Source organism: Pseudomonas sp. BIGb0164 (genome assembly GCF_024810135.1).
Classification (GTDB): Bacteria; Pseudomonadota; Gammaproteobacteria; order Pseudomonadales; family Pseudomonadaceae; genus Aquipseudomonas.
The window spans coordinates 115,344-346,029 of sequence record NZ_JANUEA010000004.1; the positions used below are offsets into that span (position 1 = coordinate 115,344).

At 62.0% G+C, this 230,686-nt stretch carries 186 protein-coding genes, 2 tRNA genes, 2 pseudogenes and 1 riboswitch (2 of these 191 only partly in view); of the genes and pseudogenes, 85 read left to right on the forward strand and 105 right to left on the reverse strand.

Going from position 1 to position 230,686, the window contains the following annotated elements; all coding sequences use genetic code 11:
• The 6 genes from M2394_RS11965 to ureC form a co-directional block, all read left to right on the forward strand.
• A protein-coding gene (locus tag M2394_RS11965; RefSeq protein ID WP_259172629.1) for an urease accessory protein UreD crosses the window boundary here: on the forward strand, window positions 1-590 show its 3' portion. The gene continues 250 nt to the left of window position 1, outside the view; the window shows 590 of its 840 coding nt (coding positions 251-840); its start codon lies off the left edge, out of view; it ends in the stop codon at window positions 588-590.
• A 175-nt stretch (window positions 591-765) separates the two neighbouring features.
• Window positions 766-1,068: an urease subunit gamma gene (ureA, locus tag M2394_RS11970; RefSeq protein ID WP_003171437.1), complete on the forward strand. Its 303-nt coding sequence runs from the start codon at window positions 766-768 to the stop codon at window positions 1,066-1,068.
• A gap of 9 nt (window positions 1,069-1,077) precedes the next feature.
• Window positions 1,078-1,590, forward strand: a complete 513-nt coding sequence (locus M2394_RS11975; RefSeq protein WP_259172630.1) for a GNAT family N-acetyltransferase — start codon at window positions 1,078-1,080, stop codon at window positions 1,588-1,590.
• Between the two features lie 5 nt (window positions 1,591-1,595).
• Window positions 1,596-2,129 (forward strand): GNAT family N-acetyltransferase, encoded by a 534-nt coding sequence (locus tag M2394_RS11980; protein WP_178918417.1) that lies wholly within the window; start codon window positions 1,596-1,598, stop codon window positions 2,127-2,129.
• On the forward strand, window positions 2,126-2,431 hold the full coding sequence (locus M2394_RS11985) for an urease subunit beta (protein WP_178918416.1): 306 nt from the start codon (window positions 2,126-2,128) through the stop codon (window positions 2,429-2,431). The genes M2394_RS11980 and M2394_RS11985 overlap by 4 nt, the downstream gene beginning before the upstream one ends.
• 112 nt (window positions 2,432-2,543) lie before the next feature.
• Window positions 2,544-4,244: an urease subunit alpha gene (ureC, locus tag M2394_RS11990; protein ID WP_178918415.1), complete on the forward strand. Its 1,701-nt coding sequence runs from the start codon at window positions 2,544-2,546 to the stop codon at window positions 4,242-4,244.
• On the opposite strand, the gene M2394_RS11995 is transcribed toward ureC, so the two are convergent.
• Together M2394_RS11995 and M2394_RS12000 are read right to left on the reverse strand one after the other, a co-directional pair.
• Window positions 4,241-9,982 (reverse strand): NEL-type E3 ubiquitin ligase domain-containing protein, encoded by a 5,742-nt coding sequence (locus tag M2394_RS11995; RefSeq protein WP_259172632.1) that lies wholly within the window; start codon window positions 9,980-9,982, stop codon window positions 4,241-4,243. The genes ureC and M2394_RS11995 overlap by 4 nt on opposite strands.
• A 164-nt stretch (window positions 9,983-10,146) precedes the next feature.
• Entirely contained in the window at window positions 10,147-11,082 is a 936-nt protein-coding gene (locus M2394_RS12000) for a DnaJ C-terminal domain-containing protein (protein WP_178918414.1), read from the reverse strand.
• Between the two features lie 238 nt (window positions 11,083-11,320).
• Between M2394_RS12000 and M2394_RS12005 the strand changes: the two genes are divergently transcribed.
• On the forward strand, window positions 11,321-12,589 hold the full coding sequence (locus M2394_RS12005; protein ID WP_178918413.1) for an Hsp70 family protein: 1,269 nt from the start codon (window positions 11,321-11,323) through the stop codon (window positions 12,587-12,589).
• A gap of 141 nt (window positions 12,590-12,730) precedes the next feature.
• Here the strand turns inward: M2394_RS12005 and M2394_RS12010 are convergent, their stop codons facing one another.
• From M2394_RS12010 to M2394_RS12020, 3 genes are all read right to left on the reverse strand, one after another.
• Entirely contained in the window at window positions 12,731-13,744 is a 1,014-nt protein-coding gene (locus tag M2394_RS12010) for an AI-2E family transporter (protein WP_178918412.1), read from the reverse strand.
• A 194-nt stretch (window positions 13,745-13,938) separates the two neighbouring features.
• Window positions 13,939-14,244, reverse strand: a complete 306-nt coding sequence (locus tag M2394_RS12015) for a PsiF family protein (protein WP_178918411.1) — start codon at window positions 14,242-14,244, stop codon at window positions 13,939-13,941.
• 72 nt (window positions 14,245-14,316) lie between these two features.
• Entirely contained in the window at window positions 14,317-15,105 is a 789-nt protein-coding gene (locus M2394_RS12020; protein WP_178918410.1) for a helix-turn-helix transcriptional regulator, read from the reverse strand.
• Between the two features lie 97 nt (window positions 15,106-15,202).
• Here M2394_RS12020 and M2394_RS12025 point away from each other — a divergent pair, with 97 nt between their 5' ends.
• A complete protein-coding gene (locus tag M2394_RS12025; RefSeq protein ID WP_178918409.1) occupies window positions 15,203-16,078 on the forward strand; it encodes a DMT family transporter in 876 nt (291 codons plus the stop codon).
• Window positions 16,079-16,110: 32 nt separating this feature from the next.
• Here the strand turns inward: M2394_RS12025 and M2394_RS12030 are convergent, their stop codons facing one another.
• Window positions 16,111-17,001, reverse strand: a complete 891-nt coding sequence (locus M2394_RS12030) for a triacylglycerol lipase (protein ID WP_178918408.1) — start codon at window positions 16,999-17,001, stop codon at window positions 16,111-16,113.
• Window positions 17,002-17,094: 93 nt separating this feature from the next.
• Window positions 17,095-17,736 carry an FMN-dependent NADH-azoreductase gene (locus tag M2394_RS12035; RefSeq protein WP_259172635.1) on the reverse strand — a complete coding sequence of 214 codons (642 nt, stop codon included), beginning with the start codon at window positions 17,734-17,736 and terminating at the stop codon, window positions 17,095-17,097.
• Between the two features lie 136 nt (window positions 17,737-17,872).
• Between M2394_RS12035 and M2394_RS12040 the strand changes: the two genes are divergently transcribed.
• Together M2394_RS12040 and M2394_RS12045 are read left to right on the forward strand one after the other, a co-directional pair.
• On the forward strand, window positions 17,873-18,772 hold the full coding sequence (locus tag M2394_RS12040) for a LysR substrate-binding domain-containing protein (protein ID WP_178918406.1): 900 nt from the start codon (window positions 17,873-17,875) through the stop codon (window positions 18,770-18,772).
• 98 nt (window positions 18,773-18,870) lie between these two features.
• Window positions 18,871-19,401 carry a bacterioferritin gene (locus M2394_RS12045; RefSeq protein WP_178918405.1) on the forward strand — a complete coding sequence of 177 codons (531 nt, stop codon included), beginning with the start codon at window positions 18,871-18,873 and terminating at the stop codon, window positions 19,399-19,401.
• Window positions 19,402-19,535: 134 nt separating this feature from the next.
• On the opposite strand, the gene M2394_RS12050 is transcribed toward M2394_RS12045, so the two are convergent.
• Entirely contained in the window at window positions 19,536-21,605 is a 2,070-nt protein-coding gene (locus M2394_RS12050) for an AsmA family protein (protein ID WP_259172636.1), read from the reverse strand.
• 345 nt (window positions 21,606-21,950) lie between these two features.
• Between M2394_RS12050 and M2394_RS12055 the strand changes: the two genes are divergently transcribed.
• Window positions 21,951-22,319, forward strand: a complete 369-nt coding sequence (locus M2394_RS12055) for a hypothetical protein (RefSeq protein ID WP_178918403.1) — start codon at window positions 21,951-21,953, stop codon at window positions 22,317-22,319.
• A 150-nt stretch (window positions 22,320-22,469) separates the two neighbouring features.
• Entirely contained in the window at window positions 22,470-23,102 is a 633-nt protein-coding gene (locus M2394_RS12060) for a TetR family transcriptional regulator (RefSeq protein WP_178918402.1), read from the forward strand.
• A 5-nt stretch (window positions 23,103-23,107) separates the two neighbouring features.
• Here the strand turns inward: M2394_RS12060 and M2394_RS12065 are convergent, their stop codons facing one another.
• Window positions 23,108-23,614 carry a C40 family peptidase gene (locus M2394_RS12065; RefSeq protein WP_259172638.1) on the reverse strand — a complete coding sequence of 169 codons (507 nt, stop codon included), beginning with the start codon at window positions 23,612-23,614 and terminating at the stop codon, window positions 23,108-23,110.
• A gap of 339 nt (window positions 23,615-23,953) precedes the next feature.
• Between M2394_RS12065 and ureE the strand changes: the two genes are divergently transcribed.
• The 5 genes from ureE to M2394_RS12090 all read left to right on the forward strand — a co-directional run bounded on the left by ureE (window position 23,954) and on the right by M2394_RS12090 (window position 27,641).
• Window positions 23,954-24,454, forward strand: a complete 501-nt coding sequence (gene ureE, locus M2394_RS12070; RefSeq protein ID WP_259172639.1) for an urease accessory protein UreE — start codon at window positions 23,954-23,956, stop codon at window positions 24,452-24,454.
• Entirely contained in the window at window positions 24,451-25,125 is a 675-nt protein-coding gene (locus M2394_RS12075; RefSeq protein ID WP_178918399.1) for an urease accessory protein UreF, read from the forward strand. Before ureE ends, M2394_RS12075 begins: the two co-directional genes overlap by 4 nt.
• A 24-nt stretch (window positions 25,126-25,149) precedes the next feature.
• Window positions 25,150-25,764: an urease accessory protein UreG gene (gene ureG, locus M2394_RS12080; RefSeq protein ID WP_016972570.1), complete on the forward strand. Its 615-nt coding sequence runs from the start codon at window positions 25,150-25,152 to the stop codon at window positions 25,762-25,764.
• A 23-nt stretch (window positions 25,765-25,787) separates the two neighbouring features.
• Complete coding sequence (locus M2394_RS12085; RefSeq protein ID WP_178918398.1) at window positions 25,788-26,360, forward strand: HupE/UreJ family protein; 573 nt, start codon at window positions 25,788-25,790, stop codon at window positions 26,358-26,360.
• A gap of 171 nt (window positions 26,361-26,531) precedes the next feature.
• The gene (locus M2394_RS12090; protein WP_259172643.1) at window positions 26,532-27,641 is read left to right on the forward strand and encodes an AGE family epimerase/isomerase; all 1,110 of its coding nucleotides are present in this window, start codon (window positions 26,532-26,534) and stop codon (window positions 27,639-27,641) included.
• 119 nt (window positions 27,642-27,760) lie between these two features.
• Here M2394_RS12090 and M2394_RS12095 read toward each other — a convergent pair whose 3' ends face one another.
• From M2394_RS12095 to M2394_RS12135, 9 genes are all read right to left on the reverse strand, one after another.
• The gene (locus tag M2394_RS12095; protein ID WP_259172644.1) at window positions 27,761-28,666 is read right to left on the reverse strand and encodes a cation diffusion facilitator family transporter; all 906 of its coding nucleotides are present in this window, start codon (window positions 28,664-28,666) and stop codon (window positions 27,761-27,763) included.
• Window positions 28,667-28,847: 181 nt separating this feature from the next.
• Window positions 28,848-29,615 carry an SDR family oxidoreductase gene (locus tag M2394_RS12100; RefSeq protein WP_177109927.1) on the reverse strand — a complete coding sequence of 256 codons (768 nt, stop codon included), beginning with the start codon at window positions 29,613-29,615 and terminating at the stop codon, window positions 28,848-28,850.
• A gap of 785 nt (window positions 29,616-30,400) precedes the next feature.
• Window positions 30,401-31,117: an ABC transporter ATP-binding protein gene (locus M2394_RS12105; protein WP_178918701.1), complete on the reverse strand. Its 717-nt coding sequence runs from the start codon at window positions 31,115-31,117 to the stop codon at window positions 30,401-30,403.
• Window positions 31,114-31,989 carry an ABC transporter ATP-binding protein gene (locus M2394_RS12110; protein WP_178918700.1) on the reverse strand — a complete coding sequence of 292 codons (876 nt, stop codon included), beginning with the start codon at window positions 31,987-31,989 and terminating at the stop codon, window positions 31,114-31,116. The genes M2394_RS12105 and M2394_RS12110 overlap by 4 nt, the downstream gene beginning before the upstream one ends.
• A complete protein-coding gene (gene livM / locus M2394_RS12115) occupies window positions 31,986-33,263 on the reverse strand; it encodes a high-affinity branched-chain amino acid ABC transporter permease LivM (RefSeq protein ID WP_178918699.1) in 1,278 nt (425 codons plus the stop codon). Before livM ends, M2394_RS12110 begins: the two co-directional genes overlap by 4 nt.
• A 2-nt stretch (window positions 33,264-33,265) precedes the next feature.
• Complete coding sequence (locus tag M2394_RS12120) at window positions 33,266-34,180, reverse strand: ABC transporter permease subunit (protein ID WP_058423439.1); 915 nt, start codon at window positions 34,178-34,180, stop codon at window positions 33,266-33,268.
• 217 nt (window positions 34,181-34,397) lie between these two features.
• A complete protein-coding gene (locus M2394_RS12125) occupies window positions 34,398-35,534 on the reverse strand; it encodes a branched-chain amino acid ABC transporter substrate-binding protein (protein ID WP_178918698.1) in 1,137 nt (378 codons plus the stop codon).
• A 374-nt stretch (window positions 35,535-35,908) separates the two neighbouring features.
• Window positions 35,909-37,192: an FAD-binding oxidoreductase gene (locus M2394_RS12130; RefSeq protein ID WP_178918697.1), complete on the reverse strand. Its 1,284-nt coding sequence runs from the start codon at window positions 37,190-37,192 to the stop codon at window positions 35,909-35,911.
• A gap of 157 nt (window positions 37,193-37,349) precedes the next feature.
• Window positions 37,350-38,840, reverse strand: a complete 1,491-nt coding sequence (locus M2394_RS12135) for an aldehyde dehydrogenase family protein (protein ID WP_178918696.1) — start codon at window positions 38,838-38,840, stop codon at window positions 37,350-37,352.
• A gap of 153 nt (window positions 38,841-38,993) precedes the next feature.
• On the opposite strand from M2394_RS12135, the gene M2394_RS12140 reads away from it, so the two are divergent.
• From M2394_RS12140 to nadE, 3 genes are all read left to right on the forward strand, one after another.
• Window positions 38,994-39,884 (forward strand): LysR family transcriptional regulator, encoded by an 891-nt coding sequence (locus tag M2394_RS12140; protein ID WP_185705121.1) that lies wholly within the window; start codon window positions 38,994-38,996, stop codon window positions 39,882-39,884.
• A gap of 206 nt (window positions 39,885-40,090) precedes the next feature.
• Entirely contained in the window at window positions 40,091-41,305 is a 1,215-nt protein-coding gene (pncB, locus tag M2394_RS12145; RefSeq protein ID WP_176997113.1) for a nicotinate phosphoribosyltransferase, read from the forward strand.
• A 3-nt stretch (window positions 41,306-41,308) separates the two neighbouring features.
• Entirely contained in the window at window positions 41,309-42,136 is an 828-nt protein-coding gene (gene nadE / locus M2394_RS12150) for an ammonia-dependent NAD(+) synthetase (RefSeq protein ID WP_259172647.1), read from the forward strand.
• Between the two features lie 136 nt (window positions 42,137-42,272).
• On the opposite strand, the gene azu is transcribed toward nadE, so the two are convergent.
• Window positions 42,273-42,719: an azurin gene (azu, locus tag M2394_RS12155; protein ID WP_259172648.1), complete on the reverse strand. Its 447-nt coding sequence runs from the start codon at window positions 42,717-42,719 to the stop codon at window positions 42,273-42,275.
• Between the two features lie 332 nt (window positions 42,720-43,051).
• Here azu and M2394_RS12160 point away from each other — a divergent pair, with 332 nt between their 5' ends.
• Window positions 43,052-43,234 (forward strand): hypothetical protein, encoded by a 183-nt coding sequence (locus tag M2394_RS12160; RefSeq protein WP_178918692.1) that lies wholly within the window; start codon window positions 43,052-43,054, stop codon window positions 43,232-43,234.
• Between the two features lie 146 nt (window positions 43,235-43,380).
• Here the strand turns inward: M2394_RS12160 and M2394_RS12165 are convergent, their stop codons facing one another.
• From M2394_RS12165 to rnr, 13 genes are all read right to left on the reverse strand, one after another.
• A complete protein-coding gene (locus tag M2394_RS12165; RefSeq protein WP_178918691.1) occupies window positions 43,381-44,271 on the reverse strand; it encodes a transglutaminase family protein in 891 nt (296 codons plus the stop codon).
• The gene (locus M2394_RS12170; RefSeq protein WP_178918690.1) at window positions 44,271-46,757 is read right to left on the reverse strand and encodes a circularly permuted type 2 ATP-grasp protein; all 2,487 of its coding nucleotides are present in this window, start codon (window positions 46,755-46,757) and stop codon (window positions 44,271-44,273) included. Before M2394_RS12170 ends, M2394_RS12165 begins: the two co-directional genes overlap by 1 nt.
• 136 nt (window positions 46,758-46,893) lie before the next feature.
• Window positions 46,894-50,175: a DUF2126 domain-containing protein gene (locus M2394_RS12175; RefSeq protein ID WP_259172649.1), complete on the reverse strand. Its 3,282-nt coding sequence runs from the start codon at window positions 50,173-50,175 to the stop codon at window positions 46,894-46,896.
• 188 nt (window positions 50,176-50,363) lie between these two features.
• Window positions 50,364-50,813: a hypothetical protein gene (locus M2394_RS12180; RefSeq protein WP_259172650.1), complete on the reverse strand. Its 450-nt coding sequence runs from the start codon at window positions 50,811-50,813 to the stop codon at window positions 50,364-50,366.
• Entirely contained in the window at window positions 50,810-51,730 is a 921-nt protein-coding gene (locus M2394_RS12185) for an NAD synthetase (protein ID WP_259172652.1), read from the reverse strand. The genes M2394_RS12180 and M2394_RS12185 overlap by 4 nt, the downstream gene beginning before the upstream one ends.
• Before the next feature lie 212 nt (window positions 51,731-51,942).
• Window positions 51,943-54,246, reverse strand: coding sequence for a YgiQ family radical SAM protein (locus M2394_RS12190; protein ID WP_178918686.1), 2,304 nt, complete (start codon window positions 54,244-54,246; stop codon window positions 51,943-51,945).
• 191 nt (window positions 54,247-54,437) lie between these two features.
• Window positions 54,438-55,835, reverse strand: coding sequence for a replicative DNA helicase (gene dnaB / locus M2394_RS12195; RefSeq protein ID WP_016972593.1), 1,398 nt, complete (start codon window positions 55,833-55,835; stop codon window positions 54,438-54,440).
• A gap of 110 nt (window positions 55,836-55,945) precedes the next feature.
• The gene (gene rplI / locus M2394_RS12200) at window positions 55,946-56,392 is read right to left on the reverse strand and encodes a 50S ribosomal protein L9 (RefSeq protein WP_003171376.1); all 447 of its coding nucleotides are present in this window, start codon (window positions 56,390-56,392) and stop codon (window positions 55,946-55,948) included.
• A gap of 18 nt (window positions 56,393-56,410) precedes the next feature.
• On the reverse strand, window positions 56,411-57,304 hold the full coding sequence (locus M2394_RS12205; RefSeq protein WP_178918685.1) for a hypothetical protein: 894 nt from the start codon (window positions 57,302-57,304) through the stop codon (window positions 56,411-56,413).
• Between the two features lie 36 nt (window positions 57,305-57,340).
• Entirely contained in the window at window positions 57,341-57,571 is a 231-nt protein-coding gene (gene rpsR, locus M2394_RS12210; protein ID WP_002551829.1) for a 30S ribosomal protein S18, read from the reverse strand.
• Window positions 57,572-57,599: 28 nt separating this feature from the next.
• Window positions 57,600-58,022 carry a 30S ribosomal protein S6 gene (gene rpsF, locus M2394_RS12215; RefSeq protein WP_008035342.1) on the reverse strand — a complete coding sequence of 141 codons (423 nt, stop codon included), beginning with the start codon at window positions 58,020-58,022 and terminating at the stop codon, window positions 57,600-57,602.
• A gap of 325 nt (window positions 58,023-58,347) precedes the next feature.
• Window positions 58,348-59,103 (reverse strand): 23S rRNA (guanosine(2251)-2'-O)-methyltransferase RlmB, encoded by a 756-nt coding sequence (gene rlmB / locus M2394_RS12220; protein WP_178918684.1) that lies wholly within the window; start codon window positions 59,101-59,103, stop codon window positions 58,348-58,350.
• The gene (rnr, locus tag M2394_RS12225; protein ID WP_178918683.1) at window positions 59,100-61,736 is read right to left on the reverse strand and encodes a ribonuclease R; all 2,637 of its coding nucleotides are present in this window, start codon (window positions 61,734-61,736) and stop codon (window positions 59,100-59,102) included. Before rnr ends, rlmB begins: the two co-directional genes overlap by 4 nt.
• A 224-nt stretch (window positions 61,737-61,960) precedes the next feature.
• Here rnr and M2394_RS12230 point away from each other — a divergent pair.
• The 4 genes from M2394_RS12230 (at window position 61,961) to M2394_RS12245 (ending at window position 65,045) form a co-directional block, all read left to right on the forward strand.
• Window positions 61,961-62,047: transfer RNA gene (locus M2394_RS12230), tRNA-Leu, on the forward strand.
• A 175-nt stretch (window positions 62,048-62,222) separates the two neighbouring features.
• A tRNA-Leu gene (locus M2394_RS12235) sits at window positions 62,223-62,309 on the forward strand.
• 145 nt (window positions 62,310-62,454) lie between these two features.
• The gene (locus M2394_RS12240; protein ID WP_259172655.1) at window positions 62,455-63,480 is read left to right on the forward strand and encodes an iron ABC transporter substrate-binding protein; all 1,026 of its coding nucleotides are present in this window, start codon (window positions 62,455-62,457) and stop codon (window positions 63,478-63,480) included.
• On the forward strand, window positions 63,480-65,045 hold the full coding sequence (locus M2394_RS12245) for an iron ABC transporter permease (protein ID WP_259172656.1): 1,566 nt from the start codon (window positions 63,480-63,482) through the stop codon (window positions 65,043-65,045). Before M2394_RS12240 ends, M2394_RS12245 begins: the two co-directional genes overlap by 1 nt.
• A gap of 93 nt (window positions 65,046-65,138) precedes the next feature.
• Here the strand turns inward: M2394_RS12245 and M2394_RS12250 are convergent, their stop codons facing one another.
• The 12 genes from M2394_RS12250 to M2394_RS12305 form a co-directional block, all read right to left on the reverse strand.
• Entirely contained in the window at window positions 65,139-67,073 is a 1,935-nt protein-coding gene (locus M2394_RS12250) for a methyl-accepting chemotaxis protein (RefSeq protein ID WP_178918680.1), read from the reverse strand.
• 139 nt (window positions 67,074-67,212) lie between these two features.
• Window positions 67,213-68,502: an adenylosuccinate synthase gene (locus M2394_RS12255; RefSeq protein WP_176997131.1), complete on the reverse strand. Its 1,290-nt coding sequence runs from the start codon at window positions 68,500-68,502 to the stop codon at window positions 67,213-67,215.
• Window positions 68,503-68,556: 54 nt separating this feature from the next.
• Window positions 68,557-69,744 carry an ATP phosphoribosyltransferase regulatory subunit gene (locus M2394_RS12260; RefSeq protein WP_176997132.1) on the reverse strand — a complete coding sequence of 396 codons (1,188 nt, stop codon included), beginning with the start codon at window positions 69,742-69,744 and terminating at the stop codon, window positions 68,557-68,559.
• 305 nt (window positions 69,745-70,049) lie between these two features.
• The gene (gene hflC / locus M2394_RS12265) at window positions 70,050-70,916 is read right to left on the reverse strand and encodes a protease modulator HflC (RefSeq protein ID WP_016976907.1); all 867 of its coding nucleotides are present in this window, start codon (window positions 70,914-70,916) and stop codon (window positions 70,050-70,052) included.
• Entirely contained in the window at window positions 70,916-72,091 is a 1,176-nt protein-coding gene (gene hflK / locus M2394_RS12270) for an FtsH protease activity modulator HflK (protein WP_176997133.1), read from the reverse strand. Before hflK ends, hflC begins: the two co-directional genes overlap by 1 nt.
• A 96-nt stretch (window positions 72,092-72,187) precedes the next feature.
• Complete coding sequence (gene hflX, locus M2394_RS12275; protein WP_259172661.1) at window positions 72,188-73,489, reverse strand: ribosome rescue GTPase HflX; 1,302 nt, start codon at window positions 73,487-73,489, stop codon at window positions 72,188-72,190.
• 12 nt (window positions 73,490-73,501) lie between these two features.
• Window positions 73,502-73,762, reverse strand: coding sequence for an RNA chaperone Hfq (hfq, locus tag M2394_RS12280; RefSeq protein ID WP_176997135.1), 261 nt, complete (start codon window positions 73,760-73,762; stop codon window positions 73,502-73,504).
• A 94-nt stretch (window positions 73,763-73,856) separates the two neighbouring features.
• Window positions 73,857-74,828 (reverse strand): tRNA (adenosine(37)-N6)-dimethylallyltransferase MiaA, encoded by a 972-nt coding sequence (miaA, locus tag M2394_RS12285; protein ID WP_178918677.1) that lies wholly within the window; start codon window positions 74,826-74,828, stop codon window positions 73,857-73,859.
• On the reverse strand, window positions 74,828-76,744 hold the full coding sequence (mutL, locus tag M2394_RS12290) for a DNA mismatch repair endonuclease MutL (RefSeq protein ID WP_405046563.1): 1,917 nt from the start codon (window positions 76,742-76,744) through the stop codon (window positions 74,828-74,830). The genes miaA and mutL overlap by 1 nt, the downstream gene beginning before the upstream one ends.
• Window positions 76,744-78,165, reverse strand: a complete 1,422-nt coding sequence (locus tag M2394_RS12295) for an N-acetylmuramoyl-L-alanine amidase (RefSeq protein WP_259172663.1) — start codon at window positions 78,163-78,165, stop codon at window positions 76,744-76,746. Before M2394_RS12295 ends, mutL begins: the two co-directional genes overlap by 1 nt.
• 15 nt (window positions 78,166-78,180) lie before the next feature.
• A complete protein-coding gene (tsaE, locus tag M2394_RS12300) occupies window positions 78,181-78,651 on the reverse strand; it encodes a tRNA (adenosine(37)-N6)-threonylcarbamoyltransferase complex ATPase subunit type 1 TsaE (RefSeq protein WP_178918675.1) in 471 nt (156 codons plus the stop codon).
• Window positions 78,639-79,499 carry an NAD(P)H-hydrate dehydratase gene (locus M2394_RS12305; protein ID WP_259172664.1) on the reverse strand — a complete coding sequence of 287 codons (861 nt, stop codon included), beginning with the start codon at window positions 79,497-79,499 and terminating at the stop codon, window positions 78,639-78,641. Before M2394_RS12305 ends, tsaE begins: the two co-directional genes overlap by 13 nt.
• A 63-nt stretch (window positions 79,500-79,562) precedes the next feature.
• Between M2394_RS12305 and queG the strand changes: the two genes are divergently transcribed.
• Entirely contained in the window at window positions 79,563-80,627 is a 1,065-nt protein-coding gene (gene queG / locus M2394_RS12310) for a tRNA epoxyqueuosine(34) reductase QueG (RefSeq protein ID WP_176997140.1), read from the forward strand.
• Here queG and M2394_RS12315 read toward each other — a convergent pair.
• Window positions 80,624-81,241, reverse strand: a complete 618-nt coding sequence (locus tag M2394_RS12315; protein WP_176997469.1) for a trimeric intracellular cation channel family protein — start codon at window positions 81,239-81,241, stop codon at window positions 80,624-80,626. The genes queG and M2394_RS12315 overlap by 4 nt on opposite strands.
• Before the next feature lie 174 nt (window positions 81,242-81,415).
• Window positions 81,416-81,958: an oligoribonuclease gene (gene orn, locus M2394_RS12320; RefSeq protein ID WP_010213620.1), complete on the reverse strand. Its 543-nt coding sequence runs from the start codon at window positions 81,956-81,958 to the stop codon at window positions 81,416-81,418.
• A gap of 108 nt (window positions 81,959-82,066) precedes the next feature.
• Between orn and rsgA the strand changes: the two genes are divergently transcribed.
• Window positions 82,067-83,098, forward strand: a complete 1,032-nt coding sequence (rsgA, locus tag M2394_RS12325) for a small ribosomal subunit biogenesis GTPase RsgA (protein ID WP_178918673.1) — start codon at window positions 82,067-82,069, stop codon at window positions 83,096-83,098.
• A 62-nt stretch (window positions 83,099-83,160) separates the two neighbouring features.
• On the opposite strand, the gene motB is transcribed toward rsgA, so the two are convergent.
• Window positions 83,161-84,177, reverse strand: coding sequence for a flagellar motor protein MotB (motB, locus tag M2394_RS12330; RefSeq protein WP_176997142.1), 1,017 nt, complete (start codon window positions 84,175-84,177; stop codon window positions 83,161-83,163).
• A gap of 3 nt (window positions 84,178-84,180) precedes the next feature.
• On the reverse strand, window positions 84,181-85,032 hold the full coding sequence (gene motA / locus M2394_RS12335) for a flagellar motor stator protein MotA (RefSeq protein WP_176997143.1): 852 nt from the start codon (window positions 85,030-85,032) through the stop codon (window positions 84,181-84,183).
• A gap of 166 nt (window positions 85,033-85,198) precedes the next feature.
• On the opposite strand from motA, the gene M2394_RS12340 reads away from it, so the two are divergent.
• From M2394_RS12340 to asd, 3 genes are read left to right on the forward strand one after another with little or no spacing between them, the layout of a single operon-like run.
• The gene (locus M2394_RS12340) at window positions 85,199-86,734 is read left to right on the forward strand and encodes an HDOD domain-containing protein (RefSeq protein ID WP_176997144.1); all 1,536 of its coding nucleotides are present in this window, start codon (window positions 85,199-85,201) and stop codon (window positions 86,732-86,734) included.
• A 57-nt stretch (window positions 86,735-86,791) separates the two neighbouring features.
• Window positions 86,792-87,607 carry a rhodanese-like domain-containing protein gene (locus tag M2394_RS12345; protein ID WP_259172667.1) on the forward strand — a complete coding sequence of 272 codons (816 nt, stop codon included), beginning with the start codon at window positions 86,792-86,794 and terminating at the stop codon, window positions 87,605-87,607.
• Between the two features lie 15 nt (window positions 87,608-87,622).
• Window positions 87,623-88,483 carry an archaetidylserine decarboxylase gene (gene asd / locus M2394_RS12350; RefSeq protein WP_178918670.1) on the forward strand — a complete coding sequence of 287 codons (861 nt, stop codon included), beginning with the start codon at window positions 87,623-87,625 and terminating at the stop codon, window positions 88,481-88,483.
• Between the two features lie 139 nt (window positions 88,484-88,622).
• On the opposite strand, the gene serB is transcribed toward asd, so the two are convergent.
• Window positions 88,623-89,837, reverse strand: coding sequence for a phosphoserine phosphatase SerB (serB, locus tag M2394_RS12355; RefSeq protein WP_178918669.1), 1,215 nt, complete (start codon window positions 89,835-89,837; stop codon window positions 88,623-88,625).
• Window positions 89,838-89,970: 133 nt separating this feature from the next.
• Between serB and M2394_RS12360 the strand changes: the two genes are divergently transcribed.
• Entirely contained in the window at window positions 89,971-91,500 is a 1,530-nt protein-coding gene (locus M2394_RS12360; RefSeq protein WP_259172670.1) for an AhpA/YtjB family protein, read from the forward strand.
• A 192-nt stretch (window positions 91,501-91,692) separates the two neighbouring features.
• Here M2394_RS12360 and M2394_RS12365 read toward each other — a convergent pair whose 3' ends face one another.
• From M2394_RS12365 to M2394_RS12400, 8 genes are all read right to left on the reverse strand, one after another.
• The gene (locus tag M2394_RS12365) at window positions 91,693-92,400 is read right to left on the reverse strand and encodes a membrane integrity-associated transporter subunit PqiC (RefSeq protein ID WP_176997148.1); all 708 of its coding nucleotides are present in this window, start codon (window positions 92,398-92,400) and stop codon (window positions 91,693-91,695) included.
• Between the two features lie 176 nt (window positions 92,401-92,576).
• Complete coding sequence (parC, locus tag M2394_RS12370) at window positions 92,577-94,841, reverse strand: DNA topoisomerase IV subunit A (RefSeq protein ID WP_176997149.1); 2,265 nt, start codon at window positions 94,839-94,841, stop codon at window positions 92,577-92,579.
• A 70-nt stretch (window positions 94,842-94,911) separates the two neighbouring features.
• Entirely contained in the window at window positions 94,912-95,907 is a 996-nt protein-coding gene (locus M2394_RS12375; RefSeq protein WP_259172673.1) for an esterase-like activity of phytase family protein, read from the reverse strand.
• Window positions 95,907-97,814, reverse strand: coding sequence for a DNA topoisomerase IV subunit B (gene parE / locus M2394_RS12380; protein WP_178918666.1), 1,908 nt, complete (start codon window positions 97,812-97,814; stop codon window positions 95,907-95,909). Before parE ends, M2394_RS12375 begins: the two co-directional genes overlap by 1 nt.
• 45 nt (window positions 97,815-97,859) lie before the next feature.
• Window positions 97,860-98,468 (reverse strand): YqiA/YcfP family alpha/beta fold hydrolase, encoded by a 609-nt coding sequence (locus tag M2394_RS12385; RefSeq protein ID WP_178918665.1) that lies wholly within the window; start codon window positions 98,466-98,468, stop codon window positions 97,860-97,862.
• Window positions 98,469-98,672: 204 nt separating this feature from the next.
• Window positions 98,673-99,488 carry a 3',5'-cyclic-AMP phosphodiesterase gene (cpdA, locus tag M2394_RS12390; RefSeq protein WP_259172674.1) on the reverse strand — a complete coding sequence of 272 codons (816 nt, stop codon included), beginning with the start codon at window positions 99,486-99,488 and terminating at the stop codon, window positions 98,673-98,675.
• A gap of 97 nt (window positions 99,489-99,585) precedes the next feature.
• Window positions 99,586-100,035: a DUF1249 domain-containing protein gene (locus tag M2394_RS12395; protein ID WP_176997154.1), complete on the reverse strand. Its 450-nt coding sequence runs from the start codon at window positions 100,033-100,035 to the stop codon at window positions 99,586-99,588.
• Window positions 100,026-100,643, reverse strand: coding sequence for an NUDIX domain-containing protein (locus M2394_RS12400; RefSeq protein WP_259172675.1), 618 nt, complete (start codon window positions 100,641-100,643; stop codon window positions 100,026-100,028). Before M2394_RS12400 ends, M2394_RS12395 begins: the two co-directional genes overlap by 10 nt.
• Window positions 100,644-101,098: 455 nt before the next feature.
• Here M2394_RS12400 and M2394_RS12405 point away from each other — a divergent pair, with 455 nt between their 5' ends.
• The gene (locus tag M2394_RS12405) at window positions 101,099-101,845 is read left to right on the forward strand and encodes an RsiV family protein (RefSeq protein ID WP_259172676.1); all 747 of its coding nucleotides are present in this window, start codon (window positions 101,099-101,101) and stop codon (window positions 101,843-101,845) included.
• Here M2394_RS12405 and cytX read toward each other — a convergent pair.
• Together cytX and thiC are read right to left on the reverse strand one after the other, a co-directional pair.
• On the reverse strand, window positions 101,814-103,103 hold the full coding sequence (cytX, locus tag M2394_RS12410) for a putative hydroxymethylpyrimidine transporter CytX (protein ID WP_259172677.1): 1,290 nt from the start codon (window positions 103,101-103,103) through the stop codon (window positions 101,814-101,816). The genes M2394_RS12405 and cytX overlap by 32 nt on opposite strands.
• 144 nt (window positions 103,104-103,247) lie before the next feature.
• Complete coding sequence (gene thiC, locus M2394_RS12415) at window positions 103,248-105,137, reverse strand: phosphomethylpyrimidine synthase ThiC (RefSeq protein WP_259172678.1); 1,890 nt, start codon at window positions 105,135-105,137, stop codon at window positions 103,248-103,250.
• A 148-nt stretch (window positions 105,138-105,285) separates the two neighbouring features.
• A riboswitch (TPP riboswitch) is annotated at window positions 105,286-105,391 on the reverse strand.
• 196 nt (window positions 105,392-105,587) lie between these two features.
• On the opposite strand from thiC, the gene M2394_RS12420 reads away from it, so the two are divergent.
• Window positions 105,588-107,027: a TolC family outer membrane protein gene (locus M2394_RS12420; protein ID WP_176997159.1), complete on the forward strand. Its 1,440-nt coding sequence runs from the start codon at window positions 105,588-105,590 to the stop codon at window positions 107,025-107,027.
• A 107-nt stretch (window positions 107,028-107,134) separates the two neighbouring features.
• Here M2394_RS12420 and waaA read toward each other — a convergent pair whose 3' ends face one another.
• Entirely contained in the window at window positions 107,135-108,412 is a 1,278-nt protein-coding gene (gene waaA, locus M2394_RS12425; RefSeq protein WP_259172679.1) for a lipid IV(A) 3-deoxy-D-manno-octulosonic acid transferase, read from the reverse strand.
• A 23-nt stretch (window positions 108,413-108,435) separates the two neighbouring features.
• Complete coding sequence (locus M2394_RS12430; RefSeq protein WP_178918658.1) at window positions 108,436-109,326, reverse strand: LysR family transcriptional regulator; 891 nt, start codon at window positions 109,324-109,326, stop codon at window positions 108,436-108,438.
• Window positions 109,327-109,426: 100 nt separating this feature from the next.
• Here M2394_RS12430 and M2394_RS12435 point away from each other — a divergent pair, with 100 nt between their 5' ends.
• The 4 genes from M2394_RS12435 to M2394_RS12450 all read left to right on the forward strand — a co-directional run bounded on the left by M2394_RS12435 (window position 109,427) and on the right by M2394_RS12450 (window position 112,818).
• Entirely contained in the window at window positions 109,427-109,762 is a 336-nt protein-coding gene (locus tag M2394_RS12435) for a multidrug efflux SMR transporter (RefSeq protein ID WP_178918657.1), read from the forward strand.
• A 70-nt stretch (window positions 109,763-109,832) separates the two neighbouring features.
• Window positions 109,833-111,008: an FAD-binding oxidoreductase gene (locus M2394_RS12440; RefSeq protein WP_259172680.1), complete on the forward strand. Its 1,176-nt coding sequence runs from the start codon at window positions 109,833-109,835 to the stop codon at window positions 111,006-111,008.
• On the forward strand, window positions 111,005-111,817 hold the full coding sequence (locus M2394_RS12445) for an aldo/keto reductase (RefSeq protein WP_178918655.1): 813 nt from the start codon (window positions 111,005-111,007) through the stop codon (window positions 111,815-111,817). The genes M2394_RS12440 and M2394_RS12445 overlap by 4 nt, the downstream gene beginning before the upstream one ends.
• A 41-nt stretch (window positions 111,818-111,858) precedes the next feature.
• Window positions 111,859-112,818: a metal ABC transporter ATPase gene (locus M2394_RS12450; RefSeq protein WP_259172681.1), complete on the forward strand. Its 960-nt coding sequence runs from the start codon at window positions 111,859-111,861 to the stop codon at window positions 112,816-112,818.
• A gap of 138 nt (window positions 112,819-112,956) precedes the next feature.
• Here M2394_RS12450 and M2394_RS12455 read toward each other — a convergent pair whose 3' ends face one another.
• From M2394_RS12455 to msbA, 3 genes are all read right to left on the reverse strand, one after another.
• Complete coding sequence (locus M2394_RS12455) at window positions 112,957-113,892, reverse strand: NAD-dependent epimerase/dehydratase family protein (RefSeq protein WP_259172682.1); 936 nt, start codon at window positions 113,890-113,892, stop codon at window positions 112,957-112,959.
• Window positions 113,885-115,309 carry a bifunctional D-glycero-beta-D-manno-heptose-7-phosphate kinase/D-glycero-beta-D-manno-heptose 1-phosphate adenylyltransferase HldE gene (gene hldE / locus M2394_RS12460; RefSeq protein ID WP_259172683.1) on the reverse strand — a complete coding sequence of 475 codons (1,425 nt, stop codon included), beginning with the start codon at window positions 115,307-115,309 and terminating at the stop codon, window positions 113,885-113,887. The genes M2394_RS12455 and hldE overlap by 8 nt, the downstream gene beginning before the upstream one ends.
• A 202-nt stretch (window positions 115,310-115,511) precedes the next feature.
• A complete protein-coding gene (gene msbA / locus M2394_RS12465; protein ID WP_178918651.1) occupies window positions 115,512-117,317 on the reverse strand; it encodes a lipid A export permease/ATP-binding protein MsbA in 1,806 nt (601 codons plus the stop codon).
• A gap of 158 nt (window positions 117,318-117,475) precedes the next feature.
• Between msbA and M2394_RS12470 the strand changes: the two genes are divergently transcribed.
• A complete protein-coding gene (locus M2394_RS12470; protein WP_259172684.1) occupies window positions 117,476-119,332 on the forward strand; it encodes a bifunctional O-antigen ligase/aminoglycoside phosphotransferase family protein in 1,857 nt (618 codons plus the stop codon).
• A 56-nt stretch (window positions 119,333-119,388) separates the two neighbouring features.
• Here the strand turns inward: M2394_RS12470 and M2394_RS12475 are convergent, their stop codons facing one another.
• The 7 genes from M2394_RS12475 to M2394_RS12505 form a co-directional block, all read right to left on the reverse strand.
• Window positions 119,389-120,270 (reverse strand): glycosyltransferase, encoded by an 882-nt coding sequence (locus M2394_RS12475; protein ID WP_259172685.1) that lies wholly within the window; start codon window positions 120,268-120,270, stop codon window positions 119,389-119,391.
• The gene (locus M2394_RS12480) at window positions 120,267-121,415 is read right to left on the reverse strand and encodes a glycosyltransferase family 4 protein (RefSeq protein WP_259172686.1); all 1,149 of its coding nucleotides are present in this window, start codon (window positions 121,413-121,415) and stop codon (window positions 120,267-120,269) included. Before M2394_RS12480 ends, M2394_RS12475 begins: the two co-directional genes overlap by 4 nt.
• 55 nt (window positions 121,416-121,470) lie before the next feature.
• On the reverse strand, window positions 121,471-122,871 hold the full coding sequence (locus tag M2394_RS12485) for a PIG-L deacetylase family protein (RefSeq protein ID WP_259172687.1): 1,401 nt from the start codon (window positions 122,869-122,871) through the stop codon (window positions 121,471-121,473).
• Window positions 122,868-123,764 (reverse strand): antimicrobial resistance protein Mig-14, encoded by an 897-nt coding sequence (locus tag M2394_RS12490; protein WP_259172688.1) that lies wholly within the window; start codon window positions 123,762-123,764, stop codon window positions 122,868-122,870. Before M2394_RS12490 ends, M2394_RS12485 begins: the two co-directional genes overlap by 4 nt.
• Window positions 123,765-125,522 carry a carbamoyltransferase gene (locus tag M2394_RS12495; RefSeq protein ID WP_178918645.1) on the reverse strand — a complete coding sequence of 586 codons (1,758 nt, stop codon included), beginning with the start codon at window positions 125,520-125,522 and terminating at the stop codon, window positions 123,765-123,767.
• Window positions 125,523-125,675: 153 nt separating this feature from the next.
• Window positions 125,676-126,032: a YceK/YidQ family lipoprotein gene (locus tag M2394_RS12500; protein WP_178918644.1), complete on the reverse strand. Its 357-nt coding sequence runs from the start codon at window positions 126,030-126,032 to the stop codon at window positions 125,676-125,678.
• A gap of 65 nt (window positions 126,033-126,097) precedes the next feature.
• Window positions 126,098-126,433 carry a YceK/YidQ family lipoprotein gene (locus M2394_RS12505; RefSeq protein WP_178918643.1) on the reverse strand — a complete coding sequence of 112 codons (336 nt, stop codon included), beginning with the start codon at window positions 126,431-126,433 and terminating at the stop codon, window positions 126,098-126,100.
• A 172-nt stretch (window positions 126,434-126,605) separates the two neighbouring features.
• Between M2394_RS12505 and M2394_RS12510 the strand changes: the two genes are divergently transcribed.
• Window positions 126,606-128,690 carry a TonB-dependent receptor gene (locus tag M2394_RS12510; protein ID WP_259172689.1) on the forward strand — a complete coding sequence of 695 codons (2,085 nt, stop codon included), beginning with the start codon at window positions 126,606-126,608 and terminating at the stop codon, window positions 128,688-128,690.
• A 120-nt stretch (window positions 128,691-128,810) separates the two neighbouring features.
• On the opposite strand, the gene M2394_RS12515 is transcribed toward M2394_RS12510, so the two are convergent.
• The 12 genes from M2394_RS12515 to glnE all read right to left on the reverse strand — a co-directional run bounded on the left by M2394_RS12515 (window position 128,811) and on the right by glnE (window position 143,585).
• A complete protein-coding gene (locus M2394_RS12515; RefSeq protein ID WP_259172690.1) occupies window positions 128,811-129,737 on the reverse strand; it encodes an ABC transporter permease in 927 nt (308 codons plus the stop codon).
• Window positions 129,734-130,720 (reverse strand): ABC transporter permease, encoded by a 987-nt coding sequence (locus tag M2394_RS12520; protein ID WP_259172691.1) that lies wholly within the window; start codon window positions 130,718-130,720, stop codon window positions 129,734-129,736. Before M2394_RS12520 ends, M2394_RS12515 begins: the two co-directional genes overlap by 4 nt.
• The gene (locus M2394_RS12525; RefSeq protein ID WP_259172692.1) at window positions 130,713-132,236 is read right to left on the reverse strand and encodes a sugar ABC transporter ATP-binding protein; all 1,524 of its coding nucleotides are present in this window, start codon (window positions 132,234-132,236) and stop codon (window positions 130,713-130,715) included. Before M2394_RS12525 ends, M2394_RS12520 begins: the two co-directional genes overlap by 8 nt.
• Window positions 132,236-133,216, reverse strand: coding sequence for a sugar ABC transporter substrate-binding protein (locus M2394_RS12530; RefSeq protein ID WP_259172693.1), 981 nt, complete (start codon window positions 133,214-133,216; stop codon window positions 132,236-132,238). Before M2394_RS12530 ends, M2394_RS12525 begins: the two co-directional genes overlap by 1 nt.
• Before the next feature lie 316 nt (window positions 133,217-133,532).
• Window positions 133,533-134,975 carry a lipopolysaccharide kinase InaA family protein gene (locus tag M2394_RS12535; RefSeq protein ID WP_259172694.1) on the reverse strand — a complete coding sequence of 481 codons (1,443 nt, stop codon included), beginning with the start codon at window positions 134,973-134,975 and terminating at the stop codon, window positions 133,533-133,535.
• Window positions 134,975-135,727: a lipopolysaccharide kinase InaA family protein gene (locus M2394_RS12540; RefSeq protein ID WP_178918635.1), complete on the reverse strand. Its 753-nt coding sequence runs from the start codon at window positions 135,725-135,727 to the stop codon at window positions 134,975-134,977. The genes M2394_RS12535 and M2394_RS12540 overlap by 1 nt, the downstream gene beginning before the upstream one ends.
• Complete coding sequence (locus M2394_RS12545) at window positions 135,724-136,458, reverse strand: lipopolysaccharide kinase InaA family protein (protein WP_259172695.1); 735 nt, start codon at window positions 136,456-136,458, stop codon at window positions 135,724-135,726. Before M2394_RS12545 ends, M2394_RS12540 begins: the two co-directional genes overlap by 4 nt.
• Window positions 136,458-137,264 carry a lipopolysaccharide core heptose(I) kinase RfaP gene (gene rfaP / locus M2394_RS12550; RefSeq protein WP_178918633.1) on the reverse strand — a complete coding sequence of 269 codons (807 nt, stop codon included), beginning with the start codon at window positions 137,262-137,264 and terminating at the stop codon, window positions 136,458-136,460. Before rfaP ends, M2394_RS12545 begins: the two co-directional genes overlap by 1 nt.
• Complete coding sequence (locus M2394_RS12555) at window positions 137,261-138,385, reverse strand: glycosyltransferase family 4 protein (RefSeq protein WP_178918632.1); 1,125 nt, start codon at window positions 138,383-138,385, stop codon at window positions 137,261-137,263. Before M2394_RS12555 ends, rfaP begins: the two co-directional genes overlap by 4 nt.
• Window positions 138,385-139,446 (reverse strand): lipopolysaccharide heptosyltransferase I, encoded by a 1,062-nt coding sequence (waaC, locus tag M2394_RS12560; RefSeq protein ID WP_259172696.1) that lies wholly within the window; start codon window positions 139,444-139,446, stop codon window positions 138,385-138,387. Before waaC ends, M2394_RS12555 begins: the two co-directional genes overlap by 1 nt.
• A gap of 1 nt (window position 139,447) precedes the next feature.
• Window positions 139,448-140,482: a lipopolysaccharide heptosyltransferase II gene (gene waaF, locus M2394_RS12565; RefSeq protein ID WP_178918630.1), complete on the reverse strand. Its 1,035-nt coding sequence runs from the start codon at window positions 140,480-140,482 to the stop codon at window positions 139,448-139,450.
• Window positions 140,483-140,645: 163 nt separating this feature from the next.
• Window positions 140,646-143,585, reverse strand: a complete 2,940-nt coding sequence (glnE, locus tag M2394_RS12570; RefSeq protein ID WP_259172697.1) for a bifunctional [glutamate--ammonia ligase]-adenylyl-L-tyrosine phosphorylase/[glutamate--ammonia-ligase] adenylyltransferase — start codon at window positions 143,583-143,585, stop codon at window positions 140,646-140,648.
• A gap of 382 nt (window positions 143,586-143,967) precedes the next feature.
• On the opposite strand from glnE, the gene aceE reads away from it, so the two are divergent.
• From aceE to msrA, 4 genes are all read left to right on the forward strand, one after another.
• The gene (aceE, locus tag M2394_RS12575) at window positions 143,968-146,613 is read left to right on the forward strand and encodes a pyruvate dehydrogenase (acetyl-transferring), homodimeric type (RefSeq protein ID WP_176997185.1); all 2,646 of its coding nucleotides are present in this window, start codon (window positions 143,968-143,970) and stop codon (window positions 146,611-146,613) included.
• An 11-nt stretch (window positions 146,614-146,624) separates the two neighbouring features.
• The gene (aceF, locus tag M2394_RS12580; RefSeq protein WP_178918628.1) at window positions 146,625-148,268 is read left to right on the forward strand and encodes a dihydrolipoyllysine-residue acetyltransferase; all 1,644 of its coding nucleotides are present in this window, start codon (window positions 146,625-146,627) and stop codon (window positions 148,266-148,268) included.
• A 305-nt stretch (window positions 148,269-148,573) separates the two neighbouring features.
• A complete protein-coding gene (locus tag M2394_RS12585) occupies window positions 148,574-151,267 on the forward strand; it encodes a bifunctional diguanylate cyclase/phosphodiesterase (RefSeq protein ID WP_178918627.1) in 2,694 nt (897 codons plus the stop codon).
• A 73-nt stretch (window positions 151,268-151,340) separates the two neighbouring features.
• Complete coding sequence (msrA, locus tag M2394_RS12590) at window positions 151,341-151,988, forward strand: peptide-methionine (S)-S-oxide reductase MsrA (protein WP_178918626.1); 648 nt, start codon at window positions 151,341-151,343, stop codon at window positions 151,986-151,988.
• Between the two features lie 97 nt (window positions 151,989-152,085).
• Here the strand turns inward: msrA and M2394_RS12595 are convergent, their stop codons facing one another.
• Window positions 152,086-152,922, reverse strand: coding sequence for a 23S rRNA (adenine(2030)-N(6))-methyltransferase RlmJ (locus M2394_RS12595; protein WP_060755160.1), 837 nt, complete (start codon window positions 152,920-152,922; stop codon window positions 152,086-152,088).
• Between the two features lie 249 nt (window positions 152,923-153,171).
• Between M2394_RS12595 and M2394_RS12600 the strand changes: the two genes are divergently transcribed.
• The gene (locus M2394_RS12600) at window positions 153,172-154,449 is read left to right on the forward strand and encodes an O-acetylhomoserine aminocarboxypropyltransferase/cysteine synthase family protein (RefSeq protein WP_259172698.1); all 1,278 of its coding nucleotides are present in this window, start codon (window positions 153,172-153,174) and stop codon (window positions 154,447-154,449) included.
• Here the strand turns inward: M2394_RS12600 and M2394_RS12605 are convergent.
• Window positions 154,435-155,151, reverse strand: coding sequence for a DUF4123 domain-containing protein (locus M2394_RS12605; RefSeq protein WP_259172699.1), 717 nt, complete (start codon window positions 155,149-155,151; stop codon window positions 154,435-154,437). The genes M2394_RS12600 and M2394_RS12605 overlap by 15 nt on opposite strands.
• A 38-nt stretch (window positions 155,152-155,189) precedes the next feature.
• The gene (locus M2394_RS12610; protein ID WP_259172700.1) at window positions 155,190-157,190 is read right to left on the reverse strand and encodes a type VI secretion system tip protein VgrG; all 2,001 of its coding nucleotides are present in this window, start codon (window positions 157,188-157,190) and stop codon (window positions 155,190-155,192) included.
• Between the two features lie 187 nt (window positions 157,191-157,377).
• Here M2394_RS12610 and M2394_RS12615 point away from each other — a divergent pair, with 187 nt between their 5' ends.
• Window positions 157,378-157,866, forward strand: a complete 489-nt coding sequence (locus M2394_RS12615; protein WP_178918622.1) for a DUF2165 family protein — start codon at window positions 157,378-157,380, stop codon at window positions 157,864-157,866.
• A gap of 78 nt (window positions 157,867-157,944) precedes the next feature.
• Here M2394_RS12615 and putP read toward each other — a convergent pair whose 3' ends face one another.
• On the reverse strand, window positions 157,945-159,429 hold the full coding sequence (gene putP, locus M2394_RS12620) for a sodium/proline symporter PutP (protein WP_178918621.1): 1,485 nt from the start codon (window positions 159,427-159,429) through the stop codon (window positions 157,945-157,947).
• A 460-nt stretch (window positions 159,430-159,889) separates the two neighbouring features.
• Here putP and putA point away from each other — a divergent pair, with 460 nt between their 5' ends.
• Window positions 159,890-163,843: a trifunctional transcriptional regulator/proline dehydrogenase/L-glutamate gamma-semialdehyde dehydrogenase gene (gene putA / locus M2394_RS12625; protein WP_259172701.1), complete on the forward strand. Its 3,954-nt coding sequence runs from the start codon at window positions 159,890-159,892 to the stop codon at window positions 163,841-163,843.
• Window positions 163,844-164,070: 227 nt separating this feature from the next.
• A complete protein-coding gene (locus M2394_RS12630) occupies window positions 164,071-165,873 on the forward strand; it encodes an acyl-CoA dehydrogenase (protein WP_259172702.1) in 1,803 nt (600 codons plus the stop codon).
• On the opposite strand, the gene M2394_RS12635 is transcribed toward M2394_RS12630, so the two are convergent.
• Both M2394_RS12635 and M2394_RS12640 read right to left on the reverse strand, forming a co-directional pair.
• Window positions 165,870-166,163 carry a cell division protein ZapA gene (locus M2394_RS12635; protein WP_176997197.1) on the reverse strand — a complete coding sequence of 98 codons (294 nt, stop codon included), beginning with the start codon at window positions 166,161-166,163 and terminating at the stop codon, window positions 165,870-165,872. The two genes, M2394_RS12630 and M2394_RS12635, sit on opposite strands and share 4 nt — an antisense overlap.
• A complete protein-coding gene (locus M2394_RS12640; RefSeq protein ID WP_176997198.1) occupies window positions 166,160-166,390 on the reverse strand; it encodes a hypothetical protein in 231 nt (76 codons plus the stop codon). The genes M2394_RS12635 and M2394_RS12640 overlap by 4 nt, the downstream gene beginning before the upstream one ends.
• Before the next feature lie 293 nt (window positions 166,391-166,683).
• Between M2394_RS12640 and M2394_RS30475 the strand changes: the two are divergent.
• The 6 genes and pseudogenes from M2394_RS30475 to trxC form a co-directional block, all read left to right on the forward strand.
• A pseudogene (locus tag M2394_RS30475) lies at window positions 166,684-167,439 on the forward strand (MCP four helix bundle domain-containing protein); the annotation flags it as partial.
• The gene (locus tag M2394_RS30480; protein ID WP_370879629.1) at window positions 167,431-168,294 is read left to right on the forward strand and encodes a methyl-accepting chemotaxis protein; all 864 of its coding nucleotides are present in this window, start codon (window positions 167,431-167,433) and stop codon (window positions 168,292-168,294) included. The pseudogene M2394_RS30475 and the gene M2394_RS30480, both read left to right, overlap by 9 nt.
• A 233-nt stretch (window positions 168,295-168,527) precedes the next feature.
• Entirely contained in the window at window positions 168,528-170,270 is a 1,743-nt protein-coding gene (locus M2394_RS12650; protein WP_259172704.1) for a potassium/proton antiporter, read from the forward strand.
• Window positions 170,271-170,322: 52 nt separating this feature from the next.
• Window positions 170,323-173,661, forward strand: a complete 3,339-nt coding sequence (gene mscK, locus M2394_RS12655) for a mechanosensitive channel MscK (protein ID WP_259172705.1) — start codon at window positions 170,323-170,325, stop codon at window positions 173,659-173,661.
• Window positions 173,662-173,709: 48 nt separating this feature from the next.
• Window positions 173,710-175,173, forward strand: coding sequence for a protein adenylyltransferase SelO (selO, locus tag M2394_RS12660; protein WP_259172706.1), 1,464 nt, complete (start codon window positions 173,710-173,712; stop codon window positions 175,171-175,173).
• Between the two features lie 199 nt (window positions 175,174-175,372).
• Window positions 175,373-175,807, forward strand: coding sequence for a thioredoxin TrxC (gene trxC, locus M2394_RS12665; protein ID WP_034105847.1), 435 nt, complete (start codon window positions 175,373-175,375; stop codon window positions 175,805-175,807).
• A gap of 99 nt (window positions 175,808-175,906) precedes the next feature.
• Here trxC and M2394_RS12670 read toward each other — a convergent pair whose 3' ends face one another.
• Window positions 175,907-176,677: a ParA family protein gene (locus M2394_RS12670; protein ID WP_028615448.1), complete on the reverse strand. Its 771-nt coding sequence runs from the start codon at window positions 176,675-176,677 to the stop codon at window positions 175,907-175,909.
• 348 nt (window positions 176,678-177,025) lie between these two features.
• On the opposite strand from M2394_RS12670, the gene M2394_RS12675 reads away from it, so the two are divergent.
• The 20 genes from M2394_RS12675 to M2394_RS12770 are packed head-to-tail and all read left to right on the forward strand — an operon-like array spanning window position 177,026 to window position 194,376.
• Window positions 177,026-177,745, forward strand: a complete 720-nt coding sequence (locus M2394_RS12675; RefSeq protein ID WP_178918616.1) for a beta-ketoacyl synthase chain length factor — start codon at window positions 177,026-177,028, stop codon at window positions 177,743-177,745.
• Window positions 177,721-178,533, forward strand: coding sequence for a 1-acyl-sn-glycerol-3-phosphate acyltransferase (locus tag M2394_RS12680; protein ID WP_259172710.1), 813 nt, complete (start codon window positions 177,721-177,723; stop codon window positions 178,531-178,533). Before M2394_RS12675 ends, M2394_RS12680 begins: the two co-directional genes overlap by 25 nt.
• Complete coding sequence (locus M2394_RS12685; protein ID WP_176997206.1) at window positions 178,511-178,780, forward strand: phosphopantetheine-binding protein; 270 nt, start codon at window positions 178,511-178,513, stop codon at window positions 178,778-178,780. Before M2394_RS12680 ends, M2394_RS12685 begins: the two co-directional genes overlap by 23 nt.
• 9 nt (window positions 178,781-178,789) lie before the next feature.
• The gene (locus M2394_RS12690; RefSeq protein WP_003187949.1) at window positions 178,790-179,044 is read left to right on the forward strand and encodes an acyl carrier protein; all 255 of its coding nucleotides are present in this window, start codon (window positions 178,790-178,792) and stop codon (window positions 179,042-179,044) included.
• Window positions 179,041-179,586 (forward strand): hypothetical protein, encoded by a 546-nt coding sequence (locus M2394_RS12695; protein WP_178918614.1) that lies wholly within the window; start codon window positions 179,041-179,043, stop codon window positions 179,584-179,586. The genes M2394_RS12690 and M2394_RS12695 overlap by 4 nt, the downstream gene beginning before the upstream one ends.
• Window positions 179,583-181,253, forward strand: coding sequence for an acyl-CoA synthetase family protein (locus tag M2394_RS12700; protein ID WP_259172712.1), 1,671 nt, complete (start codon window positions 179,583-179,585; stop codon window positions 181,251-181,253). Before M2394_RS12695 ends, M2394_RS12700 begins: the two co-directional genes overlap by 4 nt.
• A gap of 19 nt (window positions 181,254-181,272) precedes the next feature.
• Entirely contained in the window at window positions 181,273-182,007 is a 735-nt protein-coding gene (locus tag M2394_RS12705; protein WP_259172904.1) for a glycosyltransferase family 2 protein, read from the forward strand.
• Window positions 182,004-182,939, forward strand: a complete 936-nt coding sequence (locus tag M2394_RS12710) for a glycosyl transferase (RefSeq protein ID WP_259172713.1) — start codon at window positions 182,004-182,006, stop codon at window positions 182,937-182,939. Before M2394_RS12705 ends, M2394_RS12710 begins: the two co-directional genes overlap by 4 nt.
• On the forward strand, window positions 182,923-184,464 hold the full coding sequence (gene hutH / locus M2394_RS12715) for a histidine ammonia-lyase (protein ID WP_259172714.1): 1,542 nt from the start codon (window positions 182,923-182,925) through the stop codon (window positions 184,462-184,464). The genes M2394_RS12710 and hutH overlap by 17 nt, the downstream gene beginning before the upstream one ends.
• Window positions 184,457-184,885 carry a thioesterase family protein gene (locus M2394_RS12720; RefSeq protein WP_178918610.1) on the forward strand — a complete coding sequence of 143 codons (429 nt, stop codon included), beginning with the start codon at window positions 184,457-184,459 and terminating at the stop codon, window positions 184,883-184,885. Before hutH ends, M2394_RS12720 begins: the two co-directional genes overlap by 8 nt.
• The gene (locus M2394_RS12725) at window positions 184,879-185,589 is read left to right on the forward strand and encodes an outer membrane lipoprotein carrier protein LolA (RefSeq protein ID WP_259172715.1); all 711 of its coding nucleotides are present in this window, start codon (window positions 184,879-184,881) and stop codon (window positions 185,587-185,589) included. Before M2394_RS12720 ends, M2394_RS12725 begins: the two co-directional genes overlap by 7 nt.
• A complete protein-coding gene (locus M2394_RS12730; RefSeq protein WP_259172716.1) occupies window positions 185,579-187,891 on the forward strand; it encodes an MMPL family transporter in 2,313 nt (770 codons plus the stop codon). The genes M2394_RS12725 and M2394_RS12730 overlap by 11 nt, the downstream gene beginning before the upstream one ends.
• Window positions 187,892-187,924: 33 nt before the next feature.
• Window positions 187,925-189,172 (forward strand): NAD(P)/FAD-dependent oxidoreductase, encoded by a 1,248-nt coding sequence (locus M2394_RS12735; RefSeq protein WP_259172717.1) that lies wholly within the window; start codon window positions 187,925-187,927, stop codon window positions 189,170-189,172.
• Window positions 189,169-189,903 (forward strand): class I SAM-dependent methyltransferase, encoded by a 735-nt coding sequence (locus M2394_RS12740; RefSeq protein WP_178918606.1) that lies wholly within the window; start codon window positions 189,169-189,171, stop codon window positions 189,901-189,903. Before M2394_RS12735 ends, M2394_RS12740 begins: the two co-directional genes overlap by 4 nt.
• Window positions 189,900-190,382 carry a hypothetical protein gene (locus M2394_RS12745; RefSeq protein ID WP_259172718.1) on the forward strand — a complete coding sequence of 161 codons (483 nt, stop codon included), beginning with the start codon at window positions 189,900-189,902 and terminating at the stop codon, window positions 190,380-190,382. The genes M2394_RS12740 and M2394_RS12745 overlap by 4 nt, the downstream gene beginning before the upstream one ends.
• Window positions 190,379-191,545, forward strand: coding sequence for a beta-ketoacyl-[acyl-carrier-protein] synthase family protein (locus M2394_RS12750; protein ID WP_259172719.1), 1,167 nt, complete (start codon window positions 190,379-190,381; stop codon window positions 191,543-191,545). The genes M2394_RS12745 and M2394_RS12750 overlap by 4 nt, the downstream gene beginning before the upstream one ends.
• Window positions 191,542-192,003: a hotdog family protein gene (locus M2394_RS12755; RefSeq protein WP_178918603.1), complete on the forward strand. Its 462-nt coding sequence runs from the start codon at window positions 191,542-191,544 to the stop codon at window positions 192,001-192,003. The genes M2394_RS12750 and M2394_RS12755 overlap by 4 nt, the downstream gene beginning before the upstream one ends.
• Window positions 192,000-192,728, forward strand: a complete 729-nt coding sequence (gene fabG, locus M2394_RS12760; protein ID WP_259172721.1) for a 3-oxoacyl-ACP reductase FabG — start codon at window positions 192,000-192,002, stop codon at window positions 192,726-192,728. The genes M2394_RS12755 and fabG overlap by 4 nt, the downstream gene beginning before the upstream one ends.
• Window positions 192,728-193,954, forward strand: coding sequence for a beta-ketoacyl-ACP synthase (locus M2394_RS12765; RefSeq protein ID WP_176997219.1), 1,227 nt, complete (start codon window positions 192,728-192,730; stop codon window positions 193,952-193,954). The genes fabG and M2394_RS12765 overlap by 1 nt, the downstream gene beginning before the upstream one ends.
• Before the next feature lie 26 nt (window positions 193,955-193,980).
• Window positions 193,981-194,376 (forward strand): hypothetical protein, encoded by a 396-nt coding sequence (locus M2394_RS12770; protein ID WP_178918601.1) that lies wholly within the window; start codon window positions 193,981-193,983, stop codon window positions 194,374-194,376.
• Window positions 194,377-194,507: 131 nt separating this feature from the next.
• On the opposite strand, the gene M2394_RS12775 is transcribed toward M2394_RS12770, so the two are convergent.
• Window positions 194,508-195,401, reverse strand: coding sequence for a LysR family transcriptional regulator (locus M2394_RS12775; RefSeq protein ID WP_178918600.1), 894 nt, complete (start codon window positions 195,399-195,401; stop codon window positions 194,508-194,510).
• 124 nt (window positions 195,402-195,525) lie between these two features.
• Here M2394_RS12775 and M2394_RS12780 point away from each other — a divergent pair, with 124 nt between their 5' ends.
• Entirely contained in the window at window positions 195,526-196,800 is a 1,275-nt protein-coding gene (locus M2394_RS12780) for an MFS transporter (protein ID WP_178918599.1), read from the forward strand.
• 153 nt (window positions 196,801-196,953) lie between these two features.
• On the opposite strand, the gene hemE is transcribed toward M2394_RS12780, so the two are convergent.
• From hemE to M2394_RS12830, 10 genes and pseudogenes are all read right to left on the reverse strand, one after another.
• Complete coding sequence (hemE, locus tag M2394_RS12785; protein WP_176997225.1) at window positions 196,954-198,021, reverse strand: uroporphyrinogen decarboxylase; 1,068 nt, start codon at window positions 198,019-198,021, stop codon at window positions 196,954-196,956.
• 254 nt (window positions 198,022-198,275) lie between these two features.
• Entirely contained in the window at window positions 198,276-199,694 is a 1,419-nt protein-coding gene (locus tag M2394_RS12790) for an FAD-dependent oxidoreductase (RefSeq protein ID WP_259172722.1), read from the reverse strand.
• A gap of 32 nt (window positions 199,695-199,726) precedes the next feature.
• Window positions 199,727-204,172 (reverse strand): glutamate synthase large subunit, encoded by a 4,446-nt coding sequence (gene gltB, locus M2394_RS12795; protein WP_178918598.1) that lies wholly within the window; start codon window positions 204,170-204,172, stop codon window positions 199,727-199,729.
• 351 nt (window positions 204,173-204,523) lie between these two features.
• A complete protein-coding gene (locus tag M2394_RS12800; RefSeq protein ID WP_178918597.1) occupies window positions 204,524-206,083 on the reverse strand; it encodes an SPOR domain-containing protein in 1,560 nt (519 codons plus the stop codon).
• Between the two features lie 10 nt (window positions 206,084-206,093).
• Window positions 206,094-207,194: a 3-dehydroquinate synthase gene (gene aroB, locus M2394_RS12805; RefSeq protein ID WP_178918596.1), complete on the reverse strand. Its 1,101-nt coding sequence runs from the start codon at window positions 207,192-207,194 to the stop codon at window positions 206,094-206,096.
• Window positions 207,195-207,318: 124 nt separating this feature from the next.
• Window positions 207,319-207,837, reverse strand: coding sequence for a shikimate kinase AroK (aroK, locus tag M2394_RS12810; protein ID WP_017138567.1), 519 nt, complete (start codon window positions 207,835-207,837; stop codon window positions 207,319-207,321).
• Between the two features lie 4 nt (window positions 207,838-207,841).
• Window positions 207,842-209,095, reverse strand: a pseudogene (locus tag M2394_RS12815) (type IV pilus secretin PilQ); the annotation flags it as partial.
• Between the two features lie 141 nt (window positions 209,096-209,236).
• Window positions 209,237-210,208 carry a pilus assembly protein PilP gene (locus M2394_RS12820; protein WP_259172724.1) on the reverse strand — a complete coding sequence of 324 codons (972 nt, stop codon included), beginning with the start codon at window positions 210,206-210,208 and terminating at the stop codon, window positions 209,237-209,239.
• The gene (locus M2394_RS12825) at window positions 210,205-210,756 is read right to left on the reverse strand and encodes a PilN domain-containing protein (protein ID WP_259172725.1); all 552 of its coding nucleotides are present in this window, start codon (window positions 210,754-210,756) and stop codon (window positions 210,205-210,207) included. Before M2394_RS12825 ends, M2394_RS12820 begins: the two co-directional genes overlap by 4 nt.
• Complete coding sequence (locus M2394_RS12830; RefSeq protein WP_259172906.1) at window positions 210,756-211,409, reverse strand: pilus assembly protein PilM; 654 nt, start codon at window positions 211,407-211,409, stop codon at window positions 210,756-210,758. The genes M2394_RS12825 and M2394_RS12830 overlap by 1 nt, the downstream gene beginning before the upstream one ends.
• A gap of 222 nt (window positions 211,410-211,631) precedes the next feature.
• Between M2394_RS12830 and M2394_RS12835 the strand changes: the two genes are divergently transcribed.
• On the forward strand, window positions 211,632-214,094 hold the full coding sequence (locus tag M2394_RS12835) for a penicillin-binding protein 1A (RefSeq protein ID WP_405046572.1): 2,463 nt from the start codon (window positions 211,632-211,634) through the stop codon (window positions 214,092-214,094).
• Between the two features lie 132 nt (window positions 214,095-214,226).
• On the opposite strand, the gene M2394_RS12840 is transcribed toward M2394_RS12835, so the two are convergent.
• The 3 genes from M2394_RS12840 to rpmE all read right to left on the reverse strand — a co-directional run bounded on the left by M2394_RS12840 (window position 214,227) and on the right by rpmE (window position 216,725).
• A complete protein-coding gene (locus M2394_RS12840; protein WP_178918592.1) occupies window positions 214,227-215,495 on the reverse strand; it encodes a malic enzyme-like NAD(P)-binding protein in 1,269 nt (422 codons plus the stop codon).
• A gap of 178 nt (window positions 215,496-215,673) precedes the next feature.
• On the reverse strand, window positions 215,674-216,471 hold the full coding sequence (locus M2394_RS12845) for a thermonuclease family protein (protein WP_259172728.1): 798 nt from the start codon (window positions 216,469-216,471) through the stop codon (window positions 215,674-215,676).
• A gap of 35 nt (window positions 216,472-216,506) precedes the next feature.
• The gene (rpmE, locus tag M2394_RS12850; RefSeq protein WP_010213765.1) at window positions 216,507-216,725 is read right to left on the reverse strand and encodes a 50S ribosomal protein L31; all 219 of its coding nucleotides are present in this window, start codon (window positions 216,723-216,725) and stop codon (window positions 216,507-216,509) included.
• 374 nt (window positions 216,726-217,099) lie between these two features.
• Between rpmE and M2394_RS12855 the strand changes: the two genes are divergently transcribed.
• The 10 genes from M2394_RS12855 (at window position 217,100) to M2394_RS12900 (ending at window position 230,025) form a co-directional block, all read left to right on the forward strand.
• The gene (locus tag M2394_RS12855; protein ID WP_178918590.1) at window positions 217,100-219,319 is read left to right on the forward strand and encodes a primosomal protein N'; all 2,220 of its coding nucleotides are present in this window, start codon (window positions 217,100-217,102) and stop codon (window positions 219,317-219,319) included.
• Between the two features lie 203 nt (window positions 219,320-219,522).
• Window positions 219,523-221,259 (forward strand): arginine--tRNA ligase, encoded by a 1,737-nt coding sequence (gene argS / locus M2394_RS12860; RefSeq protein WP_178918589.1) that lies wholly within the window; start codon window positions 219,523-219,525, stop codon window positions 221,257-221,259.
• 1 nt (window position 221,260) lies between these two features.
• Window positions 221,261-221,962, forward strand: coding sequence for an SPOR domain-containing protein (locus M2394_RS12865; RefSeq protein WP_178918588.1), 702 nt, complete (start codon window positions 221,261-221,263; stop codon window positions 221,960-221,962).
• Between the two features lie 259 nt (window positions 221,963-222,221).
• The gene (hslV, locus tag M2394_RS12870; RefSeq protein ID WP_016972722.1) at window positions 222,222-222,752 is read left to right on the forward strand and encodes an ATP-dependent protease subunit HslV; all 531 of its coding nucleotides are present in this window, start codon (window positions 222,222-222,224) and stop codon (window positions 222,750-222,752) included.
• Window positions 222,753-222,789: 37 nt separating this feature from the next.
• Window positions 222,790-224,127 carry an ATP-dependent protease ATPase subunit HslU gene (gene hslU / locus M2394_RS12875; protein WP_176997236.1) on the forward strand — a complete coding sequence of 446 codons (1,338 nt, stop codon included), beginning with the start codon at window positions 222,790-222,792 and terminating at the stop codon, window positions 224,125-224,127.
• A gap of 160 nt (window positions 224,128-224,287) precedes the next feature.
• Window positions 224,288-224,665, forward strand: coding sequence for a gamma-butyrobetaine hydroxylase-like domain-containing protein (locus M2394_RS12880; protein ID WP_064054062.1), 378 nt, complete (start codon window positions 224,288-224,290; stop codon window positions 224,663-224,665).
• Between the two features lie 248 nt (window positions 224,666-224,913).
• Window positions 224,914-226,593 carry a class II poly(R)-hydroxyalkanoic acid synthase gene (gene phaC / locus M2394_RS12885; protein ID WP_178918587.1) on the forward strand — a complete coding sequence of 560 codons (1,680 nt, stop codon included), beginning with the start codon at window positions 224,914-224,916 and terminating at the stop codon, window positions 226,591-226,593.
• Between the two features lie 166 nt (window positions 226,594-226,759).
• A complete protein-coding gene (gene phaZ, locus M2394_RS12890) occupies window positions 226,760-227,605 on the forward strand; it encodes a poly(3-hydroxyalkanoate) depolymerase (protein ID WP_025858688.1) in 846 nt (281 codons plus the stop codon).
• Between the two features lie 89 nt (window positions 227,606-227,694).
• On the forward strand, window positions 227,695-229,377 hold the full coding sequence (gene phaC, locus M2394_RS12895; RefSeq protein WP_259172730.1) for a class II poly(R)-hydroxyalkanoic acid synthase: 1,683 nt from the start codon (window positions 227,695-227,697) through the stop codon (window positions 229,375-229,377).
• Window positions 229,378-229,404: 27 nt separating this feature from the next.
• Window positions 229,405-230,025, forward strand: coding sequence for a TetR/AcrR family transcriptional regulator (locus M2394_RS12900; RefSeq protein ID WP_178918585.1), 621 nt, complete (start codon window positions 229,405-229,407; stop codon window positions 230,023-230,025).
• Between the two features lie 212 nt (window positions 230,026-230,237).
• On the opposite strand, the gene M2394_RS12905 is transcribed toward M2394_RS12900, so the two are convergent.
• Window positions 230,238-230,686 carry the end of a phasin family protein gene (locus tag M2394_RS12905; RefSeq protein ID WP_259172734.1) on the reverse strand. 553 nt of this gene lie beyond the right edge of the window, so 449 of the gene's 1,002 nt are visible here — the last part of the coding sequence; its start codon lies beyond the right edge, outside the window; the stop codon is at window positions 230,238-230,240.

Below are 230,686 nucleotides of genomic sequence, written 5' to 3' on the forward strand. Positions count from 1 at the left end.
AGTTGACCAGCCCTGGCGCGGCCAAATGGTACCGCGCCAACAGCCCGGCCTATCAGCAACTGGACCTCACCGTGGAAGCCGGTGCCACCCTGGAGTGGCTGCCCCAGGAAACCATCGTGTTCAGCGCCGCCCAGGCCGAACTCACGACGCGCATTGAGCTGCAAGGCGACGCCCGGCTGTTTTACTGGGACGTGGTCGCCCTCGGCCGCCCTGCCAGTGGCGAGCGTTTCGACCTCGGCCACTTTCAGTCGCACCTGGATATCCGCCGCGACGGCCAGTTGCTCTGGCATGAGCGCCAGCGCATTGTAGGCGCCGACGGTCTGCTCGACTCGCCCATCGGCCTGGATGGCCAACCGGTGTTCGCGACGTTGTTGCTGACCGCTGATATCGAGCCTGAATTACTTGAGCAATGCCGCGCCCTGCCCCATGGGGTGCGCGGTGACTTGACGCAATTGCCGGGTTTGCTGGTTGCCCGTTGCCTGGCCAGTGAAGCGCTGCATGCACGGGCCTGGTTGATTGATTTATGGCGCCTGTTGCGTCCGGCCGTCCTCGGCCGAGAAGCGATTTCACCGAGAATCTGGAGCACATGAAGATCAAAATGTGGAACCTGCTTCCTGTGGGAGCTGGCTTGCCTGCGATGCAGACGGCTCGGTGTTTCTGGTTGACCGAGGTGATGCCATCGCAGGCAAGCCAGCTCCCACACAAGCCCACGCCCACATTGGATCTCCAGTGTTTTTATGAATGTTGTTTGAAGGACCTTGAACCATGGACCTGACCCCACGGGAAAAAGACAAACTGCTGATCTTCACCGCCGGCCTCGTCGCCGAACGCCGCCTGGCGCGGGGTGTGAAGCTCAACTACCCGGAAACCATCGCCTACATTTCCGCCGCCTTGATGGAAGGCGCCCGCGACGGCCGTACCGTGGCCGACCTGATGCACTACGGCACCACTCTGCTGAGCCGCGAGCAAGTGATGGAAGGCATCCCGGAAATGATCCCGGACATCCAGGTGGAAGCCACCTTCCCCGACGGCACCAAGCTGGTCACCGTCCACCAACCGATCGCCTGAGGTGCGAGCATGATTCGTGATGCAACCGAGCAGGACCTGGCGCAGATCCGCGACATCTACAACGACGCGGTGCTCAACACCACGGCGATATGGAACGAACAACCGGTGGACCTCGCCAACCGCCAGGCGTGGTTTAACGCGCGCCAGGCCCAGGCCTACCCGATCCTGGTCGCCATCGATAACGATGAAGTGACTGGCTACGCGTCGTTTGGCGACTGGCGCCCATTTGAGGGTTTTCGCTACAGCGTCGAACACTCGGTGTACGTGCGCAACGACCAGCGCGGCAAGGGCCTCGGCCCGCGCCTGATGGAAGCCCTGATCGAACGCGCCCGCGCCTGTGGCAAACACGTGATGGTCGCCGCCATCGAAAGCGGCAACCAGGCCTCGATCCGCCTGCACGAACGCCAGGGCTTTATCACCACCGGGCAAATGCCCCAAGTGGGCATCAAGTTCGGCCGCTGGCTGGACCTGACCTTCATGCAACTGACCTTGAACCCGGGCGCACAACCGCCCAAGGAGTGACGTCGATGAGCGCCGCACAACTGCGTCGAGTCAATGCTGAAAGTTTTGCCCACTACCGCCTGGGCTTGATCGAACTGTTGCTGGACGCGGTAAAGCATGGCGCCTCGGTGGGTTTCATGGCCGACATCGATGAGGCCCAGGCCCGCGATTACTTCACCGGCGTGCACACCCAACTGCAAGACGCCAGCCTGCTGCTGTGGGTGGTGGTGCGCGATGAACAAGTGATCGCTAGCGTGCAATTGGCGCTCTGCCAGAAAGCCAACGGATTGAACCGCGCCGAAGTGCAAAAGCTGATGGTACACAGCCAGGCACGTCGCCACGGCCTGGGCCAGCAATTGATGAACACACTGGAACTCGCCGCGCGCCAGCACCAGCGCGGCTTGCTGTACCTGGACACCGAAGCCGGCTCGCCGGCCGAAGCCTTCTACCAGTCGCTGCGCTACACCAAGATCGGTGAGCTGCCCGACTACTGCCAAAGCCCGGACGGGCGTGCACACCCAACCGCCATCTACTTCAAGACCTTGGGGCAACCTTCATGATTCCTGGTGAATACCTGATCCAGCCCGGTGAGATCGAACTCAATGCGGGCCGCCGCACCCTCACTCTGAGCGTGGCCAACAGCGGCGACCGACCGATCCAGGTGGGTTCGCATTATCATTTTTTCGAGACCAATGACGCGCTGACGTTTGACCGTGCGGCCAGCCGGGGCATGCGCCTGAATATTCCGGCGGGGACGGCGGTGCGGTTTGAGCCGGGGCAGAGTCGGGAGGTGGAGTTGGTCGATTTGAGCGGGGGCCGGCGAGTATTTGGGTTTGCCGGCCGAGTCATGGGCGACCTGTAGGGCCCCATCGCAGGCAAGCCAGCGCCCACATGGGAACGCATTCCAAATGTGGGAGCTGGCTTGCCTGCGATAACGATTTCATATTCAACACAACTTTTCAGGGCACTCTCACATGAAAATCACCCGCCAAGCCTACGCCGACATGTACGGCCCCACCGTCGGTGACAAGGTCCGCCTGGCCGACACCGAGCTGTTCGTCGAAGTCGAACAGGACTTCACGATCTACGGCGAAGAAGTGAAATTCGGCGGCGGCAAAGTCATCCGCGACGGCCAGGGCCAGAGCCAGTTGCTCGCCCATGAGGTAGTCGACACCCTGATCACCAACGCGCTGATTATCGATCATTGGGGCATCGTCAAAGCCGACGTCGGCCTCAAGAACGGCCGCATCCACGCCATCGGCAAGGCCGGCAACCCGGATGTGCAACCCGGCGTGACCATGGCCATCGGCGCCAGCACCGAAGTGATTGCCGGCGAAGGCATGATCCTCACCGCCGGCGGCATCGACACCCACGTGCACTTCATCTGCCCGCAGCAAATCGAAGAAGCGCTGACCAGCGGCGTGACCACCATGATCGGCGGCGGCACCGGCCCGGCCACGGGCACCAACGCCACCACTTGCACCTCCGGGCCGTGGCACTTGGCACGCATGCTCCAGGCCAGCGACTCGTTCCCGATGAACATCGGTTTCACCGGCAAGGGCAATGCCAGTTTGCCGGAGCCGTTGATCGAGCAGGTCAAGGCCGGGGCCATCGGCCTGAAGCTGCACGAAGACTGGGGCACCACGCCCGCCAGCATCGACAACTGCCTGAGTGTCGCCGACGCATACGACGTGCAAGTGGCGATCCACAGTGACACCCTCAACGAGTCCGGTTTCGTCGAAACAACGCTGGCCGCCCTCAAGGGCCGCACCATCCACACCTACCACACCGAAGGTGCCGGTGGCGGCCATGCGCCGGACATCATCAAGGCCTGCGGCTTCCCCAACGTGCTGCCCAGTTCCACCAACCCAACCCGCCCGTTCACCCGTAACACCATCGACGAACACCTGGACATGCTGATGGTCTGCCACCACCTGGACCCGAGCATTGCCGAAGACGTGGCCTTCGCTGAAAGCCGCATCCGCCGCGAAACCATTGCCGCCGAAGACATCCTGCATGACCTCGGCGCGTTCTCCATGATCAGCTCCGACAGCCAGGCCATGGGTCGCGTTGGCGAGGTGATCACGCGCACCTGGCAAACCGCCGACAAGATGAAAAAGCAGCGCGGCCCGCTGCCTGGCGACGGCTCCGGCAACGACAACTTCCGCGCCAAGCGCTACATCGCCAAGTACACCATCAACCCGGCGATCACCCACGGCGTGAGCCACATCGTGGGCTCCATTGAAGTGGGCAAATGGGCCGACCTGGTGCTGTGGCGCCCGGCGTTTTTTGGCATCAAGCCGACCCTGATTCTCAAAGGCGGTGCGATTGCTTCAAGCCTGATGGGTGACATCAACGGCTCGATCCCGACGCCGCAACCGGTACACTACCGCCCGATGTTCGCCAGCTTCGGCAGCTCGCTGCACGCCACCAGCCTGACCTTTATCAGCCAGGCCGCCCAGGACGCCGGAGTGCCCGAAGCCCTGGGCTTGAAGAAGCAGATCGCCGTGGTCAAGGGCTGCCGCGAGGTGCAAAAAACCGACTTGATCCACAACGACTACCTGCCGGACATCGAGGTCGATCCACAGACTTATCAGGTCAAGGCCGACGGTGTGTTGCTGTGGTGCGAGCCGGCGGATGTGCTGCCGATGGCCCAGCGGTATTTCCTGTTCTAGCGTACTTCATTGCCTGCCCGGTTCTCAGGCGGACCGGGCAACGGGTGCTCCTGGAGTTCGGTGCGGGTCAGGGTTTCAATCAAGCCAGCCTCGGCAATCCCCAGTTGGCTCTGCAGTGCCTGGGCCTGGGTATCATAGGCGTCCCGGGACAGTTGCCCGGCCTCCACCTGCTCCAATAACGCCGCCAGTTGCTCGTGATACGGCTTGCTTTGCGCCTCGAACTGCGGGCGGTACTTGTGGGCCACGTAGTCTTTCCAAAAGTCCCTGGACAATAAGCTCTGGAACTCTTCAGGCGAGTTATTCAACCCCAGGATGCGCGCGCGCGTGGCATCCAGCACCGGCTGACTGACCTTGCCCATGGCAATGAACCGCGCCTGATCCGGCTGGCCCGGCAAATCAAGCTGCTGCTCTCCCTTCAACCCGTAGCGATAGGCGAGGCGCACCTCCACTTCTTCAAGTTGCTGGATCCTCGACTGCTTCTGCACCCGTGTCAGATCAGGGTCATGGTTGATGGCCGCCGTGCGCTGGGCAATGTCTTCCAAGGCGGTCTTTTCCACTTCATCCAGACGGAACAGGCCACGGGCCAACTGCAACAGGGCAGGCCCCTGCGTCGCCTCGGTCGCCCCGGCCTTGGCACGGTAGACCATCTGCATGATTTCCAGGTTGCTGAACGACAGCGCGGCGCGGTCACAACACGCAGCGCGCCCCGCCCAAGTGAACATCTCCTCGCGCAAGGCTTCGGACTCGGTGTTGGGTTCGGTGATGCTGTCGATCACCTCCCACACCCGCCGTTGCAGGTCAGCAGGGTCGGCAGATGCGTTCATGTCGGCCAGCATCTGGAAAAAACCCGGGCTGCATGGATCGTCGTGCAGGAGGCTCCACTGCCGGGCCCGAGCGGCCACCTGGTCGGGGTTCAGGCCTCGGGTCCAGCGCTCGAACGGCACGCCCAATGGCCTGGCCACCACTGGAGAACGCAGGCCCAGGGCGGTAGCGACGAGCCTCGGCGGCCGACCTGTCTGAACAAGCTCCTCCTCCAGCAACCGAGCGTTATAGACACGCACCTGTTGCAACGTGGCTTCGGTGAAGGGGTTGTTGTTGACGTTGGTGATCGTGGACAAGCGTGCAGCGTGAGGCAGTTGCTCCTCTAAGGGGTCGATGAGGTCAACCGGCAGCGTGGTCAATTGGTTATTGGCCAGGTTGATATCGTCCAGCAAGGCCTGGCTGCCCAGCCCCACAGGCCAGTGGGGAAGGTCGGTGCCACTGAGGTGGACCGAGCGGATGTCGGGGATGCGGCTGAAGTCCGGGGCCATGCCCAGGGGGTTGTTATCCATCCACAGTGCCCTGAGGGTCGTGCGCTCAGACAGGATCCGCGTGGTTTCAGGGGTCAGGCGAATTGAGTTGTTGTCCAGGAACAACCGCGTCAGGCCATGCATTTCACCCACCGCTGGCGGCAGTTCACGTAACGCATTGTTCGACATATCCAACCAGCGCAAACCACGAAAGCCGCCGAGAAATCCTTCCGGGGAGGCGCTCAACTGCATGCGTGTGAGCCGCAATGAACCGACATGGCTGAAGTCCGCATCCAGGTCCGGCAGGCTGGACAACGTCAGGTCACTGAGGTCCATTTCCAAACCGATGGGTGTGCTGTCGGCGGCAAACTTCATCGGGGTTTCCTGGCGCCAGCATGCCAGGATGCGGGTACGGGCCATGACGCGGTCGTCACGTTGGGCAAGGTTATCCATTACCTGGTTCATGCGAACGTAGCGCTGACGCGCACCACCACCGGAAAACACCCAACTGTCCAGTTGCGCCTTGAGGTCGCTGTATTCCTGGAACTGGCGAGACAACTGCACCTCGGCGTCTGCCCCCAGGTTCCAGATGTGCTGCCGGCATCGGCCAATATCGTAATTAGGGTTCATCTGCCGCACTTGGGCGATTGAGGGAGATTCCACCGAGAAACTGTCCCCGCGACCGTTGAGCAACAGCTCGGGATGGCTCTGGGACAAGCGTCGCCAATAATCGTCCAGCGCCTGTTCCGCCTGGGCGGATAAATGATTGCCCCTGATCGACGTGACCTGGTTGATCTTGATCATTTGCTCAGCGTACTCGGCCGGCGGCTCCAGGTGCTCGGGCGGGATCGTACGCAGGTGGTTGTCCTCCAGGTTGAGTTCGCGCAGGCCACTCTGATCCCGCAACCCGGTGGGCCAGTGCTCCAGTTCGGTGTTCCTGAGGAACACGTACCTCAAGTGCGGCATGTTGCTCAAATCCGGGGCCAGACCGAGGGGGTTCTGCGACAGGTCCAGCCACTCCATCCGATTGAGGCGCCCCAGTTGCTCCACAGCCTGAGGCGTCAAGCGAATCCGATTCTTGCGCAACTGCAACTGAGTCAGTTGATTCATCTGCTCCAGGCCTTCGGGCAGTTCGCTGAGGGCTGCTTCGCGGATACTCAGGCGCTTGAGCTGCCTGAAGTTATTCAGGAAGGTCTGGGCGTCGCGGTTCCACGGCGTGTTGGCCAACTCCAGCGCTTCGACATGGCTGAAATCCGCCGTGAGCGCAGGCAGGTTGAGCGGATGGCCAGGGACGATGCTGAGGGTGCTGGTCTGGCGACGCCAGCAACGCTTGATCGCATCAGCGAACGTCTTGACGTAACCTCCCTGGCGATCAAAGGCAGTGAAGCTGACCGGCGGAGCGTTGTCACGCACCCAGTGCTTGAGGTCACGCTCCAGGGTGGCGTATTCGTCCTCCAGGCGCGACAACCCGCTGCGCACCTCGGCCCCCAGTGAGTGCAGCAAGGCCTGGGTCTGGTCCGCGGTATAGTCCGGGAACAGCCGGCGCACGCGTTCGGCCGGTGAGCGCAGGGCGTTGGCGGCCGCGTCCATCAGCTGCCGTACACCACGTCCGCCGCCGAGCAAGCGCATCGAAGGGTCGTAGGCCGGCTTGCGCAGCGGCTGTTCGAGCAACGCCGTGCGCAGGTTCGCGCGCGAATCGGTACCCAGGGCTTGCAGGCGCGGGGTGTCGGCGGTGGCCAGCGACTCGACGAACAGCCCTTCCCAGGCGCGGGTCAGGCGCAACTCCTGGACCTGCCATTGGGCCTGCTCCTGCACGTTGGGCGGCAACTCGCCAGCGCTGCGAAAACGCTGCAACGCGTCGTCATTGAGGGTTTTGAGCAGGTGCTCGGCCATCGCGTTCGGCAGGCTGGGGAACTGCCCCTGGAGTCGCATGACATCGGGGTTGGCGCTGAAATTGCGCGCCTTATAGTGCTCCTCCACCAGCGCGCTTTCAAAGGATTGGGCCTGCGCACCAAGGTAGTGGCGCAGTTGGCGTGCGCGCTCGGGCAATGACTCACTCGCCTGGCCGGGAAACTCGCTTAACGCCGGATCATCCGCTTGAAAGTAACCCAGGACCTCTTGCAACAACTCCCCACGCGCTTGCGCCCCCTCGGCAAGCACTATCGCCTGACGAGGCTGGCCGGGCAGTACCGGATCACTCCAGAGCTGAGTGCCATCGCGTTCGAGCACCACGTACGATCCGCCCGGCAGCATGCCCCGGCGGCGCAACAGATCCATTTGCAGCATCGGGTCGGCCTTGGCGTACACCAAGGCACTCTCCGACCTCAGTTGCGCAATAAAGTCCGCCACCTCGTCCGCGGCCTTGAAACGCTGCAACGTGTCAGCCAGCGCCAGGGGCACCGGCTCCTGATCCAGATGCCCGGCGCGCAAGGCATCGGCTTCGATGCCGCTGGCCTCACAGGCCTGGCGCAGGCGCTCGGCGCTCAGGCCTTGCGCCGGCTGCCCCAGGCGGCGCTGGGTCGTCGGGGCATCCCAGGTCAACGGGTGTTCAAGCTCATGCTGCCAGGCACCCTCATGGTTATGCGCCAGGCGCGGCGCGTAGGCCTGCGGACGGGTCGGGTGCTGGATGCGATATTCAGCGGCTTGCGCGTCGTAGGCCACGGCAAAGTGGTCGCCCTCCAGCGGCAACACGCGTTGCCCTTGATGGGCATACAGGCCCAGTACGTCCGGCTTGGCATCCGGCGCCAACTGCACCGGCAGTTTGTAGGGGGCAAGATCGGCCTTCCACAGTTTCTGCTGGCCGTCGGGCAGTCTCACAGGCTCAAGTTTCTCGATCACCGCCGGAGTGTTTAACGCTTTGCGCACCACCCGGCCCCCTGCCGCCATCACACCGATAAACACCAGGTTTTCGGCCACGTCGGTCAAGTGTCCCAACGCCGCCTCGCGGTCGCCCTCATGCCACTCCACCACGCCTTCGAAGGCGTCGTACAACAGCTGCGCAGCCATCACCGCCATCATCACCTCCCCGAGCCCCGGCACAAACATCGACACCAGGTTCAGCGCCAGCAGCCCGGCACTCTCCAGGGCGGCGATCTTCCTGGCGCGCACCGCCGCGTCCACATCCGCAGTGGGCACCGCATGGCCCCGCGCATCGGCGATCAGCTTGTCGCGCAGCGTGTCGAAGTTATCCCCCCAGAGCTCGACGTTGGCTTGCCACAGCTCACGCTTGGCGATGACCTGGATGTAAAAGTTAGGATCCTTGATCGGTTCACGTGCAGTTGGCGCAGGGGGCAGTTGTTTTGGGCCGATGAGCAGCGAGAGGATTGGCGAGACGAACGGCAATAGGTGTTGCCCGGTGCGCGCGGTGCCGTAGGGGTCACGGGGCTGATCGGACGCGTCCTCGGTGAGGCGCCGCAGGTAGGTCGGCTGGTCGGCGTAGGCGATAGTGTTCTTGAGAAATCCTTGATAGGCCGTCAGCCCCGCGCCCACCTTGGCGTCCTCCATCAATTGGCGGGTCAGCTCCGCCTGCAGGTCTTGAAGGCTGGCGTATTTTTTCAGCGGGTGCAGCGGGTCGTGGGGGATGTACACCAGCACCTCGTCGGCGTGCTGGTGTTTGTCCACGGCAACGAACGCGGTACAGCCCGACAGACGAAGGCCCATCAGGCTCAGGTCGTTGAACCAGACCGGTTTGCCGTGACTGCGGATCTCCTGGTCACCCGTGATCACCGCACCGATCACCGCATAGTCGTCCGGCCCGATGTCCTGCTTGAGCAATGCGGTGTAGGCGGCCGCTTGAAGGGCGTCTTTCTGGGCCTGGATCACCAGGCCGCGCAGGCCGCTGGCGTTGTGGAAAAACGCCGTCAGCCGCGCCTGGTACTGCGCACCGATGTCCAGGCGCCGGCACAGGTCCAGGAAGCTTTCGATGCTGATCCCCACGGCCGCACTGGCGTCATGTTCAGCCGGCCCGCTTTTGAACCGTGACGCAGAGGCAAAGGCACCGGGGGCGCATTCGCTCTCTTCGAAATTGTGCAACGCCGCTTGCAGCAGGCTCAGGGTCAACACCGAAAAACTACCGACGCGGAGACCAAACGCGCCCAGTTCCACAGGCTTGCGCAAGTCCACGTAGGTGTTGTCCAGGTCAGGCTCGATCGCGAACTGCGCCTTGAGTGCCGCGGCCAGTAACGGCTTGGCAAACGCCTCGGCACTGGGCAGGTCGGCCATGGCCTGGTCAAGGGCATTTTGCGAGTGCGCGCAGGCACTGGTGTAGTGCTGCAACTGACGACGTTCGCTGCCGTCGAGGCCGTCGAGCCAATCGACTTCATGGGTGGGCGCGCCCTTGAAGGCGTCGCGGGTGGCGGCCGACGCCTGGGTCAACCAGGTGGGCACTTTTTGCTTGATCACCTCGTAGGCCGCGGTTTGCGGCTCGAGGCTGGGTGTATCGATGGGCATGGGTGACTGCTCACTGCTTCAAAGGAAGCATCAGCAGACCATGCCCGGCAGCCTTCGCTGCGGTAGGTAGTTAGCTCGTCAGGCGGGTGCCGACAGGACGTTTGGCCGCGGTGTCGCTCCGATCAAGGCAGCCGCGCTGGATAGCCAGCGCGGGGCCGTTATTTTCAGAAGTGTTCCCGCGGATTGAACGCGGCTTTTTTCGCCAGTTCCTGCCACAACGCGATGGTCTCGTCGTCGGCCTGCTTGGGCATCACGGCCTTGAGCTGGATGTACAGGAACCCACGCTCGCCGGCCTTGTTCAGCAAGCCATGGCCCTTGGCACGCATGCGCTGGCCGTTCTGGCTACCCGCCGGCACCTTGAGGTTGATCTTGCCGGTCAGGGTCGGTACAGCCACTTCCGCGCCCAGCGCCAGTTCCCAAGGAGCCAGTGGCAGGTTGATGACCAGGTTTTCACCTTCGACTTCAAACTTCGAATGCGGGGCAAACTTGATAATCAGGTACAGGTCGCCATTGGCGCCGCCACCGATTCCCGGGGCACCCTGTGCCTTGAGGCGGATGCGCTCACCGTCGGCCACGCCGGCGGGGATCTTCACGTTCAGGCTCTTGGTGGTGTTGGTCACGTGACGGCCCGAGGCGTCGTACTGCGGCACCTGGAAGCTGATCTGCTTGGACTCTGCCGACAGCGTCTCCTCCAGGGTCACGGTCAGTTGCATCTCCACGTCCTGGCCCTTGCGCCCGGCAGGACGGCGCTGGCCACCACCGAAGGCATCGCCACGGGAGCCGAAGATCGAACTGAAGAAGTCCGAGAAGTCCTCACCGCCGCCGCCGCCAAAACCGCCACGGCTCTGCCAGCCCGGTGGCCCCTGGAACGGCTGGCCATGCTGGCCGTATTTGCGCAGCTCATCGTACTCGGCGCGCTTGTCGGCGCTCTTGAGCGCTTCGTAGGCTTCGGACGCGTCCTTGAACTTGGCTTCGGCGTCTTTTTCCTTGCTCACGTCCGGGTGGTATTTGCGCGCGAGCTTGCGGTACGCGGCCTTGATTTCCTTGTCGTCAGCCGTCGGCTCGACACCCAGAATCTTGTAGTAGTCTTTGAAATCCATCGGCGGTTCACCATCCTTAATCGAGATCGCACAGCCCGGGGCACAACGTGCGCTGCATTGCACCTGTTGAGTGATGTGGCCTGGGGGTGCGTCAAAGTGTTATCGGCGCTTGCCGTATGTACCCGATGTGGGGGCAAATCGCGCAGTTTCAAGCGCGATTTAACGGATGGTCGGCCTACGCATCCGTCCTCGACTGGCATACACTGCGCGGCCGTTTTTCAACCGGAACCTGATTGTCATGGAAAACCCATCCCCAGCCCGTGCCTGCGGTATCGACTTTGGCACGTCCAACTCCACCGTCGGCTGGATCCGCCCCGGCATGGAAACACTCCTGGCGCTGGAGGACGACAAGATCACCTTGCCGTCGGTGGTGTTCTTCAACTTCGAAGAGCGCCGCCCGGTGTACGGTCGCCTGGCACTGCACGAGTACCTGGAAAACTACGAAGGCCGCTTGATGCGCTCGCTCAAGAGCCTGTTGGGTTCCAAGCTGATCAAGCACGACACCAGCGTGTTGGGCACGGCGATGCCGTTCACCGACTTGCTGGCGCTGTTCATCGGCCAGCTCAAGAGCCGTGCTGAAGCCAACGCTGGCCGTGAGTTCGAAGAAGTGGTGCTGGGCCGTCCGGTGTTTTTCGTCGATGACGACCCGCTGGCTGACCAAGAGGCCGAGAACACCCTGGTGGACGTGGCGCGCAAGATCGGTTTCAAGGACATTTCATTCCAATATGAGCCGATTGCGGCCGCCTTCGACTACGAGTCCACCATCGAGAAAGAAGAGCTGGTACTGATCGTCGATATCGGCGGCGGTACTTCGGACTTCTCCCTGGTACGCCTGTCGCCGGACCGTCGCCACAACGACAACCGCCACGATGACATCCTCGCCACCGGCGGCGTGCACATTGGCGGGACCGACTTCGACAAGCAGCTCTCGCTCAACGGCATGATGCCGTTGTTCGGCTACGGCAGCCGCATGAAGAGTGGCGCCTACATGCCCACCAGCCACCACATGAACCTGGCCACCTGGCACACCATCAACTCGGTGTACTCGCAGAAATCCCAGCTGGCCCTGGGCAGCATGCGCTACGACATCGAAGACACCGGCGGCATCGACCGCCTGTTCAAGTTGATCGAACAGCGCGCCGGGCACTGGTTGGCGATGGAAGTGGAAGAGACCAAGATCCAGCTGACCCATGAAGATAGCCGCCATGTGCCGCTCGACCGTATCGAAGCGGGCTTGAGCGTGGACTTGAGCCGGGCGCTGTTCGAATCGTCGATTGACGGCCTGCTGGAGCGCGTGCGTGGCAGCGTGACGCAACTGCTCAACGACGCTTCGGTGAGCGTGGCGCAGGTGGACACAGTGTTCTTTACCGGCGGTTCCAGCGGGATCCCGGCGCTGCGCCACAGCATTTCGGCAATGCTGCCGAATGCACGGCATGTGGAAGGCAATATCTTTGGCAGTATCGGCAGTGGCCTGGCGATTGAGGCCAGCAAGCGGTACGGCTACTGAGTTTTAACTGAAAGACCGTGGCGCGTCCTTCGCGAGCAAGCCCGCTCCCACACTGACTGTGTTTACACATTTAGACTTGTGAACACAGTCAGTGTGGGAGCGGGCTTGCTCGCGAAGAGGACAGCCCAGTCACTACAAGGCTTAAACCATCCCACCGAGCTTCAGCTCGCTCTTGAGGTACGCATAATAAATCGGCCCCGCCACCACCCCCGGCAGGCCGAATGCTGCCTCGAAAACCAGCATCGCCAATAACAACTCCCACGACTTGGCACTGATCTGCCCGCCCACAATGCGCGCGTTGAGGAAGTACTCGATCTTGTGGATCACGATCAGATAGCCCAACGCCGCCACCGCCACCCAGATCGACAGCGACAGCGCCACGATAGTGATCAGTGTGTTGGACATCAGGTTGCCGATCACCGGCAACAGGCCGAGCAAGAAGGTCAGCACGATCAGGGTCTTGGTCAGCGGCAGGTGAATCCCGCACAACGGCAGCACCACGGCCAGAAAGACGGCGGTGAAAGCGGTGTTCAGCGCAGCAATCTTGATCTGGGCGAAGACAATGTTGCGAAAGGCCTGGACCAGCAGGTGCAAGCGATCGAACAGTGCGGCAGCCAGGGGTTTGCGCTTGGTCAGGTCGGGTACGCGCTGCAGGGCGATGATCGCGCCGAGCACCATGCCGATCAGCAGGGTGACGAACATGTGGGCAGCATCCTTACCCACAAGCTGCAATTCGCTCAGGTGCTTGCTCAGCCAGTCGCCGATGGCCACGCGGAACTCGGCGGCGCTGGCCGGCAGGTAGGCGTCAACGAAGGGCGGCAGTTGGCCCCGTGCGCGGTCGACCACGCCCATGAATTTGTCGAGGGAAGCCCCGGGGTTTTCCGCCTCGTGGAGCAGGAAGCTGATGGCACCGGCAAAGATCAGAGTCAGCACGCTGACGATCAAGGTGCCGAGCAAGGCCACCGCCAGCCAACGCGCACGCCGGCCTTCAATCAGCCGTTGCAGTTGGGGGGTGAGCATATTGACCAGTTCAAAAACCAGCAGGCCGGCCAGCAGGCTGGGCAGCAACTTGAGCGGCAGTACCAGCAGCAGTCCGCCGAAAATGATGATGTAGCTGGCCAGCAATATCACGTGACGCTGAGAAAACGTTGGCATACAGCCTCAAAACGAACGGCTTTAAAGGATTGGCAGTCTGCCAGCCTTGAAGGAATCAAGCGAGAACTCTGAATATTGCGAACACCGACAGTGTGGGAGCGGGCTTGCTCGCGAATGCGATGGACCAGACATTGACGTGCTGAATGACACACCGCATTCGCGAGCAAGCCCGCTCCCACAGGAGACTTGTGCTGTCAGCTACCTTTGAGACACGTGCTCATGAATGTCTTGCGTGCATCGCCAGTCAGCGCCTTGGTTTTCGCCGACGCATTGCAGTCTTTCATCTTCTGCTGTTGCGGCGTCAGGGTCTTGGCGTCGTTGGCGGCTGGGGCCGCCTTCAGGCAGGTGCTCATGAAGGCTTTGCGCTCATCGCCTTTCAAGGCCTTGGTGGTGGCGTCGGCGTTGCAGGTGGTCATCTTATTTTGCTGGGCGGTCGCGGCAAAACCTTGGGAACACAGCAGCAGGCCCATCATCAACAGCGGAATACGCAGCATCTTCATGGAGTTTTCTCCCTGTTACCGCACCGAAGGGGCGCGGCCTACCCAGCAGTGTAGTCAAAGCCTGTTACATCTTCAGCGGGCGCGGATATTCGACCGACGGTACTGCTCTGGGGTGCAGCCAGCGTGGCGTTGGAACATCGCGATAAACGCCGACGCGGTGCTGTAGCCCAGGTCAAACGCCACATGTTGCACGCTGCGTTCGCTGCCCAGGGCGTCAATCGCCGCCAGGTAACGCAGGCGCTGGCGCCACTCGCCAAAACTCATGCCCACCTCCCGCACGAATTGCCGGGCCAGGGTGCGCTCGCTCACGTGCACTTGCTCGGCCCATTGCGCCAGGGGGCGGTTGTCCCCCGGGTCGGCCTGCATGCCCTCCAGCACACCCAGCACGCCAGGGTGGCGGGCGTAGGGCAGGAAACAATCGTGGACCGGCGCCTGCTTGAGCTGGTCTACCAGCACCTGGGCCAGGCGAACATCAGCCTCGGTCTGCGGGATGTTGACGTCGCGACGTGCAAAATCACTGAGGATGGCCTTGAGAATCTCGCTGACCGCCAAGGTGCACGGCACCTGTGGCAGGTGCTCGCACAGCTCCGGCGCCAGGCCCACGGAGCGGTAGACAATCGCCTGGGCGTTATAGGAACTGTGTTCGGTATCCGGTGGGATCCACACCGCGTACTGCGGCGGCGACATAAACCGGCTGCCGGCCACCTCCATGCGCATAACGCCGCTGGCTGAATAGTCCAGCGACCCCCAGAAATGCCGGTGCGGGGTGCACTCGGTGTCGGGGGCAAACTCGGAATAGCGGAAGTAGACCGGGCTCGGCAAGCTGGGGAAATCCGCGAGGCGGACGGTGTGTCTGGGCATGTTGTCTGGATGCAGAGGTCAGTTGGCTGGATCGCAGTATAGGCTGCGATCCAGACAAGGGATAATCCTGCCTCACCAACCTATCTGGTTTCTTTCGATGCAATACGCGTATCCCCTGCTGGCCATCTTTATCTGGGCCGGCAACACCGTGGTCAACAAGCTCGCCGTGGGCTCGATTTTCCCCGCCGAGATCGGCTTTTACCGCTGGCTGCTGGCGGCGCTGCTGTTCACGCCGTTCATGCTCAAGCCGGTGATTGCAAACTGGGCGCAGATCCGGCCGAACCTGGGCAAGATTTTCATCCTCGGCGTGCTGGGCATGGCGGTGTACCAAAGCCTGGCCTACTACGCGGCGACGGTCACCACGGCGACCAACATGGGCATCATCCTGTCGCTGATGCCCTTGATGGCGCTGACGGCGGCGATCATCAGCCTCGGCCAGCGCCTCACCTTTGGCGCGCTGACCGGTGCGGTGCTGTCCTTCGCCGGCGTGGTGGTAGTGGTCTCGGCCGGTAGCCTGGGTGCGCTGCTGCAACACGGGGTCAACCTGGGGGACGCCATGATGCTGGTCGCCACCCTCGCCTATGCGGTCTACAGCACCTTGCTGAAAAAGTGGCACCTGCGCCTGCCGCCCCTGGTGCTGCTGTACTTGCAGATACTGGTGGCCGTGGTGGTGCTGTTTCCGCTGTTCCTGTTCTCGACAAAAGCAGGCCTGGGTTGGGCGAACATCCCGCTGGTGCTGTACGCCTGTCTGCTGGCCTCGATGCTGGCGCCGTTGGCGTGGATGCACTCGGTGAAGACGCTCGGGCCGAGCCGCACCACATTGTTTTTCAACCTGCTGCCGCTGATCACCGCGCTGATTGCGGCAGTGGTGTTGAAGGAAGAGTTGGCGATGTATCACCTGGTCGGCGGTTTGCTGACGTTGGGTGGGGTGATTTTGTCGGAGCGGTGGACGACGCCGGTGCGTGCTGACTGAACGCGCTCCCACAATTAGGTCGAGTCCACCCGCTACACCCCGGCAGCCTTGAGCCTTTGGGCATGCTCGACAAACAACCGAATCGGCTCAGCGCCCTTGCCCACCAAGCCCATCGATTGGTTGACGATGTCGAAGTGATCCAGCGCATAGTCATCGCCGATCACCAACCCCAGGTGTGAGCTGTAGCGCCCCACCATGCCGTCACACTGGCCCTTCTCCCGCACGAAGCTGCGGGCAAACAAGCGGCAGCTGCGGTTCGTGCCGTCGAGCAGGTTGCGCCCGCGATCGGTCTTGCCCGGCTGCAAGGTGCCGGACCACGAGTAGTAGCGCACGCCATTGACCTCTTCAGCGCCCTGCCCGCCCCAGGTCTGCGGCAAACCTTGTGGGAACTGGCGGTTGAACAGGGCCACGCCCACGCTGGTCAGGGACAGGTGGGAGGCGTGCAAGTCGGCCTTGAAACGTGGCCCCCGATAACCGGTTTCCAACAGGCTCATCACCCCGGCCACCAGGTGAAACAGCGCACTCATGAGGCGCCCTTTCACGCTGTCGGCGGGGTAATGGGTGTGGATATGGTCTGCCAGTTCCGACCCATGGTTGGGCCCGGCCACCGAGGTGACCGACGCCACCCATTCGGGGCGCTTGGCCGCCGCGTAACGCGCGGTGAGCGAGCCCTGGCTGTGACCGATCAGGTTGACCTTGTCGGCACCGGTTTCGCGGCGGATCCGTTCGATCTGCACCAACAATTGCTCGCCGCGCACCTCATTGGAGTCCAGCGGCGCCACCTGCACCGGGAAGACCTGTGCGCCACCTTTGCGCAGCGCAGGGACGATGCCGTACCAGTAGGGAAACCACCCCAGGCGCACAAACCCCAGCATGCCGGGCACCAGCACCAGGGGATAACGCGTGGCAAGGGAGTGCGGCATGGCGCAGAGGTCCTGATAGGGAAGGCGATGAACCCATCCTAGACCAGCGTTTCATAAATCGACATGACCACCCGGTGACAGACTCATGACACCTTAAAAGCGCCCGGCAACATCATGCAGTTGGCGTTCGGCCTCGGCGCATGCGCGCTGGAACACGCTTTTGTCCGACTCTTCACCTTCGGCGGCGATCACGCTGACGTCATCAATCCCGATGTAGCCCAGCACCGTACGCAGGTGCGGGTCGGCATGGTTCATCCACTCGAACTCGCCACCCGGGCCGAAGCCGCTGCCGCCACGGCAGGTGATGATCAGCGCCTTCTTGCCTTTGAGCAGCGCGTGATATTGCGCGTTGCCGTGGCTGTCCTGGGTGATGTCGAAGGTCAGGCCCATGCGCACGATCTGATCGATCCAGGCCTTGAGGCCGCTGGGCACGCCGAAGTTGTACAGGGGCATCGCGATCACCAGCAGATCATGCTCGATCAACTCGCCCACCAGTTCGTCACTCAATTGCAGGTCCGCCTTCATCACCTTTGGCAACGCCTGCGGTTCGGGGTGGAAATTGGCGGCCACGAAGGCTTCGGTCACATGGGGGATAAACGCCCGGCCGACTTCGCGACGGGTCACCTGTGCATCCGGGTTGGCCGCCTGCCAGGCCTCCAAGAACGACTCGGCCAGGCGCCGCGAATGGGAGCGCTCACCACGGGGACTGGCGTGAATCACTAGCATTTTTTTCATCTGTACTACCTTCACGAGTTAGACTCAGGCGACCTGATTGGCCGCCACGCTTGCTCGCAAATCTAGTGATGGCAGCACGCGCCGACAAATGAGCAATAGTTAATCTGGATGAATTCATCTCATCCATGGAGCCCGCATGTTTGCCTCACTGCCCCTCACCGCCCTGCGCACCTTTGAATCGGCAGCGCGACTATTGAGCTTCAAGGCGGCCGCCCTGGAACTGTCGGTGACGCCCACGGCGGTGTCCCACCAGATACGCAGCCTGGAAACCTGGCTGGGCGTGCCGTTGTTCGAGCGCCTGCCGCGCCAGGTGCGCCTCACCGAAGGCGGTGAGCGGCTGTTTCGCAGCGTGCACGGCGCCTTGCTGGACGTCGCCCATAGCCTCGACACGTTGCGCCCGCAACGCAGTGCCGGACAGCTCACCGTCTCCACCACCCCGGCGTTTGCCGCGTTGTGGCTGGTGCCCCGGCTGGGGCGTTTTTATGCCGCCCACCCCGACATCAGCCTGCGCCTGGACACCCAATGCGACGTGGTCGACCTGCAACAGGACGCCAGCGTCGACCTGGTGATTCGCTACAGCCTCGGCGACTACCCGCACCTGTACGGCGAGTGCCTGTTCGATGAGCGCTTTGCGGTGTACGGCTCCCCCGAACACGTCGCACGGGCGAGCAGCCAGGTGCCGACGCTGATCAGCGTGCGTTGGCATAACTCCGAGCTGTACGCCCTGGGCTGGCAGGCCTGGTGCGAGAAGGCCGGCGAAACGTGGCTGGCCCACACGAGCTTGCTGCGCGAATACGACGAGGAGCACTACGCCTTGCAGGCGGCGATTGCCGGCCAGGGGTTGGTACTGGCAAGCAACATCCTGGTGTCGGAAAGCGTTGCCACCGGCTTGCTGGTGCCCTACAAGCCGCAGATCCATGTGGACGGCGCCGGTTACAGCGCCCTGTGTGTACCGGGACGTGAGCGTCATCCGCCGGTGCGTGCGTTTTTCCAGTGGGTGCAACAGGAGGCAAAGCTGTCCGGCCATGCCCTTTGAAATCCGATAAAACTTTTTGCTTCAGCCAACACTCACAACTTGGAGCGATCACGCCAGCAGAGCGTGGCGTAAAACCGGATTAGCACCAGGAGATTGAGATGACTGAAGCACACTTGACCGATGTGGCCACCCTGCGCAGCCGCGCCCGCCAGCACGTCGAAAACGGCGCCGTCACTGAAGGCTATGACGCCGACCGCGAAGAAATCATCCGCTTGCTCAACGAGTCGCTGGCCACCGAGCTGGTCTGCGTGTTGCGCTACAAGCGCCACTACTTCATGGCCAACGGACTCAAGGCCAGCGTGGCCGCCAGCGAGTTCCTGGAACACGCCACCCAGGAAGCCGAGCACGCCGACAAACTGGCCGAACGCATCGTGCAACTGGGCGGCGAGCCGGAGTTCAACCCTGACCTGCTGTCGAAGCACTCCCACGCGCAGTACGTTGCGGGCAAGAACCTCAAGGAAATGGTCTACGAAGACCTGGTGGCTGAGCGCATCGCGGTGGACAGCTACCGTGAAATCATTCAGTACATCGGCGACAAAGACCCGACCACCCGCCGCCTGTTCGAAGAAATCCTGGCCCAGGAAGAAGAGCACGCTGACGACATGGCGGACATCCTGCAAGACCTGTAAACCGCAACACCTCTGAACCCACTGTGGGAGCGGGCTTGCCCGCGATAGCTATGCAACAGTCAACACATCTGTTGTCTGTTACGGCGCTATCGCAGGCAAGCCAGCTCCCACATTTTTGGTTTCGGTTTCGTCAGTTAGCCCTTCACCGTCTTAGGCGCCTTGCCTTCTTTCATCTGCTGCAACAGCGGTGCGCACTGGTTAGGCACATCACCACTCGGCGCGACCAGCGCCAGCAGCCCGGCCGCAGGCCCGACGATCACACCCAGCGCCACCATCCCCGCACCACGCAGCATCAGCGGTACGGCTTTCACACCAGCATTGGGCTTGATGAACGGCCCGTTGACGTACAGCGGCGAACGCAACGAGAACATGCGAAAGCCCTTGGACTCCGGCGTGATGGTCAGGTCCAGTTGTTCGGTGGCCATGTTCGCGGTGCCGTCGACGTAGATGATCGCGTTCTCGGTATCGAACACGAACAGGCGAGTGGTCGCCAGGCCGGTCTTGATGCCGAAGTCCGCCGCCGCGCAGTTGATCTTCACTTCCTTGTCACCAAACAGGCGACCGACCACGTAGTTGCCCACGTTGAGCCCGGCAATTTCCATCAGGCCACGGCTGATGGCGCCGTCATTGACCAGCATCTTGAGGTTACCGTCGGAGCTGCCCAGCAACGCCGCCACGGAGTTGCCACGTCCGGCGATGTCCGCGTCGCCATTGAGTTCACCAAAGCTGGTTTTCATCGGCTCAAACGTCGGGAACAGTTGCTTGAGCTTGAAGTTGCGCGCAGTGAGTTTGGCGCGACCTTCCATGGGCGTGGTACGGCCGTTCAAGCGAATCTGCGCATCCAGCTTGCCACCGGCCACGCCAAAGCGCAGGGGCTCAAGGCTCAGCTCGCCATCGTTGAGCACCAGATGCGTATAGAGGTCAGTGAAAGGCAACTCGGCACTCTGCACGATGCGCTTGCCGGTGAATTCCACATCGGCATCCATGTCGCGCCAGCGCTCGGTACGGAACTCTTCCACCGGCAGCACTTTGGTCGCGGGCTGTTTGCTTTCGCCACCACGGGTCTTTTGCTTGGCGTTGGAATCGGCGCCGATCAGCGGAGCCAGGTCGGTCATCAGCAGTTGGTTGGACACCAGCGCGCCCGTGAGCTTGGGCCGTGGCTGACTGGCGACGTAGCCCAGGTTGCCATGGATATCGCTGTTGCCGATCTTGCCGTTGAAGTTTTCGTAGGTGAATGAGGCGCCGCTGGCTTCATGCAGCTTGGCGATCAAGTGGCCGTCGGTGGAATACGCCGGCGAATCCGGCAAGGTGACGCCCGTGAGCGGGTAAAGGTTGCCCAGGCTGCTGCCGGAGAGTTTCAGGCGCAGGTCGAGGGCGCCGAGGTTGAGGGGGTCGGTCAACGTACCGGCCACGGCGATGCTGGTGTCGGCGATTTTCACCTGGGCCTGCAAGGGGAACGGTTTGGCCGCGTCCTGCAAGGCGAGCAGGCCGCCGATCTTGCCAGTGCCGTCGAGTTTCTGGCCGTGGTACTGGCCTTTGACCTTGAGGCCGAACGCATAGTCCTGGGGGCTTGATCCTTTTTCCTGGGCCTTCTTGGCATCGGCAGCGCCGACGATTTCACCAAAGGGAATCGGTTTGCCCAGCAGATCGATGGTGACGTCCAATTGCGTCTTGAGGGTCTGGTCGTCGAGGGTTACATGGCCTTTATCGAAGCCGATGGCACCGATGTCCACCACCCAGCTTGACGGTTCGGCATTCGGGTCCTTGGGGTCGAACGTGAAGGTCCAGTTGGCGCGGCCATCGGCCAGGCGCTGCAGGTCGGCGCTCGGTTCAGTGAGGTCGATGCGCGGAATTACCACGCGCTGCGCCAACAACGCCAGCGGCGAGATGCGCAATTCCACGCGCTTGAGGGTGACCATCTGCGGTTTCTTCGACCAGTCGGGGTTGCCCAGGGTCAGGTCTTCGGCAATCACATGCGGCCACGGCACCCAGGCACGCCAGCCGCCTTGATCCGGCTCACGCGCCCACACCACCGCCAGGTTGCCATTGATGGCAAACGGTCGATGCAGCTCTTCGGAGACTTTGGCATTGAGCGGCGGCTTGATGCGGTTCCAATCGAAAAACACCAGGACCAACACCACCACGGCGATTAACAGAGCGAAGCTGGCGCAGCTCCAGACAACGATTTTACGCGTGCGCGTCATTGCACATGACTCCTGAATACGACTAGCTGAACTACAGCTCATAAGGCTACGACTGGCAAACGGCGCGGGGGTTTAACCGGATCATCGTTTTAGTCGCAAAAAGCCAGTTTTCTGATCGAACGGACAGTTTCCAGCATCGACGACGCACCATTGTTACCCAGGGCCGTGTCGAAAATACCCACCACGGTGCAAAACCGCGGGCTTGAGAGGCGCGTTCTAGAGCCTCTGCCGGGAACAATCAATTCTGTTGATTATTACCATTGTGTTTATGAACTTTTATATCGACTTATCGAGAGTAGCATTAGCCCTGTACCCACTTTATCGCCCTCCCAAGGAGCAACCATCATGAAACGCCAAGTACTCGCTACCGTCCTGCTGTCTGTCCTGGCTTCCAGTGCCTTTGCCCTGCCAGCCGCCGAACAGGCCACCCCACAGAACAAAGCGCAAGCCGTTCAGTCCAGCCAGACCCTGGCTCGCAGCGGTTCGCAAGAAGAAGAGAACCGCGACTACGCCAAAGGCGTTGCTGAAAACGGTTCGGAACAAGCCAACAAACGCGCCTACACCGAAGGTGTTGCTGAAGGTGGCCGTGATCGCCTGGAACAGAAAGGCCTGGTTGAAGGCGGTGCTGAACAAGCCAACAAACGCGCTTACACCGACGGTGTTGCCGAAGGTGGTGCAGACCGCCTGCAAGAACTGCATCAAGCTCAGAGCTAAGCCCGTGGTGGCCCAGAAAAAAGCCCGATCTGCCGATCGGGCTTTTGCTTTTATATAGATCGCGCCTCGCACCACCCCCGCCAAGTTCGACGCCAGCAAAGCGGTTTTGCTAGAGTGCGTCGCTGTACTTGCCGACAAAGCCCGCTCGCCATGCTGCCCCGCGCCGAACAGAAGCAACAGACCCGCCTCGCCTTGATGGACGCAGCCCGCCATCTGATGGAGTGTGGCCGTGGGTTTGGCAGCCTGAGCCTGCGCGAAGTGGCGAAGACTGCGGGCATCGTGCCCACCGGGTTCTACCGCCACTTTGACGACATGGACCAGCTCGGGCTGGTGCTGGTCAGTGAAGTCGGCCAGACCTTCCGCGCGACGATTCGCCTGGTACGTCACAACGAATTCGTGATGGGCGGGATCATCGATGCGTCCGTGCGGATCTTCCTCGATGTAGTGTCGGCCAACCGCTCCCAGTTCCTGTTCCTCGCCCGCGAACAGTACGGTGGCAGCCTTGCCGTGCGCCAAGCCATTGGTGCGTTGCGCGAAGACATCACCCGCGACCTGGCGGCCGACCTCACGCTGATGCCCAAGCTCCAGCACCTGGATGCCGAAGGCTTGCATGTGATGGCCGACCTGATCGTCAAGAGCGTGTTCGCCACCCTGCCCGATATCATCGACCCACCGGCCCAGGCGCTACCGGCCCACCTCACGCCCCAGGCAAAAATCACCCAGCAATTGCGCTTCATCTTCATTGGCCTCAAGCACTGGCAAGGCCTGGGCAGCACCGAGTAAGCCGGTCATCCCGACGTGTGAAAGCGTTTGGCGGTGGTGTAGTGCTTGTTCCAGTAACTATTGCTCAACGAATCGATACGCACGTTCTTGCCCGTACGTGGCGAATGAATGAACTTGCCCTGCCCGATGTAAAGGCCGACATGGCTGACCTGACCGCGCCCGTTACCCTTGAAAAACACCGCGTCCCCGGGCTTGAGCGCCCCACGCTTGATGGTCTGTGCCGTTGAACGGTGCATGGCCGCCGTCGTGCGTGGGATCTGGATATTGGCTTGCGTCTTGAACAAATAGACCAGCAAGCTGCTGCAATCGAAACCCTGCTCCGCCGAGGTCCCGCCCCATTTATACGGCGTACCCAACAACTCGTGGGCACGATCGATGACGTCGTCAATGGAGGTGGGTTTTATGCCCTGCAGTGAAGCGCCGAACGCGGTGCGGGGTTGAACATTGGCCGAGGCCGAAGCCGTGAAGAAAGACAGACTGACAATGACTAAACACAAAATTGATCGAAACATGATGAACGTCGCAGTGGATTAAACACGGCGCACAGCCTAAAGAACCCCCGCCTAACGCCATGAGCGGAATATCCCCATACCGCGTAGGACAAATCCGTAAAAACACCAGCTCGAAATAGATGAAAGAAACTTCATGCAGCGCAGAGCCGTTCTCAACGCAAAACGCCCAGATCCGGTGCTATAAATCCAGGCACGCACCATTTTGAAACACTCAACGAATCGCCTGACGCCCTATTGGGTGGCACGTCCGTGCCTGCCTACAGGGAAATCCCACTCCCCGGCGTGATTGGCAAGGCCCTTGCTCTAGCTCTTTCATCGCTCTTAGCTGGAAGCTTCCTGATGCTGGTGATCCACCGCCGAATCGCCCCCCAAGCCCTCTGGGCCGCTGAACTGCTGCTGAATTTCGAAGCCCGCAACAAAAGCCGCCTGCGCTGTTTCAGTGCCGATGGCGAAGACGTCGGCCTGTTCCTGGAGCGCGGCCAGCCGCCGCTGCACGATGGCGAATTCCTACAAGCCGAAGACGGACGTGTCGTACGCGTGCGCGCACGCCCTGAACAACTGCTGCACGTCACCTGCAGCAGCGCCTTTGAGCTGACCCGCGCCGCCTATCACCTGGGCAACCGGCACGTGGCGCTGCAAGTCGGCGACGGCTGGCTGCGCCTGCTCGACGATTACGTACTCAAGGCCATGCTCGAACAACTGGGCGCCACCACCGAAACCATCGAAGCACCGTTCCAGCCGGAACACGGCGCCTATGGCGGTGGCCATCACCATTCACGCCATGGCGATGAAGACTTCAACTACCCGCCCAAGCTGCACCAGTTCGGCGTACGCCTATGAACCCAGCGTGGGCGCTACTGCGCCTGGCCAGCCCGCAATTGCCGATTGGCGGTTACAGCTATTCCCAGGGCCTGGAGATGGCAGTGGAGAATGGCCGCGTCAGCGATGCGGCCAGCGCCCGACGCTGGATCAGCGACCAGTTGCTGCTCAACCTGGCCCGTTTCGAAGCACCGTTGCTGCTCGCCCATTGCTGTGCCGCCGCCGAGCAGGACTGGCCGCGCCTTACGCAGTTGTGCGAGGAACACCGCGCCAGTCGTGAGACCCGCGAGTTGTATCAAGAGAGCCGTCAGATGGGCTACTCCCTGCAGCAGCTGTTAAACGGTTTGCCCGAACTCGACACCGCCGCACGCCGCGTTCTTGAACAACAGGCCGAACCGCACTTGGCGCTCGGCTGGGCCCTGGCCGCCCGCGCCTGGCACATCAGCCCCGAAGACGCCTTGGCCGCGTGGCTGTGGAGCTGGCTGGAAAACCAGCTGGCCGTCCTCATGAAAACCCTGCCCCTGGGGCAACAAGCGGCTCAGCGCCTGACCAGTGAGCTGCTGCCCTTATTGCAGCAAGCCCAGCAGGACGCGGGGCGCATCGATCTGAACCACATCGGCAGCGCCGCATTCGGCCTGTCCCTGGCGTGCATGGCCCATGAGCGCCAGTACAGCCGCCTGTTTCGTTCCTAGAGCCCCATTACCTTGGAGAAGCACATGAACACACAACCCCTGCGCGTCGGCATCGGCGGCCCGGTGGGCTCCGGCAAGACCGCGCTGACCCTGGCCCTGTGCCTGGCCCTGCGCGATCGCTACAACCTGGCCGTGGTCACCAACGACATCTATACCCGTGAAGACGCCGACTTCCTGGTGCGCAACCAGGCCCTGGCGCCCGAGCGCATCATCGGCGTGGAAACCGGTGGCTGCCCGCACACCGCGATCCGCGAGGATGCGTCGATCAACCTGGAAGCCGTCGACCAGCTCAACCGGCGCTTTCCCGGCCTGGACCTGATCCTGGTGGAGTCCGGTGGCGACAACCTGTCGGCCACCTTCAGCCCGGAGCTGTCGGACCTGACCATCTATGTGATTGATGTGTCGGCCGGCGACAAGCTGCCACGCAAGGGCGGCCCGGGCATCTGCAAATCCGACTTGCTGGTGATCAATAAGATCGACCTGGCGCCGTTGGTCGGCGCCTCCCTGGAGCTGATGAACAGCGACACCACGCGCATGCGCAACGGCAAGCCGTTTGTGTTCAGCAACCAGAAAACCGGTGTCGGCCTGGATGACATCGTCGCCTTTATCGAACGTCAGGGCCTGCTGACTGCGGCCTGATCCCACCCTGAAAGGAGCCTGTCATGGGTCTCAACAAACTTCTCGCAACCGCCGCCCTGCTGCTCGCCCCTGCCCTCGCCTTCGCTCACCCCGGGCATGGCGATAACGGGCTGGTGGCCGGCATCAGCCACCCGCTGGGCGGTATTGATCACTTGCTGGCCATGGTCGCTGTCGGCCTGTGGGCGGCACAGCAAAAAGGCAATGCGCGCTGGGCCCTGCCGTGTGCTTTCGTCGGCACCATGCTGGTCGGCGGCCTGCTGGGCTTTGAAGGCCTGGAACTGCCGGCACTGGAAAGCGGGATTGCCGCCTCGGTACTCGCACTGGGCCTGGCGGTGGCCTTGGCCGTTCGCCCGCCGTTGTTCGTGGCGGTGGGGGCGACGGCATTGTTTGCCTTGTTCCACGGCGTAGCCCATGGCCTTGAACTGCCGGACATGTCCAGCCCTTGGGCGTATGCGGCCGGGTTTGTCGGCGCGACCGCCGTGTTGCACGCTGCCGGTTATGCCGTGGTGCGCTTCCTGCCAGCAGCGGCGGCACCGTTGGTACGGGTGGCTGGGGCGGCTTCGGCGGCGACTGGGGTTTGGTTGCTGGCGGGCTGATTTGCGGCGCCTGTCAGGGCCTCATCGCAGGCAAGCCAGCTCCCACATTTTGATCTGCGAACCCAATCAAATGTGGGAGCTGGCTTGCCTGCGATAGCGGTCCCACAGACACCATAGAACCCAACCCTGCTACCATGCGCGCCTACACCCCTGCCGTGACGACGCCAGCCAATGCCCACCGCTCCAAACTCCGCCTTGAACGCCGTGCTCACGCACTTCCACAGCCTGATCGTGCCGCTCTGGCAGGGCCCGGGCTGGAATGCCGACCTCGCCTTGCCCTATGAGGCACTGGACGCCGACCATCAGCCGTTGCCCCCGCAACGCTACCGCGCCATGGCCTGCGCCCGGCAGTTGTACCTGTTCGCCAGCCTGATCGGCGAAACCGGCGCCGAGTTTGCCGAGGAGCGCGCCGCTGCGCTGTTCCGGTCCCTGCAGCGGCATTTCCACGATGCCGAGCACGGCGGCTGGTTCTACAGCATCGACCCGGCCGGCAAGCCGCTGGACAAGCGCAAAGACCTCTACACCCACGCCTTCATCATCTTCGCCTGTGCCCACTACTGGGCCAAAGTGCGTGAACCGTTGGTGGAGTCGGTGCTCAACGCCGCCCTGGAAGTGGTTGCGCAGCGCTTTGCCACCGGCGACGGCCTGTACGAAGCGGTGCTGGAACGCAATTGGTCGTCCCTCAAGTCCGGCCCGTTGCAGAACCCGTTGATGCACCTGGCCGAGGGTTTCCTCGCCACCCTCGCGGTGCGTGACGATGCCGACGTGCAAGCGGCGTTGCTGGCCTTGGCGACGGCCATGCAGCAGCGTTTCATCGACCGCCAGCATGGCGTGATGATGGAAAAACCGCTGGGCGCTGTGGATAACTGGTTTGAACCGGGCCACCAATTCGAGTGGTTCTTTTTGCTGGAATCGTCGGACGTGCTGCGCGGCACGCCACTGCATGCGTCATTGACCCGCGCGTTTGCCTACGCCGAACAAACGGGTGTGGATAACGTGACGGGGGCCGTCAGCGGCATGCTGGCCCTGGACGGCACCGTGCGCGACGGCACGCAGCGTATCTGGGCCCAGGCCGAGTATTTGCGGGCACTGACCTTGCGGCCGAACAGCGAAGCGGTGCTGCAGCGTCAGTTACGCGCGCTGCAACTGCGGTTCTTGCATGAAAAGGGTTGGAATGAGTGCCTGAATGATCAGGGGCTTGTCAGCCGGCGGGATATGCCGTCGACCACGCCTTATCATTTGGCGACCTGTTATCAGGGGTTGATCCAGCATTTCGGGTGACTTCCAGGGCCTCTTCGCGAGCAAGCCCGCTCCCACATTTTGACCGAGTACGTCCTTGGAATGCGGTCGAATGTGGGAGCGGGCTTGCTCGCGAAGGCGTCAACTCCGTTTGACTGACCTCACGCAATCCACTTGCGATCCCCGGTAAAGCTGATGGTCAACCAGCGCGCCGCATCCGGTTTCCCCAGCCCTGTGGATATCTCTTCGCGCAGCCCATCCAGGGTCGCGACGTTGTCCACCGGGTAATCCGCCGGCAACACCACATGAATCTCGATAAACCGCGCCCGCCCGTGCTTTTGCACGTAAGACACGTAGTCGTCGAAACCATGCTTGGCCTGGGCCGCTTCCATCACTTCGCGCACCTTGTCATCCAACTGGTCCGGGGCAATCCCCAGCACCTCGCGCAAGGCCGGGCGCAGGATCTTCAGCGCCGGCGCGAGCATGCTCAGGGCCAGCAGGATCAGGATCAACGGGTCGACATACACCGCCCACTCGCCGTAGCCCTGGGACTTGAGCAACAGTGCCGCTAAAAAGCTGATCAGCAAGCCTATCGACAGCATCGCGTCCACCAGCCAGCTGATGTTATCGAACTGGATCAGCGAAGACTTGAGTGTGCGATTGCGATAGCGCACGTAGAAGAAGTAGGCGAATTCCACGACGGTGAAGACCGCCGCATAAATGATCACCAGCCCCAACTCGATTTCGCGCCCGCCATTGATAATGCCGAACACGCCGTTGAGGAATGCATAGATGGCGATCAACAACAGGAAACTGCCTTCGATCAGCAACACCATGGGTTCCAGGTGCCAATAGCCGAACTGGAAGCGCTCGTTGCTTTTCTTGGCGATCAGCTTGGCCGTGATCAGCATCAACACCTTGATGGCGGTGGCGATCAGCGAGAAAAAGCCGTCGAACAGAATGGACTGGGCGCCAGAGACCACACCCGTGACAATCCCGGCGATCGCGACGGCGAACATCAGGATCGTTGATTGCTTGAGCAGTGCCTGCTCACCTCGGTTACTCACATTTCCTCCCGTCAAAACCTTAAATCCGCACAGTGCGGAGGGGTTTTCAGGAGGGGAGTGTACCTTATGGCCTGTTTTTGACCGATATGACGCCATCGCAGGCAAGCCAGCTCCCACATTTGAATGTATTCACAAATCCAAGTGTGGGAGCTGGCTTGCCTGCGATGGGCGCGGCGCGGTCTTAAGCCTTGGCCCCACGCTCAATCGCAAACCCAGCCCAGGTCTGGCTCACCGGCATCAGCTCCAACCGGTTGATGTTCACATGCGCCGGGGTGTTCATGACCCAGAAGATCGTGTCGGCAATGTCCTGCGGCTGGATCGGCTCGGCGCCGGCGTAAGTCGCGTCGTAACGCGCCTGGTCACCGCCAAAGCGCACCAGCGAGAACTCGCTCTCACACAGGCCTGGCTCGATATTGGTCACACGCACACCAGTACCCTGCAGGTCACAACGCAGGTTCAGCGAAAACTGTTTCACGAACGCCTTGGAGCCGCCATACACGTGACTGCCCGGGTACGGGTAGTTGCCGGCGATGGAACCCAGGTTGATGATGCCCGCGCCACGGCCGTGAGCGATCAGGCGTGGCAGCAACAGGTTGGTGGTGGTCAGCAGGCCCTTGATGTTGGTGTCGACCATGGTTTCCCAATCGTCGAGGTTGCACTTGGGCGCAGGGTCGGTGCCCACGGCCAGGCCGGCGTTGTTGATCAGCCCGCGAAGCTTGGCGAACGACGGCGGCAGGTTGGCGATGGCGTCCTCCATGCCCTTGCGGTCACGCACGTCCACCACCAGGCCGTGGACTTCGGTTTGCTTGGACAGCTCTTCGACCAGCGCATTGAGGCGGTCGGCACGACGGCCAGTGAGCACCAGTTTCCAGCCGGCTTCGGCAAAACGGCGGGCGCAGGCCTCGCCAAAACCGGAAGTTGCGCCAGTAATAAACAGCGTGTCGGACATGGTGTTCTCCTTGCGGGCATCGGGAAAAAATCAGCCAGCAGAATGCCCTTACGCCGCCGTGGCGGCAACCGCTATGCGTATAACTTCATGCAAGCCTGATCATTTATTAACCATATCTCGAAAAGCCTTATAAACCGTGGCCTGCAGCCATATGCACGCAGGTTATCCACAACTGCGCCCACAGTCTTTGGGGGCAAGTGCAAAAAGCCTCAGGCCCCTGTGTGCGGGGCTTGCAGGCGGTTTTAGAAAGTTTTTTGCTTGACCTGGGCGGGGCCGTATGTAGGCCCATCTCGCGAAGGGAAAACCGAGCGATGGCTCCAGGCCAGTCATTCCGGCCTCTGCGGAGGTCTTTCCAGAGTTTAATCACAGACTTATCCACAGGCTGAGTGGACATAAATCGGTCATATACCTGTGTCTTTAAACAGGTTGACAAAGCCCTCGAAGGGCCACGAAAAAACCGCTGTTCAAAAAACAACCGCCGCGCTACAGGCCACGTATTCAGTGGCTTTCAGCCAGCTACTCCCACGTTACCCACAGCCGGTTCCACAGCGGATGGGGACAAGTCAAAACTGTGACAAAACAGGGATTTGCGGCGGCTATATGTCGCGCTTTGGAGGGGAGCCAGATTTGTTTTCCACAATTTGGCATCGGCCTTGTGAACACCACAAAACAAATGTGGGAGCGGGCTTGCTCGCGAAAGCGGTGGGTCAGTTGCAGATGCACTGACTGACACACCGCTTTCGCGAGCAAGCCCGCTCCCACAGGGGCCTGCGTCAAATTTTAATCTAGTGCCCGCCGAGGTAGGCGTTGCGCACTTCCTCGTTGACCAGCAGCTCTTTACCGGTGCCGGTCAGGCGGATCTCCCCGTTGACCATCACATACGCCCGGTCCGACAGGCGCAGCGCATGGTTGGCATTCTGCTCCACCAGGAAGATGGTCATGCCGGTGGCCGCCAGCTCGCGCAGGGTGGCGAAGATCTGCTTCACCACAATCGGCGCCAGGCCCAGGCTCGGTTCGTCCAGCAACAGCAGCTTGGGCCGGCTCATCAGCGCACGGGCAATGGCAAGCATTTGCTGCTCGCCACCGGACATGGTCATGGCCCGCTGGTTACGCCGCTCCTTGAGCCGTGGGAACAGCTCGAACATGCGCTGCATGTCTTCTTGGGCGAACTTGTCACCAATGGGGATGGTGCCCATCAGCAGGTTTTCCTCGACGGTCATGTCGGGGAACACCCGCCGCCCTTCCGGCGATTGCGCAATGCCGTTGGAGGCGATGTAGTGGGACGACTTGTGGGTGATGTCGACGCCGTTGTAGATGATCTGCCCCGACTCCGCCCGTGGCTGGCCGAAGATCGACATCAGCAACGTGGATTTACCCGCGCCGTTGGAGCCGATCAGGCTCACGGTTTCGCCTTCGTTGATGTGCAGCGAGACTTTTTTCAGGGCCTGGATCGGGCCGTAGAACACGTCCAGGTCCTTCATTTCGAGGATAGGCCCGTTCATACAAGCTCCTCTTCGTCGGCGCCCAGGTAGGCCGCAATCACTTTCGGGTCGTTGCGGATCGCGTCCGGCCCGCCTTCGGCGATCACGTTGCCGTGGTCCAGCACCACGATGTGGTCGGAAATACTCATCACCATGCCCATGTCGTGTTCGATCAGCACCACCGTGAGGTCGTGTTCGTCGCGCAACAGGCGAATCATCGCACTGAGGGCTTCGGTTTCCTGAGGATTGAGGCCCGCTGCCGGTTCGTCCAGGCAGATGATCTGCGGCCGGGTGCACATGGCGCGGGCGATTTCCAGGCGGCGCTGCTGGCCGTAGGAAAGCTCACCGGCTAGGCGGTTGGCGCAGTCCACCAGGTCCACCACTTCCAGCCAGTAGAAGGCGTGGTCGAGGGCGTCGCTTTCAGCCTTGCGGTAGCCCTTGGTATTGAGAATGCCCGCCAGCATGTTGCGGTTAACCCACATGTGCTGGGCCACCAGCAGGTTTTCCAGCACCGACATTTCCTTGAACAGGCGAATGTTCTGGAAGGTCCGGGCCAGGCCGGCGCGGTTCACCAGGTGGGTGCCGCCGAACATCTTGTAGTAGACGCGGCTGAGGAAGCTTTTCGGCGAAACAAAGTCGACAGGCTGGAAACGCTCGCCGAGCAGCTGGATCACATTGGTTTGCTTGCCGCGCACGTTGAGTTCGATCTTACCGCCGCTGGCTTTGTAAAAGCCGGTGAGGCAGTTGAACACCGTGGTCTTGCCGGCGCCGTTGGGGCCGATCAGGGCGAAGATCGAGTTGCGTTCGACCTTGAGGCTCACATCGCTCAAGGCCTTGATGCCACCGAAGTGCATCATCAGGTGTTCCACGGAGAGCACGATTTCCTTGCTCATGGCGCCACTCCTTTACGTGGGGTCACACCGGTACGGCTGATGCGGATCAAGCCGCGCGGTCGCCATATCATCATCACCACCATCAACACGCCAAACAGCAGCACGCGGTATTCGGAGAAGCTGCGCAGCAGTTCCGGCGCGACGGTCAAGACGAACGCGGCGATCACCACGCCCACCGTCGACCCCATGCCACCCAACACCACGATGGCCAGGATCAGCGCCGACTCGAAGAAGGTGAACGAGGACGGGTTGACGAAGCCCTGGTAGCTGGCAAAGAACACCCCGGCCAAACCGGCAGTGGAGGCGCCGATGGTGAAGGCCGAGAGCTTGACCAGCACGTGGTTCAGACCCATGGAACGGCAGGCGATTTCATCTTCGCGCAAGGCTTCCCAGGCGCGGCCCACCGGCATACGGGTCAGGCGGTGCTTGATGTACAGCACGGCCAGCACCACCAGAAACAGCACGATGTAGATGAACATGAACTTGATGTTGGGGTTGTAATCGATGCCGAAGAACTCGTGGAAGGGAATCCCGCCGTCCTTCGCCTTGCGCCCGAACTCCAGGCCGAGGAAGGTCGGCGACGGCACCGGCATGCCGTTCGGGCCACCGGTGAACGACAGCCAGTTGTTGAGCACCAGGCGGATGATTTCACCAAAGCCCAGGGTCACGATCGCCAGGTAGTCACCGTGCATGCGCAACACCGGGAAGCCGAGTATGCACCCCGCCAGCGCCGCACAGATTGCCGCCAGCGGCAGCACCGTCCAGAAGCCGAGGCCCAGGTATTGGTAGCCCAGCGCCAGGCCGTAGGCGCCGATGGCGTAGAACGCCACGTAACCCAGGTCGAGCAAGCCGGCCAGGCCGACCACGATGTTCAGGCCCAGGCCCAGCAACACGTAGATCAGCCCGAGGATCACCACGGTCAGCAGGTACTTGTTGGCGAAGATCGGGAACACGATGGCGATCACGATCAGCGCCGGGATGATCCAGCGCAGCCGCGACTTGTAGTCCGGTGGCAGCACATGCACGCCGGAGCCACTGCTCTCGAAGCCTTGCAGGATCTTCAGGCCCTTGGGGGTTTGCAGGAACAGGCTCAGGGCGAAGCGGCCGGCCATCACGATGGCGACCAGCGAGGCCACGCGGGCCGGTTCCAGGTTGAAGCTGTAGCCGTCGAGGACCACGCCGACGATCGGGCCGAACACAATCAGCGAAATCAGCCCGGCGAGGATCGTGTCGACCACACTTTTCTTGATATCAATCGATTTGGCAGCAGACATGTTTACACCTTCGCCACGAGTGGGCGACCGAGCAGGCCCTGGGGACGGAAAATCAGAATCACCACCAGCAGGGAGAAACTGAACACGTCTTTGTAGTCAGAGTTGATCAACCCCGAGAACAACGACTCGGAAATACCCAGGATGATCCCGCCAAGCATGGCCCCAGGCAGGGAGCCGATGCCGCCGAGTACCGCTGCGGTAAATGCCTTGATGCCGATGATGAAGCCGGCATAGAAGTCGAAGGTGCCGTAGTTCAAGGTGATCAATACGCCGGCCAGGGCGGCCATGGCGGCACCGATGACAAACACGTAGGAAATCACGCGGTCGGTGTTGATGCCGAGGATGGAAGCCATCTTGCGGTCTTGCTGGGTGGCGCGGCACATGCGGCCGAGCTTGGTGTATTTGATGACATAGGTCAGCAGGGCCATGCCTGCGAAGGCTGCGACCAGGATGAAGACCTTGGTGTACGTCAACTGAACAAAGCCTGTGCCGAAGTCGACACGCCAGGCCCCGGCCAGCAGGGTGGGAATACCTTGTTGCTTGGCGCCCTGGGCGATCTGGGCGTAGTTCTGCAGGATCAGGGAGATGCCGATGGCGCTGATCAGCGGTGCCAGTCGGGTGGAGTTGCGCAGCGGTTTGTAGGCGACACGCTCGATGACCCAACCGTAAACGCCGGTGACGACGACGGTGAAGATCAAGGTGCCGAGAATGAGCAGCGGGAAGGATTCGATGCCGAAGTAAGCCAGCAGTGCCAGACTGATCGCCGCGAGGTAAGCGGAAATCATATAAACCTCGCCATGGGCGAAGTTGATCATGCCAATGATGCCATAGACCATTGTGTAGCCGATGGCGATCAGGCCATAGACCGACCCGAGGGTCAGGCCGTTGACCAGTTGCTGCAGGAAAATACCATCCATAACGCAATCTCACGCGGTGAGCACCTGCACACCGGTGGGTGTGCGGCGCTTCTGGAGGAAAAGACAGATTTGTGGCCGGGCTCAAACAACCACAGTCCATGTGGGAGCTGGCTTGCCTGCGATGCAGACACCGCGGTGCTTCAGGTGTACTGCTGTGATGCAATCGCAGGCAAGCCAGCTCCCACAGGGATGGAGGGTGTTCAAGCTGTCGCGTTGATTACTTCTGTTTTTCCAGCTGGTGGTATTTGCCGTCTTTATCCCACTGGTAAACCACGTAGTCGGAGATTTTCAGGTCGCCCTTGCCATCCCAGGCTTTTTCACCCATGACGGTTTTCACCGGGTGAGCCTTGAGCCACTTGGCCGCGTCTTCGCCCTTGTTGGATTTGGCGCCGTTGAAGCCAGCAGCCAGCGCCTGGATCGAAGCGTAGGCGTACAGGGTGTAGCCTTCAGGTTCTACGCCGGCTTTGCGGAATTGCTCCACAACGGCCTTGCTGTCTGGCAGCAGGCGTGGGTCGGCGCCGAAGGTCATGTACACGCCGTCTACGTATTGCGCGCCGCCAGCGGTGGCGACCAGTTCGTCGGTCACGACACCGTCATCGGACATGAACTTGACGTCTTTGAGGCCCGCTTCACGGATCTGGCGAACCAGAGGACCGGCTTCCGGGTGCAGGCCGCCGAAGTACACGACGTCAGCGCCGGTGGAGCGGATCTTGGTGACCAGGGCGCTGAAGTCTTTCTCGCCACGGGTCAGGCCTTCTTCCAGCACAGGTTTCACGCCGCGCTTGGTCAACTGGGCAGCGGTGGCGTCAGCCAGGCCTTTGCCGTAGGTGTCTTTGTCGTTGATGACCGCGACTTTCTTGCCCTTGAGCACGTCGACGATGTAGTCGCCGGCCACGATGCCTTGCTGGTCGTCACGCCCGCACATACGGAACACCGCGCCCAGGCCACGCTCGGTCACCTGCGGGTTGGTGGAACCCGGGGTGATCATGATGATGCCTGCTTCGTCGTAGACCTCGGACGCCGGGATGGTGTTGGAGGAGCAGAAGTGCCCGACCACGCCGATCACTTTGTCCTGGTCGGCCAGGCGGTTGGCCACGGCCACGGCTTGCTTGGGTTCGCAGGCATCGTCGCCGGCCACCAGCTTGATCTGCTCGCCGTTGACGCCACCGGCCTTGTTGATCACATCGGCTGCCGCTTGGGCACCCTTCATGTACTGCTCACCGAAAGCTGCGTTGGCGCCCGTCATCGGGCCCGCTACGCCAATCTTCACATCAGCTTGAACAAACGTAGAAACACCCAGTGCCGCTGTCACGGCGAGGGCCAGAAAACCTTTCTTGTAAAACGTCTGGGACATGAGTGGTGCTCCGAGGTTTTTGTTTATTGGCACTACGAGTTCACTGCAAACTTTCACGAGAAAGCCCAGAGCAAGGCGCGTGCCATTACGTTTTTATTAATCAAAAAGACACGGTGTCATTGTTATTACAGGCGTTTCGACTCCTTTTGCCAGGACGTGCAACCGTCTAGCATCAAGAGGTGCAACCAATGGATCCAAAAAGTACAACCCTGACGGGTCGCACCTGCAACCAGGCGTATAAACGACAGTTCCTGCACCTGTAACAATGTGCGTAACGGAACTGCACATTTACAGTGCGTGATTGCTACGACTTGCACCAATACAGATTAGTAGCCTGCTAAGAAAATGCAGGCTTCTGAGCAGTATTTCGCTGATCAGATCACGATCCGCAGGCATTGCCCGGCGTGATACAGCGAGAATCCGGCTTCATACAGGCAACTGCGCAGGCCCACCCCGGCCAGGGGACGCATCGGCGCGAAGGGAATCGGCAAGGCCTGGGGATTCTGGTGACACAGGTAATCGGCAAACGCCTTGCCGACCACGCTGCCGGTGGTCACGCCACGCCCGTTATAGCCCGTTACTGCCACCAGGCCCGGCGCTGGCTCGAACAGGCGCATCAGGTGGTCCGGCGTGAAGGCGATGCAGCCGGTCCAGGTGCACTCCCACTGCACCGATTTGAGGTACGGGAAGTAATGCTGCTGCACCCGATCGGCCCACGCCTTGAGGAACCACGCTGGTTTCTGATTGCCGTTGCCCAGGCTGCCGAGCAACAGGCGCCCGTCGGCATCGCGGCGGATGCTGCTCAACACCTGGCGCGTGTCCCACGAACCCTGGCCACCCGGCAGGATCTGCTGGGCCGCGTCGTCCGTGAGCGGGGCTGACGCCACCTGGTAGTAATAGCCGGGGAAGAAATTGCGCCGCAACTCGGTCCATTCGCCTTCGGTGTAGGCATTCGAGGCGATCACCACCTGCGCCGCCTGTACCGAACCCTGGGCGGTCTGCACCGACCAGTGCGCGCCCTGGCGCTCAAGCTGGGTGACCGGGGAATGGTCGAACAACTGCCCGCCCAGGCCGACGGCCGCATTCGCCAGACCGGTGGTGTAAGCCATCGGGTTCAGGGTGCCGGCCCGTCGGTCGAGCAAGGCAGCGGCGATCTTTTTGGTACCCGTGGCCTGCTCGCAGGCCTGGCCGGTGAGCAATTCCACCGGCGCGCCCCGGCGCTTCCATTGTTCTTCACGGCTGCGCAGGTCCGCCTCGCCCCGGGCGTTGTGCGCCATGTGCAAGGTGCCTTCACGGCGCAGTTGGCAATCAATGGTGTATTTGTCGATGAGGCTGAACACCAGGGACGGTGCCGCGCCGAGCATGCGGTTGAGCTGGCTGCCCACCGCTTCGCCGAAACCGGCTTCGATGTCGTCTGGCGGGATCCACAGGCCGGCGTTGACCAGCCCGACGTTGCGCCCCGAACCGCCGTGACCGGTGCGATGGGCCTCCAGCACGGCAACGCTTTTGCCCTGTTCCAGCAAGTGAATGGCCGCCGACAAACCGGTGATGCCGGCGCCGATCACGCACACATCCACCTTGACCTCGCCCTTGAGCGCGGCGCGATCCGGCCGACCAGGGGTGAGTTGTTCCCACAAACACGTTTCGCGTAATGCCATTGCCAGACTCCAATGAGACCTAACAAACAACCATTATTCTGAATTGCAAACCCAATCAACTGTGGGAGCTGGCTTGCCTGCGATGGCGGCGGCGACTGATACACCGCTATCGCAGGCAAGCCAGCTCCCACATTTTTAACCGCGTTTCGACAGTGGATCAGTCGAAAGTGATGCCCTGTGCCAGCGGCAACTCCAGCGAGTAGTTCACGGTGTTGGTCTGGCGACGCATGTACCCTCGCCACGCATCCGAACCCGACTCACGCCCGCCACCGGTTTCTTTCTCGCCCCCAAACGCGCCGCCGATTTCCGCGCCGCTCGGGCCGATGTTGACGTTGGCGATGCCGCAGTCGCTGCCCACGGCCGACATGAACTGCTCGGCCTCGCGCACATCGGTGGTGAAGATGCACGACGACAGGCCTTGGGGCACGGCGTTGTTCAGGCGCAGGGCTTCAGGGAAATCCTTGTAGCCGATCACATAGAGGATCGGCGCGAACGTCTCGGTGCACACCACGTCGCTCTGCTCGGGCATTTCCACGATGGCCGGCGACACGTAGTAGGCGTTGGGGAATTTGTCTTCCAGCTGGCGCTTGCCGCCGAACACCTTGCCGCCTTCGCTCAAGGCTTGTTCCAGGGCGTCCTGCATGTTGTCGAAGCCGTGCTTGTCGATCAGCGGGCCGATCAGGTTGCCTTCCAGTGGGTGGCCGATGCGCACTTTGGAATAGGCAGCCTTGAGGCGGGTGACGATTTCTTCTTTCACCGACTCATGGGCGATCAGCCGACGCAGGGTGGTGCAGCGCTGGCCAGCCGTGCCGACGGCGCTGAACAGGATGGCACGCACGGCCATGTCCAGGTCGGCGCTTGGGCCGAGGATCATCGCGTTGTTGCCGCCCAGCTCCAGGATGCTGCGGGCAAAGCGCGCGGCGACTTTGGGGGCCACTTCGCGGCCCATGCGGGTGCTGCCGGTGGCGCTGATCAGGGCCACGCGCGGGTCATCCACCAGCGCGGCGCCGGCGTCGCGGCCGCCGATGATCACTTGGCTGAGGTACTGCGGGGCATCGTTGAAATTCTTCAGCACGCGCTCGAACAACGCCTGGCAGGCCAGAGCGGTGAGCGGGGTCTTTTCCGAGGGCTTCCAGATCACCGCGTTACCGCAGACCAGCGCCAGGGTGGTGTTCCACGCCCACACGGCCACCGGGAAGTTGAACGCACTGATCACGCCGACCACGCCCAGCGGGTGCCAGGTTTCACGCATGTGGTGGCCCGGGCGCTCGGAGGCGATGGTCAAGCCGTACAACTGGCGCGACAGGCCGACGGCGAAGTCGCAGATGTCGATCATTTCCTGCACTTCACCCAGGCCTTCCTGGGTGATCTTGCCGGCTTCCCAGGACACCAACTCGCCCAGGTCAGCCTTGTACTCGCGCAACACATCACCGAACTGACGCACCAGCTCGCCGCGACGCGGTGCCGGCACTTTGCGCCAGGCCTCGAATGCATGCTCGGCGCGACTGACCTGTTGCTCCACCTCGGCGGCACCTTCCCACTGCACGCTGCCGATGCGGCTGCCATCAATCGGCGAATGCACGGGCTGTTTGCCCGCCTGGTACAGCGCCGGGTTCACCCCGAGACGATCAAGCAATGCGGCAACCATGGGTCACTCCTTCAATCTCAAACAGAAAATTCGCGCCGCGGCACACACGGCGATCCAGACCTTATTTGTAGCTGGCCCAAGACTTGCCAACAAACGACGATTAGGCGAGATATCATTCCGTTTATTCATGCAAAGCCTAAAAAGAGGCACGCCGTGCTGAACAAAAGACATTTGCCCTCGATCACCGCCCTGCAGTGCTTCGAAGCCGCCACCCGCCACTTGAGCTTCACCCGCGCCGCCGAGGAACTGAACCTCACCCAGAGCGCGGTGAGCAAGCAAGTGGCGCAGCTTGAAGAACTCTTGCAACACCTGCTGTTCCGCCGCGTGCGCCGGCGCTTGCAGATGACCCCGGCGGGTGACCTGTACCTGGTGGAAGTGCGCAAGATTCTGACGCAGGTGGAAATGTCCACCCACTACCTGCGCTCTTATGGCGGCGAGACCGAAGTGCTGCGGGTGTCCACGCCCTACACCTTTGGTGCGCGCTGGCTGGTGCCGCGCCTCAAGGGCTGGCGGCTGCGTCACCCGCAGATCCACCTGGACCTGTGCAACGAGCAGGAGCCCGATGAGCTGCTGCAAGGCAAGGCCGACATGGCCTTCTACTTCGGCCAGGGCTCACGACCTGGCACCGAGAGCCTGAAGCTGTTCAGCGAAGAGCTGGTGCCGGTGTGTGCACCGGAAAGCCTGCCGGCGCGGCCTTTTACTGACCCCACGCAATTGAGCGACCTGGTCCTGCTGCAAAATGCCTCGCGGCCGCAAGGCTGGCACGACTGGTTCGCCAGCCAGGGCTACCAGACCGAGCACAGCTACCACGGGCCGCGTTTCGACACCTTTTATATGTGCATTCGTGCGGCGCAAGTGGGTTGTGGCGTGGCGTTGTTGCCGCGGTTTCTGGTGGAGGAGGAGCTGGCGGACGGCAAGCTGGTGATTCCCTGGCAGCATGCAATGCCGAGCCAGGATGCGTATTACCTGGCCTACCCCGAGCATTCGGCTGAGGTGCCGAAGGTGAGGGAGTTTGTGAAGTGGATGATGGAGCAGGTGATTTAGTGCCTGGAATACCGCCATCGCAGGCAAGCCCGCTCCCACATTTGGAATGCATTTCATCTGTGGGAGCTGGCTTGCCTGCGATGAGGCCAGTGACTGCACTGAAAAAATCACTGGCAAACCACCCCTCGCCTATGCGCCACTAGCGCCATTCCTTAATTGTGCGTAAAGGCCGGCGCCCATCGCCGACCCGTCTGGAGATTCCCGTTATGAGCGAGAGTGTGTTTGCCGATCGCATCGTGCAGAACCTGCTCGACACCGACTTCTACAAGCTGACCATGATGCAGGCGGTGCTGCACAACTACCCGAACGTGGAAGTTGAATGGGAGTTTCGTTGCCGTAACAGTGAAGACCTGCGCCCGTACTTGGCGGAGATCCGCTACCAGATCGAGCGCCTCGCCGAGCTGAGCCTGAGCCCCGACCAGTTGGGTTTCCTGGAGCGCATCAGCTTCATGAAGCCGGATTTTTTGCGCTTTCTCGGGCTGTTCCGCTTCAACCTGCGCTACGTGCAGACCGGCATCGAGAACGGCGAATTATTCATTCGCCTGCGCGGGCCATGGCTGCATGTGATCCTGTTTGAAGTGCCGATGCTGGCCATCGTCAGCGAAGTGCGCAACCGCTACCGCTACCAGACCGTAATCCTCGAACAGGCCCGCGAGCAGCTGTATCGCAAGTTCGACTGGCTCACCGCCAACGCCAGCAGCGAAGAGCTGTCCGAGTTGCAAGTGGCCGACTTCGGCACCCGCCGCCGCTTCTCGTACCGCGTGCAGGAAGAAGTGGTCAATGTGCTCAAGCATGACTTCCCCGGACGCTTCGTCGGCACCAGCAACGTGCACCTGGCCCGCGAGCTAAACATGAAACCGCTCGGCACCATGGCCCACGAATGGATCATGGCCCACCAGCAACTGGGGCCGCGCCTGATCGACAGCCAGATCGCCGCCCTCGATTGCTGGGTGCGTGAATACCGCGGCCTGCTGGGTATTGCGTTGACCGATTGCATCACCACCGACGCCTTCCTGGGCGATTTCGATTTGTACTTCGCCAAGCTGTTCGACGGCCTGCGCCACGACTCCGGCGACCCGGTGCAATGGGCCGAAAAAGCCATCGCCCATTACCACAAGCTCGGCATCGAGCCGATGAGTAAGACCCTGGTGTTCTCCGACAGCCTGTCGCTGCCCAAGGCCCTGGAAATATTCCGGGCGCTGCGCGGTCGCATCAATGTGAGCTTCGGCATCGGCACCAACCTGACCTGCGACATCCCGGGCGTGGAACCGATGAGCATCGTGCTTAAAATGACCGCCTGTAATGGTCAGCCCGTGGCGAAGATCTCCGATGAAGCGGGCAAGACCCACTGCACCGATCCAAATTTTGTCGCCTATTTGCGGCACGTTTTCAAAGTACCTGCCCTTTCCAGCAAGGAGTGAATCATGCAAGCCGTACAGCGTGAGATTGCGCAGCAGCTCAAGGTTCAAGCACCGTTCAAAGACCAGGCCGCCCTTGAGGCCGAAGTTTCCCGTCGCATCACCTTCATCCAGGATTGCTTGCGCAATTCCGGGCTCAAGACCCTGGTGCTGGGCATCAGCGGCGGTGTGGACTCCCTGACCGCAGGCCTGTTGGCCCAGCGCGCGATGAAAGAGCTGCGCGAAAACACTGGCGATGCGGCCTACCGCTTTATCGCGGTGCGCCTGCCTTACGAAACTCAGTTCGATGAAATCGATGCCACCGCCTCAGTGGACTTTATCGAGCCCGACGAACGCCATACCGTGAACATCGGCCCGGCGGTGAAGGCGCTGGCCAATGAAGTGGCGGCGTTTGAAGGCAAGGCGGCGGTGTCCCGTGATTTCGTGCTGGGCAACACCAAGGCGCGCATGCGCATGGTGGCGCAGTACACCATCGCCGGCGCGGCTGGTGGCCTGGTGATTGGTACCGACCATGCGGCGGAAGCGGTGATGGGCTTTTTCACCAAGTTCGGTGATGGCGCGTGCGACTTGGCGCCGTTGAGCGGGTTGGTGAAGAATCAGGTGCGAGCCATTGCACGGCATTTTGGCGCGCCGGAATCACTGGTCGAGAAAGTGCCGACGGCGGATTTGGAAGACCTGTCGCCGGGCAAGCCGGACGAAGCGTCACATGGCGTGACCTACGCCGAGATCGATGCGTTCCTGCACGGTGAGCCCGTGCGTGAGGAAGCGTTCAAGATTATCTGCGATACCTACCGCAAGACGGAGCACAAGCGGGTCATGCCGTTTGCGCCGTGAGCTGAGACAGGTAGTTTTGTATTGATTATTTGATCGCCATCGCAGGCAAGCCAGCTCCCACAGTTGACCGAGTTCCAGCATGAGAATGCGGGCGAATGTGGGAGCTGGCTTGCCTGCGATGAACGATGACGCGGTCTTACTTAACCACCACCGTGCCTTTCATCATCGAGATGTGGCCCGGGAACGAGCAGAAGAACGCATAGTCAGTGCCCGCCTTCAGCTTGGACACATCAAAGCTCACCGAATCTTTCTCGCCAGCACCGATGATCTTGGTGTGGGCGATGATGCGTGCGTCGCCTTCTTTCAGGTAGTTCTTGTCGATGCCTGCGGCCATGCCGTCGCTGGCCACCGGCTGCATATCAGCGGCCGAGGTCAGTACCCAGTTATGGCCCATGACGTTTTTCGGCAAGCTGCCCGAGTGCTCCAGGTTCACGGTGAAGGTCTTGCAGCTCTTGTCGATGGTGATTTCTTTGGTGTTGAACGACATCTGGTCGGTGGAGTCGACGGTGACCGCGCACTCTGCAGCAAGCAACTGGCCGCTCGCCAGAGTCAGCAGGGAAACAGCAACGAGTTTGGCAAACATGTGAATCTCCAAGGCAGGGTTTAAAAAACGCGTATTGCGACAAGGGTGCCTGAAGCAGGCAGGAATTCTTATGATCTGCATCAACAGATTGTATACAACTTTAGGCTATCAGACTGATCAACACAATCTACCAGCCAAAGTGCGACGACCTGCCTATGATCGGACCATCACCCATTGGAGCCCGAGCCATGCACCTCAACCAACTGTTCAACGGCCTGCTGGCCGCCTACGCCTGCGGTAAGTGAAGGCCAAGCGCGCTGCTAAGCTGCTACCATGGCAGCCCAAGGCAGCTGCGCGCCGCCACCCTCACCTTCGACCCTAGAGGATCGCCCATGGCCAAACCTAATTACTCCTTCGCCAAACGTCAGAGAGACTTGGCCAAGGAGCAGAAGAAAGAGGAAAAACTGCAACGCAAGAAAGCCGCTGCAGAAGAAGAGGCCAATGGTCTGACCGCCGAAGTTGATGGTGAAGAAACGAACGACGAGACCGAAACACCAAAAGATCCTGCTGAATAACCGATTGCTGCAGGCTCGACAAAACTGATCACAACGATCACTAACTGATCACAACAGACCTGTAGTGAGCGGGCTTGCCCCGCGCCGACGGTGTTTCAAGCACCGTAGTGTGTCAGGTAGAGCCCCGCGCGGGGCGAGCCCGCTCACTACAAAAGTGGCATCACCGTTACCCGCACTTCCGGGTCATGGTTCCCTCCCCCCAGGATCACCCCGCGCAACGGCGACACATCCGAAAAATCCCGGCCCCAGGCCAGGGTGATGTGTTCCAGCGCCGGCTGAACGTTGTTCGTCGGATCAAAATCCACCCAGCCTGACACCGGGCAATACACCGAGACCCATGCGTGAGACGCATCGGCGCCGATCAGCCGTGGCTGGCCGGGCGGTGGCTGGGTGAGCAGGTAACCACTGATATAACGCGCCGCCAGGCCCCGTGAACGCAGGCACGCGAGCATCAAGTGGGCAAAGTCCTGGCAGACACCACGCCGGCGCTCCAGCACTTCCACCAGCGGCGTGGCGACCTGGGTGGCTTCGGCATCAAAGGTGAATTCGCCGAAGATCTTTTCCATCAGCGCCTGCACACCCAGTAACAGCGGGCGGCCGGCCGGGAAGCAGCTCTCGGAGAACTCGACGAAGTTCTTTTTCAGGTGCACGTAGGGCGACTCGAAGCGAAAACGGCAGGCCTCGATCAACGCCTCGGACATGGGCTGACTGCCGTAGGTGAGGCTGTCGCGAGTCTGTTCCCAGGCCGGCGACAATTGAAAGTCCAGCGCCGGCCGCGCCAGCACTTCCACGGTCAAGCCGGCGTTGACCAGCAACTCATCATGGGGCCGTTCGAACGCCAGACGGGTGATCGGGTTGCCAAACACATCCAGCTCATCACGGCGCGACGACGGCTGCGGGCTGATGTCCAGCTGTTGCGAGCTGCAACGCTGCCAGGCGCAGGGCCGTGGCCAGAGGTGCGCCAACTGCTGGGCCAGGGACACCGGGCTGTCGTAGTGGTAGTGGGTATCGTGGAAAATCTGGTAGCGCGCACTCATTACACCGACACCGTTTGCTGGCTGACATCATCCACATGGGCAAAATGGCGCAACGCCAAACGATCCGACACTTGCCCACTCTCATCGGCCACCGCTTGCAGCAGGTCGGCCAGGCCGTCCAGTGCGGCACGCACGCTGGACTCGCCAAACAACGGGTTCTCCAGGCACCCCAAATCGAAGCGCGCCAGGCGCTCCACCAATGGGCCCAGGCCGGTTTCCCGGGGCACGCCGAAATCATCATTGAGCCGCCGCAACGTACGGCTGACCAACTTGAGCTGGAACAACACCGCATGGGGGTTCTGCTCGTCCAGCAGCAACAGGTCGAGCACCGGGATCAACTGCGGCACCGCCAGGTAGCGCGAGCGGTAAGTGATGCTGCTGTTGCCCAGTTCCAGCAACCACTCCAGCCCCGCCTGGTCGAACACCGCCACGCCACGCAGGAACGCCGCCAGGCTGCTGCTCAAAAATTGCAGGCGCTCGATGCGCCGGCCCATCATCAAGAAGCGCCAGCCTTCGTCGCGGGTCATGTCGTCCAGGGCAAACCCGGACAGCGCCGCCAGGGACATCACCAGGCGGTTGAGGAAGTCCAGCAACTCGCCAAAGTCCGGGGTTTCGCGTTCCAGCTCCAGGGCTTCGCGTTGCAGCTCCACCAACGCCTGCCAGTTCTCCCGGGACAGCTTGCCGCGCACCTGGGACGCCGCCCACTGCAAACGCTGCAGGTTGGCGCGCAGGCTCGATGGCCAATCATCGCCGAGCAAGGCCGCTTGCAGACGCTCGGGCAACTCGCCCTCGTCCGGCAGCAGGCGCAGGGTTTCACCCAGCTCGATCGCCGCCTGCAACGCCAGTGGATCGTCGCCATCGACATAGCGCGCCAGCACGATACGCAGCCAACGAGCGCTGTCATCGCAGCGCTCGCAGTAGCGGCCGAACCAGAACAGGTTTTCCACCACGCGCGACGGCAGATAGGGGTCGCGGCGCACCAGGTCATGGGCACCGATGGCGCGCTGGGCACGCCAGTGTTCGCCACCGGCAGCCCGTTCGCCGAGCACCCAGGTGTCTTTGCTGGCGCCACCGCGCTGCATCGACACCACTTCGGCGTCGGCCTCGGCGGCCACGCGGGTCAGGCCACCGGGCAGCACCCGGTAACCCTCGTCGCTGGCCACGGCGTACACGCGCATGCCGATGGCACGGTGTTGCAGGTGGTCATCCACGGTGTGCCACACCGGCGCTTGGGACAGCTGCGCCAGTTCCTGGGCGACATAGGCATAAGGCCGCGCCCGCATGCGATCGGCCAGGGCCTGACGCTGTTCGTCGTTCAAGTCACGACCAAACACCGGGGCAAAGCTCTGCGACGGAAAGGCCGGCTTGATCAACAGCTCCGGCAGCTTTTCCAGCGCTTCAGCCAGCACCGGCGCTTCGCCGCACCACCAGGTGGCGATGGACGGCAGGATCAGCTCTTCACCAAACAGATAGTGGTTGATCTTCGGCAAGAAGCCCAAGAGACCGGGGGATTCCAGCACGCCGCTACCCAGGGCGTTGGCCACCAACACGTTGCCCTGGCGCACCGCGTCGAGCAGGCCGGGCACGCCCAGGGCCGAGTCGGTGCGCAGTTCCAGCGGGTCGCAGAAATCGTCGTCCAGGCGCCGCATGATCGCGTGCACCCGGCGCAGGCCGCTGAGGGTCTTGAGGAACACGGTGCTGTCGCGCACGGTGAGATCGCCGCCTTCCACCAACGGGTAGCCGAGCTGCCGGGCGAGGTAGAGGTGCTCGAAATAGCTTTCGTTGAATCGCCCGGGCGTAAGCAGCACGATCAGCGGCGGCTGGTCATCACCCGGTGCCTGGCGGGCCAGGGTTTCCTGCAGCGTGCGGAAGAACCCGGTGAGGTGCTGCACCTGCAAATCACGGTAGAGGTCCGGGAACGCACGGGACACGATGGTGCGGTTTTCCAGCGCATAACCGGCACCCGACGGCGCCTGGGTGCGGTCGGCCGTGACCCACCAGCGACCGTCGGGCGTGCGTGCCAGGTCCACCGCGTACAGATGCAGGAACGCGCCGTCGGGGGGCTGGATGCCCTGGCACGGCCACAGGAAATTGTTGTGCCCGAACACCAGCTCAGCGGGCAGCAAACCTTCCTTGATCAGGCGTTGCGGGCCATACAGGTCGGCCAGCACCGCATTGAGCAGGCGTGCACGCTGGGCGATGCCGGCCGACAGCTGCTGCCATTCATCGGCGGCCAGCACATGGGGCAACAAGTCCAGCTCCCATGGGCGATCGGCGCCCTTGGGGTCGGCATAGACGTTGTAGGTCACGCCGTTTTCCTGGATCTGCCGGGTCAGCAGCGCCTGGCGCTGGGCCAGTTGCGCGGGTGTGCTGCGTTGCAGGTGGTCGAGCAGGCGCTGCCAATGGGCGCGCACCTGGCCACTGTCATCCAGCAGTTCATGATAAGTGCCCGCGGTCAGCGGGTAACGGTCGAGCAAGTCAGACATGGAACGCTCGGCAGAGGCAAGGGGGCTCAGATTAACTCAACAAACACTGCAAATCCCTGTACGGCCCCGGCTTTTGTAGTGAGCGAGCTTGCCTCGCGCGGGTAAGCCCGCTCACTACAAAAGCCGGGCAATACCGCTATGGGTGAAAACGCCGCAGATCCAGGGTCATCGGCAACTCATCGTTGATCACCACGGCGGGCACCGGTTGCTTCCCAGGGGTGTGCCCCAAGCGGAAAAACCTCGCCATGCGTCGGCTCTCCGCTTCGTTGGCATTCACCGGCAGGCTGTCGTAATTGCGCCCCCCAGGATGGGCCACGTGATACTGGCAGCCCCCCAGCGAGCGTTGCATCCAGGTGTCGAGCACGTCGAACACCAACGGCGCATGCACCGGGATAGTCGGTTGCAGGCAGTTGGCCGGTTGCCAGGCGCGATAGCGCACGCCAGCGACGAACTCACCCACCCGCCCGGTGGCGTGCAGCGGCACCGGGACGCCGTTGCAGGTCAGCAGGTAGCGTTGCGGCGCCAGCCCGGTGAGCTTGACTTGCAGGCGCTCCAGGGATGAATCCACGTAGCGCACCGTGCCACCCACCGCGCCCTCCTCGCCCAGCACATGCCAAGGCTCCAGGGCCTGGCGCAGCTCCAGTTCGATCCCACTGACGGCATAGTCGCCGACCTTGGGAAAGCGGAACTCCAGGTGCGCCGCAAACCATTCGGCACGCAGTGGGTAACCGGCGGCGTTGAGTTCGACGATCACGTCGGCAAAGTCTTGCTCGATAAAATGGGGCAGCAGGAAACGGTCATGCAGTTCTGTGCCCCAGCGCGCCAGCTTCGGTGGCGCATAGGGTTCGCGCCAGAAGCGCGCGACCAGCGCACGCAAGAGCAACTGTTGGGTCAGGCTCATGCGCGCATGGGGCGGCATTTCAAAGGCGCGCAGCTCCAGCAGGCCCAGGCGGCCGGTGGCGCCATCCGGCGAGTAGAGTTTGTCGATGCAGAATTCGGCGCGGTGGGTATTGCCCGTGACGTCGATCAGCAGGTTGCGCAGCAGGCGGTCCACCAACCACGGCGGGCAGTCCTCACCCGGGGCCGGCATTTGCGCGAAGGCGATCTCCAGCTCATACAGCGCATCGTTACGGGCCTCATCCACCCGAGGTGCCTGGGACGTCGGGCCGATAAACAGGCCGGAAAACAGGTACGACAAAGAGGGATGGTTATGCCAATAACTGATCAAGCTGCGCAGCAGATCGGGCCGACGCAAAAACGGTGAATCCTTGGGCGTGGCGCCGCCCAGCACGAAGTGGTTGCCGCCACCGGTGCCGGTGTGGCGCCCGTCGATCATGAATTTTTCCGTGGTGAGGCGGGTTTGCCGCGCCTCTTCGTAGAGAAATTCGGTGCGCTCCACCAACTCGTCCCACGTCGCGGACGGCTGCACATTCACTTCGATCACACCCGGGTCCGGGGTCACACGGAAGTTGCTCAGGCGTGTATCGGCCGGCGGCTCGTAGCCCTCCAGCAGCACCGGGCAATGCAGTTCTTCGGCCGTGGCCTCGATGGCGGCCACCAGCTCAAGGTAATCCTCGACGCGCTCCAGGGGCGGCATGAACAGGTACAAGCGCCCTGCCCGGGCTTCGGCGCATAGCGCGGTGCGGGTCAGCCAGTCAGCGGACTGGTCCACCTTCGGCACGCGCTCATCACTCGGCGCGGGTTCGTCGTGGGTTTGCAACTGGGCCGTGGTCGGCAGCTCTGGCAGATCCTGATTGGGGTCGGTGGGATGCACGAACGGGTATTCAGCCGCCGTCACCCACGGCTGCGAGGCCAACGGCAGGCGATAGCCCAGCGGCGAGTCACCTGGTACCAGGCGGCAGTGATTGTCTCGCAGGTACCAGCGCCCACTCTGCCAACGGTCATTGGCCGCCGTGCGCGCCAGCGGCAGCACTTGGCCGATGACTTTATCCAGGCCCTGGCTGAACACTTTGCGCAGGCGTTCGCGCTCCAGATCGTCGCTCAGGCGTGGGTCCTGGGCGGTGACGTTTTGCGGCAACGCACCTTCGCGCCACAGGTAGTAGAAGTTGTCCTCATAGGCCGGGAACACAAAGCGCGCCGGCAGCTTCAGGCGCTCGGCGACGCTGGCCAAGAAACGCCCGGCCATCTCGCCATCGGCGCCGTAGTCCTCTTGTTCATCGGCAATCAGCGCGCTGTTGTGCCAGATCGGCACACCGTCGCGGCGCCAGTAGCAGTTGAGCGACCAGCGCGGCAATTGCTCGCCGGGGTACCACTTGCCCTGGCCGAAGTGCACCAGGCCCTTGGGTGCGTAATGCTTGCGCATGCGCTGGAACAGCTCGGCAGACAAGCGTCGCTTGTCTGGCCCAAGGGCGGCGGTGTTCCACTCGGCGCCGTCGGGGTCATCAATGGACACGAAGGTCGGCTCGCCGCCCATGGTCAGGCGCACATCGTCCTTGAGCAGGTCGCCGTCAATCTGCCGGCCAAGGGCCTGGATCGCCAGCCATTGTTCTTCGGTGTAGGGCTTGGTGACGCGCGGCGCCTCCCAAATTCGCTCAACCGACATCTCGTGGGTGAATTCGCACTCGCAGGGCTCCACCAACCCACTGATCGGCGCGGCAGACGAGGGATCAGGACTACAGGCCAACGGGATATGCCCTTCACCGGCGAACAGGCCCGAGGTGGCATCCAGGCCGATCCAGCCGGCGCCGGGCAAATACACCTCACACCAGGCGTGCAGGTCGGTGAAGTCCACTTCCGTGCCGGAAGGGCCGTCGAGGGCTTTGACGTCGGCGGTGAGCTGGATCAAGTAACCCGAGACAAACCGCGCCGCCAGCCCCAGGTTGCGCAGGATCTGCACCAGCAACCACGCCGAATCACGGCAGGAACCGGAGGCGTTCTCCAGGGTGAATTCCGGGGTTTGCACGCCCGGCTCCATGCGGATCAGGTAGCCAATGTCGGCGGCCAGGCGCTGATTGAGGCCCACCAGGAAATCCACCGCTGGCAAGGGCGTGCGGTCGATACCCGCCAGGTAGGCGGCGAACTTCGGCGTCAACGGCAGGGTTTCCAGGTACGGCGCTAGCTCGCGCTGCTCATCGGCGGCGTAGCTGAAGGGGATTTTTTCGGCGTAGGGCTCCAGGAAAAAGTCGAACGGGTTGAACACCGCCATCTCGGCGACCAGGTCGACTTCGATACGCAGTTCGTCGGTCTTTTCCGGGAACACCAGGCGCGCCAGGTAGTTGCCTTGGGGGTCTTGCTGCCAATTGATGAAATGCTGCTCGGGCAGCACTTTCAGCGCGTAGGACAGAATCCGCGTGCGGCTATGGGCGGCTGGGCGCAACCGCACGATCTGTGGGCCGAGTTCGACAGCGCGGTCATAGCGGTAATGCGTAACGTGGTGCAACGCGACATGAATCGACACGGCGGCCTCCTGCGAGCCAGGGCATGGGAACAAAGCGCGCAAGACTTATGCCAGAGCGGCCGTCATTGCGCTTTATCGTGAGACCCGGTGCAGTACAGCACCAAAACGGCGCCGAGGGCGGTGCCATGGTGCAAGTGACGCACATATTTGTGGCGCGGGTGTGAAGCGGGGGTGGGGAATCTACCCAGTCAGCGGGCGTTGTGCCGGGTATTGAGCGCTTGGCGCAGGTGGCGAATTTCCACCAATTTTTTGCGCATCTCCCGATGGCGCTTGCTGTTGAGTGTCAATAATCCGAGCAATGGGAATAACAGCGCCAACCCAAATAGAGCCTTCTGAGGCTGGTATTGAACCATTGGAAACACAAACAGCAGGCAGCCGGCGTAGATTCCCACCATCACCCACACCCAGGAGGGTCGGCCTCGCAAAATCATAAAGTTGCTGTGGACCGTCAATAGAATCAGCAGCGCCCCGACAGACATGATCTTGAGCCCCACTTGGGCAAGGGGCGCATCACGAAAATAGGTAATGAACGCCAACGCCACAGCCAATGCCAAAGAAAAACAGGCGGCAAATACGCTGCCCATAAACGTCAGAAAGTATTGTCTGAAAAAGTCGCGCAGCGTGATCAATTCGCTCATTCGTTGACCTCCTCGTACAACCCGATCGCGATGGTATTGATGTTTCCGGAATAGGCGCTCCCACCAAACCCAATCGTTGCGCCCAAAACGTCTTTAATTTGGGTGGTCGTACTGTGCTTGAGCTGCGTAGGGGTGAAACGCTTGGTGAGTTCACCCGATGCCTGCCTGAGCTTGAGCAACTTCGAGGTCAAACTTGGATCATTGATGCTCAGCAGTTCTTTCGTCAGTTTGGCCCTTTCCTGGCGATTCAAACCGCGAAGCACTTCCCGCAGGCTCTTGCCCGTCGAGGCCTTAGCGACCTTGACCAGCTTGACCGTCGTGAGAGCCGAAGCGCCAACGCCTGCCAGCGAAGCAGCGTCCAGCACAATGGAAGCATTCTGGTACCAGCCTTCGCTGTCGAGCCAATCGTTTACCTCTGGCTTGGCAACTTCCAGCGCTGTGCGGGCAATACCATTGAAACACTGGAGCGTACTGGCGCCGGCAGCTGCATACCCCACCACCACGATGACGGAACTGGCGCCAGCACTGAAAGGCACCAGGATTGTTCCACTGGCGATCGCCGCCCAACTGATGACAGCGCCCAGGCAGGAGATCCCGGTATTCACGGCTTCACCGATGAGGCGAGATTCGCGAGGGTTACTCACCACATGCTCAGCAAACTGCGCCGGCGCGATGTACTTCTGTGCCTCGCGCAAAATGATGCGCTTGGGCTTGATGCTGCAAATGGGCTTGAATTCACGCAGGGTCACGACATTGAAATCGGCGTCGATATACACCACGCCTGCACCGACGATACCAGGGTCGGCGTCGATGGCCGCGAACAGGCGCGGCAGGTTGATCTGGCTTTCAATGCGCTGGCGCGCCATGAATTGGGAGCGGTTGGAGTCCATGCCGATGGAGGCCAGGGGGTTGCCCATAAGTGTTCTTCCTTGAGGATGATGTTGGCCATACTGGCCTCATCGCGGGCAAGTCCGGCTCCCACAATTTAACCGTGTGAATCCGATCAACTGTGGGAGCGGGCTTGCCTGCGATGGCGATTCAATGGGCGCCACCTTAACAAACAGGCTCGCCAGCGAATAGAAAGCAAAACGCCAGCACGAGGCTGGCGTTTTGCTCATTCAGGCTGCGATCAACGCGGCACGACCGGCTTGCGTGCAGGCTTGCCGCCCTTGCCCTTGGCGGCATCGCTGCGCTCCTTGGCGGCCTGCTTGTTGCGGGCCTGGGCCGCGGCCTTGGCTTGTTCGCGCTTGTCCCACGGATTGCTGCCATCACTGCCACGCGGCGGCAAGCCGGTGTGCTGGGTGAGGATCCTGGTGGTGGTTTCCTTGGCGACCTTGTGGCTGCCAGCCGGCGTCGAGTTCTTGCGACGGGCGCTCTGGTAGCTGTCGGTGTTCGGCTGGTGCAGTGGAATCAACTGGTCCTTGCCCGGCCCGATCAAGTCGGCGCGGCCCATGCGGGTCAGCGCTTCACGCAGCATCGGCCAGCCTTTCGGGTCGTGGTAGCGCAGGAACGCCTTGTGCAGGCGGCGTTGCTCCTCGCTCTTGACGATGGTCACCGCGTCGCTCTTATACGTGACCTTGCGCAGCGGGTTCTTACCCGAGTGGTACATCGCAGTGGCGGTGGCCATCGGCGACGGGTAGAACGCCTGCACCTGGTCAGCACGGAAGCCGTTGCCCTTGAGCCACAGCGCCAGGTTCATCATGTCCTCATCGGTGGTGCCCGGGTGGGCCGCGATGAAGTACGGGATCAGGTACTGCTCCTTGCCCGCTTCCTTGGTGTACTTCTCGAACATGCGCTTGAACTTGTCATAGCTGCCAATGCCCGGCTTCATCATCTGGTTGAGCGGACCTTCCTCGGTATGTTCCGGGGCGATCTTCAGGTAGCCACCGACGTGGTGGGTGACCAGCTCTTTGACGTACTCCGGCGACTCCACGGCGAGGTCGTAGCGCAGGCCGGAGGCGATCAGAATCTTCTTCACACCCGGCAACGCACGGGCGCTGCGGTACAACTGGATCAACGACGAGTGGTCGGTGTTCAGGTTCGGGCAGATGCCCGGGAACACGCACGACGGCTTGCGGCACGCGGATTCGATTTCCGGGCTCTTGCAGGCGATGCGGTACATGTTCGCGGTCGGGCCGCCGAGGTCGGAGATCACACCGGTAAAGCCCGGGACCTTGTCGCGGATCTCTTCGATCTCGCGAATGATCGACTCTTCGGAACGGTTCTGGATGATGCGGCCTTCGTGCTCGGTGATGGAGCAGAAGGTGCAGCCGCCGAAACAGCCACGCATGATGTTCACCGAGAAACGGATCATGTCGTAGGCCGGGATCTTCTCCTTGCCATACGCCGGGTGCGGAACCCGGGCGTAGGGCATGCCGAACACGTAGTCCATTTCTTCGGTGGTCATCGGAATGGGCGGCGGGTTGAACCACACATCCACTTCACCGTGCTTCTGCACCAGGGCGCGGGCGTTACCCGGGTTGGTTTCCAGGTGCAGCACGCGGTTGGCGTGGGCATAGAGCACCGCGTCGTTGCGCACTTTCTCGACCGACGGCAGGCGAATCACGGTCTTGTCGCGGGTCATCTTCGGGCTGGCCAAAATCTGCACGACCTTGGCTTCTTCCGGATCGTCCTGCGGCCCCTTTTCCTGCTCGATGGCGCAGGCCTGGGTGTCCTGGGTATTCACGTACGGGTTGATGATCTTGTCGATCTTGCCCGGACGGTCAATACGGGTGGAGTCCACTTCGTACCAGCCCACCGGCGTGTCACGGCGGATGAACGCGGTGCCGCGCACGTCGGTGATGTCTTCAATCTTGTGACCCCACGACAGGCGCTGGGCAACTTCGACAATCGCGCGCTCGGCGTTGCCGTACAGCAGGATGTCGGCGGTGGCGTCGATCAGGATCGAGTTGCGCACGCGGTCCTGCCAGTAGTCGTAGTGGGCGATGCGGCGCAGGGAGGCTTCGATGCCACCGAGTACGATCGGTACGTTCTTGTAGGCTTCCTTGCAACGCTGGCTGTACACCAGGCTGGCGCGGTCCGGGCGTTTGCCGGCCATGCCGCCAGGGGTGTAGGCGTCGTCGGAACGGATTTTCTTGTCGGCGGTGTAGCGGTTGATCATCGAGTCCATGTTGCCGGCCGCGACGCCGAAGAACAGGTTCGGCTCGCCGAGCTTCATGAAGTCGTCTTTGGACTGCCAGTTCGGCTGGGCAATGATCCCGACGCGGAAGCCCTGGGACTCCAGCAGCCGGCCGATGATCGCCATGCCGAACGAAGGGTGGTCAACGTAGGCATCACCAGTGACGATGATGATGTCGCAGGAATCCCAGCCAAGCTGATCCATCTCCTCCCTGCTCATGGGCAGGAATGGCGCTGGACCGAAACATTCGGCCCAGTACTTGGGATAGTCAAATAACGGCTTGGCTGTTTGCATGACGGTGACCGGTGTTGAGATGAAAAATCGCGGGCGCGGAATATAGCACAAATTTTGACCAATTCCGACGGCAGCAGTCGGAATTGTGGAGAAGCCATCGCGGGCAAGCCCGCTCCCACACCTGGATTGTAAACACCTTCCAATGTGGGAGCGGGCTTGCCCGCGATGAGGCCCTTACAGGCGCAGGAGCACTACTCGTCGTCGTCGAAGTTATAGCTGCCCGGCGCGAGGTTCTCGAAGCGGGTGTACTTGCCGATGAACGCCAGGCGGATAAAGCCGATCGGGCCGTTCCGCTGCTTGCCGATGATGATCTCGGCAATGCCTTTGTGTTCGGTCTCGGGGTGATACACCTCGTCGCGGTACACGAACATGATCACGTCGGCGTCCTGCTCGATCGCACCCGATTCCCGCAAGTCGGAGTTCACCGGGCGCTTGTTGGGACGTTGTTCCAGGGAACGGTTGAGCTGGGACAACGCCACTACCGGGCAGTTGAATTCCTTGGCCAGGGCCTTGAGGGACCGGGAAATCTCGGAAATCTCGTTGGTACGGTTGTCACCGCTGGAACCCGGGATCTGCATCAACTGCAGGTAGTCGATCATGATCAGGGCGATGTCGCCGTGCTCACGCACCAGGCGGCGGGTACGCGCGCGCATCTCGGAGGGGCTGATGCCCGCGGTGTCATCGATGAACAGCTTGCGGTCGTTGAGCAGGTTGACCGCCGAGGTCAGGCGCGGCCAGTCGTCGTCTTCGAGTTGGCCGGAACGCACCTTGGTCTGGTCGATACGGCCCAGGGACGACAGCATCCGCATGATCAGCGATTCACCTGGCATCTCCAGGGAGTACACCAGCACGGCCTTGTCGCTGCGCAACACGGCGTTTTCCACCAGGTTCATCGCAAAGGTGGTCTTACCCATGGACGGACGGCCGGCGACGATGATCAAGTCGGCGGGCTGCAGGCCGCTGGTCTTCTCGTCGAGGTCGGTGTAGCCGGTGGAAATACCGGTGATGGCCGCATCGGTGTTGAACAGCGTGTCGATACGGTCGATGGCCTTGGTCAACAGCTCGTTGACGCCCACCGGGCCGCCGGTTTTCGGGCGTGCTTCGGCGATCTGGAAGATCTGGCGCTCGGCTTCGTCGAGGATCTCTTCGGCGGTGCGCCCTTCCGGGTTGAAGGCACTGTCAGCGATCTCGGTGCTGATGCCGATCAACTGGCGCAGCGTGGCCCGCTGGCGCACGATCTGGGCATAGGCCTTGATGTTGGCGACGGATGGCGTGTTTTTCGCCAGCTCGCCGAGGTAGCCCAGGCCGCCGACCTGGGAGGTCTGGCCTTCCTTGTCCAGCTGTTCGGCCAGGGTCACCACGTCGATGGGCGAGTTCTGGTCGGCCAGCTTGGCAATGGCGCGGAAGATCAGGCGGTGGTCATGGCGATAGAAGTCACCGTCCGAAACTTGATCCAGCACGCGTTCCCAGGCGTTGTTGTCCAGCATCAAGCCACCGAGCACGGCCTGTTCGGCCTCGATGGAATGCGGCGGCACCTTCAGGGCAGCGGTTTGCAGATCGTATTGCTCAGGAGCTGAAATATCGTTCATGGCCACTTGGAATTTGGGGTGTGTAGAAAAACAAAAGGCACGACCTGTAAACAGGATCGTGCCCGATGTTAACCGCCTGGCACGCGAGGTGCCAGTCAGTTAGGTGCGGCTTAAGCTGCTACCACGACAACGCGTACGGTGGCTTCAACTTCGGCGTGCAGGTGCACGGCTACGTCGAATTCGCCTACGTTGCGGATGGTGCCGTTCGGCAGACGAACTTCGCTCTTCTGCACTTCAACGCCGGAGGCGGTCAGTGCATCAGCGATGTCGTGGGTGCCGATCGAACCGAACAGCTTGCCTTCGTCACCAGCGGTGGCAGTGATAGTCACTTCCAGCTCAGCCAGTTGGGCAGCGCGAGTTTCGGCCGACGCTTTTTTGTCTGCTGCTGCTTTTTCCAGCTCAGCACGACGCTCTTCAAACGCAGCCAGGTTGGCAGCGGTTGCAGCGGTGGCTTTGCCGTATGGCAGCAGGTAGTTACGACCGTAGCCGGCCTTAACGTTCACTTTGTCGCCCAGGTTGCCCAGGTTGGCGACTTTTTCCAGAAGGATCAGTTGCATGTGAAAATCCTCTAACTTTTAACCTTCACCGTTCGCGTTATCGGCGTCTTTCGGCGCCAGACGACCGCGAAAATCAATCAGGCCGTCGACAATGGCCAAGACCACGAGTAACGGATAGATCAGCTGCATGAACAGCAACAGCGTGACGTACAACCCCACCAGCCAGAACTTGGCCAGGCGCTTTCGCGCAACCAGCCCATGAATCAGGGCCAGCCCGGCAAACACCAGCGGTACGCTGCAAATCGGCGCCAGCAAGGCCATCTGTGGACCGAAGTTCGGCCCGACAACCATGCACGCCAGCAGCAACATCGCCGGCCCCGCGGGAATTCTGATACTGCGAAACTCGCGACCAAAACCACCCGGGTTATACAACAACGCCTGCCAATAACGCCCAAGAATCAGGCTCAGCACGCTGACGACCTGCAACAATGCCGCAATCAGGCCGGTCAGGACCGGGGCAATCAGTGACGCGAACCGCGCTCGCTCATCTACCGTCAACTGCTGGTAGAGATCCCCGAGGGCCAGCGGCAGGATCTTGACGATCTCTTGTGCCAGCGCCTCGATTTGCGGGCGGAAAGCCGCGCCAAGCATCACTGAATACACCAAACCCAATGCCACGCTGACCAGCAGCGTGCGGACCCAGGACTCACTTGCGCGTAAAACCAACGCAAGGCTCGATGACCCCAGCAGTACCAGAAGTACCCGTGGATCACCGAATTGCAGCCACCAGATCAAGGCCGGCAACAATCCCAGGGCAAGAACGCCAAGGGCGTCCTTCAAACCGCGCCGCAGCAGCACAAGGCAACCTGCGGCAGCACCCAACCAATAAAGCAACGGCAATGCCGCACATCCAGCCACTACCAGAGTGGCCTGCACGCGACCGCGCATGATGAACTCAGCTAAGGCGCGCATGCATTCAATCCCTTACTACTTATCGACTGCCCGGTCTCAGCGGCCGTGGCTGTCGGTGTAGGCCAGCAGGGCCAGGAAGCGGGCGCGCTTGATAGCGGTGGCCAGCTGACGCTGATAACGAGCTTTGGTACCGGTGATGCGGCTTGGAACGATTTTGCCGGTCTCGGATACGTAGGCTTTCAGAGTGTTGAGATCTTTGTAATCGATCTCTTTCACGTCTTCAGCGGTGAAGCGGCAGAATTTACGACGACGGAAGAAACGTGCCATTTGATAGGCTCCTTAAAAGGTCCGTGGATTACTCGTCAGCGTTATCGCTGTTGTCGCTGTCATCACCATCAACGCCTTCGGCGTCGGAGTGCTCAGGACGGTCGCGACGCTCACGGCGCTCACTGCGGTTTTCTTCAGCCTTGAGCATCTCGGATTGGCCGGTAACGGCTTCTTCGCGACGGATGACCAGGTTACGGATCACTGCATCGTTGTAGCGGAAGTTGTCTTCCAGCTCGGCCAGGGCCTTGCCAGTGCACTCAACGTTCAGCATCACGTAGTGAGCCTTGTGAACATTGTTGATTGCGTAAGCCAGTTGACGACGGCCCCAATCTTCCAGACGGTGGATTTTGCCGCCGTCTTCTTCGATCAGCTTGGTGTAACGCTCAACCATGCCGCCGACTTGCTCGCTTTGATCCGGGTGGACCAAAAAGATGATTTCGTAATGACGCATGAATGCTCCTTACGGGTTGTAGCCTGCCGCTCAAAAACGGTCAGACAAGGAGTGAATGACACTTATGGATCTTGCCGCAGGGAGGCACATAGGTACCTGCCAGGAAGGCAAGGGGCGCAATTGTAGAGAAGGGGGAGAAAGGGCGCAAGGTGATTGGTGATTATTTGAACAATCTACCAATCGTCACAAACCCCATTGCAGGAGCCGGCCTTTGTGGAAGCCGGGCTTGCCCGCGATGCAGGCACCTCGGTCTTTCAGCATTACCGAGGTGATGCTATCGCAGGCAAGCCAGCTCCCACACAAGCCGGCGCCTACAGGGAGGGGATTACTTCTTGGTCTTGGCCTTGGCGCCGCGCTGGCGCTGGGCTTCGAACAGGCACACGCCGGTGGCGACCGACACGTTGAGGCTGCTGACGCTGCCAGCCATCGGCAGGTGCACCAGGTAGTCGCAATGCTCACGGGTCAGGCGGCGCATGCCTTTGCCTTCGGCTCCCATGATCAGGATGGTCGGGCCAGTGAGGTCCTGGTCATAAATGCTGACCTCAGCCTCCCCCGCCGTGCCCACGACCCACAGGCCGCGTTGCTGGAGCTTTTCCAGGGTGCGCGCGAGGTTGGTCACGGCGACCAACGGAATCACTTCCGCCGCGCCGCAGGCCACCTTACGCACCACGGGCGTCAGGGTGGCGGACTTGTCTTTTGGCACGATCACCGCCAGCGCACCGGCAGCATCCGCCGAACGCAGGCAGGCACCGAGGTTGTGCGGGTCGGTCACGCCGTCCAGCACCAGCAACAGCGGCGCACCTTCGGTACGGTCGAGCAGTTCGTCGAGCATGGCCTCACCCCAGACCTGGCTCGGGCTGACGTCCGCCACCACGCCCTGGTGGACGCCTTCGACCCACGCATCCATCTCGCGACGCTCGGCCTGGCCGATGGCAACCTTGTTTTGGGTAGCCAGCTCGACCAGCGCCTGTACGCGCGGTTCGCTGCGACCTTCTGCCAACCACACCTGCTTGACGCGCTTAGGGTGGTGACGCAGCAGTGCTTCTACGGCGTGCACGCCGTAGATTTTTTCCAGACTCATGACTTGGCCTTAGGTTTGCGCGACCCGCCGCTCTTGGCAGGGGCCGAACCCGCTTTTGGCGGGCCTTTACGGTGTTTGCTCGGTTTGCCCGACGGTTTTTCCGACCCGTGGGACTTTCCCCCAGACGCCGCTTTACCACCGCTTTTGGCTTCGTTGAGCAACTGCTGCTTCAACTCACGGCTCTTGCGCACTTCGGCGTTTTTCGCCGCCGCGTCGCTTGGGCGGTAGGCTTCAGGGGCCTTGTCCTTGGCAGAAGAGCGGCGAGCCGGCTTGGCTGGCGCAGGCTCGGTGGCTGCTGCTTTCGCAGGAGCGTCTTTGCCCTTAGCGGCCGGCGTCGCGGTTTTGCTGCCGCGGTTTTTACGGTTGCCAGGCGATTCGGCCGGCTTGTCGGACATGCCGAAGTCGATCTTGCGCTCGTCGAGGTCGACGCGCATGACCTGTACTTCCACCGTATCGCCCAAACGGAAGCTGCGACCGGTGCGCTCGCCCGCCAAGCGGTGATGCACAGGGTCGAAATGGTAGTAGTCACCCGGCAAGGCAGTGACATGCACCAGGCCTTCGACGTAGATATCGGTCAATTCGACGAACAGACCAAAGCCGGTCACGGCCGTGATCACGCCCGGGAACGATTCGCCCACGCGGTCTTTCATGAACTCGCACTTGAGCCAGTTCACCACGTCGCGGGTGGCTTCGTCGGCACGGCGCTCGCTCATCGAGCACTGCTCGCCCAACTGCTCCAGGGCCGCTTCGTCGTACGGATAGATCCGCGCCTTCGGAATGGTCATGGCGCCAGCACGCTTGACGTGCGGGGTGTTCTGCTTGGAATGGATCACGCTGCGGATGGCGCGGTGCGTAAGCAGGTCCGGATAACGACGGATCGGCGAGGTGAAGTGGGTGTACGCCTCGTAATTCAGGCCGAAGTGGCCCTGATTATCCGCGCTGTACACCGCCTGGCTCAGGGATCGCAGCATCACGGTCTGGATCACGTGGTAATCCGGACGATCCTTGATGCTGGCCAGCAGAGCCTGGTAATCCTTCGGCGTCGGGCCGTCCTTGCCTTTGTGCAGGGACAGGCCGAGCTCGCCAAGGAACGCACGCAGTTTTTCCAGGCGCTCCGGCGGTGGGCCGTCGTGCACGCGGTACAACGCAGGAATTTCGTGCTTTTTCAGGAACTCAGCGGTGGCCACGTTGGCCGCCAGCATGCATTCCTCGATCAGCTTGTGCGCGTCGTTGCGCGTCGTCGGGGTGATCGCGGCGATCTTGCGCTCGGAACCGAAGACAATCCGGGTTTCCTGGGTTTCAAAATCGATCGCGCCACGGGTATGACGGGCGCCCAGCAGTACCTTGTAGAGCGCATAGAGCTGCTTGAGGTGCGGTACCACGCCAGCGTATTCGCCACGCAAGGCCTTGGCTTCGCTGGTCTTCGGTGTTTCCAGGATGGTGCTGACCTTGTTGTAGGTCAGGCGTGCCTGGGAGTGGATCACCGCTTCGTAGAACTGGTAGTCGGTCATTTCGCCGGTTTTCGAGATAGTCATCTCGCACACCATGGCCAAACGGTCGACTTTCGGGTTCAGGGAGCACAGGCCGTTGGACAATTCCTCCGGCAGCATCGGAATCACGCGCTCGGGGAAGTACACCGAGTTGCCACGCACCTGGGCCTCGGCGTCCAGGGCCGAACCGATCTTCACGTAGCTGGAGACGTCGGCAATCGCCACGTACAACTTCCAGCCACCGGAGAACAGGCGCAGCTTGCCTGGCTTGGCTTCGCAGTAAACGGCATCGTCGAAGTCGCGGGCGTCTTCACCGTCGATGGTGACAAACGGCAGATGGCGCAGGTCGATGCGCTTCTCTTTGTCCTTCTCTTCCACTTCGGGCTTGAGCTTGCGTGCTTCTTTGACGACAGCTTCAGGCCAGACGTGCGGGATATCGTAGGTGCGCAGCGCCACATCGATTTCCATGCCCGGCGCCATGTAGTTGCCGACCACTTCGATCACGTCACCCTGCGGCTGGAAGCGCGGGGTTGGCCAGTGGGTGATCTTCACCTCGACGAACTGGCCGATCTTGGCATTGGCGTTGCGACCCGGGGTGATCAGCACTTCCTGCTGCACCTTGGGGTTATCCGGCACGACAAAGCCGATACCGCCTTCTTCGAAGTAACGCCCCACGATGGTCTCGTGACCACGGGACACCACTTCGACGATCACGCCTTCACGACGACCGCGACGGTCGAGGCCGGAAACGCGCGCCAAAGCGCGGTCACCGTCGAACACCAGGCGCATTTGCGCCGGGCTCATAAACAGGTCATCGCTGCCGTCGTCCGGGATCAGGAAGCCAAAGCCATCACGGTGACCGGCGATGCGGCCCAGGATCAGGTCGAGCTTGTCCACGGGCGCATAGGTGCCACGGCGGGTGTAGATCAGTTGTGCGTCGCGCTCCATGGCGCGCAGGCGGCGGCGCAGCGCTTCGAGTTGGTCTTCGGTGGTCAGACCAAATTCTTCAACCAGCTGCTCGCGGCTAGCAGGCGAACCCCGATCGGCGAGATGCGCCAGGATCAGTTCGCGGCTAGGAATAGGGTTTTCATATTTTTCCGCTTCACGAGCGGCCTCGGGATCGAGGGACTGCCAATCGGCCATTAGAGAGTTTTCACCTTGTCTATATGCGGGTTAGTTTGGCATACGCGTATTGAAACGGGAAATTTCAGGCATCAACAAGCGTTTAAAAGCCCTTTCCAGCCCCCACGGCGCACCTTGCATGACCATTGGCGAAAAATTCCAGGCTTTTTTCATGGCAGGGGTTTACAGCTCAAAATCCGCTCCGTATAGTGCGCGCCATCGACGACGGCAACGTTGTTGATGCTGCCCAGGTGGTGAAATTGGTAGACACGCCAGCTTCAGGTGCTGGTGATCGCAAGGTCGTGGAAGTTCGAGTCTTCTCCTGGGCACCAATTTCAAACTCAAGGTTATGCCTTGAGTCTCCAGAAACCCGCGAAAGCGGGTTTTTGCGTTTCAGGCCTTTGATTTTTAACGAGATTTTTGATTTATATTTTCGAATCAGGGGTTTACAGATCAAAAAGCCCTCCGTATAGTTCGCTCCATCAACAGCGCAAGCGCTGCTGACAAGCCCAGGTGGTGAAATTGGTAGACACGCCAGCTTCAGGTGCTGGTGACCTTACGGTCGTGGAAGTTCGAGTCTTCTCCTGGGCACCACATTCAGATCAAACCCGCGAAAGCGGGTTTTTTCGTTTCCGGGGTTTGAAAACTTATTCCCCCGATTCCCTCCTCGCCCGCACCTGAGAAACTTTATCGTTTATCCTTGCAACGATTTGTTGCACTCAAGTGAGGAAAACCCCGGATGATGATCCGCGATACCCGTCTCAAGACATCCCTTCTGCGTGGCCTGACCATCACTCTGCTCGGCCTGACCCTGCTCTCTCCCACCGCCTACTCCGCCGACAAAGTCTCCCTGACCTTGTACAACGGCCAGCATAAAGAAGTTGGCGACGAACTCGCCAAGGCCTTCGAAGCCAAGACCGGCATTCACGTCAACGTGCGCAAAGGCAGCAGCAACCAGCTGGCCAGCCAAGTCGTGGAAGAAGGCGACCGCTCGCCTGCCGACGTGATCTACACCGAGGAATCGCCGCCCCTGAACAAACTCGGCGAACAAGGCCTGCTGGCCAAGATCGACGCCAGTACCCTCGACGTACTGCCCAAGGATTACGTAGGTGCCAATGGCGACTGGATGGGCGTGACCGCACGCACCCGCGTCGTGGCCTTCAACCCGAAACTGATCGCCGAGAAAGACCTGCCCAAGTCCGTAATGGATTTCGCCGGCCCCGAGTGGCAAGGCAAGGTCGGCTTCGTGCCCACCAGCGGCGCCTTCCAAGAGCAGGCCGTGGCGATCATCAAGTTGCACGGTCGTGAAGCGGCCGAAGAATGGCTGACCGGCCTGCGCGCATTCGGCAAGGTGTACAGCAACAACATGGTCGCCCTCAAAGCCGTGGAAAACGGCGAAGTGGCCACCGTGCTGGTGAACAACTACTACTGGTTCGCCCTGAAGAAAGAAAAAACCAACCTGGACTCCCAACTGCACTACTTCACCAACGGCGATGTCGGCGGCCTGATCACCGTGTCGTCCGCCGCCGCGCTCAAATCCAGCAAGCACCCCAAGGAAGCCCAGCAATTGCTGGCGTTCATGGCCAGTGAAGAAGGCCAGCGCGTAATTACCAACACCTCGGCCGAATACCCGCTGCGCAAGGGCATGGAATCCAACCGCGGCCTCAAGCCATTCAATGAACTGCAACCACCGAAAGTCACCCCGGCGGACCTTGGCAATGCTGAAGAAGCCCTGGACCTGGAACGTGACGTTGGCTTGAACTGATGACCCCATCGTTGACCGCCCCCACCCTGCGTGGGGGCTTGAGCCCCAGGCGCAAACGCCCGTCGATCTGGCTGCTGCTGCCAGTACTGTTGCTGGTGGGCCTCAGCCTGCTGCCGCTGGTGTATGTCGGGCTCAAAGCGTGGCAAGCCGGCTGGGCGCAGGCCCTGCACCTGTTGTGGCGGCCTTATGTCTTCGGGCTGCTGCGCAACACCCTGGCGCTGATGGTCGGGGTCACAGTGACTTGCGGTGTGATCGGCCTGTCGCTGGCCTGGCTGCTGGAACGCAGCAACCTGCCGGGGCGGCGCATCTGGGGTGTGATTCTGTGCCTGCCGTTTGCGGTGCCGGCGTTTGTCAGCAGCTTTACTTGGGTGTCGCTCAGCGCGAACTTCGAAGGCCTGGGCGGCGCGATCCTGGTGATGAGCCTGTCCAAATACCCGCTGGTGTTTCTGCCGGTGGCGGCGACATTGCGCAATCTTGACCCTTCCCTGGAAGAATCGGCCCGCACCCTGGGACTGAATCGCTGGGGCGTGTTTTTGCGCGTTACGCTGCCACTGCTGTGGCCTTCGCTACTGGCCGGTGCACTGCTGATCGCGCTGCACATGCTGGTGGAATTCGGCGCCCTGTCGATCATCGGCCTGCAGACCTTCACCACGGCGATCTACCAGCAATTTGAACTGGAATTCAGCAATGCCAACGCCGCGATGCTGTCGGCGGTGCTGCTGGTGATGTGCCTGACCCTGCTGTGGCTGGAGTTGCGCGTGCGCGGCAAAGGCCGACACGTGCGCATCGGCCAGGGCGCGGCGCGGCACGCCGAACAAGTAAGGCTGGGCAAGTGGGCGCCGCTAGGGCAGCTCTATTGTCTGGTGCTGGCGATCATCGGCAGCGGCATACCGCTGGGGATGCTCGGTTATTGGTTGGCCGTGGGTTCGTCGGCCGCGTTTCCGGTTGCCGAGATCGGTGAGGCGCTGCTGTCATCACTGGCGCTGTCTCTGGGGGGCGCGGCGTTGTGCCTGGTGCTGGCGGTACCTGTCGGGCTGTTGGTGGTGCGCTATAAAGGCCCGTTGGCGATCTGGGCTGAACGCCTGCCTTACCTGCTGCACGCCCTGCCCGGCCTGGTGATTGCGCTGACGCTGGTGTATTTCGCCCTGCATTACGTGCCGGCGCTGTATCAGACCTCGGCACTGCTGTTGATCGCTTATGCGCTGCTGTTTTTGCCGCTGGCCCAGGCGCCGATCCGTACGGCGCTGAACAAGGCTGCTCCGCAGCTTGAAGAGGCTGCACGCACGCTGGGGGCTTCATCGTTCAGTGCGTTTTGCCGGGTGACCTTACCGATTATTTTCCCGGCGCTCGGCGCTGCATTTGCATTGGTATTCCTGGATGCGATGAAGGAATTGACCGCGACGTTGCTGCTTAGCCCGACAGGGTTGAATACATTGGCGACGGCGGTGTGGGCGCATACCTCGAATGTAGAGTTTGCGGCGGCGGCGCCTTATGCGGCGCTGTTGATTCTAGTGTCAGGGTTGCCGGTGTATTTGCTCACGACTCGGATGTATCTGAGCCGTTGAGATCGCTTTCGCGAGCAAGCCCGCTCCCACATTTTGAAATGCATTCCAAATGTGGGAGCGGGCTTGCTCGCGAAGGGGCCGGCACTGACGACGCTAAGCCCTGAACTGCCCCAGACTCGCCTTCAACTGCGCCGCCAACCCATCCAGCACCTTGCCACTGGCCGTGGTTTCCACCACCGCCTGCGCCGCCCGCTCGGCCTGGGCATGGATCACCTCGACCCGACCACGCACCGCATGGGCGCCCTGAGCCTGATGCTCGGCCGCACGCGTCGCCAAACCAATCGCCGCATGCACCTGCTCCACCGAAGCCTGCACCGTCTGTTGCAGGCGCACGCTTTCACGCAGCACCAGCAACCCTTCACTGGCCTGGCGCCCGGCCTTGCCGATGGTCTCCACCGCCTCGCGCGCACCTTGCTGCAACGCCACGATATGCGCCTGGATGTCGCCGGTGGAGCTTTGGGTCTTGCTCGCCAACGCACGCACCTCGTCTGCCACTACGGCAAAGCCGCGCCCGGTTTCACCAGCGCGCGCCGCTTCGATTGCCGCATTGAGGGCCAGAAGGTTGGTTTGCTCGGCAATGCCATGGATCACCGTCAACACCACTTCAATCTGCTCGCTTTGCTGCGCGAGCCGCTCGATCACTGTGGACCCAGCCTGCACCTGCCCTGCCAACGCTTCGATCAAACTGCCGACTTCCGCCGAAGTGCGTGAGTTCTCATCCGTGGCCTGGCGAATATCCACCACCTGTTGCAACGCCGCCTGCATGGCGTGGCTTTCAGCCTGGGCTTCATCGGCCATTTGCGACAGCGCACGCAAGCTCTCGGCCACTTCATCGCGCTGCAAGCCAGCCGCTGCATCAGCACCGGCATTGCGTAAGGTCAAGGCGCCGATTTCCACGCCGGTGCGCTGGGCCACATCCCCCGCTTCGCGCACGATCGGCTGCAACTTATCCACAAAGCGATTGACGGCCGACGCCATGTCGCCGATTTCGTCTTTGCTGCTAATCTGCACACGCTTGGTCAGGTCGCCCTCGCCCGCAGCCAAGTCATCCATGGCCGCAATGAGCAGCTTCAAACGGTTGACCACACGACGCCCCAGCACGATGGCGATCAACAGCAACACACCAAAACCGACCAACGCCAGGCCCATGCCGATGCGCCAGCGCAAGGTGCCAGCGGCGTCCTGTACGGCACTGGTGGTGTTGGCGGTCATCTGGGTGGCAGTGGCTTGCGCAGATTGCAGGCGCGCGCCCATGGCCGCAGCACTGTCGGCCGCTGCGCCCTTGAGGCTGTCACCCACTAACTGGTCGCCGCTGGCGATCAGCGCGGCGAAGCGCTTGTCCAGCGCAGCCAAATCGGCCTCCACCGCCGCAGTGGAAACACCCATGCGCACCTTCCCGATCTCCACGCCGTTGGGGCTGATGGACGCTTCGACGTAGAACACGGAAGGGTCATCTTTCGCCGCATCCAGCACTTTATCCAGGGCGCGGTCGCCCTTGCCCTTTTCCAGCAGCGCCTGGTTGATGGGGTTTTCACGATTGAGGTAGCGGGTCAAATGCTCGCCCGCCGCGTCGTCGTAGACCACGAACAGTACGTTGGGGTTGCGCTGGGCACGCCGAGCAAACTCCGACAGCGTCGGTACATCGCTGTCCCACATGGCCCGGGGCGCCACCGAAGCCAGCAGTTGCGCCATGTCATTGGCAGAGTCTTTCAGGTCTTTTTCCAGGGTCGCACGCAGTTGCTTCTGCTCTTCCTGCAGGCGAGTCGAAAGCCCCGCAGTCAGGCGCTGGCGGGTACTGGTCGATAGGCTGTCCAGACTGGACGTCACTTCCTTGCCAGCTTGCGCCAGCTCGCCAGACAGCTTCTGGCTGTCGATACCCAGGCGATTGCCCAGATCCGCTTCCAACGCAGTGACGGTGCTCCGCGTCAGGGCGACGGCCACCAGCACTTGCACCAAAAGAGCGATACCTAGGGTAACGAACACCGGCCGCAACAGCCGGCTTTGTAACAATGAGAGAACGGCAGACACAGGGAATCCCTCCATCACGGGTGCCATTAATTTGATAGCACCGCGAAAGAAAGAACCATAGCAAGGGTCGTGCCGTTTGCCAGCCAGAAACGACAAAGGGCTCCCGAAGGAGCCCTTTGCTTTCTACATCAACAGCTTATTAAGCGAACGGGTGACGCAGAACGATGGTCTCGTTACGGTCCGGGCCCGTCGAAATAATGTCGATTGGCGCGCCGATCAGCTCTTCCACACGCTTGATGTAAGCGCGAGCGTTGGCTGGCAGCTCTTCCAGGGTCTTGGCGCCCACGGTCGATTCGGTCCAGCCCGGCACTTCTTCGTACACAGGCTGCAGGCCTACGTAGCTGTCAGCGTCGGTCGGCGCCACATCTTTACCTTGTGCATCTTTGTAGCCGGTGCAGATGTTGATGGTTTCCAGGCCGTCGAGTACGTCCAGCTTGGTCAGGCAGATGCCCGAGATGCTGTTCACATCGATAGCGCGACGCAGGATAACGGCGTCGAACCAGCCGCAACGACGAGCACGGCCGGTGGTGGCGCCGAACTCGTGGCCTTGCTTGGCCAGGTGCGCACCGACTTCGTCGAACAGCTCAGTCGGGAACGGGCCGGAACCTACGCGCGTGGTGTAGGCCTTGGTGATGCCCAGGATGTAGTCCAGGAACATCGGACCAACGCCCGAACCGGTGGCAACGCCACCAGCGGTGGTGTTGGAGCTGGTCACGTACGGGTAGGTGCCGTGGTCGATGTCCAGCAGGGAGCCTTGGGCGCCTTCGAACATGATGTCCTTGCCGGCGCGACGCAGGTCGTGCAGCTCGGCGGTCACGTCCAGCATCAGCGGCTTGAGCAGCTCAGCGTATTCCTTGCACTCGGCCAGGGTCTTTTCGAACTCGATGGCCGGCTCTTTGTAGTAACCCACCAGCATGAAGTTGTGGTAATCCACCAGTTCACGCAGCTTGTCTTCAAAACGCGGCATATTGAGCAGGTCGCCCACACGCAGGCCACGACGGGCAACCTTGTCTTCGTAGGCCGGGCCGATGCCACGACCGGTGGTGCCGATCTTCAGCTCGCCACGGGCCTTTTCACGGGCCTGGTCCAGCGCAACGTGGAAGGACAGGATCAGCGGGCAGGACGGGCTGATACGCAGGCGCTCGCGCACCGGTACGCCTTTCTCTTCCAGCTTGGTGATCTCGCGCAGCAGGGCGTCAGGTGCAACCACCACGCCGTTGCCGATCAGGCACTGCACGCCTTCGCGCAGTACACCCGACGGAATCAGGTGCAAGACGGTTTTTTCGCCATCGATGACCAGGGTGTGGCCAGCGTTGTGGCCACCTTGGTAGCGCACTACGGCGGCAGCATGTTCGGTCAGCAGATCAACGATCTTGCCTTTGCCCTCATCACCCCATTGGGTGCCCAGGACTACGACATTCTTACCCATAACACTTGTCCTCATTCGCGCAAACTTGGTGCCGGCGATGGCCGGCAGGAAAACTCAAGAAGCCAGTGGCGATACTTGCCAAAGCCCGTTCTGCAGAATCAATTGCTGGTCGCAGTCCGCTTCGCGGGCGGCGGCCAATGGCTGCCCAGGCAAGGCCTGGACGACACGCTGACCCTCACTGCGCAACTGGCAAACCCGCTGCCAGAGTGCTGCGTCCGTACTGTCGGGCATCCAGATGCCACCAGACGGTAGCTCGACCTCAGCACGCCCCAGGGTCACCAGGGTTTTCAAATCGGTAGAAAAGCCAGTCGCGGGACGCGCGCGACCGAAGTCAGCGCCGATATCGTCATAACGACCGCCTTGGGCGATGGCTTGGCCAACACCCGGCACAAACACGGCGAATACCACACCGGTGTGGTAGTGGTAGCCGCGCAACTCACCCAGGTCAAAGTACAGCGGCAGGTCCGGGAACCGCGCCGACAACTGCTCGGCAATCGCCAGCACGTCGTCCAGCGCAGCCAATACCGGCGCCGGCGCATTGGCCAGGCGCTCGCGGGCAGCTACCAGCACCTCACGGCCACCGCACAGGTTCACCAGCGCACGCAGCATGTCAGCCAGGTCGGCAGGCACGCCAGCGGTCAGGGCGATCACTTCATCGATGGCCTTGCGCTGCAGGGCATCGAACAACTGTTGCTCCACTTCACCGGACAAACCGGCCGCACGGGCCAGGCCACGGTAGATACCGACATGGCCCAGGTCCATGTGCACATCCGGCACATCAGCCAGTTGCAGCATGGCCAGCATCAAGCTGATCACTTCGACGTCGCTGCTCGGGCTGGCGTCGCCGTACAACTCGGCGCCCAACTGGATCGGGCTGCGGGACGACGACAAGGCACGCGGCTGTGCATGCAGCACACTGCCGGCATAGCACAGGCGGCTCGGGCCTTCACGACGCAGGGTGTGCGCATCGATGCGCGCCACTTGCGGGGTGATGTCAGCACGGAAACCCATTTGCCGGCCCGACTGCGGGTCGATGACCTTGAAGGTGCGCAGATCCAAGTCCTGGCCCGCGCCGGTCAGCAGGGATTCCAGGTACTCGATATGGGGGGTCACGACAAACTCGTAACCCCAGCTCTGGAACAGATCCAACACCTGGCGACGCGCTACTTCGATGCGCGCAGCTTCCGGTGGCAGTACTTCTTCGATGCCATCTGGCAGCAGCCAGCGGTCTACCGTTGCCATTACGCCATTCCCCTATGATCCGGGCGGCCAGCCCTCGGCCGAGCCTTGAGTGAAGCAGAAAATGCCCGGCCCCTGCATAAACAACGCGCAAGAACGACGTGACGAAATGGCCTGCTAGCGGCCTCGTCGGGCACTTTCCTCGAAAAACCTGTGGCGTCTGCGCGGCCAAACAACAATCAAACATGCAGACGCAAAAAAGCCGGGAATTTCCCGGCTGCCGCATCATACACCCGTTTTCTGAAAGGATCACCCCGCCAGGCGTTTTAGCCGCCCGACGGAGTGGGTCCTACACAGTGACGAGCTGATTACTTGGCTTTTTCCAGGTAGCGGAAGAAATCGCTACTTGGGTCCAGCACCATGACGTCGGTTTTATTCGCAAAGCTTTCACGGTAAGCGCGCAGGCTACGGTAGAACGCGTAGAACTCCTGGTCCTGGCCGTAGGCCTTGGCGTAGATCGCCGCGGCTTGAGCATCACCATCACCGCGGGCCTCTTCGGACTCGCGATAGGCTTCTGCCAGCAGTACACGGCGCTGACGGTCGGCATCTGCACGGATACCTTCAGCCAGCTCGTTACCCTTGGCGCGGTGCTCACGAGCCTCACGTTCACGCTCGGTGCTCATACGCTCGAACACGCTGCGGTTCACTTCCTTGGGCAGGTCGATGGCCTTGACCCGAACATCGATCACTTCGATGCCCAGCTCTTTTTCCGCCATGGCGTTCAACGAGCGCGTGATGTCGGCCATCAGCGCGTCGCGTTCACCGGAGACCACCTCGTGCAGGGTGCGCTTACCAAACTGGTCACGCAGGCCCGATTCCAGACGACGCGACAGACGCTCGTCGGCAATCTGCTTGAGGCCGGAAGTCGCGGTGTAGAAGCGCTCGGCATCCTTGACGCGCCACTTGGCGTAGGCGTCAACCATCACGGCTTTCTTTTCCAGGGTCAGGAAACGCTGCGTCGGTGCATCCAGGGTCATCAGGCGGCCGTCGAACTTGCGCACCTGGTTCACGTAGGGGACCTTCACATGCAAGCCCGGCTGGACATCCGCCTGCACCACACGACCGAATTGCAGCAACACCGCGCGCTCGGTCTGAGACACGATGTAGAAGCAGTTCCAGGCAGCGATGACCACGACGACACCCACAATCAGGGCTGTCAGCGATTTATTGCTCATCAACGACTCTCCCTGGTACGTGTTTGCTGTTGCAGCAAGTCAGCGGCCGCACGGGCGCTCGCTTCATTGGCAGCGGCATTCGAACTGGTGGACGGCGCGCTGGTGCCGCTACGACCCCCTTCGATCATCTTGTCCAGCGGCAGGTACAGCAGGTTGTTCTGCCCACCTTTGCTGCCGGTCACGAGAACCTTGCTGGTGTTGCTGAAGACTTCCTGCATGGTGTCCAGGTACAGACGCTCACGGGTAACCTCAGGAGCCTTGCGGTACTCGGCGACCAGTTTGGTGAAGCGATCCGCCTCACCCTTGGCGCGGGAGACCACTTCGTCACGGTAACCATTGGCATCCTCGAGGATACGCTGGGCCTGGCCACGGGCTTCCGGCACGACGCCGTTGGCATAGGTTTCAGCCTGGTTTCGCGAGCGCTGCTCGTCTTCACGGGCGCGGATCACGTCATCAAAGGCTTCCTGCACTTCACGCGGTGCCGCTGCGCTCTGTACGTTCACCTGGGTCACGGTGATACCGGTGCGGTAGGTATCGAGGAACCGTTGCAGGCGCTCCTTGATTTCGCTGGCCATCAATTCACGACCTTCAGTCAGCACCTGGTCCATCGCGGTAGAACCGACGACATGGCGCAGGGCGCTTTCGGTAGCGTGTTGCAGGCTGATTTCCGGCTGATCAACGTTCAGCACGAAGTCCTGCAGGTTGCTGATCTTGTACTGCACGGTCAGCGGGACTTCGACGATGTTCTCGTCTTCGGTCAGCATCTGGCCCTGCTTGGTGTAGGCACGCTCACGCGTGACGTTCTCCATGTACTTCTTGTCGATCGGCGGGAAGTAGATGTTCAGGCCCGGCCCGACCGTCTCGTAGTATTTGCCGAAGCGCAGCACCACGGCTTGCTCCTGCTCGTCCACGACGTACACGGCGCTGTACAGCCATACGGCCGCCAGCACGACAAGGCCCAGGCCCAACAGGCCATAGCCACCGCCCTTGCCTGTGCGACCGCCGTCGTCACCACCACGTTTTTTTCCACCACCGAACAACCCATTCAGGCTTTCCTGCAGCTTTCGGAAGGCCTCGTCGAGATCTGGTGGCCCCTTGCGGTCGCCATTATTGCGGCGTTTACCACCCCAAGGATCCTGATTATTCGAGTTGCCACCCGGCTCATTCCAAGCCATAGCGCTCTCCATCTGATAAAGCAAAGACGCACCCACGGCGCGCCGACCAATGCTACAGAATGCCTGCTACTGCGGCACAACCGCTTTCGGAGGCTTTTATTGCAAAGTGTGTTGTTCGATGAACTCTGTCGGCACCACGCCTTCACGGCTGACCAGCCGATTCAGCTCCGAGCGCGGCAATCGAACGGCCAGCAAGCTGACACCTTCTTCGTCGTGTTCTTCTTTCTGTACCGCGCCCAACTCGAAAAACTGTGCACGCAGTCGAGCAAAACGCTGGGGCAAGCGCAAGGTGCCGACGAACAAATCACTGCCGAGCAACTCGGCGATGGCTTGCTCGAGCAATTCCAAACCACTGCCATCACGCGCCGACAGCCAGACCCGCTGGGGCTTGCCGTTTTCGTCACGCTGGATTTGTGGCTCAACGCCTTCAAGCAAATCGAGTTTGTTATAGACCTCGAGGATCGGCAAGTCCTGGGCCCCAATCTCACCCAGTACCAGCATCACCTGCTCGATCTGCAACATGCGATCCGGTTCGGCCGCATCGATCACGTGCAACAACAGGTCGGAATTGCTCGACTCTTCGAGCGTAGACCGAAATGCCTCGACCAGCTTGTGGGGCAAGTGACGAATGAAACCCACTGTGTCCGCCAGGACAATCGGCCCCAGGTCAGCCAGTTCCAGACGGCGCAAAGTAGGGTCGAGGGTGGCGAACAGTTGGTCGGCCGCATACACGTCGGACTTGGTCACGTTGTTGAACAGCGTGGATTTACCGGCGTTGGTATAGCCCACCAGGGAAACGGTCGGGATATCCGCACGGGAACGGCCGCGGCGCGATTGCTCGCGCTGGCTGCGCACTTTCTCCAGGCGGCCCTTGATCTGGCGCAGGCGCACCCGCAGCAGTCGACGGTCGGTTTCCAGCTGGGTTTCACCCGGACCGCGCATGCCGATGCCGCCACCTTGACGCTCAAGGTGAGTCCAGCCACGAACCAGCCGGGTGCTCATGTGGTCAAGCTGGGCCAGTTCTACCTGGAGCTTGCCTTCGTGAGTACGGGCGCGTTGGGCGAAGATATCGAGGATCAGGCCGGTACGGTCGATCACGCGACACTCGAAGACACGTTCGAGGTTACGTTCCTGACTGGGCGTGAGGGTGTGATTGAAGATCACCAGATCGGCTTCTTCGGCATGAACCAGGTCGCGCAGTTCCTCGACCTTGCCGCTGCCAATCAGGAATTTGGCGGTTGGCCGATGACGCGGCACGTTAAAAAACGCAACGGTCTCGGCGCCGGCCGAATTTGCCAACTCCTGAAACTCCTGCGGATCTTCGCGCGCCTCAGGGTCCTGTCCATCCAAGTGAACGAGGATGACTCGCTCACCACCACCGTGGCGCTCAAAGAACAAAGGAGACTCCTATCAGGCGTTACCTGGCTCAGCGTCAGCTGCATCGTCACCGGTTGCGCTAGGCAGACGGATTGGACGGACTGGAACGACTGTCGAGATAGCGTGCTTGTAGACCATCTGGCTGACGGTGTTCTTCAGCAGGATCACGAACTGGTCGAACGACTCGATCGTGCCTTGCAGCTTGATACCGTTGACCAGGTAGATGGAAACCCCCACTTTCTCTTTACGTAAAGTATTCAAGTAAGGGTCTTGTAGCGAATGCCCTTTTGACATGTGCCGCACTCCTTTAAGGATCAATAATAAAAAATCGGAAAATAGATAGCTTATGGCCGTCACACCCCCAAGGATAGACGGCAATTGCAAGGACTCAGCTCAATATGGAGACCGTTCCCAAGTATTTCAAGGCGCGTGACAGATTGTCGCTGTCCAGGCTGTCCAGCCAGTGCAAATCACTCCAGCTGCGCAACCAGGTGAACTGGCGTTTCGCCAATTGGCGCGTGGCAATGATGCCGCGTTCCTGCATTTCGGCTGACGTCAGCTTGCCATCCAGATGATCCCAGACTTGGCGGTAGCCTACAGCACGTATCGAAGGTAACCCTGGATGCAGGTCACCTCTGGAACGCAGAGCTACGACCTCGTCCACAAACCCCTGTTCCAACATAATTGTGAATCTTTGTGCAATTCGTTCATGCAGCACCTGGCGATTTGCCGGAGCGATGGCCAGATTCGCCACAGTATAGGGCAATTGTGACGCGCCAGATGCGCCTGCGTCAGCACTTTGCGCACTTTGTTTCAGCCGATGTTCAGTCATGGTCTGCCCGCTCACCCGCCAGACTTCCAGGGCGCGCGTCAGGCGCTGGGGGTCATTGGGGTGAATGCGGGCGGCGGACACCGGGTCTACCGCTGCCAACTGGTCGTGCAGGGCTTGCCAACCAAGGCGTGCAGCCTCTTCTTCAAGCTCGGCGCGCACCTGGGCGTCAGCGGGCGGCATATCGGCCAACCCTTCCTGCAAAGCCTTGTAGTAGAGCATCGTGCCGCCCACCAGCAGCGGAATATTGCCCCGCGCGGTGATGGCGGCCATGGCCTCAAGGGCGTCGGTGCGAAAATCCGCCGCCGAATAGCTCTCGGACGGGTCGATGATGTCGATCAACTGATGCGGGTATTGGGCCAACAGCGCCTTGGACGGCTTGGCGGTGCCGATGTCCATGTCCCGGTAAACCAGGGCAGAGTCGACACTGATCAGCTCGCAGGGCAGCACCTTGGTCAGCTCGATCGCCAGGTCGGTCTTGCCGGCGGCCGTGGGGCCCATCAGGAAGATAGCGGGGGGCAAGGCACTCATCAGCGACCGCGCAGGAACAGTTTGTCCAGATCGTCCAGGCCCATCTGGGTCCAGGTCGGTCGGCCATGGTTGCACTGCCCGCTGCGCTCGGTGTTTTCCATGTCGCGCAGCAAGCCGTTCATTTCCGGCAGCGCCAGGCGGCGATTGGCACGGATGGCGCCGTGGCAGGCCATGGTGCCGAGCAATTCGTTGATGTGGGCCTGGATGCGGTCACTGGTGCCGTACTCCATCAGGTCCGCCAGCACGTCGGCGACCAGGCGGTTGGCCTCGGCCTGCTTGAGCAACGCGGGAATCTGGCGGATCGCCAGGGTTTCCGGGCCCAGGCGTTGCAGCTCAAAGCCCAGGCTCTGGAACACGCTGGCGTGTTCTTCCGCGCAATCGGCCTCCCGCTGGCTCACGGCCAGGGATTCAGGCACCAACAGCGGCTGGCCGCTGAGGCCTTCGCTGGCCATGGCGATCTTCAGACGCTCGTACATGATCCGCTCGTGGGCGGCGTGCATGTCCACCAGCACCAGCCCGTGGGCGTTTTCCGCCAGGATGTAGATGCCCTTGAGCTGGGCCAGCGCGTAACCCAGCGGCGGAATATCCCCACCGCCCTCCGGCAAGGCAACAGGCGCGCCCGGCTCGGCACCTGGCAGCGGCGCGAAAAACTCGCGGTATGCCGCCTGGGCCTCGGCCACCGGCACCGTCGACTGCGGACGCGGGGTGTATTGGTACTGGTAACCCGCTCCCGAGCCAGAACCTGGCGCGGTGTACGAAGGTTGCGGCGCAGGCGATTGCAGCAAGTTGCCTGCCAGGCTCATTTCACCCTGGGGGCCGAACTCGCCGGCCTCCGGGCCGCTCGGCCGCACCACTGCCGTCACAATCGGCGCAGACAACTGGTCATCCGGACGCACATCACCCAAGGCGCGGTGCAAGGTGCCGTAGAGGAAGTCATGCACCATGCGTCCATCACGGAAGCGCACTTCGTGCTTGGTCGGGTGCACGTTGACGTCGACCACCGAAGGGTCGACCTCAAAAAAAAGCACAAACGTCGGGTGCCGCCCATTGAACAGCACGTCGCGATAGGCCTGGCGCACCGCGTGGGCCACCAGTTTGTCGCGCACCGCACGGCCGTTCACGAAGAAGTACTGCAAGTCCGCCTGGCTGCGAGAGAACGTCGGCAAACCGACCCATCCCCACAGGCGCAGACCGTTGCGCTCGATTTCAATCGGCAGCGCCTGCTCCAAGAAGCCTGAGCCACAAATGGCCGACACCCGGCGCGCACGCGCGGCATCGTCATGGGCTTCGTGCAGGCTGAGAATGGTCTTGCCGTTATGGCGCAGGTGAAATGCCACGTCAAAACGCGCCAAGGCCAGGCGCTTGATGACTTCCTGCAGGTGATCGAATTCGGTTTTCTCGGCCTTGAGGAATTTGCGGCGCGCCGGGGTGTTGAAGAACAGGTCACGCACTTCCACCGAGGTGCCCACCGGATGGGCGGCCGGCTGGACTCGCGGCGCCATGTCACGCCCCTCGGTTTCCACCTGCCAGGCCTGGTCGGCACTGCGCGTGCGCGAGGTCAGGGTCAGGCGGGCCACGGAGCTGATGGACGCCAGTGCCTCACCACGAAAACCCAGGCTCATCACCCGCTCAAGGTCTTCGAGGTCGCGAATCTTGCTGGTGGCGTGTCGGGCCAGGGCCAGCGGCAGGTCATCGGAAGAGATGCCGCTGCCGTCATCGCGCACGCGCAGCAGCTTGACGCCGCCCTGCTCCACATCCACATCAATACGCTTGGCGCCGGAGTCGATGCTGTTCTCCAGCAGCTCCTTGATCACCGATGCAGGGCGCTCGACCACCTCGCCTGCGGCAATCTGGTTGGCAAGGCGCGGGCTGAGCAGCTCAATGCGCGAGCCGTTGTTCAAGACTGATTCGCTCATTACTGCGCCGCCAATTCAGTGCCAGGGATGGTCAACACCTGGCCGACTTTCAACTCGTCGGTTTTCAGGTTGTTCGCACTGCGCAACGTCGCAGGTGAGACCTGGAAACGCACCGCCAACATGGCCAGGGTGTCACCGGGCTGCACCCGATGGTCACGCGGGCCCTGGGCGATTTTCCCGGAATCACGCAGCCAGGCGATGTACGTGCCCGGTGGCGGGTTCTGCTGGAAGAACTGGCGGATACCCGCGCTGATCGAGCGCGCCAACGCCTGCTGGTGGCTCGCGCTGGCCAGCTTGGACGCCTCGTTGGAGTTGGAGATAAACCCGGTCTCCACGAGGATCGACGGGATGTCCGGCGACTTCAACACCATGAACCCAGCCTGCTCCACGCGCTGTTTGTGCAGCGAGGTCACACGGCCGATGTTGCTCAAAACCTTCTGGCCGACGTTCAGGCTGGAGGTCAGCGAAGCGGTCATGGACAGGTCGAGCAGCACGCCAGCGAGCATCTTGTCCTTGTCGTCCAGGGACACGTTGCCGGCCCCGCCGATCAAGTCGGAACGGTTTTCGCTGTCGGCCAGCCAACGGGCGGTCTCGGACGTGGCGCCGCGATCCGACAAGGCAAACACCGAGGCACCGAAGGCGGCAGCCGAAGGCGCGGCGTCAGCGTGGATCGACACAAACAGGTCGGCGCCTTTCTTACGCGCAATCTCCGTACGGCCGCGCAGCGGGATGAAATAGTCACCGGTGCGGGTCAACTCGGCGCGGTAGCCTTTCATCGCGTTGACCTGGCGTTGCAGCTCACGGGCGATAGCCAGTACCACATCTTTTTCATGCTGGCCGCGCGAACCGGAAGCGCCCGGGTCTTCACCGCCGTGGCCGGCGTCGATCACCACGATAATGTCGCGTTTACCGGCTGGTGCCGGTGGCGGCGGAGGCAATTTCACCTGCGGCTGCGATGGGTTGACCGGCACGGCAGGTACCGTCGCTACGCTCGGAGGCGGAGCGGGTGGCGGGTTGGCATCGGCAGCGTTGTCGAACAGGTCGACCACCAGCCGGTTGCCATATTGCGCGTTCGGCGCCAGCACAAAACTCTTGGGGGTCACGACCTTTTTCAGGTCGATGACCACACGCAGGTCGGTCGGCGTGCGCTGGGCCGAACGCATGGCGGTAATCGGGGTGTTGGCGGTGGAGACTTTCAACGGCGCGGCCAGGGTCGCACCGTTGATGTCGATCACCAGGCGATCAGGCGCCGTCAGGGTAAAGACACTGTGCTGGACCGGGCCAGACAGGTCGAACACCAGTCGCGTGTTATCCGGCGCTCGCCACAGGCGAACACTTTTCACCTGTGAAGCAGCCAGAGCATTGACAGTCATTGCCGCAAGCAACACCCCTACGACAGCAACCAACGCGCGAAAGCGCATACCTAACCCCACCAATTATTTGAATTCCAATGCCAAAGCGGCGCACCACGACTGGCCGCGCGCGCTCTGGGGCAACAACTTCAGCTGACGTCCGTGCTCATGCGGCGTAATGGTAATGGTCAGGTCCGGCTTTGGCAAAAAGCCTGTGCCTTTATCTGGCCACTCGATCAGGCACAGCGCGTCTTCATCGAAATAGTCGCGAATGCCCATGTATTCCAGCTCTTCGGGGTCTACCAGACGATAAAGGTCGAAGTGGAAGGCCCGCACATCACCGATTTCGTAGGGTTCTACCAGGGTGAACGTAGGGCTTTTTACTGCCCCTGTATGGCCCAGCCCTCGGATAATCCCTCGCGACAAGGTGGTCTTGCCCGCGCCCAAGTCACCTTCAAGAAAGATCAGGCCCGCGCCCGCTGTCACCTGGGCAATGCGCTGACCGAACGCAACCATGGCGTCTTCATCGGCCAGGAAAAGGATTACTTCAGACACGGCGATTGCTCCTCCAGCAATTGACGAATGGCGGGTATCAAGTCGCTGGCAGCCAAGCCGCGACCAAAGGTGCCCTGGCGATCCCCCGCCGTGGCGTGCAACCACACGGCCAGGCAACTGGCCTCATAAGCCGGCATGCCTTGGGCGAGCAGCGCGCCCACCAGGCCGGCCAGCACGTCGCCAAGCCCCGCCGTGGCCATCGCCGGATGGCCCTGGTCGCAGCGCGAAACACGCCCGTCCGGGCTGGCAATCAAACTGCCAGCACCCTTGAGGATAGCCACTGCATTGAATTTCTGGCTCAGCGCGCGCACCACCTTAAGACGGTCGGCCTGAACCTCATCTGTCGACAGGCCCAGCAAGCGTGCCGCCTCACCCGGATGCGGCGTGATCACACAGTGGGCGGGCAGCTGCATGCCGCCCTTGGCCAGCTGGTTCAAGGCATCGGCGTCCCAGACCTGCGCCTGCTTGGCATTGGCGGCGACCGACAGCAGGCTTTTGCCCCACGCGGCCTCACCGAGGCCCGGGCCAATGACGATGACTGAGATTTTTTCCAGCAAGCCCATTAGCTGGTTCGCCGAGCTGACGCCCACGCTCATGACCTCTGGCAACCGCGCCAACGCGGCGGGCACGTGCTCGGGACGCGTGCCCAGGGACACCATGCCTGCGCCACTGCGCAAGGCGCTTTCGGCGCTCAGCAAGGCCGCGCCGCCAAAGCCGCGATCCCCCCCGATGACCAGCAGGTGGCCGAACTGGCCTTTATGAGCGTCGGGTGAACGCGCAGCCAGTTGCGGCAAATGGCCGTGCAACAGGGGCTGAACGTCGGTTATTTCATGTTTTGTCTGCGGCATGCGTCTTCAAGCTCCGATGTCTGGCAGAATTATACGCATCTAACCTGCGGTTTCCTGTGTCTCATGCCTGCCATTACCTCCGATCTGCCTGCCCTCGCCCAATCGATCAAAGACTGGGGCCGCGAGTTGGGCTTTCAACAAGTCGGCATCAGCGGCCTGGACCTGGGCGAGCATGAACAGCACCTGCAACGCTGGCTCGACGCGGGCTACCACGGCGAGATGGAGTACATGGGCGCCCATGGCAGCAAACGCTCCCACCCGGATGAGCTGGTGCCGGGCACGCTGCGCGTGGTGTCGCTGCGCATGGACTACCTGCCGGGCGACACACAAATGGCGCAGTTGCTGGCCAAGCCAGAAAAAGCCTATATCTCGCGCTACGCCCTGGGCCGCGACTACCACAAGCTGATCCGCAAGCGCGTGCAGCAACTGGCTGACCGCATCCAGGCGCAGATTGGACCATTTGGCTTTCGCGCCTTTGTCGACAGCGCCCCCGTGCTGGAAAAAGCCATCGCTGAAAAGGCCGGTCTGGGTTGGATCGGCAAGAACACCCTGGTGCTCAACCGCAAAGCCGGCAGCTATTTTTTCCTGAGCGAGCTGTTTGTCGACCTGCCGTTGCCGGTTGACGAACCCCACAGCACTGAACACTGCGGCCGCTGCACGGCGTGCCTGGATATCTGCCCCACCAATGCCTTCGTCGGCCCCTATGTGCTGGACGCGCGGCGCTGCATTTCCTACCTGACCATCGAACTGAAGAACGCGATCCCCGAAGACCTGCGCCCGTTGATCGGCAACCGTGTGTTCGGCTGCGATGACTGCCAGATCGTGTGCCCGTGGAACCGCTTCGCCCGCTCGACCGCCGAAGGTGATTTCAAGCCGCGGCACAACCTGGACAACGCCGAACTGGCCGAACTGTTCATGTGGGACGAGGATAAATTCCTCAGCAGCACCGAAGGCTCGCCGCTACGCCGCGCCGGTTACGAGCGCTGGCTGCGCAACCTGGCCGTGGGCCTGGGCAATGCGCCGTCGAGCATCCCGGTGCTGGAAGCCCTGAAAGCCCGGCGGGACTACCCTTCTGAGCTGGTGCGCGAACACGTGGAGTGGGCGCTGGCCCAGCACGCCAGCCGTTAATGCACGTCGTCGTTGTAGACGAACTTGGGCATTTCCCAGTGAAAACGGATCGCCAGCAGGCGGAGTAAAAAGCCGCTGAACAGGGTCAGCAGGATCGCTTGCTCGCTGGGCAATTCCAGGTAGAGGCACAGCATGTAGAACCAGGCGGCGAGGAATGACACGCTGGCGTACAGCTCACGGCGGAAGATCAGTGGGATGTCGTTGCAGAAAATGTCCCGCAGGATGCCGCCGAACACGCCGGTGATCACGCCACTGACCGAGGCCACCAGCATGCCGTGACCCATTTCCAGCGCGGTCATGCAGCCGATCAGGGTAAAGGCCACCAGGCCCAGGGCGTCCAGCGCCAGGAATAACGAGCGCAAACGACGCATCAGCGGCGCAATGAAGATTGTCACCAGCGCGGCGATGGAGGTCAGCACCAGGTATTCGGGGTGCTTGACCCACGTCAGCGGGTAATGCCCCAGCAGCACATCCCGCACGGAGCCGCCGCCCAATGCTGTCACACAGGCGATCAACACCACACCGAACCAGTCCATGCCGCGCCGCCCGGCGGACAACGCGCCCGTCATGGCTTCGGCGGTGATGGCGATGAGGTAGAGCATCAACAGCATGATGGCGATCCTTGCAAAGAGGCGCGCAGTCTAATCATTTGGTGATGGCACCAAAAGGGGGCGCCAGGCGAAAGACCGAATCACGCCCTTCGCGAGCAAGCCCGCTCCCACATTTGATCGCATTCCAAATGTGGGAGCGGGCTTGCTCGCGAAGGCGTCATGTCAGGCGCCGCTTAATCAGGCCTTGATGAAATGCTTGCGGTAATGCTGCAGCTCGGCAATCGACTCGCGAATATCATCCAGCGCCAAATGCGTGCTGCCTTTATGGAAGCTGTCTTTGACTTCCGGCGCCCAGCGCGCAGCCAGCTCCTTAAGGGTGGACACATCCAGGTTGCGGTAGTGGAAGTAGCTTTCCAGCGCCTTCATGTGGGTATAGAGGAAGCGGCGATCCTGGCAGATGCTGTTGCCGCAGATCGGCGACTTACCCTTCGGCACCCACTTTTCCAGGAAAGCAATGGTTTCGGCCTCGGCCTCTGCCATGCTGATGCGGCTGTCGCGCACGCGCTGGGTCAGGCCGGAGTTGCCATGGGTGCGGGTGTTCCACTCGTCCATGGTGGCGAGCACGGCGTCGCTGTGGTGGATAGCGATCACCGGACCTTCGGCCAAGGTATTGAGGTTGCTGTCGGTGACAATGGTGGCCATCTCGATGATGACGTCGGTGTCAGGGTTCAGACCGGTCATTTCCAGATCGATCCAAATCAGGTTCTGTGGGTTTTGCATGGCTCTATTCTCTTGGCACCTTGGCTTAGCTGCGCAGTTTAGCAGGCGGGGCCGTGCTAGACTCGCGACCGTTTTACCCAACCTTTGCATTATCGACACGGAACACCCATGGCCAAACGCCAGCTCAATCGTCGCCAAAACTGGCGCATCGAAAAGATTCAAGGTGAACGCGCCGCTCGCGCCGCCAAACGTGAATCCTCCGCCGTGGAAGCGCTTGAGGGCGGCGACCTGGGCCCTGAACAAACGGGCCTGGTGATCGCGCACTTTGGTGTGCAGGTCGAAGTGGAGGCGCTGGAAGGCGAACTCGCCGGCCAGGTGTTCCGCTGCCATTTGCGCGCCAACCTGCCAGCGCTGGTGACTGGCGACCAGGTGGTCTGGCGTGCCGGCAACCAGGGCATCGGCGTGATCGTCGCCCAGTTGCCACGCACCACCGAGCTGCGCCGCCCGGACAGCCGCGGCCAGCTCAAGCCGGTGGCGGCCAACGTCGACATGATCGTGATCGTGTTCGCGCCACTGCCCGAGCCCCACGCCAACCTGATCGACCGTTACCTGGTCGCGGCTGAACATGCCGGCATCCGCCCTCTGTTACTGCTGAACAAGTACGACCTGATCGACGAGCAGAACGCCCCGGCGCTAAATGCGCTGCTGGCGGTGTACCGCACCCTGGGCTACCCGGTGCTGGAAGTGTCGGCCCATCACGGCAACGGCATGGAACAGCTGCAACAACAGTTGGACGGGCGCATCAGCGTGTTTGTCGGCCAATCGGGCGTGGGCAAGTCCTCGCTGGTCAACAGCCTGCTGCCGGACGTCGAAACCCGCGTGGGCCCGCTGTCGGAACTGTCCGGCCAAGGCACCCACACCACCACCACGGCGCGGTTGTTCCACTTCCCGGGCGGCGGTGAGTTGATCGACTCCCCAGGCATCCGCGAATTCGGCCTCGGCCACGTCAGCCGCAGCGACGTGGAAGCCGGTTTCATCGAGTTCAACGACCTGATCGGCACCTGCCGTTTCCGCGACTGCAAGCACGACCGCGAGCCGGGCTGTGCATTGCTCAAGGCGCTGGAAGACGGCCGCGTGCAGCAGCAGCGGATGAACAGCTATCGGTCGATCATTGCGAGTTTGCCGGAAAGCAGTTACTGACAGGCCCCTGCAAGGTAGAAACAACAAGGCCGCGGTTATCGCGGCCTTGTTGTATGTGCGGGCTAGGAACCTGCCTTGGGAACCGTAGGATCCTTCACCCCACCATCATCAAACAGATTCAGCTTCTGACGCAGTTCATGGGCTGGCAACGGCTCCTGCCCTGGCGGAATCGCGTTCGGGTCAGCTGGAACCTCGCCCGGCGCGCCGGCGCCTGGGGTGGGTGCGGGAGGCGGTTGGTCACCCTCAATCGCACGCTGGGCCTTTTTGGTCAGCACCACGATGTCGATCCTGCGGTTGACCGGGTTGAACGGGTCCTCATGATCAAACAGCTGCGAGGAAGCAAAGCCCACCACACGCGCCACTTGCGGGTCGGGGTAACTGCCCGCCACCAGCGCACGGCGAGCGGCGTTGGCACGGTTGGCCGACAGTTCCCAGTTGCCGAAGTCGCCCTGGCCAGCATACGGCTTGGCGTCGGTGTGGCCGCTGATGCTGATCTTGTTCGGCACCGCCTTGATGGTGTCAGCCATGGCCAGCAGGATGTCTTCAAAGTACGGCTTCAGGCGGGCGCTACCGGAGTCGAACATCGGGCGGTTGGCGGCGTCTGTGATCTGGATGCGCAAGCCTTCAGGCGTGATTTCGAAGGAAATCTGGTCCTTGAACTTCAGCAGCTGCGGGTTTTCCTCGACCTTGGTCTGCAGCTCCTGCAGCAGCAACTCCAGGCGTTCCTTCTCGACCTGCTCTGCCATGGACTCGACGGTTTCACGCTCGATCGGGATGTTCTGCTGTGGCGTCTCGGTCTTGACCTCGGGGTTGATGGTGCGCTCGGGCGCCAACTGCGGCGAGCCGCCCAGGTCGATCACGAAGGGCGTGCCGCTTTCCGAGAAACCAATCGGGTCCTTGAAGTAACCGGCGATGGCGATCTTCTGTTCAGGCGTGGCGGTAGACATCAACCACAGCACCAGGAAGAACGCCATCATCGCCGTCGCGAAGTCGGCGAAGGCGATTTTCCAGGCGCCGCCATGATGCCCCGCAGCGAAGCGCTTGACGCGCTTGATGATTATCGGCTGGTTGTTTTCCATGACTTAGCGACCGCGAACCGCTTGTTCCAGCTCGGCAAAACTTGGGCGGTGTTTCGGGTACAGCACCTTGCGCCCGAACTCCACCGCCAGCGATGGCGGCATGCCAGAGGCCGAAGCCACCAGGCACGCCTTGATCGCTTCGTAGAGGTTCACTTCTTCCTTGGCGTCGTGGGCCAGGGAAGTGGCCAGCGGGCCGAAGAAACCGTAGGCCGCCAGAATACCGAAGAAGGTACCCACGAGTGCCGCACCCACGTGCATGCCGATGGCCTTCTGGTCGCCTTCGCCCAGGGAGGCCATGGTGACCACGATACCCAGTACCGCCGCGACGATACCGAAACCGGGCATGCCGTCGGCGATGCCGGTCACGGCGTGAGAAGGATGTTCCAGCTCTTCCTTGAGGCTGAACAGTTCCATGTCGAACAGGCCTTCCAGCTCATGGGGGGCCATGTTGCCGGAGGACATGATGCGCAGGTAGTCACAGATGTAGGCAGTCATGCGCTCATCTTTGAGCACGGCCGGGTACTTGGCGAAAATCGGGCTGGCCGCGGCATCTTCGATGTCAGCTTCGATGGCCATCATGCCTTCGCGGCGGCTCTTGTTGAGGATCTCGTAGATCAGCCCCAGCACATCCAGGTAGAAGGTGTGGGAGAAGCGCGAGCTGAACATGCCCAGCGACTTCTTGATCACGTGCATGGTCATGTAGCCAGGGTTGGCCTGCAGGAATGCACCAAACGCGGCACCACCGATAATCAGCACTTCGAAAGGCTGGATCAGTGCAGCAATTTTACCGTGGGACAGGACATACCCACCGAGCACGCTTGCGATGACGACGATGATGCCGATAATTTTAGCCATAGGGGATCTGTACTTGCGCCGTCGGGTTCATGGACATATTGGGTGTAGCCGAAAACTCTTGTTCTACTTATCGGCAAAACTGCGCCAGACTATAGCCCGTTAAGGCGAAAAGCCAATTCGGCCCATTCCGGGCGTGTTGAATGCAAGTGATGATCGCGCCCCAATCATGGCTAATGAAACGACAGTCCCAAGTTCAAGACCCACCACCCTCGCCGCTTGGATCAAGCGCCTGGACGATGTGCTGCTGCCCGTCCCGCAGGCCAGCCACGAGCGCGTGTGCAAGGCCATCCGCGACAGCCGCAGTTCGTTGCGAGACATTGCCGAGCTGATGCAGAACAGCCCCGCGCTGGTGCTCAGCGTGATGCGTGAAGCCAACAGCCACACCCATGGCAGCCTGGCGGAGCCGGCCGAAAACCTCGAAGTGGCGCTCAACCGTCTTGGCCTCAAGCGCGCCGAAGAGCTGCTGGCGCGGTTGCCTTCGGTGCCGGCCAACGAGATTCCCGTTGCGCTGCGCCAACTGCTGCTGGTGAGCCAGCATGCCTCGCAGCAAGCCAACGGCCTGTTCGCCAGCCGCCTGGCAAGGCTGTGGCAGGACATCCACTGGGGCAGCCTGTTGTTCCTGTCGCCGTTGTGGCCAATGGCCGTGGCGTACCCCAAGCTCCTGGAAGAATGGGAACTGCGGGTGATCCACAAGGGGCAGTCCGCGCGCCAAGTCGAGCAGGAATTGTTCGGTGTGCGCCTGCTGGATCTGTGCATCGGCCTGACCGAAACCTGGCACCTGCCGATCTGGGTCTCCCAGGGCTACACGCTCTTGCTGACCGAGCAGCGCCTGCTGGTCAAGGCCCTGCACATCGCCCGTGAAGATGACCCGCTGCGCCACCAGCAGCTGCTCGATGCCGAACCCAATTTGCGTCGCTGGCTGAATCAGCCCGCCAATACAGTACTGCTGGCCAACGGCCTGGCGATGTCGGCTCAGGAGTCCTGGACCTGTCCACACACCGAGCGCTGGCAATACCTCACGGCGCTTTACCTGCAAGCGCCTCTGGGTGATGTGCAGCAACAGGTTCACCAGCAAGCGGTGACCAGCGCTCGTGCGACCCTGATGCCCGACCTGTGGCACCCGGCGCTGTCGCTGATCTGGCCGTGGCATGTGCAGAAGATCCATCGCGGCTTGCTGCCGGCGCCGCCACCCACGGCCGAATCCCTGGCGGTGTGGCGCAAGCGCTGCACCGAATTGCTGGTGGAGCCAAGCCGCTTTGCCAACGCCATGCACCTGACCACCTGCGCCAAAGAGGCCCTGGTGGCCAGCGGCATGCAACGGGTCTTGCTGTTCATGGCCGATCGCGCCCTGAGTACGCTGCGGGTGCACCAGGCTGACGGTTTACCGAAGGACGCCGCGAACCTGAGCCTGGACGTGGTCAACAGCACGCTGCTGCAACGCTTGCTGGAGAAATCCGCCCAGGTACGCCTCAACCCCGAGAACCATGCGCAATTCTCGGCGCTATTGCCGCCGATCCTGCGTCGCCTGTTCACCGGCGAGCATTTGCTGCTGCGCTCCCTGAGCTGCAATGGCCGCGTGGTAATGCTGATGGTGGCCGACCAGGGTGGCGGGCCGTTCTCGGAAACCACCGTGCAGGCCTTCGGCAAAACCGCCCAATGCATCGAGAAAGCCCTGCACAGCTTTACCAACCGCAGCGCCTGATGCTTGCGCTACAATCGCCCTCTTTTATCGCCAACATTTGTGCCCAGGAGACCTCACATGCCTGACTTCTCTGGCTTGCCGCTGGTGATCGAATCCAGCGACCTGCAAGGTCGCCTTGATGCCGAACACCTGATTCTGGTGGACCTTACCAGTACCGCCCGCTACGCCGAAGGGCATATCCCCGGCGCGCATTTCGTTGACCCCAAGCGCACCCAACTGGGCCAGCCACCCGCCCCGGGCTTGCTGCCCCACAAGGCCGACCTGGAAAAACTGTTCGGCGAGCTGGGCCACACCCCGGACGCGACCTACGTGGTCTATGACGACGAAGGCGGCGGCTGGGCCGGGCGCTTCATCTGGATGCTCGACGTGATCGGCCACCAGAAATACCACTACCTGGACGGCGGCCTGCTGGCGTGGCTCGAAGGTCAGCACCCGGTAACCACCGACGTGCCCGCGCCTGTCGGCGGCCCGGTCAGCCTCACGCTGCATGATGGCCCCACGGCCACCCGCGAATACCTGCAAAGCCGTCTCGGCGCTGCCGACCTGGGCATCTGGGATGCGCGCGGCCCACTGGAATACTCCGGCGAAAAAGTGCTCGCCGCCAAGGGTGGCCACATCCCTGGCGCCGTGAACTTCGAATGGACCGCCGGCATGGACAAGGCGCGCAACCTGCGCATCCGCCGCGACATGCCGCAGATCCTCGAAGACCTCGGGCTGACCCGCGACAAAGAAATCATCACCCATTGCCAGACTCACCACCGCTCTGGCTTCACCTACCTGGTGGCCAAGGCGCTCGGTTATCCGCGAGTCAAAGGTTATGCCGGTTCCTGGGGCGAATGGGGCAACCACCCCGACACCCCCGTCGAGATTTAAGGTTTAAGGACAGTTATGAAAAAGCAGTTGTTTATCCTCAGCCAGTACTTGCTGCCACACCACTTGCTGTCGCGCCTGGCCGGCTGCATCGCCGAGTGCCGCGTGCGCTGGTTCAAGAATGCCTTCACCAGTTGGTTCGCCAAGCGCTATCAGGTGGACATGTCCCAGGCCCTGGTGGAAGACGTGACCGCCTACGAGCACTTCAACGCCTTCTTCACCCGCGCCTTGAAAGACGGCGCCCGCCCGCTGGATCAAACCCCTGGCGCGGTACTGAGCCCGGCCGACGGTGCCGTCAGCCAATTGGGCCCGATCGAACACGGTCGTGTGTTCCAGGCCAAGGGCCACAGCTTCAGCGTGCTGGAGTTGCTGGGCGGCGACGCAGCCGTTGCTGCACCGTTCATGGGCGGCGACTTCGCAACCGTGTACCTGTCGCCGAAGGACTACCACCGCGTGCACATGCCGCTGGCCGGCACCCTGCGCGAGATGATCTACATTCCGGGGCGCATCTTCTCGGTGAACCAGACCACCGCCGAAAACGTGCCTGAGCTGTTTGCCCGTAACGAACGCGTTGCCTGCATCTTCGACACCGAACGCGGCCCAATGGCCGTGGTACTGGTGGGTGCGATGATTGTGGCGTCGATTGAAACCGTATGGGCTGGCCTGGTGACGCCGCCGAAACGCGAGCTGAAAACCTTCCGTTACGACGAAGCCGCGCGTGCGCCGATTCATCTGGAAAAAGGTGCGGAGCTGGGTCGCTTCAAGCTGGGTTCGACCGCGATCGTGCTGTTCGGGCCAGATCAGGTGAAGTGGGCTGAAGCGTTGGCGGCGGGCACGCCAGTGCAGATGGGCCAAGGTATCGCTGCACCTAAAGCCTGACGTAAAACCCACTGTGGGACGGGCTTGTGTGGGAGCGGGCTTGCTCGCGAAGGCGGTGTATCAGTTCATATATCTGTGACTGAACCACCGCCTTCGCGAGCAAGCCCGCTCCCACATTTTTTTGACCGTATTTCTTCAGTTACAGTTGTCCGTCGCGGTCGCGGAAGCCCAGCAGATACAGCACGCCATCCAACCCCAACGTCGAAATCGCCTGCTTGGCCGACTGCTTCACCAACGGCTTGGCGCGGAACGCCACACCCAGCCCGGCAATCGCCAGCATCGGCAAATCGTTCGCACCGTCGCCGACCGCAATGGTCTGCTCCAGACGCAAGCCTTCCTTGTGGGCCAATTCCTTCAGCAGATCCGCCTTGCGCTGCGCGTCCACAATCGGCTCGACCGCCACGCCCGTCACCTTGCCATCCACCACTTCCAGCTCGTTGGCGAACACGTAGTCGATGCCCAGCTTGGCCTGCAATTGCTTGGCGAAGTAGGTGAAGCCACCGGACAGGATCGCGGTCTTGTAGCCCAGGCGCTTGAGTTCGGCGAACAGGGTCTCGGCGCCTTCGGTCAGGCGCAGGGAGGCGCCGATGGAGTCCAGCACGCTGACGTCCAGGCCCTTGAGCAGCGCCAGACGCTCCTTGAAGCTTGCACGGAAGTCCAGCTCACCCGCCATGGCGCGCTCGGTGATTTCGGAAACCTGCTCACCCACACCGGCTGCCTTGGCCAGTTCGTCGATGACTTCGGCTTCAATCAGCGTGGAGTCCATGTCGAACACGGCCAGGCGGCGGTTGCGACGGAACAGCGAATCCTCCTGGAAGGCGATGTCGACATTCAGCGCCTGGGCCACGCTGAGGAACTCGGCGCGCAGCGCTTGCGGGTCAGCCGGTTCGCCGCGCACGGAGAACTCGATGCAACCCTTGCCTTTGTCGGCCGGCGTGTCCAAAGGCATGCGGCCCGACAGACGGTCGATATGGTCGATATTCAGGCCGTATTGCGCGGTGATAGCGCTGACACGCTGCAATTGTTCGGCGGTTACCTTGCGGGTCAGCAGGGTCACGATGTGGCGCTTCTTGCCCTGGCCCGCCACCCAATGCTGGTAGTCCTCTTCGGACACCGGGGTGAAACGCACCTGCTGATCCAGCTTGTACGCCGTAAACAGGATGTCCTTGAGGACCGAGGACGCCTGTTCAGTGCTCGGGATCTCCACCAGGATGCCGAACGACAGGGTGTCGTGGATCACTGCCTGGCCGATGTCGAGAATGTTCACACCACCCTGGGCCAGAACGCCGGTAATAGCCGCAGTAAGACCCGGACGGTCTTCACCGGTGATGTTAATCAGGACAATTTCGCGCAAAGCGCACCCCCAGGCTGGAAAAAAACCGCATTCTACCCACTTTCAGTGACCATCGGGCACAGCCAGCGCTTTGCCGGTTCTAGGGCTGTCGCTATACTGCGCGTCAACTTCACGGACCAAGAGCCGAGCGCAAGTGAACCGGCCCACGCCAGTAAAAACCGATAACTTCTTCCTGCTGATCTTCCGGGCACTGCGCCACCGCCGTGTACCGATCGCATTACGCATCGCCAGCCATAACGTGATCCTGGTCGCCCTGGCCCTGGTGATCTACGCCTGCGTGATGGGGTTGCAGTTCAAGCAGGCCATGCACGAGCAAGCCGACGCCCTGGGCGAGAGCCTGACCACCCAGACCGCCACCTCGGCGACTGAGCTGCTGGTGTCCAACGACATCCTCAGCCTCAACGTGCTGCTCAACAACCTGACCAAGAACCCGCTGGTGGCCCATGCCGCCATCTACAGCGTGGACAACCGGATCATGGCCGAAGCCGGGCAGCGCCCGAAAAACGGCCTGTTGGGCGAAGCCGAAGGCCTGTACTCCAGCAATATCACGTTCCAGGACGTGAAGGCCGGCCAACTGCGCATCAGCCTCGACATGCAGCAGTTCCAGCAGCCGATGACCATCAGCCTGCAAAGCATGGGCATTTTGAGCGCGATCCTGCTGGCATTGGCCCTGGCCTTGAGCCTGCGCCTGGGCCGGCACATCTCCACGCCTCTGATGCAACTGCGCATCTGGCTGCGCGATATCGACGAACACACCCCGGCCACCGACCGCCAGGATGAAATCGGCGACCTCGCCCGCCAGTTGCACGCCAGTTTCGCCCCGGAACCGGCCGTGCGCGAGCCGGAACCAGAGCCTGAATTCGATGACGTCGACTACGACGATGAACCTGAGTTTGAAGTGCGCAACCTGCGCGACCCGGGTTTTGATGAAAGCACGCCGGTGGCTGGCCTCAAGCCAGCGACCCGCCAGGTGATCAGGGCTGAAGAAGACGAACTGGACGACGAAGACCCGTTCGCCGACTTGCGCGACAACTCCTCAACCCCTGTTGCAGCGCCCAAGCCCGTGCCAGTGAAGAACGCAGAGCCTCAGCACAGCGCCGTACTGGCGGTGCAACTGGGCGCCCAGGACCAATTGCGCCGCCTGCCCCGCGCCCGCCTGACCGAGCTGCTGGAGCGCTACCGCGACTGCCTGGACCAGGCGGCCTCGCTGTACCAGAGCGAGCTGCATACTCTGAACGATGGCAGTACGCTGATGCTGTTCCACAGTGAAGACAGCGGCGAAGACTACCTGACCAACGCCATCTGCTGCGGCGAGTTGCTGCGTGCCCTGGGCCATGCCCTGCAAATCGAAGTGGCCGACAGCGGCATTACCTTGCAACTGCAACTGGGCCTGACGGTGGGCGACGACCTGTTCGGCATCAGCCAGATCGACCTGCTGCTCACCGAAATCGCCCAGGATGCACTGGCCTTGTCCCAGCACAGCCGCAACCTGCTGCTGGTTGAACGCAAGATCAGTGAAGACACGCTGATCCGCCAGCGTGCACGCATCCGCCCGATTGCCAGCCCTGAGGGCGCAAGCTGCGTGGAGCGGTTGATGGAGCCGTACCCGTCGATGCTTGAGCGACAACTGGCGCGGATGCACGAGACCCGTACAAAACCTTGATGATCGCCACATAACCCCTGTGGGAGCGGGCTTGCTCGCGAATGCGGAATGTCAGCCGGATACATCGGTGACTGAACCACCGCTTTCGCGGGCAAGCCCGCTCCCACAGTTGATCTTCGGTGTCACTCAAATCTCGTACAAACAAAAAGGCCCGCTGAATCAGCGGGCCTTTTTTTGTATCTGCAATTGCGCTTAGAACCTGAACACTTCCATATCCGTACGGATTGGCGTGGCCATCGGCATCTTTGGCTTCTGCGGCTCAGCAGGCTTGGCCGGGGCCGGAGCCTGCTTGCGCGGTGCCTCGGCAATCGGCGGCTGGTTGGCCAGCGGCTTGAGGGCCACCGACAACTGCTGTGCCAAGTGCTGCAACAACACGCCCTGGGCCTGGACCTGGGACGCGGTGGTACCGGTGTGTTCTTCCTGCAGGTGCACGATACGGTTGTCCCGCACTTGCCCGCGACGGTCGATCAAACGCCACTGTGCATCCAGGATCGCCGGTTGCGAAGCGCCCGAATCGAGCCGCGTGATGGTCAGCAACACCTGCACATCCGGGGTGAACCCGGTGGGTGCAGGCGCCAGCACCACACGCTGGCTGTCCAACTGACCCGCCACCTGGCGCAGCATCAGCTGGTTGATGTCGGAGGACAAACTGCCCGCCCAACGACCGTCAGTGGAACCTTGGAGGCTGCCATCGTTCTGACGTTGCAGCAGGGTTTCGCGTTGCAGGTAGTCCGCAACGACTACCGGGCCCAGCAATACGGCCATACCAGCGGTTTGAGCTGGCTGAGCCGGACTTCCGCTGTCCAGCTGGTACAGCGACACAGGCTGGTGTGTGCTGCAACCCGCCAGCCCCAGAAGGCCAGCGAGCATCAAAATTAGAGGAAGGCGTGGAGCAGTCATCATCCCATCCAGGTGGCTGCCACAAGGCGAACCACAATGTAATACTAAAAATAACCTAAACACGCTCGGCCACGCCGGCGTTGGAAAGGCCATATCATCCGTGAATATGCGCCATGACTCCAGCGCCAAAGCGCCGATCTACGCGTTAAATCGTAGATCGGGGGCTCTAATCGGCGTTAAACCGGCGTTTCTACCAACAAAGCATCCACACGCTGGAAGCCACGCGGCAGTTTGTTACCACGCCGGCCGCGCTCGCCCTTGTAGTGCTCAAGGTCGTCGGGGCGCAGCGACAGCGTACGCTTGCCGGCTTGAAGCACCAGGGTAGCGCCTTCCGGGATCACCGCGATGTCGGTCACGTACTCTTCGCGACTGGCCACGCGCTCGCCCGGGATACCAATGATCTTGTTGCCTTTACCTTTGCCCAGTTGCGGCAGGTCGCTGATCTTGAAGACCAGCAAGCGGCCTTCGGTGGTCACCGACGCCAGCCAATTGCTATCACGGTCATCCACCGGACGCGGCAGGATCACCTTGGCGTTGTTCGGCAGGCTCAACAGTGCCTTGCCCGCCTTGTTCTTGGCCTGCAGGTCTTCGCCTTTCACGACAAAGCCATACCCGGCGTCGGAAGCGATCACATACAGCGCGTCATCGTCGGGCAGCAGCACACACTCGAAGTTTGCCCCCGGTGGCGGCGTGAGGCGCCCGGTAAGCGGCTCGCCCTGCCCCCGTGCGGATGGCAACGTATGGGCCGGCACCGAATAGCTGCGCCCGGTCGAGTCGATAAACACCGCAAACTGGTTGGAACGCCCGGCTGCGGCGGTCTTGAACCCATCGCCAGCCTTGTACGACAAGCCAGTGGCGTCAATATCATGCCCTTTGGCTGAACGAACCCAACCCTTTTCCGACAGAACGACGGTAATTTTCTCGTTTGGCAGCAGCTCGGTTTCTGTCAGAGCTTTCGCTTCAGCGCGCTGAACGATCGGCGAGCGACGGTCATCACCGTAGGTTTCGGCGTCTTTGATCAATTCGCTGCGCACCAGCTTCTTGAGCTTGGCTTCGCTGCCCAGCAGGGCCTGCAGCTTGGCTTGCTCCTTGAGCAGGGCATCCTGCTCGTCGCGCAGCTTCATTTCTTCCAGTCGTGCCAACTGGCGCAAGCGGGTGTCGAGGATGTAGTCGGCCTGGATCTCGCTCAGCTGGAACTCGGCGATCAGCTCGGCCTTCGGGTGTTCGGCCGTGCGGATGATGTGGATCACTCTGTCCAGGTTGAGATAGGCAATCAGCAAGCCGTCCAACAGGTGCAGGCGGCGCTCAACCTTGTCGAGGCGAAATTGCAGGCGGCGACGCACGGTCTGTATGCGGAACTCCAGCCACTCCACCAGCAGGTTGCGCAGGTTCTTGAGCTGCGGCTTGCCGTCCAGGCCAATGATGTTGACGTTGACCCGATAGCTGGACTCAAGGTCGGTGCTGGCAAACAGGTGCTGCATCAGCACTTCGTGGTCGACCCGGCTGTTGGTCGGGATGATCACGATGCGGCACGGATTCTCGTGGTCGGATTCGTCGCGCAAGTCGGCAACCTGCGGCAACTTCGACGGCTTGGCCTGCATCAGCGCGGCGATCTGTTCCAGCACCTTGGCACCGGACACCTGGTGCGGCAGCGCGGTGACGATGATGTCGCCGTCTTCGACGTGGTACACGGCGCGCATGCGCACCGAACCCTTGCCGGTTTCGTACATTTTCAGCAAGTCGGCGCGCGGCGTGATGATTTCCGCTTCAGTCGGGTAGTCCGGGCCCTGGATGTGCTCGCAGAGCTGTTCCACCGTGGCCTTGGGCTCATCGAGCAAGCGCACGCAGGCCGTGGCGACTTCCCGCAGGTTGTGCGGTGGCACGTCGGTGGCCATGCCCACGGCGATACCGGTGGTGCCATTGAGCAGGATATTCGGCAAACGTGCTGGCAACACCAGGGGTTCGTCGAGGGTACCGTCGAAGTTCGGGCCCCAGTCAGCGGTGCCCTGCCCCAATTCGCTCAGCAGCACTTCCGAATAACGCGAAAGTCGCGCTTCGGTGTACCGCATGGCGGCGAAAGACTTGGGATCATCCGGCGCACCCCAGTTGCCCTGGCCGTCCACCAGCGTGTACCGGTAGCTGAACGGCTGGGCCATCAGCACCATGGCTTCGTAGCAGGCGGAGTCGCCGTGGGGGTGGAACTTACCGAGCACGTCACCGACGGTACGCGCCGACTTCTTGTGCTTGGAATCGGCATCCAGGCCCAACTCACTCATGGCGTAGATGATGCGCCGTTGCACGGGCTTCAGGCCGTCGCCGATATGCGGCAAGGCACGGTCCATGATCACGTACATGGAGTAGTTGAGGTAGGCATTTTCGGTGAAGTCAGCCAGCGACCGGCGTTCTACGCCATCTAAGCTGTCTGCGAGGATGTCACTCATGCGGGCCTCATCATTTGGTAAGACGCAGCGAAAATGTCGCGACGTCGGGTCAATTCAAGAAAATTCACGTTCATGGCTGGGCACTCCAGCCACCGGCCGGGGCGGCAAAACGATAGACCACCGGGCGTTTTTCACCATCGGCGCGCGGGCCGAAGTTATTGTCGATGCCCAGCCAGGCACCGTCAGCATCCACCACCAACGCTTCGGCCAGGCCATACGGCTGGGCGTAGCGACGCTCGGGCGTCAGGGTTTCGTCGGCAAACGACCAGCACCGCTCAACCTTGGCGGTGACCGCATCGCGCCGGCAAATCTGGAACGCATTGCGCTCCAGGGTAAACAGCTTGCCGTTGAACAGCGCCAAGTCGGCAAAGTCCTTGGACACCGCCTTGGCGTTGGTGAACTGCGACGGCTGTACGTCCTGGCCAGCCTCGCTCAGCAACACGCAGGGCCCATCGCAGTCCCATACGCTTTGCGCACGCTTGATCGAGATCAGGCCGCGCCGCTCACGTTCGGCCGCCAACCAGAGTTGATTGCCTTCAGGATTGATCGCCAGGCCTTCAAACAACGCATTGAAGTGCAGCAACATGCCACTGGCCCGTGCCTCACGCACCATGCCCGGGGCGATCTTCAACCACTGCGGCTCACCGCTGACCGGCACTTGCAGCACCGCCGCATGGGCTTCGCTGACAATGTAGCGGTTGCCCGCCGCATCGCAGGTGATGCCTTCGAAATCCAGGTCGCCGCCACGAATGAACGAAGCGGCCTTCGTGCGCGAACGCAGGCCCCAGGGCAACCCGGACTCGGGCACCGGTGGCACGTCGATCTTTACGGTTTCGGCCTGCCAGGTCGGCGCGCTGATATCCAGGCGGTAGATCTGGTCGTCGTCACGATCGGAAACCGTCCACAGGTCCTTGCCACACAGGGCCAAGCCAGAGAGGTTGCCGCCGCGCATGCCGTCGACCGGGTGCTCGGACACCAGCTTCAGTTCTGCAACGGGCGCGGCAGCCACCTGGGTGGCCGCCAACCCGCTCAACATCAGGATCGCCAGGGCGAAACCTGTGCGCATCAGCCCAGAACCTCGGCCAGATTGCCCTTGGATTCCAGCCAGGACTTGCGGTCCGGCGCGCGTTTCTTCGCCAGCAGCATGTCCATCATTTCCGAGGTTTCGGCAAAGTCTTCGCCCAACGTCAACTGCACCAGGCGCCGGGTGTTCGGGTCCATGGTGGTTTCGCGCAGTTGCGGCGGGTTCATTTCACCCAGGCCTTTGAATCGCGTGACCTGCGGCTTGCCGCGTTTCTTCTCGGCCACCAGGCGGTCGAGGATGCCATCGCGTTCGGCTTCGTCCAGGGCGTAGAAAATCTCCTTGCCCAGGTCGATGCGGTACAGCGGTGGCATGGCGACATAGACGTGGCCAGCATCCACCAACGGACGGAAGTGCTGCACGAACAGTGCGCACAGCAGCGTGGCGATGTGCAGGCCGTCGGAGTCGGCGTCGGCGAGGATGCAGATCTTGCCGTAGCGCAGCTGGCTCATGTCCGCTGCGCCCGGGTCAACACCGATGGCCACAGCGATGTTGTGCACTTCCTGGCTGGCCAGGACTTCACTGCCATCGACTTCCCAGGTGTTGAGGATCTTGCCGCGCAACGGCAGGATCGCCTGGAACTCCTTGTCCCGCGCTTGCTTGGCGGAACCACCGGCGGAGTCACCCTCCACCAGGAACAGTTCGGAACGCATCGGGTCTTGCCCGGCGCAATCGGCCAGCTTGCCGGGCAGTGCCGGGCCCTGGGTGATGCGCTTGCGCTCGACCTTCTTGCTGGCTTTCAGGCGGCGGCCGGCGTTGTTGATCGCCAGCTCGGCCAGGGCCAGGCCCAGCTCAGGGTGCTCGTTGAGCCACAGGCTGAAGGCGTCCTTGACCACACCGGAGACAAACGCCGCCGCCTCACGGGACGACAGGCGCTCTTTGGTCTGGCCGGAGAATTGCGGCTCCTGCATCTTCATCGACAGCACGAACGCGATACGCTCCCACACGTCTTCCGGCGCCAGCTTCACGCCCCGTGGCAGCAGGCTGCGGTATTCGCAGAATTCGCGCATGGCATCCAGCAGGCCCTGGCGCAAACCGTTGACGTGAGTACCGCCCTGGGCCGTCGGGATCAGGTTGACGTAGCTTTCCTGCACGCTGTCGCCGCCCTCAGGCAACCACAGCAGCGCCCAGTCGACCGCTTCTTTATTACCGGCCAGGCTGCCGCAGAACGGCTCGTTGGGCAGGCGCTCGAACTCACTGACAGAGTCTTCGAGGTAAGAGCGCAGGCCGTCTTCGTAGTGCCACTCGACCTTTTCACCGGTGCCTTTGTCTTCAAAGGTCACCAGCAGGCCCGGGCACAACACAGCCTTGGCCTTGAGCACGTGCTTGAGGCGGCTGATGGAGAATTTTGGCGAATCGAAGTATTTCGGGTCCGGCGCGAAGTACACGCTGGTGCCGGTGTTGCGCTTGCCAACGGTGCCGATCACGGCCAGGTCGGTGGCTTTGTAGCCATCGGCGAAGGTCATCTCGTATTCGTTGCCGTCGCGCTTGACCCGCACCCGCACCAGTGTGGACAGGGCGTTGACCACCGAAATCCCCACACCGTGCAAGCCACCGGAGAACTGGTAGTTCTTGTTGGAGAACTTGCCACCTGCGTGGAGCTTGGTGAGGATCAGTTCGACGCCAGGCACACCCTCTTCCGGGTGGATGTCCACCGGCATGCCGCGACCATCGTCGGACACTTCCAAGGAATGGTCAGCGTGAAGAATGACATGCACCGACTTGGCGTGGCCCGCCAGGGCTTCGTCGACACTGTTGTCGATGACTTCCTGGGCAAGGTGGTTCGGCCGACTGGTGTCGGTGTACATGCCGGGGCGTTTGCGCACCGGGTCGAGGCCCGAGAGGACTTCGATGGCGTCGGCGTTATAGGAGCTAGCGCTGGGAGTGGCCATAGGGTCTCGTCGTGAGTCGTTCGATTAAAAAATGACCTGCGATTTTCAAAGAGCTGCGAAATCGAAGGATTGATAGTGATCAGGGCCAATGCCGGCAAAACTCAGCATTGCCGGTAACTGCCGGGCAAACCCCTGGTAACCATGATCGCCACCCGCCTGGATCCGCAAGGCACAGGCCCGGTAATACTGTTGGGCAAGGCGATAATCCAGGGTTTCATCCCCGGTCTGCAACCACACCTGATAACGCGCGGCATCCTGGGGCGCCGGCACTTCCAGCTCGGCCAGGGCCGTGACGTGGTCGTGGGTCAGTTCCCAGGTTTCATCGGTGTAGAGGTTCTTCTGGGTGCCCAGGTAACCGTCGAACATGCGATGCGGGCTGACGGCCGGGTTGACCAGCAGCGCCTTGAGGCCATGGCGTTCGGCAAGATGGGTTGCATAGTAGCCGCCGAGTGAGCTGCCGACCAGCAGTGGCCGCCCCAGTTCGGCAATCGCCGCTTCCAACTGGGGAATCGCCTGGCGTGGGTGGTGATGCAAAGCCGGCACACGCAGTTGGTCGGCCAGGCCGAGTGCGCCCATCACGGTAGTCAACTGAGTGGCCTTGTTGGACGCCGGCGCACTGTTGAAACCGTGGATATAGAGGATCGAAGCAGACATGCCGGGCTCTCCGTGCATCAGCCAAAGAGGCGCAGTTTACAGGGATCGGGGTGGTGTGTGAGGCCCTCAATCTTCAAGACACCGAAGATCCCATGTGGGAGCTGGCTTGCCTGCGATGGCGGTCTACCTGCCAATAAATGTGTGACTGACACACCGCTATCGCAGGCAAGCCAGCTCCCACATTTTGATCAGTGTTTTCAGCTTTTAATAACCGTTGCTGCCGTAATCCACGGTGAAGGCGAAGCCCTGGACCCGTTCAATGCCTGTCTCCAACCGTCCGTCGGGGTGCAGGCGCAGCCAGCGGTAACCCGGCGCCTGCTCGCTGACGTTGAAGTCCTCGCTGCCCGGCGCGAACTGGATACAGGTGGACGGCGAAGCCAGCAACCGCACGCCATTGCGCTGGCGGTCGATTTCCTGATGCACATGACCCCAGAGCACCGCCTTGACCTGCGGGAAGCGATCAAGCACGGCAAACAGCGCGTCAGGGTTGCGCAGGCCGATAGGCTCCATCCACGCGCTGCCGATCGGTACCGGATGGTGATGGAAGCACACCAGATGGTGCCTGTTCGGCGCCTCGCTCAAGGCCTGGGCGAGCAATTGCAATTGTTGGTCCTGCAGATAACCCGGCACCGAACCCGGCACGGCGGAGTCCAGCAGGGTGACGCGCCAGTTGCCGATGTCGACCACCGGCTCCAGCAAATCGCTGTGTATGGCGGCGTGCGCCATGATCTGCGGCTCGTCGTGGTTGCCCGGAATCCAGCGCGCCGGAGCGTCGATGGCCCGGGTCATCTCGCGAAACTGCTGGTACGACGCCAGCGTACCGTCCTGGGAAAGGTCGCCCGTGGCCAGTATCAGGTCGATCTGCGGCTGCTGCGCGCACACCAAGTCGATCACCCGCTGCAGGCTTTCGCGGGTGTTCATGCCCAGCAGCGTGCCGTCGGCCTCGGCAAACAGGTGGCTGTCGGACAGTTGCACCAGCAACGCCGAAGCGTCGGGGCTCACGGTGGATACGCTCGGCAAGGCGCTCTCCCTAGGCAATCACAGGAATGGACAGTTGGCGTGATTATGCTGGGCAGGACACAAAGGGGAAACCCAAGGAAGCGGACACAGTTCACATCTACCGCACGACTTCGAACTCGTGGCCCAGGGCCAGGCAGTGACTCAACCACTCGCCGAGGAACACATTGAGCTGTGCTTTCTCATCGGGCTGGTGCATGAACACGTTGGGGTAAGGATAGATGCTGCGAAAGCGTCGCGCATGTTCGGCGCTGATCACTTCGGCCATCCGCGCGTCGTGGTACACCTGCACTTCCAACTGCGGCACCGGCAGCCAGGGTAGGCTGTGCTCCTGGCGCACCCGCAGGGTGGTGGTGTACGGGCAGGTGAGCATGACCTCCAGGGTCAGCACGCCGAGCATCTGGTCGCCGTGGGTCACGGCAATGCGCCGCGCCTCAGGCGTGTGGCGCATGTCGGGAAGCAGGCGCATCAATCGCGCATAGTTGGCCTCGCAGGCCGCTTGCAGCCCCACCAGGTCAACTCGATAACGTTCCCGTGCCTTTACTGCCATAACCCCCTCACTTCCGCGCGATTAAGCGCAAGCCATTGCAGGGCGATGATGCTGGCTGCGTTGGAAATTCTGCCGTCGCGCACCGCTTGCAGGGCATCCTCGAACGCCCAAGTGGTGACGCGGATATCTTCAGCCTCTTCTTCCAATCCATGGACGCCACCTGCGCCTTTGCTGTCGCAACGGCCGAGGTACAGGTGGACAAACTCGGTACTGCCGCCGGGCGAAGGGAAATACTTGGTGATCGGCCACAACGCGGAGAACGTCAGCCCAGCTTCCTCCTCGGCTTCGCGGTGTGCAACCTCCTCCGGCTCTTCATCCTTATCGATCAGGCCGGCGACCATTTCCACCAGCCAGGGGTTGTCGGTACGGCCCATGGCGCCTACGCGAAACTGCTCGATCAACACCACTTCATCGCGCTGCGGGTCGTAAGGCAATACGCACACGGCGTCATGACGCACAAAGACCTCACGGTTGATCACCCGGCTCATGCCGCCGTCGAACTTCTCGTGACGCAGCTGCACGCGATCAAGCTTGTAGAAGCCCTGGTAGGCATTGTCACGCTGAACAATCTCGATCTTGCTCGGCGTCGATTTCGCAATGTCCGTCATATCCTTCCTCGTAGTGCCGGTGCAATGGGCGCCATCCTAACGCGCTCCCGCCCCTTGGTGCAGCCCCTTTCCAGTTGCCGGGATAGACGGCGGGCGTCAAACTCTGGGGGCATTCTCAATTAGTTTCCCCGTCGCGCCGGGCCTGCTGCTGTGCAGGGCAAGGCGCGAGAAGCGTAGTTTGGTTTTCCAAATAAGCTTCGAGCAACGCAGCCCTGCGCAGCAACAGGCCCGGCCCTTCGGGTTGTGCCTTAAAGCGGGCCATGCTGCGTTGCAGGCCTTGAAAAGGGAACACCATTCCCTGCGGCCTGCGCCTTGCCTGGCCCGCTTTAAGGCGACAACGCGACGGGGAAACTAATTGAGAACGCCCCCACTAATCAGCTTAGTGGCGAACTGACTGCTTTGTCGGTAGTCGAAGCTCCACAAATTTCGCTCTTATCGCTAGACGAAGGACTTCCATGTCGCTTTTGAAAATCGCCTCTGTGGCCTGTATCGCGCTGACCCTGGGCGCCTGCCAGAGCCTGTTCCAACCCAGCTACCTCAAGCCGCTGGACACCACGCCGGACGCCTCGGAACAGATCAAGCCCGGCTGCGACAGCCCGGATTGCCCGCTGGTGAACATTGATACCGTGCACTTCCCCACCGAGCCGCAACTGGACGCCCTGGTGGAACAGCGCCTGCTGCAGATGACCCGCACCACGCCGGGCGCCAGCGTGCCGCCCACCTTGAATGCCTACCGGGACAAGTTCCTGCGCGAGTCCGCCGACCGCAACAGCATGTACCTGCAAGCCAAGGTACGTGAGCAGCATGACGGACTGGTGATCATCGAAGTCTCCAGCTACCTGGACACTGGCGCCGCCCACGGCGAGCCCGGCCGTGGCTTCATCAACTATTCACGCATCCTGCACAAAGAGCTGAGCCTGACCGACATGTTGCTGCCGGGCCAGGAGCAGGCGTTCTGGAATACGGCCAAAGTCGCCCACAACAGCTGGCTGATCAACTCGCAGATGGACCGTGACCCGGAGTTCGTGAAGAACTGGCCGTTCCAGAAAACCCCGAACGTGGCGCTGACCAGCAACGGCGTGGTGCTCAAGTACAACGTGGCCACCATTGGCCCGTACGCGTTGGGGCTGATCGAAATGACCATCCCCTACGCGCGCCTCACCGGTGTACTCAAGCCTGAGCTGATGCCCGCACGCCACTGACGGCGCGGCCCAGCACCAATTGCAACAGCCCTGCCAGCACCAGTGCCGGCAGGGTCGCACCGACATCCGGATACAGATTGGCCAGCAGGTGGTAAGTCGCAATGCCACCCAACCAGGCCAGCAGCGACGGCCAACGCAGGCTGGCAACCACGCCCTCGCCACGACGGCGCAGGATGAAGTGATCCACCAGCACCACGCCGAACAGCGGCGCAAACACCGAGCCAATCAACAACAGGAAGTTCTGGTACTGCGCCAACGGCGCAAAGCAGGCGATCAGGGTGCAGATCACACCGATGGCCAAGGCCAGGTGCTCGACTTTCAAGCGCAACAAAATGCCGCTGGAGACTGCTGCAGAGTGAATGTCGGCAAAGGCGTTTTCCGACTCGTCCAACAGGATCAGCAACAGCGGAATCCCTAGGCCCGCACCGGCCAGCGCCAGCAACAGCGCATTCACTTCACCGCTTGGCGCAAACGCCAGTGTGTAGGCCACGCCCAGGCTCATCAGCCAGAAGTTACCGATAAAGAATCCCAGCGCAGTGCCGCCGAACACGCTTTTTGCGCGTTTGCCGAAGCGCGAGTAATCGGCGATCAACGGCAGCCACGACAGCGGCATGGCGATCGCGATATCAAACCCCACGGCAAACGGCATTGAGCCGTCACCGGATTTGGCCCAAAGCGCGGCAAGGTCGGCCTTGGCGAACAGGTTCCAGGTCAGCCACAGGCAGGCGGCGAGCAGCAGCCAGATGCCCCACTTGCGCAGGATCTGGCGTACGAACGTCAACGGGCCGCTCACGGCGAGCAAGGTCGCCAAGCCGCCGAAAAACAGCGCCCACAACAACGGACTGGCCAACAGGCTGCCGTCGCTGAAGGCACGGGCGCCCAGCAGGCTGGCGGCGTCGCGCATCACGATGATCTCGAACGAACCCCAGCCAACCAGTTGCAACAGGTTCAACAGCGCCGGCAGGCTGGCGCCTTTGGCACCGAGGCTGAGTTTGAGCGCGGCCATGGCGGACAGGCCAGTGTCGCTGCCGATCACGCCGACGGCGGCCAGCAACAGCACGCCCACCAGGGTGCCCAGGAAGATTGCCAGCAAGGAACCGGACAAACCCAGGCCCGGCGCCAGCAGCGCGCCGGTTTGCAAGACCATCAGGCCGATGCCGAGGGAGAACCACAGGGAGAACAGGTCGCGGGCGCCGAAGACGCGTTTGTCACTCGGCACTGCAATATCAGGAGAGTAAGTGCTGGGTTGAATGCTCAAGGGGGCTATCTCAGAGGGACATTTGTTGTTTGAAAGATTGCTTTCGCGGGCAAGCCCGCTCCCACATTTTGAGTTGTGAACACATTCAAATGTGGGAGCGGGCTTGCTCGCGAAGAGGCCCTTACAGGCGCCCGCGCTCCCGGATCAGACCTTCTTGTAGAGCTGGCTGCCTTCCTGCTTGAACCGCTCCGCCTGCTCGGCCAAGCCCTTGGCCACGTCCACGTCCACCGCCTCGATGCGTTGGTTGGCCGCGTACTCACGCACTTCCTGGGTGATTTTCATCGAGCAGAACTTCGGCCCGCACATCGAGCAGAAGTGTGCGACCTTGGCCGAATCCTTCGGCAGGGTTTCGTCGTGGTACGAACGCGCGGTGTCCGGGTCCAGGCCGAGGTTGAACTGGTCTTCCCAACGGAATTCGAAGCGCGCCTTGCTCAAGGCGTTGTCGCGGATCTGCGCGCCCGGGTGCCCCTTGGCCAAGTCCGCCGCGTGTGCAGCGATCTTGTAGGTGATGATCCCGGTCTTCACGTCATCCTTGTTCGGCAAGCCCAGGTGCTCCTTGGGCGTGACGTAGCACAGCATGGCGCAACCGAACCAGCCGATCATCGCCGCGCCAATCCCCGAGGTGATGTGGTCGTAGCCCGGCGCAATGTCGGTGGTCAGCGGGCCTAGGGTGTAGAACGGCGCCTCGTCACAGCATTCCAGCTGCTTGTCCATGTTCTCCTTGATCAACTGCATCGGCACGTGGCCAGGGCCTTCGATCATGGTTTGCACGTCGTGCTTCCAGGCGGTCTTGGTCAGCTCGCCGAGGGTTTCCAGCTCGCCGAATTGCGCGGCGTCGTTGGCGTCGGCAATCGAGCCCGGGCGCAGGCCATCGCCAAGGGAGAAGCTGACGTCGTAGGCCTTCATGATTTCGCAGATTTCGTCGAAATGCGTGTAGGTGAAGTTCTCTTTGTGGTGCGCCAGGCACCATTTGGCCATGATCGAGCCGCCACGGGACACGATGCCAGTGACACGCTTGGCGGTCAGCGGCACATAGCGCAGCAGCACACCGGCGTGGATGGTGAAGTAGTCGACGCCCTGCTCGGCCTGTTCGATCAGGGTGTCGCGGAACAGCTCCCAGGTCAGGTCTTCGGCGGCGCCGCCGACTTTTTCCAGGGCCTGGTAGATCGGCACCGTGCCGATCGGCACCGGCGAGTTGCGGATGATCCACTCGCGGGTTTCATGGATGTGCTTGCCGGTGGACAAGTCCATCACGGTGTCCGAGCCCCAGCGGATGCCCCAGGTCAGTTTCGCCACTTCTTCTTCGATGGACGAACCCAGGGCGCTGTTACCGATGTTGCCGTTGATCTTCACCAGGAAGTTACGGCCGATGATCATCGGTTCCAGTTCGGTGTGGTTGATGTTGGCCGGGATGATTGCGCGACCACGGGCGATTTCTTCGCGCACGAATTCAGGGGTGATGATCTTCGGCACACTGGCGCCGAAGCTGTGGCCGGCGTGCTGCTGGTCGAGCAGGCCGGTGGCGCGGGCTTCTTCGAGCTTCATGTTTTCGCGGATGGCGACGTATTCCATCTCGGCGGTGATGATGCCTTTGCGCGCGTAGTGCATCTGCGTGACGTTGGCACCGGCCTTGGCGCGGCGCGGGTTTTTCACGTGGGCGAAGCGCAGGGCGGTCAGCTCGGCGTCGCTCAGGCGCTGTTGGCCGAAGTGCGAAGTGAGACCTGGCAGGCGCTCGGTGTCGTTGCGCACTTCGATCCACGGCGAGCGCACATCGGCCAGGCCTTTACGCACATCGATGATCACATTGGGGTCGGTGTAGGGGCCGGAGGTGTCGTACACAGTGACAGGGGCGTTGATTTCACCGCCGAAATCGGTGGGGGTCACGTCCAGGCTGATTTCGCGCATCGGCACGCGAATGTCCGGGCGGGTGCCTTGTACGTAGATTTTTTGCGAGCGGGTAAACGGCTGCACGGAGCCGGAGTCGACCTTGGCCGATTCACTCAGGTGCACGGTATTTTTTAGTTTTGTCGTCATCACAGGCTCTCCAACTATCCAGGCGGTGGATTTTTGTCGGAGCGAACCTGGGACGGATGGACGCACTGAAACCAGTGCTGTGCTTGGCGCACGAGGGCTGCTCTATAAATGAACAGCATCCCGGACGAAGCACAAGAGGACTCGCCGGGTGACGAGAAATCTTGTTCCCTACGCAGGCGCTAACCTGATCAGGTTCAACGGGATCCGGTATTTACCGATCTCAGCCTTCCAACAAGGCACCCCGACAAGAACGCGGCCAGTCTAGACCATGCCGAGGGCAAATTGCCAATGGCGGTGCATTCAGCGTGATGAATGGCGTGATTGCAGGATTGTTGTGCCGTGATCCGGCCACTACACTCGGGAGCTGCCCCAAGGCTTGACGCCAGGAATGGCCAGCCTTAGCCTTGGGCGCTAAATTATCGCCGTAATATTCACTCTAGGGATCGCCTCATGCTGCGCAAACTCTCACTGGCTCTCGCCGTGTCTTGTGCGACCAACGGAATGGTCTGGGCAGCAGAAGCGCCCTTGTCCGCCAAGACCGACTTGGTCAGCGTCTACCAGGAGGCGGTAAACAACAACGCCGACCTGGCCGCTGCCCGCGCCCAATACGGCGCGCAGAAAGAAGTGGTGCCCCAGGCCCGCGCCGGGTTGCTGCCGAACCTGTCGGCCGGCGCCGACAGCAACAACGTGCGCACCCAGATCGACCAGCCCGCCGCCACCGTCAACCGTGATGCGCACTCCTGGCGGGCCACCCTCAGCCAGCCGCTGTTTCGTGCCGATCGCTGGTTCCAGCTGCAGGCTGCCGAAGCCGTCAACGAGCAGGCCTCGCTGCAACTTTCGGCCACTGAGCAGAACCTGATCCTGCAAAGCGCGGAAAACTACTTCGCTGTACTGCGTGCCCAGGACAACCTGGCTTCGACCAAGGCCGAAGAAAACGCCTTCAAGCGCCAACTCGATCAGTCCAACGAACGCTTCGATGTCGGCCTGTCGGACAAGACCGACGTGCTGCAATCCCAAGCCAGCTACGACACGGCGCGCGCCAACCGCATCGTCGCCCAGCGCCAGGTGGATGACGCCTTCGAGGCGCTGATCACCCTGACCAATCGCCAGTACAACTCGATCCAGGGCATTGTTCACACGCTGCCGGTGCTGCCACCAGCACCGAACGACGCCAAGGCCTGGGTTGAAACGGCCGGCCGCCAGAACCTGAACCTGCTCGCCAGTAACTACGCGGTGACCGCCGCCGAAGAAACCCTCAAGCAGCGCAAGGCCGGTCACGCTCCGACCCTAGACGCCGTGGCGCAATATGAAAAAGGTGACAACGATGCGTTGGGCTTCAGCAACCCGAACCAGTTGCCGGTGCCCTACGGGGGCGATGTGTCCCAGCGCACTATCGGCCTGCGCTTGAACATCCCGATCTACAGCGGCGGCCTGACCAGCTCGCAAGTGCGTGAATCCTATTCGCGCCTGGACCAGACCGAACAGCAACGTGAAGGCCTGCGCCGCCAGGTGGTGGAAAACACGCGCAACCTGCACCGAGCAGTGAACACCGACGTGGAACAGGTACAGGCACGCCGCCAGTCGATCATCTCGAACCAGAGCGCGGTGGAAGCCACGGAGATCGGTTACCAGGTGGGTACGCGCAACATCGTCGACGTACTGGACTCACAGCGCCAGCTCTACTCGTCGGTGCGCAACTACAACAACAGCCGCTACGACTACATCCTCGACAACCTGCGCCTGAAGCAGGCCGCGGGCACCTTGAACCCGGGGGATCTGCAGGACCTGACGCGCTACCTCAAGGCTGACTACAACCCGGACAAGGACTTCCTGCCGCCCGACTTGGCCAAAGCCGCGGCCGAGCAGCTCAAGGCCCGCCCGGGTAATTAAGCCCACCACAAAACCAGTGTGGGAGCTGGCTTGCCTGCGATGCAGACACCTCGGTGCAACTGAAGTACCGAGGTGATGCAATCGCAGGCAAGCCAGCTCCCACAGCGTTATCGGTTGATCAAACGATCGAGGCCATCCAGCAAGCGCTTTAACGCGCCCTGGTTGGCCTGCATCACGGCCAAACCCGCCTGCCCCATCTTGCGCGCATCCTGCGGCAGCTCGAACAATTGGCGCACCGCCTCGGCCAAACCTTGCGCGTCATCCACCTCACGCAACGCCCCCGCTTCGCGCATCATCGCGGTGATTTCGAGGAAGTTGAACACCTGCGGCCCCATGATCACCGGCAGCGCCAGCGCTGCAGGTTCCAACGGGTTGTGGCCGCCGGTGGGCACCAGGCTGCCGCCGACAAAGGCGCTGTCGGCCAGCGCATACAAAAACAGCAACTCGCCCATGGTGTCGCCGAGCAACACCGAAGTCTGCGGCGTGACCGGCTCGCCACTGGAGCGGCGCACCGTGGCAAACCCTTGCTGCTGGCACAGCTCGAACATCGGGCCGAAACGTTCCTGATGACGCGGCACCAGAATCAGCAGCGCGTTCGGGTAGCTGTCGAGCAACTGGCGATGGGCTGCCAGCACCACCTCGTCTTCACCTTCGTGGGTGCTGGCGGCGATCCACACCGGGCGCTCGCTGGCGCCCCACTGTTCGCGCAACGCGGCGGCACGCACCGGCAACTGCGGGTCAACGGTCAGGTCAAACTTGATCGAACCGGTCACCTCGACGGTTTCCGGGCGGGCGCCAAGGCTCAGGAAACGCCGGGCTTCGGTGTGCGTCTGCACCGCCAGCAAACTCATCTCGGCCAGCATCGGCGCGGTCAGCTTGGCAAAACGGCCATAGCCCTTGGCCGAGCGCGCCGACAAACGCGCATTGGCCAGCGCCACCGGAATTCCGCGCTGGGCACAGGCGTGAATGTGGTTGGGCCACAGTTCGGTTTCCACGATTACCGCCAGTTTCGGCTGCACACGATCAAGGAAACGCTTGGCCGCACAGGGCACGTCATAGGGCAGGTAGCAGTGCTGGATGCGCGGTTCATGGGCAAACATCGCCTGGATGCGCTCGGAGCCGGTCGGCGTCATGCACGTGACCGTGATCGGCAACGTGGGATGGCGCTGCAGCAACTCGCGCACCATCGGCGCAGCGGCGATGCTCTCGCCCACCGACACCGCGTGCACCCAGATCCCGCCCGGCTGCATCACCGGCAAGCCGTAGGAAAACCGCTCGCCGACGCGCTTGGCGTAGGCCGGCGCCTTGCGCGCACGCAGCCACAGACGTAAAGCCACCAACGGCAGCGCCAGGTAAAACAGACAGCTGTAGAGAGTTCTATTCATGGCGGCGGAGTTTATCGGCTTTTTCAGTCAATCGCCTGCAAGCACTCAGCAAAACGTTTGGCCAGGAAGCGCGCAGCGGGGCCCAGGTGCTCATCGCGGCGCCACACCAGCTCCACCACCAGGGCCGGCGGCGTCCATTCGCTATCCAGCTCGACCATCTGTTGCTGGTAAGTCGGGTACTGCACGATATGTCGGGGCAGCCAGGCCCAGCCCAGGCCGCTCATCAACCATTCGGCCAGTACGTAGAAGCTGTCGGCGCGCCACACCAGAGGGCTCGCGGCCTCACTGCCGGGGTAGACGCTGGTCTGGGTCGACATCAGCAACTGGCGAAATTGCGCCAGGCGTTGGCAATCCACGTAGGTCTCTTTCGCCAGTGGGTGATTCACGCCACAGACCGTGACCATTTCCACACTGCCCACCACCCGCCGCTCAAGGGCCTCGGGGATCTGGTCGTGATAGAACAACAGGCCCAGGTCAGCCTTGCGCTCCACCAATTTGCGCGCCACGTCACCCTGGGCAGCGCTGGACAGTTGCACTTCCAAATGCGGGTACTGCCCGGCCAACGCTTCGAGGCTATCGAGTACCGGCTGGAACAACATGGCTTCGTCCTGGGCCAGGCGCAGCAAGGCTTCCTCGCCACGCGTCAACGACAATGCCCGACCATTCAGGCGTTCACATTGGCGCAACACTTCGCGTGCCTCCTCCAGCAACACGCTACCGGCCTCGGTCAACGTGGGCTGGCGCCCGCTGCTGCGCTCAAACAGGGTCAGCCCCAAGTCCGCTTCCAGCAAGGCAATCGCGTTGCTCACCGCCGACTGCGCCTTGCGCTGACCACGCGCCACGGCCGAAAACGAACGCTGCTCGGCGACGCTGACAAACAGGCGCATCTGGTCCAGGTTCCATTGCACACTCATGGCTCAACCCATCTTTAATTCGGATAGGTAATGACTTTACCCCATCCGTCGAACCCCTAAAATGCCAACCCTGTAGAAACCCACTCCGAGGATTACCACCATGAATGCCGCCTACGTCTATCTGGCCATTGCCATCTGCTCGGAAGTGATCGCGACCGTTTCGATGAAAGCCATCAAGGGGTGGAGCACTCCCATTCCCCTGTTGCTGGTCATCGTCGGTTATGGCGTGGCGTTCTGGATGCTGACGCTGGTGGTGCGCACTGTACCGGTGGGCGTGGCCTACGCGGTCTGGGCGGGGATGGGGATCGTGATGGTCAGTGTCGCGGCGCTGTTCATCTATGGGCAGAAACTCGATACGCCGGCGATCATGGGCATGGGCCTGATCGTACTGGGCGTGGTGGTGATCCAGCTATTCTCGAAAACTGCCGGGCACTGATACCCGTCGGGCGCCCACCCATTTCGATCCCTGTATACTGCGCCTCTTGTCTTGAACACTGAGGTCGCCCATGCCATCCGTTATTTCCACCGACGTTCTGATTGTCGGCGCCGGGGTTGCCGGCCTCTGGCTGAATGCGCGCCTGCGCCGCCAGGGGTTTTCCACGGTGGTGGTGGAAAGCGCTACTTTGGGTGGCGGGCAAAGCGTGAAGTCCCAGGGGATCATCCACGGCGGTGCGAAATACGCCCTGCACGGCGCCCTCACCGGCGCGTCCGAAGCCATCGCCGATATGCCGCGCCGCTGGCGCGAAGCCCTGGCGGGCAAGGGTGAGCTGGACCTGAGCGGCGTGCGCTTGCTCTCCGAAGCCCATTACCTGTGGTCCCCTGGTACCCTCGCCGGCAACCTCACCAGTTTCTTCGCCAGCAAGGCCGTGCGTGGCCGCGTCGACCAGGTCAAGGGCGACGACCTGCCCCCGGCCCTGCAGGACCGCCGTTTCAAGGGCAAGGTCTATCGCCTGGCGGAACTGGTCATCGACGTGCCCAGCCTGATCGACCGCCTGGCGCACCTGGCCGGTGACGGCTTGCTCGCCGGCCAGCAAATCGAACCACTGCTCGAAGACGACACGCTGGTGGGCCTGAAGGTGGATGGCCGCGAGATCCGCGCCCAGCGCATCGTACTGAGTGCCGGTGCCGGCACGGCAGAGCTGTTGACGGCCCTGGGTTTGAGCCAACCGGCCATGCAGACGCGCCCGCTGCACATGATCATCGCCAAGGGCCCCGGCCTGAAACCGCTGTACGCCCACTGCCTGGGTGGCGGCACCAAGCCGCGCATCACCGTCACCACCCACCCGGCCGCCGACGGCAACTGGGTGTGGTACATGGGCGGCGATATTGCCGAGGCTGACGGCGTAGCGCGCACGCCAGAAGAACAAATCGCCACTGCGCAAAAAGAGCTGGCGCAGTTGCTGCCCTGGATCGACATGAGCCAGACACAATGGGCCACCTTGCGCGTCGACCGCGCCGAACCCCTGCAATCGGGCCTCACCCGCCCCGACAACGCCTTCCTCGCTGAGCAGGGCCGCCTGTTGGTGGGCTGGCCAACCAAGCTGGCCCTGGCGCCGGACTTTGCCGACCGAGTGATCAGCAGCCTGGAACGCGACGGCATCCACCCAGCCACGCGTGAGCCCCTGCCCGAATTGCCAAAACCCGCCATCGGCGTACCTGCCTGGGAGCAACTGCTGCCATGACCCTGCCAACCTTGCACGATCTGCATCGCCCCCTGGGCAGCACTGGCCTGCTGGTATCGCCCCTGGGCCTGGGCACCGTGAAGCTGGGCCGTGACCAAGGGGTGAAATACCCCAGCGGCTTCCAGATACCGGGCGACGACGAGGCGCGGATGCTGCTGCGCCAGGCCCGCGAATTGGGCATCAACCTGATCGACACCGCGCCGGCTTATGGCCGCAGCGAAGAACGCCTGGGGCCGCTGCTGCGCGACCAGCGCAAGGACTGGGTGATCGTCAGCAAGGTCGGCGAAGAGTTCGAAGAGGGGCTGTCCAGCCACGACTTCAGCGAGGCCCATACCCGGATGTCGATCGAGCGCAGCTTGAAACGGCTTGAAACTGATTTTATCGACCTGGTGCTGGTGCATTCCGACGGCAATGACATGCACATCCTCAACGAGTGTGAGGTTTACCCGACCCTCGAGGCGCTGAAAAAGGAAGGCAAGATCCGTGGTTTCGGCTTTTCCGGCAAAACTGTTGAAGGCGGCGTAAAGGCTCTGGAACGCGGTGATTGCGCAATGGTCACCTACAATTTGAACGAACAAGCCGAGAAAGCCGTCATTGATTATGCAGCCGCCCACGGCAAAGGCATCCTGGTGAAAAAGGCCTTGGCCAGTGGCCACGTTTGCCTGGAGCCAGGAATGGATCCAATTCGAGCCAGTTTCATGTTGTTGTTTGCGCAAACGGGCGTCGCCAGTGCTATTGTCGGGACCATTAACCCGCTGCACCTGGCCCATAACGTGGCGACCGCTGCCCAGGTCATTCGTCAACTCTGATGCCGCCCACGCGGCCGACCCCGTCGCAAGAAGGAGCCGACATGCCGCGAACGCTCATAAGAAAAAACCCCAGCAATTTCAAAACACTGCCGCTGCACGTCGAAGCCACCCCCGAAGGCCTGAGCTACCAGAGCGTGGGCATGCCGCTCAACTTTGCCCAGACCCTGCAACGGCGCAAGCCGGTAGAAGTGGCAGACCCCGAGCGATTCGCCCTGGAGCTGGCCAACCTGGGGGTGTCGGTACGCCTGACCCTGCACTGGCAAAACAAGGATTACTGGGTGCTGGTGCGCCAGCGCCGCCAAGACCGTGGTGACGTGGTGCTCAAGCTGATCTCCGGCTACGTCCCCGCCCACGAACTGAACCTGCCGCTGCACACCGCCATCCAGGAAATCGCCGAGGAGTGCTTGCTGGAAACCCCGGAAGGCTGGCTCGGAGGACGTTTCAACGACACCTGGCTGCCCGCGCCCTACTCCGCTGCACTGCATTACCGTGAAGCCCTGCCGTTTCGCCTGAGCCCCTTGTCGGGTGCAGCACGACCGGTGCGTTGCGCCACCACCCAGCTTATCGAACGGCCGCGAGCCTACGTGCACTTGCCCACGGCGTCGCTGCAGTTGATCTACGACCTGCGCCTGGAAGTGCCCAAGGAAGCCAAATCCTTGAGCCTGTTCCATGTGGATGAACGCCTGGAAGGCGACCAACTGGTGGCCCGCCTGGACCGCCAGCGTCCGGACCTGTACCTGATGCCCTTGAAGGACGGCCAGCCCCTGGCCGAGCTGTACACCGTCAAGAAAGACCAACTCTACCCAGCGAGCACGCGAGGCCTATACCTGGCGGAAAGCTTCGCCCAGCAGGAGGGTTGGTTGGTGCGTGATGAGCGGATTCGCTGGAAGGATTGGCTCAGGCAGCAAGGCCTGGCAGAGCCGGAGAAAGAGTCGAAGCTCAAGCGCCTGGCGCAGCGCGTGTTGCGCAAGATCGTGCCGAAGAAAAAAGCCAAGACCTGACGCAAAACCACTGTGGGAGCTGGCTTATGTGGGAGCTGGCTTGCCTGCGATGGCATCACCTCGATCTAACTGAGGACCGAGCTGCCTGTATCGCAGGCAAGCCAGCTCCCACACAAACCAGCTCCCACAGCGATTGGGTCAGCGGTTGAGCAGGCGGGCGAGGCCAACCTTCAAGGGTGTGGGCTCGGGCAGCGTGAAGCTCCCCAGCAACCGCTGGTTATTCGCCCGCGAATGCCGGATATCCCCGGAACGCGCCGGCCCGTAAGTCACCACCGGCAACTTGCCGACGATCTCTTCCAAGGCCTGCAGCACGTCCTTGAGCGTCGTGGTGCGGTTCCAGCCGACGTTGATCGCGCCCAGCGGCGCCTCGGGCGCTTCGATGGCCTGTACCAGCACATCGACCAGGTCTTCCACGTACATGAAATCGCGGGTTTGCTCGCCATCGCCGAACACGGCAATCGGCAGGCCCTGCTGCACACGCTCGCTGAAGATACTGATCACACCGGAATACGGCGACGACGGATCCTGGCGCGGCCCGAAGATATTGAAGAAGCGGAAAATCACCGGCTCCAGGCCATGCTGGCGGCGGTAGAAGTCAAAGTAATGCTCGCCCGCCAACTTGTCGGAAGCATAGGGCGTCAACGGTGCCTTGGTGGTTTCTTCGTCAATCGAAGCCCCCTCGCCGTTGTTGCCATACACCGCCGCGCTGGAAGCGAATACCACGCGCTTCACACCCGCCTTGCGCATGGCCTCGCACACATTCAAAGTGCCGACAAAATTGCTCTGGTGCGTGCTCACCGGGTCATCCACCGAGGCTTGTACCGACGCCACGGCTGCCAGGTGTACCACCGCCGCAGCGCCGACAGCGGCTTGCGCCACCAACTCAGCGTTGGCGACGTCACCTTCGATCAGTTGCACCTGTGGGTTGTCCAGCGGCAGGTTGCTGCGCTTGCCGGTGGACAGGTCGTCCAGGACCCGCACGCTGTAGCCCCTGGCGAGCAATGCATCCACCAGGTGCGAGCCGATGAAACCCGCCCCTCCGGTGATCAGAACCCACTTATCAGCGTTACTCATTGTTGCGGATCTTCTCGACAATGGCCGTGGTCGAGCTGTTCTCGACCAGGCCCAGCACTTTGACCTTGCCGCCATAGGCGCTGACGATATCGGCACCGACCACTTGATCGACCGAGTAATCACCGCCCTTGACCAGCACGTCCGGCTTGACCTGGGCCAGCAGGTTTTCAGGCGTCCCTTCAGGGAAGCTGATGACCCAGTCCACGGCACCCAAGCCGGCCAGCACGGCCATGCGCCGATCAACACTGTTGATCGGACGGCCCGGGCCCTTGAGGCGACTGACCGAGGCGTCGTCATTGACCGCGACGATCAGGCGATCGCCTTGGGCACGCGCTTGCTCAAGGTAAGTCACGTGGCCGGCGTGCAGGATGTCGAAACAGCCGTTGGTGAACACGATGCTTTCGTTGTGGGCGCGGGCATCGTCAATCGCCAGCAGCAATTGCTCGATACCCAGCACGCCACGCTCCGAACCTTCGGAACGCTGGATCGCCCGGCGCAGCTCAGGTGCGCTGATGGCTGCCGTACCCAACTTGCCTACCACGATGCCCGCCGCCAGGTTGGCCAGGGCCACGGCGTGAGGCAATTCTTCACCGGCGGCGATGGAGGCGGCCAGGGTCGAAATCACGGTATCGCCAGCGCCAGTCACGTCGAACACTTCACGGGCACGGGCCGGCAAATGGATCGCCGGGTGATTGGGGCGAAGCAAGGTCATGCCGTGCTCCCCACGGGTCACCAGCAACGCGCCCAGGTCGAGATCGGCCATCAGTGCAGCGCCTTTGCTCACCAACTCGTGCTCATCGGCACAGCCGCCAACAATGGCTTCGAACTCACTGAGGTTTGGCGTGATCAGGCTGGCGCCCCGATAAATCGAAAAGTCCTTGCCCTTGGGATCGGCCAGCACCGGAATGCCCTTGGCCTTGGCCGCCTGGATCAGCACCTGGTGGTTCTTCAGGGCGCCTTTGCCGTAGTCGGACAACACCAGCACCTTGATGCCTTCGAGCAACTCGTCGACCTGGCCGCTCAAGGCCAGGGCGTCGGTGGAGAAGGGTTCTTCAAAATCGATACGCAGCAATTGCTGGTGACGGCTCATCACCCGCAGCTTGACGATGGTCGGCTGGTGAGCGATGCGCTGGAACAACGCACGCACGCCTGCACCGCGCAGGCTGTTGGCCAGGCTGTCGGCAGCTTCGTCGTCGCCGGTCACACCCACCAGGGAGGCCGGTGCGCCGAGGGCGGCAATATTGAGGGCAACGTTGGCAGCGCCACCTGGACGGTCTTCGATTTGCTCGACCTTGACTACCGGTACCGGTGCCTCAGGGGAAATCCGTGAGGTACCGCCATGCCAGTAACGGTCGAGCATGACATCGCCGACCACCAAGACAGGGGCTTGATCGAATCGCGGCATGGACAACTTCATGGAGCAACCCACATACAAAATGAACAGGGGCGCGATATTAGCACAGGGTTACAGGAGGCTTGTGGCGCTGTGAATCCGGCGAAGGACAAATGTGGGAGCGGGCTTGCTCGCGAAAGCGGTGTATCAGTCAACATCACAGTTGAATGTCAGACAGCATTCGCGAGCAAGCCCGCTCCCACAAAAGGCCGGTACAATCATTGGGTCAGGTGATGTCGGCCGAGACAGGCGCATCCAGGCCCATGGCATGCAGGCGGGCGTAGTAGCCGTTCTGTGCCAACAGCTCGCCGTGGGTGCCTCGCTCGACAATCCGGCCGTCGTCCATCACCAGGATCAGGTCGGCCTTCTCGATGGTGGACAAGCGGTGCGCGATCACCAAGGTGGTGCGGCCCTGCATGACCTTGTCCAGCGCCGCCTGGATGTGGCGTTCGGATTCGGTGTCGAGGGCCGAGGTCGCCTCGTCGAGAATTAGCAGCGGCGCGTTCTTGAGCAAAGCGCGGGCGATGGCCAGGCGCTGGCGTTGGCCGCCGGACAACAGCACGCCATTCTCACCCACCTGGGTGTCGAAGCCCTTGGGCAACTGGTCGATGAAGTCCTTGGCGTTGGCATCCCGCGCCGCCGCTTCAACATCCGCCCGCGGTGCACCGGCCAAATCGCCATAGGCGATGTTGTTGGTCACCGTGTCGCTGAACAGGGTCACATGCTGGGTCACCTGAGCGATGTGCCTGCGCAGATTGAGCAGCTTGTAGTCTTCGATCTCCACGCCATCGAGCAGGATTTCGCCGCTCTCATGGTGGTAGAAACGCGGGATCAGGCTGGCCAGGGTCGACTTGCCACTGCCCGAACGCCCCACCAGGGCAATCATCTGCCCAGGCTCCGCTACGAAGCTGATGTCCTTGAGCACATGGCGCTCGGTGCCCGGGTAGGTGAAGTTCAGGTTGCGCACTTCCAGGCGACCGCTGACCTTGTCGCGTTCGATGGTGCCGTGATCGACCTCCACCTCTTCGTCCAATTGCTCGAAGATGCTTTCGGCACCGGCCACGCCTTTCTGGATGGTCGAGCTGACTTCCGACAACTGGCGGATAGGCTTGGGCAACAGGCCGGCCAGGGTGATGTAGGCCACCATGTCACCGGCCGAGGCATCGCCGCGAAGGTACAGAACCAGGAACATCAACACCGCCATGGCGGTGTAGATCACCAATTGCAGCGCCGGGGTGTAGATCGCCCCGGTGCGGGTCATGCGCAACTGCTTGTCGGTGTTGCTCTGGCTGGCCTTGAGGAAGCGTTTTTCCTCGTAGACCTCGCCGCCGAAGCTGCGCACCACACGATAGCCCTGGATGGTTTCCGAAGCGACGTGGGTCACGTCGCCCATGGCCACCTGGATCTTCTTGCTCTGCTTGCGGAATTTCTTGCTGGCCGTGCTCACCATCACCGCGATCAGCGGCAGGATGGCGATCATCACCAGCGTCAGGCGCCAGTTCATGAACAGCAGGGAGGCGAACAGGAAGATCACCGTCATGCCTTCGCGGATCACCACCTTGATGGCATCGGTCGCCGCCCCCGTGACCATGGTCACGTTGAAGGTGATGCGGGAGATCAGGTGCCCGGAGTTGTGGTTGTCGAAGTAGCGGTTGGGCAACGTCAGCAGGTTGTTGAACAACTGCACGCGCAGGTCATGGACCAGGCCCAGGGAAACCTTGGCCAACAGGTAGTTGCCCAGGAACGAACCCAGGCCCTGCCAGGCGGCAATCAGGATGATCAGCAGCGGCACGGCCTGCAGCAGTTGCAGGTCACGCAGAAAGGGCACGGTGGGGAACAGCACGGCTTCCGGGTTGGAGAGGCCATCGACAAAGTACTTGAGGATGTAACCCAGCATCGGCTGGGTCGACGCGAAAATCAGAAATCCGACGATGCTCAACGCAAACAGGCCCATGTAGGGCTTAACGTAACTGAGCAGGCGGAAGTATATTTTCAAGCTCGAAGGGCTTGCGCTCGGACTGGAGTCGGTCATATCACGCGGCGTTTTGAAAAAGGAGGCTGACTTTAGCACAGCTTCTCTGTTGTACTTGCACCCTGCATGACCCTCAACTCGGTTGGATCCAACCGGCGACATTATATAGCCACTACTCTAAGATGGTCGGCTTTCTCTTTCCGGAATGGCTTTTCTGTATGCACTCCAAGCGCCTGATCTATGGCTCAAACCGTGTTTTCGACTTCCTGGTCCTATGGATTTTGCCCATTGGCTTGTTGCTGCTCCTGAGCTCGCTGTTCTTCGTGACCAACCGCAATGTGCTGCACAAGTTCTACTACGGCCTCTTCAGCGCACCAACCCTGCTGCTCCTGCTCCTGCGCCCGCGGGAATTCAAGGAGTTGCTGCGTGAGCCGCTGGCCATTGGCTTTCTGGTGTTTTCCGCCTGGGCACTGACCAGTTTGCTGTGGAGTCCGGAACCCACCGCTGACACCGACCTGTTCAAACGCCCCCTGCACACCTTCCTGCTGTTCGGCGGCTGCGGGCTGTTGCTGCATTATCGCAATGACCTGTTCAAGCCGATCTTCTTCAGTGCTGCGGTGATTGCGTTGGTGTCCTGCCTGTTCAGCCTTTCGGCCTTTGTGAAAGACTTCTCGCCAGGCATGCGCATGATCGGCGGGCGTGGCGCGCTCGACAATCCGCTGCTGAGCTCCCATCTCTTCGGCTTTTTCTGTGTCTACTGGCTCTACGTGTGCATGACCACCAAGCGCCTGCAGGTGCTGTGGTTCAGCATACCGGCACTGGCCATCATGGCTGCAACCGTGCTCGCCACCGGCTCACGTACGCCGTTGGTGGCGCTGACCCTGGCCTCCCTGTGGATGGCCTTTGTCAGCCGCAACCACCGCTCTGTCTTGCTGATCGCGAGCATGGTGTTGGGGGCTGTCGGACTATTACTGCTCTACCCGGAATCCATTACCGAACGCGGCAGCTCATTTCGCCTTGAACTGTGGGGAATGTCACTGCACCGCATTGCCGAACATCCGTGGATCGGCCACAGCTATGACTCCGAGCTATACCTGACGATTTCAGAAGGTTCCGAGTTGCGCGAGCCCCACAGCTTTGCGTTGGGCGTGCTGTATTACGTCGGCATCATCGGCTTCATCCCGTGGATCTTCATGCTTGGCTGGGGCTTGTACAAAGGCCTCAAGCAACGCGCACAACCGCTGTTCATCCTGGCGTCGTCCCTGCTGGCCTACGGCATCGGCGCCGGCCTCACCGAAGGCGGTGGCATCCTGTCGCGCCCCAAGGAGCATTGGTTCCTGCTGTGGATTCCCCTGGCAATCATCGCCGGCCTGAGTATCGCCCAACGCCGCAACAGCGTACTGCGCATGCCGGTGCAAAGCCTCAAGCCCGAAGCCTTTGAGCAATTGAGCAGCAATGCCCACGTGATCGAAGCCGATGGCCTTGGCCCGAAAGTGCTGCGCCTGGAAGACGGCCGTTTCCTCAAGGTATTCCGCCCGCGTCGCTGGTACACCTCGGGCAGCTTCAACCCTTACTCCGAACGGTTTGCCAGCAACAGCGAGCAATTGCATAACCTGGGCATCCCTGCACCACAGATTCTCAACCTCTACGCCCTGCGCGATGGCAGCAGCGCCGTGGTCTACGCGCCACTTTCCGGCCTGACCCTGCGCCAAGCCTTGCAAAGCCTGGACAGCAGCCTGCGCGAATCGTTGATCGAGCGCTTTGGTCGCTTCGTCGCCGTGCTTCACGAGCGTGGCGTGTACTTCCGCTCGCTGCACCTGGGCAACGTCCTGCTGATGGACGACGGTGAGTTTGGCCTGATCGATGTGGCTGACCTGCGCATCTATCCATCGCCCCTGCGCAACGCGCTGCGCCAGCGCAACCTGAACCATATGCAGCGCTACCCTCAGGACCGCAGCTGGCTGTTCGAAACTCATTTCGAGCAATTGGCCAAAGGGTACGCCTCGATCGCCACCCCAGAGGCCACGGCGAAAATCCGCGCCCGGGTGTTGAGCCTGGCCAAGCCCGCCACCTGAATAAAAAAGGCGACTATCACACACTGATAGTCGCCTTTTTCACATCCTGCGCCGACTCACTTCCTGAGCGGCGACACATACAGCCGCACCAGCCCACGCAAGGTCTTGCGCCCCCAGAACTTCAATGGAATCTGCTTGAGAATCTCTCGCGCCAGCGGCCGGTCACGGTCGGCGGTCTTGAGGAACATCGAGTTCAGGAAGTTGTAGCGCACGGCGTCGTAAGCCGGATGCTCGCTGAACTTGGCGTAGGTCTTGAGGATGTTCTGGATCATGTAGCGGTGGTTCTTGTAGGTGTTGCTGGCATGCTGCCGATAGCGCGCCATCACCACACCCAGCGCGTCAATGGTGTACCCCGCCGCCGTGATCTTCAGCTGGATCAACAGGTCTTCCAGCGGGATATCCGGGTCGAAGCCGCCGACTTCATCCAGCACTTCGCGGCGAATCAGCATGGTCGGCGCAGGCGGGAAAGGCTTGCGATCCATGAACATGTCGTCGAAATCCAGGCTGCGAAACGGCACGTCGCGACGCTGCTTTTTCTCCGGGTGCAGGTTGCCTTCGCCATCGATCAACTCGATGTTGCCGGCGCACATCCCGACGTTCGGCTTGCCGTCCATATACGCGACCTGAATCGCGATACGATCCGGCAACATGATGTCGTCAGAACCGAACGAGGCGATCAAGCTGCCCTTGGCGCGCGCGATGGCGCCATTGAGCGTTGCGGTCAGGCCTTGATTCTTCTGCACCTGAAAGTCAAACCCGTGCTCGGCCTGCAGGCGCTGAATACGCTCAACACTGTCGTCGGTGGAGCCGTCGTCTACCACCAGCAGCTCAATGTTGGGATAGGTCTGGCCAAGCACACTGAGGATGCTTTCTTCAATGTAACGGCCATGGTTATAGGACGCGATAATCACCGAGACCAGGGGTTGTTGCGTCGTCATGCTCTACCTACTTCTTTCAAACCGGTTTCGATCAGGTCTAGGTATTTCTGCTGGAATTCCGCCAGCGCGTGATTCTGTTCCAGGTACTGGAACACCTGCTCGCCCTTGGCGCGCAGTTGCTCGTCGCTCATGGCCAGGTAAGTGTCCAGGGCCGTCGTCAGTTGCTCCACATTGCCAGGCTCATGGGACAAGCCGCCCGCCCCCTCGACCAGCGGCAACATGGCCGGGCCGTTTGAGGCGATCACCGGCAGGCGCCCGCTCATGCCTTCGAGCAATGCCAGCCCCAGGCCTTCGAGCAGGGACGGCATGGTCCAGATGTCAAAGGCACGTACGTACTGGAGGCCGTCTTCACGAAAACCCAGCAGGTGTGCACGGCCGGTCAGGCCCAGGCGCTCGATGTCTGCGCGCAGGTCCGCCTCGGCGCGGCCAGAACCGATGATGCCGACCTGGGCGTTCGGGTACTTGTCCTTCAGGCGGGCAAAAGCCTGCAGCAGATGGGTGTGGCCCTTGATCGGCACCAGCCGGCCCAGGGCCCCGATGATGCGCGCATCCATGGGCAGCCCCAAGGCTTGCCGCGCTTGCTCACGGGGCAGCTGCAAGGCTTCGGCCTGGGGGATGTCGATGGCATTGGTCACGAAGGAGGTGTTGTCGCGCGTGAAGCCGCAATTGAGACCGACCAGATAATCCCTGACCGCCGCCGACACCCCGACAAAGCGCCACGCCGGGCTGACCAACCGACGCGTCTGGCGCCGGCGATAGGCTCGCTCGTATTCGCCAAAGCCGTGGGAAATGCCGATGCACAGCGGGATCTTCAACCAGCGGTTGAGCGACAGCATCATGTTCACCGACTTGAAACGGTTACAGATGACCACATCGAACTTCTGCTCACGGCAATACTTGTAGATTTCCCACATGGCACCGAGGCGGATGCCCTTGAGAGCCTTCTCCGGAAACTCGAAATACTTGGAATGGTCAGCCACGCTGAGGGGCTGGCCCGGTTGCGGGCGACCGCTGAGAAACGCCGAGGTCACCTCAAAACGTTCAACCGGCAACGACTTGACGATCTGCTCACCGAGGTCGGCGAAATCATTGACCTTGACGTTGTAGTCCGGCTGTAACTGCAACACCTTGAAACGAGGTTCCATATCACTCCATGGGGCAATCAGGCTGCGGGCGGCAGCCCAACGAATAGGTAAAGGCTCAATCCTGTTTCAGGACCCAGAGCAGCTCGTGACGCCGTACCGCCTTGCGGAAGAACTCATTCTCCCCATAAGGCGATGGTCCACGCCCTGCCAGCACTCGCTGCAACAGGCGACGCACACGGCGCTTGAACGGCGGGCGTGGCTGCAGGTCATGCATCATGCCCAGCGCCATGGCCTTGTCTTGTTGAGTGCGCAACGATAGCACCCGGCAGCACGGCTCAAGCACCTGATCCGTATCAAACTGTGGCGGCAAGGCCACACCGGCGCCGGAGTCGCCCATGGGCCAACGGTCATTATCATGCAGATGGTTGGCATAACCGAGCAACGTGGTCGGTTGCCATTCAAGTCCTTCCAGCGCTTCCACCACTGCGGCATGCGCATAGATGTGGTCCGGATGCGGGTCAAGGACCGGCGTGGGCAACACAATCACCTCGGGACGCGCCTTGAGCAGCAACGCCCGCAGGTCCGCAATCAGGTTGACCCAGGTCGGCGCGCCGTCCACATCGCCCGGCAGGGCGAATGCATTGAACTGACGAAACAGCCGTGTATCGTCCATTTCCGCTTCGCGGGAGGCCTGGGGCTGATCCGGCGTGGCGCGCATGGCCGGCAGTTGCAGGCAAAAATAACCCAGCTGCACGCAGTGCGCTTCGGGAACCCCGGCCCAACGCGGCACGGCAATGCTGTCCCAGGCGCGCAGGCGCCCCTTGTTCCGCGCGGCATCGGCCTTGGGCATGCCCATCTGTTGATAGTGCTCAGCCTCGATTTCGCCTGCCGTCAGCGTCACGATCCAGCTTTCATCCGCCTGGCCGTACAAACCGAACGCCGCCAGCTCGGCATCATCGGCATGGGGCGCAATCACCATGACCCGCTGGCGGGCGTAATCCGGTTGGCGGAACACCCACAGGGTCATGTCGCCGACCACGCGGCAGTAGCGCCCGCGCAGGCTCAGCTCACCGGCTGCCAACGCCTGTGCCGAGCCCGTGAGGTTCAGGTAACGCTTGCCAGACACCCCACGCTCAAACACTTGGCGATCGCCCGACAACAGCACGGTCGGGTCAAGAAAACGCCCCAGCAGATTACTTTTCAGCTGCACTTCGACGATCAACGTCTCATCGCCCACCAGGCTCAGCGGTGCCTGGGGAACCAGGCGACCAGCCTCCACGCGCAAGGCGGCCGACTGGCTGCCCGCAGGGAAGCGGTACTGATAGTCTTCCTTGGGTGAATAAAACAGATGGTCGGCAAACCACGCTTCATGGGCAGCCCACAGCAGCACCGCCAGCAGTGGCGTCAACCACCAGGCCACCAGCACGCCGGCGAGCACCAGCCCCACCAGGGCGATCAACAGCGCCACGCGTTTGTTACGGCGGTGGCGCTGCAGCAATTGACGTTTACGGCTCATAGGCTGAACACCGGCACGGGGTTGCACCAACGCTCTTTGTATTCACGGTCGGCGCGTCCGAAGGAGAAACGCAGGGGTTTATTCACGGCGCGCGCCTGCTCCCAGGCACTTTGCGTATTGAGAAAACTCAATACGCTGCCGGGGCTGAACGCACGGGTTTCAGGGTCGACCCCACCATTGACGTACTCAATGCTCACCCACTCGGGCGCCTCGACGCGGTACACCAACTGCACGGCGATGGGGGCGTCATTGAGAAACAGCACCGAGCCGATCAAAAACTCCTTGAGCAGCTCCAGCACGTCGGCCAGACGCTCGGCGCCGGTGGCGGCAAACCCCCAGCGGCGCTGGAACAGGTCGCAATAGATCGCCGCCAGTTCAGTGCTGGAAAACTCGCTGACGGCCCGTACCACGCCGCCCGCTTCTTCCAGCAAGCGCAACTCGCGGCGCTGGTTGTAGCGAAACTTCTTCGACAGGTCTTCAGGGGTACGCGCCATGGCCAGTTGCTCGGCCTGAGGTTTGAGGGTGCTGATGCGCCCTTCGTTCAGCGCCGACAGGTAGCGCCCGCGATGGCGTACCGGCAACTGCGCGTCTGCAGCAATCGGCAGGATGATCTCGGCATTGCCCAGGTCAAACAGGCCTTTCTTGCCGCTGCGCTTGAGCACGTCCTTGGACAAGGCCAGGTCGCGGCCCCAGGTGGCAATCGCCCCCTTGAGCTCGCCGTCCTGCTCCCAGCCCAGGTAACGCACGGGAATCTGTGCCAGGCGGGCCAGCCGCTCGATCACGAGCGGGTGGGTTGCCACACTGCCGCCAAAACGCTGCCAGGCCTGGGCGTAAACCTCGGCCTCGACAGGCGCCCAGCCACGTTCACGCCAGCCCTGGAAGCGGTTCAGCATTTAGACCACAGCGTCATAAGGGTCCACGCCGTCCTTGACCACCAGGATGTCTTCCATGATCAGGTACTGCAGGTCGGAACCGAAGAACATGTTCAGCGCGTCGGTCGGCGAGCAGATCATCGCCTCGCCACGACGGTTGAGCGAGGTGTTCAGCGACACACCGTTGCCGGTCAGCACTTCCAGCTCTTTCATCATGTCGTAGTAGCGCGGGTTGTACTCGCGCTTGAGCACCTGGGCGCGGGAGGTGCCATCTTCATGGACCACTTCCGGCACGCGGGTCTTCCACTCTTCAGCCACTTCAAAGGTGAAGGTCATGAACGGTGCCGGGTGATCGACCTTGATCATCTGCGGGGCCACGGTGTCGAGCATCGACGGGCAGAAAGGCCTCCAGCGCTCGCGGAACTTGATCTGGTGGTTGATGCGATCGGCCACGCCGGTGGCGCTTGGGCAACCGATGATCGAACGACCACCCAACGCACGCGGGCCAAACTCCATGCGGCCCTGGAACCAGGCCACCGGGTTGCCGTCGACCATGATCTTGGCGATGCGCTTGGGCATGTTCTCGATCTTGCGCCAGTTCGGCTTGCTCTCGTGCTTGGCGCACGCGGCAATCACGTCTTCGTTGCTGTAGGACGGGCCGAGGTAGACGTGTTCCATCTTCTCCACCGGCACACCACGGGCGTGGGACACGTAGGCCGCCGCGCCAACGGCGGTGCCGGCATCGCCGGACGCAGGCTGTACGAACAGCTCTTTCACGTCATCACGGGCAATGATTTTCTGGTTCAGCTTCACGTTCAACGCACAACCACCGGCAAAGGCCAGCTTGCCGGTGTCCTTGAGGATGTCGCCCAGGTAGTGGTCGATCATCTGCAGGGCCAGCTTCTCGAACAGCGCCTGCATGCTCGCGGCGTAGTGGATGTACGGCTCGTCGGCAATATCGCCTTCGCGCTTCGGACCCAGCCACTCGATCAGTTTTGGCGAGAAGTAGAAGCCCTTGCCCTTCTCTTTGTAACGGCGCAGGCCGATGACATTGGCGTATTCGGTGTTGATCACCAGTTCGCCGTTCTCAAAGGAGGCCAGGCGCGAGAAGTCGTATTTGCTGGCGTCGCCGTACGGCGCCATGCCCATGACCTTGAACTCGCCGTCGAGCATCTCGAACCCGAGGAACTCGGTGATCGCGCCATACAGGCCGCCCAGGGAGTCCGGATCGTAGAATTCCTTGATCTTGTGGATCTTGCCGTTCTCGCCGTAGCCGAAGAACGTAGTGGCGTACTCACCTTTACCATCGATGCCCAGAATCGCGGTTTTTTCCTGGAAGCCGGAGCAGTGGTAGGCGCTGGAAGCGTGGGCCAGGTGGTGTTCAACCGGTTCGATCTTGATTTTCTTCGGATCGAAGCCCAGTTGCTCCAGGCACCAGACGATCTTGTTGCGATAGCGCTTGTAGCGGCGGTTGCCCATCAGGATTGCGTCGAGGGCGCGGTCCGGGGCGTACCAGTAACGCTTGGCGTAGTGCCAGCGCGCTTCGCCGAACAGGCTGATCGGGGCGAACGGGATCGCAACCACGTCAACGTCGGAAGGCTTGATGCCGGCCTGCTCCAGGCAGAACTTCGCCGACTCGTAGGGCATGCGGTTCTTTGCATGTTTGTCGCGTACGAAGCGCTCTTCTTCGGCGGCCGCGATCAGCTTGCCGTCGATATACAGGGCTGCGGAAGGATCATGGCTAAGGGCGCCGGACAGGCCAAGAATCGTCAATGCCACAGGGGTCTAGCCTCTTTTAGTCTGCATGCAGGCGGGTTGCGCCTGAAAAAAGTGTGCCTCTCGCCTGGGCGAGAAACAGCTAAAGGGCGGGATTATAGCGTAAACACGCCGCGTGATGATCTAGGGAATGTGGTGACCGGTTGTCACTGCACCCTAGCGGTAGATCTCGATACTGCCGTCCTTGCTCTGGCGGTAGATCGTGTAGGGCAGCACCAGCGTGTCCAGCACGCCCGAGGCCACGGCTTCGATGGCGATGACCGGGAAGGCATTGCCCGCGCTGTCCAGCACGCTCTGGTCTTTCAGGCTTTTTTCAGGCCTGGGTTCACCGTTGAGCGTGCAAAACCCGTAGATCACTCCGCTGTAGATACGCGGTACGTTTTCACAGTGGCTGCGCGAATCCTTGAGGTTCTGGCTGGCCACGGCGTCCGGGCGAAAAACCGTGTTGATGGTTCCGCAACCGGAAAGCAACAGCACGGCTGCTACCAGCAGTACTTGGGTTCCACGATTCATGGACGTCTCCTTTTACCCGAAAGGCTAGAACCGAGCCTGGCCCGGAACACCTATGTGGCTCCAGCTCATGATCGACTCGACCGCCAATAGATCCCCAGGTTGCCCAGCGTATTCTGCTGGTAAATCGTATAGGGCAGCACAACGGTATCAGCAACCCCGGAAGCTGCCATGTCGACCAGGACCAACGGTAACAACACACCGGTGTAGTCGGGCGCTGCATTCAGCAGGCAAAAGTCGAAAGCCAGGCCACTATAAACGCGGGGGATGGACTGACAGTAAGTCTTCTGGTTACGCAACTCCCGGGTGGCCGCCACATCGTCGCGCAGTACGGTATTCAGCGTACCGCAGCCGTTCAAGGCAAGGGCAACGACACTCAGTATCGTCGTGTTTTTCAAGGTCATGACGAGTCCTCTCCAAGGGTCCGCCACGCTAGCACCCACCCACTCCGTACCCCAGCCAGGCGCGCCGATGCGACTCGTAAGAAAACTCCGAAATGGTAAAAATCGCCCAAACCACTAAACTCGCGCCCTTTTGCGCGTCTATGACCTATGCGCCACAGATTTCGGCTGCCCCATGAAAACCCTTGCCCGCTTTACCCTGTTACTGCCCAGCCTGCTCGCCTTGGGCGCCCCCGCATGGGCGGAAGACGCCCCACTGATCCTCGACCCCAGCGTGGTCACCGGTTCACGCAGCGCCAGCCCGACCTTCGACCTGCCCTACTCGGTAAACAGCATCAGCCACGAGCAGATCAGTGACGGCCAACTGGGCATCAACGCCTCCGAAGCCTTGTCCCGCGTGCCCGGCCTGGTGGTACAGAACCGCCAGAATTATGCGCAGGACCTGCAGATCTCTTCCCGTGGCTTCGGCGCCCGCTCGGCGTTCGGCGTGCGCGGCATCAAGCTGATCGCCGATGGCATTCCGGCCAGCACCCCGGACGGCCAGGGCCAGGCAGCGACGTTCAACCTTGATACGGCCGAACGCATCGAAGTGCTGCGCGGTCCGGCCGCCACCCTGTACGGCAGCAACGCCGGCGGGGTGATCCAGATGTTTTCCCGCGACGGCGAAGGCCCGCCACGCATCGGTGCCGAGACCCTGGTGGGCAGCGACGGCCTGAGCAAAAACCACCTCACGGCTGAAGGCGCCGCGAATGGCGCAGGCTTTGTGCTCGACGCTTCGCGCATGGACACCGACGGCTACCGCGACCACAGCAGCGCACGCCGCGACCAGACCTTTGCCAAGCTCAACGTCCAGCCGGACGATGACAGCAAGCTCGCGCTGATCTACAGCAGCCTGGAGCAGAACGGCACCCAGGACCCACTGGGGCAAACCTGGGCGGCTTACAAGGCAGACCCGCGCTCGGTGGCACCGGCGGCGTTGTTGTACAACACGCGCAAAAGTATCGATCACCAGCAAATAGGCCTGAATTACGAGCGCTACATCGGCGATGCAACCCTGCAAGTGAATGCCTATACGGGGCGGCGGAGCGTGATTCAGTACCTGTCGATTCCAGGTGGCACCGCCGCCGACAAGCGCGGCGGCGTTGTCGACTTCGACCGCACGTTCTACGGCGGCTCCGTCCATTGGCTGCAACCCATCACCAGCGCCCCCGGCGACCTGACCCTGATCACCGGCCTCGACTACGACCGCAGCCGGGATGACCGCCAGGGCTATTCCAATACCGTCAATGGCGTGCACGGCGTCAAGGGCGCCCTGGGCCGTGATGAAATCGACACCGCTACCAGCCTCGATCCGTTCGTGCAGGCCAACTGGCTGCTCGGCGACTGGACCCTGCAAGCGGGCCTGCGCCACAGCAGCATGACCATGGACGTGGACGACCACTACCTCAGCGACGGCAATGACAGCGGCAACAAGACCTATCAGAAGAACACGCCGTCGGTCAGCGTCATGTATGCCTTCACCCCGGACCTGCACGGCTATGTAAGCGCGGGCAAGGGGTTTGAAACCCCGACCCAGGCCGAGTCGGCCTATTCCAGCACCGCCAACGGTTTCAACTTTGCGCTCAAGCCATCGGTCAGCAAGCAATATGAAGTCGGCTTGAAAGCACGCGTCGGTCAAGACACCCGTGTTAACGCCGCGCTGTTCCAGATCACCACCGAGGACGAGTTGGTGGTGCAACAATCCGTCGGCGGCCGCACCACCTACCAGAATGCGGGCCGCACCTTGCGTCGGGGCTTTGAATTGGGCCTGGAAAGCCAGTTGAGTGAACAATGGAGCACCAGCCTCGCCTACACCCGCCTGCAAGCCACCTACGACAGTGACTTCGTCAGCGGCGGCACGACCGCCGTCGACAAAGGCAACTACCTGCCCGGCGTGCCCCAAACCACCCTGTTCGCCGAGCTGAACTGGAAGCCCCGGGACTGGCTCAGCACCGCCCTCGAAGGCCTGTACCGCAGCAAGGTCTACGTCGAAGACACCAACCAACAGCACGCAGCACCCGGCTACAGCGTGTTCAACTGGCGTGCGCGCTTCGAGCAGAAGATCGAGCACTGGACCTTCCACCAGACGTTGCGCCTGGACAACCTGCTGGATCGCCAATACGTGGGCTCGGTGATCGTCGGCGACGGCAATGGCCGCTACTACGAAGCTGCGCCCGGCCGTTCGTGGTATGCGGGCGCCGGCGCCGAATACCAATTCTGATCGATCGCGCCAGCCTGAAGGTAACGGCCGGCACCCTGCAATTAGCATCACGACGCGACGTTCAGATGACCTACCAAGCCCAGTACGAAGGCATGATCTTGCTCAAGGCCCAATAACCCGCTAGTGGCTCGCCACCACTCGACGACTGGCAAAGCTGAAGCTCAACACCACAAAAATCAGCACGCCGGTCGCCACCTGCTGCCAATAGAAGTTCCAGCCGATCAGCAGCAGGCCGTTGGCGATGACGTTGATGAACAGCACGCCGAGCAGAGTCCCGGGGATATTCGCCCGGCCCTGCCGACTCAACGTGGTGCCGATAAACACCGCGCCGATGGCATTGAGCAGGAATGCATTGCCAGACAAGGGGACATAGGCACTGACCGTCGAACTGAGCAGCACCCCGGCCACCCCGCACGCCAGGGCAGTGGCCAGCGCCACCACGGTGACGATCCGCCGCACCGACAACCCCGAGTAGTACGCCAACAGCGGCTGCGTACCTTGGGCCAGCAGCTCGCGCCCCAGGCGCCCGCGAGCCAGTGCCAGGCCATAGAACAATGCCAGCCCCAACACGATCAACAGCGCAGGCAGGCCGGCCAGCCCCGGCTTAAGGCCCTCGGCGATGTAAATCGGCTGGCCGCCGTCCGACATCAGTTGCTGGGCGCTGGTGCCGATAAATAACGTACCGAGCGTGGCGAGAAACGGACTGATCCGCAGCCCCGCGATCAGCCCTGCATTCACCAGCCCCACTGACAACGCAGCCGCCAGCGCCCCCACGACTGCAATCGCCCAGCCATGGCCGCCATTGAGCAGCACCACGAACGTAAAGCTGGCGAAATCCAGCGCGGTGCCCACCGACAGGTCGATGCCGCCCGCCGCCACCGCGTAGGTCATACCGATCGCCACGACCGCCAGCAACACGAAATTGTTCAGCACCAGGCTTTTCAAGTTGCCGCTGCTGAGAAACCCCGGCGCCTGTAGCGCAAACACCAGGACGATGACCGCGAACACCAACGGCAATGTCAGCGGCAGTAATGCGCGTGGGTTCATGAGCGGGCTCCTCGATTCAAGGCACTGGAGGCCGCCACCACCAACAGGATCAACACACCCTGCACGCCGTTGACCCAGAAACTCGACACGTTCAACAGCTGAAATCCGTTGATCAGAAAACCGATCAGCAAGGTCGCGAGCAACGTGCCCGGGATGCTTGCCACCAACCGCCAGGAAAACACCACGCCGAGAAACGCGATCGCCACCACCGACAGCAGCATCTCACCGGAACCGGTGGTGCTGCCGCTGAAAAAAGCCGCCGAGCACAACGCGGCCACCGCCGCACACGCGCCCGACAGCAGGTAACTCGACACCACATACCCTGCATTGTGCAGACCCGCCGCCTCGGCCGCCTGAGGGTATTCACCCACCGCGTGCAAACGCAGCCCATAGGCTGAATGCTGGATCAGCAGCGTCAACAGCCCGCCCGTGACCAGCAACACCCACGCCAGCGCCGGCACGCCCAGCCAACTGCCGCCGCTGAGCACATCGAGCAGGGGCGAGTCGGTGGAAACCACGGTGTTCTCGGTCAGCACCAGTTCGAGTCCGGCCAGCACATTCATGCTTGCCAGCGTCGCCAACAAAGGCGGCAAGCGCAGCACTACCACCGCCAAGCCATTGAGCAGCCCGACCGCGAGACCGCAACCCAGGGTCAGCAACAGGGTGAGCCAGAGTTCCAGCCCGGCATTGTTGAGCCGGCTGAATACCGCCGCGCACAAGCCAAGGTTCGCTGCCAGTGACAGGTCCAACCCACCGGCGACCACATTCGAGCCGCCGCCGATAATCACGCAGGTGAGCCCAAAGGCCAGCACCCCGAGGATCGCCGACTGGCTGAACACATTCGCAAGGTTGGCCACCGAGAGGAAGTTCGGCGCCGCCACGGCAAACCCCAGCAGGATCGCCAGAAACACGCCCACGGCCCCTCGACGTAACACCAGCACCCACACGCGTTGCGAAAAACCTGACGCGGTTGCCTCAAGCATGTTCGACCTCCCGCGGTTGCACAGCAGGTACTGGCACCGCGCCCGTGGCACACGCCAACAACAGGTCACTGTCGGCGTCCCCGGCGCGAAACTCACCGGCTATTTCGCCACGATGCAGGACCAGAATTCGATCGCTGATGCCCAACAATTCCGGCAAGTCCGATGACAACACCAACACCGCGGCGCCCCCCTCGACCAAGCGTCCGATCAATCGATAAATTTCCACTTTGGCGCCGACATCCACGCCCACACACGGCTCATCCAACAGGTACACCGCCGAGCGCCGGCTCAGCCATTTACCCAGGGCAACTTTCTGCTGATTGCCACCACTGAGCTGGCTCACCGCCGCGTGGGGCCCAGGCGCCTTGATCGCCAGTTCGTCGATCAAGCGCAGGCTTTCTGCGTGCTCCTTGCGGCGGCTCAGCAGCCCCCCGCGACTGAACCGCGAAAGCCCTGCCAACGTGAGGTTTTCCAGCACCGACAGCAGCGGCGAAATCCCTTGGCTGCGGCGCTCTTCCGGCACCAGGGCGATGCCGGCCGCAATCGCCTGGCCGGGGGAACGCAGGCGCAATACACGCCCATCAAGATGAATGCTGCCGCTGTCTGCACGCACCACGCCAAACAGGGTCTTGAGCAATTCCTTGGCCCCCGAGCCCACCAGCCCGGTCAGCCCGACGATCTCACCACGCCGCACCTCAAGATCGATCTGGCGGTAACGCCGGGCCAGGTTCAACCCACGCACTTGCAGCAGCGGCTTGCCAAGTTCGACGCGGGCCTTGGGGTACATGTCCTGCACGTCGCGGTTGACCATCAGCCGCGCAATCTCGGCACTCGAGGTGTGCCGAGGCTCCACCACCGCGACGTCCCGGCCATTGCGCAACACCGTGACCTCATCACACAAGCTGTCGATTTCCTGCAGGTAATGGGAGATGTACAGGATCGACAACCCCTGGTCGCGCAGGCGCTTGACGATGCGCAACAACTGGTCGACCTCGCGCTTGACCAGCGCCACGCTGGGCTCATCGAACACCAGGATCTTCGGTTGGCGAATCAGCGCGCGGGTGATTTGCAGCACCTGGCGCTCGGCGCTGTTCAACTCGCTGATCAACGCGCTGGCCGGTAACTGCAGGTCGAAATACTCCGCCAGCAAGCGCTCGGCTTCACGCTGCTGCCGCCGACGGTCGACAAACGGCCCACGGCGCAACTCATGCCCGAAAAACAGCGCTTCGCCCACCGTGAAACTCGCCGGCAGCAGACGCTCCTGATGGATGAACTGCACGCCCAATGCATCCACTTGGCGCGGCGACAACGCGGCGTAGGCCTGACCGCCAATGCTCACCTGCCCGGCATCCGCCTTGTGAATACCGGCGAGAATCTTGATCAGCGTCGACTTGCCCGCGCCATTCTCACCCACCAGGCCGTGAATCGTGCCGCGCTCGACCTTGAGGCTCGCATCCTCCAGCGCCAACGTGGCGCCAAACCGCTTGCGCAGATGCTGCAAGTGCAACGCTGTCATCAATCACCCCGCAGTTGCTGAACCTGTGACAGGTTGGCGGCAGTGGTCAGCAACGTCGCTACATGGGTTTCCTTCGGCAGGTCATGCTGCCCGGCCAGGTAGCGTGCAACGTTCTGCACCGCCGTCTTGCCGATCAGCGCGGGCTGCTGCGCCACCACGGCACCGACCGGCGAATTCGCCTGGCCCAACAGCGCCAGCACTTCCGGCGTACCGTCGACGCCATAGGTCTTGATCTCAGTGCGCTTGGCATCGATCAACGCCTTGCTCGCGCCGAGTTGCGGGATATCCCACGCCGACCAGATCGCCGACACCGTGCCCGCCGGGTATTTGTTCAGCAGCGCCGAGACCTGGGAATACGCGTCCTGCACGGTGTTGGGAATCACATCGCGCAGTTCCGGCTGGATGATTTCGAGCTGCGGGTAATCCTTGAGTGCCAGCTTCAACTGGTCATAGCGAATCGCGCAGACCGGCACTCCGTAGAAGCCGTTGAACACCAGGATCTTGCCCTTGCCGCCGGCATCCTTGATCAACTGGTCGGCCAGCGCCTTGCCCGTGGCGACGTTGTCCGACGTGGTGTTATTGAGGCTGTACTGCGACGGCGCATCGATGGTGAACAGCGGGATGCCGGCCTTACTGATGCGCTTGAGCCAGGGGTCGATCACGCTGAGGGTACCGAGGGTCTGGATCACAGCATCGGGCTTTTGCGTGACCACGGTTTGCAGCTGGGTCACCAGGTTTTTGTCGTTTCGCCCGGCGTCGAGGGTGATGGGTGTACCGCCCAAGCGCTTGATTTCTTCGACCTGGGCCTGGAACGCCTTGATATCAAAATAGTGACTGGTGCCCGTCATGCTCACAGCGATACGTTTGCCGGCCAGTGACGGCACGGCATCATCGCCGTCTGCGGCGTGGGCGGTGCAGCTCAGCAACAGGGCGGCGCCGAGGCAGATCAAGCGGGAAAGCGAGGAAAGGCTGGAAGGCATACAGGGCTCCTGAGCCACCGGTGAAAGGGTTCACCCGATGGCATTGCAGCGCCCGTGCCAGGATTTTTATCGTTTTAAATCAGAAAGATAGAAAACGCGCGTAAAAACGGACTGTCATTCCTAAGCACAACTGCCCAATCACTGTTGCCCACGCAACACTTGTAGTGAGCGGGCTTGCCCCGCGCCGCGGTGTATCAGGCGCCTCAAGCGTGACTGACACGCCGCCGCGCCGTAGTGTGCCAGGCACCTCACGCGTGAATGACGCGCCGCCGCGCGGGGCAAGCCCGCTCACTACAGTTGCGTAAGCCCGTGAGGGTTAGAGGGTCTGTTTGGGCAGGCGTTGATCGATCAGTTGGTACAACGCGCTGCGTTCAGGCCAGTTGCGCATGAACCGCGCGCGGTCCTTGGCGTACGCCGGGGCGAAGCTGGCGTCAGAGCTGTGTTGGCGCATGGCGTCCAGGTCGATCAGCGACCAGCGGTCCTTGTCCCAGAACAGGTTATGGCCCTTGAAATCACCATGGCTGATGCGCTCGCGGATCAGTTCGGCGAACAGGTGATCCAGGGCCTGCAGTTCATTTTCCGGCGCGTCGCCGCTTTCGACGTAGGGCGCGAAACGCTCGATGATGTCCGGGCCCGCGATCAATTCCGTCACCAGATAGGCGCGACTGCGCAGCCAGAAAAAGCGCTTTTCCAGCACAGCCAGCGGCTTGGGCGTGGCGATGCCGAGAAACGCCAGGCGATTGCCCTCGCGCCAGGAATGCCAGGCGCGGCTCGGGCGCCAGAAGCGCTTGAGCCAATGGACGAACCCTTTGATGTTGTAGCGCTTGATCACCAGCGCGCGCCCAGCCAGGTCGGTCTTGGCCACCGTCGCGGCACCACCGGTCTTGAAGAGGTGGCCGCTGTCGAGCAACGTGTCAGCCTGCTCCAGCACTGGCAGCATGGCGGCTTCTTCCTCACGGCGGACCGCACGCAATGCAAACGGACCACGCACCACGCTGAACAGCGTGCACTCGCGGCCGACTTTGCTCAGGAAGTCCTTCAGGCGCCAGGCGCTGACCTTGCGCACCTGTTTTTCCAAGGCCTCAAGCGGCAAGGCATGTTCACCGTTGGCCAGCAGGTAGTACACCAGCAACTCTTCGGTAAAGGGTTCGAGGTTCTTCGGCAACTGGGCGAAAAACACCCCGAGGTTTTCCAGCACACGGTTGCGCGACAGTGGCTTGCCGGCCTCTTCGACGCGAATCCCCGCGCCATCGATCAAATACAGCTTGCCGTCTTGGCGCAGCAGGTTGTCCAGGTGCAAGTCTTCCTGCCACAGGCCCCGGGTATGCATCTGGGCAATCGCCCCCAGCGCTTCGGCGAGCACGGCGGTTTGTTCGTCTGCCAAGGGCGGCAGGTGTTCGACGACGTGCCAGGCATCAGCCAGGCTCTCGGCGCCCTCGATAAATTCGAACAGCAGCCAACCGCCCTCGCCTTCCTGCAACCCGTCGGCCAGCAGCAACGGTGTGGTCAGGCCTTGTTCGGCCAGCAAGCGTACGCCGCTGAGTTCACGCTGAAAATGCCGCGCCGCCTTGCCTCCCACCAGCAACTTGGCCAGCACCGGGCGACCGCGCCAGACGCCCGCGCCCACGTAGCGCTCGCCCGGCAGCACGCGCAGCAGGCTGAGCAGTTGCAACTGACCAGGGCCCGCCGCATCGGCAAGCTCAATCGTCATCGGCAAACTCGGGGTACGACCAGCGGTTTTCAGCTCGGACAAACGCATCAGCGGTTTTCCTTGTGGCTACGGCGGGCGCTCAAACGCTGGTACCACGTGGCGACCAGCGAGCTGTCCGCAGGTTGCTCCAGGTACGCCGCCAACAGCTGGCGTACCTGCGCATCCGACCATTGTGGCGCGCGACGCAACAACGGTTCCAGATCCTTGACCCGATCACGCCAGCCAAAGAGCAGCGGGCGGGTTTTCTCCAGGTCGATCAACTGCGCGGCATAACCGTCAGCAGTAGCCTGCAGGAAAATATGCTTGGGGTAGAAACAGCCATGCACCTGCCCAACGCTGTGCAGGCGGCGCGCCAATTGGCCGCACGCCAGCAGGATCGCGCGGTGCTGGGCATCGCTCAACTGCGGCCATTGCTCCAGCAGGGAATCCAGGTCGTTCCAGCCATCCAGCGCGCGGGTCAGCAGCATTGCGCGGTATTCACCGGCGACCTTGCGTTCGCCGTAGAACGCCGCTTGCAAGGCAGGAATGCCCAACGAGCGGTAGCGACTGATGTTGCGAAACTCGCGGGAGAAACTGGGCTCGCCAAACGGGCGGTGCAAGCTGCGCGTCAGGTAGTTGCTCTGGCGCTTGAGGTAGTAACCCTGGCCTTCAAGCTCCAGGCGGAACACGCTGCTCCAACCGCCACGGCTGGTGTTGGGCTCATCCACTGCGTCCAATTGCTTGGCCCACAGGGCATCGAAGCTTGCCAGGCCGTTGCGCTCAAGCAGGGCACGGTCTTCGGCCGCCAGGAAATCACTCATTCGCGTCCCTCGAAAAACTTCACCACATGGCGAATTCGCTGTTTGTCCGACGCCGTCAGGTGCGTGCGTTGGCGATATTGCATGTAGAAACGCAGGCGCTGGGTGGCCGACAAGTGATACTTGGCGACCTTGTCCAGGCAGGCCAGGTCTTTGGTGATGCGGTACTTGAGCCAGAAACCGCGCCAGAAATCACCGTTGGGGCAGTCGATCAGGTACAGGGTCTGCTGGTCATCGATCAGCAGGTTGCGCCACTTCAAGTCGTTATGGGTGAAGCGGTGATCGTGCATGGTCCGGGTGTATTCGGCGAGCTGGCGGCTGACCGCATCGACCCACTTGGGGTTCTTGAGCCTCGCGTCACGGCGCTCGGCGAGTGCCGACAGGTCTTCGGTTTCTGGCAGCTCACGGGTGATCATCGCGCCACGGTCGTAGGCCAGGCCCTTGCGCTCCAGGCCCCAGGCAACCACGTCGGCGGTGGGAATGCCCCACTTGGCAAAACGCTTGAGGTTCTGCCATTCGGACTTCACTCGGGGCTTGCCCAGGTAGCGGCGCAGGCCCTTGCCGGCGCCGGTGTAGCGCTTGACGTAATAATTGACCCCGCCCCGCTCCACGCGGATCACTTCCGACAAGGGGTCACGGGTCAATTGTTCACCTTGCAGCGCGAACACCGCTTCAAGGGTTCCAAAATCATCCGCCAGGGCAGAGTAGGCCGGTTCCAGGTTCCAACCCGCCATCAGATCGCATCCCCCAAGCGTTGCTTGCGCGCGTACAGCTTGTCCGCCTTGCGCTGCAGCAGGTTCAAGGACGCCGATTGCTCGGCCAGGATCTGGCGCAGCGGCTGGCGGAAGTAGCCCTTGAGGAAACGCAGCTTGTCACGGCGGGTCAGGCCGATTTCCAGTGCCGAGTAATACAGCGCCGACAAGTCCTTGTCGCGCCAGCGCAGCGGCAGGTGCGCCCGCAACTGGGCACGGTGCAGGTCGATCACCGACAGCTTGATGTGCTTTGCATCGACAGGTTGCGCGGTGTCCAGCAGGAAGTGGCACAGGTAGCAGTCGCGGTGGTTTACGCCGCCACGGTGCATGTCGCCGACCATGCGCGCCAGCTCAAGGGTGAGCGCATGGCGCAACGCAGGCGCGGGCGGCTCGGCCACCCAGTTGATCGTCAGGTCTTCGAGGCTGACGGTCGGCGCCAGCTCTTCGGTGATGATGAACGAGTGCTGGTCGGCCGGGTTGTTGCCTTTTTCACCGAACGCCACGCCGGTCATGGTCGGCACGCCGAGCTGCTGCAAGCGATGAATCGCCGCCCACTCAAGGCCTGCGCCGAGCACCGGCAACTTGGCGGTGATCAGGTTCTTGAAGATCTCACCCCAGCCGATGCCACGGTGGATCTTTACGAAATACGGCCGGCCCTCCACCACGGTACGCAACGTGCGGCGCGCCGCCAGTTCACGGAATACTTCGCCTTGCAGCTTCTCGACTTCGGCAAAGGCATCACGCCCGGCCCATAACGTCTTGAACGGTTCGGCAAGAATCAACTTCATCGGTTCGGCTCCGCCAGAATCACATCCGCAGCGTGCTGCGGCATGCTGTAGAGGTCGGCCGTCTCGGCGAAGGCCAACCCATTGCGGCCCCAGGCCGCGCGCTGTGCAGTGTCGGTGAGCATCTGCGTCAGGTACTCGTTGAGCTGGTTCTGTTCGAACGGCTCATCCAGCACCAGGCCGCTGTCGGCCTCGCTGATGTAGTGGGCATAACCACACACCGCCGAGACCAGCACCGGCAACCCAGCCACCAGGGCTTCGAGCAACACGGTGCCGGTGTTTTCGTTGTACGCCGGGTGAATCAGCAGGTCGGCGCCCAGCAGGAAGCGCGGGATATCGCTGCGGCCCTTGAGGAACTGCACATTGTCCCCCAGGCCCAGGGTGGCGCTTTGCAGTTGGAATACTTTGGGGTCGTCCTGGCCGATTACAAACAGGCGCGTGCGTTTTTTCAGTTCAGCCGGCAGTGCGGCCACGGCCTTGAGGCTGCGGTCGACGCCCTTGGTCTTGAAACCCGAGCCGATCTGCACCAGCAGCAAGTCGTCGTCACCCAGGTTGAATTCCTTGCGGAAACCTTCGCGGATTTCGGCGGCATTCGGCGGCGCACGACGGTCCTGGGCAATGCCCGGCGGCAGCAGGTGGAAACGTTCCAGCGGCGTGTCGTAGTGCTTGATGAACAGCGGCTGCTGCACTTCGGAAATCATCAGGACTTCGGTCTTGGCGTCCTTGGCAAACACCGCGCGCTCGTACTCGGCAAAGTGTTTGTAGCGGCCAAAATAGCGGTACAGCGAGTGGCGCAGATTCTGCGCCTTGTCTTCAAAGCAGCCGTCGGCGGCGTAGTACACGTCCAGGCCAGGCATCTTGTTGAAGCCAATCAAACGGTCCACCGGGCGTTTGGCCAGGTCGGCTTCCATCCACGCGCTGAGTTTCTCGTTGCGCCGATGGTTGAAGAACGCCTTGACCGGCGCCACCAGCACTTCGAAACCGGGCGGGATGTCGCCTTCCCAGATCAGCGTATACACACGAATCTGGTGGCCGCGCTGCTGGCACTCCAGGGCGATGCGCATGAAATCGCGCTGCAAGCCGCCAAAGGGGAAGTATTTGTACAGAACAAAAGCCAGTTGCATCAGTGCAGCTCCTCAGCCAGTAACAACGTGCTCAGCCGGCTTGCCACACGCTCAGGGTTCAGGCGCGTGAAGCACAGGGGCGATTCGCGCTTGATGTCGAACCGACGCAGGTCGTCGGCCGTCGGTTGATAGGTACAGTTTTTTTGCAGGCACGGTGCACAGGGGAAGTCGCTGGCGAGGTGAATCTGGCCCTTGCCGTAGGCGCCGGTCAGGCCGGGGTTAGTCGGGCCGAACAGGGAAATGGTCGGCACGTCCAGGGCTGCAGCCAGGTGACCCAGGCCGGTGTCCACCGCCACACAGGCACGGGCGCCGGCCAGTACGCGGGCGACGCCGGCGAGGTTCAACTTGGGCAGCACTTCGGCGTTGCTCAAACCTTTGGCCAGGCGTTCGGCCCGGGCTTTTTCGGCGGCATTGCCCCACGGCAATTTCACGTCCACGCCCAACCGGCCCATGCGTTCGGCCAGCTCGCGCCAGTAGGCTTCGGGCCAGTGCTTGGTGTCCCAGGTGGTGCCGTGCAACAGCAGCACGAACGGTTTTTTCGGCGGCAGGCCGAGCAGCTTGTCGACACTCAGGCCGTAGTCGCCCAGGGCCTTGGGCAGGTCATACCCCAGGGCCACGGCGAACAGCTGGCGCAAGCGCTCCACCGCATGCTGCCCACGGGCCACGGCCAGGCGTCGCGAGTAGAAGCGTGCGGCAATGGGTTCGCGGGCGGAGTTTTTGTCGAAACCCGCCACCGGAGCACGCACATAGCGGGTCAGCCAGGCGCTTTTGAACAGGCCTTGGGCGTCGATCACCAGGTCGTACTTGGTCGACTGGACGCTCTGCTTGAAGCGTCGCCACTCGCCACTCTTGATGGTCTGCCAGATGTTTTTGCGCCAGCGGCGAATGGCTACTGGGATCACCTTGTCCACCGCAGGGTGCCAGGTGGGGATCTCGGCAAAGCCTTCTTCCACCACCCAGTCGAAACGGATGCCGGGGATCGCCCGCGCCGCATCGGTCAGCGCCGGCAAGGCGTGGATCACATCGCCCAGGGATGAGGTCTTGATTACCAGAACGCGCAAACTATCGGACCTCGACCACAGTGCCCTGCAACCGCTGCAAGGCTTCGTTCACCGGCTGGGGCAGCAACTGGCGCATGCAGTTGTAGTGGCCAAAACGGCAAGTGCGTTCAAAACACGGGCTGCAGTCCAGGCCCAGGCGCACCACTTCGACCTTGTCGGCCAAGGGCGGGGTGAAACCCGGCGAGGTGGAGCCGTACACCGCGACCAATGGGCGATTCAGCGCCGCGGCCACGTGCATCAGGCCGGAGTCGTTGGACACCACCGAGTCGGCGCAGGACAGCAGGTCGATGGCCTCGGCGAGCGACGTGTCGCCACTCAGGTTCACGGCTTCTTCGCGCAGGCCGGGAATCAGGCGCTGGCGGATGTCTTCGCCCACCGGATGGTCCTTTTTCGAACCGAACAGCCACACCTGCCAGCCTTCGCGGATCTTGGCTTCGGCGACCTTGGCGTAATGCTCGGACGGCCAGCGCTTGGATTCGCCGAACTCGGCACCGGGGCATAGGGCCAACACCGGGCGGTCCAGGGTCAGGCCGAACTTGGCCAGCGCCGCGTCACGGCTGACCGGGTCGATCTCAAGGCTCGGGCGTGGATACGGCTGTGGCAATTCGGCGCCCGGCTCATAGGCCAGGGCCATGAAGCGCTCGATCATCAGCGGGTAGCGCGCCTTGTCCAGGGTGCGCACGTCGTTGAGCAGCACGTAGCGAAACTCACCACGCCAGCCGGTGCGCTTGGGGATGCCAGCAAAATACGGCACCAGCGCCGACTTGAGCGAGTTGGGCAGCAGGATCGCCTGGTCGTACTGGCCGGCCAGGGATTTGCCGATGCGACGGCGGGTCGCCAGTTCCAGCGCGCCATGGCCGAGCGGAAAGCTCAAGGCCTTGCGCACTTCGGGCATGCGCTCGAGGATCGGGCGGCTCCACTCCGGGGCAAGCACGTCGATCTGGCAGTCTGGATGGCGCAGGCGCAGGCACTGGAACAGTGTCTGTGCCATCACCATGTCACCGACCCAACTGGGCCCAACGATCAGAATATTCATGTAGTTTCCACAAACGATACGGGGAGGCTAATGCCTCCCCGCCTCGATAATTTCTGTAGGAGACGAACAACCTGCAGGAGCCGGCTTGCCGGCGATGACGTCCGAAAGATCACCATGGATGCCAAGGGCCTCAATCGCCGGCAAGCCGGCTCCTACAGTTGACTCAACTTAACCCCAGTTCTTTCCAGATCCGCATCACCTGGCGCCGTTCGTCGGCGAACTGATCCCCGGCGACCGTGCCGGCCTCGTTTTGCAAGGCCTGGCGATGCGCGGCGGAACGGTAGGCCTTGTACACCTCACGCAGCAAGTGGGCATCGGCGGCGGGCATCAGCCCGACCTGCTCCAGGCCTTCCAGGATGCGGATATTGTCGGTATAGCGCAGCAACGACGGATGTTGCGCAGACCACGCCAAAGCCGCGTATTGCACCATAAATTCAATATCGACGATACCTCCGGCGTCCTGCTTGAGGTCGAACACCGCCGTGGGCTCGAAGGCATTGGCGCCGGTGCCGGCCGCCGTGGTCTTGGTGCCCAGGTTGTCACGCATCTTGGCACGCATCTCACTGACTTCCTGGCGCAGCGTCTCCAGGTCGCGCTCACGCCCCAGTACGTTGGCCCGCACCTGCTCGAATGCGCGGCCCACATCCTGGCTGCCCACCAGCACCCGCGCACGGATCAAGGCCTGATGTTCCCAGGTCCAGGCTTCATTTTGTTGATAGCGGTCAAACGCACCGAGCGAACTCACCAGCAAACCGGAAGCACCGGAAGGACGCAGGCGCATGTCCACTTCATAGAGCTGCCCGGAGTTGGTCTGGGTCGTCAGCAAATGGATGATCCGCTGGCCCAGGCGCGTAAAGAATTGCGCACCGTCGATCGGCTTGGCACCGTCGGTTTCAGCCTGCGGGTCGCCGTCATGGATAAACACCAGGTCAAGGTCCGAACCATGCCCCAGTTCGATCCCGCCGACTTTCCCATAACCGACAATGATGAAGCCAGGATCGCACAACGTCCCGTCCAGCCGTTGCGGCGAGCCGTGGCGCGCCACGGTCTGGCGCCAGGCCAGCGCCAGCACTTGCTCAAGGATGGCTTCGGCGAGCCAGGTCAAGTAGTCGCTGACCTTCATCAATGGCAGGCTGCCGGCGATTTCCGACGCCGCGACGCGCAGGCGGTGGGCCAGCTTGAAGTGGCGCAGGGCCTCCATCTGCTGCTCAAGGTCATCCTCGGGGATGCGCGTGAGGCGTTCGCGCAGTTCGGCGGCGAGTTCCGGCGCCAAGGGCGGCTTGAACAGGCGGCCTTCGTTGAGCAATTCGTCCAGCAACAATGGGAAACGCGTGATCTGCTCGGCGATCCACGGGCTGGCGGCGCACAGGGTCAGCAGCCGGCGCAGGGCGTCGGGGTTTTCCGTGAGCAGCACCAGATAAGCGGAACGACGGGCGACGGCCTCGACCAGCGGCAGCACGCGCTCCAACACCAGGTCCGGGTTGGCATGCTCGACGGCCTGGGCCAATAAACGCGGGATAAACGCATCCAGTCGCTCTCGGCCCAGGCGCTGCATAGCGCGCAACTGCGGACTGCTGCGCAGGCTGGTCAGGGCTTTCAGGGCTTTGGGCGCGTCGGTGAAGCCACCCTCGGCCAATTGGCGACAGGCAGCGTCTTCATCTTGGGATTCTTCCCACAGCGGCAACCACTCACCGCCCACAACCAGCTCGCTTTCTTCGCCCTCTTCTTCATCCGGGTCGGCGATGACCTGGCGGAAATGCCAGTCAATGCGACCGCGCCAGTCCATCAGGCGCTCATGGAAGCTCGCCCAATCGGCAAACCCCAGCATAAAGGCAATGCGCGCCTGGTCTTCCGGGCTGTCGGGGAGCATCTGGGTCTGACGGTCGGCAATCGCCTGGATAGCGTGTTCGGTGTAGCGCAGGAATTCATAGCCATTGCGCAACTCGGCGATCACCGCCGGCGGCAGGTAGCCCTGGCCTTCCAGGGTGCCGAGCACCTTGAGCAACGGCCGTTGCTGCAGGCTGAGGTCGCGGCCGCCGTGGATCAGCTGGAACGCCTGGGCGATGAACTCCACCTCGCGAATGCCGCCCGCCCCCAGCTTGATGTTGTCGGCCATGCCCTTGCGCCGCACTTCCTGCTGGATCAGCTGCTTCATGGTGCGCAGCGCTTCGATGGCGGAAAAATCCAGGTAACGGCGGTAGACGAACGGCCGCAGCATGTCGAGCAACTGCGCGCCGGCCACCTGATCACCGGCCACTACGCGCGCCTTGATCATCGCGTAGCGTTCCCAGTCGCGGCCCTGGTCCTGGTAGTACTGTTCCAGCGCATTGAAGCTGAGCACCAACGCGCCGGCCGAGCCGTAGGGGCGCAGGCGCATGTCGACACGGAATACAAAGCCGTCGACGGTCATCGGGTCGAGGGCCTTGATCAGTTTTTGACCCAGGCGAATGAAAAATTCCTGGTTGTCCAGGGCGCGCTTGACCCCCACGGTTTCGCCGCCTTCGGGGTAGGCGAAGATCAGGTCGATGTCGGAAGAGAGGTTCAGCTCCACGGCGCCGAGCTTGCCCATGCCAAGGATGACCATATGCTGTGCTTCACCGCTGCGCCGGCCGGTGGGCGTACCGAACTGCACGCAGTGGCGCTGGTACAGCCATTGGTAGGCCTGGTCGATGCTGGCGTCGGCCATGTCGGAGAGGTCACGGCAGGTTTGCACCAGATCGGCCTGGCGCGTCAGGTCGCGCCAGATGATGCGCACTTGCTGGCGGGTGCGCTGGCGGCGTAGCACGCGGCCCAATTCATCTTCTGTTTCAGCCTGTTGCACGGCGGCGGCGATCTGCCCGCACAGTTCGTCGGGCGCAAAGCCGCGATCCAACTCGCCCCAGGCCACCAGCTCAAGCAACATCAAAGGGTCACGAAGGCTCTGTTCAATGACGAAATCACTGGCGGCGCATACGCGGGCGAAGTCGGCCCACCGTTGCGGCGTCCACGCAGAAAGTCCATGATCGTCGTCCAGCGCGGCCACTGCGTCACGAAATGACTGCTCGGCCCGCTGGGCAAAAGGCAAGAGAACGGCCGGCAGTTCGGCCAGCGTGGGAAGGCTCATGGTCTATCCTTGTTCGGCGCGTAAAAGGCGTGTTGCCGTGAAGGCAAGAACCACGCTTGGTGAAGGACTGTCGAACAAAGGTGAGAAATAGCTGAAATTAATTTCATTTTGGCAGCCAGCATCAAACTTTCACCTTTTCTTGTTCGCAAAAGATCAACAATAACGATTATGCTCACCAGCCAGACCGAGCCATACGCTCAGTCTTGTGTAGTTTTACTACTCGTATATACATTCGAAAGGCTGAAATGGCCGACGATTTGTAGTAAAACTACAGGACGCCGAAGCAACCTTCGGCCATCCAAGAATTTATGTCGTCTGCCCACAAGGCCAGTCGCAAACTCAGGCAACCGATTCTGGTAGCCTTTCCGCCCTGGAGCAAGCCATGCAAGACCTCGATCCCGTCGAAACCCAGGAATGGCTGGACGCCCTGGAATCGGTTCTCGACAAAGAAGGCGAAGACCGTGCTCACTACCTGATGACCCGTATGGGCGAACTCGCGACCCGCAGCGGCTCGCAACTGCCCTACGCCATCACCACGCCATACCGCAACACCATCCCCGTTACCCACGAAGCACGCATGCCTGGCGACCTGTTCATGGAACGCCGCATTCGCTCGCTGGTACGTTGGAACGCCATGGCGATGGTAATGCGCACGAACTTGAAAGATTCGGACCTGGGCGGTCACATCTCCAGCTTCGCTTCCAGCGCAACCCTGTATGACATCGGCTTCAACTACTTCTTCCAGGCCCCGACCGACGAACACGGCGGCGACCTGATCTACTTCCAGGGCCACACCTCCCCAGGCGTCTACGCCCGTGCGTTCATGGAAGGCCGCATCACCGAAGAACACATGAACAACTTCCGCCAGGAAGTGGACGGTAACGGCCTGTCGTCGTACCCGCACCCTTGGCTGATGCCTGATTTCTGGCAGTTCCCGACTGTATCCATGGGCCTGGGCCCGATCCAGGCGATCTACCAGGCTCGCTTCATGAAGTACCTGGAAGCCCGTGGCTTCATCCCTGAAGGCAAGCAGAAAGTCTGGTGCTTCCTGGGCGACGGCGAGTGCGACGAGCCGGAATCCCTGGGTGCCATCTCCCTGGCTGGCCGCGAGAAGCTGGACAACCTGATCTTCGTCATCAACTGCAACCTGCAGCGCCTCGACGGCCCGGTTCGCGGCAACGGCAAGATCATCCAGGAACTCGAAGGCGTGTTCCGCGGTGCTCAGTGGAACGTGACCAAAGTCATCTGGGGCCGTTTCTGGGACCCACTGCTGGCCAAGGACGTCGACGGCATCCTGCAACGTCGCATGGACGAAGTCATCGACGGCGAGTACCAGAACTACAAGGCCAAAGACGGCGCGTTCGTGCGCGAACACTTCTTCAACACGCCTGAACTCAAGGCGATGGTTGCAGACCTGTCCGACGACGAGATCTGGAAACTCAACCGTGGCGGCCACGACCCGTACAAGGTCTACGCGGCGTACCACGAAGCGGTGAACCACAAAGAACAACCGACCGTCATCCTGGCCAAGACCATCAAGGGTTATGGCACCGGTGCCGGCGAAGCGAAGAACACTGCGCACAACACCAAGAAAGTCGATGTCGACAGCCTGAAGTTGTTCCGCGACCGCTTCGACATCCCGGTCAAGGACGAAGAGCTGGAGAACCTGCCGTTCTTCAAGCCGGAGCCGAACAGCGCCGAAGCCCGTTACCTGGCCGAGCGCCGCGCCGCACTGGGTGGTTTCGTGCCACAGCGTCGCGCCAACAGCTTCAGCGTACCGACGCCAGACCTGAGCACCCTCAAGGCCATCCTCGACGGCTCGGGCGACCGTGAAATCTCCACCACCATGGCTTTCGTGCGCATCCTGGCGCAGCTGGTCAAGGACAAGGACATCGGCCCGCGCATCGTGCCGATCATCCCGGACGAAGCCCGTACCTTCGGTATGGAAGGCATGTTCCGTCAGTTGGGCATCTACTCCTCCGTCGGCCAGCTCTACGAGCCAGTCGATAAAGACCAGGTGATGTTCTACAAGGAAGACAAGAAGGGCCAGATCCTCGAAGAAGGCATCAACGAAGCGGGCGCCATGAGCTCCTTCATCGCTGCCGGTACTTCGTACTCCAGCCACAACCAGCCGATGCTGCCGTTCTACATCTTCTACTCGATGTTCGGCTTCCAGCGCATTGGCGACCTGGCGTGGGCAGCAGGCGACAGCCGTACCCGTGGCTTCCTGATCGGCGGTACCGCCGGCCGTACCACGCTGAACGGCGAAGGCCTGCAACACGAAGACGGTCACAGCCACATCCTGGCTGCCACCATCCCGAACTGCCGCACCTTTGATCCAACCTACGGCTATGAGCTGGCGGTGATCATCCAGGACGGCATGAAGAAGATGACCGAAGAGCAGCAGGACGTTTTCTACTACATCACCGTGATGAACGAGTCCTACCAGCAGCCTGCAATGCCGGCTGGCGTGGAAGAAGGCATCATCAAGGGCATGTACCTGCTCGAAGAAGACACCAAGGAAGCAGCGCACCACGTACAGCTGATGGGCTCCGGCACCATCCTGCGCGAAGTGCGTGAAGCGGCGAAGATCCTGCGTGAAGAGTTCAATGTCGGCGCTGACGTGTGGAGCGTAACCAGCTTCAACGAACTGCGTCGCGATGGCCTGGCCGTAGAGCGTCACAACCGCCTGCACCCTGGCCAGAAGCCACAGCGCACCTTCGTTGAAGAGTGCCTGACCGGCCGTAAAGGCCCGGTGATCGCTTCGACCGACTACATGAAACTGTTTGCTGAACAAATTCGCCAGTGGGTCCCGTCCAAGGAATTCAAAGTCCTGGGCACCGACGGTTTCGGCCGCAGTGACAGCCGCAAGAAGCTGCGTCACTTCTTCGAAGTTGACCGTCACTTCGTGGTGTTGGCAGCCCTGGAAGCCTTGGCTGACCGTGGTGAGATCGAACCCAAGGTGGTGGCAGACGCTATCGTCAAGTTCGGGATCAACCCGGAAAAACGCAACCCACTGGACTGCTGAGGAGACTTTTTGTGAGCGAACTCATTCGCGTACCTGACATCGGCAGCGGTGAAGGTGAAGTAATCGAGCTGTTTGTGAAGGTCGGCGACACCGTCGAAGCCGACCAGAGCATCCTGACCCTGGAGTCGGACAAGGCGAGCATGGAAATCCCTGCTCCCAAGGCCGGCGTGGTCAAGAGCCTGAAAGTGAAGCTGGGCGACCGCTTGAAAGAAGGCGACGAACTGCTTGAGCTGGAAATCGAAGGTGCCGCTGATGCGGCCCCTGCGGCGGCTCCTGCTGCCGCTGCCGCACCCGCGCCTGCTGAAAAACCTGCTGCTGCCGAGGCCCCTGCGGCCCCGGCTGCTGCGCCGGCTGCAGCCTCTGTCCAGGACATCCACGTCCCGGACATCGGTTCGTCGGGCAAGGCCAAGATCATCGAGTTGCTGGTCAAGGTCGGCGACACCGTCGAAGCCGACCAGTCGCTGATCACCCTGGAGTCCGACAAGGCCTCCATGGAAATCCCTTCGCCGGCTGCCGGCGTGGTGGAAAGCATCGCGGTCAAGCTGGAAGACGAAGTCGGCACTGGCGACTTCATCCTCAAGCTGAAAGTACAAGGCGCTGCACCGGCTGCGGCCCCTGCACCTGCCGCCGCGCCGGCTGCCAAGGCTGAAGCGGCTCCCGCCGCTGCCGCCCCTGCACCGGCTGCAAAAGCCGAGGCCGCACCGGCCCCTGCTGCTGCCGCACCTGCGCCAAGCGGTGCCAAGGTTCACGCCGGCCCTGCCGTGCGTCAGTTGGCCCGTGAGTTCGGCGTTGAGCTGAGTGCTGTCGCGGCCAGCGGTCCTCACGGCCGTGTGCTGAAGGAAGACGTGCAGGCTTACGTCAAAGCCATGATGCAGAAAGCCAAGGAAGCGCCAGCTGCTGGCGGCGCTACCGGTGGTTCGGGCATTCCGCCGATCCGCACCGTCGATTTCAGCCGCTTCGGTGAAATCGAAGAAGTGCCGATGACCCGCCTGATGCAAATCGGCGCGGCCGGCCTGCACGCCAGCTGGCTGAACATCCCGCACGTGACTCAGTTCGACCAGGCCGACATCACCGACTTGGAAGCTTTCCGCGTTGCGCAGAAAGCCGTGGCTGAAAAAGCCGGCGTGAAACTGACCGTGCTGCCTCTGCTGCTCAAGGCGTGCGCACACCTGCTCAAGGAACTGCCGGACTTCAACGCCTCGCTGGCACCAAGCGGCAAGGCGATCATCCGCAAGAAGTACGTGCACATCGGCTTTGCCGTCGACACCCCGGATGGCCTGCTGGTACCGGTCATCAAGAACGTCGACCAGAAGAGCCTGCTGCAGCTTGCCGCTGAGGCCGCTGCACTGGCCGCCAAGGCCCGTGACAAGAAGCTCACCCCGGACGACATGCAGGGTGCCTGCTTCACCATCTCCAGCCTCGGTCACATTGGCGGCACTGGCTTCACGCCAATCGTCAACGCGCCGGAAGTGGCGATCCTGGGTGTGTCCAAGGCCACTATCCAGCCTGTCTGGGACGGTAAAGCGTTCCAGCCGAAGCTGATGTTGCCACTGTCGCTGTCCTACGATCACCGCGTGATCAACGGCGCCGCTGCTGCTCGCTTCACGCAGCGCCTGAGCCAACTGCTCAACGACATCCGCACCATTCTGCTGTAAGCCACCACGGGCCTCCCCTTCACCGGGGAGGCCCTGTTGCACCGATTTCCGAGCGCCACGCTCGTACCTCAACCCCGCCACTTGGCGGGGCTTTTTTTGCCTGTTTATTGGACAAGAAAAACAGGCTTGTACACCTTCCATCACCCCGATTGCAGAAATCCCCCGAGCAGCCGATAACCCCCTTATAGCACTTAGCCTTCATCCTCTCTTGTCAGCCCGCGCCGCATGATGCAACCTTGCCGCAGGCAACAGAAAAGAGGGCGTGAGCCCGGCGCCGTGCGCGTAATTTCAAGTGAGTTCCCCCCATGAAAAGCCAACCCGATGTCGCCCGTATGGCGGCCGAGGTCGTGACGCAGTTACCGGTGCCTTCGCGCCTCGGTATGCTGCGTTTCGAGCGGCTTAATGAGGCGAGTTGGGCCCTGCTGTACCTCGACCCCAATTGCGAGCGCCAATTCGGCCTGCCGGCAGTCGAGCTCTGCGCCCTGATCGGCACCCCCTACGCCAGCCTGATGGAACCCCAGGCGCGGTATCAGTTGCACGACACCATCCAGCAACAACTGACCCAGAGCCCCCATTACCTGGTGCGCTACACCCTGCACACCAGCGACGGCCCCCTGAGCCTGCTGGAAATGGGCGAAGCCTACAAACAGCACAATCGTCACTTGTTGCGCGGTTACCTGATGGTGGTTGACGGCCTGTTCAGCGAAATGCCCTACGTGGCCCCGAGCGCCGACCTGGAAAACCAGAACAGCCGCCTGCAGATCGCCCTGGAGCTCAACCAGCGCGCCCAACAGGAACAGCTGCAGCACCTGGAGCGGGTGCGCGCCCAGCAAGAGTTGATCCTGCTGCTGGCCCGCCAGCGCTACACCACCAACAATTCGCTGCAAGAAGCCGCCGAGCTGATCACCCGCAGCGCCTGCGATATCTATGAGATCGATTGCGCCAGCATCTGGAACCTCGAAGGCCAGCGCCTGGTGCCGATCTCGGCCTATCGCCAGGCCGACCAGCAGTACCATTTGCCCGAAGCCATCGACGCCAGTGGCTTCCCGGATTACCTCGAAGCCCTGCAGACCAGCCGTGCCATCGACGCCACCAATGCCCTGCGCGACCCGCGCACCCGGGAAATGGCCGAGAGCCTGCGCGACAAAGACATCCACGCGATGCTCGACGCCAGTATCCGTGTCGACGGCCAAGTCGTCGGCGTGTTGTGCCTGGAACAGGCCGGCAGCCCGCGCGCCTGGCAGGCGGACGAAATCGCGTTTGCCGGCGAGCTGGCCGACCAGTTTGCGCTGGTGATCAACAACCACAACCGCCGCACCGCCACCAGCGCCCTGCACCTGTTCCAGCGGGCGGTGGAGCAAAGCGCCAACGCCTTTCTGCTGGTCAACTGCGACGGCGTGGTGGAGTACGTCAACCCGAGCTTTACCGCGATCACCCAGTACAGCGCCGAAGAAGTGCACGGCCACCGCCTGGCGCAACTACCGGCGCTGGAGAACCTCAGCGAGCTGCTGTTCGATGCGCCGTCAAGCCTGGCCAAGAGCAACAGCTGGCAGGGTGAGTTCAAGAGCCGGCGCAAGAACCTGGAACCCTACTGGGGCCAGCTGTCGATTTCCAAGGTGTATGGCGACAACCGCGAGTTGACTCACTACATCGGTATCTACGAAGACATCACCCAGACCAAGTTGGCGCAACAGCGCATCGAACGCCTGGCCTATACCGACAACCTGACCAACCTGGGCAACCGCCCGGCGTTCATCCGCAACCTTGATGAACGCTTTGCCCGCGACAGCGACAGCCCGATCAGCCTGCTGCTGGTGGACATCGACAACTTCAAGCGGATCAACGACAGCCTCGGCCACCAGACCGGCGACAAGCTGCTGATCAGCCTGGCGCGTCGCTTGCGCAACAGCTTGAGCGCGGGCGGCAGCCTGGCGCGTTTCGCCAGTAACGAATTTGCCGTGCTGCTGGACGACACCGACCTGGAAAGCGGCCAGCAAGTCGCCAGCCAGCTGCTGACGACCCTCGACAAGCCGATGTTTGTCGACAACCAATTGATCAGCGTCACCGGCTCCGTGGGCCTGGCCTGTGCGCCGCTGCATGGCCGCGACCCGCAGACCTTGATGCGCAACGCAGGCCTGGCCCTGCACAAGGCCAAGGCCAACGGCAAACACCAGGTGCAGGTGTTTACCGAAGCGTTGAACGCCGAGGCCAGCTACAAGCTGTTCGTGGAAAACAACCTGCGCCGCGCCCTGACGCAAAACGAACTGGACGTGTTCTACCAACCCAAGCTGTGCCTGCGCAGCGGTCGCCTGCTGGGCATGGAAGCGCTGCTGCGCTGGAACCATCCGGAAAAGGGCATGATCCGCCCCGACCAGTTCATCAGCGTGGCCGAAGAGACCGGGCTGATCATCCCCATTGGCAAATGGATCGCGCGCCAGGCCTGCCGCATGAGCAAGCAACTGAGCGCCGGTGGCATGGGCAATCTGCAGGTGGCGATCAACCTGTCACCCAAGCAGTTCTCCGACCCTGACCTGGTGGCCTCGATCGCCACGATCCTCAAGGAAGAACAACTGCCGGCCAGTCTGCTGGAACTGGAATTGACCGAAGGCCTGCTGCTGGAAGCCACCGAAGACACGCGCCTGCAGCTTGATCAATTGAAGAGCTTTGGCCTGACCCTGGCCATGGACGACTTCGGCACGGGTTACTCGTCGCTGAGCTACCTGAAAAAATTCCCCATCGACATCATCAAGATCGATCGCAGCTTTATCCACGAGATCCCGGACAACCAGGACGACATGGAAATCACCTCGGCGGTGATCGCCATGGCCCACAACCTCAAGCTCAAGGTGGTGGCCGAAGGTGTCGAAACCTCCGAGCAGCTGGCGTTCCTGCGCCGACACCGTTGCGACGTGGGCCAGGGCTACCTGTTCGACCGCCCGATCCCCGGTGCAGAGCTGCTGGAGAAGCTTAAACGCTACCCACGCGGGCCAATTGCCTGACAGCGCTGTAACACTCGGGCACACTGCCTGTCTGAATATTTACCGCTAACCCAACCTGACGAGAGGACTGATCATGGTCTTGCGCTCGGAAATTCTGGTGAACAAAAACGTGCTGCCTACTCAAGAACAAGCTTTGCCGGGCCGTGAAACGCCGATGGCACTGCCAGAGACACACTTCGTCAACGGCAACCCACTGCTCGGTCCGTTCCTCGATGACGTCGGCTTTGCCATCTTCGGTCTGGGCTGCTTCTGGGGCGCCGAGCGGCGGTTCTGGCAGCGCGATGGCGTGGTCAGCACCGTGGTCGGTTATGCCGGCGGCTACACGCCGAACCCGACCTATGAAGAAGTCTGCTCGGGCCTGACCGGCCACAGCGAAGTGGTGCTGGTGGTGTACGACCAGGCCAAGGTGAAATACGAAGACCTGCTGAAGATGTTCTGGGAACTGCACAACCCGACCCAGGGCATGCGCCAGGGCAACGACATCGGCAGCCAGTACCGCTCGGTGATCTACGCGACCACACCGGAACAATTGGCGGCAGCGCAGGCCAGTGCCGAGGCGTATCAGGGTGAATTGACCAAGGCCGGCTTGGGTGTGATCACCACGGAAATCGAAGAAGCGCCGACGGTGTACTTCGCCGAGGCGTATCACCAGCAGTACCTGGCGAAGAACCCGCAGGGCTATTGCGGGATTGGCGGTACGGGCGTGACCTGCCCGATCTGAAGCCAAAAGCATCGCGGGCAAGCCCGCTCCCACCTTGGAATGCATTCCAAATGTGGGAGCGGGCTTGCCCGCGATAGCGCTTCTGACGGGTAACTGTTTACTCGGCGATCAGCCAATCCATCTGCCACCCACCCTGGGTCTGGCCCAGCTTCTTGGACAGCCACGGCAGCAGCTCGCGCAATTCCTCTTCCAGGCCCCACGGCGGGTTGGCAATCGCCAGGCCCGAGCCGGTCAGGGTGTTGGGCGTGTCCAAGGGATGCACCAGCAGCTCCACGCGCAACAACTTTGGCGCACCGGTACCGGCCAGGTCCTGGTAGAAACGACGCAACATGCGCTGGTCCTTCACCGGGTACCAGATCGCCGCGACGGTCTGGCGCATGCGGCCGACCGCTTCCTTGAGCGATGCCGCGCACCGCTGCATCTCGTCGAGCTTCTCGAACGGCGGATCGATCAGCATCAACGCGCGTTTTTCCGGCACCGGCAGTAAGGCACGCGGCACATGCCAGCCTTCGCCCAGGTGCACTTTGACGCGACGGTCGCCCTTCATGTTGTCCTTGAGCAACACGCCGTCGTCCGGGTGTTTCTCATTGAGCAGCACACGGTCCTGAGGGCGTGTCAGCCGACGCGCCAACTCCGGCGAGCCCGGGTAGTAGCGCAACTGGCCATCCGGGTTCATCTCGTGCAGCACGCGCATGTAGTCGGCGGTCAGGGGCGGCAGGTCGCTTTCGCCCCACAGGCGCGCAATGCCTTCCAGGTACTCACCGGTGCGGTTGGCCTGGTCACCCTGCAGGTCATACAGGCCGATGCCGGCATGGGTGTCGAGGTAGGCGAACGGCTGCTCCTTGCGCGACATCAGGGCGATGAGGCGGGTCAAGGTCAGGTGTTTGAAGACATCGGCGTGATTGCCGGCGTGAAAGGCGTGACGATAATTCATGGTTGCTCCTGCGCAGGGGGCGAAGTTTACCTTCTACAAGGGCAAAGGTGCAGGGCTGCGTGTCGGGCGGGGCATATGCCGTAAACGGAGGCGGAATGCTTAAAACGGTCTAATCGGTTATGGGGGAGCGGGCTTGCCCGTGATGCGAGTGGCGGGGTATTACCTGCACACCGCGCTGATGCTATCGCCGGCAAGCCGGCTCCTACGGTGTAGGGGCGCCCATGGAATCCAAGGAGGTCAGTCACCATCATGAAAGACGCTACCATCGCCCTGCACCACGGCTTCACGTCGGACCCGACCACCAAGGCCGTCGCCGTACCGATCTACCAGAACGTGGCCTTCGAATTCGATAACGCCCAGCACGGCGCCGACCTGTTCAACCTCGACGTGCCCGGCAATATCTACACACGCATCATGAACCCCACCAACGACGTGCTGGAGCAGCGTCTCGCCGCCCTCGAAGGCGGTATCGCAGCACTGGCCGTGTCGGCCGGCAGCGCCGCGATTCACTACGCGATCCAGACCCTCACCCGCGCCGGCGACAACATCGTCACCACGCCACAACTGTATGGCGGGACCTACACGCTGTTCGCCCATTTGCTGCCCAGCTTTGGCGTCGACGTGCGCTTCGCCCGCAACGACTCCGCCGAAGCCATCGCCGAGCTGATCGACGACAACACCAAGCTGGTGTACTGCGAAAGCATCGGCAACCCGGCTGGCAATATCATCGACCTGGAAGCCCTGGCAACGGTGGCTCACGCCCGTGGCGTGCCTTTGGTTGTGGACAACACCGTGGCCACGCCGATCCTGTGCAAGCCCATTCGGTTCGGCGCCGATATCGTGGTGCACTCGGTCACCAAATACATTGGCGGCCACGGCAACTCCCTGGGCGGTGTCATCGTCGACAGCGGCACCTTCCCCTGGGCCGACTACCCGGAGAAATTCCCCGGCCTCAACAACCCCGAGCCGGCCTACCACGGCGTGGTCTACACCGAAAAATTCGGCCCCGCCGCCTTCATCGCCCGCGCCCGCACTGTGCCACTGCGAAATACCGGCGCAGCCCTCGCCCCGATGAACGCCTTCCTGTTGCTGCAAGGCCTGGAAACCCTGGCCCTGCGCATGGAGCGCCACACCGAAAACGCCCTGAAGGTCGCGCAGTTCCTGCAAGGCCACGCCGGTGTGGAATGGGTCAGCTACGCCGGCCTTCCAGACCACCCTCACCACGAGCTAGCGCAGAAATACCTGCAAGGCAAACCGTCGGCGATCCTCTCGTTCGGCCTCAAAGGTGGCTACCAGGCCGGCGTGCGCTTCTACGACACGTTGCAGATCTTCAAGCGCCTGGTGAACATTGGCGATGCCAAGTCCCTGGCCTGTCACCCTGCCTCCACTACCCATCGGCAGATGAACGAGGCAGAGCAGGCCAAGGCCGGTGTGAAACCGGAAATGATTCGCCTATCAGTGGGCATCGAAGCCATCGAAGACTTGATCGAAGACCTGCAACAGGCGCTGACTTCAACTCAGCTCTGAGGTCAGGAAGTCGGCCAGCGCTTCATGGCTGATACCCGGCGAGCGCACGAAATAGGCGACCTTGTGCTGCAGGGTCGTCGGCGTGAAGGCGGTGTAGAGGTCGGGGCGCTGCTCTTCGAGCCATTGCAGCAGGTTGTCGATCAGGGTGCGCGGTGATTGCTCGGCCAGGTGCTCCAGTAACAGCGCAGGCACTGTCCACCAAGGGCTGGTTTTCGCAGCGGTGTCCGGGCCAGTCGTCGTAGTCAGCGACTGGCCATTGATCAGGTAGCGCTGGAAAACCGGCAATATTTCAGCCCCACATTGCTGAATGATCGGCAAAGTCTGGGCCCCATCCCAGAAACGCAGGAACACCTCCTGGCCGTCGGGCAGGTAGACCTTCGTGAGGCTTTGCAAATGCGCAGCCACGGTTTGCAACGAGCTGGACGATACCGCTAGCCAACCCCAGTCGGTTGATCCGGTATTGGCTATCCAATCGAGGAAGGGGCTGCCGGGCTCTACGGCGACGACATACGGCATCACCTCACGCCACTCGGCATAGGCCGTGCCCGCCCAGATCGATTCTGGTGCCATCCCCTCTGACACTGTTCGCCAGGCCTCCAGAGGCTTGGCGTCGCTGGCATTGCCCAGAACCGCAAAGAGTTGTTCCTCAGGTTGCAGAGGATGCTGTGCCAGCCAACCGCGGGGAGCCAAAGGTTGATCCATGGGGGTAAATTCCTTTTCGAGTTGGGTGGCTTGCTGTGTCATGGGATATCGCACTGCCCGTTCCTGCAACGCTCGCACTCCTCGCAAAACGGCGCACTGCGCTTCAGGCTGGCCACTTGTACCGCGCTGAGCGGTACGGGTATCACCGCAAGCAGTTTCTCCGTGAGTCCAGGCTTCAACGGCGAAGCGCCCACGGCGGGCGCCCCGCCCAGCATGATCGGCACGCTGCTGAATATCCCTGCCGCCGACAACGTGATCGACTGCCCCCCGGCCTGAATCGTCACGATGGCGCCCGCGTCAATCACGACGCTTTGCCCTGCACCGATCTGGATGGTTCGCCCCGCACGCATCTGCTGCGAACCGCCGATCACCAAGTGGTCATCCTGCTTGAGCTCAGTCAGGCGATTACCGTGGGTAATGCGCTGCTCCTCGCCCTGCAATTCATGGTGCGACTCACCGCCCACCTTCACCTGGCGCCGGTTATCCACCTGCACCTGCTGGTCATTCAGCACATGCTGGGTCCAATCTCGCTGGGCGCGCAGGTAGATTTCCTCGGCACCTTTACGGTCTTCAATGCGCAGTTCGTTATAGCCACCACCGCCAGGGCTGCTGTGGCTGCGCCAGATACTGCGGGTCTTTTCCGCAGGCAGGTCGAGGGGCACCGGGGTCGCCGCGTTGGGCAGGCACCCCATCACCACCGGCATGTCCAGGTCGCCATTGACGAAGCCCACCAGCACTTCCATCCCAACCCGTGGAATAAGCACCGAGCCGTAGCGGTCATGCGCCCACCCGGTGGCCACTCTCAGCCAGCAACTGGAATGTTCGTTGTGCTCCCCAGCGCGATCCCAAGCCATTTGCACTTTGACCCGGCCGAACTCGTCACAGTGGATTTCGCTGTCACCAGGGCCGGTGACCACGGCATGTTGATATCCGGCTACAGCCGGTCGCGGTTGCTCGGGCATCGGAGGACGAAAGATCACATCCCAAGGCGCGGCAACAAATTCATTGCGATAACCCTGGCGAAAATCACTGCCCGCTACTTCAGTCACCGCTTCTTCCAGCACCTGAGGCTGCTTGCCGTCGTGAGTGACCTGCGTCACCAGCCACAAGTCATTCCACGCTTCACGCGGGTGGCCCGCAAGCTTCAGAAAACGCCCGCACAGCAAGGCCGGTTCATCACCCTCGCCGCGGGCCACTTGATAGTCACGGCGGTGACGTTCAAGGCCACGTTGCGCGAGGTACTTGCCATGGGCGCGGTCGCTGAAATAACCGGGATAGTCCTGGGTTTCGAGGCTAGGAAGCTGCTCGCCCGCCACAGCGCTTTCCAGTGACAGGCGCGGCTTGCGGAAGTCATAGTCCCTCAGGTTCAGCGCCGTGGTACGGGTTTCCAATTGCACCGCAAAACGCTTGATCGCCGGTGTATCGGCCACCATCCCTGAACCGGGCATGTAGGGCGTGGTGTGATCGGCCTGGGCAAATACGGCCTGGTCATCACCGAACACCAGCAAGTGCCGTTCGGCTGAATGCTGGAAGTGATAGTGAATGCCCAGCTCGGCACACAACCGCTGGATGAAGGCCAGATCAGTCTCACCGAACTGCACGCAGTATTCACGCTCCAGGTAGGTGCCACTCAGGCGGAACTCGAAGCGGTCGCTCTGAATACCCTGCCCCGTCAAGACCTGCGCAATAATCTGCGGCACGGTCTTGTGCTGGAAAATACGTTGGCGGCTGCTGTGGGCCAAGTACGCCAATTGCGGCACAAGGCTGATCTGGTAACGCGTAAGGCGACGCCCGGAGTCGCCTTGCGCCACCCGGTAAACCTGGCCATGAACACCGTGCCCTCGGTCATCAAAGCCCAGGTACACCTGGCGATGCAGCAGGCTTTCAAGGTCAAGATCAGGCTGTTCGCTGACCAGTTCCAGGTCGAAACAGTAAGGCTGACTGATGGCTTCGGTGCCGGTGAAAGCGAACACCTTGAGCTCACTGGGCTCTCCATCGACGGTCAGGGTAAAGGCACTTTGATTGGCAGGAGCGAACATCCGGTGTTTCTCTGCGAAGGGTGGGCGACCGATTCTGCACCAGCTTTGCCCGGGCCTGAGCGGGCTGCTGGAAAATCAGTTGCGTCCTACGTTTGGAGTGCCTAATTCTTCATGTGCGAGGCGTCGTAGACACCTCGACGCCGTGCTAGCGTAACTGCCCCTCTTCGCACAATTGCCGGTAAAGAACATGGGTACACGCTACGCAAAAATCACACTGGTCCTCGCCCTTGCCGCCTTCGCCAGCCTGGTGGCGTTCAACAACATCACCGACTACGGCTCCAACTTTGCCTTCGTCAAACATGTGTTGAGCATGGACACCACGTTTCCCGGCAACGCCGCCATGTACCGCGCCATCACCACGCCCTGGCTGTGGCACGGCGCCTACGGCCTGATCATCCTCGGTGAAGCCCTCACTGCGCTGATGCTCTCTTGGGGTGCGTTGGCGTTGTGGCGCACCCGCCAAGGCAGCGCTGCCGAATTCAACCGTGCCAAGGTACGCGCCACCACCGGCCTCGCCCTCGGCTTCGTGGTGTGGTTTTTCGGTTTCATGGTGGTGGGCGGTGAATGGTTCTTGATGTGGCAGTCCCACCAATGGAATGGCCAGGAAGCGGCCTTCAAGTTCTACATGGCGATTGTGGGCGTGCTGATCTTTCTCAACCAGCCGGACACGGATTGAACCGACCATAAAAAAAGGCCCGCCATCCGTAGGATGCGGGCCTTTTTTTCAACTCAACGGACGCTCGGCGCCCGAGGATTACTTGTTGAGGTTGTAGTCTTTTTCCGCAGCATCAAAACGCGCAACCATGCCTGCCGTCGGCGCGCCCAGCTTGCTCACGAAGTAGATCGCCAGGCTGGCAAAGATGAAGCCCGGGATGATTTCGTACAGCCCCAACAGGCTGAAGTGTTTCCACACGATCACAGTGATCGCACCCACCAGGATGCCGGCCAATGCGCCGTTGCGGGTCATGCCTTTCCAGATCACCGAGATCAGGACGACAGGGCCGAAGGCCGCACCAAAACCGGCCCAGGCGTAGCTCACCAGGCCCAGGACGCGGTTGTCCGGGTTGGCAGCCATGGCGATGGCGATCAGGGCAACCACCAGCACCATCGCACGGCCGACCCATACCAGCTCAAGCTGGGAGGCATTCTTGCGCAGGAAGGTTTTGTAGAAGTCTTCGGTCAGGGCACTGGAGCACACCAGCAGCTGGCAGCTCAAGGTGCTCATCACGGCAGCCAGGATGGCCGACAGCAGCACGCCGGCGATCCATGGGTTGAACAGCAGCTTGGCCAACTCGATGAACACACGCTCGTGGTTTTCGGTGACCGGGCCCGCCACTTCCGGATGGGCCGAGAAGTAGGCGATACCGAAGAAACCCACCGCGACGGTGCCGCCCAGGCACAGGATCATCCAGGTCATGGAAATGCGACGTGCATTGGCGATCGACTTCACCGAATCCGCCGCCATGAAACGCGCCAGGATGTGCGGCTGGCCGAAGTAACCCAGGCCCCAGCCCATCAGCGAGATGATGCCGATGAAGGTGGTGTTCTTCAGCATGTTGAAGTTGTCGGGGTTCTTGGCTTCGATGGCCAGGAACGTGGTGTCGACGCCACCAGTGGCCAGCAGCACGATGATCGGCGTGAGGATCAGCGCGAAGATCATCAGGGTGGCTTGTACGGTGTCGGTCCAGCTAACGGCCAGGAAACCACCGACAAAGGTGTAGGCAATCGTCGCCGCAGCGCCGGCCCACAGCGCCGTTTCGTAGGACATGCCGAAGGTGCTTTCGAACAGACGGGCACCGGCCACGATGCCCGAAGCGCAGTAGATGGTGAAGAACACCAGGATCACGACGGCGGAGATGATCCGCAACAGGCCGCTTTTATCTTCGAAACGGCTGGAGAAGTAATCCGGCAGTGTCAGGGCGTCGCCGTTGTGCTCGGTCTGCACCCGCAGGCGACCGGCAACAAACAGCCAGTTGAGGTAGGCACCGACGATCAGGCCGATGGCGATCCAGCTTTCCGACAGGCCGGACATGTAGATCGCGCCTGGCAAGCCCATCAACAACCAGCCACTCATGTCGGAAGCGCCGGCGGACAAGGCCGTCACCACGCTGCCGAGGCTGCGACCGCCCAGGATGTAATCGGAAAGGTTGTTGGTGGAGCGATAGGCCATGAAGCCGATCAGCACCATTGCTGCGATGTAGATCACGAACGTGATCAGGGTTGGATTACTAACGCTCATAAGAGTGACGCCCTGGCTTTGTTTTTATGTAGCAGCGGTCTGTGAGACGGCTACCCACTGGAAGTAGGTAGACGTAGCGGTGTGCCGCGCATTTATGACTGACGTTTCCCCAGGAAAGCCGTCAGCCGATGAACCGGCTCGTTGAGTCGGTTGCACCTAGGGCGCGAATGCTATTCAACAAAGCAAATAAGGTGCAACCAGTTTCGTGAGAATAAGTTGCACCTTGATGTGAAATACAGCAAACACCCCGTTTTTGCTCCTTTTCGGAGCAAGAACAGCCGATCTCAGAAGTAAATGCACCAAGGCAGAGCGGAATCCGTCGACCTCACATTATTTTCCCGATCACGATCAAAAATTTCCTGAATAAAAAGGGTTGCACCCGGTTGCACCTCCTCATGGGCAAAGCTAATCTTGCCGCCAGCAGATGCCACTCGGTAGTGGCACCCATGAGGATAAGAAAATGGCGACAACCACCCTTGGGGTCAAACTCGACGACCCGACCCGCGAGCGCCTGAAAGCTGCCGCGGCCTCCATTGATCGCACGCCCCACTGGCTGATCAAGCAGGCGATTTTCAATTACCTGGAGAAACTCGAGGGTGGTGCAACCCTGACCGAGCTCAACGGTTTGAGCACCAAGGACGCCGACGACGCAGGCGAAGTCCAGACCGACCACGCCCACCAGTGCTTCCTTGAGTTCGCCGAAAGCATCCTGCCGCAATCCGTGTTGCGCGCCTCGATCACCGCCGCTTACCGCCGCCCCGAGCCGGAAGTGGTACCGATGCTGATCGAACAAGCCCGTCTGCCCGCACCGATGGCCGAAGCCACCAACAAGCTGGCCGCCTCGATCGCCGAAAAACTGCGTAACCAGAAAAGTGCTGGCGGCCGTGCCGGTATTGTTCAGGGCCTGCTGCAAGAATTCTCCCTGTCGTCCCAGGAAGGCGTGGCACTGATGTGCCTGGCCGAGGCGCTGTTGCGCATCCCGGACAAAGGCACCCGCGACGCACTGATCCGCGACAAGATCAGCACCGGCAACTGGCAGCCGCACCTGGGCAACAGCCCGTCGCTGTTCGTCAACGCCGCCACGTGGGGCCTGCTGCTGACCGGCAAATTGGTCGCCACCCACAATGAAGCCGGCCTGACATCGTCCCTGAGCCGCATCATTGGCAAGAGCGGCGAGCCGATGATCCGCAAGGGCGTCGACATGGCCATGCGCCTGATGGGCGAGCAGTTCGTCACCGGTGAAACCATCGCCGAAGCCTTGGCCAACGCGAGCAAGTTCGAAGCCAAGGGCTTCCGCTATTCCTACGACATGCTCGGTGAAGCTGCACTTACCGAACACGACGCACAGAAATACCTGGCCTCGTACGAACAAGCCATTCACTCCATCGGCAAAGCGTCCCACGGCCGTGGGATTTATGAAGGCCCGGGCATCTCCATCAAGCTGTCGGCATTGCACCCACGCTACAGCCGCGCGCAGTACGAACGCGTGATGGATGAGCTGTACCCACGCCTGCTGTCCCTGACCCTGCTGGCCAAGCAATACGACATCGGTTTGAACATCGACGCCGAAGAGGCCGACCGCCTGGAGCTGTCGCTGGACCTGCTCGAGCGCCTGTGCTTCGAGCCGCAACTGACCGGCTGGAACGGCATCGGTTTCGTGATTCAGGCCTACCAGAAGCGCTGCCCATATGTGATCGACTACGTCATCGACCTGGCGCGCCGCAGCCGTCATCGCCTGATGATCCGCCTGGTAAAAGGCGCGTACTGGGACAGCGAAATCAAGCGCGCCCAGGTCGAAGGCCTGGAAGGCTACCCGGTGTACACCCGCAAGGTGTACACCGACGTGTCCTACATCGCCTGTGCACGCAAACTGCTGTCAGTGCCGGAAGTCATCTACCCGCAGTTCGCCACACACAACGCCCACACGCTGTCGGCCATCTACCATATTGCCGGCCAGAACTATTACCCCGGCCAGTACGAGTTCCAATGCCTGCACGGCATGGGTGAACCGTTGTACGAGCAGGTTGTAGGCAAGGTCTCCGATGGCAAGCTGAACCGTCCGTGCCGCGTGTACGCTCCGGTCGGCACCCACGAAACCCTGCTGGCTTACCTGGTGCGTCGCCTGCTGGAGAACGGCGCGAACACCTCGTTCGTCAACCGCATTGCCGACCAGTCCATCTCGATCCAGGAGCTGGTGGCCGACCCGGTAGCCAGCATCGAGCAAATGGCTACGCTGGAAGGCGGCTTCGGCCTGCCGCACCCACGCATCCCGCTGCCGCGCGACCTCTACGGCAGCGACCGCGCCAACTCGGCCGGTATCGACCTGGCGAACGAACACCGCCTGGCGTCGCTGTCCTGTGCCTTGCTGGCCACCGCTCACAACAACTGGAAAGCCGCGCCGATGCTCGGTTGCGCCTCCAGCGAGCAACCGGCGGCACCGGTACTGAACCCGTCCGACCTGCGTGATGTAGTCGGTCACGTACAAGAAGCCACCGTTCAAGACGTCGACAACGCTATCCAGTGCGCCATCAGCGCCGGCCCGATCTGGCAGGCCACCCCGCCCGCCGAGCGCGCCGCGATCCTCGAACGCGCCGCCGACCTGATGGAAGGTGAGATTCAGCCATTGATGGGCCTGCTGGCTCGCGAAGCTGGCAAGACCTTCGCCAATGCCATCGCCGAAGTGCGCGAAGCCGTGGATTTCCTGCGCTACTACGCAGTGCAGGCACGCAACGATTTCACCAACGATGCCCACCGCCCACTGGGCCCGGTGGTCTGCATCAGCCCGTGGAACTTCCCGCTGGCGATTTTCAGCGGTCAAGTGGCCGCCGCACTGGCCGCCGGCAACCCTGTATTGGCCAAGCCTGCCGAGCAGACTCCGCTGGTCGCCGCACAAGCCGTGCGCATCCTGCTGGAGGCCGGCATTCCGGAAGGCGTGCTGCAACTGCTGCCTGGCCAGGGCGAAACCGTCGGTGCCCGCCTGGTAGGCGATGATCGTGTCAAAGGCGTGATGTTCACTGGCTCCACCGAAGTGGCGCGCCTGCTGCAACGCAATGTCGCCGGTCGCCTGGATGCCCAGGGCCGCCCGATCCCGCTGATCGCCGAAACCGGCGGCCAGAACGCGATGATCGTCGACTCCTCGGCGCTGACCGAGCAAGTGGTCATCGACGTGGTGTCCTCGGCCTTCGACAGTGCCGGCCAACGTTGCTCGGCCCTGCGTGTACTGTGCCTGCAGGAAGATTCGGCAGACCGCGTGATCGAAATGCTCAAGGGCGCCATGGCGGAATGCCGCCTGGGCAACCCGGAGCGCCTGTCGGTCGATATCGGCCCGGTGATCGACGCCGAGGCCAAGGCTGGCATCGAGAAACACATCCAGGCCATGCGCGACAAAGGCCGCAACGTTTATCAAGTTGCGATTGCCGACGGTGAAGAGATCAAGCGCGGCACCTTCGTGATGCCCACCTTGATCGAACTGGAAAGCTTCGACGAACTGCAACGGGAGATCTTCGGCCCGGTGCTGCACGTGGTGCGCTACAAGCGCAAAGAGATCGACCAGCTCATCGGCCAGATCAATGCGTCGGGCTACGGCCTGACCTTGGGTGTGCACACCCGCATCGACGAGACCATCGCCAAGGTGATCGACAACGTCAACGCCGGCAACGTCTACGTGAACCGCAACATCGTGGGTGCCGTGGTGGGCGTGCAACCGTTCGGCGGCGAAGGCCTGTCGGGTACCGGCCCGAAAGCCGGTGGCCCGCTGTACCTGTACCGCCTGCTGTCGACGCGTCCTACAGATGCCATCGAGCAATCCTTCGTCCGTGGCGATGCATTGGCCGCACCGGATGTGCGCCTGCGTGACGCCATGAGCCAACCGCTGACCGCCCTCAAAACCTGGGCCGACAGCAATAAGTTCAGCGACCTGAGCGCCCTGTGCAGCCAGTTCGCCGCACAGTCGCAAAGCGGGATCACCCGCCAACTCGCCGGCCCGACTGGCGAGCGCAACAGCTACGCCATCCTGCCCCGCGAGCACGTGCTGTGCCTGGCGGAAGTGGAAGGCGATCTGCTGACGCAACTGGCGGCGGTATTGGCCGTGGGGGGTTCGGCAGTATGGCCGGAGACTGACCTGACCAAGGCCTTGTTCCCACGTCTGCCTAAAGAGATTCAGGTGAAGATCAAGCGCGTGGCCGACTGGACCAAGGATGAAGTGGTGTTTGATGCGGTTCTGCACCACGGCGATTCCGATCAATTGCGCGCGGTGTGCCAGCAAGTGGCACAGCGTGGCGGTGCGATTGTCGGGGTGCATGGTTTGTCCCAAGGCGAGACAGCGATTGCGCTGGAGCGTTTGGTGATCGAGCGTGCGTTGAGCGTCAACACCGCTGCAGCAGGCGGTAACGCCAGCCTGATGACCATCGGCTAACTGTAAAAACGCGGTAAACCCTGTGGGAGCTGGCTTGCCTGCGATAGCGGTGGGTCAGCGACAGAGATGTCGACTGGCACTGCCTCATCGCAGGCAAGCCAGCTCCCACATTTACAGCTCCCTGCCTCCCATCCGCGTTTTGCCCCTCCATCACCCAGATCAATCTTGCTATCCAGCCTCTATTCGCACACTTAAACTCGGCCCTATTCCCACATAGGTAAGCCGCCATGTCCGAGACGCTGCTCAGTTCCCGCAATCTGGCTTTCGAGCTGTACGAAGTCCTCGATGCCGAGGGCCTGACCCGGCGCGAGCGGTTTGCCGAGCACAATCGCGAGACCTTCGATGCGGCCATCAGCACGGCGCGCAGCATCGCGGAAAAGTACTTCGCACCGCATAACCGCAAAAATGACGAGAACGAACCGCGCTTCGAGGATGGCAAAGCGGTCCTCATCCCTGAAGTGAAACCCGCCGTGGATGCCTTCCTCGAAGCCGGTTTTCTCAACGCTGCCCGCAGTTTCGAAGCCGGTGGCATGCAGTTGCCAACCTTGTTGTCCCAGGCCTGCTTCGCGCATTTCCAGTCGGCGAACGCCGCATCCACGTCCTACCCGTTCCTGACGATGGGCGCCGCCAACCTGATTGAAAGCTTCGGCACCGACGATCAGAAACAACGCTTCCTGCAACCGATGATCGACGGCCGTTTCTTCGGCACCATGGCGCTGACCGAACCCCATGCGGGCTCGTCACTGTCGGATATTCGTACACGCGCAGAACCCGCGGCTGACGGCACTTATCGTCTCAAGGGCAACAAGATCTTCATCTCGGGTGGCGACCACCCGCTGTCGGAAAACATCGTGCACATGGTGCTGGCCAAACTGCCGGATGCGCCGCCCGGGGTCAAAGGCATCTCGCTGTTTATCGTGCCCAAGTTCCTGGTTAACGACGACGGCAGCCTGGGCGCACGCAACGATGTGTTGCTGGCGGGCCTGTTCCACAAGATGGGCTGGCGCGGCACCACGTCCACCGCGCTGAACTTCGGTGATAACGGCAACTGCGTCGGCTACTTGGTAGGCAAGCCGCACCAAGGCTTGAGCTGCATGTTCCAGATGATGAATGAGGCGCGCATTGGCGTGGGCATGGGCGCGGTAATGCTCGGCTACGCCGGCTACCTCTATTCACTGGAGTACGCCCGCGAACGCCCACAAGGCCGCCTGCCTGACAGCAAAGACCCTACTACGGCACCGGTCTCGATCATTCAGCACGCCGACATCAAACGCATGCTGCTGACCCAAAAAGCCTACGTCGAAGGCTCTTTCGACCTGGGCCTGTACGCCGCGCGCCTGTTCGACGACACCACCACACTCGAGACCGAAGCCGAACGCAAGCAAGCCCACGAACTGCTGGACCTGCTCACCCCTATCGTCAAATCCTGGCCGTCGGAGTTTTGCCTCAAGGCCAACGAGCTGGCGATCCAGATCCTCGGCGGCCATGGCTACACCCGCGAATACCCGGTGGAACAGTATTACCGCGACAACCGCCTGAACCCGATTCATGAAGGCACTCACGGCATTCAATCCCTGGACTTGCTGGGGCGCAAACTGGCACAGAACGGCGGCGCAGGCTTGAAGCAACTGATCAGGCTGATCGCCGAAACCGGCGCCCGCGCCCAGGAATTCCCGAGCCTCACCACGCTGAGGGAGCCGCTGGAACAGTTGGTCAACCGTCTGCAAAGCGTCACCCTCGGTCTGCTGACGGACCTGGCCCACGGCAAGGTCAACAGCAGCCTGGCGAACTCGGCGTTGTACTTGAAGGTATTCGGGCACACGGTGATCGGCTGGCGCTGGCTGGAGCAGGCGATCCGCGCCGAAGAAGGGCTGGCCAAGGGCAATGCGGCCGACGTGGCCTTCTATAAAGGCAAGCTCCAGGCCGCCCGTTACTTCCTGACCTGGGAAGTACCGGGCTGCCATCATGAACTGGCGATTCTGGAGGCACGCGACGATACGTGCCTGGGGATGCAGGATGAGTGGTTCTAAGGCTGTCCGATCGCCTTGGAAATCACATCGACCGTGGCGCTGACTTGCTCTTGGTAACGGTCGAGTTCCTGTTGGTGAGCCTGTTGCATTTCGATCTGCTCGGCGCACAGGTTCAGCGCGGCCAGTACCAATAATTTGTCACCGATCAGCGTCGGGTACTTTTTCTTGGTGGTGGCCAGGGAGGCCTTGAGCATGGTCACGGCGTGCATCAGGGTCAGTTCTTCCCCGGCTGGCGCCTTGATCGAGTAATCCTCTCCGAGAATCGAAACGACCTTTATCCCTTCGTTCATGCGCTGACAGGCCCTGCACTCACGCGCTCAACCAGCGCCTGGATGCGCGCGGCGGTGGCGCTGTGCTTTTCTTCCTGCTCCATCAGGTTCAGTTGCAGGCTGTCGTTTTCATCCTTGGCACGGGCCAGTTCGGCCTTGAGGGATTCGTTGCTGCCCAGCAGGTCCTGATTCTGCTGTACCAGGTCGCTGACCAGTTGTTCCAATTGGCTGAGGGATGCTTCTAACATTTTGATTTCTCGGGCTTTTTCAAAGGGCGGTGACGATAAAGAAAATTCACCTCGGATGCCAGGGTTATCCCCGGCGCACAGCCCGTTTTTTAAGGGCCGGGCCGTACTTTCAAGCCTTAGTGACTGCATTTACCGGATCTGGTTCCTGAATCCGCCCAACCCCTCGTCAGATGCGACAAAAGCGCGCGCCCCCTTAAGACTTTAGTCGTATGGCCGATACGACATGCACACCCCGTCTCATGGCCGCACGGATCGCGCTTCTCCCCCAGGATTCCCGCATGTCACTTCGTAATATGAATATCGCCCCGAGGGCCTTCCTCGGCTTCGCGTTTATTGGTGCGTTGATGTTGTTTCTCGGTGTTTTCGCCCTGAACCAGATGAGCAAGATCCGCGCCGCCACCGAAGACATCACCCTGACCAGCGTGCCCAGCATTCGCGCCCTCGACGAGTTCACCCAACTGACCCTGCGCCTGCGGGTGCTGTCGTACCGCTTGCTGACCAACCGCGAACCGGACGTTCAGCAAAAGACCCTGGAAGCCTTCGATATGCGCAACCAGCAGATCCGCACCGCCCAGGGCATCTACGAGAAGCTGATCGACAGCGGCGAAGAGCGCGCGACCTACGATGAATATGTACGCCTGCTCGGCCAATACCATCAGATCGAAGCACGCATGAAGAGCCTGTCCCAGGCCAATCAAGTTGAAGAACTGCGCGCCTTGCTCAACAGCGAACTGCTGGCCAACTCCGAGCAGGTCAACGCTGTGCTGACGCGCTTGGTGGACATCAATAACAAGATGGCCAACGCCACCAACCAGCAAGCCGAAGACCAGTACAACATGGCCTTTGACCTGGTCGTGGGCCTGCTGATTGTTGCCACCGTGCTGACACTGCTGTTCGCCTGGCTGCTGACTCGTAGCATTACCCAGCCCATCTCCCAGGCGCTTGAAGCGGCGGAAGAAGTCGCCGAAGGTAACCTGACCCGTCCGATCAAGGTCGATGGCAACGATGAGGCCGGCCGCCTGCTCGCCGCCATGGCCAAGATGCAGGACAAGCTGCGCGACACCCTGCAACGCATCGCAGGTTCCGCCACGCAACTGGCGTCTGCCGCTGAAGAGCTGAACGCGGTCACCGACGAAAGCGCCCGGGGCCTGACCCAGCAGAACAATGAAATCGAACAGGCCGCCACCGCCGTCAACGAGATGACCAGCGCTGTCGAAGAAGTCGCACGCAACGCAGTGAGCACCTCCGAGGCATCGCGCAACGCCACCACCTCCGCCGGCGACGGTCGCGACCTGGTGCAGGAAACCGTCAGCGCCATCGAGCGCATGAGCGGCGATGTGCAAGCCACCGCGACCTTGATTGGCGACCTGGCCAACGAGTCCCGCGATATCGGCAAGGTGCTGGATGTGATTCGCGGCCTGGCCGACCAGACCAACCTGCTGGCCCTCAACGCCGCCATCGAAGCGGCCCGCGCCGGTGAAGCCGGCCGTGGGTTTGCCGTGGTGGCCGACGAGGTCCGTGCATTGGCCCATCGCACCCAGCAGTCCACCAGCGAAATCGAGCGGATGATCGGCAGCATCCAGGCCGGCACCGAACACGCGGTGGACTCGATGCGCAACAGCACCGAGCGTGCGGAATCGACGTTGAACATCGCCAAAGGTGCAGGGATGTCCCTGGACACCATCAACACGGCCATTGTCGAGATCAACGAACGCAACCTGGTCATCGCCAGCGCGGCCGAGGAGCAGGCCCAGGTAGCGCGGGAAGTGGACCGCAACCTGGTGAACATCCGCGACCTGTCGGTGCAGTCGGCCACCGGCGCCAGCCAGACCAGCGCGGCGAGCAGCGAGTTGTCGCGCCTGGCGGTGGACCTGAACGGGATGGTCGGACGCTTCCGCCTCTAACTGACACACCTCGGTCAAAAATGTGGGAGCGGGCATGCTCGCGAATACGGTGTTTCAGTCAGCATATTTCTAGCTGATGTACCGCATTCGCGAGCAAGCCCGCTCCCACATTGGATCTACACGAATCAGAAAAAGCTTTTTGACAGCGCAGCAATTCAACAGGTTAGAATCGCTGGCACGCAGACTGCATGGTCAGTTTGCGTCTCGTCCTTATTGCTCATGGAGTACTGCCTTTGAATGCGACGACCATCAACAGCCTGTTCTTGATCGGCGCGTTGCTGGTGGGTGCGAGCATTCTGGTGAGTTCTCTTTCGTCCCGCCTGGGGATCCCGATCCTGGTGATCATCCTGGCCGTGGGCATGGTCGCCGGCGTCGACGGCGGCGGCATCATCTTCGACAACTACCCGACCGCCTACCTGGTGGGCAACCTCGCACTGGCCGTGATCCTGCTCGACGGTGGCCTGCGCACACGGGTGGCGAGTTTCCGCGTGGCACTCTGGCCGGCGTTGTCGCTGGCCACGGTGGGAGTATTGATTACCACCGGCCTCACCGGCATGGCCGCCGCCTGGTTGTTCAACCTCAATATCATCCAGGGCCTGCTGATCGGCGCCATCGTCGGCTCCACGGACGCCGCGGCGGTGTTCTCGTTGCTCGGCGGCAAGGGCCTGAACGAACGGGTCACCGCCAGCCTGGAAATCGAGTCCGGCAGCAACGACCCGATGGCAGTGTTCCTTACTGTCACCCTCATCGACATGCTCGCCAGCGGCCAGACCGGCCTGCACTGGAGCCTGCTGACCCACCTGGTGCGCGAGTTCGGCATCGGGGGCATCGTCGGCCTGGGCGGCGGCTGGCTGATGCTGCAGATGGTCAACCGCATCAACCTGGCCACCGGCCTGTACCCGATCCTGGTGATCGCCGGCGGCCTGGTGGTGTTCGCGCTGACCAACGCCCTGCACGGCAGCGGCTTCCTCGCCGTGTACCTGTGCGGCCTGGTGATCGGCAACCGCCCGGTGCGCAGCCGCCACGGCATTCTGCATATGCTCGACGGCATGGCCTGGCTGGCACAGATCGGCATGTTTTTGGTGCTGGGCCTGCTGGTCACGCCCCATGACCTGCTGCCGATTGCCCTGCCGGCGCTGGGCCTGGCGCTGTGGATGATCCTATTTGCGCGGCCGCTGTCGGTGATGGTCGGCCTGCTGCCGTTCAAGGCGTTCCACGGTCGCGAAAAAGCCTTTATCGCCTGGGTCGGCCTGCGCGGTGCGGTCCCGATCATTTTGGCGGTGTTCCCGCTGATGGCCGGCCTGCCCCACGCACAGCTGTACTTCAACCTGGCGTTCTTTATCGTGCTGGTCTCCCTGCTGGTGCAAGGCACCAGCCTGCCGTGGGTGGCCAAGCTGCTGAAAGTGACCATACCGCCAGACCCGGCGCCGATCTCCCGCGCAGCCCTGGAAGTGCACGTCACCAGCGAGTGGGAGCTGTTCGTCTACCGCCTGGGTGCGGAAAAATGGTGCATCGGTGCGGCCCTGCGCGAGCTGAAAATGCCCGAAGGCACGCGGATCGCGGCACTGTTTCGTGGCCAGCAACTGCTCCATCCGTCGGGTAGTACGGTGCTGGAAGTCGGCGATTTGCTCTGCGTGATCGGCCACGAACACAACCTGCCGGCCCTGGGCAAACTGTTCAGCCAGGCCCCGCAACGGGGTCTGGACCTGCGCTTCTTCGGCGACTTCGTACTCGAAGGCGACGCCCAGCTGGGCGCGGTTTCAGCCTTATACGGCTTGAAGCTGGAGGGCATCGACCCGGACATGCCATTGAGCAGTTTCATTACCCAGAAAGTCGGCGGCGCGCCCATCGTCGGCGACCAGGTGGAATGGAACAACACCATCTGGACCGTCGCGGTCATGGACGGGAACAAGATCGGCAAAGTCGGCGTCAGATTCCCCGAAGGAAGTCGCCCGGGCCCCGGACTCTTCCTCTAAACTGCGGAGCGACAATTCGCTCCCTTTTCTTCATTTTGCTCGACCGGTCTCTATGCCAACCCTGCGCACGTTTCTCGCCACTGCCCTGCTGGGCCTGACCCTTTGTGTCGGCACCGTTCACGCGGCCGACCCGCCCAGCGCCGACACTATCCAGCAAACCCTGGACAAGCTGCCCGACCGCAAGCTGCCCGACGCCGACATGAAGGCGCTGCAGACCATCCTGCAGCAGACCCTGACGTACCTGGGCAACAAGCAGGATTACGAGCAGCGCCTGGTCGACCTCAAGCGCCAGCTGGAAGATGCGCCGCGCCAGACCACCGAGAACCAGCGGGAGTTGGTAAGGCTCAAGGCCACCAAAGTCATTCCCGTCGCCCAGCGCTATGCCACCCTGCCGGTGCCACAGCTCGAACAATTGCTGGTGCAGCGCACCACCCAGCAAGGCGACCTGCAAAAAGACCTGGCCGACGCCAACAGCCTGACCATCGCCGCGCAGACCCGCCCGGAACGCGCCCAGACCGAAATCAGCAGCAGCCAGACCCGCATCCTGCAGATCAACTCGATCCTCAAGGTCGGCAAGGACAACGGCAAAACCCTCAGCGGCGACCAGCGCAACCAGCTCAACGCCGAACTCGCCGCGCTCAACGCGCTAATCCCACTGCGCCGCCAGGAACTGGCCGGCAACAGCCAACTGCAAGACCTGGGCAACAGCCAGCATGACCTGGTGGTGGAAAAAACCGCGCGCCTGGAACAAGAGATCCAGGACCTGCAAACCCTGATCAACCAGAAACGCCTGGCACAGTCCCAACAGACCGTGACCCAACAGTCCATCGAGGCGCAAAAGGCTGGGGGCAGCAGCCTGTTGGCCACCGAAAGCGCGGCCAACCTGAAGCTGTCCGACTACCTGCTCAAAAGCACCGACCGCCTCAACGACCTGACCCAGAAGAACCTGCAGACCAAGCAGCAACTGGACACCGTGACCCAGAGCGATTCGGCCCTGGACGAGCAGATCAACGTGCTCAAGGGCAGCCTGCTGCTGTCCAAGATCCTCTACAAGCAGAAGCAGGCCCTGCCGCGCCTCACCGTGGACCGCGACCTGGCGGACGACATTGCCAACATTCGCCTGTACCAGTTCGAGGTCAACCAGCAACGCGAGCTGATCAGTTCGCCCAGTACCTATGTGGATAACCTGCTGGCCAACCAGCCACCGGATGACGTGACCCCGCAATTGCGCCGCACCCTGCTGGAACTGGCGATCACCCGCAGCGACCTGCTGGAGCGCCTGAGCCGTGAACTGAGCGCACTGCTCAATGAGTCCATCACCTTGCAGCTCAACCAGAAACAATTGCTCAGCACCGCCACCACCCTGCGAGCGACGCTGGATGAGCAGATGTTCTGGATCCCCAGCAACAAGCCACTGGACACCGAGTGGCTGGAAACCGTGCCGGCGCACCTGAGCAAACAGGTCACCACCCTGCCCTGGGCCTCCAGTGTCAGCGAACTGTATGACGGCCTGACCCAGCGTCCACTGCTGTTCCTGCCACTGTTGCTGTTGATAGGTGCACTGTTGTGGCGGCGCAAGAACCTGTATCAGCGCCTGAACAAGGTCCACCAGGACATCGGCCACTTCAAGCGCGACAGCCAGTGGCATACGCCCCAGGCCATCCTGATCAACATCCTGCTGGCCATGCCGGTGGCCCTGGGCCTGGCACTGTGCGGCTACGCGCTGCAGATCGACGCCCGTGGGCAAAACGCCAACCTGGGCGCAGCGCTGCTGCAGATCGCCCAGGCGTGGATGGTGTTCTACACCGCCTACCGCATCCTCGCGCCGGGCGGCGTGGCCGAACTGCACTTCCGTTGGGAAAAACCCCAGGTCGAATTCCTGCAAGGCTGGGTGCGCAAGCTCGGCCTGGTGGTGCTGGCCCTGGTGGCCGTGGTAGCCATCGCCGAGCACCAACCGGCTGCACTGGCCGACGACGTGCTGGGCATCGGCGTGGTGCTGACCTGCTACGCACTGATGGCCTGGCTGCTGGGCCGCTTGCTGCTAAACAGCCCGACCCACGAAAAAGCCTCGTTGTTCCGCAAGGCCGTGGGCCTGCTGTTTACCGCCCTGCCCATCGCGCTGTTCGTCGCCGTGTGCTTCGGCTACTACTACACCGCGCTCAAGCTCAGCGACCGCTTGATCAATACCCTGTACCTGCTGATGTTCTGGCTGGTGATCGAAGCCACCTTCGTACGTGGCCTGGGCGTCGCCGCACGGCGCCTGGCTTATGCCCGCGCCCTGGCCAAGCGCCAGGCGGCCAAGGAAGCCGGCGACGGTGAAGCGGTGATCGAAGAACCGACCCTGGACATCGAGCAGGTCAACGAACAGTCCATGCGCCTGATCCGCCTGGCCTTGCTCGGCGGCTTTATCGCGGCGCTGTATTGGGTATGGAAAGACCTGATCACGGTGTTCTCCTACCTGGACAACGTGACCCTCTACGAATACACCAGCGGCACCGGCGCCAACATCAGCATGGTGCCGATCAGCATCGGCGACTTGCTCGGCGCGTCGATCATCGTCGGCATCACCTTTGCCCTGGCGCGCAACTTGCCAGGCTTGCTGGAAGTGTTGGTGCTGTCCAAGCTGGACCTGGCCCAGGGCAGCGCCTACGCGACCACCACGTTGCTGTCCTATGTGATTGCCGGCGTGGGCTTCGTGTCCACCCTGTCCACCCTCGGCGTGAGCTGGGACAAGCTGCAATGGCTGGTGGCGGCGCTGTCGGTGGGCTTGGGCTTCGGCATGCAGGAGATCTTCGCCAACTTCATCTCCGGCATCATGATCCTGTTCGAACGCCCGGTGCGCATCGGCGACACCATCACCATCGGCAACCTGTCCGGCACCGTGAGCAAGATCCGCATCCGCGCCACCACCATCACCGACTTCGACCGCAAGGACATCATTGTCCCGAACAAGACCTTCATCACCGGGCAGTTGATCAACTGGTCGCTGACCGACACCATCACCCGCGTCACCCTCAAGCTGGGTGTGGACTATGGCTCCGACCTGGACCGCGTGAAGGAACTGCTGCTCAAGGCCGCCCGCGACAACCCGCGTGTGCTCAAAGAGCCGGAACCTCATGTGTACTTCCTCAACTTCGGCGAAAGCACCCTCGACCACGAACTGCGCATGCACGTACGTGACCTGGGCGACCGCAACCCGGTGATCGACGAAGTGAACCGCTTTATCAACCGTGAGTTCAAGAAAGAGCACATCAACATTTCGTTCCGCCAGATGGAGGTCTACCTCAAGAACCTCCACGGCCAGGAATACAAGCTGGTGGAAGTCGACACCCCGGCCAAGCCCGCCAACGACGGCGGCGTGCAGGAACCACCGCCGAGCAAACTCGACTAACCGCGCTATCCCCAGCAGAATGCTCGGACATTCTGCTGGAGATGGCCGGTGAAAGCCCTCGACGAACTGACCTTCGACAACCGCTTCGCACGCCTGGGCGACGCGTTCTCGACCCACGTATTGCCTGAACCCCTCGATAACCCGCGCCTGGTCGTGGCGAGCGAGGCCGCCATGGCCCTGCTCGACCTTGACCCGGCCGTGGCCGAAACACCGGTATTTGCCGAACTGTTTGGCGGCCACAAGCTCTGGGCCGAGGCGGAACCGCGGGCGATGGTCTATTCCGGGCATCAGTTCGGCGGCTACACCCCGCAACTGGGCGATGGCCGTGGGTTGTTGCTGGGCGAGGTGTACAACGCGGCCGGCGAGCACTGGGACTTGCACCTCAAGGGCGCCGGCATGACGCCTTACTCGCGTATGGGCGATGGCCGCGCCGTGTTGCGCTCCTCGATCCGCGAGTTCCTCGCCTCCGAAGCACTGCATGCACTGGGCATCCCCAGCAGCCGCGCGTTGTGCGTGATCGGCTCCGACACCCCGGTATGGCGCGAGAAACAGGAACGCGGCGCGATGGTGCTGCGCATGGCGCCCAGCCATGTCCGCTTCGGGCACTTCGAGTATTTCTACTACACCAAGAAGCCCGAACAGCAGGCGCTTCTGGCCGAGCACGTATTGAACCTGCACTACCCCGAGTGCCGCGAACAGCCCGAGCCGTACCTGGCGATGTTCCGCGAAATCGTCGAGCGCAATGCCGAGCTGATTGCCAAATGGCAGGCGTACGGTTTCTGCCACGGCGTGATGAACACCGACAACATGTCGATCCTGGGCATCACTTTCGACTTCGGGCCGTTTGCGTTTCTGGATGACTTTGACGCGCACTTCATCTGCAACCATTCGGACCACGAAGGGCGTTATTCCTTCAGCAATCAAGTGCCAATCGGGCAGTGGAACCTCAGCGCATTGGCGCAGGCGTTGACGCCGTTCATCAGCGTCGATGCGTTGAAAGAAGCGCTGGGACTGTACCTGCCGTTGTATCAGGCGAACTACCTGGACCTGATGCGCCGCCGTCTGGGGCTGACCACCGCCGAAGAGGATGACCAGCAGTTGGTGGAGCGGTTATTGAAGCTGATGCAGAACAGCGGCGTGGATTACACCCTGTTCTTCCGCCGCCTGGGGGATGAGTCGGCGGCGTTGGCCGTGGCACGACTGCGCGATGACTTTGTCGACCTGGCCGGGTTTGACGCCTGGGCCGAGCAGTACAAGGCGCGTGTCGCACGGGATGGGGATTACAGCGAGGAACAGCGCCGTACACGGATGCAGGCGGTGAACCCGCTGTATATCTTGCGCAACTACCTGGCGCAGAACGCTATCGCGGCTGCCGAGTCCGGGGATTACAGCGAGGTGCGGCGGCTGCATGAAGTGTTGAGCAAACCGTTTGAGGAGCAACCGGGGATGGAGCAGTACGCGCAGCGGCCGCCGGATTGGGGCAAGCACCTGGAAATCAGCTGCTCCTCCTAACCCTGTAGTGAGCGGGCTTGCCCCGCGCTGGGTGGCGAAGCCGCCCCAAACTCAGGCACCTCGGTCCTTCTGAAACACGGCGGCGTCCTTATTGGGGCCGCTACGCAGCCCAGCGCGGGGCAAGCCCGCTCACTACAGCTTGATAAATACAGGCGCTGGCTCCAGATAGAGCCTATTGGCCATTTTCAGGAGCCTCACCATGTCCGAACCTCTTGTCATCCCCTGCCCCCATTGCAACGGCCTCAACCGCATCCCCGGCGAACGCCTGGGTGACGCGCCCAAGTGCGGACGCTGCAAGCAGCCGGTGTTACTGAACAAGCCGTTTGAACTGAAACAAGGCGACTACGCCAGCCAGATCAAGGGCGATTTGCCGCTGCTGGTGGATGTGTGGGCTGATTGGTGTGGGCCGTGTAAATCGTTCGCGCCGGTGTTTGAGCAGGCCGCTGGCCAGTTGGAGGGCAAGTGCCGGTTGGCCAAGCTCGACAGCGAGGCCAATCAGCAGCTTTCGGCGCAGTTGGGGATTCGCTCGATCCCTAGTTTGATTCTGTTCAAGAACGGCCGCGAAGTGGCTCGCCAGAGTGGGGCATTTCCGTTGCCACAACTGATGAGCTGGCTGCGTAGCCAAGGCGTTTAAACGCGATCAACTGTAGGAGCCGGCTTGCCGGCGATAGCGTTCTTGAGGCCGTCATCGCCGGCAAGCCGGCTCCTACAGGGGAATGGGTTGCCCTTGAGATCAGGCGTTTTCCAGCAGGTTATGCAACTCCACAAACTGCTGCGTAAGCTTGTGCCGTGGGTCCAGGTGGATCAGCGGCTTGCTTTCCTGGTGTGACTCGCGCATGCGCACGGAGCTGGCCAGGTACACCGGCAATACCGGCAAACCTTCTGCAATCAACTCATCAAGCATCTGCTGTGGCAGGCTCGCCCGGGCCTGGAACTGGTTGACCACAATGCCTTCCACTTCGAGGCCTTCGTTGTGGTCTTCCTTCAATTCTTCGATTTCCGCCAGTAGGCCATAGAGGGCCTGACGCGAAAAGCTGTCGCAATCGAAAGGGATCAGCACGCGATCAGCGGCAATCAGCGCCGATACCGCATAAAAATTCAACGCTGGCGGTGTATCCAGGTAAATCCGATCGTAATCCTCACTCAGATCATCCAGCAGCTTTCGCAGCTTGTTGATCTTGTGCTTGGCCTCGAGCTTGGGCTGCAGGTCTGCCAACTCCGGGGTCGCAGTGATGACGTGCAGGTTGTCGAACGGGGTTTCGTAGATATCGACCTTGTTCTTCTTGGAAAACGGCCCGGAAGACAGGGTTTGCTTGAAAAAATCCGCGATCCCCATGGGGATATCGTCGCCAGTCAAGCCAGTGAGGTACTGGGTTGAGTTGGCTTGTGCATCGAGGTCCACCAATAGGGTTCGATAACCTTCGCTGGCACTGACAGCCGCCAGGTTGCAGGCAATGCTGGACTTGCCAACGCCACCTTTCTGATTGAACACCACACGCCGCATGGAAAAACCTCCGTGTATCAATGAATGTCCGAGTGTAGAGGGCAAAAGCGCCTGATAGCTACCTCGTTCATCCATGCATTGCTGCATCAACAGCCCCGTGCACGCGCTCTGTCATACGTCGCCGACACGTTAAAAGGAACGGTCCGACAATCCAGCCAGGCCCTTGGTAGAGGACAATCTGTAAATCTTTCCCTCCAAATTGTAATCAGCCGTGAACAATTCTTTACCAAAGTTTGCTAGAACCCCACGGCACCGGGATAATGCGCGCCATTCGGCTATTGCTCCCTGTCCCGGTATTCGGGGCCAAAAGCCGCACATGGAAGCCCGCAGGGGCGGGATAACGTCTCAGTGATCACTTTCAACATCGCCCAATGGCGCGCCTGGGCCCCTGGGCTCGAAAGCGCGGACGACTGGCACGCCTGGTGCCGGAACCCGGTGTTGCTGCAAGACAGCCAAGCCTGCCCCGACGTGTCGTTCCTGCCAGCTATGCAGCGCCGCCGCCTGAGCCGTCTGGCCCGCATGGCGTTCAGCGTGGGCTGGCCACTGGCCGACGGCCTGCTGAACCTGCCGCTGGTGTTCATTTCCCGCCACGGCGAAACCCCACGCACCCTCGACATCCTCACGGACCTGGCCAACGACCAGCCGCTGTCGCCGACCCAGTTCAGCCTCTCGGTGCATAACGCGGTGATCGGCCTCTGGTCGATCCTGCGCAACGAAACCAGCGAAATGACCGCCCTCGCCGCCGCAGGCGACGGCCTGGAACACGGCATGCTGGAGGCCGCCGCCCTGCTCAACGACGGCGCCCCGGCCGTCTTGCTGGTGATCACCGAAGAACAGCCGCCCGAGGCCTATGCCAGTTGGATCCACGATGTGCCGTTCCCCTACGCCCTCGGCCTGCTGCTCACACCGGGCGACGAGTGGCAGCTGGAACTCGGCACTGGCACTGTCCAACCCACTCAAGCCCAGTGGCCCCACGCCCTGAACCTGCTGCGCACCCTGCTCACCGAACAGGTCGCCTGCCAACATGCCTGGAAGAACCGTGTATGGAACTGGCAACGCAAGCCCTGAACGAGAAACCACGGGACGCCTACTATTGGCGCCTGTTCGCGACCGCTGCCAGCTTCTTCCTGTTCGGCGTCGGCGGGCTGTGCCTGCGTTTGCTGGTGTTCCCGCTGCTCAGTTGCCTGCCGGGGGACGCTGCAAAACATCGAAGCCGCGCCCGCCACACGATCAGTTGGCTGTTCTGGCTGTTCATCCGCCTGATGCAGCGCGCCGGCGTGTTGACCTACAGCGTCGAAGGCGCGGAAAACCTCGGCCGCCCGGGCCAGATGATCATTGCCAACCACCCGTCGCTGATCGACGTGGTGTTCCTGATCGGCCTGGTGCGCCAGGCCAACTGCGTGGTCAAGCAGAGTTTGTGGCAGAACCCCTTTACCCGCGGCCCCGTGCGCGAGGCCGGCTATATCAGCAACGACGGCAGCGCCGAGATGCTCGACGCCGCCGCCGCCGCCCTGCTCACGGGCCAGACCCTGATCATCTTTCCCGAAGGCACCCGCACCACGCCCGGCGCAGCGCCTGCCTTTCATCGTGGCGGTGCCGCCATCGCGCTGCGGGGTGCGACAATCATCACCCCCGTGGTGATCAAGGTCAGCCCCACGACGCTGACCAAGGCCGAACCCTGGTATCGCATCCCAAAATGCCGCGTGCACTTCAGTTTGCGGGTGGGTGCCGATATAGAACCACAGGCGTTCGCCGCAATGGGCCCCGCGCCCCAGGCTTCACGCAAGCTCAACGATTACCTGCATCACTATTTTATTAAGGAGCTCGCCGAAGATGAGCGACAGACACCGCCTTGAGCACGACATAAAGACGCTGATCATCGAGGCCCTGGGCCTGGAAGACATCAGCGCCGACGACATCGGCAGCGAGCAGACCCTGTTCGGCGAAGGCCTGGGCCTGGATTCGGTAGACGCCCTGGAGTTGGGCCTGGCGATCCAGAAAAAGTACGGCATCAAGATCGATGCCGACGCCAAGGACACTCGCAATCACTTCACCAACGTGGCCAGCCTCGCGGCATTCGTCACGGCCAGACAGGCAGCTTGAGACCGGACCATGCAAACTCGTGACGATATTTTCAACACCCTGCGCGATGCCTTGGTGGAACTGTTTGAACTGCCTCCGGAACGCGTCACCCTTGACGCCAACCTGTACCAGGACCTGGAAATCGACAGCATTGATGCCGTGGACTTGATCGACCATATCAAGCGCCAGACCGGCAAGAAGATCGCCGCCGAAGAATTCAAGGCCGTGCGCACCGTGAACGACGTGGTTGAGGCGGTGTACCGTCTGGTCCAGCCTGCCGCATGAGCCGGCTGATCGGCCTGGGCCTGCTGCTGGCGGGCCTGCTGTACCCCTTTGCGGTGTATTACGGCACCGAGCACTTCGCACCGTGGCAATTCGGCCTGCTGCTGGGCAGCCTGTGGCTGTTGCGCGCGCTTATCGGCGCACGCCGCCCCGGCAGCCGCTGGATGGCCGTGGCGATCATCGTGTTCTGCCTGCTACTGGCCTGGTTCGACAACCCGCACCTGCTGCGCTGGTACCCGAGCCTGGTCAGCGCGTTCATGTTGTCGCTGTTCGGCTTGAGCCTCAAATACGGCCCGCCGATGGTGGAGCGCCTGGCACGCATGACCGACCCGGTGCTGCCACCCCACGCCATCGTGTACACCCGCCAGGTTACGGTGGTGTGGAGTGTGTTCTTTCTGTGTAATGGCCTGCTCGCCGCCGCCCTCACCCTGTGGGCGCCGCTGAGCTGGTGGACGTTGTACAACGGCCTGATCGCCTACGGGTTGATGGGGCTGTTGTTTGCCGTGGAATGGCTGGTACGACAAAGGGTTCGAGGCCGCGTATGAATGGGTTGAAACTTGAGCACTTGCTGCTTGAGCCACTGGAACAGCGTCCGGTCACCACCGAACCTGACATGAATCATGCCCAGCTCTGGGCCCACGCCCTGAGCCTGGCTGCAGGCCTGCAAGCGCGCGGTATCCAACGCCTAGCCGTGTACCTGGAAGACGCCGGCCAGTTGGCGATTGCCCTGCTCGGCGCGTGGCGGGTCGGGGTCAGCGTACTGCTGCCTGCCGACCTGCAACCGCAGACCCGTCAACGTTGGGACGAGGCGGTCGACGGCTGGCTGACCGAAGCCGCCGACCTGGACGCGCTATACCAGGCACCCTTAAGCGCCGCCGCCCTTGACCTGGACGCCTGCCAACTGAGCCTGTGCACCTCCGGTTCCAGTGGCGAGCCCAAGCGCATCGACAAGACCCTGCGCCAACTGGCCAACGAAGTAGAGGCGCTGGAAACCCTGTGGGGCCCGGACCTCAAGCGCGCCTGCATCATCGGCAGCGTCGCCACGCAGCACATCTACGGCTTACTGTTCCGCGTGCTGTGGCCGTTGTGCGCCGGCCGCACCTTTGTACGCAAGCAACTGGCCTTCCCCGAAGACTTGCAGCGCGCCAGCCGCGAACACGTGCAGTTCGCCTGGGTCGCCAGCCCTGCGTTGCTCAAGCGCATGGGCGACAACCTCGACTGGCCGGCGCTGAGCCAGGTATCCCGGGTGTTTTCGTCGGGCGGCGCCTTGCCCGTTGAAGCGGCGGGCGAGCTTTACGACCGCTTGCAGCAATGGCCGACGGAAATCCTCGGCAGCTCCGAGACCGGCGGTATCGCCTGGCGCCAAGGTGCACAACCTTGGCAGCCGTTTGCCGACGTGGTGCTGAGCCAGGACGCCGACGGCGCCCTGCGTATCGCCTCCCCTTACCTGCCCGCCGGCCATGTCGAGCAGACCGCTGATGCTGCGCGCATTCACTCCGATGGCCGTTTTGAGCTGCTCGGGCGCCTGGACCGCATCGTCAAGCTGGAAGAAAAACGCATCTCCCTGCCCATGCTGGAACAGGCGTTGATAGCCCACCCATGGGTCGCCGACACCCGCCTGGGCGTGGTCCAGGAAAACCGCGCCTCCCTCGGCGCGCTGGTGGTACTCAGCGCCGACGGCCTGCACGCCTTGCGCAATCAGGGCCGTCGCGCCCTCACTCAAACCCTGCGCCAGCACTTGAGCCAGCATTGCGAGGCGCTGGCCTTGCCCCGTCGCTGGCGTTTGCTGCGCCAACTGCCGCTGAACAGCCAAGGCAAACTGCCCCAGGCGCAGGTCGAGGCGCTGTTGCTGGCACCCCGCCCGAAAGCCCCGGAAGTGCTGGAGCAGGTGGAAGCCGATGGCGAATGGACCTTGCAACTGAGCGTCCCGCCGGACCTGGCCTATTTCAGCGGCCATTTCCCGGTCACCCCAGTGTTGCCGGGGGTGGTGCAGGTGGAATGGGCATTCAATCTGGGCCAGCAATTGCTCGACTTGCCTGCAACCTTCGCCGGGATGGAAGTGCTCAAGTTCCAGCAACTGGTGCGCCCGGGCGATGCGATCGAACTGCACCTGCGCTTCGACCAGGAACGCGGCAAGTTGTACTTTGCCTATCGCAATGGCGTCGCGGCCTGCTCCAGCGGGCGCATCGTGCTGGAGACACCAAGTGAATAGGCCTTTGTCGCGAGCGGGCTTGCATAACCCCTGCGCCCTGATCCCGGTCTACAACCACGAAGCCGCCGTGCCGGCCGTGGTCCATAGCCTGTTGGGCAGTGGGCTGCCGTGCCTGTTGGTCGATGACGGCAGCAGCCCGGCCTGCGCAGCGGTATTGGCACAGTTGGCCACCCTGGATAACGTCACCCTGCTGACGCTGCCCAGCAATCAGGGCAAAGGCGGCGCCGTCATGGCCGGCTTCCGCGAAGCCGCGCGCCTGGGCTACAGCCACGCCTTGCAAGTGGACGCCGACGGCCAGCACGACCTGCGCGAAGTCGAAACGTTCCTCGACACCTCACGCCGTCACCCCGATGCGATCATCTGCGGCTACCCCGAATACGACGACAGCGTGCCCAAGGGCCGCCTGTATGCGCGCTACCTGACCCACGTGTGGGTGTGGATCAACACCCTATCGCTGCAGATCCGCGATTCGATGTGTGGCTTTCGCGTGTACCCGCTGGCACCGGTGCTGGCGTTGATGGACTCGGCGTACATCGGCACGCGCATGGATTTCGACTCGGACATCCTGGTGCGCTTGGCCTGGCGCAACCAGCCGATGCGCTGGCTACCGACCCAGGTGCATTACCCCGCCGACGGTTTGTCGCACTTTCGCTTGTTCCGCGACAACGTGCGCATCTCGGCCATGCACACCCGGCTGTTCTTCGGCATGCTGGTGCGTGCGCCGATGATCCTGTGGCGACGGTGGCAAGCATGAGCGACAGCACCAAGCACTGGGCCGACCGCGAGGAGCGCGGCAGTTTCCTGTTGATGAAACTCACGGCCATCGCCGCCAAAGTGCTGGGCCGTCGCCTGCTGAGCCCGGTGCTCTACGGCATCGTGTTGTACTTCTTCGTGTTCGGTCGCACCGCACGCCAGAGCGCCTGGCAATACCAGCAGCGTCTGGCCGACTGGAGCGGGCAAGACGCGCTGCGCCCCACCCACACAAGCGTCTTTGGCCAGTTCATGGCCTTCGCCGATTCCTTACTCGACAAGCTCGACGTGTGGAACGGCAAGCTGCGCATCGAACAGATCGAAATCAACGACCCGGCGCAATTGCGTAAGCAACTGCGCGGTGAGCGCGGGCAGATGCTGGTGGGCGCCCACTTGGGCAACCTCGAAGTGTGCCGCGCCCTCGCCGAGCTGGGCGAGCAGGTCACCATGAACGTGCTGGTGCACACCAAGCACGCCGAACAATTCAACCGCTTGCTGGGCGAAGCCGGAGCCACCCATCTGCGCCTGATCCAGGTCAGCGAGCTGGACCCGGCCACCATGCTGCTGCTCAGCCAGCGCCTGGACGAAGGCGAGTGGCTGGCCATCGCGGGTGACCGCGTGCCGCTGCATGGCGGGCGCACGGTATGCGTGGATTTCCTCGGGCACAGCGCCGCCTTCCCGCAAGGCCCGTGGTTGCTGGCCGGGTTGCTCAAATGCCCGGTGAACCTGCTGATGTGCCTGAAACACAATGGCCGCTATCGCCTGAGCATTGAGCCTTTCGCCGAATTGATCGAATGGAAGCGCACCACCCGCGAGCAGGTCATCGCTCAGTGGACCGAGCGCTACGCCGCCCGCCTGGGCCAGTTTTGCCTGGAAGCGCCCCAACAATGGTTCAACTTTTACCCTTTCTGGAAGACCGATGACGACGCATCTTGAGCCGGTAACCTTTGGCGAACGCCCCCTGCGCATTGAAGACGTGCTGGCCCTGGCCAACCGTCAGGCGCCTACCCGATTGCAGGGCGACGCGGCGTATCGCCAGCGCATCGCCAAGGGCGCGCAGTTCCTCGACTCACTGCTGGACAAGGAAGGCGTGATTTACGGCGTGACCACCGGCTACGGCGACTCCTGCGTGGTGGCCGTGCCGTTGCAGCACGTCGAAGCGCTGCCGCGTCACCTGTACACCTTCCACGGTTGCGGCCTGGGCAAGTTGCTCGACGCCCAAGCCACCCGCGCGGTGCTGGCGGCGCGGCTGCAGTCACTGTGCCACGGCGTGTCCGGGGTGCGCGTGGAGCTGCTGGAGCGCCTGCACGCGTTCCTCGAACACGACGTGCTGCCGCTGATCCCGGAAGAAGGCTCGGTGGGCGCCAGCGGTGACCTGACGCCGCTGTCCTACGTGGCCGCGACCTTGTCCGGCGAGCGCGAAGTGATGTTCCGTGGCGAACGCCGCCAGGCGGCCGACGTGCACCGCGAACTGGGTTGGGACCCGCTGGTGTTGCGCCCCAAGGAAGCCCTGGCGTTGATGAACGGCACCGCGGTGATGACCGGCCTGGCCTGCCTGGCGTTTGCCCGTGCCGACTATCTGCTGCAACTGGCCACGCGCATCACCGCGCTGAACGTGGTGGCGCTGCAAGGCAACCCGGAACACTTCGATGAACGCCTGTTCGCCGCCAAACCGCACCCGGGGCAGATGCAAGTGGCTGCCTGGCTGCGCAAGGACTTGGCCATCGACGCGCCGACCGCGCCGCTGCATCGCCTGCAAGACCGCTACTCGTTGCGTTGCGCACCGCACGTGCTGGGTGTGCTGGCCGACAGCCTGGGCTGGCTGCGTTCGTTCATCGAAACCGAACTGAACAGCGCCAACGACAACCCGATCATCGATGCCGAAGAAGAACGCGTGCTGCACGGCGGTCACTTCTACGGCGGCCACATCGCCTTCGCCATGGACAGCCTCAAGACCCTGGTGGCCAACGTGGCCGACCTGCTCGACCGCCAGCTCGCGCTGCTGGTGGACGTGCGTTACAACCACGGCCTGCCGAGCAACCTGTCCGGCGCGCCGGCCGACCGCGCGATGATCAACCACGGCTTCAAGGCCGTGCAGATCGGCACCAGCGCCTGGACCGCCGAAGCCCTGAAAAACACCATGCCGGCCAGCGTGTTCTCGCGCTCCACCGAATGCCATAACCAGGACAAAGTGAGCATGGGCACCATCGCCGCCCGCGATGCGATCCGTGTGCTGGAGCTCACCGAACAGGTTGCCGCCGCTACCCTGCTCGCCGCCAACCAAGGGGTGTGGCTGCGCGCCCAGGCCGACGACGCTCGCCCACTGCCTCCGGCCCTGGCCGCCATGCATGAAGAGCTTGCCAAAGACTTCCCGCCGGTGATCGAAGACCGCGCCCTGGAAGGCGAACTGCGTCTGTGCCTGCAACGCATTGCCGAACAACACTGGAGGCTGCATGCGTAGCCAGGGCGTGCTGCACTGCGACACTGAAATCCTCGTGCCTTTTTTCGACGTCGACACCATGAACGTCGTCTGGCACGGGCACTACGTGAAGTACCTGGAAGTGGCGCGCTGTGCGTTGCTGGACAAGCTCGGCCATAACTACACGGCGATGCTGGAATCCGGCTATGCGTGGCCGGTGATCGACATGCAGCTGCGCTACGTGCGCGGCGCCGTGTTCGGCCAGACGATCAACGTGCGCGCCAGCCTGGTGGAATGGGAGAACCGTTTGAAGGTCAACTACCTGATTACCGACCTGGCCAGTGGCGAGCGCTTGACCCGTGCCAGCACGGTGCAGGTCGCGGTTGAGGTCGCCAGTCGAGAGATGCAGCTGGTCTCCCCCAGAGTTTTCACCGACGCCGTAGAAAGGGCCTTGAAATGCTGACCACTGTGGGAGCGGCGGTGCGACGATTCGACTTGCTCGCGAAGATCGTCAACGATATCACTGTGTACCTGACACGCCGCAGCGCTCTCAGGTCATTCGCGAGCAAGCCCGCTCCCACATGGATCGCGTTTATTCTGCTGCTCAGCGTTGCAGGCACGGCCCACGCTTTTGACCTGCAGCAACTCAGCGATCAACTCGCCAAACCCTCCGTGATCCACGGCGCCTTCACCCAGGAAAAACACCTGCGTGCCCTGCCCCAGCCCCTGGTCAGCAAAGGCACCTTCGTGCTGGCCAAGGACCACGGCCTGCTCTGGCTGCTCAAGACCCCGCTGCAACAGGACTACCGCATCAGCGCCCAGGGCATTGCCCGCCGTGACGCCAATGGCTGGCAGTTGCTGCCAAACAAGAGCGCCGGCGCCGAGCAGAACCGCCTGTTCCTCGCCGTCCTTCAAGGTGACAGCAGTGGCTTGCAGCGCGACTTCGAATTGCAGCTGCAAGGCGAAGCCGACGGGTGGAAGCTCACGCTGGTCCCGCGCTCGCTGCTGTTAAAACAGGTCTTCACCCAGATCAACATCGACGGCGGTGAGCTGGTGCAGAAGATCGAGCTGCTGGAAACCCAGGGCGACAGCACCGTGCTGCGCATGCAGGACAGCCGTGCCGACCAGCCCCTGAGCGATGCGGAGAAACACGACTTTGCCCAGTGAGCGTCTGCTACCGCGCCTGTTCCTGATCCTGCTGGTGGCCGTGCTGGCCCTGGCCGGCTGGCAGTGGCGCCATGGCGCGCCGTTGTCGGCCAACTTGATGGAACTGGTGCCGGGCAACACGCCGGACGCCTTGGAACAGCAAGCCGAACAGCGCATGCAGGAACCCCTGAACCGCGAGATGCTGGTGCTGGTCGGGCACGCCGACCGCCAACAAGCGGTGGCCGTGGCGCAGCAGTTAGGCGAGCGCTGGCAGGCGAGCGGGCTGTTTGAAAAAGTGCAGTGGAACCTGCAAGCCGACCTGCCGGCGCTGCGCGAGCAATTGCTGCGCGGGCGCCTGGCGATGCTCTCGGCCAAGGACCGCGAACAACTGATCGACCACCCCGACACGTTTATCCAGCAGCGCGTGCAAGCGCTGTTCGACCCCTTCACCGGGTTCAGCCTGGTGCCGAGCCAGGACGACTGGCTGGGCTTGACCGGGCGCATTCAGAACAGCCAGCCGCAGCACGGTTCAGTGCAGCTGGACATTGGCAGCGGTGCCCTGATTGCCGATGCCGACGGTAAAAACTGGGTGCTGCTACGCGCGCGCACCACCGGCAATGCTTTCGATATGAAGCTGCCGCTGCAAGTGGCAGATTTGCTCAAGGCCAGCCGTGAACAGGCCAGCGGGCAAGGTGCGCAACTGCTCGCTGCCAGCGGCCTGTTGTATGCCGCCAATGGCCAACAGCAGGCCACGCGGGAAATCACCTGGGTCGGCGGCGGCGCCACCGTGGGCATTCTGTTATTGCTGTTGTTGGCGTTTCGTCGCTGGCGTGTGCTGCTGGCGTTTGTGCCGGTGCTGGTGGGCATGCTGTTTGGCGCGGTGGCCTGTGTGGCGCTGTTTGGCCACATGCATGTGATGACCTTGGTGCTGGGCTCGAGCCTGATTGGCGTGGCGGTGGATTACCCGCTGCATTACCTGTCCAAGAGCTGGAGCCTGCAGCCGTGGCGCAGTTGGCCGGCGCTGCGCATCACGCTGCCGGGGCTGAGCCTGAGCCTGGCCACCAGTTGCATCGGCTACCTGGCGCTGGCCTGGACGCCGTTCCCGGCGCTGACCCAGATCGCAGTGTTCTCCGCTGCCGGCCTGGTGGGCGCGTACTTGTCGGCGGTGTGCCTGTTGCCGGCCCTGCTCAAGGGCGTGGAACTGCGCCCGGCGCAATGGCCGCTGCGTATCGCCGAATGCCTGTGGCGGATGCGCACCTCGTTGCTCAAGCGCGTGCCAAGTTCGGTGTTGCTGGTGCTGGTGCTGCTGTTTTGCGCCGGTGGCTTGTGGCACTTGAACACCAAGAACGATATCCGCCAGTGGATCGGTGCCCCGCCGCAGTTGCTGCAAGAAGCGCAGGCCGTGGCGCGTATCACCGGTTTCCAACCCACCAGCCAGTTTTTCCTGGTGCGGGCCGACAACCAGCAGCAGTTGCTGGAGCGTCAGGCCGCACTGGGCCAGCGCCTGGATCAGTTGGTGAACATGGACAAGCTCCAGGGCTACCTGGCGCTGAATCAACTGGTCAGCCTGCCCGCCGAACAACAGCAACTGCGGGATGCGCTGAACGCATTGCCACAACACTGGCAACCGCTGCTCGACCTGGGTGTTCCTGCTGCGGCCTTGCAAGCCGAAGTCGCGCACCTGCAAGCGCTGCCCACCCAAGACATCGACGCCGCGCTGGCAGGCCCGCTCGCCGAGCCCTGGCGCACACTGTGGCTGGGCCAGGTGGACGGCGGCGTGGCCGCCATGGTCAGCCTGCAAGGCTTGAACAACCCCGCCTTGCTACGGGTGCAGGCAGTGGACCTGCCGGGAGTGCAATTGGTGGATCGCCTCGGTGATTTGAACCGGGTATTCGCCGACACGCAGATCAGCGCCGCCGAATTGAAGTTGATGTCGTGCGTACTGATCGTGTTGCTGCTGATCCTGCCCTTCGGTTTCGGCGGTGCCTTGCGCATCGTCGCACTGCCCTTGCTGGCCGCACTGTGCAGCCTGGCCAGCCTCGGCTGGCTGGGCCAACCGCTCACACTGTTCAGCCTGTTCGGCCTGCTGCTGGTCACCGCCATCAGCGTGGATTACGCGATCCTGATGCGCGAGCAGATCGGCGGCGCAGCGGTCAGCCTGCTGGGGACGCTGCTGGCCGCACTGACCACCTGGCTGTCGTTCGGCCTGCTGGCGGTCTCAAGTACGCCAGCGGTGAGCAATTTCGGCCTGTCGGTCAGCCTGGGCCTGGGTTTCAGCTTTATGCTGGCGCCCTGGGCCGGCCATCAGAAGCACGCCTCATGAACCCGATTATCGCCAACGCGGCAAGGAGCCCTCGTGCCCACAGTTGAAATGGAACGTCGCCAGGTCGTGGTGATCGGTGCCGGGCCGTCCGGCGCCATCGCGGCAGCTCTGCTCAAGCGCAAAGGGCATGACGTGCTGGTCATCGAGCGCCAGCATTTTCCACGTTTTTCCATCGGCGAAAGCCTGTTGTCCCACTGCATCGACTTCATCGAAGAAGCCGGTATGCTCGACGCGGTGCAGGCCGCGGGGTTCCAGCTGAAAACCGGCGCCGCGTTCGCCTGGGGCGAGCGCTACAGTGCGTTTGATTTCAGCGATACCTTCAGCAACGGCAAACCCACCACCTTCCAGGTGCAGCGCGGTGACTTCGACAAGTTGCTGGCTGACCAGGCCGCGCTGCAAGGGGTGGAGATCCGCTACGGCGAAACCCTCGTCGGCGTGGACTTCAAAGGCAATTGCCGCTACCTGCACGTGCGCCGCGAGAACGGCAGCGAGTACCACCTCAAGGCCACGTTCGTGTTGGATGCCAGCGGTTACGGCCGCGTGCTGCCGCGCCTGCTGGACCTGGATGTACCGTCGGATTTCCCGGTGCGCCAGGCGGTGTTCACTCACGTCGAAGACCGCATCGAACACCCGGGCTTTGACCGCACCAAGATCCTCGTCACCACGCACCCGACGCAGCGCGATATCTGGTTCTGGACCATCCCGTTCAGCAACGGTCGCTGCTCGGTGGGGGTGGTCGCGGCCAAGGAACATTTCGACGGCCGCGACGGTGACCTCGATGCGTGCCTGCGCGGCTTTATCGACGAAACCCCAAGCCTGTCCGGCGTGCTGAAAAACGCCGTGTGGGACACCCCGGCGCGCACCATCGGCGGTTACGCGGCCAACGTCAAAAGCCTGCACGGCCCAGGCTTTGCGCTGCTGGGCAACGCGGCGGAATTCCTCGACCCGGTATTCTCTTCCGGCGTGACCATCGCCATGCGTTCGGCGAGCATGGCCGCAGGCCTGTTGCATCGCCAATTGAACGGCGAGACGGTGGACTGGCAAACCGAGTTTGCCGAGCCGTTGAAGCGCGGTGTCGACACCTTCCGTTGCTACGTCGAAGGCTGGTATGCCGGCACCTTCCAGGATGTAATCTTCCATCCTGGCAGTTCGCCGGAGATTCGCCGGATGATCAGCTCGATCCTCGCCGGCTATGCGTGGGACGAGCGCAACCCGTTTGTCAGTGAGCCCAAGCGACGGCTACGGATGTTGTCGCAGATTTGTGCAGGGGATGCCGCGTGAGCACTCAATACCTCAGTAAAAACTACGTCGAGGAAACCAAGTTCGGTTTCTGGTTCCTGCGCAGCCACACCTGGCAGCACCATGTACTGCGCGTAGCGATCAACGACCTGCGCAGCCTGTTCAGCGAGCCGCTGCCGGTGGCGCCAGTGCTGCTGGATGCCGGCTGCGGCCAGGGCAAATCCTTCAAGCTGTTGCAGCAGGTGTTCGCCCCTGCCCGCTTGATCGGCCTGGACGCCGACCCTCACAGCCTGGCATTGAGCAAGGCCGAAGCTGCGCGCCAGGGCCTGGATGTGGAGCTGATCGGCAGCGACTGCGCCACCCTCGAGGTGCCGGACGCAAGCGTCGACATCCTGTTCTGCCACCAGACCTTCCACCACCTGGTGGAGCAGCATCGCGCGCTGAAGGAGTTTTACCGCGTGCTCAAGCCGGGCGGTTATCTGCTGTTTGCCGAATCCACCGAAGCGTACATCGACACCTGGGTGATTCGCTGGCTGTTCCGCCACCCCATGCACGTGCAGAAAAGCGCCGAGGAATACCTGGAGATGCTGAGCGATCAGGGCTTCGAATTTGGCCCGCAGAACGTCTCCTACCCGTACCTGTGGTGGAGTCGCTCCAGCGACTTCGGCCTGCTGGAGCGCTGGGGCCTGCGCAACCCGCCGCCGGTGGGGCAGCGTGAGGAAACCCTGGTGAACTGCGTGGCACGCAAACCCTTGGCGGGCCCGGCACTATGATGCGTCTGCTGCTGATCGGCTGCCTGTTGCTGCTGAGCGCTTGCGCCAGCCAGCCACCGCTGCCCGAAAAAATCCCGGCCCTTACACTGCCCATACAACTGCATGTTCAGCGCCAGGCAGACGGTCAAAGCCAGGACTGGCTGCTGGTGATCCAGCGAGAAGGCGGTGCGATTCGCTGGTCGATGATGGACCCGCTGGGCATTCCCCAGGCCCGGCAGAAACTGGTCGATGGCCAGTGGCAGGCCGACGGCTTGCTGCCACCCAATCCTCAGGCACGGGAGTTGTTCGCCGCCCTGTTATTCGCCCTGACGTCGGCAGACGATGTGCGAAAGCTGTATCCCACCGCGCAGGCCATGGACCTTACCCGCACGCTGCCCGGCCACTGGCAGATCGTGTACCAGTCGTCTGAGGTCTTCAGTGTGAACATGAGCGGGCAACCGTTGAGCTACCGCGTCAGCCCGCTGGGGGCCGCACGATGACCGCCTACCTCAACGCCCTCGGCGTGATCTGCGCCCTCGGCCGTGGCCAGGACGAAGTCAGTCGCAGCCTGTTTGCCGGCGACTGTTCCGGCATGCGCGCCGAAAGCGGCTGGGTACCGGACCGTGTGCTGCCGGTGGCCGGCGTGCCCGGTGAATTGGCGACCATCCCTTCGCAGTTGAACCAGCAAAGCAGCCGCAATAACCAGCTGTTGCTGGAAGCGGCGCTGCAGATTGAGGCACAGATCCGTCAGGCCATTGAAACGTATGGCGCCTCGCGGATCGGCATTGTGCTCGGCACCAGCACATCAGGTATCGATGAGGCGAGCCGTGGCATCGCCCATTACCTGCGCGACAACCGCTTCCCCGACGACTACGACTACCAGCAACAGGAACTCAGCGCCCCGGCCAACTTCCTCGCCGACTGGCTGCAAGTGAGCGGCCCGGCGTATGTGATTTCCACCGCCTGCACCTCCAGCGCGCGCGCACTGATGAGTGCCCAGCGCCTGCTGAACCTGGGGGTGTGCGATGCGGTGATCTGCGGCGGCGTCGACAGCCTGTGCAAGCTGACCCTCAACGGCTTCACCTCGCTGGAAGCCGTGTCCAGCCAGCGTTGCAACCCGTTCTCGGTGAACCGCAACGGCATCAACATCGGCGAAGCCGCAGTGCTGTTCCTGATGAGCCGCGAGACCGCGCCCATCGCCCTGCTGGGCAGTGGCGCCAGCTGCGACGCGCACCATATCTCCGCGCCGGAACCCACCGGCAAGGGCGCGCTGCAAGCGATGCGCAAGGCGTTGGCCAGCGCCAAACTTGCGCCCGAGCAGATCGGTTACCTGAACCTGCACGGCACGGCGACCCAACACAATGACGCCATGGAAAGCCTGGCGGTTGCCCAACTGTTCCCCCAAGGCGTGGCCTGTTCGTCGACCAAGCCCATGAGCGGCCACACCCTGGGCGCCGCCGGTGCACTGGAGGCCGCGTTCTGCTGGTTGAGCCTGGCCCACGGCGTGGTGCCGCCCCATGTCTGGGATGGCCAGGCCGACCCGGCGCTGCCGGCCCTGCACTGGGCGCAAGCCGGTGACACCTTGAAAAAACGCTGCCTGATGAGCAATTCGTTTGCCTTCGGCGGCAACAACGTCAGCCTGATAATCGCAGAGGCCCCATGATCGATTGGCCACTCGCTGAACTGCTGCCCCACGCGGGCGACATGATCCTGATCGACCAAGTGTTGTCGTTCGATGAAGAGCAGGTTCACACCCGCGTCACCGTCAAGCCCGGTGGCCTGTTCAGCCACGACGACGGCAGCCTGCCGGCGTGGGTCGGTATCGAGCTGATGGCGCAAAGTGTCGCGGCCTACGCCGGCTGCCGTGCGCGCCAGAAAGGCGAAGCCGTGGAACTGGGTTTCCTGTTGGGCACACGCAAGTACGAATGCAATGTGGAACACTTCCCAGCCGGCGCCGAGCTGACCATCCACGGCCTGCGTTCCCTGGAAGACGACAATGGCATGGGTGTGTTCGAATGCCACCTGACCGGTGATGGCATTTTGGCTAGCGCCCGCTTGAACGTATTCCGACCGCCCCAGGCGGCCAACTATTTAGATGAATCGAAGGACGTAACGCCATGACTGAATCCGTACTGGTCACCGGCTCCAGCCGTGGCATCGGCCGCGCCATCGCCTTGCGCCTGGCCCAGGCTGGCCATGACATCGTGCTGCATTGCCGCAGTGGCCGCGCCGAAGCCGACGCAGTGCAAGTCGAAATCCAAGCCCTGGGCCGCAAGGCGCGGGTGCTGCAGTTCGATGTGGCGGACCGTGCTGTGTGCAAGGAAATGCTCGAAGCCGACGTGGAACAGCACGGCGCCTACTACGGCGTGGTGCTCAACGCCGGCCTGACCCGCGACGGTGCATTCCCGGCCCTGTCGGAAGACGACTGGGACGTGGTGATGCGCACCAACCTCGACGGGTTCTACAACGTGCTGCACCCGGTGATGATGCCGATGATCCGACGTCGCGCGGCCGGGCGTATCGTGTGCATCACGTCGGTGTCCGGCTTGATCGGCAACCGTGGCCAGGTCAACTACAGCGCCTCCAAGGCCGGTTTGATCGGCGCCGCCAAGGCCCTGGCCATCGAGCTGGGCAAGCGCAAGATCACGGTCAACTGCGTGGCGCCCGGCCTGATCGACACGGCGATGCTTGATGAGAATGTGCCGGTGGAAGAGCTGATGAAGATGATCCCCGCGCAGCGCATGGGCACTCCGGAAGAGGTGGCCGGCGCGGTGAATTTCCTGATGTCGGCCGAGGCCGGCTATATCACGCGCCAGGTGCTGGCCGTGAACGGAGGCCTGTGCTGATGAAGCGCGTCGTAGTCACCGGCATGGCCGGCATGACCTCCCTGGGTGGCGATTGGGAGACCATCGCCGCCAACTTCCGCGCCAACCGCAGCGGCATCCGGCGCATGGACGAGTGGGACCGTTTCACTGAATTGAACACGCGCCTGGCCGGGCCGATCGACGACTTCGTCGTGCCCGCCCACTGGACGCGCAAGCAGCTGCGCAGCATGGGCCGTGTTTCGCGCCTCGCCGTATGGGCCGCAGAGCAGGCGCTGCAGGACGCCGGCCTGCTCGGCGACGAGTCGATCAAGGACGGGCGCATGGGCGTGGCCTGCGGTTCGTCCACCGGCAGCACCGACGAGATCAAGGCGTTCGGCAATATGCTGCTGAACTCGGTGGCCGAGGGGCTGAACGCCAACTCCTATGTGCGCATGATGCCGCACACCACGGCGGCGAATATCAGCATCTTCTTCGGCCTCACCGGGCGGTTGATCCCCACCTCCAGCGCCTGCACCAGCGGTAGCCAGGGCATCGGGTATGCCTACGAGGCAATCAAGTTCGGACGTTTGCCGTTGATGCTCGCCGGGGGTGCCGAAGAGCTGTGCCCGACCGAAGCCATGGTGTTCGATGCGCTGTACGCCACCAGCCTGAAAAACGACGCCCCCCAGACCAGCCCGCGCCCCTACGACAGCGGCCGCGATGGCTTGGTGATCGGTGAAGGCGGCGGCATGCTGGTGCTCGAAGAACTGGAGCACGCGCTGGCCCGTGGGGCGCATATCCACGCCGAGCTGGTCGGCTTCGGCAGCAACGCCGACGGCCAGCACACCACTCGCCCCGAGCAGAAAACCATGCGCCGTGCGATGGAATTGGCGCTGGAAGATGCCGGACTGGAACCCTCTGCGATCGGCTACGTCAACGGTCACGGCACGGCTACCGACCAGGGCGACATCGCCGAGACCCTGGCCACCAGCAGCCTGTTCGGCAGCCGCATGCCCATCAGCTCGCAGAAGAGTTTCCTTGGCCACACCCTGGGGGCCTGCGGGGCGCTTGAGTCGTGGTTCAGCATCGAGATGATGAACCGCAACCAGTACGTGCACACCTTCAACCTGGATTCAGTGGACCCGCAGTGCGGCGAACTGGATTACCTGCAGGGTGAATTTCGCGAGATGCACCACGACTACGTGATGAACAACAACTTTGCCTTTGGCGGCGTCAACACGTCGCTGATCTTTCGCCGCTGGTCCTGACTGTTAAATCGATTGGAGAATACGGAATGTCTTCCTTGCTACGCGCTACCCTGATCACCCTGGCCCTGTTGGTCACCGCCGGTTGCACCAACAAACCGATCCTCAACACCCAGCACGACCTGCCGGCCAACACCCAGGTCAGTGAAGAGAAAATGAAGGTGATCATCGTCAACGCCCTGCAAAAGCGCGAATGGACGGTCCAGCGCCTGAGCCCGCAACTGGTGCAGGCCGAGATCAACGTGCGTAACCAGTTTTATGCCGCCATCGACATCCGCTACACCCGCAACAGCTACGCCATCACCTACCGCGACAGCCGCGACCTGGGCTACAAGGACGGTACGATCCATCGCAACTACAACCGCTGGGTGAGCATGCTCGACCGCGACATCATGGCGGCGCTGCGCAGTAATGGCATGAACTAAGTCATGTAGTGAGCGGGCTTGCCCCACGCGGCGGTGTGTCAGGTTCGTTTGAGCCGACTGACACGCCGCCGCGCGGGGCACCAGACGCCTCAACATACCTGACACGCTGCCGCGCGGGGCAAGCCCGCTCACTACAAGGTTGCTTTGCGGGTCAGCAGTTCGACAAACGCTTGGGCCATCGGTGTTTGTGCTCCCTTGCGTTGCACCAGCCACACGGCTGTCATCGCTTCTTCATCCAGCAGCGTGCGATAGACCACCCCGTCGATCCGGATGCGCTGGTAAGACGCCGGCAGCACCGATACGCCCAGCCCCGCCGCCACCAGGCCGATGATGGTCATGGCCTCACCGGCTTCCTGGGCGAAGTGCGGGCTGAAACCAGCGTCTCGGGCCAGGTTGATCAGTTGCGCATAGAGGCCGCTGCCGTAGCTGCGTGGGAAAAACACGAACGGCTCCTGCGCCAGCTGCGCCAGGTGCAGGCCTCGTTCACTGCCGTGTGCCAGTGGGTGGCCGGCGCTCAATACAGCCACCAGTGGCTCGCGCATCAGTTCGACCACACTCAGGGAATCCGGCAGCGGCAGCGGGCGCATCAGGCCGACCTGGATCGATTCATCCACCAGCGAGTCAGCCACCTCGGTACTGCTCATTTCCTGCAGGTTCAGATGCACCGCCGGGAATGCCTGGCGAAACGCGAAGATCGCCTTGGGGATGCTGGCGTTGAACGGTGCCGAGGAGGTGAAGCCGATCTTCAGCTCACCCAGTTCGCCCAATTGCGCACGCCGTGCCACATCGGAAGCCTTGTCGACCTGGGCCAGCACCAATCGCGCCTCGTGCAGGAACAGTCGTCCCGCCTCGCTCAGCTCGACCCGACGATTGGTACGCTCGAACAACCGTGCACCGACTTCTTGCTCCAGCGCCTGGATCTGCTGGCTCAGCGGAGGTTGCGAGATGCCCAGCACCTGCGCGGCGCGGCCGAAATGCAGTTCTTCGGCGACGGCGATGAAGTACCGCAAGTGACGCAATTCCATGCAAACCTCATTAGGTCGTAAAAGCTCTTAAACAGGTCGAACAATATATTGGAAAGAATCATTAGCCAGCTATATTCTTTTTTGCAGTGCCGGTCCTGGCCTGCTCTTCCTCCCCGAGGTCCCCGTGAAAGCTGCTGTCGCTCCACTCGCTCAAGAAGTCCCGCCTACCGCCCTGGACGAAGTCGTCGCCCAGCTCAACGAGCAGTACATCGAAAAAGGCACGCCGATGTTCATGCGCACGGTGCTGGCGCTGTTCTCCGGCGGTTTCGCCACTTTTGCCCTGCTGTACTGCGTGCAACCGATGATGCCGGCGCTGTCCCACGAATTTTCCATCAATGCGGCACAAAGCAGCCTGATCCTGTCGGTGGCGACCGCGATGCTGGCGCTGGGTCTGCTGATCACCGGGCCGATCTCCGACACCCTGGGGCGCAAGCCGGTGATGGTGTCCGCACTGTTTTGCGCCGCCCTGGCGACCATTGCCAGCGGCCTGATGCCGACCTGGGAAGGCATTCTGTTCATGCGCGCATTGGTGGGCCTGTCGCTGAGCGGCCTGGCCGCCGTTGCGATGACCTACCTGAGCGAAGAGATCCACCCGCAGCACATCGGCCTGGCGATGGGGCTCTACATCGGCGGCAATGCCATTGGCGGCATGAGCGGGCGGCTGATCATCGGCGTGCTGATCGATTTTGTGAGCTGGCACACCGCAATGCTGATCATCGGCGCCCTGGCCCTGATCGCCGCCACGGTGTTCTGGAAAATCCTCCCCGAATCGCGCAACTTCCGCGCCAGCAGCCTCAAGCCGCGCACCTTGCTCGATGGTTTTGTCATGCACTTCAAGGACGCCGGCTTGCCGTGGCTGTTTCTTGAAGCCTTCTTGCTGATGGGCGCGTTCGTGACGATGTTCAACTACATCGGCTATCGCCTGCTCGCCGACCCGTATGGCCTGAGCCAGGCCGTGGTGGGCTTGCTGTCGCTGGTGTACCTCTCGGGCATTTACAGTTCGGCCAAAATCGGCTCCCTGGCCGACCGCCTAGGCCGCCGTCGCGTGCTGTGGGGCACCATCGTGCTGATGCTCGCCGGCATGGCCCTGACGCTGTTCACCCCACTGTGGCTGGTGGTGCCAGGCATGCTGATCTTCACCTTCGGCTTCTTCGGCGCCCACTCGGTGGCCAGCAGCTGGATCGGCCGCCGCGCGGTGAAAGCCAAGGGGCAGGCGTCGTCGCTGTACCTGTTCTGCTACTACGTGGGGTCGAGTATTGCGGGGACGGCGGGCGGATTCTTCTGGCACTTTGCCGGGTGGAACGGGATTGGGGCGTTTATCGTGGCGCTGTTGATTGGCGCGTTGCTGGTGGCGTTGAAGCTGGCGAAGTTGCCGCCGTTGGGAGACGTGAAGGTCTAAGGCTATTTGCTTTTATGTGGGAGCTGGCTTGCCTGCGATAGCGGCGGTGAATTCAATGCAGCTATCGCAGCGGTGCGACGATTCGACAAGCCAGCTCCCACATTTTGACTTGTGTTCAGGCATGAAAAAGCCCGGTATCAAACCGGGCTTTTTTTATTCGTGATACTGCGCCGACAGCTCATGCACCGCACGCAGGAACGCGCCCGCATGTTCCGGGTTCACTTCCGGCGTGATGCCGTGGCCCAGGTTGAACACGTGCCCGGTGCCCTTGCCGTAGCTGGCCAGGATGCGGCCGACTTCGGTGCGGATCGCTTCCGGCTTGGCGTAGAGCACGGTCGGGTCCATGTTGCCTTGCAGCGCGACGCGGTTGCCCACGCGCTGGCGGGCTTCGCCCAAATCACACGTCCAGTCCAGCCCCAGTGCATCGGCACCGGCGTCGGCGATGCTTTCCAGCCACAGGCCACCGTTCTTGGTGAACAGGATGACCGGCACTTTACGGCCTTCGTGTTCGCGGATCAGGCCGCTGACGATCTTGCGCATGTAGGCCAGGGAAAACTCCTGGTACGCCGCCGCCGACAGGTTGCCGCCCCACGTATCGAAGATCTGCACCGCTTGCGCGCCGGCCATGATCTGGCCGTTGAGGTAGGAGGTGACCGACTGCGCCAGCTTGTCCAGCAGCAGGTGCATGGCTTGCGGGTTGTCGTAGAGCATGGCTTTGGTCTTGCGGAAGTCTTTCGACGAGCCGCCTTCGACCATGTAGGTGGCCAGGGTCCATGGGCTGCCGGAGAAACCGATCAGCGGCACGCGGCCGTTGAGTTCGCGGCGGATGGTGCTGACGGCGTCCATCACGTAACCGAGGTCTTTGTGCGGATCCGGGATCGGCAGGGCTTCGATGTCGGCCAGGGTGCTCACGACTTTCTTGAAACGCGGGCCTTCGCCGGTTTCGAAGTACAGGCCTTGGCCCATGGCGTCAGGGATGGTGAGGATGTCGGAAAAGAGGATGGCCGCGTCCAGTTGTGGGTAGCGGTCCAGCGGCTGCATCGTGACTTCGCAGGCGAACTCCGGGTTCATGCACAGGCTCATGAAATCACCGGCGTTGGCGCGGCTGGCGCGGTATTCCGGCAGGTAGCGACCGGCCTGGCGCATCATCCACACAGGGGTGACGTCCACGGGTTGCTTGAGCAGGGCACGAAGGAAACGGTCGTTCTTGAGGGCAGTCATGTCGGCATCCGCAAAAAAAGTGCGGGCATTTTCTCAGAGCCAGACGCAAAAGGCACGGAGTGAGCCGTGCCTTTTGTCTATCGGGTCAATTTGTCGCAATGACTGGCGTCGCAAACCCCAATGTGGAATGGGGTTTGTGTGGGAGCTGGCTTGCCTGCGATGGCATCACCTAGGTCTAACTGATAGACCGAGTTGCCTGCATCGCAGGCAAGCCAGCTCCCACATTTTGATCCCATTTCAAGTTGGGATCGGTGTCAGACCTGCAGGTAATCCAGGATCCCTTCGGCGGCATTGCGGCCTTCGAAGATCGCGGTGACCACCAGGTCAGAACCGCGCACCATGTCGCCACCCGCGAAGATCTTCGGGTTGCTGGTCTGGTGCTTGTACTGGCCTTGCTCCGGGGCCACGACGCGGCCCTGGCTGTCGGTCTGGATCTGGAACTGCTCGAACCACGGCGCCGGGCTTGGGCGGAAACCGAAAGCGATGACCACGGCGTCGGCCGGGATGATCTCTTCGGAACCCGGGATCGGCTCGGGGCTGCGGCGGCCACGGGCGTCCGGCTCGCCGAGACGGGTCTCGACCACCTTCACGCCTTCGACGCGGTCTTCACCCACGATCGCAATCGGCTGGCGGTTGTAGAGGAACTTCACGCCTTCTTCCTTGGCGTTCTTCACCTCTTTGCGCGAACCCGGCATGTTGGCTTCGTCACGACGGTACGCACAGGTCACCGACTTGGCGCCCTGGCGGATCGAAGTGCGGTTGCAGTCCATCGCGGTGTCACCACCGCCCAGCACCACGACCTTCTTGCCCTTCATGTCGACGAAGTCTTCCGGCGACTTTTCGAAACCCAGGTTGCGATTCACGTTGGCGATCAGGAAGTCCAGCGCGTCGTAGACGCCTGGCAGATCCTCACCGGCAAAGCCGCCCTTCATGTAGGTGTAGGTGCCCATGCCCATGAACACGGCATCGTATTCTTCGAGCAGTTGCCCCATGGTCACGTCTTTGCCGACCTCGGTGTTCAAGCGGAACTCGATGCCCATGCCGGTAAACACTTCACGACGGTTGCTCAGGACGGTTTTTTCCAGCTTGAACTCGGGGATACCGAAGGTCAGCAGGCCGCCGATTTCCGGGTTCTTGTCGAACACCACCGGAGTCACGCCGCCACGTACCAAGACGTCGGCACAGCCCAGGCCAGCAGGGCCGGCACCGATGATGGCAACGCGCTTGCCGGTCGGCTTGACCTTGGACATGTCCGGGCGCCAGCCCATGGCGAACGCGGTGTCGGTGATGTACTTCTCCACCGAACCGATGGTCACCGCGCCGAAGCCGTCGTTGAGGGTGCAGGCACCTTCACACAGACGGTCTTGCGGGCACACCCGGCCGCAGACTTCCGGCAGGGTGTTGGTCTGGTGCGACAGCTCGGCGGCGGCGAGGATGTTGCCCTCGGCCACCAGCTTGAGCCAGTTGGGAATGAAGTTGTGCACCGGGCACTTCCATTCGCAATACGGGTTACCGCACCCCAGGCAGCGGTGGGCCTGGTCGGCCGAGTGCTGGGGTTTGAAGGGCTCGTAGATTTCCACGAACTCTTTCTTGCGTTGACGCAACAGTTTCTTCTTCGGATCTTTGCGCCCGACATCGATGAACTGGAAGTCGTTATTCAGACGTTCAGCCATGTTAAAACCTCATCAAACTCTTCAGGCGCATATCACTGCGGGTTGGCACGGATGCTGGAAAGCAACGATTTCAAGTTGGCAGCCTTGGGCTTGACCAGCCAGAAACGACGCAGGTAATCATCGAGGTTTTCGGCGAGGTTGCGGCCCCATTCGCTGCCGGTTTCCTCGACGTACTCGTCCAGCACGTGCTGCAAGTGGTTCCGGTAGGACTCCATGGCTTCGCCGCTGATCCGCTGGATCTCGACCAACTCGTGGTTGACCTTGTCGACGAAGGTGTTGTCCTGGTCGAGCACGTAGGCGAAACCGCCGGTCATGCCCGAACCGAAGTTGTAACCGGTCTTGCCCAGTACCGCGACAAAGCCCCCGGTCATGTACTCGCAGCAGTGATCGCCAGTGCCTTCCACCACGGTGTGAGCACCGGAGTTACGCACGGCGAAACGCTCACCGGCAGTACCGGCCGCGAACAGCTTGCCACCGGTGGCGCCGTACAAGCAGGTGTTGCCGATGATGGCACTGTCCTGGGTCTTGTAGACGCTGCCTTTAGGCGGAACGATCACCAGCTTGCCGCCGGTCATGCCCTTGCCCACGTAGTCGTTGGCATCGCCTTCCAAGTACATGTGCAGGCCACCGGCGTTCCACACGCCAAAGCTCTGGCCTGCAGTGCCCTTGAAGCGGAAGGTGATCGGCGCCTTGGCCATGCCCTGGTTGCCGTGCTTGCGTGCGATTTCGCCGGAGATGCGTGCGCCGATGGAACGGTCGCAGTTGCAGATATCCAGTTCGAATTCGCCACCGCTGGCTTCGCTGATTGCGCGACCGGCGATGTCCACCATCTTCTCGGCCAGCAGGCCTTTGTCGAACGGCGGGTTACGGTCCACACCACAGAACTGCGGCTTGTCGGCCGGGACGTGATCGCTGCCGAGCAACGGCGTGAGGTCCAGGTGGTGCTGCTTGGCGGTCTGGCCTTCGAGGATTTCCAGCAGATCGGTACGGCCGATCAGCTCTTCGAGGGAACGCACGCCCAGCTTGGCCAGCCACTCACGGGTCTCTTCGGCGACGTAGGTGAAGAAATTCACCACCATGTCGACGGTGCCGATGTAGTGATCCTTGCGCAGCTTCTCGTTCTGAGTGGCGACGCCAGTGGCGCAGTTGTTCAGGTGGCAGATACGCAGGTATTTGCACCCCAGGGCGATCATTGGCGCAGTACCGAAGCCGAAGCTTTCGGCGCCGAGGATCGCAGCCTTGATCACGTCGAGGCCGGTTTTCAGGCCGCCGTCGGTCTGTACACGCACCTTGCCGCGCAGATCGTTGCCGCGCAGGGTCTGGTGGGTTTCGGCCAGGCCGAGCTCCCACGGAGCGCCGGCGTACTTGATGGAGGTCAGCGGCGAAGCACCGGTACCGCCGTCGTAGCCGGAGATGGTGATCAGGTCGGCATAGGCCTTGGCCACGCCAGCGGCGATGGTGCCGACGCCGGCTTCTGCTACCAGTTTCACCGAGACCAGGGCCTGCGGGTTGACTTGTTTCAGGTCGAAAATCAGCTGCGACAAGTCTTCAATCGAGTAGATGTCGTGGTGCGGTGGAGGCGAGATCAGGGTCACGCCCGGCACTGCGTAACGCAGCTTGGCGATCAGACCGTTGACCTTGCCGCCCGGCAGTTGGCCACCTTCACCCGGTTTGGCACCTTGGGCCACCTTGATCTGGAGCACTTCGGCGTTGACCAGGTATTCCGGGGTCACACCAAAGCGGCCGGTCGCGACCTGCTTGATTTTCGAGCTCTTGATGGTGCCGTAGCGCGCCGGGTCTTCACCGCCTTCGCCGGAGTTGGAACGCGCACCCAGGCGGTTCATGGCTTCGGCCAGGGCTTCGTGAGCCTCGGGCGACAAGGCGCCCAGGGAGATACCGGCGGAGTCAAAGCGCTTGAGGATCGATTCCAGCGGCTCGACTTCGTTGATGTCCATCGCCGTGTCCAGGGTCTTCACCTTGAACAGGTCACGGATCATCGACACCGGGCGGTTATCCACCAGCGAGGTGTATTCCTTGAACTTGGCGTAGTCGCCCTGCTGCACGGCGGCTTGCAGGGTGTTGACCACGTCCGGGTTGTACGCGTGGTATTCGCCACCGTGTACGAACTTCAGTAGGCCGCCTTGCTGGATCGGCTTGCGCGCGCTCCAGGCTTCAGCTGCCAGGGCTTTCTGCTCGGCTTCGATGTCGACGAAACGCGCGCCCTTGATGCGGCTTGGCACGCCACGGAAGCTCAGTTCGCACACCTCTTCGGACAGGCCGATGGCTTCGAACAATTGCGCGCCACGGTAGGACGTGACGGTGGAGATACCCATCTTCGACAGGATCTTCAGCAAGCCCTTGGTGATGCCTTTACGGTAGTTCTTGAACACCTCGTAGAGGTCGCCCAGTACTTCACCGGTACGGATCAGGTCGCCCAGCACTTCGTAGGCCAGGAACGGGTACACCGCCGAGGCGCCGAAGCCGATCAACACCGCAAAGTGATGCGGGTCACGCGCGGTGGCAGTTTCGACGAGGATGTTGGAATCGCAACGCAGGCCTTTCTCGGTCAGGCGGTGGTGCACCGCGCCGGTGGCCAGCGAGGCGTGGATCGGCAGCTTGCCTGGGGCAATGTGACGGTCGGTCAGCACGATCTGGGTACGACCGGCGCGCACGGCTTCTTCGGCCTGGTCGGCGACGTTGCGCACGGCGGCTTCAAGGCCGAGGCTCTCGTCGTAGTTCAGGTCGATGATCTGGCGGTCGAAGCCCGGGCGATCCAGGGTCATCAACGAGCGCCACTTGGCCGGCGAAATCACCGGCGAGCTGAGGATTACGCGGGAGGCGTGCTCAGGCGATTCCTGGAAGATGTTGCGCTCGGCACCGAGGCACACTTCCAGGGACATCACGATGGCTTCGCGCAGCGGGTCGATCGGTGGGTTGGTCACCTGGGCGAACTGCTGGCGGAAGTAGTCGTACGGCGTGCGCACGCGCTGGGACAGCACGGCCATCGGCGTGTCATCGCCCATGGAGCCGACGGCCTCGTAGCCTTGCTCGCCGAGCGGACGCAGCACCTGGTCGCGCTCTTCGAACGTGACCTGATACATCTTCATGTACTGCTTGAGCTGGTCGACGTCGTAGAAAGCCGAACCGTGGTCGTTGTCTTCCATGGTCGCCTGGATGCGCAGGGCGTTCTTGCGCAGCCATTGCTTGTACGGGTGACGCGACTTCAAGCGGTTGTCGATGGCGTCGGTGTCGAGGATCTGCCCGGTTTCGGTGTCCACGGCCAGGATCTGGCCAGGGCCTACACGGCCTTTGGCGATCACGTCTTCTGGCTTGTAGTCCCACACGCCGATTTCCGACGCCAGGGTGATGAACCCGTTGGTGGTGGTGACCCAGCGCGCCGGGCGCAGACCGTTACGGTCGAGCAGGCACACCGCGTAGCGACCGTCGGTCATTACGACGCCGGCCGGGCCGTCCCACGGTTCCATGTGCATCGAGTTGTACTCGTAGAACGCACGCAGGTCCGGGTCCATGGTTTCGACGTTCTGCCACGCTGGCGGAATAATCATGCGCACGCCACGGAACAGGTCGATGCCGCCGGTGACCATCAACTCGAGCATGTTGTCCATGCTGGAGGAGTCGGAACCCACGCGGTTGACCAGCGGGCCGAGTTCTTCCAGGTCCATCAGGTCGTTGGCGAACTTGGTGCGACGGGCCACGGCCCAGTTGCGGTTGCCGGTGATGGTGTTGATCTCGCCGTTGTGGGCGAGGAAGCGGAACGGCTGGGCCAGCGGCCATTTCGGCAGGGTGTTGGTGGAGAAGCGCTGGTGGAACACGCAGATTGCGGTTTGCAGGCGCTCATCGCTCAGGTCTGGATAGAAGGCGGTGAGGTCCGCCGGCATCATCAGGCCTTTATAAATGATGGTCTTGTGGGAAAAGCTGCAGATGTAGTGATCGGTGTCGGCGGCGTTGGCCACGGACGAGCGACGACGGGACGTGAACAGCTTGATCGCCATGTCCTGGTCGCTCAGGCCTTCGCCCGCGATGAACACTTGTTCGATCTGCGGCAGGCGTTCCAGGGCCAGGCGGCCGAGTACGCTGGTGTCGATAGGCACTTTGCGCCAGCCGACGAGTTGCAGGCCGGCAGCGAGGATCTCGCGGTTCATGTTCTCGCGAGCGGCCTCGGCTTTGACCGGGTCCTGGTTGAAGAACACCATGCCCACGGCGTACTGCTTGGGCAGGTCGACTGCAAATTGCTCTTTTGCGACAGCGCGCAGGAACAGGTCGGGCTTTTGAATGAGCAAGCCACAACCGTCACCGGTCTTGCCGTCGGCGTTGATCCCACCGCGGTGGGTCATGCAGGTCAGGGCCTCGATGGCCGTTTGCAAAAGGGTATGACTGGGTTCGCCCTGCATATGGGCTATCAGGCCGAAACCGCAGTTATCCTTGAATTCATCGGGTTGGTACAGACCTGCTTTCATAGACACTTTCTCACCAGGCTGCCTCTTATAACGAGGCAAATTTCTTTTCAATTCAACCGGTTACCTTCCACGCCGAACGTACGCCGGCTTAGCGGGGGCAAAAGGGAGGTCATTGTACACACCGACACGAACGCTCACAAATTTAGCGACGAAATGTCGCAAATCTATGTCGCATTTATGAAAGGTTTAAAGCGATATGCTGTGCTAGTCAAAACTTTTTTAATTCTGACCGCTACGACTCAAAAGCCACTGTGACGCAGACACCACAAAGCGCGCGGTCTCAAGAGACAGCACGCACTTGCGGTTTTTTTGAGGTGCCGGGAGGGCGGCCTGGGTAAGGCCGCCGGATCGTCAGCGAGTTGTTGCGAGTTCTTGTTGAACGCTGGCAACAGTGCGAGGCCAAGGTTTACCAGCCTGAACCTTCGCTGGCAAGGCCTTGATGGCAGAATCAGCCGCTGCACGGCTGGCGAAACTGCCATAGGTGATCACATAGAGAGGCTTGCCGTTGAGCACTTTCTTGAAATAACGGTACTCGCCGCCCTGCTCTTTCACGAACGCCTGGGCGTTGGCTTCGGAGCTGGTGCCGAGGATCTGCACCACGAAGTTGCCGGAAGGCTGACTGCCATACCAACCGCTACCCGCAGCACCGGCCTTGGCAACGGTGGCGGCCGGTTTCTCGGCAGGCTTGGCCGCTGGAGCTGGCTTGGCGGCTGGCGCAGGCGCGACCGGCTTGGTCACAGGCGCAGGCTTGGCGGTGGCAACGGTCGGTGCAGGGGTCGGCTTGGCAACTGCCGCCGGCTGGCCCGCTGGCACGCCCGCAGGCGGTGCAGTGGTGGTCACGGTTGGCGGCGTCGCGCTGGAACCTTCCACCGGCACGCCGTCGTCGCCTTCGGAGATGCCACCGGCCTCTTCAGCCAACGGACCGCGCATGACCGGCTGGCCGACCATCGGCAGGTTGGTCGGTTGGCCGGAATTGGCGAATTCGACATTTGGCGTGGGTTTGCCCAATGGCAACTGCGCCTGTTCGGTTGGCGCGCCGGCAGTCGTCGGTGCCTTGCTGCGGCCCGGGATCAACCAGGCGGCGGCTACGGCAACCACGACAACCGCGGAAATAGCCAATACGTGCTTCTTAGGCATAGTGAACCCCATCTTTGGACGCTTCACCGCAGAGCGGCTGGCAATCATGGCTTCGATCATTGCATCGCGGGCAACCTGGTTGATGGTGCCAGGCCAGCCGTCGGAGCTTTCGTGAATATCAGAGATCTGCTGGGCGGAGAAAAGTTCGATGCCCGCCCCCGCACCTTCCAGGCGCTGAGCCAGGTATTCGCGGGTTTCTTCCTCTTCGTACGGTTGCAGCTCGATGACGTGAAACAGCTCTTGATCACCGCTGATCTGCTCCAGATCGGCGATCAACGACGACTCACCGAACAGGAATACATGCGGACGGCCTTCCGGCGTGCCCGCCGCCAGCGCCAGCAGCGCTTCCAGGGCAGATTCGTCGAGCTGCTCGGCGTCGTCGACCAGCAAGTAGACTTCCTGGCCGGTCAGGCCCAGCTGTACCACCTGCTTGAGGATCGCGTTCGGCTCGGCAGTGGCCACGTCCAGGGCCTGGGCCACTTGGCGCAGTACACCCGCCGCATCACCGGCACCACGGGCCGACACCACCACGCTCTGTACCGACTGCTTGTTGGTGCTGGCCACCAGCGCCTGGCGCAACAAGGTCTTGCCGCTGCCCAACGGGCCGGTCACGACCAGCAGCAGCTGGCTGTAACGCGCCAGGTGGTGCAACTGGCCGAGAACAGGCTTGCGCTGGGCCGGGAAAAATTTGAAGCCAGGCACCCGTGGAGCAAAAGGGTCGTGGCTTAACTGGTAATGGCCGAGGAACGCCTCGTCGGCATGCAAACTAGTCATCGGGATCTTATTAACCTTTAAGCTGGGCCAGGGCGCGGTAATCCGCTCCCAGCGTGGCCTGTAAAATCTCTTTCGGATAATCGTCGGTCACCACCGCTTCACCCATGCGGCGCAGCAGCACCAGTCGCAGTCGACCGTCGATCACTTTCTTGTCTATTGCCATATGTTCGAGAAAATCCGCCTCGGTCATTTCCTCCGGCGGGATGACCGGCAACCCGGCACGCTGGAACAGGCGAATGCCGCGATCGCGCTCCTGGGCGGTGATCCATCCCAGGCGCTGCGACATGTCCAATGCCATCACCGTGCCAGCCGCCACGGCCTCCCCATGCAACCACACACCATAGCCCATGTGCGTTTCGATCGCATGGCCGAAGGTGTGGCCCAGGTTCAAGGTGGCCCGCACGCCGGACTCGCGCTCATCGGCATTTACCACCAGCGCCTTGGCGGCACAGGAGCGGGAAATAGCTTCGGTGAGTGCAACCTGGTCCAGGTTGCGCAGGGCGTCGACGTGCTCCTCCAGCCAGGCCAGGAACGGCTCGTCGCAGATCAGCCCGTACTTGATGACTTCCGCCAGGCCCGCCGACAGCTCGCGGGGCGGCAAGGTGTTGAGGGTGGCGGTGTCGATCAGCACGGCATTGGGCTGGTAGAACGCACCGACCATGTTCTTGCCCAACGGGTGGTTGATACCGGTCTTGCCACCCACCGACGAATCGACCTGGGACAACAGCGTCGTGGGTACCTGGATAAAGTCCACACCGCGCTGGTAGCAGGCGGCCGCGAAGCCGGCCATGTCGCCGATCACCCCGCCGCCCAGGGCGATCACGGTGGTGCGGCGGTCATGCCGTGCCGTCAGCAGGCCATCAAAAATCAGTTGCAGGGTTTCCCAGTTCTTGTGGGCTTCGCCATCGGGCAGGATCACCGAGATCACCGAGTACGCCGCCAGGCTGCGACTCAGACGCTCAAGGTACAGGGGCGCGACCGTTTCGTTGGAGATGATCGCCACTTGCCGCCCCGCGATATGCGGCGCCAGCAACTCGGGCCTGTCCAACAAACCTTCGCCAATATGGATTGGGTAGCTGCGCTCGCCTAGATCGACCTTAAGTGTCTGCATGTGTCCCCGCGTGAAGATATATTTACGATCGGCAACGCTCGGTTCTGACGTCGCCTGATGGCTCTACGCCACACTCCGAAGGACCATGGCGCGCCGCCGAGAATAGCGCATTTCGGGCCTGGCTTTAACGGGGTGGCAACTGCTGCAAGCGCTCCAGAATGTCGAGGACGACCATTCGAGGCGGCCGCTCATCGGTTTCCACCACCAGATCGGCGATCTCCCGATAAAGCGGGTCGCGCAGCGTCAGCAGGTCCCGCAAGGTTTTTGCCGGGTCAGCTGTGCGCAGCAACGGGCGATTGCGATCGCGGGCGGTGCGGCCCACCTGCTGCTCGACCGACGCATGCAGATAGACCACCCGACCACCGGCATGCAGCGCACGGCGGTTTTCATCGCGCATCACCGCACCGCCGCCGGTGGCCAATACCACGCCGTCGCAGCCGCACAGCTCGGCAATCATCGCCTGCTCGCGGTCGCGAAAGCCCAGCTCGCCTTCCTTATCGAAGATCCAAGGGATATTGGCACCCGTGCGCAATTCAATTTCCTTGTCGGAATCTTTGAACGGCAGGCGCAGCTCTTTGGCCAGCAAACGGCCGATGGTGCTTTTTCCAGCCCCCATCGGTCCTACAAGAATCAAATTTCGCACAGAATCAACGACTCACAGCAATCGCCTGGTTATTCATAATACGCGGAGTCAGGAATACCAGCAGCTCGGATTTTTTCTCCGCCAGCACATCGCGCCGGAAAAGGCGGCCAAGATACGGCACATCGCCCAAAAATGGCACCTTATCTACCACTTTGCTTTGGGTATTGGAGAAAACCCCGCCGATGACGATGGTCTCGCCATCTTTGACCAGCACCTTGGCGTTGACCTCGTTTTTCTTGATCGGCGGCACATCGTTGAGTTTGTTCAGGTAGTCGGGCTCGTCCTTGGTGACCTTGACCTCCATGATCACGCGGTCGTCGGGGGTGATTTGCGGGGTCACCTCCAGCGACAGCGAGGCCTCCTTGAAGGACACCGAGGTGGCGCCGCTGGAACTGGACTCCTGGTAGGGAATTTCGGTGCCCTTGAGGATTCGCGCGGTTTCCTTGTCGGACGTCACCACCTTGGGCTGCGAGACGATTTCGCCATTACCGGTTTTTTCCATGGCGGTCAGCTCGAGGTCCAGCAACAGGTTGTCGGTGATAAAGGCGAGGCCAAGGCCTGAAGTCCCCGTCAGCGAGCCTAAATCGACAAACGGCGAACTGGGCGGGTTTTCCGGCAATTCGGCGCCTTCGGCCAACGGCTTGTCGATGCCCCCCGCGTTCCAATTGCCTCGGTTCAGCCGCCCGCCCCAGCGCACGCCCAGGCTTTTGTCGTAATCGACATTGGCCTCGACGATTCGCGCCTCGATCATCACCTGGCGCACCGGCACATCCAACTGCGCCACGATGCGCCGCAGCTCGTCGAGCCGCTCGCCGGTCTGATAGGCAATGATGTTGTTGGTGCGATCATCAACAGCCACCGAGCCTCGTTCATCCGTGACGCCCTCCAGGCCGCTCACCGACTGGAACAACTTGGCCAGGTCGGCCGCCTTGGCGTAGTTGACCTGCAACAACTCGCGACGCAAAGGCGCCAGCTCGGCGATCTGCTTGCGCGACTCCAATACCAGCAGTTCGCGGGCGGCGAGCTCTTCGGCAGGCGCCACCAGTAACACACCCGCCTTCACTCGCTTATCCAAACCCTTGCTTTGCAACACCAGGTCCAGCGCCTGATCCCACGGCACGTCCTTGAGCCTCAACGTGATTGAGCCCTGCACCTCATCGCTGGCCACCAGGTTCAAGCCGGCCACGTCGGCAATTTGCTGCAACACGGCGCGCAGCTCGATGTTCTGGAAATTCAGGCTCAATGTGTCGCCGCTGTAGGTGCTCAGAGGCGCACTGGCAGGTGGCGGCAGCTGGATCAAATCCACGCGATTGGGCACAGCGAAAGCCATCGGTGCTGTGAACGCTATCCATAGCGCCACACCGAAGGACGAGAAAGTCCTTTTCATTGTTTGATTCCGTTATGAGTTGACGTTTAACAAGAGGGTTCGCGAGCGCTCCAGCCAGGCACCCTGTTCATCGGGAAACAGCTCGGCGAGCTCCACATGACCCGACGTAATGGCGGTCACCCGGCCATGGTTGGGGCCCAGGTAGTCGCCGACCGCCAGCCGATGCACCTTCGACGCCGCACGCAGCAAGGCGAAGGTTTGCTCGCCACGGGACAGCGTGCCGACCATTTCGAATCGGTCGACTGCCAGCCCCTCCAGCACTCCACGGGCACGGGTCAGGTCCGGTGCGGGTGCCCGCCGACCAGGCAGATAATCGCTAGGCGACACCGCCGACTGAAAGGGGTCACGCAGAGAAGCCGCCGCGTAGACAAACCGCTCTCGCGGCGCGACCGGCAGGCCGGGCCGAGCATGCGGTGATGAGCTGCGATAGGCCTTTACCAGTAGATCGAGGCGCAACATCGAGCCGTCCCGGCGAAGCGCTACATCGTGCACAGTGACGATCCTCGACAGGCCACCCAAGGCGCTGACGAAGGCAGCGAGGTTGTGATACGCGCCAAAAATACCGAGCTGCAACGGTTCCGCGACATAGAGCGAACCAGCCTCTGCATCCAGTACGGTGACGTCCTCAACCACCAGATCATTGGTCGCCGCCAGACGCGCGATGTCATCCAACAAACCAGGCACATCGGACACACCAGGCAACTGCCGCAACAGCCCCGACACCGTGTCCTGCATCAATTGAACCTGACGCGCGCGATCTTCGAGGCTGGAAGCAACGCCGGCCTTTTGCTCAAGCTCCTGGCGCAGGGCAACTTCACGCACCTCAGCCGCCTTCAACTGCTCACGGGATGGGCCCATGACCAATCCATCACCCACCCACAACACCACGCCTGCGAGCGCGCAGCCCAACAGGGCCTTACCCGGCAGGGGCCATTGGGTAGCGTTGTGAGAGAGTGTGGATAAGTCGAGCCTGGGCAGGCTCAAGGCTGGGCCTCGGTGGACTCGCCCTGGCGCACCATCAATTGAAACTCGTTGTTTCCGCGCCCGCCCTCCGCACGCACATGCTGCAACTGCGTGGCGTGGGTACCTTGCGAAGCCTCCAGGCGCCGCATCAGTTGAGCGATGTCCTGGCTGGACTCCGCGCTGCCGCTGACGCTGATCGTATCGCCGTTAGCCACCACCTCGTGCAGGTGTACACCCTCGGGCACCGCGCGGGCCAGTTGATCAAACATCTGGGTGCTGGAGGAGCGGGCATCATGCAGGTCTTGCACGACTTTCATCCGCTCAGCCAATTGCTGGCTCTGCTCCTGCAGGCTGTCGATGGTCTTGATGCGCGCGTCGACGACAGCCACTTCCTTGTTCAAATGGCTGTTGCGCGCCACTTGTCGGTCGATGGCCTGATCGATCACCTGGTCTGCCAGCCACACCGCTGCGAGTGCGGCACAGCCGAACGCCAGCAAAAACATCAGAAAGTATTTGCGCTTGCGCTGCTCCAGCGCCTTGCGCCAAGGCAAAAGGTTGATGCGTGTCATCAAGCAAAACTCCTCAGGGCCAACCCGCAAGCAATTCCCATCCCTTGGGCATCCACGGCCCATTGTGCGCCATCGACTCGATGGCCCGGCGTGAAGCTGGCGAAATCCTGACTGCAAGCGCGCTCCAATGCAAACCCTTCGACGTCCACCACCTGTGCCACGAGGCCGGCGCGGGTCAAAACCGTTGCGCGCGCTTCGACTTGTTCCCTGAGACAGGCGGCCAGCAGCACCTCGACCCGGGCAGGGTCCTGGGGCGAAGGTCCCTTGACCTGAAAGTCGATGGCCACCTCATCCAGCGGGTAAGGAATGTACTGGTCGGCCTCCATCTGGATGCGCCAAGCCATTTCTTCGTCGCTGAGCCCCGCCTCCAGCTCGATCACGCGCGTAATGACTGAAGGCCCGGCAACGGCAACCGCCGCCAGCCGTGTGGAGGCCAGCGACCGGGACACAGCCTCGTGCAAGGCGTGCCCGACTGCCTCGAGGTCCAGCAGCGTGCCATCAACCACCGCATGGGCCGCCAGCGCCTGGGTGGCATAGCCCTGCACCGTATACACACTGCCTGAACGGCCCAACTCGATCAGCTTGATCCCGGCATCATTGATATCAATACCCAGGACGCTGTCGTTTTTTCGCCTGAAAAATCCCTTTCTCATAAAACTCCCTAAAGCTTTGCCTGTCATACCAGCCTGATTGCCGCTGGGCGCCCTGCATTCGGTCGGCTTGTTTAAGTGGTGCGAATGACGCCCCAAGCCGAAAAATGCTTTAATGCCCAGCGTTTTTTCCCGCTTTTTATCTGCAGCTCGGGTCGATCCATCGTTTGCCATGCATGCCCCGACGCGTAACTCTTTCTTTTCTCTGGAAATCCAAAAGCCTTGATTCGTCTGCTGAAGTTTTTCGGGTACTCCATTGTCGCGATTGTCTGCGGGCTGCTGCTCGTGCTCAGCGGTGCCTACCTCTACCTTAGTCCGGGTTTGCCCTCCGTAGAGGCCCTCAGAAGTATCCAGTTGCAGATTCCTTTGCGGGTCTACAGCAGCGATGAAAAGCTGATCGCGGAGTTCGGCGAAATGCGCCGCACACCGATCCGTTTCGCCGATATTCCACCCAATTTCATCAGCGCCTTGCTGTCGGCCGAAGACGATAACTTCGCCAACCACTACGGCGTCGACCCCAGCAGCCTGGTGCGTGCAGCCACGCAGTTGGTAAAAAGCGGACACATTCAATCCGGGGGCAGCACCATCACCATGCAGGTGGCGAAGAACTTCTTCCTCACCAGCGAGCGCAGCTTCTCGCGCAAGGCCACCGAGATCCTGCTGGCCCTGCAAATCGAACGTCAGCTGACCAAGGACGAGATCCTTGAGCTGTATGTGAACAAGATCTACCTGGGCAACCGCGCCTACGGGATCGAAGCCGCGTCCCAGGTGTACTACGGCAAGTCCATCCGTGACGCCAGCCTGGCGCAAATGGCGATGATCGCCGGCCTGCCGAAGGCCCCTTCGCGCTTCAACCCCCTGGCCAACCCGGCGCGCAGCAAAGAGCGCCGCGACTGGATCCTGGGGCGCATGTACAAGCTGGGCAAGATCGACCAGGCCGCCTATGAAAGCGCCGTGGCCGAACCGCTGAACGCCAGCTACCACGTGCCGACGCCGGAAGTGAATGCGCCGTACATCGCTGAAATGGCCCGCGCCGAGATGGTCGGCCGCTATGGCAGCGATGCCTACACCGAAGGCTTCCGCGTAACCACCACGGTGCCGAGCGACCTGCAGGAAATCGCCAACAACTCGGTGCATTCCGGGCTGATCACCTACGACCAGCGTCACGGCTACCGCGGCCCCGAGTCGCGCCTGCCGGGCAAGACCCTGAGCGCCTGGACCACCGAGCTGGGCAAGCAGCGCCCGATCAGCGGCCTGGAGCCTGCCATCGTCACCCAGGTGAAGAAAGATGGCGTGCAAGTGCTGACCCGCACCGGCGAAGCCCATGTGAGCTGGGACAGCATGAAGTGGGCGCGCCCCTTCCTGAACACCAACAGCATGGGCCCGATGCCCAAGCAGCCGTCTGACGTCGCGCAAGTGGGCGACCTGATCCGCGTGCAGCGCCAAAAGGACGACAGCCTGAAGTTCAGCCAGGTGCCGCTGGCCCAGGGTGCGCTGGTGTCCCTGGACCCGCAGAACGGTGCGATCCGCGCGCTGGTCGGTGGTTTTGCCTTCGAGCAGAGCAACTACAACCGCGCCACCCAGGCCAAGCGCCAGCCGGGCTCGAGCTTCAAGCCGTTCATCTACAGCGCGGCCCTGGATAACGGCTACACCGCCGCCAGCCTGGTCAACGATGCACCGATCGTGTTCGTCGACGAATACCTGGACAAGGTCTGGCGCCCGAAGAACGACACCAACACGTTCCTCGGCCCGATCCGCGTGCGTGAAGCGCTGTACAAGTCGCGTAACCTGGTGTCGATCCGCCTGCTGCAGGCCATGGGTGTCGGCAAGACCATCGACTACATCACGCGCTTTGGCTTCAACAAGTCGGACCTGCCGCCGAACCTGTCCCTGGCCCTGGGTACCGCGACCCTCACGCCCATGGAAATCGCCACGGGCTGGAGTACGTTTGCCAACGGCGGCTACAAGATCTCGCCGTACCTGATCGATAAGGTCGAAAGCCGTAACGGCGAAACCCTGTTCACCGCCAACCCTCCACGGGTGCCAGGCGATGTGGTCAACGGTGTGGCCGCCACCGACGGCCTGGCAGCGCCAAGCCACGGCGGCATCACCATCGAACCGACACCAGGTGCAGCGCCCACCGCAAGCACCACTGCACCGGCCGAGCCCCAGGCGCCGGCGGTTGCCGAACGCGTGGTGGATGGCCGTACCACCTACATCCTCAACAGCATCCTTGAGGACGTGATCAAGAAAGGCACCGGCCGTCGTGCACTGGCCCTGGGCCGTGCAGACATCGCCGGCAAGACCGGTACGACGAACGACTCCAAAGATGCCTGGTTCTCCGGCTACAACGCCGATTACGTAACCACCGTCTGGACCGGCTACGACCAGCCGGAAAGCCTGGGCCGCCGCGAGTTTGGTGGCACCGTGGCACTGCCGATCTGGATGAGCTACATGGGTGCAGCCCTCAAAGACAAGCCGCTGCACACCCAGCCAGAGCCGGAAGGCATCCTCAGCCTGCGGATCGACCCGATCAGCGGCCGCGCGGCCTCGCCGAGCACGCCGAATGCGTACTTCGAACTGTTCAAGAGCGAAGACACGCCGCCGTCGGTCAACGAGCTGGGCAATGGCGTTGCACCGGGCAGCCCGCTGCCAGCGGATGAAGCGGCGCCGATCGACCTGTTCTGACGCAGATCGAATGTGGGAGCGGGCTTGCCCGCTCCCACATTGGGTGTTGCGCAACTCTTGGGTTTATCGCCAGGTACAAAAAAAGCCCCGACTCGCAAGAGCCGGGGCTTTTTGTTGGTGCGCTACAACGGCTTAGCCGTTGAACACATCATCCACGCTTTTGAGCGGGTAGTGCTTCGGATACGGCAGGGTAGCCACGCCGGTCTCGATGGCGGCCTTGGCCACGGCATCGGAGATCAGGGTGATCAAGCGCTTGTCCATTGGTTTCGGGATGATGTACTCACGACCGAATTCCAGTTTGATACCGCCGTAGGCATCGCACACTTCCTGAGGGACCGGCAGCTTGGCCAGTTCACGCAGGGCGTTGGCGGCCGCCACTTTCATTTCTTCGTTGATGCGCTTGGCGCGAACGTCCAGGGCACCACGGAAGATGAACGGGAAGCCCAGTACGTTGTTGACCTGGTTCGGGTAGTCCGAACGGCCGGTCGCCATGATCACGTCGCTGCGGGTGGCGTGAGCCAGTTCCGGAGAGATTTCTGGATCAGGGTTGGAGCAGGCGAACACGATCGGGTTGGCCGCCATGGACTTCAGGCCTTCGGCGCTCAGCAGGTTCGGGCCGGACAGGCCAACGAACACGTCTGCACCGTCAAGGGCGTCAGCCAGGCTGCGCTTGTCGGTCGCGTGGGCGAACATCGCCTTGTACTGGTTCAGGTCGGTACGCTCGGACTGGACCACGCCCTTGCTGTCGACCATGAAGATGTTTTCCAGCTTGGCGCCCATGCTCACCAGCAACTTCATGCAGGAGATGGCCGCTGCGCCAGCGCCCAGGCAGACGATCTTGGCGTCAGCCAGGGTTTTGCCAGCGATTTCCAGGGCGTTGATCATGCCGGCTGCGGTGACGATCGCCGTGCCGTGCTGGTCATCGTGGAATACCGGAATGTCGCACTGTTCGATCAGGGCCTTTTCGATCTCGAAGCACTCAGGTGCCTTGATGTCTTCCAGGTTGATGCCACCGAAGGTGATGGAAATGCGCTTGACGGTGTCGATGAAAGCCTGCGGGCTTTCGGAGTCGACTTCGATGTCGAAAACGTCGATGCCGGCAAAGCGCTTGAACAGCACGCCTTTACCTTCCATGACTGGCTTGGAAGCCAATGGGCCGAGGTTGCCCAGGCCCAGAATCGCGGTGCCATCGGAAATCACTGCAACCAGGTTGCCTTTGCCGGTGTACTTGTACGCCAGTTCAGGGTCGCGGGCGATTTCACGTACGGGCTCGGCAACACCAGGGCTGTAGGCCAGCGACAGGTCGCGAGCGGTGGCAGTGGCTTTGGTGAGCTCTACACTCAGCTTTCCTGGACGAGGATGGGCATGATATTCGAGAGCGGCAGTTTTCAAATCAGACATATCGGCATTCCGCTTTTACTGTTGGTCGACGGACCGCCGAGGATACGCGTGTCGCAAAGTCCCCACAAGACTGGGCAGTCACAGGTGTCAAGGGCCCTGCGCTACGACTTTCGGCCAAGAGCCACGGGATACAAGGGCTCAACTGTTCACAATCGACATAAAAAATGTCTACAATTTTTTATTCAAACGACGATTTGAGCATACCGGGATCGGTGAGCGCCAGGAGCCAGCGCCCCTGCCCCTTTTTCAGGCCGTCTCGCCTGGAGCGATCCTGCACCCAGCCACGCGCCTCGATTTTCATGCTTTGCAGACCATCGAGCCAGGCACTGTCGAATTGTCGAGCCATATCGGGTGCAATGCGTAATACCAGTGCGCCCTCCAAGTCGATCCAAATACCGCCGCGATTGCGTTCTATTTTGCTCACCCGGCCGCTGACCAAGGCAAAGCCGGATTGCCTGAGCTGGGTGACAGGCTGCACGGGCGACTGCCGCCACACCCCCAGCCGTGCCTGGCGCGCACTGTTTTCGGCCAACTGCTGGCACGTGACGAGGTCCACGTTGGGCGCCACACCCACCTGGAACCCCAGGCCCTGCGCCAGCAACTGCGCTTCCAGGTTTTCGCCGTCAGCCCCATAGAGGTGGGCCAGGGTTCGGCCATACCGGTCTTTGCTCTCACGCCCAGGCACCATGCCTAGCTGGCCATCGCTGGCATGCACCAAGGCTTGCAGGCGCTGGCGGGCAGCGACGGCATAAGGCTCGTCAGTGAGGCCTTTCTTGGCGGTTTCGGGGGTATTGAGGCCAATCATCCGCACGCTGCGACCGTCCTTGAGGCGGACCGTGTCGCCATCGACCACGCGCTGCACCTCCACCCTGGCCACGTTGGCCGGCGCGGGGCAAAACACCTGGGCCTGGGCGGCCGACAGCCAAATCCCAGGCACAAAAAAGGCGCCCACCAGGGACGCCTTTTTCATCAGCATGGAAAAACCGTATCGGCCTCCCACATTGATCGGCCTTAGGCCTTTTTGGCACCGAAAGCGCCGAAACGGTCAGCAAAGCGCTGTACACGGCCGCCGGTGTCCAGAGTCTTCTGCTTACCGGTGTAGAACGGGTGGCACTCGTTGCATACGTCAGTACCCAGTGGCTTGCACAGGTTCGAACGGGTTTCGAACTTGTTGCCGCAGCTGCAGGTGACTTCGATGGTTTCGTACGCTGGATGGATATCGGCTTTCATGGCACTTCCTCAGGCTAGCGTGCCGCCACTCGACACTATTGTCGAATACCGCACGTAATTAGGCCGCGGATTCTACCAGACCTTTTTAAACGCGCAAGCGGCGGTGCCGGCCGATTCCGCACATATAAGCCCCTTTCATCAGAAATACCTATGCACCCCTACTTCCCTGTGGGAGCGGGCTTGCTCGCGAATACGGTAGAACAGCCGCTATCTCCAGCGACTGATACACCGCTTTCGCGAGCAAGCCCGCTCCCACAATGGATAGCCGTGTTCTGAAGGTCCAATTCCGGCACCGGAGACGGGACACCCCCACCACAGGTCTGCTAGGCTCCCGCCCCTGCGCCACCGCCTGCCTTTATAGATGAGACCCCCGCGTGCCCGACGCCATTTTGCGCCTAGCCCTGCCTTCGCCCCTGCGCCGCCTGTTCGATTACCGGGCCCCGGCCGGTGTGTCGCGGGCGCAGTTGCAGCCGGGCATGCGTGTGCGCGTGCCGTTCGGGCGCCGGGAAATGATCGGCATCCTGGTGGAAGTCGCCGATCACAGCGAAGTGCCCGCCGAGAAGCTCAAGCCCGCGCTGGCCATGCTCGACGCGACCCCGCCGCTGCCGCCCGCCCTGTTCAAGCTATGCCTGTGGACGGCCCAGTACTATCAGCACAGCCTGGGCGACACCCTGAGCTGGGCGCTGCCGGTGCTGCTGCGCCAGGGCGAGCTGGCTGAAGCGCGCCAGGAACGCTTCTGGTCAATGGTGCCCGGCGCCCGTCTCGACGACCCGCGCATCGCCCGCGCCCCGCGCCAGCGTGAAGCCCTGGCGACCCTGGCCCAGCACCCGCACGGCGTGGCGCATCAACTGTTAAGCAAGCTGATGCTGAGCAAAGACAGCCTCGACCTGCTGCTGGCCAAGGGCCTGGTGCAGGTAGAAATCCGCAAGCACGCCCCCGACCCGCGCCACGACCACTGGCTGGCCCAGCCGGAATTGCCGCTCAACCCCGAGCAACGCGCCGCCTATGAAGCGATTCGCGCAGGCTTCGACAGCTTCCATGCCTTCCTGCTGGCCGGCGTCACCGGCAGCGGCAAGACCGAAGTGTATTTGCAGCTGATCCGCGAAACCTTGCAGGCCGGCAAGCAGGCGCTGGTGCTGATCCCCGAGATCAACCTGGGCCCGCAAACCCTGGCGCGCTTCGAGCAACGCTTCAATGCCCGCATCGCCCTGGTGCACTCGGCGGTCAATGACCGCGAGCGCCTGGAATCGTGGCTGGCGGCCCGGGACGGCGAGGCCGACATCATCATCGGCACCCGCTCGGCGCTGTTCACCCCGATGAAAAACCCCGGGCTGATCATCATCGACGAAGAGCACGACGGCTCCTATAAACAGCAGGAAGGCCTGCGTTACCACGCCCGCGACCTGGCCCTGGTGCGCGCGCGCCAGGAAGACATCCCGATTGTGCTGGGTTCGGCCACGCCATCCCTTGAAAGCTTGCACAACGCCTACACCGGCCGTTATGGACTCCTACGCCTCAACGAACGGGCCGGCGGCGCCAAGCAGCCGCGTTTCCTGCGCCTGGACGTCAAAAGCCGCCCGCTGGACAGCGGCATTTCCGGGCCGATGCAACAGGCTATCGGCCAGACCCTCGCGGCTGGCCAGCAAGTGCTGGTGTTTCTCAACCGCCGCGGCTTCGCGCCGACGCTGCTGTGCCATGACTGTGGCTGGATGTCCGAGTGTGAGCGCTGTGATGCGCGCATGACCGTGCACCAGCGTTATGGCGAACTGCGCTGCCACCATTGCGGCCACGTGGAGCGGGTGCCGCGCCACTGCCCGCAGTGCGGCAAGGTGGACCTGCGGCCAGTCGGCGCCGGCACCGAGCGCGCCGAAGAGCGCCTGGGCATCCTGTTCCCGGACTACCCGGTGCTGCGGGTCGACCGTGACAGCACCTCGCGCAAAGACGCAATGAACCAGCTGTTCGCCACCATCCAGAAAGGCCAGCCGTGCATCCTGATCGGCACGCAGATGCTCGCCAAAGGCCACCACTTCCCTCGGGTGACCCTGGTGTCGATCCTGGATGCTGATGGCGGACTGTTCTCCGGCGACTTCCGCGCCAGCGAGCGCATGGCGCAGTTGATCGTGCAGGTCGCAGGCAGAGCCGGGCGCGCCGAAGAGCCGGGTAAAGTGATTATCCAGACGCACTTGGCTGACCATCCGCTGCTGATCCAGCTGACAGAGCAAGGCTACTTTGCCTTTGCCGAACAGGCACTGAGTGAACGGCGTGCGGCGGGCCTGCCACCGTTTTCCCATTTGGCGCTGTTGCGGGCCGAAGCGCACAAGCCTGGGCAGGCTGAAGGTTTCCTCGATGAAGCGTGCAGCGCTGCCGAGAGTTTGCTGGGTGAGCTGGGCCTGACGGGCATCGAACTGCTCGGCCCGGTGCCCGCCCCCATGGAACGCCGCGCCGGGCGCTATCGTGCTCAGCTACTCTTGCAGGCAACGTCCCGTGCGCCATTGCATCGCCTATTAAGTAGCTGGTTGCTTGCCCTGGAGCAAATGCCCAGCGGCCGGCAGGTGCGATGGTCATTGGATGTGGACCCGGTAGATTTGTATTGATAGATAGGTTGCTATCGCGGGCAAGCCCGCTCCCACAGTTTGAATTGTGAATACCTTAAATGTGGGAGCGGGCTTGCCCGCGATGAGGCCCGCAGGTCCGTCAACCTGTCTGAACGGTTGGCAAGCCCGCCCTCGCCACGGATAATGCCCAGTTTTTCCACCTGCGCATCGCGCGCCGCCGCTTGCGGTCGAAAGAGAACACCATGAAAGACACCATTCGCCAGCTGATCCAACAAGCCCTCACCCAACTCGTCAACGAAGGTGTGTTGCCTGAAGGCCTGACGCCGGCGATCCAGGTGGAGAACACCCGCGACAAGACCCACGGTGACTTCGCCAGCAACATCGCGATGATGCTGGCCAAGCCGGCTGGCATGAAGCCGCGTGACCTGGCGGAAAAACTCATCGCCGCCCTGCCGGCTGACGAAAGCGTCACCAAGGCCGAAATCGCCGGCCCGGGCTTCATCAACTTCTTCCAGAACACCCAGGCCCTGGCTTCGCGCCTGGACGCGGCCCTGGCCGACGCCCAGATCGGCGTGCGCAAGGCCGGCCCGCTGGAACGCGTCGCCATTGACCTGTCGGCGCCCAACCTGGCCAAAGAGATGCACGTGGGCCACCTGCGCTCCACCATCATTGGCGACGGCGTGGCCCGTGTTCTCGAGTTCCTCGGCGACACCGTGATCCGCCAGAACCACGTGGGCGACTGGGGCACCCAGTTCGGCATGCTGATGGCGTACCTGCAGGAAAACCCGATCACCAGCAACGAGCTGTCGGACCTGGAGAATTTCTACCGCGCCGCCAAGAAGCGTTTCGACGAGTCCGAAGAATTCGCCGACCGCGCCCGCGGCCTGGTGGTCAAGCTGCAAGCCGGTGACGAAGAGTGCCTGGCACTGTGGAACCGCTTCCGTGAGATATCCCTGTCCCACTGCCAGGAAATCTACGAGCTGCTCAACGTCAAGCTGACCATGGCCGACGTAATGGGCGAAAGCGCCTACAACGATGACCTGATCAACGTGGTCAACGACCTCAAGGCCAAAGGCCTGCTGGTCGAGAGCAACGGCGCGCAGTGCGTATTCCTTGAAGAATTCAAGACCGCCGACGGCGAGCCGCTGCCGGTGATCATCGTCAAGGCCGATGGCGGCTACCTCTACGCCACCACCGACCTGGCGGCCGTGCGCTACCGCAGCGGCGTACTCAAAGCCGACCGCGCCCTGTACTTCGTCGACCAACGCCAGGCCTTGCACTTCCAGCAGGTGTTCGAGGTGGCCCGTCGCGCAGGCTTCATCACCCACCCGATGCACATGGAACACATGGGCTTCGGCACCATGAACGGCGCCGACGGTCGCCCGTTCAAGACCCGCGACGGCGGCACCGTGAAGCTGATCGACCTGCTGAACGAAGCCCAGGAGCGCGCCTACAACCTGGTGAAGGAAAAGAACCCGGAGCTGGCCGAAGCCGACCTGCGCAACATCGCCCGCGTGGTGGGCATTGGCGCGGTGAAATACGCCGACCTGTCCAAGCACCGCACCAGCGACTACAGCTTCAACTTCGAGCTGATGCTGAACTTCGAAGGCAACACTGCGCCGTACCTGCTGTACGCCTACACCCGTGTAGCCGGCGTGTTCCGTAAGCTGGGCAAGGATTTCAGCGAAGTGGAAGGCCACATCGTGCTGGACGCCCCGCACGAACAGGAACTGGCCGCCAAGCTGGCGCAATTCGGCGAAGTGCTGAACAGCGTCGGCGAGAAGGGCACGCCGCATATCCTGTGCACCTACTTGTACGAAGTCGCCGGCCTGTTCTCCAGTTTCTACGAGAACTGCCCGATCCTCACCGCAGACGACGAAGCCCAGAAGCAAAGTCGCCTGCGCCTTGCCGCACTGGCTGGACGGACCCTCAAGCAAGGCCTGGAGCTGTTGGGCCTGGAAACTCTGGAGCGTATGTAAGTTGGCTGCCAAGAAAAAACCTGCACCCAAGCGCGGCGCCAGCCGCTACCAGGCCCCGGCGAAGAAGCCTATTCCAGGCTGGTTGTGGATGGCCATCGGCCTGGCAGTCGGTGCGTTTGTCGTGATCCTGATGAAGCTGGAGCCGGGCAAGGGCGATGACGTCAAACGGGTCAAGCAAGAGCAGCAGAAGGCCACGAAGATCGCCGAAGCCAACAAGACCGCGCCAAGCCCGACAGCGCCGGTGAAGCCGAAGTACGACTTCTACACGCTGCTGCCGGAATCGGAAGTGATCGTACCGCCTGACGCCGTGCCGGAGAAAACCCTGCCGACGCCACAAGTGCCGACCACGCCGGTAACACCAGCGGAGGCCGCGAAGATCGATACCGCACGCGCCCAGGCGGCGCTGGCCGGGATTACCCCGCCGCCACCGCCACCGGTGGCGACCACCAAGGCCGCGCCGGTGACCAAGTTCTTCCTGCAGGCGGGCTCGTTCCCGAAACAGGCGGATGCGGACCGCGTGCGTGCGCAGATCATTCTGTTGGGCCAGGCGGTGTCGGTTGAGTCCGGCACGGTGAAGGATGCGACCTGGTATCGCGTGCTGGTGGGGCCGTTCAGCAACCGTGAGCAACTGACCGTGGCGCAGAAGCAACTGGCTGGCGCCGGCTTTAGCAACCTGTTGTTACAACAACGCCAGAGCCGCTGACACAAGCTCAACACGGGACAAAAATGTGGGAGCTGGCTTGCCTGCGATTGCGGTGTAACAGTCAATATTTTCAGTGACTGACACACCGCAATCGCAGGCAAGCTCGCTCCCACATTTGGTTTTAGGGTGTTCTCAAAAGTGTGTAAGACCTATAAACACCACTCGTCCGCATACCTCCCTTACAGTTGAAATCCCCCCCGCCACCCCCATATGAGTTTTCATCAGGGCATTTTCGCCCCGCTGCGTGGAGACTCTCCCCTTGACCACCATCGTTTCAGTACGTCGCCACGGCAAAGTCGTCATGGGCGGCGACGGCCAGGTTTCCCTGGGTAATACCGTGATGAAAGGCAACGCCAAGAAAGTGCGTCGCCTGTACCACGGCCAGGTGCTCGCAGGCTTTGCCGGCGCGACCGCCGACGCCTTCACCCTGTTCGAGCGTTTCGAAGGCCAGCTGGAAAAACACCAGGGCCACCTCGTTCGCGCCGCTGTCGAGCTCGCCAAAGAATGGCGCACCGACCGCTCCCTCAGCCGCCTCGAAGCCATGCTGGCCGTCGCCAACAAAGACGCCTCGCTGATCATCACCGGCAACGGCGATGTGGTGGAGCCGGAACACGGCCTGATCGCCATGGGTTCCGGTGGTGGCTACGCCCAGGCGGCTGCCAGCGCACTGTTGAAAAAGACCGACCTGTCGGCCCGTGAAATCGTCGAGACCGCCCTGGGTATCGCTGGCGATATCTGCGTGTTCACCAACCACAACCTGACCATTGAGGAGCAGGACCTCGCTGAGTAAGCCCCAAGGCTTATTCGGCTTGAGGCCGCCAAACACTATGTCCATGACTCCCCGCGAAATCGTCCATGAACTTAATCGCCATATCATCGGCCAGGACGATGCCAAGCGCGCCGTAGCCATTGCGCTGCGTAACCGCTGGCGCCGGATGCAACTGCCCGAAGAACTGCGCGTTGAAGTGACGCCCAAGAACATCCTGATGATCGGCCCGACCGGCGTCGGTAAAACCGAGATCGCCCGTCGCCTGGCCAAGCTGGCCAACGCGCCGTTCATCAAGGTCGAAGCCACCAAGTTCACCGAAGTGGGCTACGTGGGCCGTGACGTCGAGTCGATCATCCGTGATCTGGCCGACGCCGCCTTGAAAATGCTGCGCGAACAGGAAGTGACCAAGGTCAGCCACCGCGCCGAAGACGCCGCCGAGGAACGCATCCTCGACGCCCTGCTGCCCCCGGCACGCATGGGCTTCAACGAAGACGCCGCCCCAGCCTCGGATTCCAACACCCGTCAACTGTTCCGCAAGCGCCTGCGTGAAGGCCAGTTGGACGACAAAGAGATCGAGATCGAAGTCTCCGAAGCGTCCAGCGTCGATATTTCCGCACCGCCTGGCATGGAAGAAATGACCAGCCAGCTGCAAAACCTGTTCAGCAACATGGGCAAGGGCAAGAAGAAAAGCCGCAAGCTCAAGGTGAAGGATGCGCTGAAACTGGTGCGCGACGAAGAAGCTGGGCGCCTGGTCAATGAGGAAGAACTCAAGGCCAAGGCCCTGGAAGCCGTCGAGCAGCACGGCATCGTGTTTATCGACGAGATCGACAAGGTGGCCAAGCGTGGTAACTCTGGTGGCGTCGATGTGTCCCGCGAGGGCGTACAACGCGACCTGCTGCCGCTGATCGAAGGCTGCACCGTGAACACCAAGCTGGGCATGGTCAAGACTGACCACATCCTGTTCATTGCTTCGGGTGCCTTCCACCTGAGCAAGCCAAGCGACCTGGTGCCGGAGCTGCAAGGCCGCCTGCCGATCCGCGTGGAACTCAAGGCACTGACCCCGGGCGACTTCGAGCGCATCCTCAGCGAGCCGCACGCGTCGCTCACCGAGCAGTACCGTGAGCTGCTGAAAACCGAAGGCTTGGGCATCGAGTTCCAGGCAGACGGTATCAAGCGCCTGGCGGAGATCGCCTGGCAGGTCAACGAGAAGACTGAGAACATCGGTGCCCGTCGTTTGCACACCTTGCTGGAGCGTCTGCTGGAGGAAGTGTCCTTCAGCGCCGGCGACCTGGCTGGGGCGCAGAATGGCGAGGTGATCAAGATCGACGCTGAGTACGTCAACAGCCACTTGGGCGAATTGGCGCAGAACGAAGACTTGTCTCGTTATATCCTGTAAGGCTAACGCAGGGCCGCTTTGCTTTAATGTGGGAGCGGGCTTGCTCGCGAATGCGGTGTATGAGTGCCAGATGTGCTGACTGACACACCGTATTCGCGAGCAAGCCCGCTCCCACAGTTTAAAGCCGGTCCCTTCAGGACTATCTCTGGGCGGTTCTCCAATGTCGAAATTCCCCACTGCCGTAAACCTGCACAAAACCTCCAACACCCTCGGCCTCACCTACGGGCCCGACGAGGTGTATCAACTCTCCGCCGAACTGCTGCGCACCCACTCGCCTTCCGCCGAGGTCCAGGGTCATGGCAAACCCATCCTGCAATTCGGCAAGCTCAACGTACGGTTGACCAAGATAGAACCGGCCGGTCAGTACGCACTGAAATTGACCTTCGACGACGGGCATGACAGCGGGCTGTTCACTTGGGACTACCTTTACCAACTGGCCGTGCGTCAGGACGCGCTGTGGGCCGATTACCTGGCCGAACTCAAAGCGGCTGGAAAAACCCGCGACCCGAGCGAGTCGGTCGTGCGGCTGATGCTCTAGCACACGCCTCTTGCTCTTTAGAGAGCATTTTCTAATTTCATCTGCTTGAATGCCCTGTCGCGCGGCCAATGACTGGCCCGCTTGCGAAAAAAATTAAACTCGGGTAACCAATGGAACTGGCAAGTTCCCTGCATTTGACGATGCGGTATCAACGGTCACCCGAGTCGCGTACCTGGCTTGTGTTGTGTATCGAAACCTGGTGCACAGCGGTACCCGGTACTCGTCTTTCGGACAATGGAGCGTCGTAGATGAGTAACAAGAACAACGATGACTTGAAACGCCAGGCCTCGGAAAACACCCTGGGGCTGAACCCGATCATCGCGTTACGGAAAAAGGATTTGCTCGCCTCGGCGAAGATGGTGCTGACCCAAGCCATCAAGCAACCGTTGCACAGCGTCAAGCACGTCGCCCACTTTGGCGTCGAATTGAAGAACGTGATGTTCGGCAAGTCCCAGCTGGTGCCGGAACACGACGACCGTCGTTTCCATGACCCGGCCTGGAGCCAGAACCCGCTCTACAAACGTTATTTGCAGACCTACCTGGCATGGCGCAAGGAGCTGCACGACTGGATCGGCGACAGCAACCTGTCGGAACAGGACATCAGCCGTGGTCACTTCGTGATCAACCTGATGACCGAAGCCATGGCCCCTACCAACAGCGCGGCCAACCCGGCAGCGGTCAAACGCTTCTTTGAAACCGGTGGCAAGAGCCTGCTCGATGGCCTCTCCCACCTGGCCAAGGACCTGGTGCACAACGGCGGCATGCCGAGCCAGGTCAACATGGGCGCCTTTGAAGTGGGTAAAACCCTGGGCACTACCGAAGGCGCGGTGGTGTTTCGCAACGACGTGCTGGAGCTGATCCAGTACAAGCCGATCACCGAACAGGTGCACGAGCGCCCCCTGCTGGTGGTGCCGCCGCAGATCAACAAGTTCTACGTATTCGACCTGAGCCCGGACAAGAGCCTGGCGCGCTTCTGCCTGCGCAATGGCCAGCAGACCTTTATCGTGAGCTGGCGCAACCCGACCAAGGCCCAGCGCGAGTGGGGCCTGTCGACCTACATCGAGGCGCTCAAGGAAGCGGTGGATGTGGTCACGGCAATCACCGGCAGCAAAGACATCAACATGCTCGGCGCCTGCTCGGGTGGCATCACCTGCACCGCGTTGCTGGGCCACTACGCCGCGCTGGGGGAGAAGAAGGTCAACGCCCTGACCCTGATGGTCAGCGTGCTGGACACCACCCTGGACACCCAGGTGGCGCTGTTCGTCGACGAGCAAACCCTTGAGGCCGCCAAGCGCCATTCCTACCAGGCCGGCGTGCTGGAAGGCCGCGACATGGCCAAGGTGTTCGCCTGGATGCGCCCCAACGACTTGATCTGGAACTACTGGGTCAACAATTACCTGTTGGGCAACGAACCACCGGTGTTTGACATCCTGTTCTGGAACAACGACACCACCCGCCTGCCGGCCGCGTTCCACGGCGATCTGATCGAACTGTTCAAGAACAACCCGCTGGTGCGCGCCAACGCCCTGGAAGTGTGCGGCACGCCCATCGATCTCAAGCAGGTCACCGCCGATATCTACTCACTGGCCGGCACCAACGACCACATCACGCCATGGCAGTCCTGCTACAAGTCGGCGCAGTTGTTTGGTGGCAAGGTGGAGTTCGTGCTGTCGAGCAGCGGGCATATCCAGAGCATCCTCAACCCGCCCGGCAACCCCAAGGCGCGCTACCAGACCAGTGACGGCCTGGCGTGCAGTGCATTGGAGTGGCAGGAGAACGCCACCAAGCACACCGATTCCTGGTGGCTGCACTGGCAGGCGTGGCAGGCGGAACGGGCGGGCAAGCTGAAGAAAGCGCCGACTTCGCTAGGAAATAAAACTTACGCCGCAGCAGAAGCAGCGCCGGGTACTTATGTGCATGAACGCTAAGCCACACATATTTTCGTGATTGAAATGGGATCAAATGTGGGAGCGAGCTTGCTCGCGAATGCAGTGTGCCAGCTAGCACACCTGATACTGATACACCGCTTTCGCGAGCAAGCCCGCTCCCACATTTCGACCACATTCCGGCTGTAACACTTCACAGGGCTTGAGCATGCCGCAACCGTTCATCTTCCGTACCATCGACCTGGATGGCCAGACCATCCGCACGGCGGTGCGCCCGGGCAAGCCTCACTTGACGCCCTTGCTGATCTTCAACGGCATCGGCGCCAACCTTGAGCTGGTGTTTCCGTTCGTCCAGGCCCTGGACCCGGACCTGGAAGTGATCGCCTTCGATGTGCCCGGCGTGGGTGGCTCATCCACGCCCAACCGTCCCTATCGCTTTCCCGGCCTGGCCAAGCTCACTGCACGCATGCTCGACTACCTGGACTATGGCCAGGTGAACGCGGTGGGCGTGTCCTGGGGCGGCGCGTTGGCGCAGCAGTTCGCCTACGACTACCCGGAGCGTTGCAAGAAGCTGATCCTGGCGGCCACGGCGGCGGGTGCGGTGATGGTGCCGGGCAAACCCAAAGTGCTGTGGCTGATGGCCAGCCCGCGCCGTTACATCCAGCCGTCCCATGTAGTGCGCATTGCCCCGATGATTTATGGCGGCTCGTTCCGCCGCGATTCGAAACTGGCCGCAGAACATGCCAGCAAAGTACGTTCGGCGGGCAAGCTGGGTTACTACTGGCAACTGTTCGCCGGGCTGGGCTGGACCAGCATCCACTGGCTGCACAAGATCCGCCAACCCACCCTGGTGCTGGCGGGGGATGACGACCCGCTGATCCCGCTGATCAACATGCGCATGCTGGCCTGGCGCATTCCCAACGCACAGTTGCACATCATCGACGATGGCCACCTGTTCTTGATCACCCGGGCCGAAGCCGTGGCGCCGATCATCATGAAATTTCTCGAGGAGGAGCGCCTGCGCGCGGTGATTCATCCGCGACCTGCGGTGTAAGGACCACACCGCCGCGCAACTTGCCAGGAACCGACTATGGTTCTGAATTGGCGTGCCTGTTTGATGGCTTGACGAAGGAGTGTTGGCTCATGCGAGAAAGACCCGTGACGAACCCGGCGCCCACCCCTGCCGTGTTCATCAATGCGCAAAACGCGATCACCGGCCTGCGCGGTCGGGACCTGCTGTCGACGCTGCGCAGCGTTGCCGCCCACGGCCTGCGCAACCCGGTGCATACCGTTCGTCATGCCTGGGCACTGAGCGGCCAGCTGGGCCGCGTGCTGCTGGGTGAGACGGTGCATGAGCCCAACCCCAATGACAGCCGTTTCAGCGACCCCACCTGGAAGCTCAACCCGCTCTATCGGCGCAGCCTGCAAGCCTACCTGAGCTGGCAAAAGCAGACGCGCCACTGGATCGACGACAGCGCGTTGAGCGCCGATGACCGGGCCCGCGCGCACTTTGCCTTCTCGCTGCTCAACGACGCCGTCTCCCCTTCCAACACCCTGCTCAACCCGCTGGCCGTCAAGGAGCTGCTCAACTCCGGGGGCAACAGCGTGGTGCGCGGTGTGACGAACCTGTTCGAGGACCTGCTGCACAACAATGGCCTGCCGCGCCAGGTGAGCAAGCACGCGTTCGAAGTGGGCAAGACGGTCGCCACCACGCCGGGTTCGGTGGTGTTTCGCAACGAGCTGCTGGAGCTGATCCAGTACAAGCCCATGAGCGAAAAGCAGTACGCCAAGCCGCTGCTGGTGGTGCCGCCGCAAATCAACAAGTACTACATTTTCGACCTCAGCCCCGCCAACAGCTTTGTGCAGTACGCCCTCAAGAACGGCCTGCAGACCTTTATGGTCAGTTGGCGCAATCCGGACGTGCGCCATCGTGAATGGGGACTCTCCACCTACGTTGCGGCGCTGGAAGAAGCCCTCAACGTCTGCCGGGCCATTACCGGCGCACGGGAGGTCAACCTGATGGGCGCCTGCGCCGGTGGCCTGAGCATCGCCGCCCTGCAAGGCCACCTGCAAGCCAAGCGCCAGTTGCGGCGCATCTCCAGCGCCACCTACCTGGTGAGCCTGCTGGACAGCCAGATCGACAGCCCCGCCACGCTGTTTGCCGATGAACAAACCCTAGAAGCGGCCAAGCGCCGCTCTTACCAGCAAGGCGTGCTGGACGGCCGCGACATGGCGAAGGTGTTCGCCTGGATGCGCCCCAATGACCTGATCTGGAACTACTGGATCAACAACTACCTGCTGGGCAAGGAACCGCCGGCCTTCGACATCCTGTACTGGAATAACGACAACACGCGCTTGCCCGCCGCGCTGCACGGCGACCTGCTGGATTTCTTCAAGCACAACCCGCTGAGCCATCCCGGCGGCCTGGAGGTGTGCGGCACGCCCATCGACTTGCAGAAGGTCACGGTGGACAGCTTCAGCGTGGCCGGGATCAACGACCACATCACGCCGTGGGACGCGGTGTACCGCTCCACCCAGTTGCTGGGGGGTGAGCGGCGCTTCGTGCTGTCCAACAGCGGGCATATCCAGAGCATCCTCAACCCGCCGGGCAACCCCAAGGCCAACTACGTCGAGAACCCCAAGCTGAGCAGTGACCCGCGCGCCTGGTACTACGACGCCAACCACGTCGAAGGCAGCTGGTGGCCGCAGTGGCTGGAATGGGTGCAGCAGCGCTCCGGCGTGCAGCGCGAAACCCTCACCGCCCTGGGCAACCAGAACTACCCACCGATGGAAGCAGCGCCGGGCACCTACGTGCGTGTGCGCTGAACTCAACGATCACATTAAGAAGACTGGATGAAGACCCGCGACCGTATCCTTGAATGTGCCCTGCAGTTGTTCAACCAGAAGGGCGAGCCGAACGTGTCGACCATGGAGGTGGCCAATGAAATGGGGATCAGCCCCGGCAACCTCTACTACCACTTCCATGGCAAGGAGCCCTTGGTGCTTGGGTTGTTCGAGCGCTTTCAAAACGAACTGGCACCCCTGCTCGACCCACCCGCTGACGCGCAGCTGGAGGCCGAGGATTACTGGCTATTCCTGCACCTGATCGTCGAGCGCATGGCCCATTACCGGTTTCTGTTCCAGGACCTGTCGAACCTGGCGGGGCGCCTGCCGAAACTGGCCAAAGGCATTCGCAACCTGCTCACGGCACTCAAACGCACCCTGGCGTCGCTGTTGGCACGGTTGAAGACGTCGGGGCAATTGGTCAGTGGTACCCAGGCACTGGGGCAACTGGTGGAGCAGATCACCCTGACCCTGCTGTTTTCGCTGGACTACCAGCGCATTCTCGACCGTGAAGGTGAGATACGGGTGGTGGTCTACCAGATCGTGATGCTGGTGGCGCCGCACTTATTGTTGCCGGCACGGCTGGCGACCGAGAAATTCGCACTCAAATACCTGGATGACTCCGTCTAAAAAGCAGGAGCGTTTATTGTAGTGAGCAAGTTTGCTTGCGCCGGGGTGCGAAGTTCGCCCAAAAAGCCGGCGACCGCTGCGCGATCAAGCGGGAGCAAGCTCCCTCGCCACAAAAGCCCTCACACTGTTGGATGTGTTGTGTCATTGAAAGCACCACCATAAAAAATGCCCGACCTTCACAGGCCGGGCATTTTTTGTGTGTCCTGAAAAAATCAGGACTGACTGGATGGCGTCGGGGTTGCCGGCGATGCAGTCGGGGTCACAGCAGCAGGGGTCGGTGCGGACACCGAGTTGGCTGTGGAAGCGGCAGGTGCCGCAGTTGCTGGCTTGGCCGCAACAGCAGGCTTGGCCGCTGCTGGTTTTTTCGCTACCGCTGGTTTCTTCGCGGCGGCTGGTTTTGCCGCAGGCTTGGCGGCCGCAGGTTTAGCAGCCGGTTTCGCGGCGGCCGGCTTGGCTGCAGGTTTCGCAGCAGCGGGCTTGGCAGCAGGTTTAGCGGCTGCGGTTTTAGCTGCTGGCTTGGCGGCCGGTTTTGCAGCGGCCTTGGCGGCAGGTTTAGCCGCCGGCTTGGCAGCGGCTTTAGCGGCCACGGGTTTAGCGGCAGGCTTGGCAGCCGGTTTTGCCGCTGCTGTTTTAGCCGCAGGCTTGGCAGCCGGTTTAGCGG

Bases quoted from the DNA above. Each gene is read 5' to 3' on its own strand.
- ureA (WP_003171437.1), top strand. From the start codon at position 766: ATGGACCTGACCCCACGGGAAAAAGACAAACTGCTGATCTTCACCGCC.
- M2394_RS11975 (WP_259172630.1), top strand. From the start codon at position 1,078: ATGATTCGTGATGCAACCGAGCAGGACCTGGCGCAGATCCGCGACATC.
- M2394_RS11980 (WP_178918417.1), top strand. From the start codon at position 1,596: ATGAGCGCCGCACAACTGCGTCGAGTCAATGCTGAAAGTTTTGCCCAC.
- M2394_RS11985 (WP_178918416.1), top strand. From the start codon at position 2,126: ATGATTCCTGGTGAATACCTGATCCAGCCCGGTGAGATCGAACTCAAT.
- ureC (WP_178918415.1), top strand. From the start codon at position 2,544: ATGAAAATCACCCGCCAAGCCTACGCCGACATGTACGGCCCCACCGTC.
- M2394_RS11995 (WP_259172632.1), bottom strand. From the start codon at position 9,982: ATGCCCATCGATACACCCAGCCTCGAGCCGCAAACCGCGGCCTACGAG.
- M2394_RS12000 (WP_178918414.1), bottom strand. From the start codon at position 11,082: ATGGATTTCAAAGACTACTACAAGATTCTGGGTGTCGAGCCGACGGCT.
- M2394_RS12005 (WP_178918413.1), top strand. From the start codon at position 11,321: ATGGAAAACCCATCCCCAGCCCGTGCCTGCGGTATCGACTTTGGCACG.
- M2394_RS12010 (WP_178918412.1), bottom strand. From the start codon at position 13,744: ATGCCAACGTTTTCTCAGCGTCACGTGATATTGCTGGCCAGCTACATC.
- M2394_RS12015 (WP_178918411.1), bottom strand. From the start codon at position 14,244: ATGAAGATGCTGCGTATTCCGCTGTTGATGATGGGCCTGCTGCTGTGT.
- M2394_RS12020 (WP_178918410.1), bottom strand. From the start codon at position 15,105: ATGCCCAGACACACCGTCCGCCTCGCGGATTTCCCCAGCTTGCCGAGC.
- M2394_RS12025 (WP_178918409.1), top strand. From the start codon at position 15,203: ATGCAATACGCGTATCCCCTGCTGGCCATCTTTATCTGGGCCGGCAAC.
- M2394_RS12030 (WP_178918408.1), bottom strand. From the start codon at position 17,001: ATGCCGCACTCCCTTGCCACGCGTTATCCCCTGGTGCTGGTGCCCGGC.
- M2394_RS12035 (WP_259172635.1), bottom strand. From the start codon at position 17,736: ATGAAAAAAATGCTAGTGATTCACGCCAGTCCCCGTGGTGAGCGCTCC.
- M2394_RS12040 (WP_178918406.1), top strand. From the start codon at position 17,873: ATGTTTGCCTCACTGCCCCTCACCGCCCTGCGCACCTTTGAATCGGCA.
- M2394_RS12045 (WP_178918405.1), top strand. From the start codon at position 18,871: ATGACTGAAGCACACTTGACCGATGTGGCCACCCTGCGCAGCCGCGCC.
- M2394_RS12050 (WP_259172636.1), bottom strand. From the start codon at position 21,605: ATGACGCGCACGCGTAAAATCGTTGTCTGGAGCTGCGCCAGCTTCGCT.
- M2394_RS12055 (WP_178918403.1), top strand. From the start codon at position 21,951: ATGAAACGCCAAGTACTCGCTACCGTCCTGCTGTCTGTCCTGGCTTCC.
- M2394_RS12060 (WP_178918402.1), top strand. From the start codon at position 22,470: ATGCTGCCCCGCGCCGAACAGAAGCAACAGACCCGCCTCGCCTTGATG.
- M2394_RS12065 (WP_259172638.1), bottom strand. From the start codon at position 23,614: ATGTTTCGATCAATTTTGTGTTTAGTCATTGTCAGTCTGTCTTTCTTC.
- ureE (WP_259172639.1), top strand. From the start codon at position 23,954: ATGCTGGTGATCCACCGCCGAATCGCCCCCCAAGCCCTCTGGGCCGCT.
- M2394_RS12075 (WP_178918399.1), top strand. From the start codon at position 24,451: ATGAACCCAGCGTGGGCGCTACTGCGCCTGGCCAGCCCGCAATTGCCG.
- ureG (WP_016972570.1), top strand. From the start codon at position 25,150: ATGAACACACAACCCCTGCGCGTCGGCATCGGCGGCCCGGTGGGCTCC.
- M2394_RS12085 (WP_178918398.1), top strand. From the start codon at position 25,788: ATGGGTCTCAACAAACTTCTCGCAACCGCCGCCCTGCTGCTCGCCCCT.
- M2394_RS12090 (WP_259172643.1), top strand. From the start codon at position 26,532: ATGCCCACCGCTCCAAACTCCGCCTTGAACGCCGTGCTCACGCACTTC.
- M2394_RS12100 (WP_177109927.1), bottom strand. From the start codon at position 29,615: ATGTCCGACACGCTGTTTATTACTGGCGCAACTTCCGGTTTTGGCGAG.
- M2394_RS12105 (WP_178918701.1), bottom strand. From the start codon at position 31,117: ATGAACGGGCCTATCCTCGAAATGAAGGACCTGGACGTGTTCTACGGC.
- M2394_RS12110 (WP_178918700.1), bottom strand. From the start codon at position 31,989: ATGAGCAAGGAAATCGTGCTCTCCGTGGAACACCTGATGATGCACTTC.
- livM (WP_178918699.1), bottom strand. From the start codon at position 33,263: ATGTCTGCTGCCAAATCGATTGATATCAAGAAAAGTGTGGTCGACACG.
- M2394_RS12120 (WP_058423439.1), bottom strand. From the start codon at position 34,180: ATGGATGGTATTTTCCTGCAGCAACTGGTCAACGGCCTGACCCTCGGG.
- M2394_RS12125 (WP_178918698.1), bottom strand. From the start codon at position 35,534: ATGTCCCAGACGTTTTACAAGAAAGGTTTTCTGGCCCTCGCCGTGACA.
- M2394_RS12130 (WP_178918697.1), bottom strand. From the start codon at position 37,192: ATGGCATTACGCGAAACGTGTTTGTGGGAACAACTCACCCCTGGTCGG.
- M2394_RS12135 (WP_178918696.1), bottom strand. From the start codon at position 38,840: ATGGTTGCCGCATTGCTTGATCGTCTCGGGGTGAACCCGGCGCTGTAC.
- pncB (WP_176997113.1), top strand. From the start codon at position 40,091: ATGAGCGAGAGTGTGTTTGCCGATCGCATCGTGCAGAACCTGCTCGAC.
- nadE (WP_259172647.1), top strand. From the start codon at position 41,309: ATGCAAGCCGTACAGCGTGAGATTGCGCAGCAGCTCAAGGTTCAAGCA.
- azu (WP_259172648.1), bottom strand. From the start codon at position 42,719: ATGTTTGCCAAACTCGTTGCTGTTTCCCTGCTGACTCTGGCGAGCGGC.
- M2394_RS12160 (WP_178918692.1), top strand. From the start codon at position 43,052: ATGGCCAAACCTAATTACTCCTTCGCCAAACGTCAGAGAGACTTGGCC.
- M2394_RS12165 (WP_178918691.1), bottom strand. From the start codon at position 44,271: ATGAGTGCGCGCTACCAGATTTTCCACGATACCCACTACCACTACGAC.
- M2394_RS12170 (WP_178918690.1), bottom strand. From the start codon at position 46,757: ATGTCTGACTTGCTCGACCGTTACCCGCTGACCGCGGGCACTTATCAT.
- M2394_RS12180 (WP_259172650.1), bottom strand. From the start codon at position 50,813: ATGAGCGAATTGATCACGCTGCGCGACTTTTTCAGACAATACTTTCTG.
- M2394_RS12185 (WP_259172652.1), bottom strand. From the start codon at position 51,730: ATGGGCAACCCCCTGGCCTCCATCGGCATGGACTCCAACCGCTCCCAA.
- M2394_RS12190 (WP_178918686.1), bottom strand. From the start codon at position 54,246: ATGCAAACAGCCAAGCCGTTATTTGACTATCCCAAGTACTGGGCCGAA.
- dnaB (WP_016972593.1), bottom strand. From the start codon at position 55,835: ATGAACGATATTTCAGCTCCTGAGCAATACGATCTGCAAACCGCTGCC.
- rplI (WP_003171376.1), bottom strand. From the start codon at position 56,392: ATGCAACTGATCCTTCTGGAAAAAGTCGCCAACCTGGGCAACCTGGGC.
- M2394_RS12205 (WP_178918685.1), bottom strand. From the start codon at position 57,304: ATGCGCGCCTTAGCTGAGTTCATCATGCGCGGTCGCGTGCAGGCCACT.
- rpsR (WP_002551829.1), bottom strand. From the start codon at position 57,571: ATGGCACGTTTCTTCCGTCGTCGTAAATTCTGCCGCTTCACCGCTGAA.
- rpsF (WP_008035342.1), bottom strand. From the start codon at position 58,022: ATGCGTCATTACGAAATCATCTTTTTGGTCCACCCGGATCAAAGCGAG.
- rlmB (WP_178918684.1), bottom strand. From the start codon at position 59,103: ATGAGTCTGGAAAAAATCTACGGCGTGCACGCCGTAGAAGCACTGCTG.
- rnr (WP_178918683.1), bottom strand. From the start codon at position 61,736: ATGGCCGATTGGCAGTCCCTCGATCCCGAGGCCGCTCGTGAAGCGGAA.
- M2394_RS12240 (WP_259172655.1), top strand. From the start codon at position 62,455: ATGATGATCCGCGATACCCGTCTCAAGACATCCCTTCTGCGTGGCCTG.
- M2394_RS12245 (WP_259172656.1), top strand. From the start codon at position 63,480: ATGACCCCATCGTTGACCGCCCCCACCCTGCGTGGGGGCTTGAGCCCC.
- M2394_RS12255 (WP_176997131.1), bottom strand. From the start codon at position 68,502: ATGGGTAAGAATGTCGTAGTCCTGGGCACCCAATGGGGTGATGAGGGC.
- M2394_RS12260 (WP_176997132.1), bottom strand. From the start codon at position 69,744: ATGGCAACGGTAGACCGCTGGCTGCTGCCAGATGGCATCGAAGAAGTA.
- hflC (WP_016976907.1), bottom strand. From the start codon at position 70,916: ATGAGCAATAAATCGCTGACAGCCCTGATTGTGGGTGTCGTCGTGGTC.
- hflK (WP_176997133.1), bottom strand. From the start codon at position 72,091: ATGGCTTGGAATGAGCCGGGTGGCAACTCGAATAATCAGGATCCTTGG.
- hfq (WP_176997135.1), bottom strand. From the start codon at position 73,762: ATGTCAAAAGGGCATTCGCTACAAGACCCTTACTTGAATACTTTACGT.
- miaA (WP_178918677.1), bottom strand. From the start codon at position 74,828: ATGAGTGCCTTGCCCCCCGCTATCTTCCTGATGGGCCCCACGGCCGCC.
- mutL (WP_405046563.1), bottom strand. From the start codon at position 76,744: ATGAGCGAATCAGTCTTGAACAACGGCTCGCGCATTGAGCTGCTCAGC.
- M2394_RS12295 (WP_259172663.1), bottom strand. From the start codon at position 78,165: ATGCGCTTTCGCGCGTTGGTTGCTGTCGTAGGGGTGTTGCTTGCGGCA.
- M2394_RS12305 (WP_259172664.1), bottom strand. From the start codon at position 79,499: ATGCCGCAGACAAAACATGAAATAACCGACGTTCAGCCCCTGTTGCAC.
- queG (WP_176997140.1), top strand. From the start codon at position 79,563: ATGCCTGCCATTACCTCCGATCTGCCTGCCCTCGCCCAATCGATCAAA.
- orn (WP_010213620.1), bottom strand. From the start codon at position 81,958: ATGCAAAACCCACAGAACCTGATTTGGATCGATCTGGAAATGACCGGT.
- rsgA (WP_178918673.1), top strand. From the start codon at position 82,067: ATGGCCAAACGCCAGCTCAATCGTCGCCAAAACTGGCGCATCGAAAAG.
- motB (WP_176997142.1), bottom strand. From the start codon at position 84,177: ATGGAAAACAACCAGCCGATAATCATCAAGCGCGTCAAGCGCTTCGCT.
- motA (WP_176997143.1), bottom strand. From the start codon at position 85,032: ATGGCTAAAATTATCGGCATCATCGTCGTCATCGCAAGCGTGCTCGGT.
- M2394_RS12340 (WP_176997144.1), top strand. From the start codon at position 85,199: ATGGCTAATGAAACGACAGTCCCAAGTTCAAGACCCACCACCCTCGCC.
- M2394_RS12345 (WP_259172667.1), top strand. From the start codon at position 86,792: ATGCCTGACTTCTCTGGCTTGCCGCTGGTGATCGAATCCAGCGACCTG.
- asd (WP_178918670.1), top strand. From the start codon at position 87,623: ATGAAAAAGCAGTTGTTTATCCTCAGCCAGTACTTGCTGCCACACCAC.
- M2394_RS12365 (WP_176997148.1), bottom strand. From the start codon at position 92,400: ATGACTGCTCCACGCCTTCCTCTAATTTTGATGCTCGCTGGCCTTCTG.
- parC (WP_176997149.1), bottom strand. From the start codon at position 94,841: ATGAGTGACATCCTCGCAGACAGCTTAGATGGCGTAGAACGCCGGTCG.
- M2394_RS12375 (WP_259172673.1), bottom strand. From the start codon at position 95,907: ATGCGCACAGGTTTCGCCCTGGCGATCCTGATGTTGAGCGGGTTGGCG.
- parE (WP_178918666.1), bottom strand. From the start codon at position 97,814: ATGGCCACTCCCAGCGCTAGCTCCTATAACGCCGACGCCATCGAAGTC.
- M2394_RS12385 (WP_178918665.1), bottom strand. From the start codon at position 98,468: ATGTCTGCTTCGATCCTCTATATCCACGGTTTCAACAGTGCGCCGGCG.
- M2394_RS12395 (WP_176997154.1), bottom strand. From the start codon at position 100,035: ATGGCAGTAAAGGCACGGGAACGTTATCGAGTTGACCTGGTGGGGCTG.
- M2394_RS12400 (WP_259172675.1), bottom strand. From the start codon at position 100,643: ATGACGGACATTGCGAAATCGACGCCGAGCAAGATCGAGATTGTTCAG.
- M2394_RS12405 (WP_259172676.1), top strand. From the start codon at position 101,099: ATGTCGCTTTTGAAAATCGCCTCTGTGGCCTGTATCGCGCTGACCCTG.
- thiC (WP_259172678.1), bottom strand. From the start codon at position 105,137: ATGACGACAAAACTAAAAAATACCGTGCACCTGAGTGAATCGGCCAAG.
- M2394_RS12420 (WP_176997159.1), top strand. From the start codon at position 105,588: ATGCTGCGCAAACTCTCACTGGCTCTCGCCGTGTCTTGTGCGACCAAC.
- waaA (WP_259172679.1), bottom strand. From the start codon at position 108,412: ATGAATAGAACTCTCTACAGCTGTCTGTTTTACCTGGCGCTGCCGTTG.
- M2394_RS12430 (WP_178918658.1), bottom strand. From the start codon at position 109,326: ATGAGTGTGCAATGGAACCTGGACCAGATGCGCCTGTTTGTCAGCGTC.
- M2394_RS12435 (WP_178918657.1), top strand. From the start codon at position 109,427: ATGAATGCCGCCTACGTCTATCTGGCCATTGCCATCTGCTCGGAAGTG.
- M2394_RS12440 (WP_259172680.1), top strand. From the start codon at position 109,833: ATGCCATCCGTTATTTCCACCGACGTTCTGATTGTCGGCGCCGGGGTT.
- M2394_RS12445 (WP_178918655.1), top strand. From the start codon at position 111,005: ATGACCCTGCCAACCTTGCACGATCTGCATCGCCCCCTGGGCAGCACT.
- M2394_RS12450 (WP_259172681.1), top strand. From the start codon at position 111,859: ATGCCGCGAACGCTCATAAGAAAAAACCCCAGCAATTTCAAAACACTG.
- M2394_RS12455 (WP_259172682.1), bottom strand. From the start codon at position 113,892: ATGAGTAACGCTGATAAGTGGGTTCTGATCACCGGAGGGGCGGGTTTC.
- hldE (WP_259172683.1), bottom strand. From the start codon at position 115,309: ATGAAGTTGTCCATGCCGCGATTCGATCAAGCCCCTGTCTTGGTGGTC.
- msbA (WP_178918651.1), bottom strand. From the start codon at position 117,317: ATGACCGACTCCAGTCCGAGCGCAAGCCCTTCGAGCTTGAAAATATAC.
- M2394_RS12470 (WP_259172684.1), top strand. From the start codon at position 117,476: ATGCACTCCAAGCGCCTGATCTATGGCTCAAACCGTGTTTTCGACTTC.
- M2394_RS12475 (WP_259172685.1), bottom strand. From the start codon at position 120,270: ATGACGACGCAACAACCCCTGGTCTCGGTGATTATCGCGTCCTATAAC.
- M2394_RS12480 (WP_259172686.1), bottom strand. From the start codon at position 121,415: ATGGAACCTCGTTTCAAGGTGTTGCAGTTACAGCCGGACTACAACGTC.
- M2394_RS12485 (WP_259172687.1), bottom strand. From the start codon at position 122,871: ATGAGCCGTAAACGTCAATTGCTGCAGCGCCACCGCCGTAACAAACGC.
- M2394_RS12490 (WP_259172688.1), bottom strand. From the start codon at position 123,764: ATGCTGAACCGCTTCCAGGGCTGGCGTGAACGTGGCTGGGCGCCTGTC.
- M2394_RS12500 (WP_178918644.1), bottom strand. From the start codon at position 126,032: ATGAATCGTGGAACCCAAGTACTGCTGGTAGCAGCCGTGCTGTTGCTT.
- M2394_RS12505 (WP_178918643.1), bottom strand. From the start codon at position 126,433: ATGACCTTGAAAAACACGACGATACTGAGTGTCGTTGCCCTTGCCTTG.
- M2394_RS12510 (WP_259172689.1), top strand. From the start codon at position 126,606: ATGAAAACCCTTGCCCGCTTTACCCTGTTACTGCCCAGCCTGCTCGCC.
- M2394_RS12515 (WP_259172690.1), bottom strand. From the start codon at position 129,737: ATGAACCCACGCGCATTACTGCCGCTGACATTGCCGTTGGTGTTCGCG.
- M2394_RS12520 (WP_259172691.1), bottom strand. From the start codon at position 130,720: ATGCTTGAGGCAACCGCGTCAGGTTTTTCGCAACGCGTGTGGGTGCTG.
- M2394_RS12525 (WP_259172692.1), bottom strand. From the start codon at position 132,236: ATGACAGCGTTGCACTTGCAGCATCTGCGCAAGCGGTTTGGCGCCACG.
- M2394_RS12530 (WP_259172693.1), bottom strand. From the start codon at position 133,216: ATGCCTTCCAGCCTTTCCTCGCTTTCCCGCTTGATCTGCCTCGGCGCC.
- M2394_RS12535 (WP_259172694.1), bottom strand. From the start codon at position 134,975: ATGCGTTTGTCCGAGCTGAAAACCGCTGGTCGTACCCCGAGTTTGCCG.
- M2394_RS12540 (WP_178918635.1), bottom strand. From the start codon at position 135,727: ATGAGTGATTTCCTGGCGGCCGAAGACCGTGCCCTGCTTGAGCGCAAC.
- M2394_RS12545 (WP_259172695.1), bottom strand. From the start codon at position 136,458: ATGGCGGGTTGGAACCTGGAACCGGCCTACTCTGCCCTGGCGGATGAT.
- rfaP (WP_178918633.1), bottom strand. From the start codon at position 137,264: ATGAAGTTGATTCTTGCCGAACCGTTCAAGACGTTATGGGCCGGGCGT.
- M2394_RS12555 (WP_178918632.1), bottom strand. From the start codon at position 138,385: ATGCAACTGGCTTTTGTTCTGTACAAATACTTCCCCTTTGGCGGCTTG.
- waaF (WP_178918630.1), bottom strand. From the start codon at position 140,482: ATGAATATTCTGATCGTTGGGCCCAGTTGGGTCGGTGACATGGTGATG.
- glnE (WP_259172697.1), bottom strand. From the start codon at position 143,585: ATGAGCCTTCCCACGCTGGCCGAACTGCCGGCCGTTCTCTTGCCTTTT.
- aceE (WP_176997185.1), top strand. From the start codon at position 143,968: ATGCAAGACCTCGATCCCGTCGAAACCCAGGAATGGCTGGACGCCCTG.
- M2394_RS12585 (WP_178918627.1), top strand. From the start codon at position 148,574: ATGAAAAGCCAACCCGATGTCGCCCGTATGGCGGCCGAGGTCGTGACG.
- msrA (WP_178918626.1), top strand. From the start codon at position 151,341: ATGGTCTTGCGCTCGGAAATTCTGGTGAACAAAAACGTGCTGCCTACT.
- M2394_RS12595 (WP_060755160.1), bottom strand. From the start codon at position 152,922: ATGAATTATCGTCACGCCTTTCACGCCGGCAATCACGCCGATGTCTTC.
- M2394_RS12600 (WP_259172698.1), top strand. From the start codon at position 153,172: ATGAAAGACGCTACCATCGCCCTGCACCACGGCTTCACGTCGGACCCG.
- M2394_RS12605 (WP_259172699.1), bottom strand. From the start codon at position 155,151: ATGGATCAACCTTTGGCTCCCCGCGGTTGGCTGGCACAGCATCCTCTG.
- M2394_RS12610 (WP_259172700.1), bottom strand. From the start codon at position 157,190: ATGTTCGCTCCTGCCAATCAAAGTGCCTTTACCCTGACCGTCGATGGA.
- M2394_RS12615 (WP_178918622.1), top strand. From the start codon at position 157,378: ATGGGTACACGCTACGCAAAAATCACACTGGTCCTCGCCCTTGCCGCC.
- putP (WP_178918621.1), bottom strand. From the start codon at position 159,429: ATGAGCGTTAGTAATCCAACCCTGATCACGTTCGTGATCTACATCGCA.
- putA (WP_259172701.1), top strand. From the start codon at position 159,890: ATGGCGACAACCACCCTTGGGGTCAAACTCGACGACCCGACCCGCGAG.
- M2394_RS12630 (WP_259172702.1), top strand. From the start codon at position 164,071: ATGTCCGAGACGCTGCTCAGTTCCCGCAATCTGGCTTTCGAGCTGTAC.
- M2394_RS12635 (WP_176997197.1), bottom strand. From the start codon at position 166,163: ATGAACGAAGGGATAAAGGTCGTTTCGATTCTCGGAGAGGATTACTCG.
- M2394_RS12640 (WP_176997198.1), bottom strand. From the start codon at position 166,390: ATGTTAGAAGCATCCCTCAGCCAATTGGAACAACTGGTCAGCGACCTG.
- M2394_RS30480 (WP_370879629.1), top strand. From the start codon at position 167,431: ATGCAGGACAAGCTGCGCGACACCCTGCAACGCATCGCAGGTTCCGCC.
- mscK (WP_259172705.1), top strand. From the start codon at position 170,323: ATGCCAACCCTGCGCACGTTTCTCGCCACTGCCCTGCTGGGCCTGACC.
- trxC (WP_034105847.1), top strand. From the start codon at position 175,373: ATGTCCGAACCTCTTGTCATCCCCTGCCCCCATTGCAACGGCCTCAAC.
- M2394_RS12670 (WP_028615448.1), bottom strand. From the start codon at position 176,677: ATGCGGCGTGTGGTGTTCAATCAGAAAGGTGGCGTTGGCAAGTCCAGC.
- M2394_RS12680 (WP_259172710.1), top strand. From the start codon at position 177,721: ATGGAACTGGCAACGCAAGCCCTGAACGAGAAACCACGGGACGCCTAC.
- M2394_RS12685 (WP_176997206.1), top strand. From the start codon at position 178,511: ATGAGCGACAGACACCGCCTTGAGCACGACATAAAGACGCTGATCATC.
- M2394_RS12690 (WP_003187949.1), top strand. From the start codon at position 178,790: ATGCAAACTCGTGACGATATTTTCAACACCCTGCGCGATGCCTTGGTG.
- M2394_RS12695 (WP_178918614.1), top strand. From the start codon at position 179,041: ATGAGCCGGCTGATCGGCCTGGGCCTGCTGCTGGCGGGCCTGCTGTAC.
- M2394_RS12700 (WP_259172712.1), top strand. From the start codon at position 179,583: ATGAATGGGTTGAAACTTGAGCACTTGCTGCTTGAGCCACTGGAACAG.
- M2394_RS12710 (WP_259172713.1), top strand. From the start codon at position 182,004: ATGAGCGACAGCACCAAGCACTGGGCCGACCGCGAGGAGCGCGGCAGT.
- hutH (WP_259172714.1), top strand. From the start codon at position 182,923: ATGACGACGCATCTTGAGCCGGTAACCTTTGGCGAACGCCCCCTGCGC.
- M2394_RS12720 (WP_178918610.1), top strand. From the start codon at position 184,457: ATGCGTAGCCAGGGCGTGCTGCACTGCGACACTGAAATCCTCGTGCCT.
- M2394_RS12725 (WP_259172715.1), top strand. From the start codon at position 184,879: ATGCTGACCACTGTGGGAGCGGCGGTGCGACGATTCGACTTGCTCGCG.
- M2394_RS12745 (WP_259172718.1), top strand. From the start codon at position 189,900: ATGATGCGTCTGCTGCTGATCGGCTGCCTGTTGCTGCTGAGCGCTTGC.
- M2394_RS12750 (WP_259172719.1), top strand. From the start codon at position 190,379: ATGACCGCCTACCTCAACGCCCTCGGCGTGATCTGCGCCCTCGGCCGT.
- M2394_RS12755 (WP_178918603.1), top strand. From the start codon at position 191,542: ATGATCGATTGGCCACTCGCTGAACTGCTGCCCCACGCGGGCGACATG.
- fabG (WP_259172721.1), top strand. From the start codon at position 192,000: ATGACTGAATCCGTACTGGTCACCGGCTCCAGCCGTGGCATCGGCCGC.
- M2394_RS12765 (WP_176997219.1), top strand. From the start codon at position 192,728: ATGAAGCGCGTCGTAGTCACCGGCATGGCCGGCATGACCTCCCTGGGT.
- M2394_RS12770 (WP_178918601.1), top strand. From the start codon at position 193,981: ATGTCTTCCTTGCTACGCGCTACCCTGATCACCCTGGCCCTGTTGGTC.
- M2394_RS12775 (WP_178918600.1), bottom strand. From the start codon at position 195,401: ATGGAATTGCGTCACTTGCGGTACTTCATCGCCGTCGCCGAAGAACTG.
- hemE (WP_176997225.1), bottom strand. From the start codon at position 198,021: ATGACTGCCCTCAAGAACGACCGTTTCCTTCGTGCCCTGCTCAAGCAA.
- M2394_RS12790 (WP_259172722.1), bottom strand. From the start codon at position 199,694: ATGGCTGAACGTCTGAATAACGACTTCCAGTTCATCGATGTCGGGCGC.
- gltB (WP_178918598.1), bottom strand. From the start codon at position 204,172: ATGAAAGCAGGTCTGTACCAACCCGATGAATTCAAGGATAACTGCGGT.
- M2394_RS12800 (WP_178918597.1), bottom strand. From the start codon at position 206,083: ATGACTAGTTTGCATGCCGACGAGGCGTTCCTCGGCCATTACCAGTTA.
- aroB (WP_178918596.1), bottom strand. From the start codon at position 207,194: ATGCAGACACTTAAGGTCGATCTAGGCGAGCGCAGCTACCCAATCCAT.
- M2394_RS12825 (WP_259172725.1), bottom strand. From the start codon at position 210,756: ATGACACGCATCAACCTTTTGCCTTGGCGCAAGGCGCTGGAGCAGCGC.
- M2394_RS12830 (WP_259172906.1), bottom strand. From the start codon at position 211,409: ATGAGAAAGGGATTTTTCAGGCGAAAAAACGACAGCGTCCTGGGTATT.
- M2394_RS12840 (WP_178918592.1), bottom strand. From the start codon at position 215,495: ATGTCTGATTTGAAAACTGCCGCTCTCGAATATCATGCCCATCCTCGT.
- M2394_RS12845 (WP_259172728.1), bottom strand. From the start codon at position 216,471: ATGCTGATGAAAAAGGCGTCCCTGGTGGGCGCCTTTTTTGTGCCTGGG.
- rpmE (WP_010213765.1), bottom strand. From the start codon at position 216,725: ATGAAAGCCGATATCCATCCAGCGTACGAAACCATCGAAGTCACCTGC.
- argS (WP_178918589.1), top strand. From the start codon at position 219,523: ATGAAAGACACCATTCGCCAGCTGATCCAACAAGCCCTCACCCAACTC.
- hslU (WP_176997236.1), top strand. From the start codon at position 222,790: ATGTCCATGACTCCCCGCGAAATCGTCCATGAACTTAATCGCCATATC.
- M2394_RS12880 (WP_064054062.1), top strand. From the start codon at position 224,288: ATGTCGAAATTCCCCACTGCCGTAAACCTGCACAAAACCTCCAACACC.
- phaC (WP_178918587.1), top strand. From the start codon at position 224,914: ATGAGTAACAAGAACAACGATGACTTGAAACGCCAGGCCTCGGAAAAC.
- phaZ (WP_025858688.1), top strand. From the start codon at position 226,760: ATGCCGCAACCGTTCATCTTCCGTACCATCGACCTGGATGGCCAGACC.
- phaC (WP_259172730.1), top strand. From the start codon at position 227,695: ATGCGAGAAAGACCCGTGACGAACCCGGCGCCCACCCCTGCCGTGTTC.
- M2394_RS12900 (WP_178918585.1), top strand. From the start codon at position 229,405: ATGAAGACCCGCGACCGTATCCTTGAATGTGCCCTGCAGTTGTTCAAC.